The sequence below is a fragment of the Amycolatopsis sp. NBC_01488 genome (genome assembly GCF_036227105.1).
Classification (GTDB): Bacteria; Actinomycetota; Actinomycetes; order Mycobacteriales; family Pseudonocardiaceae; genus Amycolatopsis.
On the sequence record NZ_CP109434.1, the window covers coordinates 1120001 to 1347144 of the forward strand.

A 227144-nucleotide genomic window follows, 5' to 3' on the forward strand; every position below is an offset into this window, starting at 1 on the left:
GCGTAGTCCGTCGGCTGGGACTTCGGGTACTGGGAAGTCGCCGGGTCCGCGGGATCCCTGCCCTGCAGGACCGACAGCGTCAGCGCGACGTCGACGACGGTGCGGGCGATCGGCCCGGCCGTGTCCTGCTCGGCGGAGATCGGCACCACTCCGGTGCGGCTGACCAGGCCGAGGCTGGGCTTGTGGCCGACTGTCGCGGTCATCCCCGCGGGGCACACGATCGAGCCGTCGGTCTCGGACCCGATCGCGACCTGGGCCAGCGACGCGGCGACGCCGGCCGCAGACCCGGCGGACGACCCGCACGGGTTGTGGTCCAGCACGTACGGGTTGTTCGTCTGCCCGCCGACGCCCGACCAGCCGGACGTCGGCTTCGCGGCGCGGAAGTTCGCCCATTCGGAGAGGTTCGCCTTGCCGAGGATGACCGCGCCCGCGTCACGCAGCCGGGTGATCAACGTGGCGTCCTTCGCGGGGTAGCTGTGCAGGGCCCGCGACCCCGCCGTCGTCCACTGGTCGCGGGTGTCGACGTTGTCCTTGACCAGCACCGGGATGCCGTCGAGCGGGCCGCGCAGGTGGTGCGCGCGCCGCCGGGCGTCACTCTCCGAAGCCTGTCCGAGCGCAGCGGGGTTGAGCGCCAGAACGGCGTTGACCTTGCCGTCGATCCGGTGGATCCGGTCGAGGTACGCGCCGGTCAGGCCCACGGCGGTGAGCCGGCCGGACGCCATCCGGGCCTGCAGCGCCGGGATGTCCGCCGAGTCGAGGTCGAACTTCGAAGACGACGCGGAAGCCGCGGGAGCGGCCGGGACGAGCAGGAGTGCGGCGGCCAGGATCGCGAGGAACACCGGCCGCCGCCCCATCAGAGCACCGGGAGCAGCGTTCGGAGTTCGTACGGGGTGACCGCGCTGCGGTAGTTGTCCCACTCGACGCGTTTGTTCCGGAGGAAGAAGTCGTAGACGTGCTCGCCGAGCGCTTCCGGCAGGAGCTCGGACTTCTCCATCTCGGCCAGTGCCTCTCCCAGGTTCTGGGGTAGCTGGGCGTACCCGGCGGCGCGCCGCTCGGAGTCGCTCAGCTGCCAGATGTTGTCCTCGGCGGGTGGCGGCAGCTCGTAGCCCTTTTCGATCCCCTTGAGCCCGGCGGCCAGGATGACCGAGTACGCCAGGTACGGGTTGCACGCCGAGTCCAGGGTACGGATCTCCACCCGACGGGATGACGCCTTTCCGGGTGAATACATCGGGACGCGGACGAGCGCGGAGCGGTTCGCCCGGCCCCACGAGACCGTCGTCGGCGCTTCACTGCCGCTGATCAGGCGTTTGTACGAGTTCACCCACTGGTTCGTGACCGCGGAGATCTCCTTGGCGTGGTGCAGCAGGCCCGCGACGAACGCCTTGCCGGTCTCCGACAGCTCGTGCGGGTCCTCGGCGTCGTAGAAGGCGTTGCGATCGCCTTCGAACAGGCTGATGTGGGTGTGCATGCCCGAGCCGGGCTGGTTCGTGAACGGCTTCGGCATGAACGTCGCGCGCACGCCCTGGGTCAGCGCGACCTCCTTGACGACGTAGCGGAACGTCATCACGTTGTCGGCCATCGTCAGCGCATCGGCGTAGCGGAGGTCGATCTCCTGCTGGCCCGGTGCCCCTTCGTGGTGGCTGAACTCGACCGAGATGCCCATCGCCTCGAGGGTCTCGATGGCGTGCCGGCGGAAGTGCGTCGCCGTGGCGTGGCTGGCCTGGTCGAAGTAGCCGCCGTTGTCGGCGGGCTCCGGCTCGCTGCCGTCGTCCGGCAGAGTCGAGAGCAGGAAGAATTCGATCTCCGGGTGGACGTAGCAGGTGAAGCCCGCTTCGCCCGCCTTCGACAGCTGGCGCCGCAGGACGTGCCGCGGATCGGCCCACGACGGCGAGCCGTCCGGCATCGCGATGTCGCAGAACATCCGGGCCGAATAGGGGCCGCCGTCGGGGGTTTCCCAGGGCAGGACCTGGAACGTCGAGGGGTCCGGCTTGGCGACCATGTCCGATTCGTAGACCCGCGCGAAGCCCTCGATGGCCGAGCCGTCGAAGCCGATCCCCTCGGTGAACGCGCCCTCGAGCTCGGCGGGCGCGACCGCGACCGACTTGAGGAACCCCAGCACATCGGTGAACCAGAGACGGACGAAACGGATGTCGCGCTCCTCGAGCGTGCGGAGCACGAATTCCTGCTGGCGATCCATGGCCGCACCCTAACGACAGCGTGTTAACGGGATGTTTCACGACGCGCCGAGGGTGACCCAGTCAATTCGGGCGAGTCACGTCGCGAGCACCGGAACGGGCTTCTTCGCCCGCGTGATGGCCAGGGACGCGGCCGACGCGAGCACCGCCAGGACCGCGGCCGAGTACCAGGCCAGGTCGTAGTTCCCCAGCTGGTCGCGGACCAGGCCGGCGGCCGACGCGGCGAACGCGGCGCCCAGCTGGTGGCAGGCGAAGACCCAGCCGAACACGATCGGGCCCGCCTCTCCGAACGCGCGGACACACAGCGCGACCGTCGGCGGGACCGTGGCCACCCAGTCGAGGCCGTAGAACAGGATGAACGCCCACATGCTCGGCTGGACCGAGTTCGTGAACAGCTGTGGCAGCAGCGCCAGCGAGAGGCCACGCAGCGCGTAGTACACGCCGAGCAGGATCCGCGGGTCGACGCGGTCGGTGAGCCAGCCGGAGAAGATCGTGCCGACGACGTCGAAGACGCCGACCAGGGCAAGCAGGCCCGCCGCGGTCGTCTGCGGCATGCCGTGGTCGTGCGCGGCCGGGACGAAATGGGTGCCGACCAGGCCGTTCGTCGTCGCGCCGCAGATCGCGAAGCCGACCGCGAGCAGCCAGAACGTCCGGGTCCGGGCCGCCGTCCCCAGTACCGAAAGCGCGCGGCGGGCCGAGCCGGTCCGGGCCGCCGGGCGCGCGACCTCCGTGTCGGCGGGTGCGCCGTAGGCCGTGGCGCCGACGTCGGCGGGGTGGTCGCGGATGACCAGCAGGACGACCGGGACGACAGCCAGCGCCGCGATCGCGATCACCAGCGACGCCGTCCGCCAGCCGGAGGTCACCGCGAGGTTCGCGATGAGCGGCAGGAAGATCAGCTGGCCGGTGGCGCCCGCGGCGGTCAGGACGCCGGTGACGACGCCGCGGCTGCGCACGAACCAGCGGGTCGCGACGGTCGCGGCGAAGCTCATCGCCATCGAGCCGGTGCCCGCGCCGATCAGCACGCCCCAGCACAGGACCAGCTGCCAGCTCGCGCTCATGAAGACCGTGCCGGCCGCGCCGAGGGCGATGACGAACAACGCCGTCGCCGAGACGCGACGGATGCCGAACCGCTCCATCAGCGCGGCGGCGAAGGGCGCGAAGAGGCCGTAGAGCACGAGGTTGACCGACACGGCCGAGCTGATCGTGGCCGTGGACCAGCCGAACTCCTCGTGCAGCGGGTCGATCAGGACGCCGGGGGCGGACCGGAAGCCGGCGGAGGCGAGCAGCGCGACGAACGCGGCACCGGCGATCAGCCAGGCGCGGTGCAGCTTCGGGGCGGGGAGGGTCTCGACAGTCACCCCAGCAGTCTCACCGCGCGCGCGACGCCTCGAAAGTGGCCTGAAGGACATCATCCGCAAGGATCGGGCCACGCCTGGGCGCTCAGTAGGCTCAGGGGATGTCCCGCTTCGCCCTTCTGCTCGTGCTCCTGCTGACGGCCGGCTGCACCGGGTCGCCGGACACGCGCGGGCCGTTCCCGGCGGGTGCCGAGCTGGTCCGCGACGCGGCGACGTCGTTCGCCTCCGTGCGGAGCGTCCACTTCGCGGCCGGCGTCAACGGCGTGCTGCCGGGCTTCCCGCTGCGGCTCATCGAGGGCGACGCGACCCTCGACGACGGCGGGGCCGCGACCGGCACGGCCGACGTCCAGGACGACGGCGCCGACGGCGGGCACACCAAGTTCCGCTTCACCGTCCGGGACGGCGAAATCACCACCGACCCCGACGTCGCGCGCGGCCGGATCCCGTCGATGTACGACGTCGGCACGTTCCTCGGCCCGTCCGCCGGGCTGAAGCGGCTCCTCGACGGCGTCACCGACGCGAAGACCGAGGGCAAGGAGAACGTCGACGGCGCCGCGGCCCTGCGCGTCGGCGGCCAGGTGCCGGAAGCCGTCGCGCACAGCGTGCTGCCGCAGGTCACCGCCGACATCACGGTCAAGGTGTGGGTCTCGGCGGACGGGCCACGGCGGTTCGCCCGGCTCTGGGTGCAGGTCCCGTCGGCGGGCGACCACCTCAGCCCGGTGATGTTCGAGCTGTCGCTGACCAGGCAGAACGAGCCCGTGGACGTCGGCTAGCAGCGGGTGCCGTCGGCGGGCAGCGTCCCGTCGACGAGGTACGCGATCCCGGCGCGGTCGACGCAGGCGTTCCCCTGCAGGAACACCGTGTGCTGCACGCCCTCGTACGTCAGCAGGGCGCCGCCGAGGTCCTTCGCGAGGTCCATGCCCTGCCGGTACGGCGTCGCGGGGTCGTGTGTCGTCGAGACGACCAGCGGTTTCGGCAGTCCTGCGGGGTGCGGCGCGTGCTCGGTGGACGTCGGCGGGACCGGCCAGGTCGAGCAGATGTCCAGCTCGCTCGTGTCGGGCGTGCCGCCGGCCAGGAAGGGCGCGCCCGCCAGCATCCGCTCGTGGGCGCCGTCGATCGTCGCGCGGTCGGTGAGGCGCGTGTGGTCGACGCAGCGGACGGCGAAGTACGCGTCGATCGCGCCGCTGTAGTGGCCGTCGCGGTCGCGCTCGTAGTAGTCGTCGGCGAACGCCAGCAGGGTCCGACCGTTGCCTTCGGCGAGCTGCGCGAGGGCGCCGTTCAGCGCGGTCCAGTCGCCGCGGGAGTACAGGCCGCCGAACGTGCCGGTGACGGCGTCCTCGAACGACAGGTGACGGTTCCCGGCCGGGGCGGGCTTGGTGATCAGCGGACGCGCGAGGCTTTGGAAGGCATCGGTCGTGCGGGCCGGGTCGCGGCCGAGGGCGCAGTCGCGGCGAGCGGTGCACCACCGGCCGAACTCGTTCAGCGCGTCCTGGAAGCCCGCGGCCTGCGTGACCAGCGAGTCCACCAGGCTCTGGGCGGGGTCGATGGCGCCGTCGAGCAGCAGCGCGCGGACCTTGTCCGGGTACGCCTCGGCGTAGGCCGCGCCGATCTGCGTCCCGTACGAGTAGCCGAGGTAGGTCAGCTTCTCGTCGCCGAGCGCGGCGCGAAGGACGTCGAGGTCGCGTACGACCTCTCGGGTGCCGACGTTCGCAAGGAGCGTCTTGCCGTACTTCGTCGCTTCGGCGCACTTCGCGCCGTACGCAGTCGTCTCGGCGAGCTGTTTTTTCACCCCATCAGGCGACATGTCGCTTTCGACGTCGGACGCGCGGTCGGCGTCCTGCTCGGCGTCGGTGCGGCAGGTGATCCGCGGCTCGCTCGTGCCGACGCCGCGTGGGTCGAAGCCCACCAGGTCGAAGCGGTCGAGCAGCGGCGCGGCGGCGGGTGTCTTGGCCAGCGACGCCGCCGCGGCCGTCCCCCAGCCGCCGGGCCCGCCCGGGTCGACGACGAGGGAGCCGATCCGCGACTTCGCAGCCTTGTACCGCAGCAGGCCGACGGTGATCGCCGGTCCGTCCGGAGCGGCGTAGTCCAGCGGCACGCTCAGGTGCGCGCAGTCCAGTGCTTCGCCGCACGGGCTCCACGCGAGCTGCTGGTGGGTGAACTCCCCCAGGTCGGGCGGACGCGCAGGCGGCGGAGCGCTCGTGCACGCCGCCAGCAGCACCGCCAGGGCGACGGCGCCTACTGCCCGGAGCACCGCTTGCCGTCCGGGGGCAGCGTGCCGTCGACGAGGTAGTCCGTCCCCGCTTCGTCCACGCACTTCACGCCCTGCAGGAACACCGTGTGCTGCGTGCCCTCGAAGGTGAGCAGCGCGCCCTTCAGGCCCTTCGCGAGGTTGACGCCCGCCTGGTACGGCGTCGCCGGGTCGTTGGTCGTCGAGATGACCAGCGTCTTCGCCAGGCCCTGGACGTTCGGGACGTGCGGCTCGGAGGTGTTCGGCACCGGCCAGAACGCGCACGCGTCGCGGGCCGCGCTCGCCGGGCGGCCGTCGTCGAGGAACGGCGCCACCTGCACGTACTCCTCCTGCGCCTTGAGGATGACCTGCGGGTCCGTGACGCGCGGGTCGTCGACGCAGCGGATCGCGGTGAAGGCGTCCTGCGTGGTGCCGTACCTGCCGTCGGTGTCGCGCTCGTTGTAGATGTCGGCCAGCTTCTCCAGCGTCGCGCCCCGCTGCTGCCGCAGCTCGTTCAAGCCCGAGTTCAGCGTGTCCCAGAGGCTCTCCTGGTAGAGCGCCTGGATGACGCCGGTGGTGGCGTCCTCGTAGGAGAGCTTGCGGCCGTCGCCGACCGGCACCGGGAAGTCGATCAGCGGGCGGACGAGGTCCTGGAACGCCTTGACCGCGGCGTTCGCGTCCTGCCCGAGCGCGCAGTCCTGCTGGGCGGTGCACCACTTCGCGAACTGCGTGAACGCCGTCCCGAAGCCCTGGCCCTGCGCGACCAGCGACTCGACCGCGTCCTGCTCCGGGTCGACCGCGCCGTCGAGGATCATGGCGCGGACGTTCTTCGGGAACGCCTCGGCGTAGGTGGACCCGATCCGGGTGCCGTAGGAGTAGCCCAGATAGGTGAGCTTTTCGTCGCCGAGGACCGAGCGGAGGACGTCGAGGTCCTTCACGACGTCCCGGGTGCCGACGTTGGCCAGCATCCCGGTGCCGTCCTGGGTGCGCTGGGCGCACTTCGCGGCGAAGTCCTTCTCCTGCGACTCCTGCTTGAGCACGCCCGCCGGCGAGCCGTCGGTCTCGCTGTCGTCGGCGCGGTCGGCGTCGCGCTCGGAGTCGGTCAGGCAGTGGATGGCCGGCTGGCTGGCGCCGATCCCCCGCGGATCGAAGCCGACCAGGTCGAAGCGCTTGCCGAGGTCGGTGCTCGCCGTCGGCTTGATCAGCCCGGCGGCCGCGACCATGCCCGACGCGCCCGGGCCGCCGGGGTTGACCACCAGCGACCCGATCCGGGCACTTTCGTCGGTCGCCTTGTGGCGGAGCAGGCCCAGCGTGATCGTGTCGCCGGCCGGCTTGGCGTAGTCCAGCGGCACGGTCAGCCGGGCGCACTGGACGTCCTTCGCCTGGAACGCCGACCGCGCGTCTTCCGACGTCGCGTAAGGTGCGCAGTCGGCCCAGCTCAGGCTCTGGCCGTAGAACCGCTCCAGCCCGGCGGGCACCGGCCCGGACGGCGGGTGCGACTCGGTCGTCGGCGCGGGCGGCGCGGGCTTGCCGGTGGACGTGCAGGCGGTCAGCGAGGCCGCGAACAGCACGGATGTCGCAATTGCGGTGATCCGGCGACGTCGGGACCTGGCGCTGGGATGAGGGAACACGGTTGGATCGTCCCATCCGGCCGCGGAACTCGAACGCACCACCGCCACGTTGGGTGGGGCAGGCCGGTCGAGCGAGAGAGAACGGGAGACCAGGGGTGGCAGCACTGATCAGCCGGGTGGGCAAGAAGCTCCGCCGGATCATCCAACGGCCGGGCAGCGTCGAGCTGACCCGCTACGAAGCCCTGCTGCCCGCAGTCGAGAAGCTCGAACCCGAGCTCGAGAAGCTCTCCGACGAGGGGCTGACCGAGCGGGCGGGCAAGCTCCGCGAGACGCTGGAGCACACCGCGTTCGGCGACGACCAGCTGGTCGAGGTGTGCGCGCTCGGCCGCGAGGCCGCCCGCCGCGCGCTCGGCGAGCGCGCGTTCGACGTCCAGATCCTCGGCACGATGGGCCTGCTCACCAAGCACGTCGTGCAGATGGAGACCGGTGAGGGCAAGACGCTCGCCGGTGCGCTGGCCGCGGCCGGCTACGCCATCCGCGGGAAGCGCGTGCACGTCGTCACGGTCAACGACTACCTGGCCCGGCGCGACGCGGAGTGGATGGGCCCGGTCTACGCCCTCCTCGGCGTGTCGGTCGGCTGGGTCGAGCCCGCGCACTCCCGCGAAGAGCGTCGCGAGGCTTACGCCAAGGACGTCACGTACGGCGCCGTCGCCGAGATCGGCTTCGACGTGCTGCGCGACCGGCTGGTGACTTCCGTCGACGACCTCGTCCAGCCCGACCCCGAGGTCGCGATCGTCGACGAGGCGGACTCGGTGCTCGTCGACGAGGCCCGCGTCCCGCTGGTGATGGCCGGCTCGATCGACCACACCGACGCCGACGAAGAGGTCGCGAAGGTCGTCCGGCGGCTGCGGCTCAACCTGCACTACGAGACCGACAGCGAAGGCCGCAACGCCTGGCTGACCGACGCCGGCGCGTCCGTCGTCGCCAAATCGCTCGGCCTGGACGTCGACGACCTCTACGGCGAGACGGCGTCCGACCGGCTCCCCGCGGTGAACGTCGCGCTGCACGCGCACGCCCTGCTCACCCGAGACGTCGACTACCTCGTCCGCGACGGCAAGGTCCAGCTCATCAACGCCGCGCGCGGCCGCGTCGCCGAGCTGCAGCGCTGGCCGGACGGCCTCCAGGCGGCCGTCGAGGCGAAGGAGCAGGTCAGCGCGACCGACCGCGGCGAGATCCTGGACTCGATCACCGTCCAGGCGCTGCTCGCGCGCTACCCCGAGGTCGCCGGCATGACCGGCACCGCGGTCGCCGTCGCCGAGCAGCTGCGGGAGTTCTACGAGCTCGAGGTCGCGGTCATCCCGCCGAACACGCCGAACATCCGCGAAGACCTCCCGGACCGGATCTTCGCCTCGCCGTCGCAGAAGCTGCGGGCGATCGAGGAGGAGATCCGCACGGTCCACGAGACCGGGCGGCCGATCCTCGTCGGCACCCAGGACGTCGCCGAGTCCGAGGAGCTGGCCGAAAAGCTGGCGAAGGTCGACCTCGAGTGCGTCGTGCTCAACGCGCGCAACGACGCCGAAGAGGCCGCGATCATCGCCGAGGCCGGCAAGAAGGGCGCGGTCACCGTGTCCACGCAGATGGCCGGCCGCGGCACCGACATCCGGCTGGGCGGCACCGACGGCGCGACCCGCGACGAGGTCGTCGAGCTGGGCGGGCTGCACGTCATCGGCACCGCGCGGTACCCGTCGAGCCGCCTGGACGGCCAGCTGCGCGGCCGCTCCGGCCGGCAGGGCGACCCGGGCAGCGCGATCTTCTTCGCGAGCCTGAACGACGAGCTGGTGCTGTCGAACGCGCCGGACGTGCCCGAGGGCATCACCGACGACGAAGAGACCGGCGAGATCACCGACCCGGCGGCGCTGCGGCAGCTCAACCACGCCCAGCGCGTCGCCGAGGGTGTCGACCTGGAGATCCACCGCAACACCTGGCGCTACACGCGGCTGATCGAGCGGCAGCGGCGTGACCTGCTGGTGCACCGCGACAAGGTGCTTCGCACCGCGTACGCGGCGGAGCAGCTGGAGAAGGCCAACCCGGAGAAGTTCGCCGAGCTGAAGGAGAAGCTCGACGACCAGGACAAGCTGGAGCACATGTGCCGCGAGGTGCTGCTGTTCCACGTCGACCAGCTGTGGTCGGACCACCTGGCGTACCTGACCGACGTCCGCGAGAGCATCCACCTGCGCGCGCTGGCGCGCGAGACGCCGCTGGACGAGTTCCACCGCGCGGCGATCCCGGAGTTCCACAAGATCATCGCCGAGGCGGATTCGCGCGCGGCGAAGACGCTGGAAGAGGCCGAGCTGACGGACGAGGGCATCGACCTCGGCGAGGCGGGCGTCCGGCGGGCGAACACGACGTGGACCTACCTGGTGCACGACAACCCGTTCGACTCGGACTTCGAGCAGACCATCAAGAAGGTCCGGAGCATGATCAAGCGGAAGTAGGCTTTCGCGTTCGGAGGCCCCCGTCCGGTTCGCCGGGCGGGGGCCGTTCGATTTCGCCCACATTCGCTCGGCTGGGCAGGTGGCCGTGGGACAGAATGGCGGTATGCCGCAACTGCGCATCGCGCTCGCCCAGGTCAACCCCACCGTCGGTGATCTCGACGGCAACGCCGACCTGCACGTCGCCTGGACCCGCCGGGCCGCCGAAGCCGGCGCCCACGTCGTGGTCTTCCCCGAGATGTCCCTGACCGGTTATCCCGTCGAGGACCTGGCGCTGCGCAAGACCTTCGCCGCCGCTTCCCGGCAGGGTGCCGAGTCGCTGGCGCGCCGCCTCGACGAGGCCGGCTGCGGCGAAGTGCTGACCTACGTCGGCTACCTCGACCTCGACGACGTCGGCCCGCGCGACGCGGCCGCGGCGCTGTACCGCGGCGAGGTCGTCGCGCGGCAGTTCAAGCACCACCTCCCGAACTACGGCGTCTTCGACGAGCACCGCTGGTTCAAGCCGGGCACCGAGCTCGACGTCGTCCGGTTCCACGGGCTCGACATCGGCATGGTCGTCTGCGAGGACATCTGGCAGGACGGCGGCCCGATCTCGGCGCTGGGCCGCGCCGGCGTCGACCTCGTCGTGGCGCCGAACGCGTCGCCGTACGAACGCTCGAAGGACGAGCAGCGGCTGCCGCTCATCGCGCGCCGCGCCGCCGAAGCCGGCGCGCCGCTGGTCTACACCAACCAGATCGGCGGCCAGGACGACCTCGTGTTCGACGGCGACTCGCTGGTCGTCGGCGCGGACGGCACGCTGCTGGCGCGGGCGCCGCAGTTCGTCGAGCACCTGCTCGTGCTGGACATGGACCTGCCGAAGACCGAGTACGCGGGCGACGGTTCGTACGAAGGCCTGGACGTCCGGCGCCGCGTGCTCAGCGAGGAGCCGGTGCCCGCGTACGAGCCGACCGCCGAGCCGGTGATCAGCGAACCGCTGTCGGACGAGGCCGAGGTGTGGCACGCGCTGGTCGTCGGGCTGCGGGACTACGTGCACAAGAACGGGTTCTCGTCGGTGATCTTCGGGTTCTCCGGCGGCATCGACTCGGCGGTCTGCGCGGCGCTGGCCGCCGACGCGCTGGGCGGCGACAACGTCTACGGCGTCTCGATGCCGTCGAAGTACTCGTCGGGCCACTCGAAGGACGACGCGGCCGACCTCGCGCGGCGGATCGGGGCGCACTACCGCGTCGAGCCGGTCGAGGACATGGTGCGGGTGTACGTCGAGCAGCTTCGGTTGACCGGGCTGGCCGAGGAGAACATCCAGGCGCGGACGCGGGGCATGCTCCTCATGGCACTGTCCAATCTGGACGGTCATCTGGTGCTGGCCACGGGCAACAAGACCGAGCTGGCCGTCGGGTACTCGACGATCTACGGGGACGCGGTCGGCGCGTTCGCCCCGATCAAGGACGTCTTCAAGACGCACGTCTGGCAGCTCGCCCGGTGGCGCAACGCCGAAGCGGCGAAGCGCGGCGAGACCCCGCCGATCCCGGAGAACTCGATCACCAAGCCGCCGTCGGCCGAGCTGCGACCCGGCCAGGTCGACACGGACTCGCTGCCGGACTACGCGCTGCTCGACGACATCCTCGACGACTACGTCGAGGGCGACCGCGGGTACGCGGACCTGGTGTCCGCGGGGTTCGAGCCGGAGACGATCGACCGCGTGGTGCGGATGGTCGACAAGGCCGAGTACAAGCGGCGCCAGTACCCACCGGGCACGAAGATCACGTTCAAGGCGTTCGGCCGTGACCGGCGGCTGCCGATGACGAACCTGTGGCGCGAGGGCAAGGCCTAGCTCAACGCGACCTGACGGCCTTCGGGGGTTTTGAGGACGGCGGACAGGCCGGCTTCGTTCGCTCGGCGGACCAGGAATTCGAGGCCGAGCGCGTCGGTGGCCCTGCGCACCGACTCCGGGTCCGGATGGGTGCCGGTGACCATGAGCAGGGGGATCTGGGGCAGGCCGCGCGTCGTCGGGTGCGGGGTGATGCCCCAGTCGATGAGGAACGGGCGGAGCGTGCCCGGGGCGCTCGGCGGGGTCAGGCGCCAGCGCAGGACGTCACCCTCGTGCGTCTCGCGGGACATTTCGACGGCGTCGCCGGGGTCGAAGCCGTGGGCTCTCGCTCGGGCGATGGTCGCGTCGAGGTCGGTGGTGCGGACGGCCCAGGCGACGAGCGCGGGCTCGGTCAGGTCGTCGATGCTGAAGGGCCGCGGGCTTCCGGGGTCCGGTTGCGCCGGGTCCGGGCCGATGACCTCCAGGTACATGCCGGCGCCGAGGTCGGCGAGGTGGTTGGCGGTGCCGAGGCCGAGGTGGCTCCCGCCGGGCGCGGGCGTGACGCCGGTGAGCGCGGTGACGCGGGCGACGGCCTCGGCGAGGTCCGGGCCGGCGTAGACGAGGTGATCGAGCACGGGCTCATTTTGTCGTACCCCGGCCGTAGGCTCGCAAGATGACGATGGGGTGCACGGTGTTCGACACGGCGATCGGCGCGTGCGGGCTCGCGTGGCGTGACGACGTCGTGGTCGGGGCGTCGCTGCCTTCGGGCGGCGCTGCCGCGATGCGCGCTTACCTGACGCGGCGGTTCCCGGACGCCGTGTTCGGGACGCCTGGGCCGCGGGTGCAGGCCGCGGTGGACGGGATCATGGCGCTGCTGGGTGGCGCGCGGGTGGACTTGGCCGGTGTCGCGCTGGACCTTTCGGGCGTGCCGCCGTTCAACCGGCGCGCGTACGAGATCGCGCGGACGATCCCCCCGGGCAAGACGTTGACCTATGGGGACATCGCGCACCGGCTGGGGCTGCCGGGGTCGGCTCAGGCCGTGGGGCAGGCGATGGGGCAGAACCCGTTTCCGCCGATCGTGCCGTGCCACCGGGTCTTGGCGGCGGGTGGGAAGGACGGCGGGTTTTCGGCTCGGGGCGGGGTCGAGACGAAGCGCCGGATGCTGGTGATCGAAGGCGCGCTGGCGGACGAGCCCACGCTGTTCTGACGCCTGGGGCGGCCCGGGTGCCGGTTCGGTGGTGGGCGAGCAGGCCGCTGGGGCGACACGCGTACCCAGGCGGTCGCTCGCGTACCCAGGCGGTCGCTCGCGTACCCAGGCGGTCGCTCGCGTACCCAGGCGGTCGCTCGCGTACCCAACGGTCGCTCGCGTGCCCAACGGTCGGCTCGCGTGATTGGCGGGTCGACACGGCCCGGCGGGCCTTCAAACCGGGCCGGGACCATGAGTGCGAGTGGGCCGGGGGCGGGTGGCGGGGGTCAGGCGGGTTGGGGTGTCCAGGGCTTGATCCAGCCGTTCTCCGGCCAGCCCTCGGCCGCTGCCATCAGGGGGATCGCCGTGCCGCCGTCGATGTGCTCGCGGATGATGTCCGCGTGGCCCGCGTGGCGGGCCGTCTCCTCGATCAGGTGCAGCAGGACCCAGCGGACCGACCACGCCTCGACGTCCTGCGGGTACCACGGCACGCCCTTCGGCACCGGGACCGGCCGGCCGAGGTCGTCGATGCCCGCGATGACCTCCGCCGTGCGCGCCGCGACCTCGTCGTAGCGCTTCAGCACGCTCTCCAGCGTCTCCTCCGGGCCCAGGCGGTAGCCCGACCGGTAGTCCGCCATCGCCTCGTCGAACGGCTTCTGGGGCCGCTGCAGCAGGATGTCGAGCCAGCCGTCCTCCGTGGACGCCACGTGCTTCACCAGGCCGCCCACCGACAGTGCGCTCTTCGTCGGCGTGAGCCTCGCCTGGTCGTCCGTCAGACCGTGGGCGGCCACCTTCAGCACGTGCCGCTGCTGCTCCAGGAACCGCAGCAGTCCGTCACGCTCGTCGGCCACCGGGGGCACGTTTCCCGCCATTTCGGTCCTCCTCGAAAGTCCGTTGCCGCGATGGTGCCACGCACCACCGACAGTTCAGCCGCGCGGAGCGTGCCGCGGCGCCGGCTTGATGAAGGCGTACGCCCCGCCGGCGGCGAACAGCACCGCGCGCACCACCAGCTGGACGCGCGTGCAGACGCCCTCGAAGGTGCCCAGCTGCCGGGCGAGGACGACGGCCAGCCAGGTCGCCAGCACCAGGACGAGCCCGGCGACGGCGAGCGCGCGCCAGCCCGGCGGCCACCACAGCACGAGGCTGATCACGCCGATCGTCAGTACGACGCTGAGCAGCGACGAGATCCAGCCGCTGCTGGCCGGGTAGGCGGCCTGGGCCAGCACGACGACGCCGAACGCGCTCACCGAGATCGAGCTGAGCCGCGCCGTCCACTGGACCGGGCCGAGCCGGTGCAGCGGCGGCCCGGCGAGCAGGAACGCCACCCCCGAGATCGCGAGCAGGATCCGGAACACCGGCGGGCCGCCGAGCAGCGCCTCGGCCGGGTCGCGGACCGGCGACACGCCCGTGGGCAGGAAGAATTCCAGCAGCCAGCCCGAATACGCCAGCACGGCGACTCCCATGAGGAGGGCCGAGGCGATTCGAGCCGTGCGCACGAGGCACACATTAAGCGACCCCCGGCGCCTCGGCCGCATCACCGTGATCAGGTCGACCGAGTCGTTATGCCTGCGGACGGACGAAGGGGAACAGCACCGTCTGGCGGATCGAGGCTCCGGTGAGCATCATGAGCAGCCGGTCCACGCCGAGGCCGAGCCCGCCGGTCGGCGGCATCCCGTGCTCCAGGGCCAGCAGGAAGTCGTCGTCCAGCTCCATCGCTTCGACGTCGCCGCTGGCCGCCCGCAGCGACTGCGCCTCCAGCCGCCGCCGCTGCTCGATCGGGTCGGTCAGCTCGGTGTAGGCGGTGCCGACCTCGGACCCGAACGCGATCAGGTCCCAGCGCTCGGCCAGCCGGGGGTCCGCGCGGTGCTGGCGGGTGAGCGGCGAGACGTCGGTCGGGTAGTCCGTGTAGAAGGTCGGCAGCACGGTCGCGCCCTCGACGAGGTGCTCGAACGCCTTGAGCACGAGGTCGCCGTGGCTCGGGTCCTCTCCCACCGGCACGCCCGACGCGAGGCACAACCGCCGCAGGTCGGCCACGGACGTCCCCGAGTCGACCTGCTCGCCGAAGGCCGCCGAGACGGCGTCGTGCACCGTGATCACCGGCCAGTCGCCGGAGATGTCGTATTCGACGACCTTGCCGTCCGCGTCGGGCCGGCGCACGACCTGGGCGCCGTACGCCGCTTCGGCCGCGTGCTGAACCAGCTCGCGGGTCAGCGTCCGCATCGTGTCGTAGTCCGCGTACGCCTGGTACGCCTCGAGCATCGTGAATTCGGGGTTGTGCGTCGCGTCGACGCCTTCGTTGCGGAAGTTCCGGTTCAGCTCGAAGACGCGCTCGACGCCGGCCACGCACAGCCGCTTCAGGTACAGCTCGGGCGCGATCCGCAGGTACATCCGCATGTCGTAGGCGTTGATGTGCGTGACGAACGGCCGCGCGTTGGCGCCGCCGTGGACCGTCTGCAGCATCGGCGTCTCGACCTCGAGGTAGTCGGCGTGGTGCAGCCGGTCGCGCACCGCGCGGACCACTGTGGACCGCAGCCGCAGCATGTTCGTCGAGTCCGGGTTGACCGCGAGGTCGAGGTAGCGCTGCCGCACCCGCGTCTCCGGGTCGGTGAGGCCCTTCCGCTTGTCCGGCAACGGGTGCAGGCACTTCGCGGTGACCGTCCACTCGTCGACGAGGACCGAGAGCTCGCCCCGCTTCGACGTCACGACCTGCCCGCTGACGCCGACGTGGTCGCCGAGGTCGACACCGGTCCGCCAGCCCGTGAGGTCGAGCTCGCCGGCTTCGAGCATCAGCTGGATCTCGCCGCTGAAGTCCTTGACGCGCGCGAAGCACAGCCCGCCGAGGTTGCGCATGGCCAGCACGCGCCCGGCGATCCGGACGCGGTGGCCGGTGGTGCTGCCGGGCTGCAGGCCGCCGAACTTCCGGACGACGTCGCCGATGTGGTCGTCGCGGCGAAACCCGACCGGGTACGGGTCGATCCCGGCCTCGCGCAGCTTGGCGAGCTTGGCCATCCGGACGCGGACCTGTTCCGGCCGCCGCGCCGGCTTCGCCGCCGGGACCACCGCGGACTCCTCGATCTCCCGGACGCGCGCGACGAACTCGCCGCCGACCGTCTCCAGCCGCAGCGACCGCGACCGTCCGGTGGGGACGAACCCTTCGAGCGCGCCCGCGACGATGCCGACGCGCGGCAGCCGCCGAGCCGAGGAGTAGCAGAGGAACCTTGGCTCCCACTCCGGCCCGTACTTGGCGTTGGACCGGTACAGCGATTCGAGCTGGAAGAACCGCGACGCGACGCTGAGGATCCCGCGCCAGGCCCGCAGCACCGGGCCGGCGCCGATCCGCTCGCCCTCGGAGAAGACCGCGCGGAACATCGCGAAGTTGAGCGAGATCCGCTGCGCGCCCAGGTGCGGCCCGGCCGCGACGACCTCGGCGATCATGTACTCGTTGAGGCCGTTTTCGGCGTCGCGGTCGCGGCGCATGAGGTCGAGCGAAAGCCCGCGCCTGCCCCACGGCACGAACGACAGCAGGCCGCGCAGGTCGCCGCGGGCGTCGTAGGCCTCGACCATCACGCTGCGGCCGTCGCTCGGGTCGCCGAGCCGGCCCAGCGCCATCGAGAAGCCGCGTTCGGTCTCGGCGCCGCGCCAGGCCTGGGCGCGGGCGAGCAGCTCGGCCATCTCGTCGTCGGGGATCTCGCCGTGGCGGCGGACCCGTGAGGTGTAGCCGGCCCGCTCGATGCGCTTGACGGCCTGGCGCACCGAGCGCCGCTCCGGTCCGGCGAGGCTGAACTCGCGCACGTCGAGCACGGCTTCGTCGCCGATCTCCAGGGCACGCAGCCCGGCGTCGGTATACGTTTTCGCGCCGCGCTCGCTCGCCCCGAGCACGCCCGGCGTCCAGCCGTACGTGCGCGCCTCGTCGAGCCACGCGCGGACGGCGTCCGGCCAGGCTTCCGGGTCGCCGATCGGGTCGGCGCTGGCGACGCTGGTGCCGGCGAGCACGCGGTACGTCACCGCCGCGCGGCCGTTCGGCGAGAAGACGACGCTCTTGTCGCGCCGGGTGGCGAAGTAGCCGAGGGAGTCGTCCTCGCCGTGCTCGGCCAGCAGCCGCCGGACGCGAAGCTCCTCTTCGTCCGTCCGCAGGCGACGGCTGCGTACACCGCGGAAGAGCATGTACAGCGACGCGGTGGCCACCAGGGTCGCGCTGAGGTCGAGGAACACGTCCAGCCAGGCCGGCCCCTCGCCGACGCCGATCCGGCGCAGCTGCAGGTTCTCGCCGGTCGCGTGGTTCACGACCCAGGCGAAGCGCTCCCAGCTGTCGCCGAGGTGCCCGGGGAACGCCTCCGTCAGCGCCCAGCCGACAAGGATGACCGCGGCGAACCCGCCGAAGAGCATGGTCAGGCCGTCGCGCCAGGCGCTCGGCGCGAGCCGGGCGGGAAACGCCCGGCGCAGCGTGAGCAGGAAGACGATCAGCGCGACCGAAAGCACGTCGGCCACGGTGAGGGTCCACAGCTGGACCGGGATGTGCCGGACCTGCTTCGCGCCGAGCGAGAACAGCTCGGGCGACCACAGCAGCGTCGCCTGCAGGGCGAGCGTGTAGATCAGGCCGGCGACCTGGAACAGCACCAGCGTGTACAGCGCCGCCTTCTTGCGGCGGCGCAGCGCGGCGCCCAGCACCACCAACAGGAGCACCATCACCACGCTGGCGCTGGTGGGCACGCTCAGGCTCGAGAACACCATGTCGATGCCGGCGAGCAGGCGCCCGTGCGTGCCGTTGGTGAACAGGAGCAGCACCGAGAACACCGCGGCCAGCTGCACCACGGTCGCGACGATGCCGCCCGCCTTGGCCTTCCAGGCGGGGAGACGCGTACGCGTGCTCGGGAGGTTTCCCATCGTTGCTTTCGTCGCCTTTCGCGGCCGATCGGTCGTCATGCCCTCTTCTTGACGTAAGTGAACCCAGATTGGTTGTCCCCGGACATCAACCTGAAGGCTGACGGCCCCTGGTCCCGCCGCACGACGGTGTGAAGCTGGTCGCACGAGGTTGGGGTGCCACCGGGTGCGTGTCACGCTTTGAGACGCCTCTGCTCCACGACCCGGGGACCTCACCGAGGCCTCGAGGGAAGGACGGTCGACGACGATGTCTGCCAGCGCTGAAGAACCCGCCCCCTACGGCACCGGATCCGCGCCCAAGCCGGCTTCGGGCCGGAAGGTCCGCGTCCACCACCTGCGGGAACTCAAGGAACGCGGCGAGCCGTGGCCCATGCTCACCGCGTACGACATGTACACCGCCGCGCTGTTCGACGAGGCCGGGATCCCCGTGCTGCTCGTCGGCGACTCCGCGGCCAACAACGTCTTCGGCTACGACACGTCGCTGCCGGTGACGGTCGACGAGCTGTTGCCGCTGGTCCGGGCGGTCACCCGGTCGGTCAAGCGGGCCCTCGTGGTCGCCGACCTGCCGTTCGGCTCCTACCAGCTCTCGCCGCAGCAGGCGCTGGAGACGTCGGTGCGGTTCATGAAGGAGGGCCGCGCGCACGCCGTGAAGCTCGAAGGCGGACGGCGGTTCGCCGCGCACGTCGAGGCACTGACGTCGGCAGGCGTGCCGGTGATGGGCCACATCGGGTTCACCCCGCAGAGCGAGCACAACCTCGGCGGCTACCGGGTGCAGGGGCGCGGCGAAGCGGCCGACGTGCTGCTCGCCGACGCGCTGGCGCTGCAGGAGGCCGGGGCGTTCGCGGTGGTGATGGAGATGGTGCCCGCCGAAGCGGCGAAGCGCGTCACGGCGGAGCTGAAGATCCCGACGGTCGGCATCGGCGCCGGCCCGGACTGCGACGCGCAGGTGCTCGTCTGGCAGGACATGGCCGGGCTGCGCCGCGGCAAGGCACCGCGGTTCGTCAAGCGCTACGCCGACGTCGCGACGGTGCTGCAGAACGCGGCGACGGCCTTCGCGGAGGACGTCCGGCGCGGCGAGTTCCCGGCGCCCGAGCACGCGTTCCACGACTGAGCCGGTCACCGGCGCTTGAACCGATCCGCGAGCGCCGGGTCGTTCTCCCACCACAGCCCCGACGTCGATGCGGCGCCCGAAGCGGCTTCTTCGTCCAACTGGACGTCGATCTGCTTCGCGCGCCGCTCGTCGTCGCGGGCCCACCGGACGAACAGCGCGACCACGAACGGCAGGCCGGCGATGTCGCCGCCGATCCACAGCACGCCCGCGCCGATGATCTGGTCGGTGCGGGGATCGGGCCCCCACCCCGGGTGCGCGGCCGCGTAGTGCGCCGGCGCGAGCAGCGGGCCGAGCCAGAGGACGAGGCCGAGCGCGCCGTCGAAGACGACCTCGGTGAAGGCGATCCACACCGACACCAGGTGCGGGTCCGTGCGCGGGGTCGGATCGAGGCCAAGGCGCGTCCAGAAGTACGTGAAGCCGGCCAGCACGAGCGTGAGCCGGACCAGGCCGTCGACGGCCGGCGAGCGCAGCGTGAGGTCGTAGAGCGGGGTCAGGTAGAGCACCAGCACCGGCACGACCAAGGTGAGCGTGACGACCGGCGGGAACGTCAGCGCGCGGGCGAGCGGGCCGCGGCCGTGCTCGCGCAGCCACCGGGCCGGGACGGTGTCGAGCAGGAGGCGGATCGGCGAGCCCAGGGCCAGCAGCAGCGGCGTGACCATCAGCAGCGTGACGGTCTGGACCGCGCGGACCCAGAACAGCGTCGTGTCGTAGACGGCCAGTGCCGAGCAGGTGACGAGCACGATCGTCGCGAGGCCGGCGAGGAACGCCACCGTGCGGCCCGGCGGCCAGTCGCGACGGCGGGCCGCGCGGACGTAGAGCACGCCCAGTACGAGCACGAGCAGGACCGCCGGGACGTCGAACGTCCAGGCGGTCAGGAGGCGGTCCGCCGTCAGCGGCACGTCACACCGCGAAGAAGATCAGGCTGCCGATTCCGGCGACCACGCAGTAAATGGCGAACGGGGTCAGCGTGCGCGTCTCGAAGTAACCCGTGAGGAACCGGACAGAAATGTACGAAGCGACCCCGGCGATGACGCTGCCGACCAGCGCCGGGCCGAGCGAAGCGTGGTTCTCCGGGGCGAACAGCGTCGGCATCTTCAGCACGCCCGCGGCGAGGATGACCGGCGTGGCCAGCAGGAACGCGAAGCGTGCGGCGTCCTCGTGGCCGAGCCCGCGGCGCAGCCCGGCGACCATCGTGATGCCCGAGCGGCTGATGCCCGGCAGCAGCGCGAGGATCTGCGCGGCGCCGATCAGCACCGCCTCGCCGACCCGCAGCTTCGCCAGCCGGACGTCGGTCGCCTCCTCGACGGTGACCGCCCGCATGACCAGGGTCTCCTCGGCGGAGAAGTCCACTGTGTCCTCGTTCGGCCCGGCCGGCTTCCGGGAGAACTTCTCGGCCGCGTAGAGGACGCCGCCGTTGAGCGCGAGGAAGATGGCCGACGGCACCGGCTTGCCGAGGAAGTCGCGCAGCAGTCCTTCGAGGAGCAGCCCGGCCAGCCCGACCGGGATCGTGGCGAGCACGAGCAGCCACGCGAGCCGCTGGTCGGGGGTGCGGACCTCGCGGTACCGGACCGACGTCCACAGGCCGCGGATGATCCGCACCCAGTCCTTCCGGAAGAACAGCACGAGCGCCAGCGCGGTGGCGACGTGCATCGCGACGAGCACCGCCAGGTACGGCGAATCCTTGCCGATGCTCAGGTCCTGCTGCCACTGCCCGCCGAGCCAGGCGGGCAGCAGGATGCTGTGGCCGAGACTGGACACCGGAAACAATTCCGACACCCCTTGCAAGGCGCCGACGACAATCGCCTCGACATAGGTCACCGCGGACATTCCGAGCCTTCCCGTACCACTTTTCGAAACTCCGACACCGGAACGTACCGGCCCATTCGTTAAGCCCGGGCAAGGGGCACCCGCGTGCTCAGCGTCCTCTCAACGTTTGTTCACATACATGAACTTCAGTCATGTCCTTGACTGGCGTTCGGGCCGTGGCTTAGCGTTTAGCCCGTCACCGCCACGACGAAGATTCGAACCTCGACGAGGAGGACCGGGATGCGGACTCGTGAGCGGGTTCCGGCCGGCACGACCGGAACCACCGCACAGGCCATCGCCGTGCGAACCGAAACCACCTTCGCCGGTACCCGTATCTGGGCGGCGTTCACCGCCCACCCCGGGAAATTCGCGGACGCGGCCCACCGCCGCTGACGCGTCACGGACGGGAGCCCGCTCAGCCCGGCGGCGGGGGCGGGCTCCCACCTTTCTTGGTCGTCGCCCCGGCACTGGCTGATCCCAGGGCGTCGGGGCGACGACCAGGACTCTCCGGCAGAGTGTCGGGCATGGACGAGCTGTACCCGCCGATTCCCCCGCGCGCCGAAGGGTTCCTGGACGTCGGCGACGGCCACCGGATCCGGTGGCAGGAGGCGGGCAACCCGGCCGGGAAGCCGGTCGTGGTCCTCCACGGCGGGCCCGGCAGCGGGATCGCGCCGATGGCCCGGCGGCACTTCGACCCCACGGCCTACCGGATCGTCCTGTTCGACCAGCGCGGCTCGGGCCAGTCGACGCCGGGAGCGGACGACCTGGGCGCGAACACCCTGTGGCACCTGGTTTCCGACATGGAGAAGCTGCGCGAACGGCTCGGCATCGAACGCTGGCAGCTCTTCGGCGGTTCCTGGGGCGCGACCCTCGCACTCGCGTACGCGCAGACGCATCCTTCGCGCGTCAGCGAAATCGTCCTGCGCGGCGTCTTCACCGTGCGGCGGAGCGAACTGGACTGGATCTACCGCGGCGGGGCGGCGAACCTGTTCCCGCGCGAGTGGGAAGCCTTCCTCGCTCCCATCCCGGCTTCCTCGCGAGACGACCCGCTCACCGCGTACAGCGATCTTCTGGCCCATCCGGAGAAGGAGGTCCGGTACCGCGCGGCGGTCGCGTGGAGCACCTGGGAGGGGGCGACGGTTTCCGTGCAGCCGCAGGAAGCCTTCCTCCGCCAGTACGCGGAACCGGCGTTCGCGCTGACGTTCGCGCGGCTCGCGGTCCACTACTTCTCGCACGGCGCGTGGCTCGAAGACGGCCAGCTGATCCGCGACGCGGGCAAGCTGGCCGGCATCCCGGGCGTGCTCGTGCAGGGCCGCTACGACACGGTGTGCCCGCCGGTGACGGCTTACGAGTTGCACCGCGCGTGGCCGGGTTCGGAGCTGAAGCTGCTGGAGGGTGCCGGGCACGCGGTGACGGACCCGGGCGTGCTGGCCGCCCTGCGCGCGGCGACGGACTCGTTCCGGCCCTAGAGCCGGCCGCCCGAAGCCGTGTCGCCGGACAGGCGCTGGGCCAGGTACACCGGGACCGTCGAGACGACGATCAAAACCGCCGCGACGACGTTGACGATCGGGGCCTGGTTGGGCCGGAACAGGTTGTCGTAGATCCAGATCGGCAGCGTCTCCATGCCCGTGCCCAGGGTGAACGTCGTCACGATGATCTCGTCGAACGACAGCGCGAACGCCAGCAGGCCGCCGGCCAGCAGCGCCGAGCGCAGCATCGGGAACGTCACCAGCCGGAACGTCGTGAAGCCCGTCGCGCCGAGGTCCATCGACGCCTCCTCCAGGCTGCCGCCCATCCGGCGCAACCGCGCGACCACGTTGTTGAACACCACCACGATGCAGAACGTCGCGTGCGCGATGATCGCCGTCAGCAGGCCGAGGTTGATGCCCAGGATCGTCCGGAACGCGTTGTTCAGCGCGATGCCCGTGACGATCCCCGGCAGCGCGATCGGCAGGATGATCAGCAGCGACACCGGGTTGCGCCCGAAGAACCGGTAGCGCTGCAACGCGAACGCCGCCATCGTGCCGAGCACCAGCGCGATCGCCGTCGCCGCCAGGCCCGCCTGCACGCTCGTCCACAACGCGTGCAACGCGCCTTCGTTCGACCCGGCCCGGCTCCACCATTCGAGCGTGAAGCGGGACGGCGGCCAGCCGAACGTCGTGTCCGCGTTGAACGAGTTGAGCAGCACCACCAGCAGCGGGAAGTAGATCACCGCCAGGCCGAGGCCCAGCGCCGTCCACAACAGCGCCCGAGACGTCCGCACCGAGACTCCTAGAGGTTGTCCAGCGCGCCGGTGCGGCGCACCGCGGCCAGGTAGCCGAGCATGATCACGACCGGCACCGTGGCCACCGTCGCGGCGAACGGGAGGTTGTTGGCCGCGCCGATGTTGTCGTAGACCACGTTGCCGAGCATCTGCGACGTGCCGCCGACGATCTTCACCGCGATGTAGTCGCCCAGGGACAGCGAGAACGTGAAGATCGAGCCCGCCACGATCGCCGGGAACGTCAGCGGCAGGATCACCGAGCGGAACGTCCGGAACGAACGGGCGCCGAGGTCACCGGAAGCGTCCACGAGGGAGTCCGGCAGCCGGTCGAGGCCCGCGTAGATCGGCAGGATCATGTACGGCAGCCACAGGTACGACAGCGTGATGATGGTGGCCGTGACGCCGTAGCCGGGGGAAAGCCAGTTCAGGGCGCCATTGCCCGACAGCATCGAGCGCCACGCGTACGCCTTGACCAGGTAGCTCGCCCACAGCGGCGTCATCACCGCGATCACCAGGATCCGCTGCGCGCGCGGCGACGCGAGCTTGGCCATCGCGAACGCCATCGGGAACGCGATGACGGCGTCGATCACCGTGACCAGTGCCGCGATCCCGACCGTGCGGAAGGTGATCGTGCGGTAGACCGCGTTGCTGAAGAGCGTCTTGAAGTTGTCCAGCGACCAGTCGATGACGACCTGGCCGGTGAACGCGTCGGTGCGCCAGAACGCCGTCACGAACAACGCGGCCAGCGCGCCCAGGTAGGCGAGGCCGAGCCAGAGCAGGGGCGCGGAGAGCAGGAAACCCAGGCGCAGCCGGGGTTTCCGGTAGAAGAAGGCCGATACGGCGGTCATCGCACCTCGCAGGGAAGGTCCGGGAGCGGCGGGCGGAGTGGGGGGACACAGCCCGCCGCTCCCGGAGTTCGGGGGTCAGCCCTTGATCTCGGTCCAGGCCTTCGTCCACTCGCCGTAGTCCTTGCACTTGACGTCCGTGCGGCCGTCGAGGCACTGCGGGATCGGCGTGGTCCAGTAGGCGATCTTCGCCGCGTACGTCGCGTCGCCGGCGTGGTAGGTGTCGCAGAGTGTCTTGTCCGTCATCTCCGCGCACGCCTTCGTGTTCGCCGGCGCCTCGCCGAAGTACTCGGCGACCTGGGCGTTGACCTTCGGGCTGATGATGTAGTCGAGCCACTTGTACGCGCACGTCTTGTGCGCCGACTTCGCCGCGACCATCCAGGTGTCCGACCACCCGGTCGCGCCCTCGCTCGGCACGGCCGACTCCAGCGGCGCGCCCTCGCCCTTGGTCAGGTTGACCGTGACCTGCCAGGCGGTGCCGACAACGGCGTCGGCGTTCTTCAGCGCCTGCGACTCCTTGAGGTAGTCCGACCAGTACTCGGACACGAGCGGCCGCTGCTGCTTGAGCAGGTTGACCGCGGCGGTGAACTGCTTGTCGTCCAGGGCGTACGGGTTCTTGATGCCGAGGTCCGGCTGGTGCGCCATCAGGTACAGCGCGGCGTCGGCGATGTAGATCGGCGAGTCGTAGGCGATCACCTTGCCCTTGTAGGGCGAGTTCGCGTCGAACATCACCGACCACGACGTCGGCGCGGGCGTCACCTTGTCGGTGCGCCAGGTCAGCAGGTTCGCGCCCCAGCCGTGCGGGATGCCGTAGGACACGCCGCCGACGCTGTTCCACGGCTTGTCCTTGAGGAACGGCTGCACGTCGGCGTAGTTCGGCACCAGCGCGGTGTTCACCGGCTCGGCGTCCCCGGAGGCGACCAGCCGCAGCGACGCGTCACCCGAGGCGGAGACGACGTCGTACTGCCCGGTCTTCATCAGCGTCACGGCCTCGTCGGACGTGCCGAACGGCTTGACGTTCACCTTGCAGCCGGTCTGCTGCTCGAACGGCGTGACCCAGTTGACCTTCGGGTCGTTCGAGCCGTTCTCCGCGTACCCCGGCCAGGCCAGCACGTTCAGCTGCCCCTCCGGCTGCCCCAGTGCCTTCAGCGCCTCGAGCTTCGGCGGGGTGAACCCCTGCGCGCCCGGCGGCGCGGCCGAGTTCGAACCGGACGTGCCACATGCAGCCAACAGCAGGCTCGCGCCGAGGATCCCGGCCAGCCGCGTTTTCCTGTTCTTCATGGCAACCCTTTCACTGACCGGGGACCTGAAAGCTGTGCTCATTGCGCCAGCTGAGCCGGACGCGGCCATCCGCGAAGGCGCCCTCGGTGTTCTGCTGGACGACCGAAAGCCGACCCCCGGCGTCGAGCGCGACGGCGTACCGCACGGTCGCACCCGCGTAGACGACGTCGGTGACCGTGCCGGTCGCGCTGGTGTCCCCCGCGGCGGCGGGCTCGGACAGCTCGCCGTCGATGCGGATCTTCTCCGGCCGGATGCTGAACAGCCCCGGCCTGCCGATCACGGACTCGGCACCACGCCCGCCCAGCAGGTTGGACGTGCCGACGAACCCGGCGACGAACGCGCTGGCGGGGCGTTCGTAGACCTCTTCCGGCGGCCCGACCTGCTCGATCTTCCCGTCGTTGAACACCGCGATGCGGTCGCTCATGGTGAGCGCTTCGTCCTGGTCGTGGGTGACGAAGACGAACGTGATGCCGACGTCGCGCTGGATCTGCTTGAGCTCCAGCTGCATCGCCTGCCGCAGCTTGAGGTCCAGCGCGCCGAGCGGCTCGTCGAGCAGCAGCACCTTGGGCCGGTTGACCAGCGCGCGGGCGAGCGCGACGCGCTGGCGCTGGCCGCCGGACAGCTGCGCGGGCCTGCGCGAACCGTAGTCCTCCAGCCGCACGGTCTTCAGCGCCTCGAGGGCCCGCTCCCGGCGCTCGTGCTTCGGGACGCGCTTGACGCGCAGGCCGTACTCGACGTTCTGCTGCACGGACATGTGCGGGAACAGCGCGTAGTCCTGGAACACCGTGTTGACGTCGCGCTCGAACGGCGCGAGCCTGCTGACGTCCCGGCCGTCGAGTTCGATCGTGCCTTCGGTGGGCAGTTCGAAGCCGGCGATCATGCGCAGGACCGTCGTCTTGCCGGAGCCGGACGGCCCGAGCATCGAGAAGAACTCGCCGGGCGGGATGTCGAGGTCGACGCCGTCGACCGCGTGGACGTCCCCGAAGTGCTTGCGCAGCCCGGAAAGCCGGATGGCCGGGCCTGCGGTCTCGCTCGAGCGCCCGGGCTCTTCCCGCGTCTCGGTGGGTGCTTGGTTGGGCATCGCCAGCCTCACAGTGCGCTCATCACGTGCTTGACGCGGGTGTAGTCCTCGAGGCCGTACAGCGAGAGGTCCTTGCCGTAGCCGGACTTCTTGAAGCCGCCGTGCGGCATCTCGGCGACCAGCGGGATGTGGGTGTTGATCCAGACGCAGCCGAAGTCGAGCTTCGCGGCCAGGCGCATCGCGCGCTGGTGGTCGCGGGTCCAGACCGACGACGCGAGGCCGTACTGCACGGCGTTCGCGGCCTTCAGGGCGTCGGCCTCGTCCTCGAAACGCTGGACGGTGATGACCGGGCCGAAGATCTCGTTCTGGCTCAGTTCGTCGTCCTGCCTGAGCCCGGAGACGACGGTGGCCTCGTAGAAGTAGCCCTCGTCACCGACCCGATGCCCTCCACAGTGGACAGTTGCGTGCTCCGGGAGCCGCTCGATGAAGCCGGCCACCTTCGCCAGCTGGGCCGCGTTGTTGAGCGGGCCGTACGCGGCGTCTTCGTCGTCCGGCTTGCCGGTCTTGGTGCCCTCGGCCTGCCGGGCGAGCGCCGCGACGAAGGTGTCGTGCACCTCGTCGGCGACCAGCACGCGGGTGGCGGCCGTGCAGTCCTGGCCCGCGTTGAAGTAGCCCGCGACGGCGATGGCCTCGGCGGCCGCTTCGAGGTCGGCGTCGGCGAAGACGATGACCGGCGCCTTGCCGCCCAGCTCCAGGTGCACGCGCTTGACGTCGTTGGCGGCACTGCGCGCCACTTCGATGCCGGCCCGGACCGAGCCGGTGATCGACACCATGGCCGGGATGTCGTGCTCGACCAGCGCGCGGCCGGTGTCGCGGTCGCCGCACACGACGTTGAACACGCCCGGCGGCAGGAACTCCCCGGCGATCTCGGCGAGCAGCAGCGTCGACGCGGGGGTCGTGTCGGACGGCTTGAGCACGACCGTGTTGCCGGCGGCGAGCGCGGGCGCGATCTTCCAGATGGCCATCAGCAGCGGGTAGTTCCACGGCGTGACCTGCGCGCAGACGCCGACCGGCTCGCGGCGGACGAAGGAGGTGTGGCCCTCCAGGTACTCGCCCGCCGAGCGGCCTTCCAGTACCCGCGCGGCCCCGGCGAAGAAGCGGACTTGGTCCAGGACCATCGGGATCTCTTCGGCCATGGTCAGCGCGATCGGCTTGCCGGTGTTCGCGGACTCGGCGCGCACGACCTCGTCGGCGCGGGCTTCGAGGGCGTCGGCGATCTTCAGCAGCGCGAGCTGGCGCTGAGCCGGCGTCGTCGCGCGCCAGGTTTCGAACGCGGCCGCGGCGACCTGCAGCGCGTTGTCGACGTCCTCGGGCCCGGCGATCGGCGCGGTGCAGTAGGGGCGCCCGGTGACCGGGTCGATGATCTCCGCCGTCCGGCCCGACTTGGACTCGACGTACGCGCCGCCGACGTAGTGCTTCAGCTCCTGCACGGTGACTCCTAGCTCCGGTCGGGAGCTAAAACATATAAGTCCATATGTAATAGGACAAGGGGATCAGGCAAGATTGGTGCGAACGGGGAGCGATGAGGCGAAGGGGCACGATGCGCAAGGGCATGTCGCACAGCGCGCGGTCCGCCATGTTCGCGCCGCTCGGCCAGGTCGGCCGGGCGGAAGCGGTGGCGGCGCGGCTGGTCGACGCCATCACGCTCGGCCTCCTCGCCGACGAGGAGCAGCTGCCCAGCGAAGCCGACTTGGCCGCGCAGTTCGGCGTCTCGACCGTGACGGTCCGGGAAGCGCTCGTGGCGTTGCGCCAGCAGGGGCTGGTCGAGACGCGGCGGGGGCGCAGCGGCGGCAGCTTCGTCCGCGCGCCGGCCAACCCGCCGCCGGACGCGTGGCGCTCGCGACTGCGCGAAGTGTCCTTGTCCGATCTGCGCGACGTCGGCGACCACTACCTGGCGATCGCCGGGGCCGCCGCGAAGCTCGCCGCCGAGCGCAGCTCACCCGAGGACGTCGCCCGGCTGCGGCTGGCCACCGAAGACCTGCGTACCGCACACGGCATCGACTTCACGCGGGCGGAGCGGCAGTTCCACCTGGAGGTCGCGGCGGCCGCGCAGTCCCCGCGGCTGACCCGCGAGGAGCTGCAGTTGCAGAGCGAGCGCGGCGGGCTGCTGTGGCTGCCACTCGGCGCCCACCCGCACGAGGAGCACGCGGCGATCACCGCGGCGATCGCGGCCGCGGACGGTGAGCTGGCCCGCAAGCTCACCGAGGAGCACATCCTGGGCGCGCTCGACCGGCTCGCGGACGTGCACCTCGACCTGCTGGCCCCGTAAACTCCGCACCACTCCGCACACCCGAGGTGAGCACCGTGAACGACACCCGCACGCTGACCGGCGACGAGGTCGTCGAGCAGGTCTCGGCGTTGGTGGAAGGGGTCTTCGAACGGCTGAAGCCCCTGCTGGCGGCGGCCGAGTCGGTGCTGGCGGACGCCCCGTTCGCGGCGGCGCTGCACCGGATCCGGCCGCAGGTCACCGAGGCCCTCGGCGGCCTGGTCGTCGGCGCGGGCTTCGTCAGCGCACCGCACGTGCTGTCCGACTCGGAGTTCGGCTTCGAGTGGTGGACGGCGGGTTCTCCGCCGTCGCAGCTGTTCATCAGCCTGGACCCGGCCGCGGAGAACTTCCTGGACTACACGCGCCAGTCGTGGTTCACCGTCCCCCGCGACACCGGGCGGCGGCACATCAACGGCCCGTACGTGGACTACCTGTGCACCGACGAGTACACGCTGACGTTCACGATCCCGGTGTTCCTTTCCGGTGCCTTCGCGGGAGTCGTGGGCGCGGACGTGTACGTGCGCGAGTTCGAGCGGGCGGTCCGGCCGCGGCTGCGGTCGCTGGGGCGTGGGGCGGCGTTGCTGAACGCGCAGGGGCGGGTGATCGTGTCCAACAGCGTCCGCCAGCCGACCGGGTCTTTGGTGCGGGAGGCCGACGTCCCGGCGTGGTGGTCGGCGGGCGCGGAGCCGGGCCCGATCCTGCGCCGCTGCGGCGACTCGCCGATCGTCCTGGTCACCGGTCGTGAGTGAGAAACAGGGTTAGAACGCTGTTTCTCACTCACGAGCCTGGAGCGCGACCCACAGTTCGGCCCGTACCCCGGGTGAGTCGAGGTCGCGGCCCAGCAGTTCCTCCGCCTTGCGGATCCGGTTCCGCAGCGTGTGCCGGTGGACGCCCAGCCGCGCCGCCGCGACATCCCAGTGGCCGTGGTGCTCCAGCCAGCAGCGCAACGACGTCTCAAGGTCTCCTCGGCCCGTCGAGTCGTGTTCCCGCAGCGGGGTGAGCAAGCCGCGCGCAAACGCTTGCGCCACCGCCGGCTCGATCAACGACAGCAGTCCTCGGCCGGTGTGCTCCGCCGCTGACACCAGGAGCCTGCCCTCGGCCTGCGCGACCCCGGCCGCCAGCTCCGCCTGCTCCAGGCCGGCCGCGAAGTCCGTGGCCGACACCGGGCCCGCCAGGCCGCCGTGCAGGCCGCCGATTCGCAGCGCCGCGTCCGTCACCGCGTCGGCCGCGCCGAACGCCACCACCGACGCGCCCCACCGCGCGGCGAACACCGGCTCGCTTTCCAGCGCGGTGAGCAGCTTGCGCCGCGCCGCGGGCGCGCCCGCGAACACCAGCACCGACCACGGCGCGTCCGGCACCTCGGCCCCGGACGCGGTCAGCACCCGCAACGCCAGCTCGGCCTGCCCGCCCACGAGCAACTCGAGCAGCCCGGTGCGCAACGCCTGCCGCGCCGCCGCCTGCGCGCGATCCTGTTCCAGCGCCAAGGAAAGCACCGAGACCGCGGTGTTGACGACGTGCCGCGCCGCCGCGTCCAGCGGTGCGGTCGTCCCGACCGCGAGCACCCGGCGCGCGCTGGTGTCGAGGGTCTGCACCACGACCTCGTCGCCGTCGAGTGAGAAAGCCCGGGTGCCAGTGCGAAGTCGCTCCAGCTCTTCGCGCAGCGAAGCGCCGTACGCACGCGCGCTCGCCGGAGCGGCTTCGATGACCGTGGTGCGTTCGAAGAGCAGCACCCAGCCGTCGACGAGCTTCGCCAGCTTGCGCAGCACCCCGGCCGGCCCGCCCTTGCCGACCGCTGTGCGGGTCAGTTCCTGCTGAGCGCGGCCGATGCGGACCGTCGTCGCGTACTCGTCGGCCGCCACCGCCCGCGAAACCGCCCGGGTGATCGCGATGAACGGCGTCTCGCGCGGCACCTCCAGCACCGGCAACACCACGGAAACCGCGGTCGACACGAGCGAGCGCGGGACGACGTCGTGGCTCAGCCCGACGCCAAAACCGAGTCCCGCGACCCCAGCGTCGACCAGCCGACGCACATAAGCCGGTGACGTCTCTTCGTCCAAGGCCAGCCCCGTCGTGAGCAGCAGCTCGCCGCCCTCGAGGAACGCCTGCGGGTCGGTCAGCTCCGTCGGGTGGACCCAGCCGATCGGACGATCCAGGAGGTCGGCACCGGTCAGCACCCGCAGCCCGAGCGGGCGGTCGGCGGCCAGCGCGGCCAGCGTGAGTGCCATAACGGCCAATTCTACGCGCTTTCCTGGACGAAAAGGACAGCTGACGGCCGCCGCGCGCGGACTCATCCTGAGGACGTCCACCCACCCGCGTCCGCAGGAGCACGCCGTGACCGCAAGCACCACCGCCGAGCCGCAGGCCCCGGCGCCCCGGCAGCGCAGGCTGCGCACCGAGATCCCCGGCCCCGCCTCGCGCGAGCTGCAGCAGCGCCGCGCGAACGCCGTCGCCGCCGGGGTCAGCTCGGTGCTGCCCGTCTACGTCACCTCGGCCAGCGGCGGGCTGCTCACCGACGCCGACGGCAACGTCCTGATCGACTTCGGCTCCGGCATCGCGGTGACGAACGTCGGGCACTCCGCGCCCGCCGTCGTCGACCGCGTCCGCAAGCAGGCGTGCTGGTTTACCCACACCTGTTTCATGGTCACGCCGTACGAGGGGTACGTCGAGGTCTGCGAGGCGCTGGCCGAGCTGACCCCGGGTGACCACGCGAAGAAGTCGGTGCTGTTCAACTCCGGCGCCGAAGCCGTCGAGAACGCCGTGAAGATCGCGCGCGCGGCGACCGGGCGCCAGGCCGTCGTCGTGTTCGACCACGCCTACCACGGCCGCACCAACCTGACGATGGGCATGACCGCGAAGTCGGTGCCGTACAAGCACGGTTTCGGTCCGTTCGCGCCCGAGGTCTACCGCGTGCCGGGCTCGTACCCGTACCGCGACGGCCTGGCCGGCCCCGAAGCCGCGGCGCTGGCCATCGACCGGATCGAGAAGCAGATCGGCGGCGACCAGGTGGCCGCGGTCGTCTTGGAGCCGATCCAGGGCGAGGGCGGCTTCATCGAGCCCGCGCGCGGCTTCCTGCCCGCGATTTCCGCTTGGTGCAAGGAAAACGGCGTCGTGTTCGTCGCCGACGAGGTCCAGACGGGCTTCTGCCGCACCGGTTCCTGGTTCGCGTCCACCGACGAGGACGTCGTCCCGGACCTGATCGCGACGGCCAAGGGCATCGCGGGCGGCCTGCCGCTCTCCGCGGTCACCGGGCGCGCCGAGCTGCTCGACGCCGTCGGCCCGGGCGGCCTCGGCGGCACGTACGGCGGCAACCCGATCGCCTGCGCGGCCGCGCTCGGCTCGATCGAAACCATGCGCACCGAAGACCTCGCTTCGTCGGCGAAGCGCATCGAAGGCGTTGTCCTGCCGCGGTTGCGTGCGCTGGCCGACGAGACCGGCGTGCTCGGCGACGTCCGCGGGCGCGGCGCGATGCTGGCCGCGGAGTTCGTGAAGCCCGGGACCACCGAGCCCGACGCCGACCTCACCAAGCGCGTCGCCGCGGCCTGCCACCGGGCCGGCGTCGTCGTGCTGACCTGCGGCACCTACGGCAACGTCGTCCGGCTGCTGCCGCCGCTGTCCCTGTCCAACGACCTGCTCGACGAGGGCCTCTCGGTCCTCGAGCACGCTGTCCGCACGGAGGCCCGCGCATGACTCTTCCCTTCTGGGTAGCCGGAAAGCCGGTCACCGGCGGCTCGACGGCCGAAATCCGGCACCCCTTCGACGGTTCCTCCGCAGGCGCCCATTTCGTGCCCTCGGCGGCGGACGTCGAAGCCGCGGTGCAGGCCGCGCACGACGTCGCCGACGAGTTCGCGACGCTGCCCGCGCACGTCCGCGCCGGGGCGTTGGACCACGTGTCCCGGGCGTTGGGTGAGCGGTCCGAAGAGATCGCGCAGCTGATCACGGCCGAATCGGGCAAGCCGCTCAAGTGGGCGCGCGGCGAGGTCGGACGCGCCGTCTCGACGTTCCGCTGGGCCGCCGAGGAGGCCCGCCGCTTCTCGGGCGAGCTGCAACGCCTCGACACCGACCCGGGCGGCACCGGCCGTCTCGCGCTGGTCCGGCGCGTGCCGAAGGGGCCGGTCCTGGGCATCACGCCGTTCAACTTCCCGCTGAACCTCGTGGCGCACAAGGTGGCCCCGGCGATCGCGGTCGGCGCGCCGATCGTGCTCAAGCCCGCGCCGGCGACGCCGCTGACGGCGTTGCTGCTCGGCGAAATCCTGGCTGAGACGGACCTGCCCGCGGGTTCGTGGTCGATCCTGCCGGTCGACAACGAGACGTCGTCTCGCCTCGTCGAGGACCCGCGGCTGCCGGTGGTGTCGTTCACCGGCTCGGTGCCCGTCGGCTGGGCCATCCGCGACCGCGTGCCGCGCAAGCACGTGGCGCTGGAACTGGGCGGCAACGGCGCGGTGCTCGTCTGTCCCGATTGGCCGGACCTGGACTTCGCGGCGCAGCGGATCGCGACGTTCGCGATGTACCAGGCCGGGCAGTCGTGTATTTCGGTACAGCGGGTGTACGTCCACTCCGACGTCTACGACGCTCTGGTCGAGAAGGTTCTTGCGCAGGTTCGTTCCCTGCGCACGGGCGACCCGCGCGCCGAGGGCGTGGACGTCGGTCCGCTGATCAATTCGGACGCGGCTTCCCGAGTCGAGTCGTGGGTGTCCGACGCGGTCTCGGCCGGCGCCACGCTGCTGACCGGCGGTTCGCGGTCGGGCGCGACGGTGGAGCCGACGGTGCTGGCGGACGTCCCGGAGGACGCCGCGGTGATGGCCGAAGAGGTGTTCGGACCGGTGGTTTCGCTGGTCCGGGTGGCCTCGGTGGCCGAGGGCGTGTCGCGGATCAACGCGTCGCGCTTCGGCCTGCAGGCGGGCGTGTTCACGCGCGACCTGCCGATGGCGTTCGAGGTCTCGGCGGCGCTTCGCGTGGGCGGCGTGCTCGTCGGCGACGTCCCGAGCTTCCGCGCGGACCAGATGCCTTACGGCGGCGTGAAGGACTCCGGAGTGGGCCGCGAGGGCCCCGCGTCGGCGATGGCGGACTTCACCGAGGAGCGGGTCACGGTCCTCACCGGATTGACGTTGTAAGGGCCTCCGTCAGCGCGGCGTGCGCCTCGACCAGTGATGGCCCGTACCACGTGAGGTGGCGGCCCGAGACCAGGACGTACCGCGCGTCCGGGAAGTGGTCCGGGCCGTCCTCCTCCGTGAACAGGTACGGCTCGTCCGGCAGCACCAGCAGGTCCGCGTCCGCCTCGAAGCGGGCCCGCAGCTCCTCGACGTCCGGCCGCGGGTAGCGCTCCTGCGACGCCGCGTAGACGTTCGCCACGCCCACCCGGCGCAGGACGTCGCCGCCGAACGTCTCGCGGCCCAGGACGATCCACGGCTTGCGCCACACCGGGACCACCGCGTGGAACCGCGCCGGCCGGGTCTCGCGCCAGACCTCCTCCGCCGTCACCAGCCACGCCGGCTCGTCCAGGTCGAACGCCTGGGTCAGGATTCGCCGGAGCGAGCCGAGCGCCGCCGGGACCGTCGGCGACGCGGCCATCACCCACACCGGGATCCCGTTGGCGCGCAACCGTTCCACGTCCTCCGGGCGGTTCTCCTCGGAGTTGGCCAGCACCAGGTCCGGCGCCAGGTCCAGGACCCGGTCGAGCTTCGGGTACTTCGACCCGCCCACCCGCGGGACGTCCAAAGTGGACGGATGGGTGCAGTAGTCGGTCACCCCGGCGAGCCGTCCCGGCGCGCTGACCTCGACCGCCTCGGTCAACGACGGCACCAGCGAAACGACGCGCGACGCCGGGCCGCTCAACGGCACCGGCTCCCCGAGATCGTCGACCAGGTTCATGCGCGTTCGAACGACACCTTCCGCTTCTCGACGTCCACCGCGGTCAGCCGGACGTCGATCCGCTCCCCCGCGGTCAGCTTCTCCCCCGCGCACTTCGCCATCACCGTCGGGTCCTCGACCAGGATCTCCGCCTTGTTCTCGTCCGCGCGCAGCACCACCGCGCTGAACTCGCCGCCGATGTGCTCGGCCAGCACCCACGCCTCGACCTGGTCGATGCACGCCCGCTCGACCTTCGCGGCCAGCGTGTCCGACGCCGTCATGCGCTCCGGGACGTCCGCGAGCGCCGCCCGCACCCACTCCGGCACCTCGCGCCCGGCCGAGACGGCGAGGCAGATCTCCGTCGCGAACCGGTCGACCAGCCGCCGGATCGGTGCCGTGACGTGCGCGTACGCGCCTCCGATCCCCGCGTGCGTGGTGAGCGACGGCAGCTCGCCGTCGAACGCGGTGTAGCCCGCGCCGCGCAGCAGCCGCGTCGTGTCGGCGTAGAGCGCCATCGACGCCGGCTGCCCCGGGTCCAACCGGGACAGGAACTCCGAAACGGTCGTCTCCGGCGCCCACGCGATGCCCAGCGCTTCGGCCGACCGGCGCAGCCAGTCGACGGCCTCGGGTTCCGGGTCGGGCAGCGTGCGCAGGACGCCGACCCGCGCGTCGATCATGATCCGCGCCGCGGCCATGCCGGTGAGCAGCGAGATCTCGGCGTTCCACGCGTCGACGGCGGTCCGCGGCCGGCGGGCCAGCACCCAGCCGCCGTCCGGGTCGCCGCTGATCTCCTGCTCCGGCAGCTGCAGCTCGACGGCACCGCGCCGGACGGCCAGCTCGCGCCGTCGCCGTCCCAGCTCGGGCAGCGCGGCCACCGAGGGGTGCGGGTGGCCGGCGTCGAGCGCGGCTTGCACCGTTTCGTAGTCGAACTGCTCGGTGGACCGGACCAGTGCGCGACGCACCCGCGTCGCGGTCGGTTCGCCCGCTTCGTCGGTCTCGATGGTCCAGAGCACCGCGGGCCGGACCTCGCCGGGCAGCAGGCTCGCCGCGCCCTCGGACAAGACCGGCGGGTGCAGCGGGACGTTCCCGTCGGGCAGGTAGAGCGTCTGCCCGCGCGAACGCGACTCCCGGTCGAGCGCGCCGCCGGGCGGGACGAACGCGGCCAGGTCGGCGATCGCGTAGTGGACGCGGAAGCCGTGTGCCGTCTTCTCGACGACCATCGCCTGGTCGAGGTCCTTGGAGCCGGGCGGGTCGATGGTGACGAACGGCAGGTCGGTCGCGTCCTCCCGCGGGCCGGCGCTCGCGAGCGGATCGAGGACCGCCGCCTCCGCCTCGGCCAGCACCTCGGGCCCGAACGACTCCGGCAGCAAAAACTCGGCACGCAGGGGGCCGAAGTCCCCGCCCGCCGAGTGTGTCCTGATCACGAGGGGAGGCACCCCTCAACCCTAACCCTCCGAGGGGGTGGTGATCGCCCGATCGGGCATGGGCCGGTCGGGTGTACGTTGACCTTCACCATAATGAAAACCGTCTTCATTGCCAGAAAGGATCCGACCGTGAAGATCGCGTTCGTCGGCAAGGGTGGCAGCGGCAAGACGACGCTGTCGTCGCTGTTCGTCGCGTACCTCGCCGACGCCGGCCGGCCGGTGCTGGCCATCGACGCCGACATCAACCAGCACCTCGCGGTGGCGCTCGGCGCGACCGAGGAGGAAGCGCTCGCCTGGCCGACGCTCGGCGACAACATGGCCCTGATCAAGGACTACCTGCGCGGCGACAACCCGCGGATCCCCGACGCGGCGTCGATGATCAAGACGACGCCACCGGGGCGCGGGTCGCGGCTGGTCCGGCCGTTCGAGGACAACCCGGTGTTCGACGCGTGCTTCCGGCGGCTGGGCGGGGTGCGCCTCGGCGTCACCGGGCAGTTCGACGAGGACGACCTCGGCGTCAAGTGCTACCACTCGAAGGTCGGCGCGGCGGAGCTGCTGCTGAACCACCTGGTCGACGTCGAAGGCGAGTACGTCGTCATGGACATGACCGCGGGCGCGGACGCGTTCGCGTCGGGGCTGTTCACGCGGTTCGACGTGACGTTCCTGGTGTGCGAGCCGACGGTCCGCAGCGTGGGCGTGTACCGGCAGTACGCGGACTACGCGCGCGACTTCGGCGTGCGGCTCGTGGTGGTGGGCAACAAGGTCACCGACGCCGAGGACGTCGAGTTCCTGCAGGATCAGGTCGGCGGAGCGTTGCTGGGGTGGATGTCGGCGTCGCGGCACGTGCGCGCGGCCGAGCGCGGCACGGCCCGCCCGATCGCCGAGCTCGAGCCGCGCAACCTCGCGACGCTGCGTTCGATGCACGCGGCGGTGGACGAGGAGCAGCGCGACTGGGCGCGCTACCAGCGTCAGGCGGTCGAGTTCCACCTGCGCAACGCGGCCGCGTGGGCGGGCGACGGCCTGGCCGCGCAGGTGGACCCGGAGTTCGTGCTGGGCCCGCGGTTGCCGGTCTAGTCGTCGTTCCAGGCGGCGTCCGCGGCGTCGGCCCGCTTGGTGCGTTCCTTGGCGATGTCGAGCGCCCGGCGGGCGGTGGCCTCGTCCGGGTACGGGCCGAGCAGGTCGATCCCGCGGCTGCGTTCGAGGTGCTCGACCTGGTGGGTGCGGGTGTTGTAGTACCACCCCTGGTCCGGGTTCGGGTCGTTGGACATGGTCCTAGGTTCGCACCCTCCGGCCCGGCTGTCAGCGCTTGTACCGATAGGGGATCTCGGTCGGCTGCCCGGTGGGACCGAAGTCCTGGTTTTCGTCGGGTTCGTTCTGTTGCTCGGGGAACTCGTCGAACCAGCCGCGCGGAGTGCCGCGGGGCGGAGTGGGTGGTTCTTGGCGACTGGGTTGTGGGAGGGCGGTCTCGCGACCGGGGAAAACGGGGGTCGCGGTGGGCGGGACCGGTGGCATGGTGCCGGGGCCCGGGAAGACGGGACGTGCCGGAGCCGCGTGGCGGGCGGGGAACGGCTGGGGGGTGGATTCCGGGCCGGGAAAGACCGGCTTGGAGCGGCTGGGCTGGGTGGGGGCCCCGGGCGGATTGCTTGCGGCGGCCGGTTGCTGAGCCTGCGGCTGGGCTGGCTGAGTGCCAGTTGGCGGCTGTGGGGCAGGCTGGGATCCGGCAGACGGTTGGTGGGTTGACTGGGAGCCAACGGGCTGCTGCTGGGATCCGGCAGACGGCTGCTGGCCCGGCGTCTGCGGGCTGGTTTGCGGCGACTGCCGGGCTGGCTGAGACCCGGTTGAGGGCTGGTTGGCTGACTGCGAGCCAACAGGTTGCTGCTGGGCAGGCTGGGATCCGGCAGACGGCTGCTCGCCCGGCATCTGCGGGCCAGCTTGCGGCGGCTGCTGGGCAGGCTGGGAGCCGGCCGGCTGCTGAGCTGCCGCTGGCTGCTGTTGGCCAATGGGCTGCTGTTGCGGCGGTCGCGTAGCGGGCGGTTGCTGCTGGACCGGCGCCTGCGGAGCGACAGGCGGATGTGGCTCAGCAACGACCGGCGCATGCGGCACGCCTGGCGGCTGCTGCGGACCCGGCGCCTGCTGCTGAGCATCCTCCGACGGTTGCGGAGTAACCGCCTGCGAACCAGGAAGTTGCCGCTCGGCACCAGCCGACGACGGCGATTGCGGCACAGCCGCCGACTGCGAATCAGCCGGCTGCTGCGAAGCCGCGACCTGCGACTGCGGCGGAGCCGCCGGTTGCTGCTGCACGGGCGGTTGCGAGTCAGCAGACTGCTGCTGCACAGCAGTCGCCTCAGGTGCGGCAGGGCGTTGCTGCTCGGTAGGTGCCTGCGGCTCGGGCGTTTGCGCCTGCTCCGCGGCAGGCAATTCGGACAGAATCGGCTGTTGTTGCTGAGCAGGCGACACCGGCACCGGAGCGCTGGCAGTCTCTGTGGCACCGGTCTCTTGCCCGGCTGAAGGCTGGTCCCCGGCGAGTGGCGGCGGTACGCGTGCCTCTGCCGGAAGGCCCGACGCATCCGGCTCGTGCTCGACGGACTCCGACACAGCCGTTTCGGGCTGACCAGCATCCCGCGGCTTCGGCTCAACCGACACCTGCCCGTCGACCTCCCCCGACTTCGGCTCAACCGACACCTGCCCGTCGACCTCCCCCGACTTCGGCTCCTCCGGCGCGAGCGCACCAGCCTCATCCGGCAAAGCAGTTTCGGGCTGATCCGCAGCGTGCTCACTAGGCGCAGCCGACTCAGGCTGGATCGCCTCCGCGGGCTGTTGTTCCGACCGCGACTCAACCACCTCCGAGGCCGACGTCGCCTCTTCGGCCGCAGCAGGCTCAAGCCCCTCGGGCGACGGCAGAGTCGCCTCCGGTGGATCGACCTGCGCCGGGCCCGGCCCCAGGCCAGACGCCTCCGGAGCCGCATGGCGGGGTGCCTTCGCCGGCCCCGGTAGGTCCGTCTCCGACGGCTGACGTCCCCAAGCCGGAACCTCCTGGCTCCACGTCGAGGTCGACCCCGAAGCCGACCAACCCGGCGGCACCTGCTGCTCCGGTAGCGACTGCGCCGCCGGCGGGCGCGGCACCGTGCGCCACACCGGGGCCGGGCCGATGTTCATCGGGGCCGGGGCCTGGCCAGGCGGGGCACCGGGCGGTGGCGGTGCCGGACGCGCCGCGGGCCTCGGGATCGGGTCCAGGCACGACACCAGCACCGACGTGTTCTCCGGGTCGTCGACCTTCCGGCCGCTTCGCTCGCGGTAGACCATCTCGCCGTCCGCGTCCATCTCCACCAGGTAGCCCGCCTCCGCGAGCTGCTCCTCGTCGAGGTCCGCCAGCTTCTCGTACCGGGACGGCACCACCCGGTAGATCGGCCAGGCCAGCGACGCGTGCTCGGCGTGGAACTGGGCCAGCAGCGCCGCCATCTGCTGCTGCCACGGCAGCGACATCCCCTCCGCCAGCGACCGGGGCAGCACCACGTACCCCGCGTCCACGCCCGGGTAACCCTGGCTCAGCTGGTCGAACAGCGGCGTGCTGGACGCGGGACGTGCCGACTGCCGGGGCGGCTGGGGCGCGCCGAACAGCGACGCCGGGTCCTGGGGCTCGCCCGCGCCGGGCTTGCCTCGCCTGCCGAATTTCCGTCCCACGTGCTCATCCTCTGCCAGTACGCGGCCACCTGCTCGTGGAAGCGCCGCGACGTCGGGTGAATCGATTCCGCTGTCGGCCGAATCCGCCGGCCTCGGTCGTGCCGAGGCCTTCAGCCCATGCTAAACGCCGGGACGGACGGCCTGCGGCACCACTTCGGCCTCGTCGAACGAGAACGGCCGGGTGTGCACCGGGACGCCGGTCTGCTGCGCCTCGACGACCTTGCCGTCGCCGAGGTACATCATCACGTGGTGGATCGTGTCCGGGTTCGACGGATCCGTGGCGAGGAACAGCAGGTCACCGGGCTGCGCCTCGCGCACCGGCAGCAGCGCGCCCGCGTGGTACTGGTCGCGCGAGACCCGGGGCAGGATGATCCCGGCCGACTCGTACGCCCGCAGCATCAGGCCCGAGCAGTCGTAGGAATCCGGGCCCGTGGCGCCCCACACGTACGGCTTGCCCTGTTCGCCCAGCGCGAAGCTGATCGCCTTCCCGGCGGCCTGGCTGGGCGGCAGCAGCTGCCCCAGTCCGGTGCCGCAGGCGACGACGTCGACGACCTGGCCGACGTTCTCCACCAGCGTCGCCGCCATCGGCTCCCACTTGTGGTAGCGGTCCGGGAACCCCGAGCGCTCGACGGCCTGCGCGGCGTCGCCCGGGCGCTTGTTCTCCCAGTCCGGCACCGCGAGCAGCACGTCGTAGAACTTGTTGACCTCGTACGTCGGGTCGGTGACCTGCGCCACCGAGCCCCAGCCCATCGTCGGGCGCATCTGGAAGATGCCGAGGGAGTCGCGGTCGCCGTAGGTGAGGTTGTGCAGCCCGGACTCGGTCATCCCGGCCTGGATCGCGACCTGCCAGGCGCGCGGCGCCAGCGACCGCTGCTTGCCGATCGTGATGATCAGCGCGACGGTCCCCTTCTGCTCGTCGTCGAGCTTCGACGCGTCGACCGTGCCGCGCTCGCCCTGGCCGGGCTGGGTCGGGCCGACCGAGGCGTCGCAGCTCATCAGCGACACGCCCCGGGCCTGGGCCTGCTGGTTGTCGATGACGACCTTGGCGGCGACGGCGGTGACGACCAGTGCGCCGATCGCGACGAACACGACCAGCCCCAGCCACACCCCCAGCCGCCGCACGGTCAGCTCGCCTGGTCGTAGTCGGCGACGCGCCAGCCGGCGTTGGTGTTGACGACCGTGATGGCGAGCTTCGGCCCGTCGGTGGGGATCGTCAGCTGCACCGAGCTGGTGTAGGACGTCCCGACGACGGGCTCACCGGTGACCTTCGTCGCCGGGATGTTCGCCGGGTCGACCGACGCCATCACCGGCAGGTACTCCTCGGTGGTGTACGGCTTGAGCTTGGCCAGCCACTGCTCGGAAGTGATCCCGGCCGGGTGGTCGACCCAGGCGGCGGCCCACTCCTTGGCGACGCGGAGGGCGTCCCCGTTCGGCTCGGCCGTCGTCGGTGTCGCCAGCGGCGCGGACAGCCGGGTCGGCAGGTTCGACGTCGGCACCGGCGCCGCGACGCCCGGCGGGGTCGCGGTGACGGAGGTGGTCGTCCCGATGGTGGGCGAGGCCTTGGCCTGCGGTTTGCCGACCGCCTTCGGCAGCACGATGCCGAGCGCGGTGACCAGGATCGCCAGGAACACCAGCGTCCCCATCAGGTGCCGGGGCGAACGCAGCGGCCAGCCCCACAGGCGGCGGTAGACCGCGGCGCGGCCGCGGTTGGTGCGGATCGGCATCGGTCACCGCCCCATCACTTGGTCGGTGTCACGCGGTTCTTCGCGGACTTCGATGCCGCGCGACGGCCGGTAGAGCACGAAGACCGGCTTGCCCGCGACGACTTCGGGGTCGACGCGCCGCGGTTGCGCCCGGACACCAGGCGTCCGCGGCACGTCCTGCGGCGCGTAGTCGCTGAAGCCGGACTCGGGCGTGCGCAGGTCGGACGGCACGACGACGGGCTCCGGCTCGTCGCTCCAGCGCCGGTCGGCCACCGGGGAGGTGTCGACGCGGCGGCTTTCCTCGCGCATGGTCGGACGGCCGCCGGCCCCGACGACGACGTACTCGCCGGGGTCGCCGTTGGCGGGGTTGTACTGCCCGAACACCGGCGAGCCGGGGCGGCCGCCCGCGGGCAGCGCGCCCGCCGAACCACCGCCGATGGCGCCCGGCCAGGCACCGGACCAGGCCGCGGCCGGACGAGAGGCATGGGAGCCGTTGTCGAGCCGCTGGGCGTTGGCGAAGATCGTGGCTTCCGGCCGGAACCGGCCCCCACCGGCGGTCGCGCCGAGCGGGCCGCGCTGCTCGCCGTCGACGACGTCGTCGGTGTCGCGCACGTTCTGCCAGAACTCGTCCTGCGGCGTCGGGCCACTCTTGCCGCGCCGGAACCGCGAGAAGATCCCGCCGCCCGGCGACGGTACGGCGGCGCCGACCATGCTGACGGACATCTCGACCATCTGCCACAGTCGCCGCACCGGGCGCCCGACCATGAACAGCAGCACGGTGATGAGCCCGGCGAGGACCATCTGCGTGAGCATGTTCAGCGAGTTCCCGGCGTCGAAGATGGCTTGCAGCAGCAACGCGTGCACCCCGGCGAGCACCGAGAGCACGACGAGGTTGAAGGCCACCCCGCCGGCGACCTTGAGCACGCGGCGCAGGATCTCCGGGTGCAGCAGGGCGATGAGCCCGATCAGCGGCGCGGTGAGCGCGAAGAGGCGGATGAGGACCTGGGCGAGGAGGACGCTTGCCTTGGCCAGGAGCTGGAAGAGTGAGTAGACGAGGGCCTGGCCGAGGGAGAGGAACCCGGCGCCGGTGCGGCCGCCGGCCTCGCCGGTGAAGTAGCCGGTGGCGGGGCCGAGCTTGGTGGAGATGTCCTTGTAGGCGTTCTTCTTGCCGTCGATGACGGACTGGTTGCCGTCGTCGCCGTTGCGCAGCTGCGCCCACGTGAACGCCTGAGCGTCCAGGAGCGGGCGGCCGAACTGGTCGGCCTGCGGCGCCGTCGGCGTGCCGAACTCCCCGCGCAGCCAGTTCTTGTAGACGATTTCGTTGTGCAGGTTCGTCGGCAGGATGTGCCGGATGACGCGGTCGTTCGAGTCGTCGACGAATCCCGCCTGGATGTTCGTCGTGGTCTGGACGATCGCCTTGTCGATCGGGTCGAAGTACCGCAGCATCGCCAGCGACGACGCCGCCAGCCAGACGCCGGCCAGCGCGTACAGCGCCCGTTTGCTGACCGCGGCGAGGTCGCCGCGCCAGATGTTGCGGAACAGCATGATCGACATGACGAGCGCGACCAGCCCGAACAGCTGGGCGTAGATGTTGTTGTAGACCTTCTCGGCACCGGATTTCACCGCGCTGTACAGCGGGTTGAGCAGGCCACCCTCGAGCACGGTGTAGTGCAGGGAGTTCGTCGCGCCGACGATGTTCTTGCCCAGGTTGAACAGCTGGTTGCCACCCCAAGTGTCCAAAGTGGACCCAGCCGGGGTGAGGTTCAGCCCGGAACAGTTCGTCTCGAAGGTGTTCCAGACGAATCCGGCGTAGCTGTAGTCGACGTACGGGCTGCCCGCTTCGCCGTGGCCTTCGGCGGGATCGATCGCGCCGACCATGCCCGCGCCCGGGCGTTCGGGGTTCGGTGCTTCGCCACAGGCCGCCGCGCTCGCCGCCGGAGCGGTCGCGATCGCCTGCAGGCCGAACACGAGCATGACGGCGAACATCGTCGCCTTGCGTCCCGGCGTGCGCCTGGCCGACCGCGGGCCTTCCTTGATCCGCCGCTTGAGCGAGTGCCACCCCGCGGCCAACGTCAGCAGGACCGCCAGCGTCAGCACCGTGTTCATGCGGCGTCCCGGCCGGTGCCGCCCTTTCCGCCCGTGCGGGCGTGCGACTGCCCGCCGTTGCCGTTCGGGGAGACGCTGCCGTTCGGGGAGACGCCGCCCTCGACCTCGCCTGTCTCGGACGCCAGGGGGTCCGGGGCGCCCAGGAGGTTCTCGTCGGCCAGGCCGACCTCCAGTTCCGCCGCCAGCTCGAAGTCCTGCTCCAGCTCGATGTCGTCCTCGGGTGGGACCGCGACGTACGGCTTCTTCTCCTCCGGCGTGCCCGGCAGCGCCAGCTCGTTCCCCGGACGTCGCGAAGGCGCCGCGTCCTTCGAACCCGGTGTCGTGTCCATGACCGCGCGGAGGTGGTCCAGGTGCGGTCCGGAGAAGTCGACGCGGATGCGCTCGACCCCGCCCGCGCCGTCGCCGAAGATGAACTGCCGGGGCTCGACGTCGCGCTCCAGGCCGCTTCGCTGCGCTCCGGGACGACGCCCCAAAGCCGCGACGACTTGCTCGTACCCGACGCCGACCGGCACCTTCAGCAGACGCAGAGCGTCCGCCTGGGCGTCGTCGTCGTCCAAGCGGCCCACGAACACCGAGTCCAGCAGGGCCACGAACCCCTGGATCTTCAGGAAGTCCGCGGGGATCTGGGACGAGAGCAGGACCCGGACGTTCCACTTGCGCGAGTCACGCGCGAAGCGGTTCATCAGGACACGCCCGGTCGGCACCTCGGACAGGAAGAACGCCTCGTCGATCCAGACGCCCTTGCGCATCTCCTTGGGCTTTTCGTACACCGACCGCTGAGTCAGCCACGCCGCCAGGTTCAGCATCTCGACGCCGAGGGACTCCGCGTCCGTCCAGTACTCGCGGGGGACGCCGTCCTTCGGCAGGGTCAGGCCCGCCATCGTCAGGACGGTCAGCCGGTCGTCGCGGGTCTCCGCGTACGGGTCCGCGTCGGTCTCCGGGATGAGCAGCGCCATCCGCTCGCGCATCTCGTCGAGGAAGTCCGCGACGACGCCCGCGTGCTCATGGTGCTCGCTCGAATCCCGCCGCAGCGCATCGATCACCTGCCCGGGATCGGCGTCGAACCGGCCACCGACGGTGCGGACCGCGCGCAGCAGCACGATCCGGGTCTGGGCCATCCGCGAGACCTCGTACGGCAGCACACCGCTCAGGACGTCGAGCACCAGACGCCGTCGCGTCGCGCCGGCAAGGGCTTTCTCGCGGCGCCAGGAGCGCTCGGGGTCGTCCTCGTCCATGAAGTGCTCGATCAGCGGCTCGGCGACCACCCGGTACGGGTTCAGGATCCCCGGCTGGGCGTTGAGCAGGTTGATCGGCCGCGCGTACGGGCGCAGCTCCGGCAGGTCGCACAGCCGCGACAGCGGGCCGGACGGGTCGAGGATCGTCCAGTTCGCCCCCGCGCGCAGCGTCTTGTAGACGATGCCGCCGCCGAGGAACGACTTGCCACCACCCAGGCCGGCGACCATCGCGGTCAGGCCGGATCCGTCGCGGATCTCCTGGGCCATCCACGGGTCCCAGGCCACCGGGCGCCGGGTCGCCGTGCACGTCTCGCCGAGCAGGATGCCGCGGCGGTCGCCGACCTCCGCGGTCGCCGTCGGGACCGCCGAGGACGCCCAGACCACCGAGCCGCGGCGCATGTACGCCGCCGACGCCAGCGGCTCGCCCGGGATGAACTCCCGGGCCAGCGCGTACTGGGCCTCGGGGTGCTCGATGGCGATCTTCGGCTTGTACAGGTCCAGCAGCTGCTGGGCCAGGCGCAGCGCGTCGCGCTCGGTCGGGCCGGACACCGCCAGCCGCCACCAGGAGCGGACGCGGGTGGCGAGCGCGGTGAAGCCCGACGTCATCTCGTCGTCGATCTCCAGCACGCGCCCGGCCTGCCGGTTGAGCGACTGCGGCGGTTCCAGCTCGTGCTCGTCGGTGTAGTGCTTGACCTGGGAACGCACCTTGTTCATCTGGCGCTGCAGCTCGCCGGCGACCTCTTCCGGGCGCCGGACGTAGATGCGCGCGGACACCTCGACCGCGGCCGGCAGCCGGTCGGCGTGCTGGATCCACGGGTCGTCGACCTCGGGGATCTGCAGGCCGTGCATCTGCCCGACGGTCAGGATGGCCAGGTGCCGCGAGACGCCGGCGTTGGAGCCGGTGCGGCCGCGGACGGTCACGGTCGGCGCGTACGGGTCGGCGTAGTAGTCGGCGGCGTCGGTGAAGCTGGCCAGGTCCTCCGGCTCCCAGGCCGCGCCCGGCACGGCGGGCATGTTCCGCGGCGCGGGCAGGCCGAGTGAGCACGAGCGGTGCATCAGCCAGGACATCTCCTCGGCGTGCACCGGACGGCCTTCCAGGCCCGCGCTGCCGATGACCTGGTCGAGGTGCTCGACCTCGGAGTCCAGCGCGGCCAGCTCGGCGTCGACGGCCTCGGGCAGGATCTTGCGCAGCACCGGCGCGGCCCGCTCGACCGCGCGGTCGACCATCCGCCGGGTCTGCACCTGGACGCCCAGGTAGACCTCTTTTTCGGCCATCGAGCGGCCCATCAGCTGCTGCTGCTCGCCGATCAGGTAGTCGTCGAACGACAGCGCACCCGGGACGTCGCCCGGGCGGCCGTGGGCGTTGTAGACGTGCGCCTCGGCCCACATCCGGATCGGGTACGGCCGGTTCGTCACGCGCAGGTGCAGCCAGCGGCCCTGCAGCTCGGCGTACTGGCCGGCGATGGCCGCGACGAGGTCGCGCCGCTGGGAGTCCGAGCGGAACGACCAGCGCTGCGGCGCCAGCCGGTACCAGGCGTAGACCTCGTAGCCCGTGCGCACCAGGTGCCCGTCGATGCTTCGCACCGCGATCGACGGGGTATACGCGGGAATCGCCTGCTCTCCGGTCAGGCGACGGCCGTTGCCGGTCCCCGAACCGGTCTGCGGCGCGCGGACCTGCTCGGGCGGCTGCCATGCGCCCGAGTGTGCGTCCCGACCCCGTTTTCCTCGGCTACCGCCGCGACCGAACAACGACTACCTCCCGGCCCGTGCCGCGGTGCCGCGGCTCCGGCGCGCTCGTGGTGTTCCCTGGACCACAGCACCCGGCGGCTCGCCGTGGTGCTGGTACTGCCGCCTGCGGCGGTGCTTCGGCAGCGGGCGCTCGGCCCGCACGCGGACGCGGCTGGCGCTGACGGCGCCGCCCGTGCCCGTGGTCCGTTCTCTCGGGGTGTTGAGCTCCCGCCCCGCCATCGCGACCACGGCGCCGAGCGGGCGCTCGTGGCTGATCTTGGCCGTGAACAGCCGGGTGATCACGATGGTGGCGATGAACCCCCACGCCGTCGAAAAGAACCCGAAGCTCCACCCCGCCCAGCGTTCGACGCCGAGGACGACGAAGAACGTCGGGATGCCGATGAGCCAGGCGACGTACCGGGCTCTCCAGGGAAAAGTCGCTTTCGGCGGGCCGAGCCACACGGCGTCGACCCGGTAGACCTCGTCGTCGGTTCTGATGCGCACGCCCGCCGCCTCAGCCGGTGAACAGGCCGGCGATCCACTGGCCCACGTTCACGCCCGCGCCGCTGACCGCGAGACCGATGATGGCGAGCGCGATGACCACGCCGGCGAGCCGCCGCATGACACCGGCGTTGTCGCCCTTGCCGCCGCCCAGCCAGAGGAGCAGGAGTGCGACGGCCAGCAGCACCAGGGGGATGACGTTGTCGAGCAACCACTGGCGCACGTTTCCGGTGCCCAGTTGGCCGCCGGCGGCCAGCGTGTCGAGGGTGGTCAAGGTCATCATCGCGATACTCCCGGTGCGCGGTGGGGCCCGCGCGGCTCTGGCTCAGGCGGTGTTTCGAACAACATCATGGGGGCTACGAGGGGTAGTGGTCAAAGCGCTCTGCGTAGATGACGGCTGCGTTGTCAACCGGTGTGGCGCGGACGGCACACGAAAACTCCACGCCCACCATCATCGCGGCAAGGGCCCTCGGGTCAAAGCCCGGGCACCCATCATTCTCAGTGTGCTGACGAACTCACCCCATTGCCCGGGATTTGCTCACTGTGGGTACTGGAACCGCGGCCGTTGTGCGGCCTGGCACAGTGTGACATGACCCGAACGGCCGCGTCCCGCGAGTCCGCTCTGTGACCGTGCTCCCGCCGGTCGGCGGCCATGTCGATCTTGCCGGTCCGCGCTGTCCGTCACACGGCGCTCAAAACCTCACACGGTTTTCACTACATAGCGTGATCTTGCACCTCAGGCGCGGCGCTGGGCGAAAACGCCCTTCGGGAACGCGCCGGCGGCAACCACGCGGCGGGTGAGGTCCCGGCCGAGCTCCTCCAGCCGGGCCAGCTTCTCCGGCCCCAGGTGGTCCCACGGCCCGCGCGCGGCGACTTCGGTGGCCGTCTCGACGCGGTCACGGACAGCGACGCCTTCGTCGGTGAGCGCCCCTTCGCCGTCGAGGAGCCCGCGCTCGCGCAGGCCCTGCTCGGCGGCGGCCCACTGCTCGTCGCTCCAGCCGCGCGTCCGCTTGGCCGCGTCGACGGTGAACCCGACGCCGGTGGCCACGTGGGTGACGAGGGCTTCCACGCCGCTCAGGCGGTTGAGGACGAGGGCGGCGATGTGGCCGTCGCCACGGTGCTCGCGCAGCAGCGTGATGGCGTGCCAGAGCGCGAGGTGCGGCGGCTCGGGCCAGTCCAGCCCGGCGTGCGCGGCGTAGAGGGGACGGCCTTCGGTGGTGCAGCCGGCGGTGGCCTCGCGGGCGAGCTCGGCGACCTCGGCGACCTGGTCGCTCTTGAGCTCGCCTTCGCCGAGGAGGCGGGTCAGGGCCTGGTCGACGCCGTCGAGCCGGGCTTCCAGCACCTGCTCCGGCGTCGCGAGGGTCCAGGCGCGCGGGATCACGCGCGCGACGACCTCGGGGTTGAAGTTGTAGAAGGTGGCGGCGACGACCTCGGGCCCGACCGCGCCCATGGCCGCCGAGCGACCGGCGAAGTACGGCATCCGGCCCGGCCGCAGCCCGATGCCGGTGAGGGCCTGGTCCACCTCCGGCGCGAAGTACGCCAGAGCGTGCAAGGAATCGAAGGCCGACTTGAACCGCTTCTCGTCACCCGCCATAGCGGCACCCTACTACCGAGTAACCGCCAGTGGACGAGCCGAAGGGCACTTTCCTCGCACCGGGCGTGCGGAAGGTGCCCTTCAGCCCGCGCGGAGGCGGACGAGCCGGCATGTAAGCCGGATCCTGTTCCCCGGTCGCCTCACGGCTCGCGGGGCGGCGGCCATCCATCTAGGCCTGCCGTCGCCGGCAGGCTCGAGCGGCCTACCCGCAGGCTCGGACGGGCCGTCCTCGAACGCCTGCGCAGGAGCTCGCGCTCCCTCTTGGCCTTGCTCCGGGTGGGGTTTACCCAGCCGTCCCGGTCACCCGGCACGCTGGTGGTCTCTTACACCACCGTTTCACCCTTACCCCGGCCCTCGCGGGCCGTGGCGGTCTGTTTTCTGTGGCACTTTCCCGCGGGTCACCCCGGGTTGCCGTTAGCAACCACCCTGCCCTGTGGAGTCCGGACTTTCCTCGGACCGGGTCACCCCGGCCCGCGACCGCCCTGCCAGCTCGTCCGCGGACCAGATGGTAGCCCAGCGCCCGATCGCCGCCCGGCTGTGGTGGCGGGGCGGCGGCTCCGGCACCCGAGGGCGGCCGCTCTGCGGTCACGCGGCCGGACGCGGCGACCAAGCGGTCCGCGGCGGCTGGTCGTGAGTGAGAAACAGTGTTCTTACCCGGTTTCCCACTCACGACCGGCAGGAGCGTCAGTACCCGGCTCCCGCGCGGCTGTGGTGGCGGGGGCGCTCGGGTTCCGGCGGCCGCTGGGGCGGGACCACCGACGGCGCCGGGTGCTGGCGGGCCAGCTCGGCCGTCCAGTGCAGGACCGCCGCGGGGCTGTCGAGGCCGATGAGCCCGACCAGCCTGCCGCCCGAGACGAAGCCGGTGATCGGGCGGGTGCCCGCCACCGGCGACTCCAGCAGCACCGTGTCGGTGCCGAGCATGGGGCGGCCCGCGACCTGGATCCGGACGCCGTGCTGTTCGGACCAGTACCTCGGCACCGGTGTGTACGCCGGCGAACCCGAAGGGCCGGCGAGGAGGTTCTCGGCCGCCGCGCGGCTCATCTCCACCGCGTTGAGCCAGTGCTCGTCGCGCCGGGGCGTGCCGTCGTAGCGGAGGTTGGGCCAGCGGGCGACGTCGCCGGCCGCGACGATCGTGTCCGAGCCGAGGACGTGGCACGTCGGCCCGCAGACGACGCCGTCGTCGAGGGGCAGCTTCGCCCCGCGCAGCCAGGACACCGCCGGGACGCTGCCGACGGCGACCACGACGCAGGCGACGTCGATGGCCCGGCCGTCGGCGAACTCCAGGCCGACCGACGTGGTGCCCGGCCGCCACCGGCGGATGGTGGTGCCGAGCTCCAGCCGGACGCCGCGGGCGGTGTGCAGCGCGGTGAGCCAGTCGCCGATGTCGGGGCCGAGAACGTCGGCCAGCAGCGCCCGCGACCGGCCGATGAGGACGACGTCGCGGTCCATCTCGCGCAGGCTCGAAGCGACTTCGCAGCCGATGAAGCCGTCCCCGATGACGGCGACCGGGCCGGCGCTGGTCGCCAGCGCGCGCTGCAGGGCCGTCGTGTCGGACAGGGTCCGGACGACGACGACCCGCGGGTGGCCGTGCGGCGCGCCGGGCATCCGCCGGGGTTCGACGCCGGTGGCGATGATCAGGCCGTCGTAGCGGAGCTCCTCGCCGTCGACGTGGACGACCTGCCGGTGCGGCGACAACGCCGTGACCGGGGTGTCGAAGTACCACTCGGCGTCGACTTCGAGCGGGTCGGCGAGCAGGGTCTGGGCCCGGCTGACCGCGCCGGTCAGCAGGCTCTTGGACAGCGCGGGACGGTGGTAGGCGATGTCGGGCTCGGCGCCGAAGACGACGACTTCGCCGTCGAACCCGAGCTCGCGCAGCCGTTCGGCGGCACGCAGGCCGGCGAGGCCGGCTCCGGCGATGACGATGCGTTCGCTCATCGGGTGGCTCCCAACAGGTGGATGGCTCTCATGGGACAGGCGCGCGCGGCCGCGCGGACGTTCGGCGTTTCCCCGGCCCCCGGCCGTTTCTCGTACTCCAGCTGGCCGTCGTGGCCGAGCTGGAAGACTCCGGGCGCCTCGGACTGGCAGACGCCGTAGGAGTGGCAGCGGTGGCTGTCGACGTCGACGCGCAGCGCGGCGACGTCCGGGTCGGCCGGCTCGGGCTCGATCAGCCCGGCCCGGACGAGCGCCGACGCGGGCAGCACCCGCAGGGCCGACAGCAGCACCGGCGGCACGAGCAGCGTGATCCCGGCCAGCCAGACGACCGCCAGGTGCCCGCTCGAGACGGCGCCGAGCCAGGCGTGCACCGCGAGCAGCCCGATGGCGAGGTAGCCGAGCTGGTGGAAGCGCAGCCACCGGCCTTCGCGCGCGCCGCGGCGCAGGCCGGCCGTGATCGACACGGCGATGACGAGCTCGAGGCCCGCGATGCCCAGCGCGTGCCGCGGGACGCCGTCGTAGAAGGGGAGCAGCAGGTCGGCGACGCCGAACGGGTCGTCCTCGAGGAAGAGGAACGTCAGCCCGTGCAGGGTGCCGGTGGCGAGGGTGAACGCGGCGAGCAGGACGTGGCCGGTCCGCAGCGCGTCCTGGCCGCTGAACCGGCGGACCCAGCCGGTGGCGGCGAGCACGCCCCAGCACAGCGTGAGGCACATGCAGAGGTAGGTGAGGCGGCCGGCGAGCGCGGCGGCCTCGGCGATCCCGGTGTCGTGCGGGGACACCGGGAGCAGCGCGGCGGACGGGGACATGGGCGGGCTTACCTCCGGGTGCGCGGCTGGGGCTGGGTTCCGAGCAGGCGGAGCAGGCCGAACGTGGCGACGGCGGCGAACGCCACGAAGCCGGCTCCGAGCGCGACGTCCCCGCCGCCGAGGGTGTCGTCCTCGGTGGCGGAGACGAGCAGGGACGTGGTCTCGGCGAGCCCGGTGCTCTCGAGGAGCGTCAGGTGCCCGAGCGCGGTGTCGACGGCGGTCTGGGCGAACGCGCGGACGTCGTCGTCGCGGGTGCCGGCGCGGACGTCGGAGGCGAGCGTGAAGAGGGAGCCGTACTCGGCGCGCAGGCGGTTGACGTAGGCGTGGTCGAACGCGTCGCCGGAGTCGGCGGAGATCTCGGCGCCCCACGCGCGTTCCTGCTCGGTGGGCTCGGCGGGGAGGGTGACGGCGAGCCGGTCGGCGACCGCGCGCAGGGCGACGTCGAGGCGGGCCTGGTCGTCGGCGATGCGGACGGCGACCGCGCGGACGCGCTGGTTGGTGGCGCGCTCGGCGGCGAGCCTGCTCGCCGGCGTGGCCCACAGCGCGTGCTGCTTCAGGCTCGTCAGCAAGGTGCGGTCGGTCTGCTGCAGCTCTCCGGCGGACGCGGGGAAAACGCAGCCGAGCACGAGCGCGGTCGTGGCGGCGAGCAAGGCCACGAATCGGAACGGCATCCCCGTTGTCCCTTCGCGAAGTAGTCCTCATCGGGAGTTACGCGGGGAACATGTGATCCGGTTCTCGCCGTCACCTTTTAGTGACTGTGACGTGCATCACAAGACACAATTTGAACGCACCGTGGGCGGTCACCGTAGCGGCGACGGCTAATTGGGCAGGGAAACTAATGCATATGGCCTATTAAGTGTTTTTGCGCTACGCTCCGATGGCCCCACGGTCCGCCAGTCAGGTGAGGTTGCGAGCTTTATGGAAGCACTGGGCAGAGAAAGTCGCGGCCACGTCGGCTACGCCCCGTCCGCGACCGCGGTCGAAGTGCGCCCCGACCCGGGAGACGACCTCGTCCCGTTGCTGTACAAGGACTTCCGCGCCACCCTGTTTTCGCAGGTACTGGCCCTGACCAACCACGACCGGCAGTGGACCGAGGACGTCGTGCAGGAGACCATGATCCGCGCGTGGCAGCACTCCGGCACGCTCGAACGCGAGCCGGGAATGCTGCGCGGCTGGCTGCTCACGGTGGCGCGGAGGATCGTCATCGACGGCTGGCGGAATCGCCGGGTCCGCCCGCAGGAGGTCGCTCTGGAGATCCCGGAAAACGCCGAGTCAGCCGACCGCACGGACAGTTCGTTAGCCGCACTAACGATTAGCCGGGCATTATCGGAACTCGACGAGAAATATCAGTCCGTCATCGCCGAGACATACCTCGCCGGAAACACCGTTCGGCAGGCGGCGACAATTCTGGGAATTCCCGAGGGAACCGTGAAATCGCGGTTGTACACGGCGATGCGGCAATTGCGGAAGGCGCTCGGGGAAGTGGCGGTGCGATGAGGGGCAAGCACCGGGACTCCGCGGCCTACGAACTCGGTGTCCTCGACGACGCGGAGGAGTTCGAAACGCACCTTCGCGACTGCGCCCGCTGCCGGGAGCTGCTTTCCGGCTTCCACCCGGTCTCCGCGGCCCTGGAGGAGGCGGCCCGGCTCGGCTACCTGCCGGGCGGCGGTGGTTCCCCGGACTCCGGCGGTCCCGCCGACGCGGCACCCGACGGCTCCACCCGGCAGCGGCCCGGCGCGGCTGACCCCAGCTACCCGCCGCCGAGCGTCGGCGCGGTCCGGCGGAAGCCGTCCGGGTTCTCCGACCGGCGGGGACCGGCCACCGGCGCGCTGCTGCTCCTCGCGCTGGGCGTGGCCCTGACCGTCGTCTGCGCTGCCCGGCCGGCCACTGCGAGGATCTGGTTCGCATCCGCTGCGTCCATCGTCTCCCCTGCTCAGGTGGTGGCCGGTACCGGCCGTGACCTGCGGGATCTCCCCTGGCGGGCCGGTTTCCAGTAGTCTGCCCGAACCCAACATGAAAGTCCTTACGGTGGATACCGAAGTAAATCCCGAGCATCCCGTCAGCGGGGCTTCGGTACCGAAGCGCCCCGCCCCACGGCTCCCCGGCCGCGAGCCCGAGCTCAGCCGCCTGACCAGCCTGTTCCCCGTCGCGCTGGGCGGCACGGCCGCGAGCGCGGTGCTGGTCGGCGAGTTCGGCATGGGCAAGAGCGCCACGCTGCACGCCACCGCCGCGCTGGCCGCGGACGCCGGCTTCACCGTCGCGATCGCCACCGGGTCGCGGCTGGAGAGCCACCTCTCCGGCGGGGTCGCCCGCCAGCTGGCCGGCGCCCTGGACGAGCCCGGCACGCCGCGGCCGCCCGGCACCGACCTGTGCGGCCCGGCCGGCGAGAGCGAAGCCCTCGACCTCTTCTTCCGCATCGTCCGCGAAGCGACCGAGCGGGGTCCGCTGTTCCTCGGCATCGACAACGTGCACCTCGCCGACGCCTGGTCGATGCGGTGCCTCGCCTACATCCGGCACCGCGTGCTCGACCTGCCGGTGTTGATCATACTCACCTCGCTGATCGGCCACCCGCCGCACCGCGAGGTGGCGCTGCTGGAGATGGCGGGCTGCACGCCGGCGACGATCACCCTCAACGGCCTCGGCGACGCGGGCGCGGCGGAGATCCTCGGTCTCGCCCCGGGCGAGCTCGCCACCGCCTGCCGCGAGGCGACCGGCGGCAACCCGTACCTGCTGCAGGCGCTGCGGCCGCGGCTGCTGCCGGGTGCGGATCCCTACGAGCTGGGCTCGTCGCTGATCGGGCAGGTGCTCCACACGCGGATGCAGGAGTTCCCGGACGCGCCGGCGATCCTGCAGGCGGCCGCGATCCTCGGCGAGGACGCCGGCTTCGACCTGCTGGCCCAGCTGGCCGGCGTCGACGAACTCGACGCGCTGCAGGCGATCGACACGATGGTCCGGCTGCACGTGCTGAACAACAGCAACGCGCCGACGCTGACCTACCCGTTCGTCCGCAACTCCGTGCTGCGGGACATGCCGAAGACGACGCGGGCGGTCAACCACGCGCGGGCGGCGAAGCTGCTGTCGGAGACCGGCGCGCCGGCCGAGCGCGTCGCCGCGCACCTGCTCGAAGCGACGTCGATCCGGATCCCGTGGGGCGTGGACGTGCTGCGGCTGAGCGCGCGCAACGCCGTGTTCTCCGGCCGGCCGGAGCTGGCCGCGCGGCACCTGCGGCGGGCGCTGGAGGAGCGGCTGACGTCGGGGCGCCGGGTGGCCGTGCTGCTGCAGCTGGCGCACGCGGAGTTCCAGGTCGACCCGCCCGCCGCGGCGCAGCGCGTGCGGGAGGCCGTCGACTCGATCGGCAACCGCGACACGGCGGCGTTCATCGCGTCGGCGATGCTGCTGTCGCTCTGCGGCGGCCAGGACGCGCGGCTGGCGATCAGCGCGGCCGGCCAGATCGCCGCACGGCTCGACGCGGGCGGCCCGGACGCCGTGTGGCCGCTGCTCTGCATGACCTACCTCGCCGAGGCCGGCAGCCGGCTCGGCCCGCCGCCGGAGTTCCGCGACTTCGAGGAGCAGCCGGCGCCGCTGACCGACCCGGCGGCGCAGCGCAGCCGCTCGGCGCTGCTGGCGCTCGACGCCGTCCGCAGCGGCGAGTCGGCGAAGGAGGCCGTCGGGCACTTCGCGGACGCGATGACCGGCAACGACGGCGAGCTGTTCGAGCAGCACTACTTCTTCACGCTCGCCACCGCGGTGCTCGCGGACGAGCCGGCGCACGTCGACCGGCTGTGCCGGGTGCTCGACGTCGAACGCGAGCCGTGGGACGTGCACGTGCCGCACGGCGCGCTGCCGACGCTGGCCCGCGGGATCGCGCTGCAGGCCAGCGGCGACCTGCAGCGGGCGAGCGTCCACTTCGAGTCGCTGCTGCGCCGCTTCGACGAGCGCGGCGGGACGACGACCTGCCCGGTCGGCGTGCTGTGCGCGGCCAAGCTCGTCGAATGCTGGGTGGACCTGGGCCGGTTCGAGGCGGCGACGTCGCTGCTGGACCGGATGGACTTCGTCGCGAGCCAGGGCCTGTTCACCCACACCTACCTGCTGTACGCGCGCGGCCGCCTGCGCGTCGCGACCGGATACACGCGCTTCGGGTTCGAAGACCTGCTCAGCTGCGGCCGACGGCTCGCCCACCACGGCATGCGGTTCCCGGGGTTCGTGCCCTGGCGCGCGCACGCGGCGCGGGCGGCGCTGGCGCTGGCCCAGGCCGACGACGCGGCCCGCCTGGCCGAAGAGGACATGACCGCCTCGACGCGCTGGGGTGCGGCACGGCCGCTGGGCACGGCGCTGACGACGATGGGGCTCGTCCGCGAAGACGACGAAGCCGAGCGGGCGCTGAACAAGGCGATCACGACGCTTCGCGCGTCCCCCGCCCGGCTCCAGCTGGCGACGGCGCTGACCGAGCTCGGCACGCTGCAGGCGCGCCACGGACAGTCCGAAAAGGCGATCGAGACGCTGCGGCAGGCGGTGGAGCTGAGCGAACACTGCGGAGCGCGTCCGCTCGCCCGGCGCGCGGCGGAGGAGCTGCGTTCGGCGCGGCGGGCGCTGACGCCGGCCAAGGACAACGAGCACGGCTTGACGCGCCAGGAGAACCGGATCGCCGTCATGGCCGCACAGGGCCTGACCAACCGGGAGATCGCGACCGCGCTGCACCTCACGCGGCGGACGGTCGAGCTGCACCTGTCGGGCGCGTACCGCAAGCTCGGCATCCCGGGGCGCGCGGAACTCGGTGGCGCACTGGCGAAGTCACAACGCGGCGGGTGAGTTCCCCGGCGAGCCCTTCGACGGGTTCAGCGCTGCTTCGAATTCGCGAAGTGTCCTCTTTGGACTCAACGGTTTCGCATCGCGCGGAAGACCGAGAGCGCGCGCCGGGAAGTCCACTTCGGACCCGAACGGCATGTGGGCCGATGATCCGGGCAAAGGAGAAGGAGCCGGCGCGCGGGGCGGCCACCCCGGAGCCCGCTGGGCGTCTGACGCCTGCCCGCGGGGGTGGCCCCCCGTTTTCCACATTACCGGAGACCACCGACAAAATCGGGCCGTCGGCGAGCAGCCGCCGTCGGGTCGCCGAAACTGTGGGTGCCTTGCGGTAGCGTGGAAAACGGGGGCGCCCCCACCGGCGCGGGGTGTGCGTCGATTAGCGTGGGCGCGTGAACTTCTGGGCAGGAGCGGGAAGCCTGGCGCTGTTGGCCGCCGTGCTGGTCTTCGCCATCGTGCGCCCGCGCGGGTGGCCCGAAGCCGTCGCCGCGGTGCCGGCCGCCGGGCTCGCTCTCCTGCTCGGCCTCGTGCGGCCGGCAGCCGCCGGGCACCGGGCCGTCGAGATCCTGCCGACTTTGGGCTTCCTGGCCGCGATCCTCCTGGTGTCCTTTTTGGCCAGTGTGGACGGGGTGTTCACCTGGCTCGGCAACCGCCTCGCGGAGGCGTGCCACGGCAAGCCCCGGCGGCTGCTCGTGCTCACCTTCGCCGCGGCGGCCGGGGTGACCGCGATCCTCAGCCTGGACGCGACGGTCGTGCTGCTCACCCCAGTGGTCCTGGCGACGGCGTCGAGCCTGAAGCTGCCGCCGCGCCCGCACGTCTACGCGTGCGCGCACCTGGCGAACTCGGCGTCGACGCTGCTGCCGGTGTCGAACCTGACGAACCTGCTGGCGTTCGGCGCGTCGGGGCTGACGTTCGCCGGGTTCACCGCGGCGATGGCGTTGCCGTGGCTGGTCACGCTGGCGATCGAGCTGCTGGTGTTCCTGCGGTTCTTCGCCGCGGACCTCCGCCCGCGCGAGACGGCGGCGCCGTCGCAGCACCTGGAGACGCCGACGTTCGCGCTGGTCGTCCTGGGCCTGACGCTGGTCGGCTTCGGGGTCGGGCAGCTGGGCCACGTCGAGCCGGTGTGGATCGCGGCGCTGGCGGCCCTGATCCTCGGCACCCGGGCGCTGGCGCTGGGCAAGATCAAGCCGTGGCAGCTGGTCACCGAGGCGGCGCCGCAGCTCTGCCTGTTCGTGCTGGCCCTGGCGGTGGTGGTCGAGGCGGTCTCGGAACACCTCCTCGGCGGCGTGCTCCGCGAGGTCCTGCCGACGTCCACCGGCCTGGTCGACCTGCTCGTGGCGGCGGGCGTGGCGGCCCTGCTGGCCAACCTGGTGAACAACCTCCCGGCGACGCTGATCCTGCTGTCGGTCCTCGGCTCGCACCCGGTGCCCGGGGTGCTGCTGGCGGTGCTGCTGGGGGTCAACATCGGCCCGAACGCGAGCTACCTGGGGTCGCTGGCCACGCTGTTGTGGCGCCGGACCCTCCCGGCGCACCCGTCGGCGAAGACGTTCCACGCGCTGGGTGCGATCACCACGCCCCTGTGCCTGGTGGCGGCGACAGGGGCGTTGTGGCTCAGCTTGGGCCTGGTGACGTAACCCGCGACTCACGTGATCCAGGTCGGAACTCACGTGATTGAGGCCGTAACTCGCGAGTTCCGGCTCCAATCACGCGAGTTCTGGGTCGAATCACGCGAGGTGCGGACTCAGCCGGGCATCGTGAGCGTCTGGCCCGGCTTCATCGTCGGGCCGCAGTCGTCCAGCGGGCCGCCGAAGCGGTCCGCCGCCACCGCCGGGATCGTCTTCGCCGCGTAGTCCTGGGCCGCCTTGAGCTTCGCCGGGTCGGTGACCGCGTCGCGACGGACCCAGTCGCCGTTGCGGAGGCCTTCGATCGGCGAGCTGTAGATCAGCACGTAGTCGCGGTCCAGGCGCGGGTCCAGCGCGACGCCGTTGCCCGCCGCCCACGGGCCCCACGAGTGGATGAACGTCGGCTTCACCGTGTCGAACACGTAGTTCCGCAGGCCCGCCAGGTCGTTGTCGTGGACCAGGTCCGCGATCGGCTTGTTGACCAGGCCGGCCATGTCGACCAGCTCGAGCCGGCTCGTCATCGACGAACCGCCGAGGTCCGGCAGCAGCAGGGACGCCTTCTGGATGCCCAGGATGTCCGCGTACGTGTTGAACCCGCGGCCGAAGCGGTCGGCCACCAGGCACGCCGTGATGTTCGGGTTCTTCGCGAACTTGTCCGCGGCTTGCGCGAACCCGATCGCCGACGGGACGAACGCCCCCACCAGCACCACGACGATGCCGATCCGCAGCAGCGCCCGGCGGTGCTTGAGCAGCTCGCCGGCCGACAGCGTGCCCGCGATGACGGCCAGCGGCCAGATCGGGCTGGCGAACCGGTGCTGGTACATCCAGTCCGCGACCATCACGCCGTACGCGATGACGCCCAGCGCCAGCGGCACCAGCAGCGCGCTCAGCGACCGCCGCCACGGCGCCTTGACCAGCGCGAACACGATGACCAGCGCCAGCAGGACGACACCCGCCCAGCCCGCGTAGCCCGCCAGCTCGAACGGCCGTCGCACTGCATCAAGGCCGGGCAGGCCCTGCTGCTTGGCCACCGACGGGTTGGCCAGCAGCCGCCCGAACTCCGAGTGCCGCCAGACGACGTACCCGCCGAACGGCACCGCGAACGCCGCCAGCGACAGCAGCGCCAGGCGGAAGCTCTTCCAGAACAGGCCGCCGCGCAGCAGGCACAGCGCGGCCAGCGGGTACGCGCCCGCGTAGATCAGGCCTTCCGGCCGGGTCAGCGCGGCGAACGCGACGAGCACGCCGGACCAGAGCGCGACCTTCGGGGTCAGCAGACGGTCGTTCCGCACCGCCACGAACAGCGTCACGGCCAGCGTGACGACCACGAACGCGAACAGCGAGTTCTCCAGGCCGGACACGACCCAGATGACGAACGACGGGATCGTCGCCAGCGTCAGGCCGACGACCAGCGTGGCCAGCCAGGCGAAGCGCGTGAAGATCTGCTTCGCGGCGATGTAGGACGCCGTGAGGATGCCGCCGGTGAACAGCAGGCCCAGCGCCTTGGGGAACAGCACGTAGTCCGGCAGCCCGAAGAGCAGGCCGTGGTCGAAGAGGCCGACGAGCTTGCCGAGGCCGAGCAGCACCATCCACGTCGGGTCGGAGAAGCCCTCGACCGGCGGGGCGCCCGGCTGCAGCACCGGGCCGAGGCCGTCGGCGAAGCTGCGCGCGTAGGAGAAGGTGATGGCGGCGTCGTCGACGATCCAGTGGCCGTAGCGCGTGGCGTGGGCAGCGACCGCCGCGACGCCGGCGAGCACGGCCAGCACCGGCGCCAGCCGCGCGCCCCAGCCCCGCGTGGTCGTCGCGGGTGCCGGGTCCTCGGGGACGTCGCTCTGGGAGGTCTCGGTGAGTGCGCTAGCCGTCATGTCCTCGTCACTGTTCCGCCCGCAGGCTTCTGCCGGTGGGATACGCGCGAGCTGGCGCCCCCTGAAGTGGATCCACACGCGGATCCGCCACCGCGGCGACGCGGTCGAGACACTGTAGCCAATACCCCATCGGGGGTCCGCCACGCGTCGGCATTGAGCGTGATCCACCCCACATTTCGACCGGTCAGGCCAGGTGCGAGGTGTCGTTGGCCAGGCGCACCGAAGCGTTGCCGTCCGGGTAGAACTCGACGATCGACAGCGACGCCAGATCCAGGTGCAGCCGGAACAGCAGCTGCGGCCCGGCGTCGAGGCCCATCCGGAGCAGCGACTTGATCGGCGTCACGTGGCTGACCAGCACCAACGTCCGCCCGCCGTGCTCGGCGATCAGCTCGTCGCGGGCCTTCCGGACACGCTGGTGGACGACGTCGAAGCTCTCCCCGTTGGGCGGCGGCACGGAGCTGTCGCCCAGCCAGGAGCGGTGCAGCTCGGGATCGCGCTCGGCCGCTTCGGCGAACGTCAGGCCTTCCCAGTCGCCGAAGTCGGTCTCGATGAGGCCGGGGTGGGTCTCGACGCGGCCGCCGAGCGCGTCGGCGACGGCCTGGGCGGTCTGCTTGGTGCGGGTGAGCGGCGACGAGATGATCGGGACGGCCTCGCCGTCGACGACCAGGCCCTCGGTCGCGGCCAGCCGTTTCGCCGCCGCTGCGGCCTGGGCACGGCCCAGCTCGGTCAGCGGGACGTCGCCGCGGCCGGAGTAGCGGCGCAGCGCCGACATCTCCGTCTGGCCGTGGCGCAGCAGGAGCAGCCGGGTCGGGGTGCCGCGGGCGCCGGTCCAGGCCACCGCCGCGCGGTCGGGGCGGCGGGTCGGCAGCTTGGGCGCGGCGACCTCCGGAGCACCCGAGTCCTGGGTGGCCTGCCGGGCGGCTCGACCGGCGACAGCAGCACCCGCGGGCTTGCCGGTGGCCTCGTCCATGGCCTCGTTGGCGAGCCGGTCGGCGTGGGAGTTCTGCGCCCGCGGGATCCACTCGTACCTCACGCGGGAGAAGCCGGCGGCCAGACCCTTGGCCCGCTCGGCGAGCGGCTGCATGTCCGGGTGCTTGATCTTCCAGCGCCCGGACATCTGCTCCACCACGAGCTTCGAGTCCATCCGGACGTCCACAGTGGACGCTCCGAGTTCGGCCGCGGCGGCGAGCCCGGCGATCAGGCCGTTGTACTCGGCGACGTTGTTGGTGACGACGCCGAGGCTTTCCTTGCGCTCGGCGAGGACCTGGCCGTCGCTGTCGCGAACCACCGCGCCGTAGCCGGCCGGGCCCGGATTGCCCCGGGAGCCCCCGTCCGCCTCGACGATCACGTGCGAGGTCACAGACCCGACTCCAGGGTCCGGACCAGGATCGCGCCGCAGTTCTCGCACTGGATGACGTCGTCCTCCGGAGCGCCCTTGATCTCGTTGACGGTGTTGCGGTCCAGCTCCAGCTGGCAGGCGCCGCAGCGGCGGGCCCGCAGCAGCGCGGCGCCGATGCCCTTGTGCTCGCGGACGCGCTCGTACAGCTTGAGCAGCGGCTCCGGGAAGCGCGGCAGCAGCTTCGCGCGGTCTTCGTCGCGGCGCGCGCGGGTGGTGTCGAGGTCCTTGAACGCCTCGTCGCGGCGGGCGATCGCGGCGGCGACCTCGGCCTCGGCCTTGTCGACCTCGGCGCCGGTGCGCTGCGCGTCCATGCCGAGGGCCTCGCGCTGCTCCATCAGCTCCAGCAGGTCGTCCTCGAGCGCGCTCTGCCGGCGCTGGAGCGACTGCAGCTCGTGCTCGATGTCGGCCATCTGCTTGGCGACGACGGTGCCGGACGCCAGGAGCTTGCGGTCGCGGTCCTCGCGGGCGCGCACCGACTCGATCTCCTTCTCCTGCCGGGCGATCTCGCGGTCGAGGTCGGACGCGGCGGTCTCCACGGACACGAGCGCGTCGCGGCGCTCGCGGGCGGTCTTCTCCCCCGCGTCGATCTCGGCCAGCTCGGGCAGGGTGCGGCGGCGGTGCGCGGTGCGCGAGAGCTCGGCGTCCACCTTGGCGAGCTCGAGCAACTGGCGCTGCACGGCGGGTTCGGCCTTCACGGTGCTCCTCTAAATCGATGTGCGCTCGGCGCGGACGTTCCACGGGTCGGTGCACCACGTGGAGACGTGAACGTCGACGTTACCCGCAAAGGCATCGGCCACGACCGCCGAGGCTTGCCCGCACCAGGGCCATTCGCTGGCCCAGTGGGTCAGCCCGACCAGCGCGGGCACCGGGCCGGGGTGCGCGAGGTGCTCACCGGCGGGGTGATGCCGCAGGTCGGCGGTGACGAAGGCGTCGACGCCGGCCGCGGTGGCCTGCTTCAGGTAGGAATCGCCGGCGCCGCCGGACACGGCGACGGTGCGGATCGGCCGGTCGGCGTCGCCCGCGCCGAGCACGCCGGGCACGGTCGCCGGGAGGGCGTCGGCGACGCGCTGGACGAAGCGCGCGAACGGCTCAGCCGCGGGCAGCTCCCCGAGGCGGCCGATGCCGGTGACGCCGTCCGCGTTCGGTTCGAGGGGCCCGGTCACGCGCAGCCCGATCGCCTGCGCGAGCGCGTCCGAGACGCCGGGGTCGGCGGAGTCGGCGTTGGTGTGCGCGCAGTACAGGGCGATGCCCTCGCGGATCATCCGGTGCACCAACGCGCCCTTGGCCGTGTCGGCCGGGACGCCGTGCACGCCGCGCAGCAGCAGCGGGTGGTGCGCGACGATCAGCTGCGCGCCGAGGTCGGCGGCCTCGTCGACGGTCTCGGCGACCGGGTCGACGCAGAAGAGCACGCGCGTGACGGGCTCGGCGGGGTCGCCGCAGACGAGGCCGACGGCGTCCCACGACTCGGCGAGCGCGGGCGGGTAGGCCTGCTCCAGGACGGTGATGATTTCGGAAAGCGCGGGCACCGGGGGATCTTCGCATGTACGGTGCCGGGCCATGCGAGTACTGGCTGTGCTCTTGACGGTGGTTTCCGGTCTCCTGCTCGCCACGGTTTCCGCTTCGGCGGCACCGGCGTCGCTGTGGCACCTGACGGACCTGGCGGCCCAGCGCGTCCGGATCGCCGACCAGGTGGCGGCCGCGAAGTACGGCACGCCGTCCCCGATCGACGACCCGGTGCGCGAGCAGCAGATCTACGACTCGGTGGCGGCGCGGGCCCCGGCGCTGGGCCTGGACCCGGCGGACGCGGTGCGGTTCTTCCACGCCCAGATCGAGGCGAACAAGGTGGTGCAGCGCGGGTTGTATGCGCGCTGGGACGCCCACCCGTCGGAGGTCCCGTCGACCCGGCCCGACCTCGGCGAGATCCGCCCGGTGATCGACCGCCTGAACACGGGGCTGCTGACGGAGCTGGCGGCGACCCAGCCGCTGCGGAAGTCCCGTTCGTGCCCCACCCGCCGGCTGGTGGCGGCGGGTGTCGCGGACGTGGTGCACCGCTTCGACGCCCTGCACGCACGCGCCTTGGGCGAAGCGACGTCGGCGACGTGCACTACCCGTTAGGGGCGCTCCGGCGACGGTGTGCGTGCCGCCGCCGCGAGCGCCGGTGGGGGGTCAGTTGCAGTTGCCGCAGCAGCCGCAGCCCTGACCGGTGCACTTCGAGCAGCACCCGTGCATGATCGCTCTCCTTCCGGTTCGCGTCCTCGCGTGATCGACGCTAAGTGGCGGCGCGGGGCGGCGGGTACCGCCGAGCGAGCGGGTGACCGGGTGAACCGGCCGGTTACGCTCGCGACGTGACGCACCTCGTCTTCGTCTGCTCCGGCAACATCTGCCGCTCGCCGATGGCCGAACTCGTGTTCCGCGCCCACCTCGACGACGCCGGCCTCGGCGACGTCCGGGTGACCAGCGCGGGCACCGGTCCGTGGCACGCCGGCGAGCCGGCCGACAAGCGCGCCCGGGCGACGCTCAAGGCCCACGGCTACCCCACCGCGCACGTCGCCTCCGAGGTGTCAGACGAAGACCTCGCCGCCGATCTGCTCCTGGCGGCCGACGAAGGGCACGCCGAGTTCCTGCGCTCCCGCGTCGGCGATCCCGCCAAGGTGCGGCTGCTGCGGTCCTTCGACCCGTCCGCCCCGGACGGAGCCGAGGTCCCGGACCCGTACTACGGCGGTGACGACGGCTTCGAAGACGTCCTCGGCATGATCGAGCGCTCGGTGCCCGGTTTGCTGGATTGGGTGCGTTCGCGCGGGTAGGAGTCACCGGTGACGGAGGTCGGCGGGCGCTCGCGAGGGGGCACGGCCTACCGTGGTGGGGTGCGGTTGCGGTTCCTGCTCAAGCCCGGGTGGCTGGCTCTGACGGCGGTGGTGTTCACGTTCGCCATCTGCTGCTTCACGCTGCTTTCGCCGTGGCAGTTCAGCCGCAACGCCGAGCGCGAGCAGCAGAACTCGTCGCTCGAGGCGTCGTTCACCGCGCCGCCCGTGCCGCTGGCGCAGCTGCTGCCGCCGGGGACCGCGCCCGGCGGGAAGACCGAGTGGCACCTGGTCTCGATCACCGGCCAGTACCTGGCGGACAAGGAAGTCGTCGCGCGGCTGCGGACGGTCCAGGGCGAGGGCGCCTTCGAGGTGCTGACGCCGCTGCGGACCACCGACGGCACGGTCGTCCTGGTCGACCGCGGGTACGTCCGGCTCGACAGCAAGTCCGGCGTGCTGCCGTACGCGCCGCCGCCGGCCGGGATCGTGCAGGTCACCGCGCGGGCGCGCGCCGACGAGACCGACCCGAAGCACCGGGACGCGTTCGCCGACGCGTCGACCGGCGGGCAGCTGCAGAGCTACGTCGTCGACTCGCGGGTCGTCGCGCGGGCGGCCAAGCTCGACATCCGGCCGGGGTACTTCCAGCTCGACGCCGGCCAGCCCGGCGTGCTGGGCGCGTTGCCGCTGCCGCAGACCGACTCGGGGCCGTTCCTGTCGTATGCGCTGCAGTGGATCGCCTTCGGCGCGATGGCGTTGCTGGGCTGGCTGTACTTCACCGTTCGCGAGCTGAAGCCGGGCGGTGCGCTGACCACGTCGTCGGAAGCGCCGACGCGCCGGAAGTCCGTCGCGGAGATCCTGGCCGAAGACGAGCTGGCCGAAAGTGGCCATCAGAAATAGCGCGATAATGGCCCTTTGGCAGTGCCACTTGGCGCGGTGATACTCGGGTCATGCTGATCCACCCCTGGGACGCGGCCGAGGACACCGAGTGGCGGGAGTGGCTGGCCGGCCACGACTTCGGCCAGCTGATCGCCGGGGGCGCGGGCCGCGACCTCCCGGTGGTGACCCCGGCGCACTTCGTGTTCGACGGCGACCGCACGGTCGTGACGCACCTGGCGCGCCCCAACCCGATCTGGCCGCTGCTGACCGAACACCCGCGAGCGCTGCTGACCGTGGTCGACGACTACGCCTACATCCGGGCGGACTGGAACACGGCCGCCGACCCGGCGTTCGGCGTCCCGACGTCGTACTACGCGACGGTGCAGCTCGAGGGGGACGTCCGGCTCGTCGACGACCCGGCGGAGAAGGCTTCCTTGCTGCAGAAGCAATTGCGGCACTTCGAACCGGACGGCGCACGGACGCCGGTGAGCGCGGCCCAGGAGTCGCCGGACCGGCGGCTGCTGCCGGGGATCCGCGGGATCGAGTTCACGATCACGGGCGTGCGGGCGAAGTTCAAGTTCGGCGGCAACAAGACGGCCGAGGACCGGGCGCGGATCGGCGGGAAGCTGGCCGAACGCGGCGGGCGGTTGGACGCGGAGGCGTTGACGCAGCTGCGCCGTCGCGGCTGAGGGCCCTCAGCCGCGACGAGCGACACCGGGCAGCGTCAGCCGCCGCAGCCCGGGACCGGCAGCACGTCGAGGAAACCGTGGATGGTCTCGCCCGTGGCGTGGTCGAGCGCGTCCGCGGTCATGTGCTCGGTGACGCCCGGCTGGTTGGCGGTCGGGTGCTGCTCCCGGATCCCCATGGTCGTCGACAGGTCGTCGCCGGTGAAGAAGATCTTGCCGTTGTCGGCGAAGGTGATCGTCCAGGTCTGGCCGGCGACGTTGGTGTGGATCTCGAACTCTTCCCCGACGACGAAGGATCCGCCGGGGCCGTCGTCGTCGTGCTTGGACTTCAGCGTGAACGGCGTGCCCAGGCTGCCGGTGGAATCCTGCTCGTAGGTGGGGCCGCAGCGGCGCCCCTTGGCCTCGGCACTGCCGCCGGTGACGACGAGGGTGACCAGGCTCGCGGCGACCACGCCCGCCGCAATGTGCTTGTACCGCACGAAATCCTCCCGTATCTCTGCGAAGCGTTGCCTACGCCTGTCGATACGAGGAGGAGTTACAAGTCAGCGCGAGCGGCGCCGGAGGCCCGCGACCAACGCGAGCACCACCGACGTCAGCCCGGCCAGCCACCCGACCACCCGGGACAGCTCCACCGCCCGCGTCACGTGCCCGGCGTCGGGATTGCGCCCCACCCCGAGCACCGGCAGCTCCGCGACCCCGTGCGGGTACACCGTCCGGCCGCCGACGCGGACCTCCAGCGCGCCCGCGAACGCCGCCTCCACCCGGCCCGCGTTCGGGCTCGGGTGGGCGATCGTGTCGCGGCGCCAAGCCCGCCACGCCCCGCCCGCCGAGCCGCCGACCACCGGGGCCGCGAGCACGGTCAGGCCCGCCGCCACCCGGGTCGGGACCAGGTGGACCAGCTCGTCCAGCCGGTCGATCGCCCAGTGCCCCCGGCGGCCCATGCGCGACCGGCGGAGCAGGCTGACCGCCCGCGCGCCGAGCAGGCCCGGGACGCCGGCCACCGCGCCCCAGACCAGGGGTGCGACCACCGCGTCCGAAGTGTTCTCCGCCAGCGTTTCCACCGAGGCCCGCGAAAGCCCGACCAGGTCCAGGCCGTCGGCCACGCGCGGGTCCAGTTCGGACAGCGTGGACCGCGCCGGGTCGAAGCGGGACTCCTCGAGGTCGCGGGCCAGCTCCGTGCCCTGCAGGGCCAGGCCGGCCGCGCCGAGGACCGCCCACGTCGTCACCGCCGTCGCCGACGCCTGCACCAGCGGACGGCCGCGGCCGGCGCGTTCGAGCAGGAGGCCGCCGGCGACCGCGGCGCCCGTGACCGCGAGGGCCCGGCCCTGCGAGAGGCGGCGGAACGCCGTCACGGGCGGGCGTCGACGGGCGTCGCCGAGGGCGCCGTCGGCCGCCACGCCCAACACCAGTCCGATCGCGCGCGCCGCGCTCACCCGTGCCCCCCGGCGGAAGAAAAGTCCAGTACGCGGCGAGGCTACTCGCCCCGCCGGCCGGACGTGCGGCGCAGGTGGTCGTGAGTGAGAAACAGCGTTAGAACGCTGTTTCCCACTCACGAGCGGCCTACTCGACCAGCGCCGCGATCTCGTCCCGGGCCTGGACGACGATGTCGCGCATCGCCCGCTCCGCCCGGTCCGCGTCTCCGGCCGCCACCGCCGCGGCCACCTCCAGGTGCAGCGCGACGGCCTCGGGCTGCGGCTCCGGCGGCATCAGCCCGTGCCCGGTCCGGCCGGTGAGCACCTCCGCGACGACCTCGGACAGCTGCGCGAACATCGGGTTCCCGGACGCGCCGAGCAGCAGGTCGTGGAACGCGATGTCGAACTCGAGGAACGTCGACAGGTCACGCGCCCGCGCCGTCCGGGCCAGCCGCTCCCCCAGCGCGCCGAGGCGGCCGCGCTCCTCCGGCGTCGCGCGCAGGGCCGCGTACCGCGCCGCGCACGGCTCGATCGCCGACCGCAGCTCGTTCAGCGTCGCGAGTGCCGCCGGCCGCGCCGGGCCGTCGAGCTGCCAGCGGATCAGGCGCGGGTCGTAGTGGTTCCACTCCGCGGGCTCCCGGACGATCACCCCGACCCGGCGCTTGCTGCTGGTCAGCCGCATCGTCTCCAGCACTCGGACGACTTCGCGCGCTACCGTCCGCGAAGCTCCGAAGCGCTCTTGGAGCTCTTCGGAGCGCAAGACGGTGCCCGGTTCCAGGGCGCCGTTCGCGATCGCCGCGCCCAGCGCGTCCAGTACCTGCTCGTGCCTGTCGGTCCCCACCCCGCCAACCTAGCGATCTGATTCGATTAAGTAGTACTTCATCTTGAATAAGTAGTACTTTTGAGTTTCACTCACCTGGGCACAACGAAGTGGGAGGTGCGGATGACCGTCATCGTGGTGATGGGGGTGTCAGGCTCCGGCAAGACGACGATCGGCACGGCGCTCGCGACCGCGCTGGACGTCGAGTACGCCGAAGCCGACAAGTTCCATCCGCAGGCCAACATCGACAAGATGACCGCGGGGCATCCGCTGACCGACGTCGACCGCGCCCCCTGGCTCGAGGCCATCGCCGGCTGGATCCGCGACCACCAGGACTCCGGCGGCGTCGTGACGTCGTCCGCGCTCAAGCGCCGCTACCGCGACGTCCTGCGGACCGGCGGAAACGTCTGGTTCGCCCACCTGCACGGCGACCGCGCGCTGCTGGCCGAGCGCATGAAGACCCGCACGGGTCACTTCATGCCGGTGTCGCTGCTGGATTCGCAGCTCGCCGACCTGGAATCCCTCGGGCCGGGCGAGCCCGGCGCGATCTTCGACATCGGCGGCACTCCCCAGGAGATCACCGAAGCCGCCCTCACCGCCTTCCGGGAGCACGCATGACCACCGTCCTCGCGGCCGCCTGGACCGGCCACGACACCCGCCTGATCACCGCGACCGTCGTCGCGATCGCCGTCATCGTCGTGCTGATCACGAAGGTGAAGCTGCACCCGTTCCTGTCGCTGGTGCTCGGTTCGCTCGTGCTCGGCCTGGCCGCCGGGATGCCGATCACGAACCTGATCAAGTCCTTCTCCGGTGGCGTCGGCAGCACGGTCGCGTCCGTCGGCATCCTGATCGCCCTCGGCGCGATGCTCGGCAAGCTGCTGGCCGACTCCGGCGGCGCCGACCAGATCGTCGACACCGTGCTCGGCAAGGCGCGCGGTGCCGCGCTGCCCTGGGCGATGGCGCTGGTCGCGGCGCTGATCGGGCTGCCGATGTTCTTCGAGATCGGGCTGGTCATGCTCATCCCGGTGGTGCTGCTCGCGGCCAAGCGCACCGGGAAGCCGTTGATGCTGCTGGGGATTCCGGCGGTCGCCGGCCTGTCGGTGCTGCACGGCCTGGTCCCGCCGCACCCGGGTCCGCTCGCCGCGGCGGGCGCGCTGAACGCGAACGTCGGGATCACGCTGGCGTTCGGCCTGCTCGTCGGCATCCCGACGCTGGTCGTCGCGGGCCCGCTGTTCGCGCGCGTCGCGGCCCGGCTGGTGCCGGACGCCGAGCCGCCCGAGCGGCTGATCCCGGAGCGCGCGGACACGGACAAGCCGCGGCCCAGCTTCGCGGCGACGTTGACGACCGTGCTGCTGCCCGTCGTGCTCATGCTCGCGAAAGCGCTCTCGGACATCCTGCTGGCCAAGGACAGCCAGGCGCGCAAGATCCTCGACTTCGTCGGCGACCCGCTGATCGCGCTGCTCGCGGCGGTGCTGGTGGGCATGGTGCTGCTGGGCCGCCCGGCCGGTCTCGACCGGGCACGGCTGTCCACTGTGGTCGGTGAATCGCTGGGCCCGATCGCCGGGATCATGCTGATCGTCGGCGCGGGCGGCGGGTTCAAGCAGACGCTGGTCGACGCCGGGGTCGGCGACGTCATCACGGGCCTGGCCAAGGACGCGCACCTCTCGCCGCTCCTGCTCGGCTGGCTGGTGGCGGTGGCGATCCGGCTGGCGACGGGTTCGGCCACGGTCGCGACGGTCTCGGCGGCGGGCATCGTGGCCCCGCTGGCGGCGGGGATGGATCCGTCGCACAGCGCGCTGCTGGTGCTCGCGATCGGGGCGGGGTCGCTGTTCTTCTCGCACGTGAACGACGCCGGGTTCTGGCTGGTGAAGGAGTACTTCGGGCTGTCGGTCGGGCAGACACTGAAGACGTGGTCGGTGATGGAGACGCTGATTTCGGTGGTGGCGATCGCGCTGATCCTGCCGCTGTCGCTGGTGGTTTAGGCCCCGCACGGCCAAGGGCCGTCACCCCAGCCGGGGTGACGGCCTTTTCGCGCCGTTGACATGTGACCTTTTGGTCACCTATCCTCGCTCACGTGCCCGATGACGACCTGGTGTTCAAGGCGCTGGCGGATCCGACCCGCCGGTTCCTGCTCGACCTGCTCTTCGAGCGCGACGGCCGCACGCTCACCGAGCTGGAGACCCAGGTCGACATGACCCGCTTCGGCGTCATGAAGCACCTCAAGCTCCTCGAGGAGGCCGGGCTCGTCGTCGCGCGGAAGGAAGGCCGGGAAAAGCGGCACTTCCTCAACCCCGTGCCGATCCGGCAGATCCACGACCGGTGGATCGACAAGTACACCGAACGCCACGTCACCGCCCTGCTCGACCTCAAGAACGAACTGGAAGGCGAAGAACCATGACGACCACCGTGCAGGTCCACCGCGTCTACATCAAGGCCACCCCGGAGCGCATCTGGGAGGCCATCACCAAGCCCGAGTGGACCCAGAAGTACGGCTACACCGGCCTCGCCGACTTCGACCTCAAGGTCGGCGGCAAGCACCGCACCCGCCCGACGCAGGAGTTCATCGACGCCGGGTTCACCGGCGACCTCGTCGACGGCGAGGTCCTCGAGCTCGACCCGCCGCGCAAACTCGTCATCACCTGGAAGCTGCTCATGGGTCCCGAGGAGATGTCCGCCGAGCCGTACACGACGCTCACCTACGACATCGAAGCGACGAAGACCGCCGGCACCAGGCTGACCGTCACGCACGACGTCACCGGCGCGCCGCTCACCGGCGAGATGGTCAGCGGCGTCCACGAGGACGTCAACGCGGGCCCCGGCGAGAACGCGGGCGGCGGCTGGGACTGGATCCTGTCGGACCTCAAGTCCCTGCTGGAGACCGGCGAGATCCTCGTCCCCGCGCCGTGAAAAGGTCTGGTGGCCCGCCTCGCGCCGCTTCGAGGCAGGCCACCAGGTCTAGGTGCGCTGGGTCGCCGCCTTCAGCGACGCCTTCGCGGCGTCCGACGCGCCCAGCGTGTCCAGTCCGAACAAAGCCGCGCCCACGACGGGGTTGACGTCCACGACGCGCACCACCGCGCGCGGTGCCACCTTCAGGCAGCGCCGCTCGATCTCCGCGATCACCGGCGCGCCGATCCCGGTCAGCACCCCGCCACCGAGGACGATCTCCGGCGCCTCCTCGGTCAGCTCCAGGTTCCGCAGGATCACCGCCGCGAACACGCTGACCTCCTCGACGAACCGGGTGACGATGTCCGACGCGACCTCGTCGCCCGCTGCCGCGACCTCGAACAGCAGCGGGCACAGCCCGTGAATCGAGGCGGCCGGAATTTCTTCGAAGTGCAGGCCCTGCACGACGTCCAGCAGCGTCGGCTTGCCGAAGAAGGAAGCCACCGCCGCCTGCAACGCGGTCCGCGGGCCGCGGCCGTCCTCGGCGCGCACGGCCCACCACAGGGCCTCCTCGCCGAGGCGGTAGCCGCCGCCCCAGTCGCCGGAGATCTTGCCCAGTGCGGGAAAGCGGTGCACGCGGCCGTCCGGGCCGACGCCGGCGCCGTTGATCCCGGCGCCGCACACGACCGCGACCCCCACCCCCGCGCTGCCCGCCCGGAGCAGCGCGAGGGTGTCGTTGCCGACGGTCAGGGTGTCGCTCCACCCGCGCGCGGACAGCGCCGCGTGCAGCGCCTCTTCCTCGCGCGGGAAATCCAGCCCGGCCAGGTACGCCGAGGTGTGCACCGCGAACGGCTTTTCGCCGAAGTCCGGGTAGGCCGCCAGCACCAGGCCTTCCAACGCCGTGACGCAGGCCGCGACGCCGATGTTCTGCGGTGACGCACCGGGCCCACGCGACTTGCCCAGCACGACGCCGTCTTCCGAGATCACCAGGACCTCGGTCTTGCTGTTGCCGCCGTCGATGGCGATAACCGCAGGCCTCATCCGCGCGCCCACGGCAGGTACTCGCGGTTGATCTGCACCAGGGAGTCGGCGAGCGTGTCGGCCTTCGTGTACTGCCCGACCAGGGGGTGCGCCAGCAGCGCGTCCGCCACCCGATCGCGGCCGCCCTTGATCGCCGCCTCCAGCGCCAGGAACTCGTACGCGGTCGTGGCCGCGATGAGGCCCGAGTACTGAGGCTCCACCGGCGGCTGCGGGATCGCCGTCGCCCCCTTGGAGTCCACAATGGACCGTGACTCGATGACGGCGTCGTCCGGCAGGAACGGGAACGTCCCGTCGTTGCGGACGTTCACCACGTGCTCCTCGGCCGGCCCGCCCGCGGTCAGCGCGTGCACAAGTTGCACCGCGGCTTCCGAGTAGTACGCCCCGCCGCGCTTCTCCAGCGACTCCGGCTTCGTGTTCTGCTCCGGGTCGAGGTAGATCTTCAGCAGCTCTTCCTCGACGTCGGACACGACGTCCGCGCGCGGCCGCTCGGTGCGCTGCTTGGTGACCTGCTCGTCGTGCGCGTAGAAGTACTTCAGGTAGTACGACGGCACGACGTTCATCCGCCGCAGCCACTTCTCCGGCACGCTGACCTCGGTGGACAGGTAGTCCAGGTGCTCCTCGAGCAGCTCGGGGAGCCGGTCGACGCCGTCGACGAGCGCGCCACGCTCCCAGCTCAGGTGGTTGAGTCCGGTGTGGACGAGCTTGACGTCGTCCGCGCCGACCCCCAGGAGCTTCCCGAACTGCCGCTGCAGGTTGATCGCGACGTTGCACAGCCCGACCGCGCGGTGGCCTTCCTGCAGCAGCGCGCGCGTGACGATGCCGACCGGGTTGGTGAAGTTGACGATCCACGTGTCGTCGCCGGCGATCTTGCGGACGCGGTCGGCGATGTCGAGCACCACCGGCACCGTGCGCAGCGCCTTCGCCAGCCCGCCCGCGCCGGTCGTCTCCTGCCCGACGCAGCCGCAGGCGTGCGGGAACGTCTCGTCGGAACGCCGCGCCCGCTGGCCGCCGACACGCAGCTGGATCAGCACCGCCGACGCGCCGTCGACGCCCTCTTCCAGCGACTGCGTGGTCCGCACCTGCGCCGGGTGACCGGCGTGGTCGAGGAGGCGTTGACTGAACCCGCCGACGGCCTCGACGCGGTAGGCGTCCGGGTCGACCAGCACGATCTCGTCGACGTCCAAAGTGGACCGGCGCCCGGCGATCCCGTCGATCAGTTCCGGCGTGTAGGTGGACCCGCCACCGACGACTGCCAGCTTCATCCCTTGACTCCCGTGAATGTGATGCCCTTGACGAACGACTTCTGCGCGAACACGAACAGCACGATCACCGGCGCCATGATCAGCGCGGTCGCCGCCATCGTCATGTTCCACTCGACGTGGTGCATGCCGCGGAAGGACGCGATCGCCAGCGAAAGCGGCCAGTGGTCCTGGTTCTCGCCGGTGTAGAGCAGTGGCCCGAAGTAGTCGTTCCAGGTGAACAGGAAGCAGAACATCGCGGTGGCCGCGATCCCCGGCTTGGCCATCGGGATCAGCACCCGGACCATCGCCTGGAACTCGGTACAGCCGTCGATCTTCGCCGCCTCGATGTAGTCCTTCGGAATCGTCAAGAAGAACTGCCGGAGCAGGAAGATCGAGAACGCGTCGAAGAAGAAGTACGGCACGATCAGCGGAACCAGCGTGCCGGTGAGGCCCATCCGGACCCACAGGTCGTACAGCGGCACGACGGTGACCTGTGGCGGCAGCAGCATCGCGGCCACGGTCAGCATGAAGAACAGGTTCTGCCCGCGCCACCGCAGCTTCGCGAGGCCGTACGCCGCCGGGATCGCCGAGAGCAGCGCGCCCGCCGTCGCGCACGCCGAGTACAGCAGGCTGTTGCCGAAGTACTCCAGCAGCGGGGCCTTCTTGAACACCGTGACGAAGTTCTCGAAGTGCCATTCGGACGGCCACAGGCTCGCCGTCATCGCCTGGTCGCTCTTCATCACCGCGGTGAGGAAGACGAACAGGAGCGGCAGCATGAAGATCACGCCGAGGGCGATCCCGACCGAATGCAGCGCGATGAACGACAGCCGCTTGTCCCAGTTGCGCTTGAACTGCACGCGAGGCGGCACGGAGGCCGGCGGCTTGCGCGCGGTGTCGGACAGCGTGATCATGCCGCCTCCTCCTGGTGCTGGGACTTCCGCAGCTGCCGCACGAGAATCCAGGTGAACGCCGACGACACGATGAACAGCAGCACGGCCATCGCCGCCGCGTAGCCCATGTTGAAGTAGCGGAATCCCTGGACGTACAACCAGATCGGGTACGTCAGCGTCGAGTTCTCCGGTGCGCCGATGAGCTTCGAGTTGCCGGCGACGTCCGCCGTGCCCGCCGAAGCCGACGCCGCGACGATCGCCTGCGTGAAGAACTGCAGGGCGTAGATGATCGAGTTGACCACGCCGAACAGCAGGACCGGCGAGATCGACGGCAGCGTGACGTGCCAGAACCGGCGGACCGGGCCGGCGCCGTCGAGGGCGGCTGCTTCGTACTGCTCGGTCGGGACGTCCAGCAGCGCGGCCAGGATGATGATCATCAGCTCGCCGGAGCCCCACAGCGCGAGCAGCGTCAGCGCGGGCTTCGACATGGCCGGGCTGTTGAACCACAGGCCGCCGTCGATGCCGACGAGCCGCAGGAACCGGTTGACCGGGCCGAACTCCGGGTTGAACACGAAGACGAACGCCAGGGTCGCCGCCGCGGGCGGGGCGAGCGTCGGCAGGTAGCAGAGCGTCCGGACCAGGCCGACGCCCGACTTGAGCCGCGAAATCACCGACGCGATGCCGAGGGAGAACACCACCCGGCAGACCGTCAGGACGACCACCAGCCACAGCGTGTTGTACGCGGCCGTGCCGACCAGCGGCTCGGTGGTGAACATCCGGACGTAGTTGTCGAAGCCGATGAACTGCGGCGGGTTGATCAGGTCGTACCGGGTGAACGAGTAGTAGACCGTGGCGATCAGCGGGTAGCCGAAGAAGATCAGGAACCCGAGGAACGCCGGGGCCATGAAGAAGACGACGGTCCGGCGGCGCTTGGCCCGGCGGGCCCCCGTCCGCACCTTGGCAGGTGCGGACGGGGAAGCCTTTTGCGCGAGCGTGGACGTCATCCGCCCGCGCCCTTCTGCTTGAGTTCGTCGTTGACCTGCGCGTCCACCTTCGCCAGGCCCGCGGTCAGGTCGGGGATCGACCCGGCCTGCCACTTCTCGGCGAAGTCGTTGACCGCCTTGAGGTGCGCGTCGCCGATCGGGGTGGTCTGGTTGGCCACCAGCTTGCCGCTGTCGTAGATGTCGAGGAACGTCTTGAACTGCGGCTGCAGGTCCAGCTTCGGCGAGGTCAGCGACGCCTTGGTGCTGGGCACGTTCTTCAGGCCGTTGGCCATGTCCACCAGCGTGTCGGTGTCCAGGGTGACCTGCTTGATGAGCTCCCACGCGGCGCCGGGGTTCTTGGCGCCCTTGGGGATCGCGATGATCGTGCCGGTGGTGAAGCCGCCGCCGTAGTGGTCGGCCATCGTGTCGAGCACCGGGAACGGCGCGGTCTGGTACTTGACGTCGGGTGCCTGGTCCTTGAGGAACGCGGTGCGGAACTCGCCGTCCATGATCATGGCGAGCTTGCCCTTCTGGAAGCCGTGGTCGGCGGAGTACTCGTCACCGAGGCCGGCCTTGAACTTCTCGACCTTGTCGTGGCCGCCGTAGAAGTCGATGAGCTGCTTCTGGAACTCGAACATCGCCTTCCAGCCGGGATTGCTGGCGAGGTCCGACTTGCCGTCCGGGCCGAGGAAGGGCGCGCCGAAGTACTGCGCCCAGTACTGGGCCTGGTTGGCGTAGAACGGCATCGAAGGCAGGAAGCCCGCGACCTTGATCGAGCCGTCCGGGTTGAACTCGGTCAGCTTCTTGGTGTCCTCGAACAGCTCCGACATCGTCTTCGGCGGCGAAGTGATGCCCTTCGACGCGAACATGTCGGTGTTGTAGTACATCCCGTAGACGTCGGCGAGCATCGGCATCGCGCACCGCTTGCCCTGGTACTCGGTGTAGTTGCGGACCGCGTCCGGGATTTGGTTCAGGTCGATCTTGTCGCGGTCGATGTAGGGCTTGAGGTCCTGGAAACTGCCGGTGGAGCACCAGGCGCCCAGGTTGTCGGTGTAGAAGGAGATCGCGACGTCGGGTGGGTTGCCGCCGCGGATCGACTGCGTCAGCTTGTCGTCGTCCTGGTTGCCCTCGTGCTTGATCTCGATGTTCGGGTACTTCGCCTTGAGCTTGTTCAGGCCCGCGGTGACCACGCCGTACTCGCGGTCGGTGAACTTGGAGTACACGGTGATCGTGAGCTTGTCGTCCTTGCCGGGCGCGGCGGCCGCGTTACCGCCGCCGCTCGGGGCGGCGGCGCCGGAACAGGCGCTGGTCAGCAGGACGGACGCCGCGGCGGCGACCGCTAACAGCGAGCCGCGGCGGATCCGGGTGGTAGGGGGCATGGCCCTCCTCCTCATCGGTTGGGGCTACTCGGTTGGGGACGGGGCGGGACGGGTGTTCGGGAGGGCCTCCGGGGTCTTGCCGAGTGGCTCTCCGACCGCGGGCCTGCGCGACCCGAGGAGCGTGGGGGTGACGACGCCGAAGACGTCCTCACGGGCGGTGGCCAGCGCGGACTGCAGCGCACCGGCGCGGACGGCGTTGCCCTGCACCGAAGCGCAGCCGACGGGCGTGCGCGGCAGGACCAGTTCGTGCAGCTTTTCCTGCACCAGCGCGGCGAAGTTCTCGCCACCGGCGCGGCTGGTGTCGCCGCAGAGGAGCACGAGCTGCGGGTCGGCGACCGCGACGAGGTTGGCCACGCCCCCGGCGACCCGCCTCGCGAGGTCCTCGAGGAAGGGGTGCCGCTGCCCGGCTTGGGTGACGGCGTCCCAGGCGGTCTCGGCCTGGATGCCGTGCGCGGCGGCGAGGCGGCAGATGGCGGGCGAGTCGACCAGGTTGCCGAACCGCGCGCCGGCCTCGGGCCAGACGTCGCCGGTGTCCACGGTGGCCGGGTCGGGCACGCGCATCCAGTCGATCTCGCCGCCCCCGCCGGTGGCGCCGCGCAGCAGCCGGCGTCCGATCACGACCGCGCCGCCGACGCCTTCGGACAGCCACACCATGACGAAGTCGTCGACGTCCTGGGCCTGCCCGACGCTCATCTCCTCGACGGCGACGAGGTTGACGTCGTTCTCGATGAGGACGTCGACGCCGAGGTCGTCGGAGAGCTTCTGCGGGACGTCGAAGCCGAGCCAGCCGGGGATGTGCGGGGCGGAGGAGAGCAGGCCGGTCCGCGGATCGAACGCCCCCTGCGCGCCGATCACGACGTGGGCCAGCTGCTCCCGGGTGATCCCGGCTTCTCCGGCGACTTTCTGGAGGGCCTCCCCGAAGGTTCCGACGACGTCGGCGCCTTCGTGGACGGGCAGCGGCGTCCGGTATTCGGCGAGCACGATCCCGGCGACGTCGGCGACGACGAAGTCCGCGATGTGCGGTGTCAGGTCCACGGCGGCGACGAAGGCGAGGCTGCCGTTGGCGGCCCAGAGCTGGGCGCGCGGCCCCCGTCCGCCTCCTCGGACGCCGGCCTTCATGACGAGGTTGTCCTGCTCGAGGCGGGTGAGGAGCTGCGCGGTGGCGGGCTTGGAGAGCCCGATGGCGAGCTCCAGCTCGGCGCGGGTCAGGGGGCCTTCCCGGAGGAGGACCTCGATGGCGGCGCGATCGTTGATCTCGCGCAGCATCCGCGGGCTACCGGCTCGCACGCATCGCCCCCGACTTAATTAGGATACTTTACAGACGGTTTCGCAGGACTGTAGTGAGCCGGGGCACAGCCGTCAACGGTCTCGCGAAACGGCCAGGTAACGCTTGCCGGCGCGCTGGGCTATGTGGACGAAACACCGGTGAACGAGTTCCGACGGGCTCGCACGAGACGCAACGAGAACGGCCCCGACGCGAGCCGGGGCCGTTGTGTGGTCGCTCTGTCGCGGGCGGTTACTCCTCCGCGTCCGCCCAGGCCTTGAGCATCACGCGGGCGATGGACGAGTTGCCCGGCAGGATGATCTCCGCCGCGCCTCCGGCGATCGGGGTCGGCTTCGACCCCTCGCCCCGGGCCGAACTGTTCGCGAACGCCTCGCGCACCTCCGCGCGTGACACCCACAGCGCCTCTTCGATCTCCCCGTCCGCCGGGACCAGCGGCAACGACCGGTCGGCCCGCGCCGTGAACCCGAGCATGATCGAACGCGGGAACGGCCAAGGCTGACTGCCGAGGTACCGGATGTCCGAGACAGCGGCACCGACCTCCTCGCGGATCTCACGCAGGACGCACGCCTCCAGCGACTCGCCCGCCTCGACGAACCCGGCCAGCACCGAATACCGCCCGGCCGGCCAGATCGGCTGGCGCGCCAAGAGCACGTGGGAGCCGTTGGTCCCCTCGGAAGAGTGGACCAGGCAGATCACCGCCGGGTCCGTGCGGGGGTACTCCTCACGGCCGTCGTTCGTGCACTTGCTGGCCCAGCCGAACTGGATCAGCTCGGTCGGATGACCACAGCGCGTGCAGAACTTGGCTTGACGACGCCAGAAGCGCAACGCCTGCGCCGTCGTGAACAGCCCGGCCGACGTGTCGTCCAGCAGGTCGCCGTAGCCGCGCAGCTCGACCCAGATCTCGCCGTCGACGCGCGGGACCTCCTCGACGAAGCCCCAGCTGCCCGCCATCTTCACCGTGTCCGCGTCACCGGACGGGCCGCCCGGCAGCGACCAGTAGTCCACGTCCTGCCACTCGCCGAGGAACGCCGCGTCGGCGGGCGGCGTGGAGCCGAAGTCGATCGCCTTGCGGAACGCCAGCACGGACGAGCCCTCGACGACCGGGGTGCGCCCGGCGTCGTCCAGCAGGACGACCCGGGCGTCGGGCCAGCGCGACACCAGCCGCGAAGGATTGGTGCGCAAGCCTTCCTGACGGTCCACAGTGGACCGAGACAGCGTCGGCAGGGCACCGAGGGTGAACGGGACGGACATCAGGCCGGCTCGCCCACGACGACGTCGCCGAGGGACAGGAGCTTGCGTTCCAGGACCCCCGCGTCGCCGACCACCACACCCGTGAACCGCTTGGGCGCGAAGTACTTCAGCGCCGCTTCGGCCACCTCGTCGGCGGTCACCGCCGCCACCCGCGCCGGGTGCTCGTTGAGCCACTCGAGGCCCAGCCCCGTCGAGGCCAGCGCCAGCACCTGGCCGGCCAGCCCGGACTGCGACGACGTCGACGTCAGCAGCGAGCCGATCGCGTACTGCCGCACCGACTCCAGTTCGTCGCCCGTCGGCGGGACCTGGCCGAGGCGGCCCAGCTCGTAGCGGGTCTCCAGCAGCGCCGGCGCCGTCGCCTCGGTCGCGGTGTCCGCGTCGACGTTGACCACCGCGGTGCCGTCGGTGAACTCGAACCCGGAGTGCGCGGAGTACGTGTACCCCTTGTTCTCGCGGATGTTCTCCACCAGCCGCGACGAGAAGTACCCGCCGTAGGCCAGGTTCGCCAGCTGCAGTGCCGCGTAGCCGGGGTCGGTGCGCGGCACGGTCTGCGCCGAGAGCCGGATCTGCGACTGCACGGCGCCGGCGCGCGGCACCAGCCGCACGGTCGGCCCGGTCAGGTCGGGCAGCGGCGGCAGCCGGACGGCGGAGCGGTCGGACGCCCAGCCGCCGAGCACTTTCTCCAGGTCGCCGACAACGGCGGCCGGGTCGAGGTCGCCGACCAGCACCAGCACCGAGCCGCGCGGCAGCACGGACGCCTGGTGCAGCGCGCGGACCTGCTCGGGCGTCACGACGGCGACGTCTTCGGCCTTCGGAACCTCGCGCGTGGCCGGGTGGTCGCCGTAGCGGTGCTTCTGCAGCGCCTCCCGCGCGATCGTGCGCGGCTGGGTGCGCGAGACGGCGATCCGCTCGACCAGCCGCTCCTTCTCGCGCGCGATTTCGTCGTCGGCGTACGTCGCCCCAGTGAGGACGTCGCCGAGCACGTCGAGGAACGTCGGGAGCTTGTCGGCGAGCGCGGATCCGGTCAGCACCAGGCGTTCCGGGTCGACGCCGGCGCCGATGTCGCCGCCGATCAGGGCCAGCTCGGCGTCGATCTCGATGCGGTTGCGGCGCGCGGTGCCGGTCAGGATCGTCTCGGCGAGCACCTCGGCGGTCGCCGGGTGCAGCGCGTCGTCACCCGCGAACGGGATCCACAGCCGGGCCTCGACCAGCGGGACGGTCGCCTTGCGCACGGCCAGCACGCGCAGGCCGTTCGCCAGCTCGGTGTCCACATGGGACAGATCGCCGGCGACCCGCTGTTCGCCCAGCGGGGGCAGCGGGCGCGGCCCCCGCGTGGTGCGGCCGATCTCCTCGGCCGTGCGGTGCGTTGCAGAAGTCACTGCTCGTTGTTCCCTTCCGAAGCGGGCTTGACCACCAGCACGGCGCGCGCGTCCGGGCGCAGCGCCTTCGCCGCGGCCGACACGGCTTCCGAGGTGACGGCGGACATCCGGTCCGCGAGCTTGTACACCAGCGACGCGTCGCCGTAGAGCAGTTCGAACGAGCCGAGGGCCAGGGTCCGGGACACCAGCCGGTCGTGCTCGGAGTGCAGGCTCGCCGTCCAGCGGGCGGTGACCTTGCGCAGCTCCTCCTCGCCCGGTGGGCTGTCGGCGAGCTTCTGCAGCTCGTCGTCCAGCGCGGCGAGCACGCGCTCGCGCGGCACCTCGTGCGGGTGGATCAGGGTGATGGTGAACGTGTCGGGGTCGCGGGCCTCGAACGGCCCGAACAGCCCGGCGCCGGCGCCGATGTCGACTACCAGGGGCTCGCGGTGCACCAGCCGCTGCTGCAGGCGGGAGCCGTCGCCGTCGGTGAGGACGCCGGCGAGCACGAGGTAGGCCAGGTAGCCGTCGACGTCGTTGATCGGGTCGGGCATCCGGTAGCCGATGCCGAGCGCGGGCAGCGGGGCGTGCGGGTCCTCGACCTCGCCGTGCAGCTCGGTGGTCGGCAGCGGCTCGGCGAAGGACGGGCGCTGCGGCGCCGGCCGGTGCGGGACGTCGCCGAAGTGCGTCTCGATCAGCTTCTTGGCGTTGTCGACCTCGAAGTCGCCGGCCACCGTGAGCACGGCGTTCGCCGGCGCGTAGTACGTGTCGAAGAACGCCGCGCAGTCTTCGACCGTGGCGCTCTCGAGGTCCTCGAAGCCGCCATAACCGTTGTGCGCGTTGGGGAACGTCGAGTACAGGACCGGCGGCAGGGTGATCCACGGGAACCCGCCGTAGGGCCGGTTCAGCACGTTGAGCCGGATCTCTTCCTTGACGACGTCGATCTGGTTCGCCAGGTTCTCCGCGGTCAGCTTCGGCGCGCGCATCCGATCGGCTTCGAGGAACAGGGCGCGTTCCAGCGCGGCGCTCGGCAGCACCTCGAAGTAGTCGGTGTAGTCCGGGTGCGTGGACCCGTTGAAGGTGCCGCCGCTGGACTGCACGTGCCGGAAGTGGGCGAGCTTCTCGAGGCTCTCCGAGCCCTGGAACATCAGGTGCTCGAAGAGGTGCGCGAACCCGGTGCGCCCCTCCGGCTCGGAGCGGAAGCCCACGTCGTAGTGGACGCTGACGCCGACCACCGGCGCGGTCGCGTCGGGTGCGAGGACCACGCGCAGACCGTTGTCGAGGGTGTATCGGACGAGCTCGGGATCGGCCATGGCCCCACCCTACGACGACCCGCCGGTTCCCCGCGTGCCACCTCGTGAGTGGGAAACAGTGTTCTTACCCTGTTTCTCACTCACGAGGTCCTGGAGGCGGCCGCGGTGGGCGGCGGCGAAGGTGCCCGCCGGCGCCGTCGCGAAGGGTCCGGCCTGGTCAGGGGCGATGACGCCGTCACGTCAGTACACCGGCGGTGGGTGCTCGAGCCCGTCGAAAGCGGCGCCCCGGCGAACACGGTCAGCGGGACGCCCGGGTGGACGCGGTGAGCAGCCCGTCGAGCGCGGTCAGGAACGACGGGAAGTGCGTGCCGAAGCGGCGCAGGTCGTGGTCGGACTCCATGCCGCCGTACCAGTACAGGCCGGCCGAGCCGTCGGACGCCGGGTTGAGCGTGGCGAAGGTGCCGAGCCAGCGTTCGGTGTCGCCCAGCACCACCGCGTACGGCAGCGAGCGCGAGAACACCATTTCCCGGTCGGCCGCCGGGATGTCCTCGGCCCTGGCGGTGTGCAGGTAGTCGAGCAGGCCGCGGACCTGGCCGACGAGCACCCGGCCGCGCGCGGTGCGCGAGGGCAGCAGCGCGGCCGCGGCGGCGACGGCGAGCCCGGCCAGCGCGACCGCGACGCCGAGCAGCGCATCGCCGATCGTGAAGGTGAGGACCGCGGTGGCGACCGCGCCGAGCGCGAAGATCCCGGCGCCGAGCCAGGTCAGCCGGCCACGGGCGGTGTCGGGGCGGCGGGAGAACCAGCGCTTGGTGACGACGTCGGCGTACATCGCGTCACTGATCTTGCGCAGGTCGAGGGCGCCGCGGGCGCGCAGCTGCGAGACGAGCACCGCGTCGGTGCCGGCCGGCAGCAGCGTCTCGTAGACGGCGCGCTCGAAGTCGTGGAGGTGCTCGTCCGGCGGGTTGCGGCGGGCGATCTGCCAGTCCTGCCCGTTCGGCCCCGGTACTTCGGCGAGCCAGAGGTAGTTGCGGACGGCGAGGTCGACGACGGTGGCGCTGATGTCGACGACGTCGACGGTCTCGTCGACGACCGTGCCGACCTGGCCGGGCAGGACGCCGTCCGGGCTCGCGAAGAAGACGCGGTCGCCGTCGCGCAGGAGGACCTCGACCGGGCCGGTGGCGGTGGTGAGCGCGCCCGCGTCCTCCTTGCGGCGGCGCCGGACGAAGAGGCCGCCGCCGATCAGGAAGACGAGCAGGAGCGCGAAGACGACGCCGGTCAGCGGGGTGAAGGCGAAGGCGGTGGCGAAGAGGCCGACGTCGGCGAACTTCGCGTTGGCCGGGACGGTGTTCGCCGGCAGGCCGACGAGCAGGTCGACGCGGTCACCGGGGGCGACGTCGTCCTGTTCGAGCCGGACGACGCCGGTGTGGTCGAGCTCGGCGAGGGTGCAGCGCTGGTTCGAGCCGATGGGGCCGGCGAAGCAGTCCACAGGGGACAGCCGGGGCGACGGCGCGAGGAAGGACGCGGTGAGTTTGGCGAGCGGGGCGTCGAAGCCGCTCGCGACCTGCCAGCGCGCTTGCTGGCGGCCGCTCTGGTCGGCGATGGCGCCGTCGACGGTGAACGTGGCGCTTCCGGTGCCGCCGCTGAAGGTGAGGACGAGCTGGTCGCCGGTGAGCCGGCTGGTGGCGGCGCCCTCGGTCTTGACGTCCCTGACCGCGAAGACGCGGTCCTGGTCGTCACTGGCCGAGACTTTCAGCGGAACGCGCGAGGTGAGCTGCCTGCCGCCGGGGACGGTGACCTGCTCGGTGACTTCGAGGGTGCCGTCACGCAGGACCTTGAGGGCGACGTCGGCGGTGGCACCTTCGGGCGGCTGGACGTCTTGGCCGTTGAGCTGCTGGGGTTTCTTGACCTGTTCGGACGGAGCGTTCGGCAGGACGGGCCCGGCGGACGGCCCCTGCGCGGCGGCGGGCCCGGCCGACAGCACGATCGCCACCGCGGCGACCGCGGCCGCTGTCCCCCATTTGCTCAACACAGCACCACACCCTAGAGCACCCGATCTATGCTGACGCCCGGAACGGCGAGATCGTCGCAGGTACGCCGGTTCCGACGGAGAAATCGCACGGGGGGTTCCACTTTCATGACGCAAGGCCCGCAGGGTCCCGGCTCCGGTCCCGGCCCACAGGACCCGCGGCGGCCGCTGCCGCCACCGGGCGCTCGGCCGCTGCCGCCGCCCGGGATCCGGCCGCTGCCGCCGCCCGGGATCCGGCCGCTGCCGCAGGGGCGGCCGGGGCAGGGTGGAGCGCCGCGGCAAGGCCCGGGGGCCGGCGGTTCGCCGCGCCACGACCCAGGGCCCGGCGCGCAGCCGCAGCACGGCCCGGGCGAGCAAGCGCCACATGGGCCGCCCGGCGGACCGGGGCAAAGCCGCGCACCGCGAACCGGACCGTTCCCCGCGCCCGGCGGTACTCCGCACCAAGGGCCGGCGCCCAGCAGCACGCCTGCCCAGGGTTCGCAGACTCGCGGCGTGCCCGGGCAGCCGTCGCAGGGGCCGGTCGGGCGGCCACAGTTTCCCGGCCAACCGCCCCGAGGTTCGCAGGGCGCCCAAGGCTTCCCCGCCCACGGCCCCTACCGCCCGGCGAACTTCCCCCAGGCCGGCGCACCCCTCCCACCACCGGCCGCGGCGACGCCGCCCGTCTTCACCCCGGCCTACCCCGGCCCGGCGCCCTTCGGGCCGCGGTTCGCGCCCGGCTACCGGCCCTACGTCGCCAAGAAGTCGAACACCGGGGTCATCGTCGCCGTGGCGATCATCGGGATCGTCGCCGTGGTCGGGGGGCTGGTCGCGGGCGTCGCGCTGATCGGGGGCACCACGCGGCACGTCGCCGACGCCGGGTACTCCAGCACCTACCCCTCGGACACCTACGAAACCACCTCCGCCGAGCAGACCACCGAAACCACGTCGTCCACCGAGGAAACGACCACCAGCGAGACGACCGAACGCGAGACCCGGACGTCCGAAACACCGAGCGGCCCCCGCTCGGTCGCCGCGACCGGGAACAACCCGCTGTTCGCCAGCGCCGACTACGGCCTGCAGAACGTCCCGTGCTCGCTGAGCCGCTGGGCGACCGACCAGAGCAGCGTCACGCGCTTCTTCCAGTCCGGGATCGCCTGCCTCGACGCCATGTGGTCACGCATGCTCGGTGTCGTGAACCTGCCGTTCCGGACGCCGAACCTGTCGGTGCCGCGGTCGCTGTCGGAATCGTCGACGCCGTGCGGGGGCGGGGGCACGACGACCGGCGTCACGCCGTTCTACTGCCCGACGAACGACACGATCTACCTGCCGATGGACCGCATCGAGCTCGACGTGTGGGGCAACCACCCCGGCCCGTACCTGTCGATCCTCGCCCACGAATACGGCCACCACGTGCAGAACCTGGCCGGGATCTCCGAGGCGTACGGCAACCAGCGCTACGACGCGGGCGCCGACTCGGCGGTCGGCCTGGAGCTCTCGCGGCGGATGGAGCTCGAGGCGCAGTGCTTCTCGGGCATGTTCCTCGGCTCGGCGTCGGTCTCCGGCGGGTCGGTCGACAGAAACATCTACAACGAGGCCTGGAACGCCCAGGACCGCGGCGACGACTACGCCCGCAACGGCAAGCGCGACCACGGCAGCGCCAAGCACAACATCTCCTGGTGGCAGCACGGCGCGTCCAAGAACCGCAACCAGCAGTGCAACACGTGGCTGGCGGCCTCGGGAGACGTTTCCTAGCTCGGCGGCGTGAACGGGTTTTCGACCGGCGCCACCGGAGTTCCGGACGGCGGAGTCGGCAGATCCTCGGCAGCGCCGGATCCCGGGCCGGCCACGCCGAACCCGGCCCCACCAGACCCAGCCACACCAGGCCCCGGCCCGGCCACGGCCGCCGACCACGGCGCAGGCGCAGGCACGGCCTGCCCAGCCGTCGCCACGAACCCCGGCTGCGCACTCGCCGAGTACCCCGGCTCCGGCCCCGCGGGAAGGTGCCCGCGTGCCGCCTCGACCTGGGCCGCGTACGCGCGGACCGCGCGGGCGTGGTCGCGGTTGCGTCGTTCCGCCAGCACCGCCGCCAGGAACGCCCACGGCGGCACCCCGGGCGGCACCGGCGTCCCCAGCGCGTTGCCGACCTGCTGCGCGAGCTTCCAGCCGAGCGCGTGCGACGCCTCGGGCGCCAGCTGGCCGAACCTCGCCAGGAACTGGCGGCTCGCCAGGGCGAGGTCGTCCGGCAGTCGCGTCAGGTCGAGCTGAGCTGCCCAGCCCTCGAGGCCCGGGGGCATGCCGATCACGGAGTAGGCCGCGCTTTCCGGGGCACGGTCGCGGACCACCAGCGTCCCGGCGAGGAAGTCGCCGACGCGGCGGCCGTCCGACGAGCACAGCGACACGATCACCGCGACCGCCCCGAACACGCCGAGCGCCCAGAAGTCGATGACGAAGCCGGCCAGCCCGCGGGTCAGCGCGTGGCGGAAGCGGATCGGCCCGCCGTCGACGCGCACCACGCGCAGCCCCACCGCCATCTTGCCCAGCGAGCGGCCGCGCGAGAGCGTCTCGAACAGCACCGGGTAGCCGACCAGGATCAGCACCAGGAAGACCAGGATCAGGGTCAGCGCGAGCGACGCGTCGTCGCCGGGCACGGTGAGCGTGAGCACGAAGAACGCGACCAGCAGCAGCGCGAACTGCACGAGGAGGTCCAGCAGCATCGCCAGCGCGCGGCTGGCGAGCTTGGCGACGCGCAGGTCCAGGACGACGGCTTCGCCGGTGACCAGCTCGGATTCCTCGTGCACGCGGCCCAGCGTAGCGACGGATAGGGTGGCGACGTGGATGTGGACGTCTTCGTCGCGACGCACTCGGCGGAGTGGGCCCGCCTCGGCGAGCTGACCCACCGCGGCGGCAAGCTGACCGGGGCGGAGGCCGACGAGTTGGTGACGCTCTACCAGCGGACCGCGACGCACCTGTCGATCGTCCGCTCGGTCGCGCCTGATCCGGCCCTGGTGAGCAGGCTGTCCGGGCTGGTCGCCCGCGGCCGGAGCGCGATCTCGGGGTCGCACAGCCCGGCGTGGCGTGAGGTCGCGTTGTTCTTCACGCGCCGCTTCCCCGCCGCGGTGTACCTCTCGCGGCGCTGGTGGATCCCGGCCGCGCTGGTGTCGATCGCGGTGATGGCGGTGATCGCCGTCTGGGTCGCGGGCGACCCGCACGTCCGCGCGTCGATCGCGTCGCCGGACGAGCTGAACCAGCTGACCAGGCCCGGTGGCGAGGCGGAGAGCTACTACTCGACGGGCCCGGCGACGTCGTTCGCGGCGCGCGTGTGGACGAACAACGCCTGGGTGGCGGCGACGTGCCTGTTCCTCGGTATCGCGCTGGGCCTGCCGGTGATCGGCGCGCTGTGGATGAACTCGCTCAACGCCGGGCTGATCATCGGCGCGATGAGCGCGGCCGGCCGCGGCGACGTGATGATCGGCCTCCTGCTGCCGCACGGCCTCTTGGAATTGACGGCGGTGTTCATCGCCGCGGGCACCGGGCTGAAGCTCGGCTGGACGGTGGTCGATCCGGGCCGCCGGTCCCGCACGAAGGCGCTGGCGGAGCAGGGCCGGTCGGTCGTGGTGCTGGCGCTCGGGCTGGCGTGCGTGCTGTTCGTGTCCGGGATCATCGAGGCATTCGTGACGCCGTCGGGCTGGCCGACGGGGATCCGGGTCGGCATCGGCGTGCTCGTCGAAGTGCTGTTCCTGGTCTACGTCTTCACGCTCGGCCGCCGCGCGGCTCGCGATGGCGAAGTCGGCGACCTCGACGCGCGTGACGCCGGGGACGCCCTGCCCGAATCAGCATAGGCACGAGCCCTCGAAGGCGATCGACGATCCGTCGTCGAGCCCGGCGGTTCCGACGAACCGCGCTTCGAACTCACCCGGCTCGGTCAACGTCAGCTTCGGGCTCGCCGCCGATCCGTCCGCGCCCGTCTTCGCCGTCGCCGTTTCGCTGCCGCCTTCGAAGACCAGGACGTTCTTGGGCCGCGCCGCGCGGACGTAGAAGCTCACCGGGACGTCGGGCGCGGGCTGGCCGTTCTCGCCGATCACCCGGACCACGAACGGCGTGCCCGGGTCCTTCGTCGCCAGGCGCTGGCCGTTGCCCGAGAGGATCGCCAGCGTGCGGCCGCCCGCCGCCCACGTGTTCGCGATGCCCGTCAGGGAACAGACTTCCTGGTACAGCCGGGCTCCCGCGGTGGCGCCCTCGGCGGTCAGGCACCGCGCGGTCGCGACGTTCGCGATCTCCACCAGGCCGGGCAGCCCCGCGACGCGCCGCCACGCCTGGTGGCTGTCCTTGTCGTCGCAGGCCGCGAGCTTCACGGCGACGCCGTCGACCGGGCTGGCCGCGGTGAGGCACTGTCCACTCGGGACACTCGTGAAGTGCTGGGAATTCTTGTCGTAGGTCCATTTCGCGCTCGGATCCGCCGCGTCGGCCAATACGGGCTTCCCGTCGGCGACGGCCAGGGACAGCTTGCCGCCGCCCTCGGCGAGGTACACCGGCGCGCCGTCGTCGGCCGACGCGATGCCCGGCACCGACACCGCGAGCAGGACCAGGCACCCGGCCAGAGACTTCCGCATGCATCGGGCTTAACAGGCCGAACGGACGTTCACCACCGGAGTCACCCGTCAGAGCCGTCCGGCCGCCTTCAGCGCCAGGTAGCGGTCCGCCAGCGCCGGCGGCAGCTCCTCCGGCACCGCGTCCACCACGCTGACGCCGTGCCGGCCCAGGCGTTCGGTCACCCGCTGCCGCTCCGCCGTCGTGCGTGCCGCGGCCGCCGCGTCGTACACGGCCGCCGCGTCGCCCCGGCCGGTCAGCATCTCCGCGACCCGCGGGTCCGCCACCGACGCGACGATCAGCTCGTGCCGTGCGGTCAGCGAACTCAGCACCGGGAACAGTCCCTCCTCCAGCGGCGCCGCGTCCAATCCCGTCAACAGCACCACCAGCGACCGGCGGCGGGTGCGCTGAAGCACCTCCGCGACCATCCCGCGCGCGTCCGTCTCCACGAGCGACGGCTCCAGCGGCGCCATCGCGTTCACCAGCGACGTCAGCAGGGAAGCTCCCGACGAGCCCTGCACCGCCGCGCGCAGACGGCGGTCGTACGCCAGCAGGTCGACGCGGTCCCCCGCCCGGGAAGCCAGTGCTGCCAGCAACAACGCCGCGTCCATCGCCGCGTCGAGCCGCGGGGCGTCGCCGACGCGACCGGCCGAGACGCGGCCCGTGTCCAGCACCAGCACCACGTGCCGGTCGCGTTCCGGGCGCCACGTCCGGACCATCACGTCCGCTGCCCGGGCCGTCGCGCGCCAGTCGATCGAGCGGACGTCGTCGCCGATCACGTACTCGCGCAGCGAGTCGAACTCCGTGCCCTGGCCGCGGATCAGCACCGCGTTGCGGCCGTCGAGCTGCTGCAGCCGCGCCAGCCGCGACGGCAGGTGCTTGCGGCTGTGGAACGGCGGCAGCACGCGGACGGTCCACGGCACCTCGTGCGAACCCTGCCGCGCGGCCAGCCCCAGTGGCCCCACCGACCGGACCGTCACCCGCGCCGCCGTCCGGTCACCGCGGCGCGAAGGACGCAGCGCGGTGACCAACGCCCGGCGCTCCCCCGGCGGAACGCGCAGCGCGTGCCGGTCGGCCGCGCCCGCGCTCGGCGGCCACGCGTCGCGCAGCTGCCCGCGAACCGTGCGCCCGCCGGGGTTCGCGACGACCAGCGTCACCTCGCACGGCTCGCCGAGCCGCACCGACGTGTCGCCCGACCGCAGGAAGGTCAAGGTCCGCACGCTCCCGGCCAGCACGAGGTCGACGGCCACGAGCAGCAGGAGCACCCCGCCGACGGCCAGGATCCCGGTCGCCGACGGCCACACCAGCCCGACCACCAGTGCGCCGAACAGCGCCAGCAGCCCGAGCCTTCCGGTGACGGCCATGTCAGCGCGGCACGGGCACGGACGCGAGCACGCGATCGAGCACGCCGTCCGCGGTGACGCCCTCCAGCTCGGCCTCCGGCCGCACGTCGAGGCGGTGCCGCAACGCGGGCCGCGCCAACGCCTTCACGTCGTCGGGCGTCGCGTAGTCACGCCCGGCGAGCCACGCCCAGGCCCGCGTCACCGCGAGCAGCGCCGTGGCACCACGGGGAGAGACGCCGATCCGCACCGACGGCAGCTGCCGCGTCGCCCGGCACAGGTCGACGACGTACCCGATCACCTCGGGCCCGACCGTCACCCGCGCCACGGCTTCCCGCGCCGCCGCGAGTTCCGTGGCGCCGGCGACCGCCTTGAGGCCCGCCGCGGCGAGGTTGCGCGGGTCGAAGCCCTGGGCGTGCCGCCAGACGATGCCGATCTCGTCCTCGCGCGACGGCGTCGGCATGGTCAGCTTCAGCAGGAACCGGTCCAGCTGCGCTTCCGGCAGCGGGTAGGTGCCCTCGTACTCCACCGGGTTCTGCGTGGCGATCACGATGAACGGGTCGGGCAGCGGCCGCGACTTGCCGTCGAGCGAGACCTGCCGCTCCTCCATCGCCTCCAGCAGCGACGACTGCGTCTTCGGCGGCGTCCGGTTGATCTCGTCGGCGAGCAGCAGGTTCGTGAACACCGGGCCCTCCCGGAAGGAGAACTCGCCGCTGTGCGCGTCGTAGACGATCGAGCCGGTGACGTCGCCGGGCATCAGGTCCGGCGTGAACTGCACGCGCGTCGTCTCCAGGTCCAGTGCCGCCGCCAGCGCCCGCACGAGCAGCGTCTTCGCCACGCCCGGCACGCCTTCGAGCAGCACGTGCCCTCGGCAGAGCAGCGCCAGGATCAGCCCGGTCACCGCGGCGTCGTTGCCGACGACGGCCTTGCCGACCTCGGCGCGCAACGCGATCAGCGCGTCCCGGGCCCCAGTCGCGTTCTCGCTGGTCAACTTCGCCCCACCTCTCGTTCCACCCTGTCCAGTTCGCCGGCCAGCCGGACCAGCGCCGGGTCGTCCGGCACCGGCGGGCCGTAGAGCACCGCGCCGACGTCGTTGGCCGGCCGACCGGTCCGCTCGCTCACCGAGTTCACCAGCGCCGCCGCGTCGGCGTCGCGCGGCAGGCCCAGCGCAGTCCGCAGGCGGGTCCGCACGGCCTCCCTCAGTGTCTCGCCCGCGTGGTCCGCGGCCTTCGCCCGCCGGTACAGCCGGGCGCGGCCCTCGGCGGTCTCGGCCGCGCGGACGACGATCGGCAGCGGCTCGGTGACCACCGGGCCGAGCCGGCGCGCCCGCCACAGCGCCAGCAGCGCCACCGCGATGAACGCCTGCGCGGCACCGTAGTACCAGCCGTCCGGGATCAGCTCGAAGAACGACTTGCGGGTGTCGTCCAGCGCCGGGTCCGTGGTGGACGGCAGGTACCAGACGAGCTTCGGGTGCGCCCCGAGCAGGCGCAGCCCCAGCGCCGCATTGCCCTGGTCGGCGAGCCGCGAGTTGGTCAGCGGCGCCGACGAGCCGAGCAGCGTCGTCGTGCCGCCCGAGTCGGCGAGCTGCAGCAGCGTGCCACCGCCGTCCTCGCCGGGGTAGCACGACCGCGCGCCGGGCGAGGCGTACCCGATGCCGCCGAGCGTGACGTCGCCGGCCGCGACCGCCGCGGCGACCGTGCACTCCGGGTGCAGCGTGCCCACGTCGCTCTGGCCGACCGGCCGCACCAGCGGCAGCGAGTCGCGCAGCGTCGGCGCCCCCGGCGTCACGAGGACGACGTCCGCGGCGCGCTGCCGCAGCGCGTCGAACCGCTTCGCCGGGACGAGGTCCGGTTGCGTGACCAGCAGCGTCGCGTCTTCGCCGACCGCGTCGTCCGCTTCGGCGACGGTGTGCGCGGTCCGGACGTCGACGCCCTGGTCCCGCAGGAGCTGCGCCAGCGCGTGCGCGCCGCCGGGTTCGTACGAGCCGGGTTCGAGCGCGCCGTGCGTCTGCTCGCCGCGGCCGAGCAGGAGCAGGGCCGCGGCGGCGAAGATCAGCACCACCAGGGCCAGGGGAATCCGCACGCCCCGCCAGATCCGGCGCACGTCCGGCGAGACTGTGCTCATGCCGCCTCCGCGGGAAAGAGCACGTCGGCGGTGGTGCTCATGCCGCCACCGCGGGAAAGAGCACGTCGGCGGTGGTGCTCACGGGCCCGCCATGGCGACCGGCCGTTCACGACGGCAGAGTTCGTCCAGCTCGGTCAGCGTGCGGTAGGCCGCTTCGGTGCCTTCGCGGCCGCCGTAGTGGACGTCGTCGAAGAGGCGCGCGCCCTGCCGCAGCTCCGCGGCGACGTTCGGCAGCAGCACCCCGGCCTCGGCGGCGGCCTCGTCCGCGGTCCGGCCGGACCGGACGTCGAGCAGCGCGCGTTCCTCCAGTGCCCGCACGACGGCCCGGAAGCGGTCGCGGACGGCGTCGTCGTACCGCCCGCCCGCGGCGGCTTCGGCGGCCGAGCGGCGGTAGTCGTCGGCGCTCTGCCGCTGCCCGCCGAAGACCGTCCGGTCGGCCCGGGAAGTACGGGCGATCTTGCCGGTCCGCAGCCGGATCACGACGACGAGCACGATCAGCAGCACGAGGACGAGCAGCACCCCGAAGATCCCGCCCGGCACCACCGACGACAGGCCGTTCAGCAGCTTCTCCAGCTGGTCGCCGAGCCACTGCCCGACCTGCTGCAGGATGTTCGGCCGCGCGTCCCGGTACTTCGGGTCGGTCAGCTCCGCCGCCGCCGCGCGCCGCGCACTGTCCCGGTCGATGTCGACCGGGACGTCAGTGAGAACCAGGGTCACCATGCCTGCGGCGGCTGCACCCCGGCCGCGCGGGCCAGCTCGATGTCCATGCCCTCGCGGCGCATCCGCTGGTCGAGGTAGACGATCACGGTGACCAGCGTGACGAACGGGATCGCGATGGTGCCGGAGACGATCTGCCCGGCCGCCTGCAGCAGCAGGTCGCCGGTGTCGGGCACGGACACCTTGCCCGGGTTGAGCACCTGGGTGAAGACGCCGGTGCCGAGGGCGAAGGGCAGCTGGATGATGTTCTCGAAGAGCGACTGGATGATCCGCGCCAGCAGCAGGATGCCGAGCACCCGCCAGAAGGCGCGGCTCACCAGCTTGGCCGACCGGGCGAACGCCGCCCGGAACGTCCCGCGCTCGAGCACGAGCGCCGGCACGGCCAGCGCCCAGAACACCCAGGCCAGCACGCCCGGGATGATGCAGAGCATGATGCCGATCGTCGTGACCAGCGCGTAGACGAACGCGACGCCGACCAAGGGCAGCAGTCGCGGCTGCAGCTCGCGCCACGCGATGCCGAAGGTGACCTCGCGGCCCAGCGCGGCCCGGCCCATCACCGTGGCCATCAGCCCGGTGGTGACCGCCAGCAGCAGGGACGAGACCAGCAGCGTCGGGATCAGCACGAGGAAGGCGTCGCCGAAGGTGCCGAACACGGCGTTGCGCATTTCCTCCTCGGTCGCGCCCGGGCCGAGGGTCGCCGTCGTGGCGAGGTTCTGGAAGTCGGCGAGCACGTACTTCTGCACGAGGAACGTGATCCCGGCCGTCAGCACCGCCATCACGGCGCCGATGCCGAGGACCGTCCGCGGGTGCCGGCGGATCGCGGTGATCGCGCCGTCGAGGATGTCGCCGACGTTGAGCGGCCGCAGCGCGATCACGCCGGGCTTGCCGAGCCCGTGCGGGCTCCAGCCGGGCGGCTGCTGGTACTGCTGCCGGTACTGCTGCTGTCCGGTGTACGGCGGGAGCCCGCCCGGCCGGCCCCCGGGCGCGTGCTGCCAGCCCGGCGGCGGTGCCGGCGGGGCCGGGGTCGCCCCGGCGTCCGGTGGCTGCCAGCCGCGAGGTGGCGTCGCCGGTGACGCGGAGTGGCCTTCCACCGGCTTCGAATCACCCGATCCGGGAGCGGGGACCTGAGGTAGGCCCTGGCTGGGTGTCGGCGTGTCGTCGCCCTCGCCGCCGGGCGCGCCACCGGTGTCTGTCATCGAAGCCCCTCGCCTGCAGTGCCTGCTTGCCGACACTCTTTCAGAGCCGGTCGCACCCGGCCAGACCTGGGGTGACGTCGGTGCGTGGTGACCGCGTGCGCGCGGACGGGTGCGAGAGGCCCCGTTCCCCCGATATGCTGAACGCCGGGATCGGGTACCCCCGGTCCGTACCGAGACCCTTCGGGACTGCCTAGTGACGCAACCGCCCCACGGCCGGGTACCGCCTCGCGGAATCGTCCAGCCGCCGCCGGTGCCGGATGCGCAACCGGATCTTCCCTGGCTGGGCCGCCCCCACACCGTGTCCGCGCCGCGCCGCCGATCCCCGGCGGCGGTGATCGGGGTCTGCCTCGGGGCGGTGGCCGTGCTGGTGCTCGGGCTGGTCGCGATCGTCGTGCTCAACCGCGGCGAGACGCCCCTGGCCACCGCGAACTACCGCGACAACCCGTCGGCCCAGGACCTGTCTTCCCAGCCGCAGCCCGGCGGCGCGGGCGCCCCGGCGTCGGCGTCGAGCCTGCCGTCCGAGACGTCGGCCCCCAGCGCGACCGGCCCGCAGAAGATCCTCAAGCTCGCCGACCACCCGATCCTGCAGGACCCCAACGCGGGCCTGCAGAACCGCGTCTGCACGCTGCCGACCTGGCAGAGCACGCAGGCCGGCGCGGAAGCGTTCTTCACCGCGGCCAGCAAGTGCCTGGACGCGGCGTGGGGCCCGTTCCTCGAGGCCTACCACCTGCCGTTCACGCCGCCGGCGCTGCACTTCCCGACCGGCGCGAGCTTCGAAACCGAGTGCGGCACCATCCAGGTCGGCATCGCGACGGCCGCGTACTACTGCGAAAACAACCTGTACGTCCCGTTCCGCGGGCTGCAGACCGACCAGTACGGCAACAACCCCGGCGTCTACCTGGCCCTGTTCGCCCACGAGTACGGCCACCACGTGCAGGAGGTCGCCGGGCTGATGGACGCGGCCTGGCAGAAGATCTACGAGGCGGGCCAGAACAGCCCGGCCGGGCTGGAAATGTCGCGGCGCAAGGAGCTGCAGGCCCAGTGCTTCTCGGGCATGTTCCTCGGCGCGCACGTCGACCAGGGCGGGTCGGTCAGCCGCGACATGTACAACAAGGCCTGGAACGACCAGGAAACCCGCGGTGACAACACGTCCCGCAGCCACGACCACGGGACGAACGCGCACTACGCGTCGTGGTGGCGGGCGGGCGCGACGAGCAACCGGATCGCCGACTGCAACACCTTCGCGGCGCCGTCGTCCGAGGTCAGCTGACCTTCGCCGGCTTCGGCCGCGCGGGGGTCCGCAGCACCAGGCGGACGTACATCCCGCCGGAGAAGCACGCGAACACGAGCAGCGCCATGCCCAGCGGCCTTCGCGCGTCCGACGCGCCCGCCGAAGTGTCCGCGGCCTGGACGGCGACCGCGCCCTGGCCGGGCAGCTCGGCCGGCACGCTGACGTCGACGCGCTCGCCCTGGCCGTGCCCGCAGCCGTTGAGCGTGCCCTCGTGGGTCTTCCCGGCGACGGTGAACTTCACGGTCTCGACGGCGTCCGGCCGGTCGCACGGCGCGGGCTTGGTGACCTCCGCCGACACCGGGGCGCCGACGTCGCCGGCGGTGATGCCCAGCAGCCCGGGTCCGGCCAGCCAGGCGAGCAGCACGACGAGCACGCCCGCCGCGGCCGGGATCGCCACCGTGGGCCACTTCGGATCGAGGGATCGCGGGGGCACTTCGCCATGGTTCCAGATCCCGCGGGCAAAACCCAGGCGGCCCGGTCAGCGCTCGATCTTCTCCGCCGGCGTCACCTTCCGGACGTAGAGCAGCTTGTCGCCCGGCTCGATGGCGTCGGCCTGCGGAGCGTCCACGCGGTACAGGACGCCGTCGCGGACCAGGCCGAGCACCAGGTCGGACAGGTGCCGCGGCGACCCGCCCTCCTCGGACGGCTCGACCGGCCGCTCGGCGATCGCCAGGCCCGATTCGGGCGTGAGCAGGTCCTCCATGATGTCCACGACCAGCGGCGTCGACGTCGCCATGCCGAGCAGCCGCCCGGCCGTCTCGCTGGACACGACGACCTGGTCGGCGCCCGACTGCTTGAGCAGGTGGACGTTCTCCGCCTCCCGCACCGACGCGACGATGTGCGCCTTGGGCGCCAGCTCGCGGGCGGTGAGCGTGACGAGCACCGCCGTGTCGTCGCGGTTCGGGGCGACCACGACCGCGCGCGCGTGCTGCACCGCCGCGACGCGCAGGACGTCGGAGCGGGTGGCCGAGCCGTGCACGGCGACCAGGCCGAGCGCGCTCGCCGCGTCGAGGGCCTGCTGGTCGGTGTCCACGACGACGATCTGGCCCGGCGCGATGTTCTCGTCGCCGAGCAGCGCGTTGACGGCGGACCGGCCCTTGGTGCCGAACCCGACGACGACCGTGTGGTCGCGCACCTTCGTCCTCCACTTCTGGATCTTGAACGCCTGCCGGGAGCGCTCGGTGAGCACCTCCAGGGTGGTCCCGACCAGGACGATGAGGAAGAGCACCCGCAGCGGGGTGATCACCAGCACGTTCACCAGGCGGGCGGACGAGGTGGCCGGCGCGATGTCGCCGTAGCCGGTCGTCGAGAGCGAGACGGTGGCGTAGTACAGGCTGTCCAGCAGGGACAGGCCGTCGCCGTTGGCGTCGCGGTAGCCGCCGCGGTCGACGTAGACGATGATCACGGTGGCCAGCAGCGCGAGCAGCGCGCCGATGATCCGCTTGACGATCGAGCGGAGCGGGCTGACCGTCAGCTCGGGCATCCGCAGGATGCCGACGAGCTCGTGGTCCGGCCGATCGGTGAGACTGCCCAGCGGCAACCGCCTCAGTGCCTTCATGCACCGGCTCCCAGCGGCAGGTGTCGAGCGTCACTCACGCCCGGAGGATAGCCGAACCGGGTGGCAGGCCGCCGCGTGGAACGATCAGGTCATGGCCACCTCACCACGACCGGCCCACTTCCTCGCCGGCGTACTGGGCACGATGGGCGTGCTGCACTTCGCCGTGCCGAAGCCGTTCGACGGCTTGATCCCGCGTTCGCTGCCGGGTTCCCGGCGCGCGTGGACGTACGGCTCGGGCGCCGCGGAGGTGGCGATCGCGACCGCGGTGGCGGTCCCGCGCACGCGCCGGCTCGGCGGCCTGGCGGCAGCCCTGCTGTTCCTGGGCGTGTTCCCGGGCAACGTGAAGATGCCGCTGGGCGCGTCGTCCGCTCCGCTTCCGCGACGCGCCCTCGCGTGGGCCCGCCTCCCCCTGCAGTGGCCCCTGATCACGTGGGCCCTGAAGGTCCGCGACCAGGCGTAACTCGCGTGATCGAGCCGGAACTCGCGTGATCCAAGCCGTAACTCGCGTGATTGAGGCCGGAACTCGCGAGTTACGTCCTCAATCACGCGAGTTACGGGTCTGATCACGCGGGTTACGTGTCTGATCACGCCTCGGGGATGTCGCGGAGGAGGCGGCGGAGGCCTTCGGGGTCCAGGAGGTCGGCCGGGCGGATCGTGCGGTTCGCTCGGACGTAGTGGAACGCCGCGCGGACCTGCTCCACCGGGACGTTCTTCAGCGCGGCCCAGGCCATCCGGTACGCCGCCAGCTGGACCGCCAGTGCCGGCTGCCGGGACTCGGGCGGGACCGAGCCCGTCTTCCAGTCCACGACTTCCCAATAGCCGTCCGGGTGCCGGAACACCGCGTCCATGCGGCCGCGCAGGGTGATGCCTTCGACGTCGGCGGTGAACGAGACCTCCACCGCGTCCGGCACGCGGGAGGCCCACTCGCTCTTCTCGAACTCGGCCCGCAGCTCTTCGAAGTCCGCGTCGGGCGCTTCGCCGAAGTCGGCCGCGCCCGGGAGGTCGTCGATCTCGATCAGCTGGTCGCCGGAGAACCGGCGCTCCAGCCAGCCGTGGAACTCCGTGCCGCGGCGGGCGAAGCTGTTGGGCTCCATCGGAAGCGGGCGGCTCAGGTCCGCCGCCAGCTTGCCGGCGTCCTCGGCCAGCGCGACCAGCTGGCTCACCGAAAGCCGCGACGGCAGCGGGACCCGCCTGATCCGGTCGTCCTTGCGCGCCCACTCTTCGAGCAGGACGTCGGTGTCGGTCAGCCAGCCGTCCGGATCGTCCTCTTCGGACTCATCTTCGTCCGAAGAGGACAGTGCTTCGGACACCAACTCGACCCCGGTCTGCACGCCGGTGCGGCGATCGGCCAGTGGATCGACCGGCCACCGCGACGTCCGAGAGTCCGACACCAGCGGGTTTTCGTCGTCCGACGACGGCTCCGGCGCCCACTCGGCGAGCTGCCCGACGCCGGTCTCGCGCACGACGTCGCCGATCTCGGTCAGGAATTCCGACGGCCCTTTGAACCGGCTGCTGCTCTCGTTCCACCAGTGCCCGGCCACGATCAGCGCGTGCTCGGACCGCGTCAGCGCGACGTAGCAGAGCCGCCGTTCCTCCGACTGCTCCCGCTCGACGAACCCCGCTTCGTGCAGCTCCAGTCCTTCTTGGACTTCCTTGCGGTCGTAGCCGTCGGCGATCCGCAGCTCCGGCAGGTCCTCCGAGTCACCGCGCAACGCGGCGGGCAGCGACGTCGCCGTCCGCAGCCACGACGACGACCGCCGCCGGCCCGGGAAGACGTCCTGCACCAGGTGCGGCACGGCGACGACCTCCCACTCGAGCCCCTTCGCCGAGTGCACGGTGAGCACCTGCACGCGGTCCGGCACGACCTCGACCTCGCCCGGGGTGAGCCCGTCCTCGGCGTGCGCGGCGGTGTTCAGGTAGTCCACAAAGGACAACAGGGTCGCCGTCGGCGCCGTTTCGGCGTAGTCGGTGACGACTTCGGCGAACGCGTCCAGGTGCGCGCGTCCGGCGGATCCCGGGCGCGCCAGCGATTCGACGTCGAGGAGCATCGTGCGCTCGACGTCGGCGACCAGCTCCGGCAGCGACTGGTCGAGCCGCCGCCGCAACGCGGACAGCTCCCAGCCGATCCGGCGAATGCGCTGGTAACCCTCCTCGGAATACCGCTCCGGCGAACCCGGCTCGTCGATGGCGTCGATCAGCCCGGCCTGCTCGACGCGCTCGACGACCAGCTCCGGCCCGTCCGGCTTCTCCGGGCTGGACAGCTCCCCCGCACGCCGCCACAACGCGGCGACGTCGGCGGCCGCGAGCCGCCAGCGCGCGCCGGTCAGCAGGCGGGCCGCGGCGCTGCCGGACAGCGGATCGGCGAGCACCTTCAGTGTCGAAACGAGGTCCGCGACCTCGGGCTCGTCGAGCAGGCCGCCGAGGCCGACGACCTCGACCGGCAGGCCGCGCGCCCGCAGTTCGGCGGCGATCGGCGCCATGTCGGCGCGGCGCCGCACGAGCACAGCGGCGGTCGGCGGCTTCCCGGTCTGCTCCTGGACGGCGTGCCAGCGCCGGGCGACGGCGTCGGCCACCCAGTCGCGTTCGGCGCGGATGTCCGGCAGCAGCGCGCACGCGATGTCCGCGGGCCCGGCGCCTTCGCGCGCCCGCAGCCGTTCGACGCCGAGGCCGCGCGCTCGCAGCGGTTCGGCGATCGCGTTGGCGAGGTCGAGGATCTCCGGCGGGTTGCGGAAGCTCGTCAGCAGGCCGTATTCGTTGGCGGGGACGAGCTTTCCGCTGTCCTGGCGCGGGAAGTCGGTGGTGAAGCGGGGCAGGTTGGCCGCGCTGGCACCGCGCCAGCCGTAGATGGCCTGGGCCGGGTCGCCGACCGCGGTGACCGGCATCGGCGGGTTCTCGACACCGCCGAACAGCGCCCGCAGCAGGACGCGCTGGGCGTGCCCGGTGTCCTGGTATTCGTCGAGCAGGACGGCGCCGAAGCGCTCGCGCTCACCACGAACGACCGACGGGTACCCGCTCGCGAGCTGGGCGGCCAGCGACATCTGGTCGGCGAAGTCGAGCGCGCCTTCGTTGCGCTTGCGCCGGTGGTACTCCTCGACGAGCGGCAGCAGCGCGAGCCGGAAGTGTTGCGCGGCCATGATTTCCGTGAGCTTCTGCGGGAGCGCGGCCCGCTGGCCCTTGGCGCGAGGCGCGTTCTCGATGACGCGGCACATCCACGTCGTGTACTCGGCGAGCTGCTCGGTGGAGACGAGGTGCTCACCCAGCTCACCGGCCAGCTGCAGGACGTCCGCGGTCACGGTCGGCGGGACGCGGTCGGTATCCAGCTCGTTGTCCCAAGTGGACACGACGCGGTGCGCGATCTGCCACGACGACGTTTCGGACAGCAGCCGGACACCGGGCTGCACCGGGAGCCGGAGTCCGTGTTCGGACAGGAGGCGCCCGGCGTAGGCGTGGTAGGTGAGCACGGTCGGCTCGCCGGCGACCACAGTGGACCGAAGCCCACCGGACGGGTCGAGCCGGTCGAGCAGCCCGGACCCGGCGAGCCGCCGCAGCCGCGCCCGGACGCGTTCGCCGAGCTGCCGCGCGGCCTTGCGGGTGAAGGTGAGGCCGAGGACACGGTCGGGGCTGACGATCCCGTTCGCGACGAGCCAGACCACCCGCGCGGCCATGGTTTCGGTCTTGCCCGCACCGGCGCCGGCGACGACGAGGCTCGGCTCGACCGGCGCGGCGATGACGGTGGCCTGTTCGGGGGTGGGCCGGTGCAGGCCCAGCGCGTCGGCGAGTTCGGCGGGCTCGACGGGGTTGGCGACGACGAGCGGACTCACGCACGCCCCCCGACCGGTCGTGAGTGAGAAACCGGGTTAGTACCCAGTTTCTCACTCACGACGGCTTTTGGCTGGCTCACGGGCCCGGCACCTGCCGACCCTCCGGCCGCAGCGGACAGCACCCGCGCGCGGGGCACCGGTCGCAGTCCGGAGTCTCCTGAGCCTGGTAGTCCGGGCCGGCCGCCGAAGCCGCCGCGTCGCGGACCAGCTCCAGCCACTGCTTCCCGCCGACCTCGTCGAGCGGCGGCTGGGACCGTTCGGTCGCGCCCGTCTTGTTGTTCGCCTTCGCGACATACACCAGCCGAGCGCCACCAGGCTCGTTGCTGCCCTTGATCGCGCCCAGCAACACCGCCAGCTGATAAGCCGCCAGCTGCGGATGCGCCTCGGCATCCGCACCGGACACCGGAACCTTCCCCGTCTTGATGTCGACGATCACCGGCCGCCCCTCGGAGTCCAGCTCCACCCGGTCCACCCGGCCGCGCAACAGCACCCGGACCTCGTCCTCGCCCCCGGCCGGCAGCTCGACCTCGATGTCCTGCTCGACTCCCGCCGCCTTCAGCTCGGCCCGGCTGCGCTCCAGCCACGTCACGAAGTTCTGCAGCATCTGCTCGACCCGCCGCCGCTCACGGCGGGAAAACCAGGGCGCGCCCGCGTCGACGCGCACCCAGGCCTCGTCCAAGGCGGCCTGCAGCTCCGCGTCGGTCTTGCCGGACGCGACGGACTCCGCCAGCCCGTGCACCAGCGTCCCGGTCACCGCGGCGAGCTGCGCCGGGTCGCTGCCGCCGTGGCGCTCGATCATCCAGCGCAGCGGGCACTTAGTCAGGATCTCCACTGTGGACGGGGAGATCCGGACCAGGTCGCCCGGCCGGTGCACCGGCTCGTCGGTGGACGCCGGGAGCAGGCCGTACCAAGTGGACGGGTGCGCGCCCGGCACCTTCGCCTCGGCCAGGCGCGCGAGCTGTTTCGCCGCACGGCGACGGCGTGCCGGATCGGCCTTGTCGTCGCAGACGACCTCGCGCAGCTCCCCCACCAGCTCGGCCAGCACCAGCGACCGGCCGGGCGGCTTCATCCGCGAGTCGAGGCCGCCGTCGTCGGCGCCGTTCTCCTCGAGGTCGTCGAGGAACCGCGACGGCTGTTCGTCCTCTCCGGACACCGCCGTGACCAGCAGCGTCTGCTTCGCCCGGCTCATCGCGAGGTAGAACAGGCGCCGCTCCTCGGCCAGGATCGGCGCGGTCGCGGAGACGGCGTCATCGTCCACACCGGACATCAGGTCCTTCAGCCGTTCCACGCCCAGCACGGATCCGCGCAGCCGCAGGTCCGGCCATGCTCCCTCTTGGACCCCCGCCACGGCGACGACTGTCCACTCGCGACCGGCGGCGGCGTGCGCGGTGAGGAGGGAAACGCCGTCCGCGGGCACCGCCGCCGGAGCCAGCGTGTCACCCGCGATCTGTTGCGCACCGAGATAGTCCGCGAAAGACGCGACGCTCGCGCGCGGCAGCCGGTCGACGTACCGGCCGGCGGCGTCGAACAGCGCGACGATGGCGTCGAGGTCACGATCGGCCTGCGCGCCCAGCGATCCACCGCGTTCGACCTGCTTGAGCAGCTTCTCCTGCAGGCCGCTCTCCTGCCACAGCTGCCACACCACCTGCTCGACGCCGTCCCCGCGCGCGACGGCCTGGTGGGTGACGCGCAGCAGTCCGCCGACGCGCCGCACCGGTTCGGCCTCCGCGTCGGCGAGCCCGGCGAGGATGTCCCCGCCGCGCAACGCTTCCACGAGCAGTTCGTCGCTTGAGCGCTGGCCGCCGCCGGCCAGTTCGAGCCGCCGGAGACCGCGACGCAACCGCCGCAGCGCCAAGGGATCCGCGCCGCCGAGCGACGACGACAGCAGCATCTCGGCGAGGTCGATGTCGAGCAGCTCCGGCGAAGGCGCGAGCTTCAGCACGGCCAGCAGCGGGCGGACCGCGGGCTGGCGGGCCAGCGGCAGCTCCTCGGTCGCCGACCCGATCGGGACGCCGGCCGCGCGCAAAGCCCGTTGCAGCACCAGGAAAGTCCGCGCCGGCGACCGCACGAGCACCGCGATCTCCGACCACGGCACGCCGTCGACGAGGTGCGCGCGGCGGAGCTGGTCGGCGATCCAGCTCGCCTCGGCGGCCGGCGTCGGCATCACGCGGACCCGCACGTTTCCCCCGGAAGCACCCGCGGGCGGCACGATCTTGCGGTGCTGCGACGCGCCCGGCAGCGTCGCGCCGATCTTCGCCACCGCCAGGCGGACGGCCGGGGCCAGCCGGTGCGACGTCGTGAGCGTGACGGTCCGGCTGCCGTCCGGGTCGGCGTCGGCGAACAGGCTCGCGTCGGCGCCACGGAAGGAGAACACGTTCTGGTCGGGGTCGCCGGCGACGACGAACTCGGCCGCGGTGTGCCCGATCACCCGGACCAGGCTGGTCTGCAGCGGGTCGAGGTGGTGGGCGTCGTCGACGAAGAGGTGCCGCACGCGCGTGCGCTCCCGTTCGCGCAGTTCGTCGTCGTCCTCCAGGGCGAGCAGCGCGGACGTGACCAGCTCGGCGGCGTCCAGCGCGGGCGCGCTCGCCACGCCCAGCGCGTTGCCGCCCGCGCCCTGCAGCTGCGTGACTTCTTCGTACTGCGCCCAGAACTGCCCGGCGGCGACCCATTCCTCGCGGCCGCGGCGACGGCCCAGCTCGGCGAGGTCCTCCGGCCCGAGGCCGCGCTCGGCGGCCCGCATCAGCAGGTCGCGCAGCTCTTCGGCGAACCCGGGGACCATCAGCGCCGGCCGCAGCTGCTCGGGCCAGTACCCGGCTTCCTCGTCGAGGTCGCCGGCCAGCAGCTCGCGGACGACGACGTCCTGCTCGGCGCCGGCCAGCAGCCGGGGCGGCGGGAGCTCCTCGGCCATCGCTTCCAGCCGCAGCAGCGAATAGGCGTACGAGTGGACTGTGCGCACCAGCGGTTCGCGGACGGTCCGGGGCAGCGGCCGCGCCTGGTCGGGGTCGGCGGTGAGCCGCCGGGTGATGTCGGCGCGCAGCGCGTCGGCGGCCTTGCGGGACGTCGTGAGCACCAGCACGCTCTCCGGGTCGGCGCCCTCGGCGATGCGGCGGGTCGCGGCCGACGCGAGCAGCGACGTCTTGCCGGTGCCGGGACCGCCGAGCACGCGGCGGAAGCCCCCGGGTGCGGAGAGCAGTCGCCGGGCGCCGTCGTCCCAGGTGAACGTGGGTGCGTCGGCGATCGGCGTGCGCACCAGCCGCGCGTCCGCCTGCGCCGTTCGCCTCGCGTTCACCCAGCGATGGAACCACGCCCGGTCCCCCGGGTGGCGCACCGGCACGGCTTAGCGTGCGTGCGTTCGGTGAAGACGCCCGCTCGTGCGGCGGGCGGCTACCAAAAGTGTCGTACCCATCCGGCAGAGTGTCGGTATGGACGACGTTCTGCACGAGCGCGTGCGGGAGATCATCGAGTCGGTGCCGGCCGGCACGGTCGCGACGTACGGCGACATCGCGGCGCTCGCCGGCGCGCCCTCGCCGCGGATGGTCGGCGCCATCCTGGCCGAGGACGGGCACGACCTGCCGTGGCACCGGATCCTGCGCGCGAACGGGACGCCGGCGCCGCACCTGGTGCACGACCAGCTCGAACGGCTGCGCGCGGAAGGCGTACTGGCCGACGGCCAGCGCGTCGACCTGCGGAAATACCGCTGGAAGCCGGACGGTGACGAAGGTCCGGGCAAGGAGGGACTGTTCTGACCGCTGATTTTGAGGCCAGCGACACAGGTGGAGCGGCCCGCCCTGACGGACGGCCGAACCCGATGTGGACAAACTCGGACCGAACGCCGCCGACTCGCTGGACAGCTACTCACCCAGCGTCGTGACCAGGAGTTTCACCAGGGCGCCGAGGCGCTGCCGCTCCGGCAGCAGCGTTTCGATGCCCGCCTCCTCCAGCGGCGCCGCCGTCACCGGGCCCACGCACGCGACCACCACCGGGCCGCGCAGAGCCGCGAGCAGCGACTCGTACCGGCCGTACTCGCGGGCCAGGGTCAGGAAGTTCGCCGCCGCCGGGGCGCTCGTGAATGCCAGCGCGCCCAGCTCGCCCGCCACGGCCGCGTCGATCAGGGCGTGCACCGGCCGCACGTCCGGCGGGGAAAACCAGCGGTAAGGCTGCAGCTCGACCAGCGAAGCACCGGCCGCGATCAGCTGCGCGGTGTGCTCCGGCAGCGGTGTCCCGTGGAGCTGGACCGCCACCCGGGCGCCGTCGATCGCAGCCTCCGCCAACGCACCGAACAGCTCCGCGTTCGACTCGGAAGCGGCCGAAAAGGACTCGCGCAGCCCGGCGCCGCGCACCGCGCCGACCGCTTTCGGTCCGCGAGCGTAGATGTGGGACGTCCGCAGCCGCTCCAGCAGCGGAGAGCGCAAGCTCCAGCCGTCGGCGGCGTCGAGCCAGCCGCGGAAGCCCGCGCCCGTCGTGACCACGGTGAAGTCGACCGGCGCCGTCGCGAGCTTCAGGGTGGCCGCCTTCAGCTTGAAGTCGCTGTTCAGGGGCACGATCGTGATCGTCGGCGCGTGCCGGACCTCGGCGCCGTGCCGTTCGAGCGCCCCGATGAACTCGTCGGCCCGGCGCTCCGCCGTCACGCCGATGGCGATCCCGCTCAGCTCACCCATAGATCGCACCCATCCGCTCGATCGCTTCGGCCAGCTCCGCCCGCAGGTCCGCCGGTTCGAGGACCTCCAGGTGCGGCCCGAACCGCAGCAGCTCGCCGATGGCCGGTTCGCCCGGTTCCACCGGCAGCTCCACGGTGAGCCAGCCGTCCGCGTCCGGTTCGTTCCGGCAGTCCCGCAGGGCGCGGGCGCCGACCGAACCCGCGTAGAACGGTACGAGAGCCTGCGCCCGGGGCGACAACCGCACCACGGCGACGCGCGGGAACATCCGGCGTTCGAACTGCTCGGACCACTCCTGCCAGTACGCCGCGAGGTCGAACCCCGCGGGCCGCTCGAACTCCTCGCCGAGGTCGGTCAGTTCCAGCACGCGCGAGATCCGGTACGTCCGGTCGGTGCCCTCGCAGCGGCCGGCGAGGTACCAGTTGCCCGCTTTGAGGATCAGCCCCAGCGGCTCGACGTCCCGTTCGACGACCCGCTGCCCCCACCGCTCGTAGCGGATCCGGATCCGGTGCGACGACCACACGGCGTCGGCGATCGCGGACAGCGCCGGCAGGCTTTCGATGCCGCGGTGCCAGCCCGGGACGTCCAGGTAGAACCGCTCGGCGACGCGCCCGGCGCGGTCACGCAGCTCCTGCGGCAACGCGGCGTACAGCTTGAGCTGGGCGGCGGCCAGGACGGTGCCCAGGCCCAGCTCGGCCGCGGCCACCGGCAGCCCGGCCAGCGACAGCGACTGGGCCTCCTCCTCGGTCATCCCGGTGAGCCGGGTGCGGTAGCCGTCGACCAGGCGATACCCGCCGGTCCGGCCGCGGTCGGCGTACACCGGGACGCCGGACGCCGACAGCGCGTCGATGTCCCGGTAGACCGTCCGCACCGAGACCTCGAGCTCCTCGGCCAGCTCGTCGGCCGTCATCCGGCCGCGGTTCTGCAGCAGCAGGAGGACGGACAGGAGCCGGCTGGCGCGCATGACCCGATTCTGGCAGAAATACCTGACACAAGCTGACAGGTAAACCCGGCAGGGTGGTCCCCATGAACGCATTCACCATGAAGAACTGGGAAGAGAACATCGTCAGCGGGACCGAAGGGGGCCCGCGAGTGGCGTACGCGCACGCGTCGATGGCTTACGACGGCGTCATCGAGGGTGAATCGATCTGCGATCTCCTGCTGTACTACGCGGGCGAAGACTACGAAAGCGGCAAGACGACGTCGCCGAGCTTCGAGCGCTTCGCGGGCAAGGTCGACGGTCGTGAAGGGACGTTCATCGTGAAGCACGAGTTCACGTTCGACGCCAAGGGCATCGCCTCGACGTTCAGCGTCGTCCCCGGCTCGGGCACCGGTGAGCTGGCGGCCCTCACCGGCAGCGGCACCGTCGGCGGCGCGATGGGCGAGGAGAAGATGGGGTACACCTTCGAGTACACGCTCTAGGAGTCGCACGTGGACCGTCGTCAGGTACTCGCCTACCGCATCGCCGAGCACGGCCTGCACCGCACCGCGAAGGACGTCACCGAGCTCGCGGTCGTGAAAGCCGGGCTGCAGGACAGCATGCGCGACACGGCGCTGCTCGCTCTCGTGGCCCGGCTCGACGCGCCGGTGTCCCCTGTGGACGATCGGCGGCTCGTGCTCGGGTGGACGTTGCGGGGTGCGCCGCACTACCACCTGGACCTCGCCGAGGTGACGCGCGCGCTGGTGCCCCTGGACGACGCGGACGCGCTGGCCCGGATGCTCTGGCAGCGCAAGGAACTGGCGGCGACCGGGCTCGCGGCGTCCGAGGTGGTCTTCACGGCGGCGAAGGCGATCCGCGAGGTCGTCACGAAGGAGATGACCAAGGGCGCGGTCAGCACGGCGGTGACGAAGAAGCTGCCGCCGGAGTTCTCCCGCTGGTGCCGCGGCTGCAACGCGACGCACATCCAGGAGCAGCTGATGCGCATCGCGACACCGCACGCCGGGGTCCGCCTGGTGGCCGGAGCGTCCCCGGCCACGCTGGCGCCGCTCGAGGGGCGCGGCCGGATGCGCCGCACACCGGACGTCGCCGCGGCGACGTCGGTGGTCGAGTCGTACCTGAGCCTCAACGGCCCGGCCTCGCCGGGCGAAGCGGCGGAGTTCGTGGGCACGGCCCGGGCGGTCGTCGACAAGACGTGGCCGGACGACCTGGTTTCGGTGGACGTCGACGGGAAGACGCGGTACCTGCCGGCGGCCCGGCTGGCCGCACTGGAGAACCCACCGGAGCCGGACATCGTGCGGCTCCTGCCGCCGCTGGACCCGTTCATCCAGGCGCGGGACAAGGCGCTGCTGGTGCCCGATCCGTTGCGGCGCAAGCAGGTCTGGAAGATGCTGGGCAACCCCGGGGTGCTGCTGGCGGACGGCGACATCGCGGGTATTTGGCGGACGAAGAGCAGTGGCACGAAGCTGACGTTCACGCTGACGGCGTTCGACCCGCTGCCCCCGGCGGCCCGGCAGGAGGCCGAATCGGAGGCGGCGCGTGTCGCGGCGGCGAGGGGGTTCGAGAAGCACACGGTCACCTGGGTCGGTTGAGCATCAGAAGACCACGCGCGCGGCTCGAAGAGCGTCCACCGCGGCCGGATCGCCATCGACGTCGAATTCGGGGTTTCCCGGTCGGCCCGACAGGTGCCAGAGGTACTCGAGCACGCTGGCACGCACCCAGGCGATCGGCTCACCCTCGCCGAGCCGCCACTGGCCGGCCCCGTCCAGCTCCAAGACCAGCGGCGGGCTCGCCCACTCCTCGGCGAGGTCACGGACCACCTGCGCGACGACGGACTCCTGGTGGGGATCGGCCGCGAACGGACGGTCCGTCGCACGGGCGATCTCCAGCCGGTGCAACCAGGTGTCGCGAGGGGACAAGACATCCAGCACGTACGCCAGGGTCGGCTCGACCAGCGGCTCACCCGGGAAGTACCGCTCGGTGCCCTGACGCCGGACGAACGCGGGGGTGCGCCGCCGCATGCGGACGGCCCGGGGACCGACCGCGGCGAGCTTCCGGCGAAGCTCCCCATCGGACAGCGGCGCGAACGTCTCGACCTGCAGCGCGTTGTGCGCGTCCAAAGCGGACAACGCGGGAAACCGCTTTCGGGCCGCGCGGACACGGCCGCCGATCGTCCACGGCCGCGCCGTCTCCGCGTGCTGGCCGACGAGGTGCGCGACCAGCTCGTGGACGGTCCAGCCGCTCGCCGTCGGCCGCCGCCGCCAATCAGCCTCCGTGAGGTCCGCGAGCAGCGCGTCGAGGGCGGCCAGCTCGGCGAGGCCGCCCTGGGCGACTTCCTCGCGCCCGGGCCGGGCGATCATCAGGGCGTGGGTGGTCCGGGTCTGTCGCATGGCTGCCCTCCCGGGGCGAAATGCCGGACGAACATGGCGAAAGCGTCGGGCAGCAGCGACGTGAACCGCCCGGCCTCGTAGTCGGCACCGGGCTCGTTCGCGAGCTGCTGCGAAAGCGTGCCGGTGACGACGATGGACAACAGCGCGGCGCCGGCCTCGGTGTCTGCTGCGGGTGCGAGCTCGCCCGCGGCGACGGCGTCACGCAGCGCCCCGCGTAACAGCTCGACCAGCTCGACGCTCGGCTGGAAGGCCGCCGCCGACGGCGTGAACTCGGGAACGGGCCGCCAGGCGATGAGCTGGGCGTGCACGGGATGCGCCATGGCGACCCGGCCGAGCGCCTCGACGGCCTCGGCCAGAGCCGGCAGCCCGGGCACCCTCCCCTTCAGCGCCCGGGCCACCGCCTCCCGCTGCCGCTCCGCCCCCTCCCGGAACAGCTCGTCGTAAACCGCGTGCAGTGAAGCGAAGTGCTTGTAGAGCGAGGGCTGCCGGATGCCGACGCGCCGCGCGACTTCGGACAGGCTCAGCCCGGCGACGCCGCGCTCGGCCATGACTTCGACGGCGGTGTCGAGGATTTCCCGCCGGGTGTCGGCACGCCGTCGGCGTTCCGGCCCTCGCGTCTCGTCCACCGGTTTCACCTCTAGGCTATAGTCTCTAGCTTGGGCTATACGTTATCCCCACGACAGCCTGGGAACAACCACCGGCTGCCAGGATCGCCCGCATGGCGGAGTCGCTCAGGCGTCCACGGCCAGCCGGTACCCCCGCTTCACCACCGTCTGCACGACCTTCCCGCCGCCCAGCGACGTCCTCAGCCGCCCGATCGCCGTCTCCACCGCGTGCTCCTCGCCGCCGCCGGGTAACGCCGAAATCAGCTCGCGGCGCGAGACCACCCGGCCCGGGGACGCTGCCAGCGCCCGCAGCAGCGCCATCGGGGCCGGAGCCACGTCGTGCCACTCGCCGTCCACCACCGCGGCCTGGCCGCGCAGCTCGATCGACAGGCCGCCCGCCGAAAAGCGGGGTGAACGGGCCAGCAGCGTCTCGGACACCGTCCGGGCCAGCGCTCCGAGCCGGGCCCGGTGTGGCTGGACCGTCGGCACGCCCAACGCCGCCAACGGGCCTGCCGTGATCGGGCCGACGCACGCCGCGACGACCGGGCCGGACAACGCCGAGATCAGCCCCGGCAGCCGGCCCGTGCGCCGGGCCAACGCGACCAGCGACGCCACCGCCGGGGCGCTCGTGAACGGCAGCGCGTGGATCGATCCGTCCAGCACGCCGTCGAGGAGCCGGTCCACCGGGCCGGGGTCCACCGGGCCGACCCAGCGGTACACCGAAACCTCGATGACCTCGGCCCCCGCCGCGCGCAGGGCGTCCACGAAGTACGGCAGCGGCTCGCCGTGCAGCTGCACCGCGATCCGCTTGCCCGCGACGCCCGCGGAAAGCAAGTGCTGCAACAACTCCGCGTTGCTCTCCGACGCCGGTGAGTACGCCTCCGACAGCCCCGCCGCGCGCAGGGCGCCCGTCACCTTCGGCCCGCGCGCCAGCAGCGAAGACGACGAAAGCCGCGACAGCAACGCGTCCCCCAGGCCCCAGCCCTCGGCCGCTTCCAGCCAGCCGCGGAAGCCGATGCCCGTCGTCGCCACCACCGCGTCCACATGCGACTCCAGCAGCGTCGACGTCGCGCTGTGCAGCTCCGTGTCGTCGGTCAGCGGGACGATCCGGATCGCCGGGCCGTAGCGGACGCTCGCCCCCTTGCGCACCAGTAGCGCGCCGAGCTCGTCGGCCCGGCGCGCCGCGGTGATGCCGATCACGAACCCGGTCAGCGGCAGGATCACGGGCTCTCCACTTCGACCACGCCCTCTCGCACGCGCACCTCGAACACCGGCACCGAAACACCCTCGGCGTCCAGGCATTGTCCACTGTCGAGCGCGAATCGTTCCTTGTAGACCGGCGACGCGACCACCGGGACACCGCCCGCGTCGCCGACGATGCCGCGCGAGAGCACCGCCGCGCCGCTGCACGGGTCCCAGTTGGACAGTGCGTACCAGCGGTCCCCCGGCAGGTGGAAGATCGCCACCTGCACGCCGCCGTCGAACAGGGCCGCCACCCCGGCGTACTCGGGCACCACGCCGGTGGGGCAGACCGCCGTCCAGGTCCGTTCGATCGACGTCGTCATCGGCGCACCTCCGGAACTCCCAGCATCACGGGCACTTTCTGCTCCCGCTCCGAGCGGAACGAGATCGCCGGGTCGGGCGTGCCCGGCGCGTTGACGAAGGAGGTGAACCGGGCCAGCTTCTCCGGGTCCTCGAGCACGCCCTTCCACTCGTCGGCGTAGTTGTCGACGTGCTTGGCCATCGCCGCGTCGAGGTCCTCGCAGATGCCGAGCGAGTCGTCGACGATCACCGCGCGCAGGTGGTCGAGGCCGCCCTCCAGCTCCTCGATCCACGGCGCGGTCCGCTGCAGCCGGTCGGCGGTGCGCACGTAGAACATCAGGAACCGGTCGATGGTCCGGATCAGCGTCCCGGTGTCCACATCGGACACCAGCAGTTCGGCGTGCCGCGGGGTCGTGCCGCCGTTGCCGCCGACGTAGAGGTTCCAGCCGTTCTCCGTCGCGATGATGCCGAAGTCCTTGCTCCGCGCCTCCGCGCACTCCCGCGCGCAGCCGGAGACCGCGGACTTGAGCTTGTGCGGCGACCGCAGGCCGCGGTAGCGCAGCTCCAGCTCGATCGCCAGCCCGACGCTGTCCTGCACGCCGTAGCGGCACCACGTCGACCCGACACACGACTTGACCGTCCGCAGCGCCTTGCCGTACGCGTGCCCGGACTCGAACCCCGCGTCGACCAGCCGCCGCCAGATCAGCGGCAGCTGGTCCACCGTCGCCCCGAACAGGTCGATCCGCTGGCCGCCGGTGATCTTGGTGTACAGCCCGAAGTCCTGGGCCACCTGGCCGATCACGATCAGCTTCTCCGGCGTGATCTCGCCGCCGGGGATCCGCGGGACGACGGAGTACGTGCCGTTGCGCTGCAGGTTCGCCAGGTAGCGGTCGTTGGTGTCCTGCAACGTCATCTGCTCGCCGCCGAGCACGTGCCCGTTGCCGAGAGTGGCCAGGATCGACGCGACCGCCGGCTTGCAGATCGCGCAGCCGCTGCCCGATCCGTAGCGGCTGATCAGCTCGCTGAACGTGGTGATGCGGGTGGCCTGGACGATCTCGAACAGCTCCGCGCGCGACTGCGGGAAGTGCTCGCAGAGCGCCTTCGACTGCTCGACACCGCCGGCGCTGAGCAGCTTGCCCAGCAGCGGGACGCACGAGCCGCACGCGGTGCCCGCGCGGGTGCACGCCTTGAGCTTGCCGACGGTGTCGCAGCCGTCCTCGTGGATCGCGCGGGTGATCGCGCCCTTGGACACGGCGTTGCACGAGCAGATCTGCGCCGCGTCGGGCAGCGCGTCGACACCGACCGCGGCACCGCCGCCCGCCGGGGCGAGGATCGCGCCCGGCTCGGCCGGCAGCGGGCGGCCGACCAGCGCGCGCAGCGTGTTGTACTCGGTCGCGTCGCCGACGAGCACGCCGCCGAGCAGCGTCTTGCCGTCGTCGGTGACCACGAGCTTCTTGTACGTCCCGGCGACCGCGTCGTTGACGGCGACCTCGAGCGCGCCTTCGGTCCGCGCGTGCGCGTCGCCGAAGGACGCCACGTCGACGCCCATCAGCTTCAGCTTCGTGGACGTGTCCGGCTCCGGGAACTCCCCGGCCCCACCGGTGAGCTGCGCCGCGACGATCTCGGCCATCGCGTACCCGGGTGCCACGATGCCGTAGACACGACCGTCGACCGCGGCGCACTCGCCGATCGCGTACACCGCCGGATCGCTGGTGCGGCAGGACACGTCGGTCAGCACACCGCCACGCGGGCCGACGTCCAAACCGGACTGACGGGCGAGGTCGTCGCGCGGCCGGACACCCGCCGAGAACACGACGAGGTCGACGTCCAGCTCGGTCCCGTTGCCCAGCTTGGCCAGCAGTCGCGAGCCGTCGGCCTCGATGGCGTCGGTCGACGTTCCCGTGTGGACGGTCACGTCGAGGTTCGTGATGAGCCGCCGCAGCAGGGAACCACCACCTTCGTCGACCTGCAGCGGCATCAGCCGCGGCGCCATCTCGACGACGTGCGGGGAGAGTCCCATGTCCCGCAACGCCTTCGCGGCCTCCAGGCCGAGCAGGCCACCGCCGATGACGACGGCCGCGCGCCGCCCGCGTCCCGGCCGCAAAGCCGCTTCGCGGATGGCGTCGAGGTCTTCGATCGTCCGGTAGACGAAGCAGCCGGGCAGGTCGTGGCCGGGCACCGGCGGCACGAACGGCCGCGAGCCGGTGGCCAGCACCAGGGCGTCGTAGGAAACGACGGCGCCGGACGCCGTGGTGACCGTGCGAGCGGCCCGGTCGACCGAAACGGCCAGCTCGCCGAGCCGGAGGTCGACGTGCGGGTCACCGGTGTAGTCCGAACCGGGCAGCGCCAGCGACGCCGGGTCCCAGGTGTCCACATAGGACGTGAGCGCCACCCGGTCGTACGCCGGGCGCGGCTCCTCGGACAGGACGACGATGTGCCAAGTGCCGGAAGGGTCTTCCGCGCGCACCGCCTCCACGAGCCGGTGGGCGACCATGCCGTGTCCGGCGACGACCAGGGTGGGCATCTCAGACCTCCGCTCCCGCGAGCGCCAGACCGCGCTCACTCGTGGGCTGTTCGGCGGGCTTGCGCAGGTAGACCGCCCAGGTGACGGCGAAGCACAGCCCGTAGAAGACCAGGAATCCGATGAAGGCGGGCACTCCGCTCTTGGTGTCGGCGAACGACTGCCGGAACGCCAGGTTGATGAAGAGACCGCCCTCGGCGCCGATCGCGCCGGCCAGGCCGATCAGCGCACCCGACAGCCGTCGTGCCTTGAGCAGCTCGGCCGCTTCTTCGGCGCCGTTCGCGATCGCCGTGCGGGCCTTCGCGCGGAAGATCGCCGGGATCATCTTGTACGTCGAGCCGTTGCCGACGCCGGTGAGCACGAACAGCACGATGAACGCGATCGTGAACAGCGCCAGCGACTTGGACGTCGACGCGAGGATCAGCACGACCGTCGCCAGCGCCATCCCGACGAACGTGAAGAAGGTGATCTTGCCGCCGCCGATCCGGTCGGCCAGCCAGCCGCCCGCCGGCCGCGAGAGCGAGCCGAGCAGCGGGCCGAGGAACGTCACCGCGGCCGCCTGCAGCGGGGTGCGGCCGAACTGGTTCTGCAGCACCAGCCCGAACGCGAAGCTGTAGCCGATGAACGAGCCGAACGTGCCGACGTAGAGGAACGACATCACCCACGTGTGCGGGTCCTTGACGACCTCGCGCATCGCCTTCGTGTCGCCCTTCACCGTGGCGAGGTTGTCCATGTAGAAGTACGCGCACACCGCGGCGACGACGATCAGCGGGATGTAGACGTAGAGCACGATCCGCGGCGCGGTCGCGCCCGCCGTGCCGATCACCAGCAGCCCGACCAGCTGGATCGCGGCGACGCCGAGGTTGCCGCCACCGGCGTTGAGGCCGAGCGCCCAGCCCTTGTGCTTCTCCGGGTAGAACGTGTTGATGTTCGTCATCGACGACGCGAAGTTGCCACCGCCGACCCCGCCGAGCGCCGCGACCAGCAGGAACGTGCCGAGCGACGTCCCCGGGTGCAGCACGACGGCGGCCAGGATCGTCGGGATCAGCAGCAGGGCCGCGCTGACGACCGTCCAGTTGCGACCGCCGAACTTCGCCACGGCGAAGGTGTAGGGCAGCCGCATCAGGCCGCCGATCAGCGTCGGTGTCGAGACGAGCAGGAACTTGTCGGCGGCGGAGAAGCCGTAGTCCTTGCCCATGAACAGGACGATGACCGACCACAGTGTCCAGATGGAGAAGCCGATGTGCTCGGCGAACACAGAGAACCAGAGGTTGCGGCGGGCGACCTTCTTGCCCGTCGACTCCCAGAACTCCTCGTTCTCCGGCTCCCAGTGCTCGATCCAGTGCTTTCCTTGGTGTGCCACGGCGTTCTCCTCAGTACGGGTTCGGATGGTCATTGCGCCGCGAGCCAGCCGGCGATGCCGCCGACGGTGTCGGTGCACCCGCCGCAGCCCGTCGTGGCTCGCGTGGCCCGCGCCAGTGCGGGAGTGTCGGTGGCCCCGGCCTTCCAGGCCTCGATCAGCCGGCCCTTGGTGACGTTGTTGCAGCGGCAGATCACCGCCGCCGCGGGCAGGTCGGCCGGGCTGGCCGCCGGGGCGCTGCCGCTGGGCAGCGCGCGGCCCAGCAGGACCGCCAGGCGGTCGTCGGGCAACGGCGTGCCGCGGTCGTGGAACTGGGTGATCGACGCGGCGGCGTCGGGCAGGCCGAGCAGGATCGCTCCGGTCACGCGGTTTTCGCGGACGACGAGCTTGCCGTAGCGGCCGCCGGTGGGGTCGTTGAAGGTGAGCACCTCGGCGTCCGGGGTACCGGCGTCGAGCTGCGTCTCGCCCAGGGCGGCGAGGTCGATGCCGCGGGCCTTCAGCCGGGTGACGGCTGTCGTGCCGCGGTAGCGGGCGGCGGCGTTGGTGCCGGTCAGGACGTCGGCGAGCACCGACGCCTGCTCCCACGCGGGCTGGATCAGCCCGGCCGGTGCGCCGGGGTGGCGGGCGCAGTCGCCGAGAGCGTGGATCCGGCCGTCACTGGTGCGCAGGACGTCGTCGACGAGGATCCCCCGGTCGACGTCGAGTCCGGCGTCGGCGGCCAGGCTCGTCTCGGCGCGGACGCCCGCGGCGACCACGACCAGGTCGGCGGGGACGAGCGTGCCGTCGTCGAGCTTGAGGCCGTCGCCGGGCAGGTAGCGGGCGGCGGTGGCAAAGAACCTGAACGTGACGCCCATCTCGGTGAGCTGCCGGGCCAGCACGTGCCCGGCGGCCGGGTCGAGCTGGCGTTCCATGACGTGCCCGAGCGGGTGCACGACGGTCACCTGGTTGCCGCGCCCGGCCAGGCCGCGGGCGGCTTCGAGGCCGAGCAGGCCACCGCCGAGCACCGCCACCGGCGCACCGAAGCGGGCGGCGTCGAGGATCTTGGCGCAGTCGTCGAGGCTGCGGAAGGCGACGACGCCGGGCCCGGCTTCGAGGCCTTCGACCGGCGGGATCCACGGGTTGGCGCCGGTCGCGAGCACGAGCGCGTCATAGTCCACTGTGGATCCATCGCCGAGTTCGATGCAGCGCTTCTCGCGGTCGATCCGGGTGACGTCGACCCCGAGCCGCAGGTCGATGTTGTGCCGCGCGGCCCATTCGTCGTCGTGCAGGCGGACGCTCTCGGCGCTCATCCCGCCGGCCACGACGGCCGACAGCAGAACGCGGTTGTAGGCGGCGTGCTTCTCGGCGCCGAGCACGGTCAGCCGGACGCGCTCAGCGATCGGGTCGCGACGGCGGATCTCGTCCGCCAACCGGGCACCGGCCATGCCGTACCCGACGATCACGACTTCACGGGGGGTCATGCGGCACCATCCACAGTAGACAGAGACACGGCACACACCTTGAACTCCGGCATCCGGCTGACCGGGTCGAGCGCCGGATTGGTGAACAGGTTGGCGCGCTGCTCACCGGGAAAGTGGAACGGCACGAAGACCAGATCAGGCCGCAGTGACTGGGCGAACCGCACCTTCGCGACGGTCTCGCCGCGACGTGACTTGACGACCGCCCGGTCGCCTTCTTCGAGACCGGCGCGCTTGGCGGTGTCCGGGTGGACCTCGACGAACACCTCCGGCACGACCTCGTTCAGCTCGTCGATCAGCCGCGTCTGCGCGCCCGACTGGTAGTGCTGCAGCACGCGGCCGGTGGTGGCCTGCAACGGGAACTCGTCGTCCGGCAGCTCGGCCGGGCCGGTGTGCTCGACCGGCACGAACCGCGCGCGGCCGTCCGGGTGGGCGAAGGCGTCGAGAAACATCCGCGGCGTGCCGGGGTGGTCGTCCGCCGGGACCGGCCAGTGCAGGGCCTCACCGGTGCGCAGCCGGTCGTAGCTCACGCCGGAGTAGTCGGCGATGCCGCCTTTGGACGCGACTCGCAGCTCCTCGAACGCCGTCTCGGCATCCGTGGGAAACCGGTCTTCGGGTTGCCCCATCCGTCGCGCGAGCCCGGCCAGGACGTCCAGGTCGGAGCGGACGCCTGGCGGGGGGTCGAGGGCCTTGCGCCGCAGCAGGACCCGGCCTTCGAGATTCGTGAGCGTGCCGTCCTCCTCGGCCCACTGCGTGACCGGCAGGACGACGTCGGCCAGCGCCGCCGTCTCCGACAGCACGAAGTCGGCCACGACCAGCAGGTCCAAGGTGGCCAGCCGGTCCTGGACGCGCTGCGAGCGCGGCGCCGAGACGACCACGTTGCTGCCGAACACCATCAGCGCCTTCGGGCCGTTCTCCTGACCGAGCGCTTCGAGCAGTTCGGTGGCCGAGCGCCCCGGCCCGGGCAGGCTGTCCGGGTCGACGCCCCAGACACCGGCGACGTACTCGCGCGCGGCGGGGTCGTCCAGCTTGCGGTAGCCGGGGAGCTGGTCGGCCTTCTGGCCGTGCTCGCGGCCGCCCTGGCCGTTGCCCTGGCCGGTGAGGCAGCCGTAGCCGGAACCCGCGCGGCCGGGCAGGCCCAGTGAGAGGGCGAGGTTGATCCAGCCGCCGACGGTCGCGGTGCCGGTGGCGTGCTGCTCGGTGCCGCGGGCCGTGAGGATGTAGGCGTTGCGGGCGGTCGCGAGCTTCGCGGCGGCGAGGCGCATGTCGGCGGCCGGGACACCGGTGACGCGCTCGGCGCGTTCCGGCCACCAGCTCGCGGCGATCCGCCAGGCCTCTTCCAAGCCGTTCGTTCGCGCGTCCACATAGGACCGATCGAGGTGGCCGCCCTCGACCACGGCGTGCAGGATGCCCAGCGCCAGCGCGAGGTCGGTGCCCGGCGCGGGCGCGAGGTGGAGGCCCGCCAGCTCGGCGGTCGGGGTGCGCCGCGGGTCGACGACGATCAGGTCGGCGCCGCGCAGGTGCTGGGTGAACGGCGGCATGGTCTCGGCCGGGTTGGCCCCGGCGAGCAGCACGATGTCGGCCTGCTTGAGGTCCGTGACCGGGAACGGCATCCCGCGGTCCGCGCCGAAGGCCTTGATCCCCGCCGCGGCGGCCGAGGACATGCAGAAGCGGCCGTTGTAGTCGATCTGCGAGGTGCCGAGCGCGACCCGGGCGAACTTGCCGAGCAGGTAGGCCTTCTCGTTGGTGAGCCCACCGCCGCCGAAGATCGCGACGGCGTCGGGACCGTGTTCGTCTTTCAGCGCGGTCAGCCTCCGCGCGACGAAGTCGAGGGCGAAGTCCCAGCTGACGGGCTCGAGCGCGCCGTCGACGCGGATCATCGGGGTGGTCAGCCGCCGCGGCGACGTGAGGAGGGAGCCGGAGGTCCAGCCCTTCTGGCACAGGCCGCCGGCGTTCACCGGGAAGTCCCGCGGCGTCACGCGGACGCCGTCGAGACGCATCCCGCACTGCAGCGCGCAGTACGGGCAGTGGGTGTCGACCTGCGGCACGGGCACCTCCTCGGCGTTCGGGGATTGCCCTGACGCTAAGGAGGCCGTGTTACTCGGAATCGACGGAATGTTTCCGGCAGTTGACATTGCGGCGGGAATCCCGCGGCCCCGGCGGTGAGGTGCCGGCCCGGCGGGTGCGACCCCGGTGCGCTGCCCTGATGTTCCCGGTGGCGGACGCGCCGCGTCCCAGCAGGGATTCGGCCGTCGGGAGGTTCCCGTGCCGGCTCGGGTCGGCGCCGTTCACGCCCGCGTAACGCGGAACGGCCCGTGGGACCGGTCACACCGGTTCAGAGCACTCCGCTGACCTCGCGGGCCGCGGCTCGCAGGCCGTCCAGCGATGCCTGCGTCGACCGCGGGTTCAGCGCGTTCGACGCCAGCCGGAACAGGACCGCGCGCAGCAGCAGCTGCGGCCACTCCGGCAGGTGGGCCCACCGCTCGAGCAGCTCCCGCGACGCCCCGCCCCAGGCCAGGGCGTCCACCGCGACGATCGCGGCGCCGTACTCGCCCGGGCGGTAGTAGGGCACGAAGTCGACGACGCCCGGGGCCGCGTCGCCGTCGAACAGCAGCCCGGCCAGCAGCTCGCCGTGGGCCACCTGCAGCGGCAGCTTGATCGGGCGGCGGGCACCGGCGAGGACCTCGAACCAGCGGCCGCCCTTCGTCTCTTCGAGGGGGACTTCCCGTTCTTCCCACGCCACCCGGTCGGCGACGGCGTCGATGTCCTCGCGCCCGGCGATGAAGTCCGGTCGCGGCAGGCCGATGGTCGCGCGGTGCAGCTTCACCGCCGCCAGCACCGACGCGTCACCGCGGTGCTCCGGTGTGCCGGGGACGAACCGGGAGGCGGTCCAGCCGCCGACGATCCAGCGGCCGTCGGTCGACCGGACCGGCTTCGCGACCCGCAGGCCCGGTTCGTCGACGTAGTCGAGAGCGCGGGCCGTCCAGAGCGTCTTCGCCTTGTCCGTGACCGGCTTGAACACGAGGTCGCCGCAGCGCCACGCCGTCGAGTCCGGCAGCGCCTCACTGACGTCGCCCAGGCCGCCGAAGGCCGCGCAGACGTGCGCCGGAGGACGTTCGAGGGTTGTCCGCACAACTGGTGACGGTACCCGGCCGGGTGGTCCACGATCGAGAAGACGCGCTGGTCACGCAGGGTTTTACGAGCTGCCCGGAATGTCGTGAAGGCCGCCTCCGAAGCCGGAGGCGGCCTTCACGGACAACCACTGTCAGTAGGTCGGCAGGCTCGGGTCGATCTGCTTCGCCCACGCCAGGACGCCGCCACCGAGGTGCGTCGCGTCCTTGAAGCCGGCCGCGTGCAGCGCCGCGAGTGCCTCCGCCGAGCGCGCGCCCGACTTGCAGTGCAGGACGATCGGCTTGTCCTGCGGCAGCTCGGCCAGCGCCTCGCCCGACAGGATCCGGTCCTTCGGGATCAGCGTCGCGCCCTTGATGTTGACGATCTCGTACTCGTGCGGCTCGCGGACGTCGATCAGGGCGAAGTTCTCGCCGCGGTCGAACTTGGCCTTGAGCTCGGCGGGCGTGATGGTGCTGCCCGACGCGGCCTGCGCGGCCTCGTCCGAGACCACGCCGCAGAACGCCTCGTAGTCGATCAGCTCGGTGATCTTCGGCGTCTCCGGATCCTTGCGGATCTTGACCTCGCGGTACTTCATCTCCAGCGCGTCGTAGCTGATCAGACGCCCGAGCAGCGGCTCGCCGATGCCGGTGATGAGCTTGATCGCCTCGGTCACCATGATCGAGCCGATGGACGCGCACAGCACGCCCAGCACGCCACCCTCGGCGCAGGAGGGGACCATGCCCGGGGGCGGCGGCTCCGGGTAGAGGTCGCGGTAGTTGAGGCCCTTGCCGTTCGGCGCGTCCTCCCAGAAGACGCTGACCTGGCCTTCGAAGCGGAAGATCGAGCCCCAGACGTACGGCTTGCCCAGCAGCACCGCGGCGTCGTTCACCAGGTAGCGCGTGGCGAAGTTGTCGGTGCCGTCGACGATGAGGTCGTACTGCCCGAAGATCTCCAGCGCGTTCGACGAGTCGAGCCGGTCGGTGTGGAGGTGCACCTTGACCAGCGGGTTGATCTCGGCGATCGACTCCTGCGCGGACGCGGCCTTGAGCTTGCCGACGTCGGACTGGCCGTGGATGACCTGGCGCTGCAGGTTCGACTCGTCGACGACGTCGAAGTCGACGATGCCGAGCGTGCCGACCCCGGCCGCGGCCAGGTACAGCAGCGCGGGGCTGCCGAGGCCGCCGGCCCCGATCACCAGGACCTTGGCGTTCTTCAGCCGCTTCTGCCCGGTCACCCCGACGTCCGGGATGATCAGGTGACGGCTGTACCGGGCCACCTCTTCCTTGGTGAGCTCGGCAGCCGGCTCGACGAGCGGCGGCAGTGCTGACATGAGTCCTCCATCTCGCGCGCGTATCGCGTCCATCCCACTATGCACAACGCGCGCCGGCAAACAGACCTTCCCAGGTCCACATGCTGGGAGTCACTCGCTGCTTTCGGGGGTCCGGGTGGCGGAGCCCCCGGCTCCGGGCGAAGCCCCGGATGTCACGGCGTGGGGTTCGGCCAGGAGTTGGTCTTGCAGATGCGGCCGTCCTTGGCCACCTTGCCCTTGTCGCCGCCGGGGATGTCGTTGAGCATCGAGACGTAGTCGTCGTTGACGCCGAACGACTGCTGCATCATCACCGGCGCGGGCTGGTCGTTGCCGCCGCAGCCGACGTGCTGGTTGCCCAGGGCGTGCCCGACCTCGTGGTTGATGGCGTACTGCCGGTACCCGGTCATGTCGGCGCCGTACGCCTTCGCGCCGCGCACCCAGCGGGCCAGGTTGATCAGCACGCGGCCGAGGCTCTTGCGGTAGCAGGACGCCTCGAACTTGATCTGGAACCCGCAGGCGTCCGGCCGGTGGGTGGTCTCCGGCGTGGTGAGGCTCACCCTGAACGTCGGGTTCGGGAAGGTGGCGTCCACTCGCTGGAACGCGATCTTGCCGTCCCACGTCCAGCCCTTGGCCGGGTCGGACAGCGTGCCCTGGACGGTCGAGGCGAAGGCGTCGTCGCCGGCGTAGCTCGCCGGGTCGATGCCGTCCTCGACCTCGATGGTGTACGTGTACAGCTTTCCGGTGCCGATCTTCGGGCCGGTGCCCGGCACCACGTGCCACTTGCCGGCGCCGGCCTGCGTGAACGGGCCGCCGTCGGGCAGCTCGGCGGTCGGCACCTTGAGGTCGACCGGGGTGGCCGGGTTCTCCGGGATGGCCTGCTCGCCGTTGCCGTCGATCGCGCCGCCGCCGGAGGTGTCGCCGCCCGCGGACTCGACGCCGTTGGCCGCGCCCTGCTCGGCGATCGGCTGGGCCGGGCTGTTGGCCGTGTTGACCACGACGAGCACGGTCAGTACGACCAGGATCGGCAGGGCGTAGACGCGCCAGCCGTAGGTCTTGGTGAACTTCGCGAAGCCGGCCTTCGGCGGCTCCGGCTTTTCGCGCGGGGCCTCGACGTGCGGCTTCCAGGTGGCGCTCAGCGGCTCGGCGCTGGTCCGCCGCCCGCCGGGGCGGTAGCGGTCCTCGCCGACGCGCTGGGCCGGCTGCTTCGCCGGGCGGTACTGCCCGGTGCGCGGGGCGTCTTCGGGCTCCGGGGAGCCGTGCGGCGTGCGACGGGCCGACGCACGGTGCGGCGACCGCCGATCCTCGCCTCGCGCGTCCTGCTTCACCCGATCCACCGCACCAGGGTGCCACAGCGCCACCGAACCGTTATCGGCGACTGGCGGTCCTCCCGGGGATTTGTCGTCACCCGATCGGGCTACCAGGTGCCGGCTTCGACGTGCTCCCACATGCCCAGGACCGCCTTGGCCACGACGATCGGGCGCTCCATCTGGGCCACGTGCCCCGTGCGCGGCAGCACGAGCAGCCGGGCCTTCGGGATCACGCGGGCCGTCCGCAGGGCGCGCCGCACGGAGATGACGCGGTCCTCGCGGCCCCAGACCACCAGCGTCGGCGCCTGGACCCGCGGGGCCGACGACCACAGCGACGCCTTCCCCAGCGTCGACCACGCCCGGAAGATCGCGAACGTGCTGCGCGCCATCGCCGGCGCGGCCCAGGTGAACCCGGCCCGGGCGCCGTGCTCTTCGGCCAGCTCGTCCAGCCGGCTCTCCGGGAACCGCGACGGGTCGGCGAAGCACAGCTTGATCACCTGCGCGGCGCGTTCGCGCGGCCCGAGGGCGGCCAGTTGGGCCCGCACCCGCGCGCCGACCAGCGGCAGGTACGCCAGCGCCATCCGCGGGTCCGACAGTCGCCGCGGGTCGGGGCGGCGGTCCGGCATCGCGGGCGAAATGAGCGTCAGCGTCTTCACCAGCTCCGGACGCCGCTCGGCGATGAGCAGCGCGATGGCGCCGCCCATCGAGTTGCCGAGCAGGTGCACCGGCGCGCCGACGTCCTCGATGTGCCGCGCGACGACCTCGGCGTGCGCCCAGAGCGTGAAGTCGAAGCCCGCTTCGGGCTCGGAGTAGCCGAAGCCGGGCAGGTCGGGCGCGGTGCCGCCGGCGACCGGCGCGAGCAGCGCGGCCAGGTCCGTCCAGTTCGTCGACGAGCCGCCGAGGCCGTGGACGTACACCGCCGGCACGCCGTCGGGGCCCGGCGTGCGGCGGACGTGGAGGCGGGCGGTGCCGACCTCCTCGAACGTCGCCGGCCACGGGGGCAGGATCGGGTCGAGGGAGGGCAGCTCCCTGGTCGAAAGCGGCACGTGCGTCAGCGGCGCCCGCGTGGTCACGGGGGTGTTCACGGATCCAGGATGCCCGACACTTGGCAAGGCATACATACCGGCGAGTAATCTTCAGGGCGACTTCACGCGGTGGCGACCCCGCCCGTCGAAGAGGAGAAGACGGGAGATGGGCATGACGGAGATGACACGGCTGCAGCAACGTGGGGTGCGCCTGCCCCGGACGGAGCGCCGGGCCCAGCTCCTCGCCGCGGCGCAGCGCGTCTTCGCCGAGAACGGCTACCACGCCGCCGCGATGGACGAGATCGCCGAAGTGGCCGGCGTCAGCAAGCCGGTGCTCTACCAGCACTTCCCCGGCAAGCTCGACCTGTACATCGCGCTGCTGGAGAGCCACGTCGACGAGCTGATCAAGCGCGTGCAGACGGCACTGGACTCCACGACGGAGAACCGGCAGCGCGTCCCGGCGACGGTCGGCGCGTTCTTCGACTTCGTCAGCGAGGACGCGGGCGCGTTCCGGATGGTGTTCGAATCCGACCTGCGCGGCGAGCCCGCGGTCCAGGAAGCGGTCGACCGCGCGACGTCGGCGAGCGTGGACGCGATCACCGAGACGATCACGGCGGACGCGGGTCTCGACGAGGACAAGGCGCGGCTGCTGGCCGTCGGGCTGGTCGGGATGAGCCAGGTCAGCGCCCGGTTCTGGCTGCAGCACCACCAGTCGATGAGCCAGGAGGAAGCGGTGGCCCTCACCGCCAACCTCGCCTGGCGCGGCATCGGCGGCGGCTTCCCCCTCAAGGACTCCTGACCAGTCGATCAGCGGCGGGCGGCCACCCGGACCAGGGCCGAGATGCGCCGGGCCACCTCGAACGGGCGTTCCTGCGGCAGCATGTGGCCCGCGCCCGGGAAGCGCACGAACTCCGCGTGCGGCAGCTCGTCCGCGATCACCTTCGCGTGCGCCAGCGGGCAGAGCCGGTCCTTCTCCCCCGCCAGCACCACCGACGGCACGTCGCACAGCGCGCCCAGCCCGCCGACGCCGCGATGGGCCGCGATCGCGTCCAGGAACATCCCCGCGCTCGCCGGGTGCGCGCTCAGCAGCTGCTCGACGACGCTGTCCACCTGCTCGCGCCCCGGGCGAAGCCCGAACACCAGCCGCCGCGCGACCGAGCGGACCAGCCCCGGCCGCAGCCGCAGCGTGTCCGACCGCAGCCGGGCGAGCAGGCGCGCCACCCGCGGCTCGAAGCGCGTCACGCCGCGGCCGACCAGGCCCGGGAACCCGAGCGTCAGCTGGTCCATGTCCCCCGACGACGTCGCGACGAACGCCGCCCCCGCCAGCCGCTCGCGAACGAGAGCGGGGTGCCGTTCGGCGAGCACCATGAGCGTCATGCCGCCCATCGAATGGCCGGCCAGCACCAGCGGCCCTGCGGGGACGCGGTCGGCGATCAGCTCGGCCAGGTCGTCGGCCAGCCGCGAGATCGTCGCCGAGCCGGGGCGCGCGTGTGCCGAGCCGCCGTGACCGCGCAGGTCGTAGCGCAGGACGCGCACGCCGGGATCGAGGTGCGGCAGCACGAAGTCCCAGGTCCGGTGGTCCTGCGTCCAGCCGTGCACGAGCACCAGCGTGACCGCCGAGTCGGCCGGGCCCGATTCCGCGACGTGCAGCGCGGCGCCGTCGCTCGCGACGAACCGGTGCCCGAGCGACGGGTCCCGGAGCCGCGACGCGGTGGTCACCGGCCCGCCGGGAGCAGGAACGACTTGCGCCAGAAGTACTTCCCGGGCAGCCCGACCAGGCCGGACTCCTCGAGGAACGGCATGATCTTCTCCCCCGCCCACGCGATCGTCCCCTGCCAGTGCGGGTTGTTCAGCGCCGCCTCGACGCCGTCGCGCGGCCGGATGCCGACCGCCTTGTAGACGTTCGGGTTGATGAACGCCCGCGTCACGAAGTACGAGATCAGCGCGATGATGAACTGCTGGTAGGCGATCTCGGCCTTCGACAGCTTCGCCATCCCGCGCGTGACTTCTTCGCGGGCGAAGGTGACGTGCCGCGCCTCTTCCAGCACGTGGATCCGGTTGACCATCCGGACCAGCGGCTGGACGCCGTCGTCGTTCATCTGCTCGCGCTGCAGCCGGTCGAGGACCTCCTCGGCGACCAGGATCGCGCCGTAGCGCGCCGGGCCGTAGGAGATCGTCGGCATCAGCTTCGCCAGCTTCCGCAGCCATGGCACCGGGCCATACGCGGGACAGCCGATCCGCGACGCCATCCGCGCGAACATCGTCGAGTGCCGGCACTCGTCGGCGATCTCGGTGAGCGCGAACTGGGCGTGCGCGGACGTCGGGTCCTCTTCGTAGACCTCCTTGAGCAGCATCTGCATCAGGAGGATCTCGAACCACAGCCCGGTCGTCGCGACGCTCGCTACCTCGTGCTTGCCCAGCTCGATGCGCTGCTCGGGGGTCAGCTTCTCCCAGAGTTCGGTGCCGTAGAGCGAGGAGCGTTCGTCCAGGATGAAGCGCTTGCCCTCGACGAGCGGCGCCGTCCAGTCGATGTCGACGTCGGGGTCGTAGAACTTGTTCGCCGACGACTTCAGCAGGCGGTCCGCGGTCTTCTCGCGATCCGGTTCCTTCAGCGTCCGCGTCATTGCCGACACCCCTTCCGCAATGTGTAACTTGAGGTAACAGTTACCTGTGCGTAGCATGAGCCTCGTGATCGAACGTGTCAAGCGCTCCGGCAAGCAGCCCAGGTCCTCGTCGCGCGACGAGGAGGCGACCGGCGACGCCCGCCGCGACCGCTGGCGCAAGCACCGGATCGCGCGGCGCAAGGAGTTCGTCGAGGCCGCGCTGCGGGCCCTCGACACGCACGGCCCCGACCTCGGCATGGAGGACGTCGCCGCGGAGGCCGGCGTCACGAAACCGGTGCTGTACCGGCACTTCGACGACAAGGCCGACCTCTACGTTGCCCTCGGCCAGCGCGGCACGGAGATCCTCTTCGAGCGGCTGATCCCGGCGATCAACGCGGAACTGGCGCCGGTCCCGCGGATCCGGATGGCGCTCGACGCGTTCTTCACGGTGATCGAGGAGCACCCGAACCTGTACCGGCTGCTGGCGCACGGGCGGCCGGAGAAGCCGGTGTCGTCGGACGTCGTGGCCGAGGACAAGGAACTGATCGCGACGGCGCTGACCGCGCTGCTCGGCGACTACATGCGGATGTTCAACATGGACTCCGGCGCGGCCGAGCCGTGGGCGCACGGCATCGTCGGCATGGTCCAGAACACCGGCGAGTGGTGGCTGGACCGCCGCTCGATGGGCCGCGACGCGGTGGTCGAGTACCTGACGCAGATCATCTGGGCGGCGATCGACGGGCTGACCCGCCAGAACGGCGTGGTCATCGACCCCAACCAGCCGCTGGAAGCCAACAAGGTGGTCCAGCTGGGCCGCGCGGAGGGCCTGGAGGAGACGTCATGACCGAACACGACGAAGACGGCTACAGCGGCGAAGCGACCTTGGTCGTCGACGGCGTCTCGCTGACGACGACGGTCGAGCTGCGCGGCTACTTCCAGCCGATCGACGGCTTCTACCGCTGGTACGGGCGGGTCGCGGTGAACGACGAGCTGACGAAGCTCGCCGGCGGCAAGAAGAAGGCCGTCGAGATCCGGGCGGGCTCCCACACGGCGACGGGCGAGCTTTCCGACCCGGACCCGTGGGGCCGCTACCGGATCATGGGAACGAGCACCCCGCCGTTCCCCGTGCCCACGACGCTGGAGGAGCTCAACGCCTGAAACGCCGTGAAGGCCTCCTCGATCGAGGAGGCCTTCACGGACTTCGGAACCGGCCCGGCCACCCCGCGCGGTGGCCGCACCGGCCGGATCAGGGGTGGCGCGGGCCCGGCAGCTCGCGTCCGGGCAGCCAGCCGTTCGGGATGTCCGTCGCCCGCCACCGGCGGACGCTCAGCCGGACCGCCGTGACCGGCGCGTCGAGGAACGGCGCCGCCTCCGGCACCTTGGCCACGAGCACCTCGCGCACCAGCGCGTCGTCTTCGGCCGGTACGACCTCGGCAAGGGCCTGGGCCTGCAGGAACGGCTGCATCGGCGAGCCCGTCGACACCACCACCGACACGACCGGGTTCTCCCGGACCGCGGCCAGCGTGCGGCCCCGGTTTTCGAGCACCAGGTTCAGCGTGAACGGCCCCGACTCGGCGAAGTACACCCCGCCCACCCAGGGGCCGTCGCTGCCGGAAGTCGCGAGGAACATCGACTTGTGCGCGCTGAGGGTGTTCCGCACGAGATCCGCCACATCGCCGGCCAACGGCTCGACAGTGGTCATGATGTTCGCTCCCGGAGTCGTCCGTCCGGGTCCTGTGACACCGGATCGCCAGCCGAAGCTAGGCGGCGGCTCCCCGACACTCCAAGGAACACGCACCGATCCGGTGAAAGTGCCCGCCCACCTGGGCGGCAAAGCACGAAGGCCACCCCGGGGAAGCCCCGGGGTGGCCTTCGCGGGCTACGAGTCAGTCGCCGACGCCGAAGCCGACCTTGCGGACGTCGGACGGGGCGATCTCGACGTACGCGATGCGGTCGGAGGGGACGATGTACTTGCGCCCCTTTTCGTCGTTGATGCGGAAGAGCCCGTCACCGGCCGTCAGGGCCTCGGCGACCAGCTTCTCCACCTCTTCGGGAGACTGGCCACTGGACACCACCAGCTCGCGCGGCGTGTCCTTGATGCCGATCTTGACCTCCACGTGGGACCTCCGCTGGAAATTCGTAAGGGATGTGCCGGCCAAGGCTAACCGAACCGGCTCGTTCCGGTGGCGCATGTCCGCGCCCGACCGCGTCGTCACTTCCGGGTACTCCATCGGGATCAGCCCAGGCCGAGCGCCTGCATGCGCTTCGTGTGCCCCTGTTGCAACCGCCGGAACAGCGCCGCAATTCCGGAGAGGTCGCCCGAGCCACCGATGATGAGCTCGGCCAGCCCGTCGCGCTCGGCGACGACGTACTGCGCCTGGGTGAGCGCCTCGCCGAGGAGGCGGCGCCCCCACAGGGCGAGCTTGTCGCGGGTCTTGGGGTCGGCTTCGATGCCGGCGGCGACTTCGCGTTCGGCGAACGCGGAGTGGCCGGTGTCGGCGAGCACGGTGAGCACGAGGTCCTTGGTCTCCGGGTCGAGCCAGCTGGCGATCTCGCGGTAGAGGTCGGCGGCCAGCCCGTCGCCGACGTAGGCCTTGACCAGCGACTCCAGCCACGACTTCGGCGGCGTCGAGGCGTGCCAGGCGTCCACCTGTGCCACGAACGGCCCCATCGCGTCTTCGATCTTGACGTCGTGGCCGGCCAGGTGCTGGGCGAGCAGGCCGTAGTGACCGATCTCCGCGGCCGCCATCTGCGCCAGCGCGGCCCGCCCGGCCAGGGTCGGGGCACTGCGCGCGTCTTCGGCCATCCGGTCGAACGCGGATAGTTCGAGGTAGGCGATCACACCCAGAAGGTCGACTACGCCTTCTGAGATCTCTTTCGGCTCGGTCACGGGGGCAGGGTATCGCCGAAGCACCCGGGCGTGTCGGGACGAGACCGATCACACTGGTTCCGGCGTGCCGGGTACTGTCGAAAAACTGCTGACCAGGTACACTGCGTTTGATATCGAAGCTTCCGTACGTCATACCGACGTCGGGAAACAGGCAGGTCACGTGGCCTGTCGACGTACTGCAATGTGCGTGCACGCCTCTTCCGGCATTCCCGGGACGGACCGGTTCCGCGCTTCAGATCAGCGCCAGGGACCAGGGTTTACTCCCGGTCGAGTGTCGAGCGGACCCACGGCTGTGCGCGCTGGTCACGAGAGAGGCGATCACCCTGACCGCAGAAATTCCCACAACCGAACAGACCCCCGCCGTCGCGCTGGAACACAGCGAGACCGGCCCGGCCGCGCTCGACACGTCGCACCCGCTGCAGGCGGGCGTCGAGGTCGAGCCCGAAGCCCCGACCTTCGCGTCCTTCGGCGTCAAGCCGGAGATCGTCAAGGCCCTCGGCGAGGCCGGCATCGAGCGGACGTTCGCCATCCAGGAGCTCACGCTGCCCCTGGCCATGGCCGGCGACGACCTCATCGGCCAGGCCCGCACCGGCATGGGCAAGACGCTGGGCTTCGGCGTCCCGCTGCTGCACCGCGTGCAGGTCCCCGGCGACGGCACCCCGCAGGTGCTGGTCGTGGTGCCGACCCGCGAGCTGTGCATCCAGGTCGCGAACGACCTCAAGGGCGCCGGCAAGCACCTCGGCATCCGGACACTGGCCATCTACGGCGGCCGCCCGTACGAGCCGCAGATCGAGGCCCTGCGCAAGGGCATCGACGTCGTGATCGGCACCCCCGGCCGGCTGCTCGACCTGGCCGAGCAGCAGCACCTGGTGCTGGGCAAGGTCCGCGGCCTGGTCCTCGACGAGGCCGACGAGATGCTCGACCTGGGCTTCCTGCCCGACATCGAGCGCATCCTGCGGATGGTGCCGGACGAGCGGCAGACGATGCTGTTCTCGGCCACCATGCCCGGCCCGATCATCACGCTGGCCCGCACGTTCCTGCGGCAGCCGACGCACATCCGCGCCGAAGAGAACGACGCGAGCGCGATCCACGAGCGCACCACGCAGTTCGTCTACCGGGCGCACTCGATGGACAAGCCCGAGGTCGTCGCCCGGATCCTGCAGGCGGCCGACCGCGGGCTCACGATGATCTTCAGCCGCACCAAGCGCACCGCGCAGAAGGTGGCCGACGACCTGGTCGAGCGCGGCTTCGCGGCCGCCGCCGTGCACGGTGACCTGGGCCAGGGCGCCCGCGAACAGGCACTGCGCGCGTTCCGCTCCGGCAAGGTCGACGTGCTGGTCGCGACCGACGTCGCGGCCCGCGGCATCGACATCGACGACGTCACGCACGTCATCAACTACCAGTGCCCGGACGACGAGAAGACCTACGTCCACCGCATCGGCCGTACCGGCCGCGCGGGCCGGACCGGCGTCGCCGTCACCCTCGTCGACTGGGACGAGATGCCGCGCTGGAAGCTGATCTCGGACACCCTCGGCCTCGACAAGCCGGAGCCGGTGGAGACGTACTCGTCGTCGCCGCACCTGTACGCCGACCTGGGCATCCCCGAGGGCACGACGGGCCGGCTGCCGCTGGGCAAGCGCACCCGCGCCGGCCTCGGTGCCGAGGTGGAAGAGGACCTGGGCGGCAAGCGCCGCGGCCCGCGTGGCCGGGGCAAGGCCGACGACACGCCGTCGGAAGACGCGCCGCGCAAGCGCAACCGCAGCCCGCGCAAGCGGACCCGTGGTGGTGCGCGCTCGGCCGAGGCGATCGAGGCCGCGGACAACGCCGCCGCCACGTCTTCTTCGGAGGACGCGCCCGCCTCGGAGGGACGCACCCGGGCGCGTCGCCGCACCCGCGGCACGGCGCCGGAGACGACCGGTCCCGCGGTCGAGAAGGAAGCCGGCGAGAACGCCGAGCGGCCGGCTCGGCGGCGCCGCCGTCGCCGTCCCGCCGCGACGTCTGATACACCTGCGTCGGCAGACTGAACCTGAACGCGGGGGTCCGGGCACGTGAGCGACGTCGAGAAGACGCCTGAAGAGACTCCTGAATACGGTTCCGAGGACGTGCTCGAGGACGCTCCCGAGAGCACTCCGCCCGCCCCGCGGGTCAAGGCGCGCCGGTCGCCTTGGAACCGCGGGCGGGACCGGGTGATCGCCGCGCTGATCGCGGTCGTCGTGGTCGCCGTCGCGCTGGTCATCGGCGTGACGAGCGACAGCGCGGCCACCGACCGGACGGAGGCGGCGGCACCCCCGCCGTTGCCCGCGGCGCCGGACAAGGTGCCGGGTTCGCTGGCCGAGCTGTGGAGCGCCCCCAGCGGCGCGACGCCGGTCCCGGTGGTGGCCGGCGACGAAGTGGCGACGGCGGACGGCGGCGAGGTCGCTTCCCGCGACCCGCTGACCGGGCAGATCCGCTGGCACTACACGCGTGACCTGCCGTTGTGCACGATGAACGAGACGTGGGGGCGGCTGAACGCCGTCTACGCCAAGTCGCTGGGGTGCAGCGAAGTCACGCAGCTCGACCCGGGCACCGGGCGGATCACGGCCCAGCGCAACGGCAACGCGGAGCTGGGCACGCGCCTGGTCAGCGACGGTTCGCACGTGACGACGACGGGCAAGAAGCTCCTGACGACCTGGCGCGACGACCTGGTGCAGAGCGCCGAATACGGCCAGGTCCCGGCGCTGGTCAACGCGGGCAAGCAGCCCCGCACCGGCTGCACGTACGGCACGGTCGCGGCGGCGTCGGGCAAGGTCGGCGTGATCGAGCGCTGCCCGGGCGACCCGGCGGACCGCTTGACGGTGTACAAGGCGGCCCCGGAGAAGGACGACGAGCCGTCGGTGGCGTTCAGCAGCGTGCTGGCGGGCAAGCGGGCGCGCGTGATCGCGATGTCCGGCGACCTGACGGCGGTGGTCCTGCCGGACCGGAAGCTCATGGTGGTCTACAACGGCGACGGTTCCCAGCGCGCGGCGTACCCGTTGGACGTGCCTGCTTCGGACCTGGCGGCGGACCCTGCCGGGGGTACCGAGGCGACGACCCAGACGGCGCAGAACATGTACTGGTTCAGCGGGTCGAAGGTGCTGGCCTTGTCGCGCGACGACCTTTCGCCGCGATGGACGTTGAGCAGCGCGTCCGGGCCGGGGATCTTGTTCGCGCAGCAGCTGGTGGTCCCGATCAAGGGCGGCTTGGCGGTGTTGAACGAGAACGACGGTTCGACGATCCGCACGGTCGGCGTGGATCGGCGCGGGTACGCCGGAGTGGTCCGCCTGGGCGCGGCAGGCCCGGTCCTGCTGGAAGAGCGCGGCACCACGCTGACCGCCCTGAAGTAACGACTTCCGGCTCCGCTCACGCGAGTTCCGGCCCCAATCACGCGAGTTCCGGGCTCAATCACACGAGTTCCGGCTGCAACCACATGAGTTCCGGCTTCGGGCACGCGACCCGTCCGTCCAGGCACGCGTGTCGTCCGTCCAGGCACGCGAGTTCGCCGTTCCGGTACCGCGATCTTGTGGCATCGGTTGCGTTGTTCGCGTGACGGAAGGGGCGTCTCGCGTGTCTGCAGGGGCATCACGCGTGATTGAGGAGGCATCACACGTGATCGGGAGCGGAACTCGCGTGATCGGGAGCGGAACTCGCGGGCGGGGTTACGTGAGCCAGAAGAGGGTCAGGGCGGAGGCCGTGAACAGGACCACCGCGAGGCCAGCACCTGCGGCCGGGACACCGTTGCGGCGGTCCGCGACTCGCTGGGCGAGCAACGCCAGCGCCGCCGCGACCGGGTGGCCGATCAGCAGGACCGGGCCGGGGCCCGGTGCGCCCGTGTAGAGGTCGATTCCCGCGACCACCAGGACTCCGATCGTCAGGACCGTGAGGCCGGCCGCGAGTGAGCCGGTGAATCCACGCCACCAACGGCCGCCGGGCTTCGAGGGCTTGGTGGGCTCTTCCGCGGCAGGTTCCAGCCGCTCAGGTTCGACACGTTCCTGAGGAACCGTCTGCGCCTCGGGCGCGCTCGGCTCGGTGGGCAGCGGCTCCGTCTGTTGCTGCGGAACCACCCCAGCGGCCGGCTCGGCCTCCGGCGACCCTGCGGGCGACGGCACCGTGGCCAGTTCGTCGGTGTCCGGTGAAGCCACTTTTCCTCCCGGTCAGGGCGCGAGCAGGTCCCACGGCTGTGCCTGCGGGGCCGCTTCCTTCCCCACCTCGCAGCTCGGCCTGAAGTCGCACCAGGCGCAACGGCGGTCCGGGCGGGCCGGGAACAGCACGTCCGCGTCGCCGCCCGCGTCCAGGGTATCCGTGGCCAGTCTCAGGTCTCCGGCGGTCTCGTCGGCGCGTTGGAGGTGCCTCCGCAGGCTCTCCGGCGTGTGCTCGGCCGCCGCGATCGTGCCGGTCGGGAGGTGGTGCAGCTCCACCGTCGTGCACGGCATCCGCAGCGTTCGCGCCGCCGCCACCGCGTACAGCGCCAACGCCTGCGAAGCCCGGGCCTCGTACTCGTCCGGCGGCCGCCGGCCCGTCTTGTAGTCCACGATGACGAGTGCGCCGTCACGGGCGTCGATGCGGTCCGCGCGACCCTCGATGATCATCGACGGCCGCTCCCCCGGCGATGGGCTGACCGGCGCCGACACCCAGCGCTCGAGCCCGACCGGGTCGTGCGTGACGTCGTTGTCCTCGACGTACTCCGCCACCCAGCCCTTCGCGCGGGCCCGGTAGCGCGCCGCCTGCTCTTCGCTCTCGAAGCCCGCGTCCTTCCAGTACTCCGCCACCAGCGCCACCGCCCGCTGCGGCACCCGCTTGAGCACCGGCAGGTCGAACAACGCCCGCAACGCGTTGTGCACCACCGCGCCGAGCGTGCTGTGCGCCCACGGCCCCGTGCGCTGCGGGGTCGGCCGTTCGAGGTACGCGAGCCGGTACCGGCGCGGGCAGTCGTCGAAGGTGGCCAGCCGCGCCGGCGACACCTTCGTGAGCCGCACCGGTTGCGCGACGCCGAAGTCGAACCCCATCTGCTCCTTCACGCCGCCCACGCTACGCACCACCACCGACAGTTTTTCCGGGGGTTCGGGTGGCGGAGCCCCCGACCTGGGGCGAAGCCCCAGATGTCACCGACAGTTTTTCCGGGGGTTCGGGTGGCGGAGCCCCCGACCTGGGGCGAAGCCCCAGATGTCACCGACACTTCCGCGCGGGGCGAGCCGCCCCGCGCGGAAAGTGTCGCTACCGCACCACCAGGACCGTGTGCGTGCCGCCGGAGACGGTCAACGGACCCGCCGCGCGGAGCGGGCGCCCGTCCAGCAGGACCAGCCGACCACCGGGAACCACCAGCGAACCGGACGTCCCCCGCGGGGCCGTGACCGTCAGCGAGAACACCGAACCCTGCTGAGACCACGAAGCCGACAACGCACCCTTCGGCGTCGGTACCGCTCCCCGTGCCCAGGCGACAGAACCCGTGTGCGGCGAAACCGTCCACGTCGCGAAGCCCGGCGAAGTCGGCGAGACGCCCAACAACTCGTTCGTCAACGCCGGCACGACGCCGGTCGACCAGCCGTGCGCAGCCGAGGTGTACCCCTGCTCGTACTGCGAACCGCCGTCGCCGATGCCCTCCCACGCCGTGATACCCGGGTCGTGGCTGGTCATCCAGCCGTACATCCGCTTGATCTGGTCGATCGCCGAGTCCGGCTGCCCGCTCCGGAACCGCGCCTGCAGCTCAGGGAACGACGTGAACGCGTACACGCGCTTCGTCCCGTCGGCGACGAGAGTGTCGTTGTCCATGAAGGGATTCCCGTACGGCAACGCCCCGGCGGCGAGCCGCGCCAACGCCGAAGTCGCCTGCGACGGCGAGGCGATCCCCGCCACGATCGCCTGGCTGTTGCCGTCCTGGCCGTGCCGCACCGCGCCCGTCCCCGAGTCGAGGTACGCCCCGGCTGCCGGGTCCCACAGATACTGGTTCACCGCCGCCGCGACGCCGGAAGCCCGCGCGAGCCAGCGATCCGCGTCGGAAGCGTGCCCCGTCGCACGCGCCAGGCCCGCCGCGCCCTGAAGCGCCCGGACGTACAACGCGTTGTAGTACGTCACTTCGCCTGTACGCGGCAGGAACGCGTAGTCGCCGTAGCCGCTGGTGCCGTTGAGGCCCTTCGCGAGCAACCCGCGCGAATCGGTGACCGACGGATACCACGCGTCGAGCGCCTTCACGAGGTTCGAGTAGTACGAAGACACGTACGCGGTGTCGCCCGTGTAGAGCACGTAGTCCCAGCTCGACGTCACCCACCAGAGCGGATAGTCGAACAGCGGCAGCGTGTAGTCGTTGATCGACGCGGGCGGGATCCAGCCGTCCGCGCGCTGGTGGTCGGCCAGGTCGGCGAGCACGTTGCGCGCCGCCGTGCCGTCCTGGTGGGTCAGGTACTCGGTCAGCCCGGACACCGCGACGTCGCCGACGTACGGGTCCCGGTCGCGCTTCGCGCCGTCGTGCAGCACCAGCTTCCCGTCCAGTGACGGCGAAAACGCGCCGCGCGGGTCCACATCGGACTCGCGGAACGTGTCCATGGCCAGCTCGTTGGTGTACGACGCCGCGTACCAGTACTTGTTCAGGTCGGCGTCCGACGACTCGAACCAGCCGCGGTAGCTGTCCGGCGTGCCGAGGAACGGCGTGAAGTCGAGCGAGACGCCGCTGATCCGCACCTCGCCGGACGGCTGTGCGAGCGGCGCGTCCGACGCCAGCGCGTCGAGGCTGATCCGCAGGTAGCGGAAGCCGTGCAGGCCGTCCGCGCACACCTGCGTCCCGGCGGCGCAGCCCTTCGTGTCGCGCCAGACCGTCGGTGTCGCCGGCACGGCGTACTGGTCGCTGCCCGGGCCGCCCGAGAAGTCCGAGCGGGTGAAGTCGGAGCGTTCGCCCAGGTACTGCTGGGTTTCCGAGAACGACAGCCGGACGCCCGGCCGGTTCGCCGACGCGCCCGCGAAGGTGATCTTCGGGTATCCCGCGACGACCTTGGCGAAGTCGACCACCGCGACCGGCACCGGCGGGTCGGCGACCAGGCCCGGCCAGACCTCGTTCACACGGCTGAACTCGCCCGACGGGGTGTTCTGGTCCTTCGTGACGGTGATCCGGACCTGCGCGGTGGTCACCGGCCGGTCGAACGCGACCGCGCGCTGAACCGCGGTGTTGCCGGTGACGGACGCCGCCACCCGCCACGCGCCGCCGTCGAGCACCTCGACCGTGAAGTCCTGTGGCACACCGTCCACACTGGACAGGACGGTGACGCCGGGGAGCGCGACCGGCGCGGCCGAGGTGATCGTCAGGACGTCCGGGTAGGCGCCGATGGTGTCGTCGTTCCAGAACGTGTCCACGTTGCCGTCGACGGCGTTGCCGGGGTCGTACGTCCGCGGCTGGCCGTTCCCGCCGTTGTTGGGCGCGTGGAACGACGACGCGGCCGCCGTCGTCCCGCCCGGCCACGCCGGCTTCGGCGGCGGCGCCTGCCGCTTGAACGTCGTGACGCCCTTCCCGAGCAGGCCGTCCGGGTTCGCGACGTCGCCGGTCGTGGACAGCACCTGCACGGGCCGGACGTCGCGGCTCGACGGCGCCACGACGTACTTCTGCCAGCTCGGCGCGGCGTCCGCGGGCGCGGCCACCACACCGCTCGCCACCAGGACCGTGACCGGCAGGAATGCTCTGAGCCACTTCATCGAGGCCTCCGCAAGGCGTTTGAATCGTTTCAATCGCTGGGTTGGGATTCAGGCTGCGCGAAGCGTGCCAACGATGTCAACGAAGCCGGCGGTTCCTGTCCGGCAGGACAACCCGAAAGGCGGGTCAGTTCCCGCCGGCGATGAAGCCGCGCACGGAGTTCGCGACGAGCTCGACGGCGATGGCCGCGAGCAGCAGGCCGGCCACCTTGGCCAGCAGCGTGATGCCGCTTTCCTTGATCAGCCGGATGACGACGCCGGAGTAGCGCATGCAGATGTAGATCACGAAGTGCGTCGTGACGATCGCCAGCGCCAGGGCGATGTACGCGCCGAGGTGGCCGTCGGCCTGGCGGACGAACACGATGGTCGCGGCGATCGCGCCGGGGCCGGCCAGCAGCGGCGTGCCGAGCGGGACGAGCGCGATGTTGACGTCTTCCGCCGCCGCCTCCGGCTCGTGCCCGTTGCCGGTCAGCAGCTGCAGCGAGATGAGCAGGAGCAACAGCCCGCCCGCGCCCTGCAGCGCGGGGATGCCGATGCCGAGGTAGGCCAGGATCGCCTGGCCGGCGACCGCGAACAGGCTGATGACCAGCAGCGACACCAGGACGGCCTGCCGGGCGGCGCGCGCCCGCGTCGCCACCGGCTTGCGGCCGACGAGGCTGAGGAACACCGGCACCGTGCCGGGCGGATCCATGATGACGACCAGGGTGATCGTCGCGCTCATGAAGAGCCTCGCGTCGAAGAAGTCGGCGATCGCCATGTCAGAAGCTCCCGTCTGTTTCGCAGGCTTCACGGGGCTGGGAAGATGGGGTGGGCCGCTCGGTAAGCCGGTTGGACTGTGATGCGGTGAGAGCTCGAATGTCAGAATGGTGATGGAGGTCCGCTCCGGGACTACGGTTTGTGCCAGACCGGCGGTGCGCCGCCGCACGAGCACGTGTGTCAGTTTCGCTGCTTCCCGGGACCTCTCCGAGCGGCCCACCCAGGACGACAGGACCGATGGGTGGTACATCATGACAAAATCGTCGGCGCGGGACGAGGTGCTGTACCTGCGCGCTGCGGGTGTGGATGTCGGCAAACGGTTCGTGATGGCATGCGTACGCACCCCGGACCCGCGCCGGGCAGGCCGATGGCTGCTGGAGACCGAACGGTTCGACACCACCGCCGGGGCCATCCGGGACCTGCGTGACTGGCTGACCGAACACGCAGTCGAAATCGTTGCCCTGGAAGCCACCTCGGACTACTGGCGTGCGGTGTATTACCCGCTGCAGGACGCCGGGCTGAACCTGATGCTGGTCAACCCCGCCCACCTGCGCGGGATCAAGGGCCGCAAGACCGACCCATCGGATGCGGCGTTCCTGGCCCGCGCCGCCGCCTCGGGAATGGTGCTGGCCTCCTTCGTACCCGACCGCGCGATCCGCGAACTGCGGGAACTGACCCGCCGCCGCACCGAAATCCGCGCCGACCGCGGCCGCGAAATCCAACGACTGGAAAAAGAACTCGAGGACAGCGGCCTCAAACTGACCAGCGTCCTGACCGACGTCACCGGAGTCAGCTCGCGGCGGATCCTGGCCGCATTGATCGACGGCGAACGCGACCCCGCCACACTGGCCGAGCTGGCCCTCAGCCACGCCCGCGCCAAGATCCCCGCCCTCACCGTGGCGCTGGAGGGCACGTTCACCGACCACCACGCTTTCATGTGCCGGCACTTCCTCACCCAGATCGACCACCTCGCCGAACTGGTCACCGAACTGGACATGCGGATCGCCGACCTGATGCGCGACCGCGACCGGGACCTGAACAACCTCGACACCATCCCCGGCATCGGGCGCACCGCCGCCGAGATCATCATCAGCGAGACCGGTGGAGACATGGCCCCGTTCGCCACCGCCGCGCACCTGGCCTCCTGGATCGGCGTCTGCCCCGGCCTCAACGAATCGGCCGGGGTGAACAAATCCGGCCACACCCGCCACGGCAACGCCAACCTCAAACGCATCCTCGGTACCGCCGCCATGGCCGCGATCAAGCAAAAGAACTCCTACTACGCCGTCTACTACCGGCGCCTCGCCGCCCGCCGCGGCCGGCAACGAGCCCTGGTCGCCGTCATGCACAAACTCACCATCGCGATCTGGCACATCCTGACCGACAAGGTCACCCACCACGACCTGGGCGCCGACTACTTCACCCGCCGCGACCCCCAGCGCACCATGCACCAGATCGTCAAGCAGGCCAACGCCCTGGGCATGACCGTCCGCTTCGACCCGATCCCAGCCTGACGCAGGACCCCAACAACCACACACCGACCAGCGAATCGCACTCATCTTCGTGTCAGCCCTTCACGACCTGGAACCCCGTCGCACGCGAAACGAGTTCTTCGAGCTGCCCGGGATCGGTGGTGCACTCGCCGAGCGCGATCGTCTTGTTCGTGCCGTGGTAGTCGCTGGACCCGGTGACGAGCAGGCCCAGCTCACCCGCCAGCGCACGGGTGCGGGCCCGCGTCGGCGCGTCGTGGTTCGGGTGGTCGGCTTCGACGCCGGTGAGCCCGTGCGCGGCCAGCTCGGCGAGGGTGTCCTCGCTGATCGTGGCGCCGCGGCTGAAGGCGAAGGGGTGCGCGATGACCGTGACGCCGCCGGCCGCGCGGATCATGGCGATGGCTTCTTCGACGGGCGTGTCACGGCGGGCGACGTAGTAGCCGCGGCGCGGGCTGAGGTAGTCGGCGAAGGCCTCGTCGACGGACTTGACCAGCCCGGCGCGGACCAGCGCCTGGGCCAGGTGCGGGCGCCCGGGCGGCGAGTCCTCGGGCAGGAGGCCGAAGATCTCGTCGGCGTCGACCGGCAGGCCGTCGGCGGCCATCCGCTCGGCCATCCGGCGCAGCCGCGTGCGGCGCTCGACGCGCAGCCGGGTCTGCTCGGTGACGACGGGCTCGGACGTCGGGTCGAAGAGGTAAGCCAGCAGGTGGACGCTGATCTGGCGGCCGGTTTCGGGGTCGATCGACACCGTGGAGAGCTCGGCGCCGGGGACCAGGGTCAGGCCCGGCGGCACGGCTTCGGTGGCGGGCGCCCAGCCCGCGGTGGTGTCGTGGTCGGTGATCGCGACGACGTCGAGCCCGGCTCTCGCGGCCGCGGCGACGAGCCCGGCCGGCGAGTCGGTGCCGTCGGAAGCGGTGGAATGGGCGTGCAGGTCGATGCGCATCGTGTCCATTGTCGACGATGCGCTACGTCACACCCGCGGCGGTACGCCTCAGCCGACCGGCTTCTTCCCCCGCGCCGCTCGTTGGGCCTTGATCATCGAGAAGCGCTCGGCCTGCTTCTGCTTGTCGCCGAAGACGAGCTCCGAGATCGTGTCGTAGAACTCTTCGGGCCGCGGGAGGTAGTCGATCCGGTTCAGCGCCTGGATCTGACCGGCCGACTCGACGACCATCGTGCCGTAGCCCATCATGCGGCCGGTGGCGGTGCGCACGTAGCTGAGGTCGGTGACCTTGCTGATCGGCATCATCAGCACCTTGGTGGTGAAGACGCCGGTGGTCATCACGAACCGCTTGTCGGTGACCACCAGGCGCTCGACCCACCACTCCATCACCTGGTAGGCGAAGCGCAGCACGACGAGCAGCGCGACGTACCAGAGGATGTTCTGGCCGATGTACAGCGCCGGTGGCAGCAGGTAGGACACCAGGACGCAGACGGCCAGCAGCGCGGCCGCTTCGAAGGTGTCCCACAGCAGCACCGCCCAGTGGCGGCGGATCCGGATGACCCGCCGCTCGGTGTCGAGGAGGTACTCGTCGGGGTCGCGTGGCGCGAACATGGTTCGAGGGTAGCCCCCGATCAGCGCTTGAACACGTTGCTGACGAAGGTGATCACCGATTCGGCCGAGCTGCGCAGGAAGTCGACGATGTTGCCGACCAGGCCCGCGGCCTGACCGGGCTGGGCAATGACGAAGAACAGCACCAACGCGATACCGGCGAGGCCCGCAATCTTCTTCACGTTCACCGCGATCAAATCCCGTCTCTTACGGTGACACCGGACAACAGCACAAATCCTGACTTTTTACGTTGTACCGCACTGAACAGGCGCGCGGGAGGGAAGTCCCGCGCTTGGGTCAGCACGCGGTCCGAAGTGTACCGTACGGCTACTCTCCGTGTACAGGACATCCGTTTTCAGTTCGGTCACGTCTACCCTTCGGGACATGGACGGCCGCACCAGCACCACGATCCGCTGCGTAGGCGGCATCGCGTTCGACTCGTACGGCCGATTGCTGCTGATCCGGCGGGCCAATGATCCCGGTTCGGGGCAATGGTCGCTGCCGGGTGGCCGAGTCGAACCGGGCGAAACGGACAAGGAAGCGGTGATACGGGAGCTGCGAGAGGAAACCGGACTCGACGTGATTCCCGGCACACTGGTGGGGTCGGTGATCAGGGGGCCGTACGCGATCTTCGACTACCGGTGCGAAGTGGCCGGCGGAGTTCTCACGGCGGGTGACGACGCCTCGGACGCTCGTTGGTCCGATGCGGCAGACCTGTCGGCCCTGGAGGCGGCCGGATCGCTGGTGGAGCTCCTCTACGTGACGCTGCGTGACTGGAAGGCGTTGCCGAAGGCTTGAAACTGGCCGGAGAGCAGCCCCCGCCCTCCCTGGGGGCCGGCCCCGCCTCCAGCGTATCGGGCCGCTCCGACGAACAGGCGGGAAAGCGCCGCCGCGAGCCGAGCTGTCCACAACACCGCGAGGCTGTGGGCAACCCCCGTCGCCTACAGCGCCAGCCAGGTCATCCGCTGCCCGTGCGGGGCCGTCCGGGCCAGCGCGTGCGCCTCCGGCTTGCCGTCCTCCCAGCGCACCACGCCCAGTGTCGCCAGGCCGTTTCCGACCAGATCCGAGCGGCCCGGCAGCACCAGGTCGAGCCCGGCGCCGTAGAACTCCTCCGAAACCCACCACAGCGGCCGCGAAGCCGCCAGCGAAGCCAGCGCGGAGACGAACGCCGCACGCCGGTCGGCCGGGAAGTACGCCAGCGCGTGGCTCGTCACCACGACCAGGGGCCCCTCCAGCGACGCAGCCGCCGAAGCGAGGTCGTCGACGCCGTCGCCGGCGATCAACCGTGGCCGGTGCTTCGCCTGCTCGGCCGCCGCCGTCCTCAGCAACCGGATGCGGTCCGGCTGGTCGGCCCAGACGCACGCCTCCAGCCACGCCAGCTCGTCCTCGTCCGAGAGGTCCACCGGCGCCCGGTCCAGCCCGGCCCGGTCGAGCAGCGCGAGCTTCTTCGGCAGCTTCGGCGCCACCGCTCCCGGGGCGAGGTCCAGTGCGCAGTGCAGCCCGACCGCGGCCTTCGCCGGGCCCGCCGTCAGCTGCTCGCCGCCGTCGCACTGGTAGCGGTAGCCGAAGCGGTCCAGGCCCAGCAGGAGTCCCGCGCTGCAGCCGACTTCCAGCAGGGAAACCTTGCCGCCCGCTTCCTTCGCCGCCCGCGCCACGCCCGGGTACAGCAGAGCCGCCCGCCGGACCTCGTTGGTCTGCGTGTAGCGCGACGCAATCAGCGCACGGGCCTTGTCCGCCCGCTCCAGCAGGAACGACCGGAACAGCGGCCAGGTCTCCGAGTCGACGCCGTCGAAGCCGCCCAGCGACGGGTAGTAGCGCGAGAGCGGGTGGATCGGGTCGGCCTGCACCAGCCGGTGGGCCGTCGCCATCAGCAGGGTCGCGCGCACCTCGCCGTCGCGAGCGGCCGACAGCAGGCCCGCGACGTCGTCGTCGGCGGCCGCCTGCAGCGCGAGGTGCTCGTACAGCGGCGAGACCCCGCGGGCTTCGACTTCCGCGAACGTGCGCAGTACGTCCTTGATGCGGTCCAGGTCCATCAGAGCCTCATTCGTGCGGCACCGGCCGGCCCGGCTGCTCCCCGCCCCGAGTCTCCCCGTAGGAGCGCTTCGGCACCATCACCTTCCGCCGGAAGGTGCACACGATCAGGCCGTCCTGCTTGTAGCCGCGGGTCTCGACGTACACGACGCCGCGGTCGTCCTTGGACTTCGACGGCGTCTTGTCCAGCACCTCGGTCTCGCCGTAGATGGTGTCGCCGTGGAAGGTCGGCTTGACGTGCTTGAGGGACTCGACCTCGAGGTTCGCGATGGCCTTGCCGGAAACGTCGGGCACCGACATGCCCAGCAGCAGCGAATAGACGTAGTTGCCGACCACGACGTTCTTGCCGAAGTCGGTCGTCTCCCCGGCGTAGTGCGCGTCCAGGTGCAGCGGGTGGTGGTTCATGGTGATCAGGCAGAAGAGGTGGTCGTCGTACTCGGTGACCGTTTTGCCCGGCCAGTGCTTGTAGACCGCACCGACCTCGAACTCCTCGTAGTACCGACCGAACTGCACTCGTCTTCTCCTGTTCAGGTAACGCGGCGTGAGGCTGGTACGACACGCATCCGTAGTGAGGAGTACCCTCAACCATTGGTTCTCGCGCGTCAACGCGAGCCCCACCACTCTGCACCCGGCCCGAAGGAGGTGAGGAACCCCGATGAGTAGTGGCGATAGTCCGCTCCCTAGTACTCCCAGCGTTCCCACCTCACGGGTCGTCTCCAGGTAGGCCTTTCTCTTCCCGGGAACGCTGGTGTCGCCGGGCGGACGCGTTCCGCCCTGGTCAGTCGTCTCGCACGACCAACGCACGACGCCCAGGAGATCCCATGCCTGCCATTCCCTCGCTCGGCGGCCTTCGCGGCCGCGGCAACAAGGGCGCCGTCCCCGTCCGCCCGGTCCCGGTGCCGCTGTCCGCGTACGTCGTGGACTGCGCGGTGTACGTCGCGGGCGAGCGCCTGCCCGGCCGCTGGACGCACGTCGAAGCGATCAAAGAGGTCCGGAAGCGCCACGAGGGCTTCGTCTGGATCGGCCTGCACGAGCCGGACTCCCAGCAGATCCAGGGCATCGCGGAGACGTTCGGGCTGCACGAGCTGGCCGTCGAAGACGCGCTCGAAGCGCACCAGCGGCCGAAGTTGGAGCGCTACGACGACACGCTCTTCCTCGTGGTCAAGACCGTCCGGTACGTCGAACACGAGTCACCCACCACGGCGAACGAGATCGTCGAGACCGGCGAGCTGATGGTGTTCCTCGGCCGGGACTTCGTGATCACCGTCCGCCACGGGAACCACTCGGGCCTGGCACGCCTGCGCCGCGAGCTCGACGAGGATCCGGAGCGGCTGAAGCTCGGCCCGTCCGCGGTCGTGCACGCGATCGCCGACCACGTCGTCGACCACTACCTCGACGTCACGGGCCGCATCGAGAACGACATCGACGTCATGGAGGCGCAGGTCTTCGCGCCCCGCTCGCAGATCAGCGCCGAGCAGATCTACCTGATGAAGCGGGAGGTCCTCGAGCTGCGCCGGGCGGTGATGCCGCTCGCCACGCCGGTCCAGCGCCTGGCCGAGGGCTACACGCGGCTGGTGCCCGACGAGGTCCGCTCCTACTTCCGCGACGTCGCCGACCACCTCACGACCGTGTCCGAGCGGGTCGCGGCGTTCGACGAACTGCTGTCCACCCTGGTCGACGCGACCGTCGCGAAGATCTCCCTGCAGCAGAACACCGACATGCGCAAGATCACGTCGTGGGCGGCGATCATCACCATTCCGACGATGATCGCGGGCATCTACGGGATGAACTTCGACTACATGCCCGAGCTGCACTGGAAGTTCGGGTACCCGCTGGTGATCACCGTGATCCTGGCGATCTGCCTGTTGCTGTACCGAATATTCCGGAAGAACGGCTGGCTCTAGTCCCCTCTTCCCCATCGGAGTGTTCGCCATGTCCCGCATGCTGTCCAACCTCAAGTTCTGGGCGCTCGCGCTCAGCCTCGTCTGGATCTTCGTCATCACTTTCGTCATCGTCGCCGACCCCGGGTTCGCGCACGGCATGAAGTAGGACCGAGGCGTCGTACCCTGGGTGCGTGCCGAAAGCGCTGGTGGTCTCCGACGAGGTCGACGAGCGGCTGTGGACCGACGCGGTCCGCGCCGTCTCCGTCGACCTCGTCATCGGCGCCGGCGACCTCCCCTACGACTACCTCGCGTTCCTGGCCAGCGCGCTCGACGCGCCGTGCGTGTTCGTGCCCGGCAACCACGACCCGGACCTGAGCGGCTACACGCGCTACGGCGGGCTGTCCATGAAGGACGGTTTCCCCACGGTCTGGCCGGGCCCGGCGGGCGGCATCAACGCCGACGGCCGGGTCGTCGACGTCGCCGGGTTCCGGTTCGCCGGGCTCGGCGGCTCGATCCGCTACAACGACGGCCCGAACCAGTGGACGCAGCGCCAGCAGGCGCGCCGGGCCCGCCGCCTGGTGCGGCGCGCGCGGTGGCGGCGGCGGCGCGACGGCCGTGACGTCGACGTCCTGCTGACGCACTCGCCGCCGCTGGACCTCGGCGACCGGGCGGACCCGCCGCACCGCGGGTTCGCGTGCCTGCACCGGACGATCGAGGTGCTGCGCCCGAAGTGGTTGCTGCACGGGCACATCCACCCCCACGGCGAGCCGGTGCCGGACCGGGTCGTCGGCGAAACCCGGATCCGCAACGTGGTGGGTCACCGGATCATGGAGTTCTCATGAAAGAGACGGGGTTCCCCCGCGCCGACGCGGAGAACGACTTCCTCCGCGCGCGCCGGGGCCAGGTGCTCTCGCGGCTTTCGACGTGGCTGCGCCGCGAGCCCGACGACGTCAACATCATGCTGCCGTTCCACGAGGTGGTGGAGGCGCTCGGCTACCTCGGCGAGCACCGGATCGGGCTGCGGGTGATCAAGCTGGACTCGATCGCCGGCACGGTCGACCGCAGCCGCGACTTCGACCGCCGCTTCCGCCCGACGTCGGCCCGGGTCCGCGAACGCTGGGAGCGCCTGGCGCTGGCCGCGCGCCGGGGCGAGGAGATCCCGCCGATCGAGGTGTACCGCGTCGGCGAACTGCACTTCATCATCGACGGCCACCACCGCGTGTCGGTCGCGCTCGCGCAGGGACTGTCCACAATAGAGGCGTTCGTGACGGTCGTGCGGACCAAGCTGGACCCGAGCGGCATCCGCCACCGCGGCGACCTGATCGTCAAGGACTACCGGCGGCTGTTCCTGGAGCGAGTGCCGCTGACGGGCCACGCGCGGGCGTCGGTGATCGTGTCGGACCCGTGGGACTACGCGAGGCTGGGCGAGCACGTGGAGGCGTGGGGTTTCCGGCTGATGCAGGACGAGGGCAAGTTCTGCGACCGGGCGAGCGTGGCGCAGCGGTGGTTCGACGAGGAGTTCGTGCCGGTGGTGGGCATGCTGCGGCAGGCGGGGATGGTGGGCGACCGGACGGACGCCGAGGCGTACATGTGGGTGGCGGCGGAGCGGTACCGGCTGATCCGGACCCACCGGTGGGACGACGAGGTCATCGAAACGCTCCGCTCCCGCCGGCACTGAAACGCTAGAAGCCCAGCCCCGGCGTCAACGCCAAGTCCCGCACCTGGGCCAGCGTCAACGTCGGCTCCGGACGCTGCGCCGGCAGCCGAACGTCCTTCTGCGCCAGTACCCCGCTGTTGTTCGCCGAGAACTGCACGAACACGTCCGGGGCCGCCAGCGCCACGCGGTGGGTCACGACCTCGCCCGAGCGCAACGTCGACAGCCACAGCTGCCCTTGGGGCGTCGGCTCCGAGCGGCACACGACCTCTTCCGGTGTGCCGCCGCACGGCGGGCCGCCCGCGTTGCCGGTCGGCAGGACCAGGACGTACACCGAGCCCGATCCCCGCGCGTCGGTCACCCGGACCCCCAGGTGGAACAACGCTTCCCGGGGCGCGGCCCCGGCCGGGTCGGCGATCAGGTGGAACGGGTCCGCCGGCGGGGTCTCCCCCGGGCTGGTCAACCGCGAGATCCGCGCCCGCGGGTCGAGCATCGACCGGACGGCGTTGCCGATGAGGCAGCTCAGCCGGTCGGTGATCTGCGCGCGAGTGCCGGAAGCCGAGGGGCACGGCGCGCTCGCGACCTCGCCGCGGTGCGGCAGCACCACCACCGCCAGCCCCAGCGCGAGCACGACCACGAACAGCGCCACCGCCCCGGTGAGCAGGTACCGGCGGCGGGAAAGGCGGGCCGCCGAAAGGACCTCTTCACCGGTCAGCCCCAGCGGGGGCTCGCCCTCGGTCACGTAGGCCGTCAAGGCGGCTCGGACGTCCTCCATCACCACTCCTCCGTCGTCGGCGCGGGCAGGGCCGCGCGCAGGGCTTCGACCCCGCGAGCCGTCTGGGACTTGACCGTGCCTTCGGCGATGCCGAGCAGCGACGCGACCTCCGTCACCGGGAGGTCTTCGAGGAACCGGAGCACGACCATCGCGCGCTGCCGGGGGGTCAACCCGGAAAGAGCGCGCTCGACGTCGAGGCGCAGGGGCGTGTCCCGGCCGGGTGGTGACTCCCCCTCCGGCAGGACAGCCGTCACGTATTCGTGCCCGGACTTCCGGCGCCCGGTGAGGAAGAGGTTCAGCAGGATGCGGCGCGCGTAGGCGTCGACGGTGTCGGGGCGGACGCGCCGCCAGCGCCGGTACAGCTGCACGAACATGGCCTGGACCAGGTCCTCGGCCGCGTACCAGTCACCGCAGAGTGCGAACGCGACGCGCCGGAAGCGCTGCACGCGCGCCGCGAAGTACTCGCTGAAATCGAGGTCTCTGGACACCCCACCCGGCCCTCCTTCGCACGTTCTCAGTCTTACTAGTGCGCGGAGGGCCGGGAAGGTTCAAGCGGACGTCACATGTGCACGGCGCCGGGAGCGGCTTCGCCCTTCGGGACGCCCGGGCGCAGCAGCAGGCCGCTGAGCACCGCGCCGACCGCGAAGATCACCGCGGCCCAGGTGAACGCCGTCGTGTAGCTCTCGATCGCCGCTTCGGCCGCCAGTTGCGGGGTGGGGACCTTGCCCGCCAGGTAGGACGTCGCCGCGTTGCCGGCCAGCGTCGACAGCAGCGCCGTGCCGATCGAGCCGCCGACCTGCTGCATCGTGTTGACCGCGGCCGACGCGACCCCCGCGTCGTGCGCCTCGACGCCGAACGTCGCGACGCTCATCGCCGGCGCCATCGCCAGGCCGATGCCGAAGCCCATCACCAGCAGCGGGCCGAGCACGCCGGACGCGTACGTGCTGTCGAGGCCGATGCCGCTCAGCCAGAACAGGCCGACCGCCGCGATCGCCATGCCGGTCGGGACCAGCGGACGCGGGCCGAAGCGGGGCAGCAACACGGCCGTCGCCGTCGTCGCGGACAGCATCAGCGTCGCGACCATCGGGAGGAAGCCGACGCCGCTCTCGATCGGGGTGAAGCGAAGGTTCTGCTGCACGTAGAACGTCAGGAACAGGAAGATCGCGAACATGCCGATGGCCAGCAGGAACATCGCCAGGTACGAGCCGCCGCGGTTGCGGTCCAGCAGCACGCGCAGCGGGAGCAGCGGGTGCGAGACGCGCTGTTGCAGCCACACGAACACGCCCAGCAGCACGACGCCGGCCGTGAGGAAGCCCCACACCGACACCGACGACCACGAGTCCGACTCGGCGTTCGCGAAGCCGTAGACCAGCGCGAACAGACCGGCCGACGCGGCGACCGTGCCCGGCAGGTCGAGCTTCGGCCGCGGGCCGGCGTCACGCTGGTTGCGCAGCAGGACCGAGCTGCCGACGAACGCGGCGACGGCGAAGATGATGTTCACGAACATGCACCAGCGCCAGTCGAGGTACTCGGTGAGCACCCCGCCGAGCAGCAGCCCGACCGCCGCGCCGCCACCGCCGATGGCGCCGAACACGCCGAACGCGCGGGCGCGTTCCTTCGGGTCGGTGAAGGTCGTGGTGAGCAGCGAAAGTGCGGCCGGCGCGAGCAGCGCGCCGAACACCCCCTGGGCCGCACGGGCGATCAGCAGCATTTCGATGTTGCTCGCCGCGCCGCCGAGAGCGGAGACGGCGGCGAAGCCGGCCAGGCCGACGAGCAGCGTGTTCTTGCGGCCGAAGAGGTCGGCGAGGCGGCCGCCGAGCAGCAGCAGGCTGCCGAACGCGAGCGCGTACGCCGTGACGACCCACTGGCGGGCGTCGTTGGAAAAGCCCAGGTCGACCTGGGCGGACGGCAGCGCGATGTTCACGACGGTCGCGTCCAGCACCACCATCAGCTGCGCCAGGCCGATCATCACCAGGATCAGCCACCGTCTGGCGTGGTTCGGGTTGTCGTCGGCGCGCGCGTCCCCCGGCGGCGCGACGGCGAGCGTGGATTCGGACATGGGTGTCCCCTCACTGCGAGTGATCAAGACAGTATGTGGAGTAGGTATCTCCCCTTACGCGACCCAAGGTACACAAGAACCGGAGAAGGTGCCTCTACTTGATTGGTAGACTGGGACGCATGACACGGGACGCAGGTCCCGCCGCACCGGCGCGGCCGCTGCGGCGCGACGCCGAACTCAACCGCCGCCGCATCCTCGCGTCGGCCCGGGAAGTGTTCGGCCGGCGAGGGCTCGAAGCCACGCTGGACGACATCGCCCACCACGCCGGCCTGGGTGTCGGCACGGTCTACCGCCGGTTTCCCAGCAAGGAACACCTGGTCGAGGCCATGTTCGCCGAACGGATGGAAGAGATCGGCGACCTCGCCGAGAAGGCGTTGAAGGCCGAGGACGCGTGGCAGGCGTTCGTCGACTTCACCTGGAAGTCGATCGAGCTCCACTCGGGCGACCGCGGGCTGCGCGAGATCATGCTGTCCAACAAGTTCGGCCACGAGCACGTCGCGGAAGAGAAAGCCCGCATGGTGCCGTTGATCACACAGCTCGTCGAGCGGGCCAAGGCGGCGGGCGGCCTGCGCGCCGACTTCTCCCCGACGGACATCCCCCTGCTGCACATGATGATCGGCTCGGCGATCGAGTTCACGTCCGCGGTGGAGCCGGACCTGTGGCGCCGCTGCCTGGGGATGCTCCTGGACGGGCTGCGCGCGCAGCCGGGCAAGCCCTCCGAGCTGCCGCACCCGCCGCTCGACGTGGACGAAGTCGACGAAGCGATGTCCTGCTGGCGCCCCTGATGGGGTGATCGGCGCGGGATCCCGGCGCCGCCCTCCCGCCCGGACACTGCACCCCGCGCGATCATGGCGACGGGGGGGTGCGCGGGTTGGCGTATTACAGCGTTCCGGCGATTCGGCGGCTGCAGCTCGGACGGGAGCTGAAGTCCTGGCGCGAGAAAGCCGGGCTGACGCTGGAACAGGCGGGCGGCGACCTCGACATTTCGAAGAGCACGCTGTCGCGGCTGGAGAAGGGGCAGGGGGCGATCCACCCGCTGCACGCGCGGGCGATGGCCGAGTTGTACCGGGTGCCCGAGGACGACCTCGTGGAGCTGGTCGAGATCGCGCGGGAGGCGAGGCGGCCGAGCGAGAACCGCATCGAAGGGGTATCGGCCAACAGCTATCCGGCGCTCGAGACGGAGGCGGTTTCGGTCCGCAACTTCGAGCTGGCGTACGTGCCGGGGCTCCTCCAGACCGAGAGCTTCGCGCGCGCCTTGTATGCGCACCACGGCACCCGCGAACGCAACCACAAGCTTCACGTGCGGATGCGCCGCTGCGAGCGGCTGAAGGGCGAGGACCCGCTGCGGCTGCACGCCATCGTGGACGAGACCGCGCTGGTCCGGCCCATCGCGGAGGCGCACGTGCTGGTCGCACAATTGCTGCACATGATCGAGATGGCCGAGCTGCCCAACGTGAAGATGCAGGTCGTCGCCGCTGAGACCGGAATCTACCGCGGCTTGCGGGGCGCCTTTTCGCTGCTCAGCTTCCCGCCGGACACGATCGGCGATCTCGGGTACGTGGACCACGCGGCAGGAAGCCTGCAGTTGGTCAAGCCGAGCCAGGTCGCCGAACTTTCCCGGCGGTTCAAGGACATTGGTAAGCTCGCGCTGAGTGAGGCGGAGTCCTGCGATCTCCTGCTCCGGCTCGCGGACCGGCTGAGTGAGTAGGAGCGAGCGTGGACCGGATGGTGTGGCGCAAGAGCAGCTATAGCGGTGACGAGAACCAGGCTTGTGTCGAAGTAGCGTTCGCTTGGCGGAAGAGCAGCTACAGCGGCAACGAAAACACCGCCTGCGTCGAGGTTGCCTTTACTCCGCACACCCCCATCCCGGCCGTCGCCGTACGGGACTCGAAAGACCCGCACGGCCCGCACCTCGCCGTCGACCCCACCTCCTGGCGGGGCTTCCTCACCTCCGTCACTCGGACGGGATGATCGCCCACAGGATCAGGTAGGCCACGAACTGCGGCCCGGGCAGCAGGCAGGACAGCACGGCCAGCAGCCGCACGGTGCCGGTCCTCATGCCCCATCGCCGGGCCAGGCCGGCGCACACGCCGCCGATCATGCGGCCGTGGCGGGGGCGGGACAGCCGGGTGGTGGCCGGTGCGCTCATCGTCTTTTCCCTTTCCTCGAAGTTCCGATATCTCCACTTCACCACCGGAGTACCCACTTCCGCATCGCTCGCGGGAAGGATCGCTCCCTTAGGGGACGGTAAAAACGAAAACCGCTCAGAAGCCGTCGCGAAACCCGGGAAACCGGCGTGTAATCCGATGACCTGCGCGTTCTCCGGACAGGCCACGAAAAATCTTGGGAGATGTCCCCGTCAGGGCTGGTTTTTCGCCTCGATGCGGTGATACTTGCTCACCGTGTACCCGCGTCTGAATTCCTTGGTCGTCGCGATGGCCTGTGCGCTCCTCGCCGCCGGGTGCGCGAAGGCCCAGACCGCTCCCGAGACGTCGTCGGGGCCCACGCCGCTGACGGCGGCCGCCGCGCTCGGGGACTTCTCGACCGTCGACTACTGCAGCCTGCTCGACGTGCCGTCCGTCGCGCCCGGCGCGGTCGCCACCCCGACGTTCGAGAACTGCCGGGCCGACATCGGCCCGCGCACGATCCTCGTCGGGCCGCTGGCCTTCGACTCCGACCCGAACATCAAGCCCTACGCCTACCTCGGACCGGTGCCCGACGGCGTCGCGATCCAGCAGTCGATGTTCAACGACCGCAGCGCGTGCACCCGCGCGATCACCTTCGCCGACGGCAACCGGCTCGACCTGTCGGTCACCGACACCGGCAACGACCAGGCCGCGCGCTGCGGCGTCGCGGACGCGGCCGTCGGCTCGGTACTGACCGCGGTCACGGCGAACAAGGTGGGCAGGCTGATCTTCCCGGACCGCTCGTGGGGCCTGGTGGCGCCGTGCGCGCTGCTGGACGACCACGCCCTGGACGACGTCGCGGGCGCCGGTGCCCGGCCGGCGACGGGACTGTCCGGGCACAGCTGCATCCGCGGCAAGGTGAGCCTCAAGCTGACGGTGGAGACGGACGCCCCGTCCGGCACGCCCGAGACGCTCGGCGGGCGCGCGGCCCGGATCCGCGTCGCGGGCGCGTTCTGCCTGGTGGACACGACCCAGCCGGCGGCGGGCCTGCCGGGCCACCGCGAGCTGGCGGAGCTGAGCGTCGTGGAGACGGCGGGCACCGCGGGCGACGGCACGTGCGCACTGGCCCGCACCGCGGCGAACGTCATCCTGGCCCGGCTCCCGAAGGCGTAGCCCGGCTCGGCACGTCCTCGGAAATTCTTCTCCGGGGTGATGTCGAATGACGGCCGTCCGGTTCGTAGCCAGGATGAGAGACCGGTACCTGACCGGTCGCCGTCGAAGGAGCCCCAGATGAAGCAGTACCTGCTCGCCGTCCAGTTCGACGAAAGCGCGCCGCCGGAGCCCGAGGACGCCGTGCGGGCCATGATGGCCCGGACCGGCAAGGTCACCGACGAGATGAAGAGCGCCGGCGCCTGGGTGTTCGTCGGCGGCCTGCAGCACTCGGACGCCTCGACGGTCGTCCGCACCGCCGGTGGCAAGACCGCCTTCACCGACGGCCCGTTCGCCGAGACCAAGGAACAGCTCGGCGGCTTCTGGGTCATCCAGGTCGAGGACCTCGACAAGGCGCTGGCCTGGGCCGAGAAGTGCTCGATCGCCTGCGGGCAGCCGATCGAGGTGCGCCCGTTCGACGACGGCTCGCGTCGGCGCTGATGGACCTCGACGACGTCTACCGGGCGGAGTACGGCCGGTGCGTGGCCACCCTGACGCGTCTCCTGGGAGACATCGGGCTCGCCGAGGAGGCCGTGCAGGACGCGTTCGCAGTGGCCGTCACGAAGTGGGCCGGCGCGCTGCCGCCCAACCCCGGCGCGTGGATCGTCACCACGGCCCGCCACCGGGCGATCGACCGCCTGCGCCGGGAGTCCACCCGCGAAGCCCGGCACGCGCAGGCACTCCTGCTGCACGAACCCGGCGAACCCGAGGAGGTGGGACCCGTGCGCGACGACCAGCTCCGCCTGATCTTCACCTGCTGCCACCCGGCGCTCTCGCCGCTCGCGCAGACGGCACTCACCCTGCGGCTGCTCGGCGGCCTCGAGGTGCCGGAGATCGCCCGCGCGTACCTCGTGCCGGAAGCGACCATCTCACAGCGGATCGTCCGCGCGAAGAAGAAGATCCGCGACGCCGGCATCCCCTACCGGGTACCGGACGCCGCCGAGCTGCCCGACCGGCTGGCGCCGGTGCTCACGGTGCTTTACCTGGTCTTCAACGAGGGATACGCGTCGACGTCCGGGGAGCTGCTGCGGACGGACCTGTGCGCCGACGCCGTCCGCCTGGCGCGGGCGCTCGCCGAGCTGATGCCGGACGAGCCGGAGGTGCTCGGCCTGCTGGCGCTGCTCCTGCTCACCGAAGCCCGGCGGCCGGCGCGCGTGGGCCCGTCGGGTGAGCTGGTGGTGCTCGCGGAGCAGGACCGGTCGCGGTGGAACCACGAGCTGATCGCCGAAGGGCACGACCTGGTCCGGCGGTGCCTGCGCCGCAACCAGCCGGGGCCGTACCAGCTGCAGGCGGCGATCAACGCCGTGCACACCGATGGGCCGTCGACGGACTGGACGCAGGTGCTGGCGCTGTACGACCAGCTGCTGGCCCAGACCCCGACGCCGATCGTCGCGCTCAACCGCGCGGTCGCCGTCGCCGAGGTGCACGGGCCGGCCCTGGCGCTGGCGAGCATCGAGGACGTGGACCTGCCGGGCTACCACCTGCTGCCCGCCACCCGCGCGGACCTGCTCGCCCGCCTGGGCCGGACCGCCGAGGCCGTCGCGGCCTACGACGAGGCGATCGCCTTGGCCGGCAACGAAACCGAACGCACCTTCCTGCGGACGCGGCGAGCGCGCCTGGCACCTGGGGAAAGGAAGCAGCCATGACCACGCAGTCCACTGTGGACGGAGAGCGGGTGAGCGCCACGCTGGTGTTCGCCGCGCCCGCCGCGACGGTGTTCGCGGTGCTGGCGGACCCGGCGACGCACGCCTCGATCGACGGCACCGGCTGGGTCGAGCAGCCGCTCGACCCAGCGCCGCTGACCGAGGTGGGGCAGCTCTTCCGGATGGGCATGTACCACGCCGATCACCCCGACGGGCATTACCGAGTCGTCAACAAGGTCGAGCTCTTCGACGCGCCGCGCACCATCGGCTGGCTGACCGGCTCCGAGAAGGACGACGGCGAGCCGGAGTTCGGCGGCTGGCTCTGGCGCTACGACCTGACGCCGCTGAGCCCGGCCGAAGCCGAGGTCACGCTCACCTACGACTGGTCGGGCGTGCCCCGGTTCGTCCGTGACCGCGGCATCCGGTTCCCGCCCTTCGGGCCCGACCACCTCGCGAACTCACTCCACCACCTGGCCGAACTCACCTCTTCGAGGAGCGCATCATGACCACCACCTACACCTTCGACGTCTTCTCCAGCCTCGACGGCTTCGGCAGCCACCACGGCGACTGGGGCGGCTACTGGGGCAAACAGGGCCCGGAGCTGCTCGCGCACCGCCTCGCCCAGTACGACGTGGACCAGCGGATGGTCTTCGGCGCCCACACCTTCCGGCTCAACGCGAAGATGCTGAGCGGGAGACCCGAAACGCTCGACCCGTGGGTGGCCCGGCTGCGGACCCTGCCGGCCACCGTCGTGTCGAACACCCTGGCAGGGCCGTTCGACTGGCCGGACGCGACGGTCGAGAGCGGGGACGCCGTCGACGTCGTCGCGCGGCTCAAGGAGGAGTCCGATGTGCCGCTGCGGTCGCACGGCAGCCTGTCGCTGAACCGGGCGCTGCTGGCGGCCGGGCTCGTCGACCGCGTCCAGGTGACGCTCTACCCCGTCATCACCGGCAAGACCGGCGAACGCCCGATCTTCGCCGGGGTGGCGGACTTCGACCTCGAGCTGCTCGAGAGCCGCACGCTCGACGGCCACATCCAGGAGCTGATCTACCGCCCCACGCTGCACTCCTGAAACGCCGTGAAGGCCACCTCGGCGAGCGAGGCGGCCTTCACGGGATCGGGACTAGTCCTCGTAGGTGAGGTTCTTGCCGTTCGACGGGTCGAACAGTTTGATCTTGTCCGCGTCGTACCAGATTTCGAGGTCCGCGTTCTCCGCCGCGGACGACTCCGCCGACAGCCGGGCCACGATCTGGGACTCCGCGCCCGGGACGTCGGACGAGCCGCTGTCCGCGGCCAGCTCCGCCAGCTCCTCGGACGTCGCGACGTCACCCTCCAGCGTGAAGTGGGCGAACTTCTCCGAACCCATCGACTCCAGCACGTCGATGTGCGCGGTGAACGTGCCGCCGCCGGTCTTCTGGCCGGCCTCGACCAGCGCCGCGTCCTCGAAGTGCTCCGGCCGGATGCCGACGATCAGCTCGCGCGGCGCGTTCGCCTTCTCCACCAGCTGGCGGACGCGGTCCGTCAGCGGCGTCGTGCCCAACGCACTCCGCAGTTCGTTGTTCTCCAGCGTCGCCGGGACGAAGTTCATCGACGGCGAGCCGATGAACCCGGCGACGAACAGGTTCGCCGGGTTGTCGTAGAGGAACTGCGGCGCACCGATCTGCTGCACGTACCCGCCGCGCAGCACCACGACCCGGTCGCCCAGGGTCATGGCCTCGGTCTGGTCGTGCGTGACGTACAGCGTCGTCGTGCCGAGCTGCTTCTGGATCTTCGACACCGACGTCCGCATCTGGCCGCGCAGCTTGGCGTCCAGGTTGGACAGTGGCTCGTCCATCAGGAACGCCTTGGGGCTGCGGACGATCGCCCGGCCCATCGCGACGCGCTGCCGCTGGCCACCGGAGAGGTTGGCCGGCTTGCGGTCCAGGTGCTGGGTCAGGTCGAGGATCGTCGCCGCTTCCTCCACCTTCGCCCGGACCGTCTTGTCGTCCACTTTGGCCAGCCGCAGCGGGAACGCCATGTTCTCCCGGACGCTCATGTGCGGGTAGAGCGCGTAGGACTGGAACACCATCGCGATGTCCCGGTCCTTCGGGGCCTTCTCGTTGACGCGCTTGCCGTCGATGCGCAGCTCGCCGGAGGAGATGTCCTCCAGGCCGGCCACCATGTTCAGCGTCGTCGACTTCCCGCAGCCGGACGGGCCGACCAGGATGATGAACTCGCCGTCGGCGACGGTGATGTCCACTTCGGACACCGCGAGCGCGCCGTCGGGGTACTTCTTCGACACCTTGTCGAGGACGATTTCAGCCATAGCGCTACCCCTTCACCGCACCGGAGGTCAGCCCCGCCACGATGCGACGCTGGAAGAACAACACGAACACAATGATCGGGATGGTGATCACGACCGCGGCCGCGCTCACCTGCCCGGTCGGGTCTTCGAACTGCGACGACCCGGTGAAGAACGACAGCGCCGCCGGCACCGTGCGCGACGCCGTGGTCGACGTCAGCGAGATGGCGAACAGGAAGTCGTTCCAGCAGAAGATGAACACCAGGATCGCGGTGGTGAACACGCCCGGCGCGGCCAGCGGCGCGATCACCCGCCGGAACGCCTGGGCCGGCGTGGCGCCGTCCATCTTCGCCGCCTTTTCCAGCTCCCACGGGATCTCCCGGAAGAACGCCGAGAGCGTGTAGATCGACAGCGGCAGGGCGAACGTGATGTACGGCAGGATCAGGCCCGGCCAGGTGTCGAACAGGTGCAGGTTCCGCTCGATGTTGAACAGCGGCGTCACCAGCGACACCTGCGGGAACATCGCGATCAGCAGCGAAAGCCCGACCAGCAGCTGCTTGCCGGGGAACTCGAGCCGCGCGATCGCGTACGCGGCCATCGTGCCGAGCACCACCGCGATCAGCGTCGAGATGATCGCGATGCCGATCGAGTTGACCAGCGCCCGCAGGAACTCCGAGGTCTGGAAGATGTCCGCGTAGTTCTGCCAGGTCCACGACTGCGGGATGAAGCTCCCGTCGGTCAGCGTGTCCTTGGTCTTGAACGACAGCGAAAGCACCCACAGCACCGGTACCAGCGCGAACACCAGCACGAGGATGTCGACCAGGCCCCACCTGAGCTTGCGGCCCGTCGTGACGGTTCCCATCACCATCAGCGCTTACCCCCGTCGTCCGAACCCGGTGCGGCCGTGCCGAACACCTTGATGAAGATGAAGGCGATGATCGCCACGGTGATGAAGATCAGCACCGCCATCGTCGACCCGATCCCGAGGTTGAGGCCCTTGACCAGGTTGTCGTAGGTCTGCATGGACACCGAGCCGGTGTCCTGCGCGCCGCCGGTGAGCACGTAGATGTTGTCGAAGATCCGGAACGCGTCGAGCGTGCGGAACAGCAGCGCCACCAGGATCGCCGGCTTCATCACCGGCAGCATCACCTTCGTGAACCGCTGCCACGCGCTCGCGCCGTCCATCGCCGCGGCCTTGAGCAGGTCGTCCGGCACCAGCGCGAGGCCGGCCATCAGCAGCAGCGCCATGAACGGCGTGGTCTTCCACACCTCGGCGCCGATGATGATGAACAGCGACGGCCACTGCTCGGTGAGCGGGGCCGCGTCCGAGGCCAGCCAGTTCGCCAGGTAGCCGGTCTTCGGCGTCCACGCGTAGTACCACGAGAACGCCGCGACGACCGTGACGATGCCGTACGGGATCAGGGCGACCGTGCGGACCAGGCCGCGTCCGACGAGCGTCCGGTGCATGATCAGCGCCAGCGCCATGCCGAGCACGAACTCGATCGCCACCGACACCACGGTCAGGAACATCGTGGTGCCGAACGCCGTCCACCAGTAGGAGTTGGACAGCACGGCCCCGTAGTTGTCGAAGCCGACGAACTGCTGCTGCGCGGGGAACCGCAGGTCGTAGCGCTGCAGCGACAGCCAGATCGAATAGACGATCGGGTAGCCGGTGACCGCGATCATCACGACGAACGCGGGCGCGCACAGCCAGAGCCCGAGCCGCCGTTCGGCCTTCTTGCCTTCGGAGAGGGCGGGTTTGCCCTTCTTGTGGGACGTCGCCTCCTTGGCGACCGTGGCCCCGGCGGTGCCGGCCGGGGTCGAGTCCTGAACGGTCACGGGATCACTCCCTTCGACTGGAGCGCGTCGTTCAGCTGCTCGCGCAGCTTGTTCGCGGTCGCCTGCGGATCGATGTCGGCCGGCGGCGAAAGGACCTTGGACATCACCGTCGACATGTTCTGGTACGCCGGGGTCAGCGGCCGCACCGCGGCGTCCTTGATGGCGTCGATGATCGCGTCGCGCATCGGGTACTTGAGCGCCATGTTCGGGTTGTCGGCGCTCGCCGGCTTCGACGGGTCGAGCGGCGTGTCGTTGTGGTACACCGATTCGATGGTCGGCGGCACGCCGTCGTTGATCGCCGAGAACTTCTGGTTGTCGGCGTTCCGCAGGCACAGCGCCGCTTCGAACGCCTCGGGCTTGTGCTGCGACAGCGAGCTGACGCCGAGGTCGTACCCACCGATCGTGGTCTTGGCCGGCGTGCCCGGCAGGGCCTCGGGGTAGACGGCCCACTTGAAGTGCGAGACGTCCTGCGCCTTGTCCTTGGCGTAGGAGGCGTAGACGAACGGCCAGTTCAGCTCGAACGCGGCGTCACCGCGCTGGAACGTCTGCCGGACGTCGTCCTCCTTCGAGTTGGTCAGCGACGGGTCGGTGATCCCCGACGACGCGATGGTCTTCAGCAGGGCCAGCGCCTTCACGGCGCCGTCGTCCAGGACCACGGACTTGCCGTCTTCGGACAGGATGTGCCCGCCCATCGAGTTGACCAGCGTGTTGTAGAAGACGACGAGGCCTTCGTACTGGGCGCCGGTGAACACGATGCTGTACGGCTTGCCCTGCGCCTTCAGCTCCTTCGACTTGGCGATCATCTCGTCCCACGTCTTCGGGGGCGTCGGCGTGATCCGGTCGTCGTACCAGAGCAGCTGGACGTTGGTGTTCTTCGTGGCCGCGTAGAGCTTCCCGTTGTAGGTCGCCGTTTCCAGCGGCCCCTGCAGGACGCCCTCGGTCGCCGCGGCCTTGTTCTGGTCCGTCCACTCCTCGACCCAGCCGGCTTCGGCGAACTCCGAAACCCAAGTCACGTCGAGGCCGAGGACGTCCATCGCGGTGTCGCCCGCGGCGAGCCGCCGGGCCATCTGCAGGCGCTGGTCGTCCGCGCCGCGCTGCAGCTTGTTGTAGACGATTTCGTACTTCCCGTTCGCCGCCTTGTTGCAGTTGTCGACGACTTTCTGGAAGCTGTCTTCCGGCGCGTAGTAGACGTTGATCTTCAGTCCGCCGCTCGAACCGCAACCGGCGAGCATGCCGGTCACCAGAGCCCCTGCCCCCAGCAGGACCGCGGTACGGCCGGGCGAGCGCCCCCGTTTGCCCGCGCCGATCCTCTTCCCCATAAGGCCTCCTCACCCGCGTGCACGCCGGATACCGTGGTGCCCGGTGGGGGCACCACGACGCGATGAGGCGAAACCGCGCCAGCACCCCGACGTGCTAGTGCTCGGGCCGCCGCGCTGGTAGGGCGAGGCCGCCCGACTGGTGTCGGACAACTTATGCCGGGCGATCACACCCCGCAAGCAGTATCGGTAACGATTCAGCCCACTGCAGACTGAACTGTGATTTTTCCCTGGTATTGGCCGCGTTTTCCAGGGGTTCTTTCAGATGTTCGCGGGTGGCGGCTTGAGCGCGAGCTTGGCGAGCAACTCCCGGGCCCGCTCGGCCGTTCGCGGCTGGCACAGGACGTCGTAGCGGCCGGCGACGAGCTGACTCGCCGAGGAGAAGTCCCGCCGCCCGCGCGACATGCTGTACCCGATGGCGGCGAACATCAGCCCGGAGAGGACGCCGAGCACGAGCCCGGTCAGCACCTGCAGCGCGAAGCCCTGGTTGACGAACAGCCCGAGCAGCAGCCCCGCGAACAGGCCGAACCAGGCCCCGGAGACGGCGCCGGTGGCGAGCACCCGGCCCCAGCTGAGCTTCCCGATGACCCGCTCGACGAGCATCAGGTCCACCCCGACGATCGTGACGTCGCCGACGGAGAACTCGCTGTCCGCGAGGAAGTCGACGGCCTGCTGCGCCTCGCCGTAGGTCGCGTACGACCCGATCGGCCAGCCGGTCGGCGGGGTCGGCAGCCGCGGCAGGCCGCCGGGCGCCGGGCGCCCGCCAAAGGGACTACTCACCATCATCACCTGCGCACTCGTGGGTCCGGACGTCCATCTTGTCAAGAACGCCCGGACCTTGCGAGCCGCTTACCCCGAAAGGCCGGGCGCCGATTGTCGCCGTATCGACAATCGGCGCCGGTCCGTCAGGAGCGGGACTTGTACTCCCGCAGCAGGCCGCGGCTGATGATGGTCTTCTGGATCTCGCTCGTGCCCTCGCCGATCAGCAGGAACGGCGCCTCGCGCATCAGGCGTTCGATCTCGTACTCCTTCGAGTACCCGTAGCCGCCGTGGATGCGGAACGAGTCCTGGGTGACCTCCGCGCAGTACTCCGACGCGATCAGCTTCGCCATCCCCGCTTCGACGTCGTTGCGCTCGCCCGAGTCCTTGAGCCGGGCCGCGTTCACCATCATCAGGTGGGCCGCCTCGACCTTCGTCGCCATCTCCGCCAGCTTGAACGCCACCGCCTGGTGCTCGGCGATCGCCTTGCCGAACGTCTTGCGCTGCTGGGCGTACTCGACCGCTAGCTCGAACGCGCGGATCGCGATGCCGCACGCCCGCGCCGCGACGTTGACGCGGCCGACCTCGACACCGTCCATCATGTACGCGAAGCCCTTGCCCGGCGCCTCGCCCAGCACCATGTCCGCGCCGATCCGGTAGCCGTCGAAGACCGCTTCCGTGGTGTCGACGCCCTTGTAGCCCATCTTGTCGATCTTGCCGGGGATGGTCAGCCCCGGCGCGACCTCGCCGAAGCCCTCCGGCTTCTCGACGAGGAACGTCGTCAGGTTCTGGTGCGCCTTCTCGGCACCCTCGTCCGTCTTGACCAGCAGCGCGATCAGGTTCGACGAGCCGCCGTTGGTCAGCCACATCTTCGAGCCGTCGATGACGTAGCCGTCGTCGGTCCTCTTGGCCTTCGTCTTGATCGCGGCGACGTCCGACCCGAGGTCCGGCTCCGACATCGAGAACGAGCCGCGCACCTCGCCGGTGGCCATCCGCGGCAGGAAGTGCCGCTTCTGGGCTTCGGTGCCGTGGCGGGAGATCATGTGCGCCACGATGAAGTGGGTGTTGATCACGCCGGACACGCTCATCCAACCCCGCGCGATCTCCTCGACGACCAGCGCGTAGGTCAGCAGCGACTCGCCGAGCCCGCCGTACTCCTCCGGGATGGTGATCCCGAACAGGCCCATCTCCTTCATGCCCTCGACGATGTCCGCCGGGTAGGTGTCGGAGTGCTCGAGCTCCTGCGCGTGCGGGATGACCTCCTTGTCCACGAACGAGCGGACGGTCGCGAGGATCTCCGACTGCACGTCGGTGAGGCCGGCAGTCTGGGCGAGACGGGCCATCACGGCTCCCTTTCCATTTGCGACGCCGGCTCCCGGCGCTGGGGTTACCGGTGAGTATGACCCGAATCCCCCGACCCTGCTATGAGGGCGCTCACGATCCGCACCGTAGAGTCCCCCGCGGAGGGGAACGATCATGAGCCAGCCGTACGACCCGAACAATCCTTACGGTCAGCAGTACCCGACCGGCGGTTACCAGCAGCCCGGGTACCCGCAGTACCCCGGCTACCCGGGCGGGATGCAACGTCCGCCGGACGGGCCCGGGCTCGCGATCGGCGCGCTGATCTGCTCGATCCTCGGGATCTTCGTGTGCCTGCTGATCGGCATCGCGGGCATCGTGATGGGCCACATCGCCTACGGCAAGGCCAAGCGCGGCGAAGCGGAGGGCCAGGGCGTCGCGATGGCCGCGTTCATCGTGGGTTACGTCGGGATCGGGCTCAACGTCCTGCTGCTGATCTTCCTCTTCGGGATCGGCTTCACCGGTGGCTTCCTCCACTCGATCAACGGCTAAGTTGAGGTCCTGCACGCACCGAGGGGACCCGCCATGACCGACCCGTCCGGGGACAAGGACCGTCCGGCCGCCGACCCGGCCGCGTCGTACGACCCGCCGCCGACCGCGGAACCCGCGCCGTACGCGCCGGAGAACTACGACCCGCCCGCGGACCACAGCACGGCCGCGGACACGACGGCTTCCGGCCCGGCCGTCTCGGACACCGCGGCCGCCCCGCAGCAGCCCGGCGAGTTGCCGCCCGGTGCGTTCCAGACCCCGGCCGCGCACATCCCCGGCACGCCGTACACCGCGCCGGGCCAGCCACAGCCCACCTACCAGTACCAGCACCCCTACTCACCGCCGCCGCCCTACGGTCAGCCGTACGGCGGCCCGGCGCCCTACGGCCAGGCGCCGTACGCCCCCGGCCCGCCGCACCGGCAGGACAACGCGCTGGCGATCGGCGCGCTGGTCTGCTCGATCCTCGGCTTCTGCTCCGGCGTCACCGCGATCGCGGGGCTGGTCATGGGCCACATCGCGCTGAGCAGGACCAACCGCGGCGAAAGCGGCGGCCGCGGGATGGCCACGGCCGCCGTGATCGTCGGCTACGTCGTGATCGCGCTCTGGGTCGGCTTCTTCACCACCCTGATCGTCCTCGGCGCGAACGGCCAGCTGAACTAGTCCGCGGGCAGCACCGCGTCACCGGGGCTGCGCGGCGACGGCGTCGCGTGGCCGTTCGCCTCCGGCTTGGCCTCCCCGGCTTCGGGTTCCCCGAGTTCGAGCTCCGGCTGGGGTTCGGGCGCCTCGGCCGCCGGTGTCGCAGGCTCCGCTGTCGCGGGCTTCGGCGTCTGCGCGTCGAGGAACCGCAGCAGCTCCACCGGGAAGGGCAGCACCAGCGTCGAATTCTTCTCCGACGACACCTGCACGACCGTCTCCAGCAGCCGCAGCTGCAACGCCGCCGGGGTGTCGGCCATCTGCGCGGCGGCCTGGGAAAGCTTGTACGACGCCTGCAGCTCACCGTCGGCGGAGATGACGCGCGCGCGCCGTTCCCGCTCCGCCTCGGCCTGCCGCGACATCGAGCGCTTCATCGCCTCCGGCAGCGCGACGTCCTTGATCTCGACGCGGTCGATGTGGATGCCCCAGTCCAGCGCCGGGCTGTCGATCATCAGCTCCAGGCCCTCGTTGAGGCGTTCACGGTTGGAAAGCAGGTCGTCGAGGTCGCTCTTGCCGATGATCGAGCGCAGCGACGTCTGCGCGACCTGGCCGACCGCCGACCGGTAGTCCTGGACGTTGACCGCCGCGACGACCGGGTCGATGACCTTGAAGTAGACGACCGCGTCGACCCGGACGGTGACGTTGTCCCGGGTGATGCCGTCCTGGGCGGGCACCGGCATGGTCACGATCTGCATGTTGACCTTCTGCATCCGGTCCACGAACGGCACGAGCAGGTTCAGGCCCGGGTCCGCGACCCGCGGCCGCACCCGCCCGAACCGGAAGACCAGCCCGCGTTCGTACTGCTTCACGACGCGCACGCCGGCCGCGAGCCAGGCTCCGCCCGCGATGACGACGACGCTGAGGATCTCCACGACCATGGCTGCTCCCCGGGGTTGCGTTGTTCCCCTGAAAACTCAGCGTACGCCCGTCCCGACCAGGGCGAAACGCGCTGGACGCCCTGCCGGACCTCGCCGCCGGGTACGCCCGGAAGTGGGGCCTGACGTTCGAGGGCGAGGCGATGCACGGTTGCGTCGGCGTGGCGCAGCCCGCGCGGCTCGCCGACGGCACGCCGGTGGTGCTGAAACTCGGCCGGCGCGACGAAGAGTCCACCGACGAGCCGCTCGCACTGTCCACATGGGCCGGTCGAGGTGCGGTGCTGCTGCTGGAGTCTGCCCCGGACGACGGCGTCCCGCCGGTGGCCTCGAGTGGGGCGTGATCCCCGTTGTTCTGGAACCGCTTCACCGAGTCCACACTGGACGAACGGTTCGCGCTGATCGTCGCTTCGCAGGAGCTGGACGCCGCGAAGGCGCACGCCTGGACGCTCGTACGCGCCGTGCAGAACTTGGATGTGGTCGCTCGAGGAATCCGCCGAGAGCGACGACCCGGCGTTTCTCGCTGTGACATGCGGGGCTCCGCCCCGGGCCGGGGGCTCCGCCACGCGGGCCCCCGAAAGATGTCCGGTGGCGGAAATCGCCCCCTGGGCAGCCAGCAGATAGTGTCAGCGCCATGGCCGCGGTCAACAGGGTTTTCGCTGCTCAGCTGTCCGGGTTGCCGGTTTTCGGGCCGGACGGCGAATCCATCGGCCGGGTCCGCGACCTGGTCGCCGGCTTGCGCCTGGACGCCCAGCCGCCGCGGATCCTCGGGCTGGTCGTCGAGCTGACCACGCGCCGGCGCGTCTTCGTGCCGATGCTGCGGGTCACCTCGATCGAGCCGAGCGCCGTGACGCTCGCCACCGGCTCGGTCAACATGCGCCAGTTCAACCAGCGTCCCAACGAGGTCCTGGTGCTCGGCCAGCTGCTCGACGCGCACGCGACGCTGGCCGGGTCGGAGACGCGGATCACCGTCGTCGACGCCGGGATGGAGCCGACCCGCACCCGCGACTGGGTGCTGGCCAAGCTCGCCATCCGCGAGCGGCGGGTCGGGCTGGGCCGCCGTCGCGCCGCGATGCAGGTGCTGCCCTGGTCGGAGGTCGCCGGGCTGGGGCTGGCCGACCTCGGGGCCCAGCCCCAGGGCGCCGGCCAGCTGCTCATGCTCTTCGACACGATGCGCCCGGCCGACATCGCCGCGACCGTCCGCGACCTGCCGCTGAAACGCCGGCACGAGGTCGCCGACGCGATGGACGACGAGCGCCTCGCCGACGTCATCGAAGAGCTGCCGGACGACGACCAGAAGGAGCTGCTGGCCTACCTGGCCGAGGAGCGCGCCGCCGACGTCCTCGAGGCGATGAACCCCGACGACGCCGCCGACCTGCTGGCCGAGCTGGCCCCGGCCGAGCAGCGCCGGCTGCTGGAGCTGATGGAGCCGGAGGAGTCCGCGCCGGTCAGGCGGCTGCTGGAGTACTCGTCCGACACCGCGGGCGGCCTGATGACCCCGGAGCCGGTGGTGCTGACGCCGGACACGACGATCGCCGAGGCGCTGGCCCACATCCGCAACGCCGAGCTGCCGCCCGCGCTGGCGAGCATGGTGTTCGTCTGCCGGCCGCCGACCGCGACGCCGACCGGGCGCTACGTCGGCGTCGTCCACTTCCAGCGGCTCCTGCGCGAGCCGCCCGCCGAGCTCGTGGCCAGCGCCGTGGACACCGGGCTGCCGCCGCTGCAGCCGCGCGCGTCGCTGGCCGAGGTCACGAGGTACTTCGCGGCCTACAACCTGACCTGCGGACCGGTCGTCGACACCGAGGACCACCTGATCGGCGCGGTGACCGTCGACGACGTCCTCGACCACCTGCTGCCGGAGGACTGGCGCGAGACCGGGCTGCACGACACCTTGGAGGAAGACCGTGCCTGAGCCGACTTCGGGACGGCGGCTCGACCAGCCCCGCAGCCAGGCCCGGTTCAAGCTGAACATCGACCCGGACACCTTCGGGCGGTTCACCGAGCGGATCGCGCGGTTCCTCGGCACCGGCAAGTACCTGTTCTGGCAGACGCTGCTCGTGATCGTCTGGATCGTGCTGAACCTCGCCGCGGTGTCGCTGCGCTGGGACCCGTACCCGTTCATCCTGCTCAACCTGGCCTTTTCGACGCAGGCGGCGTACGCGGCGCCGCTGATCCTGCTCGCGCAGAACCGGCAGGACGACCGCGACCGCGTCTCGCTGGAAGAGGACCGGAACCGGGCCCTGCAGACGAAGGCGGACACGGAATACCTGGCCAGAGAGCTGGCGGCGCTGCGGCTGGCGGTCGGCGAGGTGGCAACGCGGGACTACCTGCGCAGCGAGCTGGACCGGCTGCGGGAGGACCTGGACGTCAAGCCCAGGAAGCCGCGCACTCCTACCGGTACGTAACATGGACTGGTGACCAGTACGCAGCAGCTCCCCAGCGTCGACGACGTCCGCAGCGCGCTGAAGAGCGTGCAAGACCCGGAGATCCGGAAACCCATCACGGACCTGGGGATGGTCAAGGACGTGGTCGTCGGCGACGACGGCGTCGTCACCGTCGGGATCTACCTGACGGTGGCCGGCTGCCCGCTGAAGGCGACGTTGACGAACGACACCAAGGAAGCCGTCTCGAAGCTCCCGGGCGTCGCCGACGTGCGGGTCGAGCTGGACGTCATGAGTGACGAGCAGCGCACCGAGCTGCGGAAGTCGCTGCGCGGGGACGCGGCCGAGCCGGTCATCCCGTTCGCGCAGCCGGGCTCGATGACGCGGGTGTACTGCGTGGCGTCGGGCAAGGGCGGCGTCGGCAAGTCGTCGGTGACGGTGAACCTGGCCGCGGCGATGGCCGCCCGCGGGCTGTCGGTGGGCGTCGTGGACGCGGACATCTACGGCCACTCGATCCCCCGCATGCTGGGCGCGCGCGAGAAGCCGACCAAGGTCGAGACGATGATCATGCCGCCGCAGGCCCACGGCGTGAAGGTGATCTCGATCGGCATGTTCACCCCGGGCAACACCCCGGTGGTGTGGCGCGGCCCGATGCTGCACCGCGCACTGCAGCAGTTCCTCGCGGACGTGTTCTGGGGCGACCTGGACATCCTGCTGCTGGACCTCCCGCCGGGCACCGGCGACATCGCGATCTCGGTGGCCCAGCTGATCCCGAACGCGGAGATCCTGGTGGTCACGACCCCCCAGCAGGCCGCGGCGGAGGTGGCCGAGCGGGCGGGTGCGATCGCGCTGCAGACGCGTCAGCGCGTCGCGGGCGTCATCGAGAACATGTCGTGGCTGGAGACGCCTTCCGGCGAGCGCCTGGAGATCTTCGGCTCGGGCGGCGGGCAGGCGGTGGCCGACTCGCTGACCAAGTCGATCGGATCCGCGGTCCCGCTGCTGGGCCAGATCCCGATGGACCCGCGCATGGTTTCCCAGGGCGACGCGGGCGAGCCGCTGGTGCTGGTCGAGCCGGACGCGCCGGCGTCGGTGGTGCTGAAGGAAGCCGCGAAGAAGCTGACGGTCAAGGCCCGCGGCCTGGCCGGGATGATGCTGAACGTGACCCCCGCGGGCCGCTGACCGTCGAAGGCCACCTCCGCGCGGAGGTGGCCTTCGGTGTCCTAAGTCGCGTCCGGGTCGATCGGCGGGCGCTCCCCCGGCTTCAGCGGCTCGGGCTGCTTGGCCTGGCCGGCCGCGTAGCCGTTCGAGCCGTTCGTCGCGTTGGAACCGTTGCCACCACCCAGGTTCGGGCTGCCGTTCGTGATGCCCTTCAGGCCGAGCGGGTCGGCGTCGCCGTCGAACAGGTGCTGCGTCACGACCCGCTTGGGGTCGAAGTTGCGCAGCCCGCGCAGGTCTTCGAGGGGCTTGCGGAGCTGGTCGAACTCCGGGCCCATCTCCTCGCGGAGCTGTTCCCGCGCACCGTTCGCGAAGTCGCGGACCTTCTTCACGCTCTTCGCGAGCCAGGCCGCCGCTTCGGGAAGCCGTTCCGGGCCGAGGATGAAGAGACCGGCGATGATGAGGACGAGGATTTCCCCCCATCCGACACTGTCGAACACCGTCTACCTCCGCTCGGAACCTACCCGCCCAGGGTACCCGCCCCGGCCCGCGCTCCGGCAGGCCGAACGCGGGAACTCAGTCGGAAGCCAGGGTTACGTCGACGACGAAGCTCGCGCCGTCCCGGACCAGCTGCACCGGCACCACCTCGCCGACGTCGTGGGCGCGCACCGCCACCGTCATCTCGGCGGAGTCGCGCACCAGGCGGCCGCCGATCTTCGTGATGACGTCGCCCTCCTTGATGCCGGCGTTCGCGGCCGGCCCGCCGGGCGCGACGTTCTTCACCTGGGCGCCCATGGTGGACGAGCCGGCGACCGTCGAGGAGGCGTTGATGCCGATGTCGGCGTGCTGGACCTTGCCGTCCTTGATCAGCGCCTTCGCGATCTTGATCGCGTAGTCGCTGGGGATGGCGAAGCCGATGCCGATGCTGCCGCCGTCCGCGCCCGAAGAGCGGATCGACGAGTTGATCCCGACGAGCGCGCCGGTCGAGTCGACGAGCGCGCCACCCGAGTTGCCGTGGTTGATGGCGGCGTCGGTCTGGATGGCTTCGTAGGTGACCGGCGGGGCGCCGTTGTCGCCGCCCGCGGTGATCGGGCGGTCGAGGGCGCTGACGATGCCGGCGGTCACGGAGTTCTGCAGCGCGAGCGGCGACCCGATGGCCATCACGGTGTCGCCGACCTGCAGGTCCGAGGATTTGCCGATCTGCAGCACGGTCGGGTTGGTGACGTTCACCTTGACGACGGCGAGGTCGGTCTTCTGGTCGGAGCCGACGAGCTTGGCCTCGGTGCGGGTGCCGTCGATGAAGATGGCGGTGACCTTGACGCCCGGGTCGGCGCTCGCGGAGGAGATGACGTGCTCGTTGGTGAGGATGTAGCCCTGCGGGTCGATCATGACGCCGGAGCCCTGCTCACCGGAGTCGGCACCGGGCTTGAAGACCTCGAGCGAGACGACGGCGGGCGAGACGCGCTTGGCGATCTCGGCGACCGACCCGGCCGGACGTTCCTTGGCGGCCTCAGCTTCGGAGATGGTGGCGGACCCGGTGAGCTCGTTCCCGGTGTCGGCGACCCACCACCCGACGAGCCCTCCGACGGCTCCCACGAGCAGCGCGACGACCCCGAGCAGCGCGAGCGCCTTGGGCTTGACGCGACGGCCGAAGAGCACCTCGGGCAGGCTGAGCAGCGCGCCGGGCGGCCGTTGGGCGGGCTTTTCGTCCTCGTCGGCGGGCATCGCGGGGCTCGCGAGGACAGCACCGGCGCCCGGGTCACGCCAGGGATCGCTGGTGCTGTTCCACAGGGGCGGCTCGGCTTCCTTCGGGTCCCCGGCGGCCTCACGCGGCCGCTCGAGCAGCACCCCTTCGGCCCCAGGCGGCCGCCGGAAGGCTTCGGCGAGCGACTCCGGAGCGGGCGGCGCGAGACTGACGCCGTTGGCCTTCTGAGGGGAGTAGAGCTGGTCGAACGCCCCATCGACCCCGCTCGGCCGGCCGAAAACGGCGGCCTGCGCCGGATCGACGGCCGGCCGCGCGAGAGGCCGCGGCCCCAGCCGCTCGCCATCGCGCGCGCCGGGCTGCTCGGGATTCACGTTCGGCTCGGTCATCATTCCCCGGTACAGAAGATCAGGTGGCTGGGCGTGACGATACCCAAGCCCAGTGCTCCGAGTCTGCCGGTCCACGGGTGAAGTGGCTGTTGCTTGGGCGGGTTGTCCCCAGGGGGCGGGCAATGTGGACAAACCGGCGCCTCAGGCGCTGATCAGCGAGTTTCGTCGGGGGGCGGCGATAGACTGGACTCGGGGTCGCCCCCCAGGGACGGGCGGGGGCTGCTTTCCGGGGCTAGCGGCTGGTTTCGCAGTCTGCGGTTGGCTCGCTCTGCGGAGTTGTGTCGGAGCCGTTTGGGGTCTGCCCCCCTTCTGAGCGCCGAGGCCGGTTCAGGCTCCGAGCCTGCCTGGCAGAACAGCCTTCTGACCCGAGCCGCCGGGGCGCGTTTCAGGCTGCGGCGGGAGCCATCGCTCGAGGCTGCTTGTCAGCCGGCGCGCTCCCCGAGCCTGCGGGTCGAAGCCCAGGGCAACCTTCAGACCCGACGAGCCGGAGTCGCCGTCCGGGTCTGCAGTCGTCCGCGATCCGCATGAGCCCCGCGATCCGGCTCCGGACATGGTGAAGGCCGCCTCGAGGAATCCCTCATGGCGGCCTTCGCGGGATGCAAGTCTCAGCGGATACCGGCCGGCACCGCGACCGGGGAGCTCACCGGAGTCGACGTCGGGACCATCGGCTGCGGCACCGCCATCTGGGCCGGCAGCAGGTTCGCCTGCTGCGGCGCCCCTCCCCCGGTCTCCGGGGTGCCGTCACCGCTGTCCGCGGACGTCCCGACCAGCGCCAAAGCGCTCAGCACCAGGCCCGACACCACCACTCCGGCCCCCTGCGCGGCGCGGCGCTTGAACCGGCCGCCGCCGAGGACGTTCGCGGACTGGCCCAGCGGCGCCGATGATCCCAACGGCGCGACACCGCCCAGCATGCCCGCGTCACGCAGCCCCGCGACCCGGTCCGGGCGCTGCACCGCGACCAGCTGGCCGTCGGCCGTGATGGCCAGGTTGTCCGGGGTGCTCGGCAGCTCCGTGTGCTGCGGGATCGACTGCAGGCTCGCCAGGAATCCCGCCGACATCGACGGCGCGCCCGCGCGGCGGATCGCCTCCACCGCCTGCCGCTGCGCGCGCACTTCGGCGGCGCACGCCGCGCAGCGCGTGATGTGCGACGCCGCGCGGTCGCGGGCGCCGTGCGAAAGCTCTCCGTCGACGAACGCGACCACGGCGTCCGGCAGCAGGTGCGACTCGGGAAGTGCCCAGCCTCGCGGTGCGGTCATACCGACACCTTCGCAGACTCAGGAACGTAAGCGCGCCGACGCTCCAGCGACGCGCGCAGCGCCTGGCGCCCACGGTGGATCCGACTGCGGACAGTGCCCAACTTGACACCCAGCGTGGCGCCGATCTCCTCGTACGACAGCCCTTCGACGTCACACAACACCACAGCGGCGCGGAACTCCGGGGGCAGCTCGTCGAGCGCCGCCTGCAGGTCCGGGTCCAGGTGGGTGTCGGAGAAGACCTGCTCGGGGCTCGGGTCGTCGCCCACGATGCGGTCGGTGTCCTCGGGCAGGCCTTCCATCCGCACGCGCGAGCGGCGGCGGGCCATGTCGAGGAACAGGTTGGTGGTGATCCGGTGCAGCCAGCCCTCGAACGTGCCCGGTTTGTACGACGCCAGCGAGCGGAAGACCCGGATGAAGGTCTCCTGCGTCAGGTCTTCGGCGTCGTGGGTGTTGCCGGTCAGGCGGTAGGCGAGCCGGTAGACGCGGTCGCTGTGTTCGCGCACGACCTCGTCCCAGGACGGCGGCGTCCAGACCGCTTCGTCCAGGGACACGGGCTGTGCCGCGTCGGCGTCGTTATCGGCAACGGCGTTCTGCATCGCGGGAGCAGGCACCTCCATCTGCGTTTCTCCTGTCTGCTCCACCCAACGCGGGTCGTCGGCACGGTGTTCCCGTGGTCGAGATCGAGTCTGTCGGGACTCCTTATGGTTCTAGTGAGACTGGACTGAGAGCAGGCTGAGAACTTCTTCCCGGGTGCTTACCAGGGAGCCTGCGCGGATTTATCGACAACCAACGCTAACCTCCGTGCGTGAACACGCCCACCCCTGCGGCCGCACCGGTCGATACCGGGTTCGTCGACGGGTACCTGCCCGACGACGAGGTGCTGTCTTCGGCGCGCGCGCGAGCCGAAGACCTGGGCTGCAGCTCGCTGAGCGCGGGGGCGGGCGCGACCCTGCGGTTCCTGGCCGCGACGCTGTGCGCGAAGGCCGTGGTCGAGGTCGGCACGGGTGCCGGGGTGAGCGGCCTGAGCCTGCTGCGCGGCATGGCCCCCGACGGCATCCTGACCTCGATCGACGTCGAGCCGGAGTACCAGCGGGCCGCGCGCGTGACGTTCCGTGAGGCCGGCTACGCGCCGGGCCGCACGCGGCTGATCGTCGGCCGGGCCCTGGACGTGCTGCAGCGGCTGACGCCGGGCGGCTACGACCTGGTGTTCGTCGACGCAGCACACATCGAGTACCCGGGGTGTTACGAGCTGGGCGTGTCGCTGCTGCGCCGCGGCGGGATCATCGCGTTCCACAACGTACTGGCCGGCGGCCGGGTGATCGACCCGTCCCGCCGCGACCCGGAGACACTGGCGCTGCGCGAGGTGGCACGGGCGTTCCGCGAGGACGAGCGCCTGGTCCCGGCCCTCCTGCCGGTGGGCGGCGGCCTGCTGGTCGCGGCGGCGATCTGACCGTTGTCCACAGGTTCGCTCGGCTGTGGACAACTCGCCCTTCTCGGCGGTTCGTGTCAGGGGGGACCGATAGACTGGACTCGGGGACGCCCCCCGGGGACGGGTGGGGGCTGTCTGGTGTCGGGCGAGGGCCTCTGCGCCTGGGCTCAGCCCGCGTTGACCAGCTCGCGCCGCTCCGCCGGGGCGCGCGTCCCGGCGCCGACCGCGGCCGCCGCGAGCAGGAGCCATACCGCCACCAGCGCGATCAGACACGGCCAGCCCGCGTGCCCGTACACCCATGCTCCCGCCGCGCCGCCGACGCTGCTGCCCAGGTAGTACGTCGCCGTGTACATGCCGCCTACCTGGCCGCGGGCGTTCTCGGGGGCGTCGGCCGCCGCCCAGCCGTTCGCGACCGCGTGCGCCGCGAAGAACGCGCAGGTCAGCACCAGGAAGCCGGCGATCACCAGCGGCAATGAGTCCGGCAACGTCAGCGTGGCGCCGACGGCCGTCAGCAGCAGCGCGCCGACCAGCGCGCGACGGCGGCCGACGCGCGCCACCAGCCGTCCGGCTGCCGCCGAGGACACCGAGCCGGTCGCGTACGCGAGGAACACCAGCGACGCGATCGCCGGCGACAGGTCCAGTGGGTGGCCGGTCAGCCGGAACCCGGCCGCGTTGTAGAGCGCGACGAACGAGCCCATCGCGAGCAGCGCGACGGCGTACTGCGCCAGCAGCACCGGCTTGCTCAACGCCGTGACCAGTCCCCGGGCGACCGCACGCAACTGGGCGTCGCCGCGTGGACGCGCGCCCGGCGGCAACGTCACGACGGTGATCGCCGAGCAGATCGCGCCCACGCCCGCGACGACGAACAGCGCGCCGCGCCAGCCGAGCGGTCCGGCGGTGAACCCGCTGGCCAGCCGGCCGAGCATGCCGCCGATCGTGTTGCCCGCGATCATCGCGCCGACGGCCGCCGCGACACCCGCACGTCCCAGGCGTTCCGCCAGGTAGGCGGCCGCGACGCCCGGGAAGCCGGCGATGGCGACGCCCTGGAGCGCGCGCAGGACGAGCAGCGCCGGATACGTCGGCATCAGCGGCAGCAGCAGCCCGAACACGACGGACGCGAGCACCGACGTCAGGATCACCGGGCGCCGGCCGACGATCTCGGACAGCGCGGCGATCGGCAGGACGGCGATGGCGAGCGCGCCGGTCGCGACGCTGACCGCGAGCGCCGCGCCGCCCGGGTCGAGGTGGTACTGCGCGGCGAGCTGGGGCAGCACCGGCTGCGGCGCGTAGAGCAGGGCGAAGGAGGAGATCCCGGCCGCGGCGACGGCGGTCTTGACTCGGCGCGTGGAAGTCACGACCTGAAAGTAAGCAGAGCTAATCAATACGTCCAATGCACTTCTCTGCCATGATTGATGCGATGACGTATGACTCGCTGTCGGCGCAGGTGGCGCCGCACCTGCCGTTGCTCGCCGCCCTCCGCGAGACGAGGAACGTCACACGCGCGGCCGAGCTGCTGGGCGTTCCGCAGCCGACGGTCAGCCGCCGTCTCGCGGCGCTGGCCGACGCGCTGGGGGCGCCCCTGACGGTGCCGGACGGCCGCGGCATCCGCCTCACGCGCGCGGCCGAACTGCTGGCCGAAGCGGCCGAGCGCGGCTTGGCAGCGGTCGAGACCGGCGTCCGGCTGGCACGCGAAGAGGTGGCGCCGGAGTCGGGGCACGTCATGCTGGGGTTTCTGCACCTGCTCGGGCGGTCGCTGGTGCCTTCGCTGCTGCGCGGCCACCGGGCGCGGTACCCGGGCGTGCGGTTCACGCTGGTCCAGGGTTCGCGGCAGGAGATGCTCGACCGGCTGGCGGACGGCGAGCTGGACCTGGCGCTGCTGGCACCGCTGCCGTCGGTTCCGTCGCTGGTGTCGGCGGGGCTGGTGGACGAGGAGATCCTGCTGTCGGTACCGGCGGCCCACCGCCTCGCGGGCCGACGGTCGGTCCGGGTGGCCGAGCTGGCGGACGAAGAGTTCGTGCTGCTGGAGCAGGGTTACGGAGTCCGGACGCTGACGGACGAGCTGTGCGCGGCGGCGGGTTTCACGCCGCGGATCGCGTTCGAGGGGCAGGAATCGGACACGGTGCGCGGCTTGGTGGCGGCCGGGCTCGGGGTGGCTCTGCTGCCCCGGTTCGGACCGGGAACGCCGGCGGGCGTGGCGGAAGTGCCGCTGGAGCCGCGGCCGTATCGGACGATCGGGCTGGTGTGGCGGGCGGACGAGCCGATGACCCCGGCGGTGGCGGGCTTCCGCGACCACGTGCTGGCCACCAAGGCCGCCGACTGAGCCCGGCAGCTGCCGCGGATCGCGTTCAGGCACACGGCAATGGTGAGCGGCATGTTCCGCTACCGCAGGCCTGGGAACTCCGGCAGGCGTGGCAGCGACACCGGGACATGGCGTTGCTAGCACCAAAGCCGAAAACCGACTCCGGAGACACCAGACATCCCCCACCCGTCCCTGGGGGGCGGCCCCGCTCCAGTCTACCGGCGGGCACCGACACAAACCGCCGAGAAGGGCGAGTTGTCCACAACCCAGCCGGGCTGTGGAAACGTCAGAGGGAAGCCGCCAGCTCGACCAGCGTTCGTGCCGCGAAGCCCGTTGCTCCCGGGACCACGTCGTCGTAGTTCTTCTCGGACCTCGCCGGGCCCGCGATGTCCAAGTGGGCCCACGGCAGGCCCTCCGTGAACTCGCGCAGGAACAGCGCCGCCGTGATGCCGCCCGGACCCGCTGGGGTCTGGCGGACGTCGCCGAATTCTCCTCGGACGTTGTCCGCGTAGTCCTCCACCAGGGGCATGCGCCACCACGCCTCGCCGACCCGCGATCCCGCCGCGACGACCGACGCCGCCAGGGTGTCGTCCGAGGCGAACAGGCCGCCCGTGCGCAGCCCCAGCGAGACCTTCATCGCGCCGGTCAGCGTCGCCGCGTCCACGACCAGGTCCGGGTGGTAACGGCGGATCCCGTAGGCCAGCGCGTCGGCGAGGACCATGCGGCCCTCCGCGTCCGTGTTGCCGACCTCGGTCGTCTTGCCGCCGTAGTGCCGGACGATGTCGCCCGGGCGGTACGACGATCCCGACACGTGGTTTTCCGCCGCCGGAACCAACGCCGTGACGCGCACCGGGAGGCTCAGCGCCGCGATGGCGCGGATCGCCGCGATCACCGCCGCGCCGCCCGCCATGTCCGTGCGCATCAGGTGCATTCCGTCGGCAGGCTTGATCGACAGGCCGCCCGTGTCGAACGTGATGCCCTTGCCGACCAGGAGCAGATGCCGGGAAGCCTCCGCCGGCCGGTACGCCAGCTCGATCAGCCGCGGCGGGCGCGCCGAACCGCCGCCGACCGCCAGGACGCCGCCGAAGCCCTGCGTCGTCAGCCACTTCTCGTCCCGGACCGACACCTCGACGCGCGGGCCTGCCACGCGGGCCGCGGTGTCCGCCAGCCACGCCGGTGTCTTCACATTGGACGGTGTGTTCGCCAGGTCCCGGGTCAGCGCCGTCGCGGCAGCCAGCACCGAGGCCCGGGCGACCGAGTCTGCGGCCGACGGGTTTTCGGTCACCAGCCGCACGGTTCGCACGGACGGCGAAGGGTCTTCGCCGGTCACCTTGAACCGGTAGCCGCCGAGCAGCAGCCCCAGCGCCAGCTCCGTCACGTGCTCGCCCGCAGCTTCCTCCGGCAGCACCAGCTGCACCGCGCGGAACGCCTTACCGCCGTTGCTGACGTCGTCGGCCAGGCCCGCGTTCACCGCGCGGACCAGCGCCGCGCCCGCCTTCCGGTACTGCTTCGGCTCGCCGTCGCCCAGGCCCGCGACCCAGCGGGCTTCGTCGGCGGGAACCGTCTGCACGTCGCCCGCCTTGCCGGTGATCCGGACGCCGCCGATCTCCAGCGGTTCGGACTCGACGTCGGTGGCGGGCGCGGTCACCAGCCGGGCCGTCGGGGCGCCGCGGCGGAGGTCACGCGCTACCTCGATGTCGAGCAGACTGGTCGGAACGGGGGGTAGCGGATTACGCACAGTGAGCAACCTTCGGGCGCAGAGGAACCGCGACCCCGGCCTCCGAAGGGAGACCGGGGTGCGACGGAAGGACGGATCGAGGGGGTCGGCTCAGCCGGTGACCTCCGCCAAAGCGGCGCCGAGGTCCTTCGCTTCTTCCGCGGAAAGTTCGACGACGAGTCGCCCACCACCCTCGAGCGGTACGCGCATCACGAGGCCCCGCCCCTCCTTAGTCACTTCGAGGGGACCATCTCCGGTCCGGGGCTTCATGGCCGCCATAGCGTGCTCCCTCCGTCTCAACCGGCGCGCCCGGGTCGCGCTCGCGTGAAAGCCAGCCGGGTCTGGTGTCCATTGTCCCTCATCAGCGGCCGGGCGCATCAGCGGACCGATCTTTTGCCGCCGTATCGGTGCTGGTATGCGGCTCGCGCGAGGTGGAAGACTGTCGGACGACCGATGTTTCCGCGCAAGGAGAAGACGTGACCACATCCGACGTCCTGTCGACCGCCGACGCCGACGGGGTGCGCACCCTCACGCTCACCCGGCCGCAGGCGTACAACTCGCTGACCGTCGAGCTGAAGGAAGCACTGCTCGCGGCGCTGCGCGAGGCGGCGGACGACGAAGCCGTCTGCGCGGTCGTGCTGACCGGTTCGGGCAAGGCGTTCTGCGCCGGCCAGGATCTGAAGGAGCACGTGGGACTGCTCCAGGCGGGTGACCCCGCCCCGCTACACACCGTGAAGGAGCACTACAACCCGATCGTCAAGGCGATCGTGGACATGCCGAAGCCGGTGATCGCCGCGATCAACGGCACCGCAGCCGGGGCCGGGGCCGCCTTCGCCTACGCCAGCGACCTGCGGATCGCCGCCGAGTCGTCGTCGTTCCTGATGGCCTTCGCCAACGTCGGGCTGGGCCCGGACTCGGGCGCGTCGTGGACGCTGCAGCGGCTGGTCGGCTACGGCCGCGCCGCCGAGCTGATGCTGTTGGCCCGGACCGTCGACGCCGCGGAGGCGCTGCGGCTCGGCCTGGTCGGCGAGGTCGTGCCGGACGAGGAGCTGCCGGCGCGCGCCCAGAAGGTCGCGGCGAAGCTGGCGAACGGGCCGACGGTCGCGTACGCGAAGATCAAGAGCGTGCTCAACCTGGCCGCGCAGTCGACGTTCGACGAGGCACTCGCCGCCGAGGACGCCGCGCAGACCGCGCTCGGCGCGACCGCCGACCACAGCGAGGCCGTCGAGGCCTTCGTCGGCAAGCGCAAGCCGAACTTCCAGGGCAAGTAGTAAAGCCGGTCGTGAGTGAGAAACAGGGTGCTAACCCTGTTTCTCACTCACGACGCGCGGAAGCAGCCCTTGACGTGGTCGTCGACCATGCCGGTGGCCTGCATCAGCGCGTAGCACGTCGTCGGGCCGAGGAAGACGAAGCCGCGCTTCTTCAGCTCCTTGGCCATCGCCTTCGACTCGTCCGTGATCGCCGGGACGTCGGCCATCGTCTTGGGGCGGACGTGCACAGCGGGCGCGAACGACCACAGCAGGTCGTCCAGCGAAGTGTCCAAAGTGGCGATGGCCTGCGCGTTCTTGATCGCGGCGAGGATCTTCGCCCGGTTCCGGACGATCGACGCGTCCTGCATCAGCCGCTCGACGTCGGCGTCGCCGAACTTCGCCACCTTCGCCGGCTTGAACTGCTTGAACGCCTTCCGAAAGCCCTCCCGCTTGCGCAGGATCGTGATCCACGAGAGCCCCGACTGGAACGACTCGAGGCACAGCCGCTCGTACAGCTCGTCCTGCCCGTGGAGCGGCGTGCCCCACTCCTCGTCGTGGTACGAAACGTAGTCCGGGGTCGAATTGCCCCAGCTGCACCGCGCGACGCCGTCGGCGCCGAGAAGCTCACTCATCCCCACCCACCGAATAGTTCTCCGCGAACTTCGCGAACCGCCGCAGCGACTGGCGCACCCCCAGCGCGAACGCCGGCCGCACCACCGGCCAGCCGAGCCGGCCCAGCGGCCCGAACGGCAGCCGCAGGTGCTCGGCCCAGACGAACGTCGAGCGCTGCGCGCCCTTCGGCACCACCTGGAACGTGGCCGTGCCCTGGACGACGCGGCCGAGGTGGCGGACCGCGCACCGGACCGGCGGCTCCCAGCTGGTGATCTCCATCTTGTCCGTGAAGCCGATGCCCGCGATCCCGGTGAACGCCGCCAGCCGCGACCCGACGCTGCGGCCGTTGCCCTCGACGACCTGGACGTCGGTGCCGAGCATCCACTCGCCCTGGCGTGTCCAGTCCGTCAGCGCGAGCCAGGTGGTCCCGGCCGGTGCGCGGACGTCGACCGACAGGATCAGATCGGTCACTGGGCGCCTTCTGGCGAGCTTTCCCGCTCGCGTTCGCGCTGCTCCAGCTCGGCGACCCGGGCGCGCAGCTCGTCGAGCTCGACGCCGAGGCGCCGCATCACCCAGTCCACTTCGGACATCTTGTAGCCGCGCAGCACCAGCTGGAACCGGACCTCGCCGAGGTCCTCGCCGGTGATGTCCTCGGCGGGCAGCCGCGTCGGCGAGCTGCCCGGCGGCAGCGGGGCCAGCTCCTCACCCCGGCCGAAGACCACCGCGGCGAGCAGGAACACCACGGCGGCCACCAGCAGCATGACTACGAGGTAGATCAGCGCGGTCGTCACGCGACGATCGTGGCATACCCGCCCCAGGATCGTCTCGCGAGCACGACCAGCCGCAGCGAAAGCAGCACCCAGGCGACCATCAACACGGCACACGGGACGCTGAGGAACAACCTCGACACGTCGACGATGCCGGTCGAGCCGATCAGCAGGCCGACCGACGCGAGGTTGATGCCGACGGCCAGCGCGATCAGGACGCCGCAGAACCGGGCCAGCCGGACAGCGTCGAGCCGGCGGCTGAGCCAGCGGGTGCCCAGCAGGGCGAGCACCCCGATGACCGGCACGACGAACACCGCGCCGTGGGTGGTGTGCGCGACGACGCGGTACCACTCCGGGGTCGACGACGGCAGGTTAGTCCAGGCGCCGTAGGTCAGGATCCGGGCGTAGTCCCACGAGATCTGCATCGCCGGGACGCCGATGACGAGCTTCCACAGCGTCCGGACGCCGCTGAGCATGCCGAGCTCGGCCTGGTAGTCGCGGGCGACGACGGCCGCCGGTCCGAAGTCGGCGACGGCGCGGTGCTCGGCGTCTTCGTCGCTCCAGCCGCCCGCGCGGTAGGCGTCGGCGGCGTCGTGCAGCCCGTCACGGGCCTCGTCGAGGAGGTCGGCCTTGAACTTGCCGCAGCCGTGCAACCGCCGGTCGAGGTCCCCCAGGTACTCGTCGATCATGCGCCCAGTACTCCCCCGATGACCGTGGTGAACTCGCGCCACTCGGTGCGTTCGGCGGCCAGGGCCTGCTCGCCGGAGCGGGTGAGCCGGTAGGTGCGGCGCTTGCGGCCGGACACGACGTCCCATTCGCTGGCCAGCCAGCCGGCCCGCTCGAGCCGGCGCAGCGCCGGGTAGACGGTGCCGGTGGGCAGGTCGAGCGCGCCGTCGCTGCGCAGCTGGAGCGCCTCGATGATCGCGTAGCCGTGCAGCTTGCGGCCGTCGAGCACGGCCAGCAGCAGCGCGTCGAGGTGCCCGCGCAAGACGTCCGCCTTCATGAGTACGCAGTCTACACGTCGGCTTGCTACATGTAGCCAGGCTATGTGTAGCCTGTCTACATGAACGCTCTCCCGGTCGCGAGACTCCAGTTCGCGACGACGACTTCGTTCCACTTCCTGTTCGTGCTGCTCACGCTGGGGTTGGTCACGCTGGTGGCCGTGATGCAGACGCGCTGGACGCTCGGCGGCAAGCCCGAACTGCTGCGGATGACGCGCTTCTGGGGCCGCCTGTACGTCATCAACTACGCGCTGGGGATCGTCACCGGCATCGTGATGGAGTTCCAGTTCGGGCTCACCTGGACCGGTCTGTCCGCCTTCGCCGGCGACGTCTTCGGCGCGCCGCTCGCCATCGAGACGCTCGTCGCGTTCTTCCTCGAGTCGACGTTCCTCGGCCTGTGGATCTTCGGCTTCGGGCGGCTGAACAAGTGGCTGCACCTGGCGCTGCTCTGGCTGGTCACGTTGACCGCCTACGCGTCGGCGCTGTTCGTCATGGTGGCCAACTCGTTCCTGCAGAACCCGGTCGGCAGTCACGTCGAGAGCGGCACGCTGCGGCTCGACGACTTCGGTGCGCTGTTCTCGAACCCGGCACTGGTCGCGTCGCTGCCGCACGTGCTCGGCGCCGCACTGGTGACCGGCGGGTTCTTCGTGGTCGGCGTCAGCGCGTACCACTTCCTCAAGCGCACGGCCGAGGTCGAGTTCTTCCGCCGGTCGATGCGGATCGGCGTGGTGACCGCGCTCGTCGGCTCCGTCTTCGTGATCAACCAGGGCTTCGCGCAGTTCGGCGAACTGAAGATGTACCAGCCGGACAAGCTCGACGAGAGCGTGGTCGGCATGCCGCTGGGCGCCATGATCGGGCTCGGGTTCCTCATGTTCACCTGCGCGATCCTCGGCGCGTTGCTGCTGGTCCGCGACTGGATCACGAAGGCGCGGTTCCTGCACTACCTGATGGTCGCGGCGATCCCGCTGCCGTTCGTCGCGGCGATCATGGGCTGGCTGGTGCGCGAGCTCGGCCGCCAGCCGTGGCTGGTCTGGGGGAAGCTGCGCACCGCCGACGCGATCGCGGACGTCCCCGGCGGCCAGATCCTGTTCTCCTTCATCGCTTTTTCGCTGCTGTTCGCCGCGCTCGCGGCCGCCGACTGGGTGCTGATGGCGCGCGTCGCCAAGCGCGGCCCGGAGCCGGTCGGCGACCCCGAAGAGCCCGCCGAGCTGCCCGTCCTGAGCGGAGTCTGACCGATGGTGACCTTCTTCTGGTGCCTGCTGGGCCTGCTGACCTGCGGGTACTTCGCGCTGGCCGGGTACGACTACGGCGTCGGCATGCTGCTGCCCGCGTTCGAGGCCGACGAGCGGCGGCGACGGCAGACCCTCGGTGCGCTCGGGCCGTTCTTCCTGGCCAACGAGGTGTGGCTGGTGGCCGCGGTCGGCCTGCTGTTCGGCGCGTTCCCGCACCTGGAGGGCAGGGTGTTCGCCGGGGCGTACGTCCTGGTCGTGACGCTGCTCCTCGGGCTGGTGACGTTCACGGCGTCGATGCAGCTGCGCAGCCGCCGCCCGGACGCGCGGCGCGGCGGCTGGACGGCCGGCATCGTCGGCGGTGCGCTGGTGACAGCGCTGTCGTGGGGCCTGTTCCTGGGAAATCTGGTGCTCGGCCTACCGCCGGCCGGTGACGTTCTCGCGTTCTTCAACCCCTACGCGGCGCTGTGGGCGCTCGGGTTCGTCGCGCTGTTCTGCCTGCAGGGCGCGGTGTTCCTCGCCGTGCGGGCGCCTGCGGAGCTGTCCGGCCGCGCGGTGCGGCTGGCGCGTGCCTTCTCGGCGCCGGTGTTCGCTTTCCTCGTGATCGCCACGGCGTGGGGGTTCTTCGCCCTTTCCGGCGTCACCGCGCTCGGCGTGGGTGTGGTCGTGCTGGCTTTCGCGGCTTGGGCCGTTGCGCGGCTCGGTCTTTCATTCCGGCGCCATCGCGTGGCGCTCCTTGCGGCGATGGTGCTCGCGGCGTGCCCGGCGCTGCTCGTGGGCACGCTGCGGTTCCCGACAGTGCTGGTTTCTTCGGCGTACACGCTGAGCGTGGACGAGGCGGCGACGGCGTCCGAGACCTTCGCCGTGCTGGCCTGGTTCGCGGTGCCGGCGGTGCTCGTGCTCCTGGTGGTGCAGTGGCTGACGTGGCGCGCGCACCGGCATCCGGTCGACCAGCGTTCGCTGCTGCACTTCTAGGAGTCGTCGTGCCCGCTCTTCCCGGACTCCGGCGGTACCTGGTCGTGCTGACCGCGCTCGGAGTGCTCTCCGCGGTCTTGGTGCTGCTCCAAGCCGAAGGACTGGCCACGCTGCTCACCGGCGGCGGGGTGTCGGTCTTCCTGGTGGTGGCCGTCGCTTCGCGGGCTCTGTTGGCCTGGGGCCACGGCGTCCTCAGTGGACGGTTCGCGGCGACGGTCCGCGGCGGCCTGCGACGGCGGCTGCTCGACTCGTCGTCCGATCGCGCCGGGGTGGTCGCCACGCAGATCACGCGGGGGGTCGACGCGACGGACAGCTACCTGAGCGGGTACCTGCCGTCGCTGGTGGTGTCGGTGGTGGTGCCGATCGCGGTGGTCGTGCGGCTGTTCACGACGGATCTGGTGTCGGCGCTGGTGGTGACGGCGACGCTGCCGCTGATCCCGGTGTTCGCGATCCTCGTCGGGAAGCACACGGCGGCGCGGACGTCACGGCAGTGGTCGTTGCTCGTGAAGCTGGGCGGGCACTTTCTCGACGTCGTCCGCGGCCTCGAGACGCTTCGGGTGTTCGGCCGCGCGTCGGCGCAGGCCGCGACGGTCCGTTCGATGGCTGCCGCCCATGCCGACGCGACGTTGAAGACGTTGCGGGTGGCGTTCTTGTCTTCTCTCGTGTTGGAGCTGGTCGCGACCCTTTCGGTGGCGTTGGTCGCGGTGCCGATCGGGTTCCGGCTGCTCGCCGGCGGTCTCGACGCTCGGACGGCGTTGCTGATCCTGGTGCTGGCTCCGGAGGCGTACCTGCCCTTGCGGGCCGCCGGGGCGAAGTTCCACGCTGCCGCGGAGGGGCTGACGGCGTTGCGGGAGGCTCTTCTCGTGCCGGTCGTACCGGCCTTGGCGGGGGCTCGTTGTCGTCGGCGGGGTGCGCCTTCTCTGGTCTTCGAGCGGGTTTCGGTTTCCTACGCCGGTGTGCCGGCTCTGTCCGATGTGGACTTGACGGTGCCCGCCGGTTCTCATCTGGCGCTGGTCGGGCCGAGCGGGTCGGGGAAGAGCACCTTGCTCGCGGTGCTGCTCGGGTTCGTCGCGCCTTCTGCGGGGCGGGTCCTGGTCGATGGCGTGGACCTGCGATCACTGTCCTCTTCGGACTGGCTGGCCGACGTGGCGTGGGTCCCGCAGCGGCCGACGCTGTTCCGGGGGTCGTTGGCCTCGAACATCGCGCTGGGTGCCCCTTCCGCCGACGTTGCTTCGGCAGCCCGGGCAGCGGCGCTGGATTCGGTGGCGGCGGGGTTGCCGGGCGGGTTCTCCGCGCCGGTGGGCGAGTTGGGCGAGGTGTTGTCGGCGGGTCAACGGCAGCGGGTGGGGCTGGCCCGGGCGCTGGCTAGGACTTCGTCGGGGCTGGTTTTGCTGGACGAACCCACGGCCCGGTTGGATTCCCGGACGGAGGCGGCGGTGCTGTCGGCAACACGTCAGTTGCTCCCGGGGCGGACGGCGGTGCTCGTCGCCCACCGCCCGGCGATGGTTTCCCTGGCCGACCGGGTGGTCGAGCTACGCGACGGCCGGGTGTGCACGGAGGTGGCGGCTTGAGGTCCTTGTCAAGTTTTCTGTCCACAGGAGAGCAGTTGTCCACAGATCGCCGAACGGCCCCTTTTTGCACCCCGGCGCCGGTAGACTGGGATCGGGGACGCCCCCCGGGACGGGTGGGGGCTGCTCTGGGGGCGTGGGGTGTGTCCACAAAAGACTTTCTCCGGCTCCTGCGCGCCGCCCTTCTCGGGGCCGGGGCCGAGCTTGCCGCTCTTGCGCTCATGGCCACCGCCGCCTGGCTGCTTCTCCGCGCCGCCGAACGGCCTCCGCTCGGGGCGCTCACCGTCGCCATCGTGGCCGTCCGGACTCTTGCCCTGCTGCGGGGTGGTCTCCGGTATGCCGAACGTCTCGCCGGGCACGAAGTCGTCCTTCGGTGGCTCGGCTCTCTTCGCGGCCGTGTCTACCAGGCCCTCGTGCCCGGCTCGCGGTACTCCGGCGGGGATCTCGTCACGCGGCTCGTGTCCGATGTGGACGCTCTGCAGGACGCCGTCCTGCGGTGGCTGCTGCCCGCCGGGGTCGCCTCGCTCGTCGGGGGTGCCGCCGTGGCCGTCACCGCCGCCGCGTCCGCGAAAACCGCCCTCGCGCTCGCCGGTGGACTGCTCGTCGCCGGGGTTCTGCTGCCGTGGCTGGTCATCCGGCTCACTCGGCGAGCGGCGCAAGAAGACGCGCCGAAGCGGGCCGAACTCGCCGAGCGCGCTGTCGAACTCGTCACCGGGCGACGGGAGCTCGTCGCCGCCGGGGCACTGAAGCAGACCCGCGCGCGAGCCACGCACGTCGTCGACCGTCTGGCCGCCGGTGAGCGGAAGACGTCGGGCAAGACCGCCCTGCTCACCGGCGCCGGGACGCTCGTCCAGCTGCTCACCACCGCCGCCGTCGCGCTGCTCTGTCACGCCTCCGTTCCGTGGACCGCCGCGCTCACCCTTGCCGCCATGACCTCCTTCGAGGTCGTTCTCCCGCTCATCGGCGCCGCCCGGCGCGTCCCCGAAATCCGCGCCTCCGCCGCACGCGTGAAAGCCGTGCTCACCGAACCCGCTGTCGCGCAAGGCACTCGAAAGGTCCACAAAGGACATCTCACGTTCCGGAACGCCGGCGTGCGCTACGCCGGCCGGGCTCCGGCCCTGAAGGACCTCGACCTCGACCTCCCGCCCGGCAAGCGCGTCGGGATCCTCGGCCCCAGCGGCGCCGGCAAGACGACCCTGCTCCGGCTCCTCCTCGGCCTCGAAACCCCCACCGACGGCCAGGTGCTCCTCGACGGCCACCCGCTCACCGAGTACGCCGACCTGCCCAACCTCGTCTCGGGCGCCCTGGCCGACGCGCACGTCTTCCACGCGACCGTCCGCGAGAACCTCCTGCTCGCGAAGCCGCAGGCGACCGACGAAGAGCTGCGAGAAGCCTGCGCGACCGCCGATTTCGACCTCGACCTGGACCGCGACACCGGCCCGGACGGCGACGCGCTCTCCGGCGGCCAACGTCAGCGGCTGATCCTCGCCCGCGCCGTCCTGGCGGCGCCGCGCGTCCTGGTGCTCGACGAGCCGGTCGAAGGCCTCGACCCCGCCCACGGCGACGCCGTCCTGGCGAAGGTCCTCGCGAAGGCCGCGGGCACCGTCGTGCTCGTCACGCACCGCCCGGACCATCTTGAGAACTTCGACGAAGTCATCACCCTCGAGGACGGGCGAGCACTTCCCGCATCGGCGGGCGGTCCGCGACCCGGACGTCGGTGACATCCGGCAGCCACTCCTCGTCGACCTGGACGAACTGCGTGAACGGCGCGTCCGCGGCCGGGACGCCGCAGCGGGCCAGCGCCGTGCCCAGGATCTGGCGGGACATCGCGCCCAGCTGCAGCAGCGACCGGTTCCGGTGCTTGCGGACACCCAGGTTGACCTGCGCGAGCCCGTCGAGGCCGTAGCGCGATTCGGCGTCGAGCAGCAGCCCGATTTCGACGCCGTACCCGGCGGCGAACGGCACCGATTCCAGGAACTCGCGGGTGCCCGCGTACTCGCCGCCGAGGGGCTGGACCAGCCCGCCGAGCGACGGGCGCAGCGCCGAGAGCACCGGTCGCGCCAGCAGTTCGGTGACGCGGCCGCCGCCGGAACTCTCCAGCCGCAGCGGTCGGCGGTAGAAGCCTTTCACCAGGTGGACGCCGCTTTCGGTGACCAGCGGCCCGAGCAGCGACGGCACGAACGCCGGGTCCGGGTCGACGAGGTCGGAGTCCAGGAACACGACGAAGTCGCCGCTGGTCGCGGCCAGCGAGCGCCACAGCACCTCGCCCTTGCCGGGCATCGGCGGCAGGTGCGGCAGGACGTCCTCACGGCGGACCACGCGCGCGCCGGCGGCCTCGGCGACCCGCACGGTGGCGTCCGTCGACCCCGAGTCCACCACGACCAGCTCGTCGACGACACTGCCGACCAGCGGCCGCACCGACGCGACGACGTCACCCACGGTCCGCTCTTCGTCCAGTGCCGGTAGCACCACCGAAACCGTGCGGTCACCCTTCGCGGTCACGATGTCCTCGGGCGTCCACCCGGGCTCCTGCCACGTACGCCGCTCGAACCAACTCACGAGTAGCGATCGTGCCATGCTGGGGGCACCGCACCCGAGGAGGAGGACCACTTGATCGCGCTGCTTGTCCGGTTCGTGCTGGGACCGCTGGCCAGGGCGGTGTACCGGCCCGAGGTGCACGGCGTGGAGAACGTGCCCGCGACGGGCGCGGTGATCCTGGCGGCCAACCACCGCGCCGCGCTCGACACCGGCGTGATCACGTTCGCGACGCCGCGGCAGGTCAAGTTCCTCGGCAAGGCGGAGTACTTCACCGGCAAGGGCCTCAAGGGCAAGCTGATGGCCGGGTTCGTCGGCGGGCTCGGCTACATCCCGGTCGAGCGCGGCAACGCCCAGGCCGGACTCGCGGCGTTGGAGGCGGCGCGCAAGGTGCTCGACGCCGGCGGCGTCTTCGCGATCTACCCGGAGGGCACCCGCTCGCTGGACGGCCGGCTGCACCGCGGCCACACGGGCGTCGCGGCGCTAGCCCTGGCGACCGGCGCGAAGGTGGTGCCGGTCGCGCTGATCGGCACCGAGGGCCTCCAACCCGGCGGGGCGCGGATCCCCCGCCTGGCGAAGATCTCCCTCACCTTCGGCAAGCCGCTCGACTTTTCGCGGTACGAGGGCCAGGACTACTCGCCGGCCATCCGCCGGTCGGTCACCGACGAGGTGATGTACCAGATCCTGGAGATCTCGGGGCAGGAATACGTGGACACCTACCACAAGCGGCCCAGCGAAGGCGTCGCCTGAGGCGTCACCAGGGCACCGGACCCTCGTCGTCGACGAAGGTGCCGGTCGGGCCGTCCGCGGGGACCGTCGCCATCCGGACCGCCGACACCGCTCCCTGGGCCGGCGTTCGGTACCCGGAGTGGCCGTTCAGGTCGGTCGCGCAGTAGCCCGGGCAGACCGCGTTGACCAGGATCCCGTCGGGACGCAGCTCCCTCGCGTACTGCAGGGTCAAGGCGGTCAGCGCGGTCTTCGACGGGGTATAGCCCGCCGAAACCGGCAGCTCGGTGGCCGGGTCGGCGTTGCGCGCCAGGGACGCGGCGCTGCTGGAGACGTTGACGATGCGCGGCGCGGCCGAGCGGCGCAGCAGCGGGAGCAGCGTGTTCGTGACCGTGACGACGCCGAAGAAGTTCGTCTCGAAGATCGCGCGGAGCGTGCCGAGGTCGGCCGAGCTGGGGCTCTGGTGTGACAGGTCCGTGCCCGGCGGGCGGCTGATGGCCGCGTTGTTGACCAGGACGTCGAGCCGGCCGTAGCGCTCTTCGAGGTGGGAAGCGGCCGCGGCGACCGACGCGGGGTCGGTCACGTCGAGGACCACCGAATCGGTGCCCAGCTCCGCAGCGGCCTTCTCGCCCAGCTCGGCGCTGCGCGCGCCGATGACGACGGTGTGCCCGAGGGCGGCGAGCCGGCCGGCGATTTCGCGGCCGATGCCCTTGTTCGCGCCGGTGACCAAAGTGATTTCGTCCATGACTCCAGGACACCAGCAGGACGCTCGTGCGAGCCAACACCGATGCCGCATCGGCCGATACTCTGGTGGTATGGAGACGCGGGAACTCGCGTATTTCGTCGCGGTCGCCGAGGAGCTGAACTTCGGGCGCGCGGCGCGGCGGCTCGGCATGGCGCAGCCGCCGCTGTCCCGCGCCATCCAGCAGGTCGAACGACGCATGGGCGTGCAGCTGCTGGAACGCACCAGTCGCGGTGTCACGCTGACCGCCGCGGGCGAGGTTTTCCTTGTGGAGAGCCGCAAAGCGCTCGACGCGGTCGAGGCGGCGGTCCGCCGGGCGCAGCGCGCCGGGCAGGCGGAGCCACGGCTGCTGGTGGCCATGAAGCCGGACGGCGACGCGGGCCTGCTGGAGCGGATCCTGCCCCGGTACCGGCAGGACCCGGACGCCGTCGAGATCGAGGTCGTCGTGTGCGGGATCGGCGAGCAGGCCCCGATGCTGCGTGACGGCCGCGTCGACTTGGCCTTCCTGCACGCCCGGCACGACGACCTCTCGGGGTTCGACACGGAGCTGCTGCTGGAGCAGGACCAGGTCGCGATGCTCCCCCGCGGCCACCGGCTGGCCGGCCGCGCGGCGCTCGTCCTCGCCGACCTGGACGGCGAGCCGTTCCCGCGCTGGCCGGGCAGCGACGGCAGCGGTCCCGAGGTGCGCGACGCGGGTCAGCTGCTGCAGCTGGTCGCGCTGGGCCAGGTCGTCGCCGTGGTCCCCGAGTCGGCCCGCCGCCACGCGCGGCCGGACACCGTGTGCGTGCCGGTGCTCGACGCGCCACAGACGTCGGTGCTGCTGGCCTGGCCCGACCGGACGCGGTCGCGAGCTGTCGCCGCGTTCGTCCGGGCCTGCACCGACGTCAGATCCCCGGTGGCTCCGTCGCCCACTTAGGCGGGGCCGGTGGCTCGTACGTCTCGAACCGGTCCAGCAGCGCCGCCGGGTCCGCGTCGACCATCAGCAGCTCGCGGTAGTCCGGCTTGACGAACCCCTCGGTCACCATGTGGTCGGCGAACGTCATCAGCGGTGCGTAGTAGCCGTCGACGTCGACCAGGCCGATCGGCTTGCCGTGCAGGCCGAGCTGGGCCCACGTCCAGACCTCGAACAGCTCCTCCAGCGTGCCCGCGCCGCCCGGGAGCGCCAGGAAGCCGTCGGACAGCGCCGCCATCTTCGCCTTGCGCTCGTGCATGTCGGCCACGACGTGCAGCTCCGACAGGCCCGCGTGCGAGATCTCCACCGACGACAGCGCCTCGGGGATCACGCCGATCACCTCGCCGCCCGCCGCGAGGGCCGCGTCGGCGACCACGCCCATCGTGCCGACGCTCGCGCCGCCGTAGACCAGGCCGATGCCGCGCTGGGCCAGCAGCTTGCCGAGCGCCGCCGCCTGCTCGGCGTAGCGGGGCGAGAACCCCATCGACGAGCCGCAGAACACGCAGATCCGGCTCATCAGTGGGTGTCCTCCCAGGCCTGGTAGGACTCCTGGACCACGCGGACGGCGTCGTCGATGTCGTCGGTGACGTGCAGCAGGTCCAGGTCGTGCGGGCTCACCTTGCCCTGGGCCTGCACGGTCTTGGCGATCCAGTCGTAGAGCCCGCCCCAGTACTCGCTGCCGAACAGCACGACCGGGAATTTCGTGACCTTTTTCGTCTGCACCAGCGTCAGCGCTTCGAACAGCTCGTCGAGCGTGCCGAAGCCGCCCGGCAGGCAGATGAAGGCCTGCGAATACTTGATGAACATCGTCTTCCGGGCGAAGAAGTACCGGAAGTTGACGCCCAGGTCGACCCACGGGTTCAGGCCCTGCTCGAACGGCAGCTCGATGCCCAGCCCGACGGAGAAGCCGCCGGCCTCGGCCGCGCCGCGGTTGACCGCCTCCATCGCACCCGGGCCGCCGCCGGTCATCACGGCGAACCCGGCGTTGGCCAGCGCGCCGCCGATCTTCCGGCCGAGTTCGTACTCGGGGTCGTCGCGTTTGGTGCGCGCCGAGCCGAACACCGTGACCGCGCGCGGGACCTCGGCGAGCGCGCCGAAGCCCTCGACGAACTCGGCCTGGATCCGCAGGACGCGCCACGGGTCGGTGTGCACCCAGTCGCTCGGGCCGCGCGAGTCCAGCAGCCGCTGGTCGGTGGTGCTGCCCTGGTCGCGGCGGTCGCGACGCAGCACGACCGGGCCCTTGTGGCGCTCGACCGGGCGTTCGGGGTACTGGCCGTCCGGCCATTCAGACTGTTCGCTCACTACGCCATGCTACGGCCTGGCCGCCGGCGAGAAGGTCAGGAGCGCGATGGCGGGCTCCTTACCGGGCCATGAACCGAAGTCATCCGCGTAGCAACTTCCCTGGCCGTCGAAGGATTCATCCGACCGGGTGCATTCCTTGGCGCCGTTGACGACCGTGCCGTACAGCACTTTCGAAGGTGCAGCCAGCGGTCGCGCGCGCACCCTCGGCGCGGCAGGTCCACAGTGGACCAGTCGAGGCCGGGCGGCCGCCGCTTTCCGCGACGGCGGCGCCGATGACCTACCGTGGGGAGATGACCGAACCGCTCGGCGCGCGGATCCGGCGGCTGCGCACCGGCCGGGGCTGGACCCAGCGCGAGCTGGCCGAGCCGGGGTACGACCGCGGGTTCCTGGCGAAGGTCGAGACCGGCAGCCGGGTGCCGTCGGAGGAGATGCTGGCCTATCTGGCGCGACGGCTCGGCCTGACCGTCGACGAGCTGCGGTTCGGCCGCCCTCGGGGCATCGCCGACGAGCTGCGCGCGTCCCTCGACGAGGGTTACCGCGACCTCGAACAGGGCCGGGTCGCCCTCGCCGAAGAACGGTTCGCGGCCGTCGGGAAGCAGGCCGCGGGCTACCACCTCGACGACGTCGAGTGCTACGCGCGGTTCTGCATCGCCGAGGTGCGGTGGCAGCTTTTCGACGTCGAAGGCGCGCAGAAGCAGCTGGAGCACGCCGAGGAGCTGGCCGGGACCGCGCCGCCGTGGCTGCGGGCGATGATCGTGCACCGCTGGTCGGGCTGCCGGTACCTGAGCGGCGACGCCGGTGCGGCGATCGCCCGCGTCGACGAAGAGCTGGCGTCCGCACAGGATGATCCCGACGCCGAGTTGTGCCTGCTCAGCGCGTTGATCCACCCGCTGATGGAGATGGGCGGCCTGCACCGGGCGCAGCGCGCGGCCGTCGCCGGACGGCGGCTCGCGAAGGCGGCGACGCGGCCGGACTTCGTCGCGCGGTTCCACCGGCAGGCGTCGCAGGTGTGGCAGGCGACGGGACAGTCCGGCCGCGCGGAGCAGGACCTCATCGAGGCGTGCCGCCTGTTCGCGTCGGTGGGCTTCGACCGCGACGCGGCGCGGTGCCGGTGGGCCCGCGGGTATCTGCTGCGACGGCGGGGCCGCTTGGGCGAGGCACGCTCGGAGTTGACGTCGGCGCGTGACCAGTTGGCGGCGATCGGCGCGGAAGAGGGTTTCGCGGGGGCGACACTCGAGCTGGCCGAGGTCCGGCTGCGGCAGGGTGCGCCCGCCGAGGCGGCGGCGCTGGTCTCGGAAGTCTGGCCGCTGCTGGCCCAGGACGTCGAATCCCTGGGCGAGGCGACGGGCCTGCGGGGGCAGATCGCGCAGGCCGAAGGCGACCTTCCCACCGCGACCAGGCTCCTGCGCGAGGCGGCCGGGATCCAGACCCGGGCGGCACTGCACGGCGCGGCGGTTTCGACGGCGCTGAGGCTCGGTGACGTGCTCCGGCAACGTGGTCAGCTGGACGAAGCCGTCGAGGCGTATCGACGCGGACTCGACTCGGCGGCCGGTACCGAAGGCTGATTTTCGCCGGACCGCGGGGCTCGCTAGCCGAACTTCCTACCAAAGTTGGTGAATTGGTTCAGACCAGTCGTCAACCCAGCCATTTCCTGCGGTTTCGCGAATCGCCGTGATCTTCGGTGCGCGGCGCTACGCCGTTCGGCTCATTGACCGGCTGACGAGCGGAACCTTTACTCGGACGCGTCCGGAGCAATAACAGCAGTTATCACACCGGACACACTCCTGGACGTCCGGCGGAAAGGCACCTGAGTGAGCGAGAGCGTCGGTGAACGCCTGCGTGAGCTGCGCACCGAGCGCGGGCTCACGCAGCGCGAACTGGCCGGCCCGCAGTACTCCGCGGCGTACGTGTCGTCGGTCGAGACCGGCGCGCGGACGCCGTCGGGCGACGCGCTGCGGTTCTTCGCCCAGCAGCTGGGCATCGACCCCGACGAGCTGCTCGGCGGCAGCTCCCCGCGGGAGCTGCTCGAGCTGGACCTCGAGCTGATCGAGACGGCGGAGAAGTTCCTGGCCGGCGACGCGCGCCGCGCGACGCCGCGGATGCAGCGGATCCGGCGCCAGGCCGAGCGCCTGGAACGGCCGCGGCAGTTGGGGATCGCGTTGCTGTGGCTGGCCGGGTACTCGACCGGCGACGCCCGCACGAAGTACGTCGCGGAAGCCGAAACGGCGTTGGCGGACGAGCCGCCGCCGGTGCGGGCGATGGTCGTGCCGCTGCGCGCGGCGGTGCTGTCCGGCTGGGGCGAGGCACAGTATTCCTTGCACCTGCTGGAAACCTGCCACGCGGAGCTGGTGCGCGACGGGTACCCGCAGCCGTCGATGCTGCTGACGCTGCGGGCGTGCCTGGCCGAGCGGCACCTGCGGCAAGGCGACCTGGAGCGGGCCGTGGAGTACGCCGAGTCGGCGCTGCGGCTCATGCGGGGCGGCCCGGCGGTGCTGGCCGAGCTGACCCGCAGCCACGTCGAGGTGTGCCGCAGCCACCTGGCGGCGGACCGGTTCGCCGACGCGGCCGCGTCCGTCGCCGCGGCGTACGAGCTCATGCAGGAACGGGCCCTGCACCCGGCGATGGCGCACTGCCTGCTGGCCAGGGCCCGGGTCCGCGGCCGCGCGGGTGACGTCGAGGGCGCGCTCGCCGACCTCGGCGCGGCGCGGGAAACGGCGTGGCCCGGCGACGTCCCGGCGATCACCGTCGAGCTGGCGGCGGAGTACCTGGCGGCAGGCCGGCTGGAGACCGCGGGCGCGCTGCTCGACCAGGTGCGTCCGGCCGTCGTGGCGGGCACGGCGCTGGCGGCGGAGCTGCGGCTGCAGCTGGGGTCGCTGGCCCGGGCACGCGGTGACGCCCGGGGTGCGGCGGAGTTCCTTCGGGCGGCCGTCGAGCTGGCGACCGGGCTCGGGGCACGCGGGGTGCTGGTGCGGGCGCTGCGGCCGTTGAGCGAGCTGCTGGGCGAGACCGGGCGGCAGGAAGAAGCCGCGAACGTGCTGCGGAACGGGCTGATCGCGTTGGGCGCCGAAGCCGACTGACATCGTAAACGCGCGGAGAATCCAGGGCACCGCCGGTTGTCTAGACCACCCGTTCGTAGGTAGTCAGCGCTTTCCCCCGGTCCCTATCGTGGACGGACACGCCGCGTACGCCCCTCGACGACGATGGGAGCCGGTATGTCCGGTCGCAGAACCCGCTTGGTCGGAACCCTGCTGGCGGCGGTGCTAGCCGTCCCGCTGCTCGTGTCGGCCCCCGCGCAGGGGGCGGTGCAGGCCGACACGTGCGCGGTGAAGTCGCGGCCCGCGGGCAAGGTCCTGCAGGGGTACTGGGAGAACTGGGACGGCGCCGCGAACGGCGTCCACCCCGGTCTCGGCTGGATCCCGATCACCGACAGCCGCATGGCGCAGCACGGCTACAACGTCATCAACGCCGCCTTCCCGGTGATCCGGTCCGACGGGACCGTGCTGTGGGAGAACGGGATGGACGCCGGCGTCCGGGTGTCGACGCCCGCCGAGATGTGCGCGGCGAAGGCCGCGGGCGCGACGATCCTGATGTCGATCGGCGGCGCGGCCGCCGGGATCGACCTGTCTTCGCCGGCGGTGGCCGACAAGTTCGTCGCGACGATCGTGCCTCTGTTGAAGCAGTACAACTTCGACGGGATCGACATCGACATCGAGACCGGGCTGATCGGCAGCGGGAACATCAAGACGCTCTCGGCGTCGCAGGCCAACCTGGTCCGGATCATCGACGGCGTGCTCGCGCAGATGCCGTCGAACTTCGGGCTGACGATGGCGCCGGAGACCGCGTACGTGACCGGCGGCAGCATCACCTACGGCTCGATCTGGGGCGCGTACCTGCCGATCGTCAAGAAGTACGCGGACAACGGCCGCCTGTGGTGGCTGAACATGCAGTACTACAACGGGTCCATGTACGGCTGTTCCGGCGACTCGTACCAGGCCGGGACCGTGCAGGGCTTCACCGTGCAGACCCAGTGCCTGAACCAGGGCCTGGTCGTGCAGGGCACGACGATCCGGGTGCCGTACGACAAGCAGGTCCCGGGTCTGCCGGCGCAGCCGGGAGCGGGCGGCGGGTACCTGTCGACGAGCCTGGTTTCCCAGGCGTGGCGGTCGGTTCCGGGGCTGAAGGGCCTGATGGACTGGTCGATCAACTGGGACGGCTCGAAGGGCTGGACGTTCGGCACCAACGTCAAGGCGCTGCAGGGCCGCTAGGAGTCGCCGGCCGGGATCGGGTCGTCGTATTCGCCCGACTGGCCCGCGTAGGACCGGCCGTCCGGGAACGGCCACGGGTTCGGGACGCAGCCGTGCAGCCCGAGCGTCTGCTGCTCCATCACCGGCGCCGGCCGGCCGGGGCCCGGGCACAGCTCGTGGCCGTGGCCGAGCCGGTGCCCGGTCTCGTGGGTGACCATGTACTGGCGGTACTGCGCGAGCGGGGCACCGTAGTTCGGCACGGCGTTGGCCCAGCGGGCGACGTCGAGCACGACGTTGCTGCCGTTGCGGCAGGAGGTGTAGCCGTCCGGGGAGCCGCCGCACAGCTTGTCGCGGCTGGCGGGCGTGGCCAGGTAGATGGTGAAGTCGGCGTCGTCGTCCGGGCCGACCTGCTGCAGCCGCCACTCGCCGCCGCCGGTCCAGCCCCGCGGGTCGCCGAGGATGCCGCGGATGTCCTTGGCGAACGCCACCGGCCCGACGCCGTCGATGTCGGTCTCGAGCGCGATCCGGTAGCGCATGAGCTTGCCCTGGGTGCCGGCCACCTCGTCGCTGCCGGCGGTGAACATCCACTGGCCGGAGCCGGTCCGCGGGAAGGTGATCTGCTGCGCGGCCTGGGTCACCGGCGGCTTCTCGCCCGGCGGCGGCGGGAGGGCGGTGGCGGCCCCGATGTCGGTGCGGACCGGCCCGGCCGCCGGCGCGGCGACGGGCTGCTGTTCACAGGCGGTCAACCCGCCGACGACCGCCAGCGCGAGCACGGCAACGGCAACGGCCCGTCTCGCGGATTTCGCCATGGTTCCTCCCGGAGCACCCTCAGCAGGAGATACGGCCGGTGGCGCGGAAAAGTTGCGGTGACGTCCGACGCCGGAGCGTCACCGCAGCTCAACGCCCACGGGTGTGACGACGGCCACTCAGGACAGGAACTTGCGCAGCACCTCGGTCACCTGGCGGATCTCCGCCGTGTGGACGTTCTCCTGCTTCGTGTGCGCCAGCGTGGGGTTGCCCGGCCCGAAGTTCACCGCCGGCATTCCCAGCGCCGCGAAGCGCGCTACGTCCGTCCAGCCCAGCTTCGCCGCCGCGCGGCCGCCTGCCGCCGTCACCAGCTCGGCCGCCGCCGGGGCCGACAGGCCCGGCAACGCTCCCGGTGAAAGGTCCACAACGGACAGTTCGTAACCGTGGAACACCTCGCGCAGGTGGCGCTCGGCCGCCACCGGGTCGCGGTCCGGGGCGAAGCGGTGGTTCACCGTGAGGACCGCCGAATCCGGGACGACGTTCCCGGCCACGCCGCCACCGACCGACGTCGCCTGCAGGCCCTCGCGGTAGGTGAGCCCGTCGATGTCCACGACGCGCGGCGAGTACTCCGCCAGCCGCCGCAGGGGCTCGGCCAGCGCGTGGATCGCGTTCTCCCCCATCCACGCCCGCGCGGTGTGCGCGCGCTTGCCGGACAGGCGCAGCTCGACGCGCATCGTGCCCTGGCAGCCCGCCTCGATCACGCCGTTCGACGGCTCGCCGACGATCGCCAGGTCCCCCGCGAGCCACTCCGGCAGCTCGCGCTCGATCCGGCCGAGGCCGTTCTTGACCGCTTCGACCTCTTCGTTGTCGTAGAAGACGAACGTGACGTCGTGCTTCGGCGAGGGCAGCGTCGCGGCGAGGTGCAGGAACACCGCGTCGCCGCTCTTCATGTCGACCGTGCCGAGGCCGTGCAGGATCTCGTCGTCTCCGGTGCCTTCGCGCCGAGAAGGCAGGTTGCCGTTTTCCGGCACGGTGTCCAGGTGCCCGGCGAGCACGACCCGCGACGCGCGGCCGAGGTTCGTGCGCGCGAGGACGGCGTCGCCGTTGCGGATCACCTCGAGGTGCGGAGCCTGCTTCCGAAGCGCTTCCTGCACCGCCGTCGCCAGCTCGGCCTCCGCCCCGGACACGCTGAAGACGTCCACGAGCGCGGCGGTCAGGTCCACGGGGTCGGCGTGCAGGTCGAGGCTCATGCCCGGCACGCTACCGTGAGGGTGTGCGTAGGTTCCCGGTCGCCGTGGGCGGCGCGTTGCTGGTACTGGTCCTGTCCGGCTGCGGCAACGAAGCCGGCCCGACCCCCAAGCAGGGTGGCGAGCCCGGGCCGGACGCGCTCCCGGTGAAGCTGGACGCGCTGACCGCCGACCAGTGCTACGCGAGCCCGCGGACCCAGCTGCCGAAGGGCTGCGAGAAGTACGTCACCGAGGTCGCCAACGTCCCGGGCACGGCCCGCAAGCGCGCGAACGACCGCGACCCGCAGCTGGTCGCCGAGGCCGACAAGCTCGAGCAGGCGGTCGGCGAGTTCCGCGGCGCCGGCTGCACGACCGTGCCCGACCCCGGTGGTCCCTGCACGCAGGCGCTGGTCGACGTCGCCGGTGCTCTCGGCAGCCTGAAGAAGCAGGTAGCCGCCGAGCCCACGACCAGTTGACCCAGCTCACTCGGCTACGGTGAAGGCCGTGAGCGAGCAGAGCCCGAACCCCGAAACGACCGGCGCCAGCGGCGTCGGGCTGGCCACCGTCGCGACCGACGGGACGGTCCTCGACACCTGGTACCCGCACCCGAAGCTGACCGAAGCCGGCACGTCCGGGACCGAGCGCCTGAGCGCGGAAGAGGCCACCGCGCTGCTCGGCGAGGCCGCCGCGGCGCTGCTCGGCCCGGACACCGACCGCGGGGTCGAGGTCGTCGCCGTCCGCACCACGATCGGCAAGCTGGCCGACGCGCCCGCGGACCCGCACGACATGTACCTGCGGCTGCACCTGCTCTCACACCGGCTGGTCCGCCCGCACGGCCAGAACCTCGACGGCATGTTCGGCCTGCTGGCCAACGTCGTGTGGACCAACCACGGCCCGTGCCCGGTCGAGGGCTTCGAGACGACGCGGCTGCGGCTGCGCTCGCGCGGCGCGGTGACCGTCTACAGCGTCGACAAGTTCCCGCGGATGGTCGACTACGTCCTGCCGGCCGGTGTCCGGATCGGCGACGCCGACCGTGTCCGGCTCGGCGCGCACCTGGCGACCGGCACGACCGTGATGCACGAGGGCTTCGTGAACTTCAACGCCGGCACGCTCGGCGCGTCGATGGTCGAGGGCCGGATCTCGGCCGGCGTCGTGGTCGGCGACGGCTCGGACGTCGGCGGCGGCGCGTCGATCATGGGCATGCTTTCGGGCGGTGGCAAGGAGACGATCTCGCTGGGCGAGCGCTGCCTGATCGGCGCGAACGGTGGCGTCGGGATCTCGCTGGGCGACGACACGGTCGTCGAGGCGGGGCTGTACGTCACGGCGGGGACGAAGGTCGTCGTCGAGGGCAAGGTCGTCAAGGCCCGCGAGCTCAACGGCATCTCGGGTGCGGTCTTCCGCCGCAACTCCGCGACCGGCGCGGTCGAGGTCGTGGCGCGGACCGGCTCCGGCGTCGAGCTGAATTCGATCCTGCACGCCAACTGAGGCCTTCGACGATCCCGGTTGTTCACCTACCATTCATGTGGTGACCACCGAATCGTTGCCTCGCACCCCGGCCGAGCTGGGCCTGCCCGAGCTTCCGGTCGAGGTGGGCCCGGCGGATCCGGCCGGCCACCACGTCCGGGCCAAGCTCGATCGGGAGATCCGCGCCCTCCTCGCGCACGAAGCCGGCACGCGCTCCGGCGCCGACCCCGAGGACCTGCACCAGATGCGCGTCGCCCTGCGGCGGATGCGCAGCGTGCTGAAGCTGTCCGGCCCGCTGGTCGGCGACGGCGCCGAGCCGGTGCGCGCCGAGCTGGGCTGGCTCGGCCAGTCGCTCGGCGAGGTGCGCGACTACGACGTCCTCATCGGGCACCTGCGCGAGGTCATCGCCGACTTCGAGGTCCGCGACCAGGCCGCCGGGCGACGGCTGGTGTCCCGGTTCGTCACCGAGCGCGCCGCGGCGAAGCGCCGGCTGACCCGGGCGCTGTCCAGCGCGCGCTACTCGACGCTGCTGCGCGAGGTCAGCTTGCTGACGACCGACCGTGACGCCGCCGCCGAGGCGGCCGAGCACCAGCACGACCTGGTCGCCGGGCTGGCGAAGCCGCACCGCAAGCTCGCCAAGGCCGTCCGCGCGCTGCCCGCCGACCCGCCCGACGACGACCTGCACGCCCTGCGCATCCACGGCAAGAAGCTGCGGTACGCCGCCGAGCTGGCCCAGACGTCGGCGAAGAAGAAGCGGGCCAAGCGGATCACGAAGCTGATCAAGGCGACGAAGGACTTCCAGACCGTGCTGGGCGATCACCAGGACGCGGTGATCGCGGCCGAGCGGATGCGCACGGTGCTGGCGACAGCGGACGGCGAGGTCGGCTTCGTCGCCGGCCGGATCGCCGAGCGCGAGCTGGCCAGGCGGGCCGAGGCCCGCGCGGCCTGGCACGACTCCTGGACCGTGGTCGACGACGCGGCCCGGGCCCTGCACACCTGACGCACAGCGGGATGTCGTGACGTCCGGTCAGGCCACCGACCAGACGTACCCGTCCGGCCGGATGAGCACCCGCCGGCCATCCTCGGCCTCGTAAGCCGCGTACGCGTAGCCGCCGTCGTCGACCAGGTCCGCTCCCGTCGCGACGCTGCCGGCGGGCAGGATCCGGTACCCCGTCGTCGGCCCGTCGCCGAAGACCAGCTCCGTCGCGTGCGGGCCGGCGAACAGCTCGAACAGCCGGACGCGCTTGCCGTTCGCGTCGGCCAGCGGTGCGTCCGGGGCGCGGTCGCCGGGGCGCAGCGCGCCGGTGCCGGCCGGGGACAGCGGGCCGCCGCGGTAGCTGATGTCCAGCTGCTGGAAGTCCTCGCCGCGCTGGTGCGCGTCCTCGTCGCCGTCGACGTACTTCTGCATCAGCTCCGTCGAGATCCCGAGCACGCGCGCCGCGTTCGTCCGGCGCTCGGCCTCGTAGCTGTCGAGCAGCTCGGGTGAGCCGTCCGCGAGCTTCCAGCCCAGGTTGTAGCCGTCCTGGACGCCGGTGTTCAGGCCCTGGCCGCCGGTCGGCGGGTGGACGTGCGCCGCGTCGCCGGCCAGGAAGACCCGCCCGTCGCGGAACCGCGCCGCCAGCCGGACGTTCGGCCGCCACACCGTCGACCAGGCCAGGTCGGACAGCTCGACGGTGCCGCCGCCGAGGGCGTCCAGCCGGGCCTGGACCGCGGGCAGGGCGGTCTCGGCGTCCAGCTCGCCCTCGCCGAGCGGCGCGCCGAACTGGAACCACGGGGTGCCCGGCAGCGGGCTGAACATCATGCCGCTCATCGGGTCCTCCGGCGTCGCGAACCAGTGGCCGTACGCGCGGTCCAGGCCCTCGGCGTGGACGTCGCCGAGCAGCATCCGGATCGACTCGTCGGTGCTGCCCTCGAACGCGATCCCCAGCGCCTTGCGGACGAAGCTCTTGCCGCCGTCGGCGCCGACCAGGTACTCGGCGCGGACGGTCTCGCCCGTGCTCAGCCTGGCCGTGACGCCGTCGGCGTCCTGCTCGAAGCCGGTCAGCGCGGTGTCGAGCTCGACGTGGACGGCGAACTCGGCGAGCCGGTCGCGCAGGATGCCCTCGGTCTGCGACTGGCCGAGGAACCAGCCGGTCGGGTACGGCTTGTCCGGGGTCGGCTCGACCAGGTCGAACATCATCCGCTCGCCGACGACCTCGCCGCCGAGGTGGATCTGCATCGGCACCGGCGCGGCGCCCGCGGCCAGCACCGCGTCGAGGACGCCGAGGTCCTCGAAGACTTCCAGCGTGCGCGGCTGCAGGCCGTCGCCGCGCGAACCGGCGAAGAACGTCTCCGCCTTGTCGATGATCCGCACCGCGACGTCGCGCCGCGCCAGCTCGATGGCCAGCGTCAGCCCGGTCGGTCCCGCCCCCGCGATCAGCACTCGGGTGTCCATGTCGTCCTCCCAGTGAATTGAAATTCAGTGAATCTCGATTCAGAATGGCACTGCTAGCGTCCCGCGTCAAGGAGGTGGCGGTGAACCGCAAGGAGAAGGCCGCGGAGACCGAGACCGCGCTGAAGGCGGCGGCCCGGCGCGTGTTCGCGCGGAAGGGCTACCTGAACACGAAGATCACCGACATCACCGCCGAGGCGGGCCGGGCCGCGGGGTCGTTCTACAACCACTTCGCGAGCAAGGAAGAGCTGCTCGAAGCGCTCCTGGCCGACCTGGCGGCGGCCAACGACGAGAGCGCGCTGTCCGAGGGGCACCTGTCGGACTTCAGCCACCCGGCGGCCGTGCGCTGGCACGTGGCCCAGTACTGGGACTTCTACAAGGAGCACGCGGCGACGATGCAGGCGCTGCGCCAGGCGGCGATGGTCAACGACGCGTTCGCCCGGACGATGGCGAGCTTCGGCGCGACGCAGGCGGCGGACCTCCACGGCCACCTGGCGCACGTCACGGCGGCGGGCATGCGGCTGCCGGCGCGCACGGAGCTGTCGATCGCGATGATGTACCAGCTGGTGGACAGCTTCGCGCAGACGTGGCTGCTCGACCCGGCCCCGGCCGGGTGGACCCCGCCGACCGACGAAGAGGCGGTCGAGGCGCTCACCCGGTTCGTCTACCGGGGCTTCACGGGCCGGGACTACTAGGGAGCGTCGGTGGCGCGCTCATCGCCGCCGCCAGGAACGTGATCGCCCAGCGCCGGGCCGGTTCGCCCGCCGCCGGGGACACGGGCTGCCCGTTGTAGACCTCGACGCGGTCCACGGCCGCCACGGCGAGGATGCCCCGGATCCGGAACCACAGCTCCGCCGCGGAAAGGCCGGGCAACGCGCGCCCGAAGGCCGCCAGGTAGCGATCGCGGACCGCGGCATCGGCCGACCCGGTCCAGGCGCGCATCTCCTCGGCCGGGTCGCCGATGATCCGCATGATCAGCCGGGACGTCCGGGCGCCGCCCTCGTCGCCGGCCAGCATCGCGTCGAACAACGGTCCCGCGAAGGCCTCGACCAGTTCGGCGACCGGCGGGTCCGGAGTCCGGGCGAGCAGCCGGTCGAGCCCGGCGGCCTGGGCGGCGATGATGGGCTCGACCACGCGGCGGACGACCGCGGCCAAGAGCTCCGCCTTCGACCCGAAGTGGTATCCGATCGCGGCCAGGTTCGCGCCGGCGAGCTCGGTGATCGCGCGGACCGAGGCGCCACGGAAACCGTGCTCGGCGAAAAGCTGTTCGGCCGCGTCGAGGAGCTGCGAGCGGGTGTCGGGTGGTGCCACGTGTGCCACTATACGGGTGACTCAAACGAACGTATGAATGAACGGGGTTGCCATGAAGCTGCTCGTGTACGGCGCCGGGGTCACCGGCAGCCTGTTCGCCGCCCGCATGCACGAGGCCGGGCACGACGTCTCGCTCCTCGCCCGGGGCGAGCGCCTGGCCGCCCTGCGCCGGCACGACGTGCGGCTCGCCGAGGAGGACAGCCCGGACATCAAGCGGGTAGGGGTGCCGGTGGTCGAGCACCCGGCCGGCGGGTACGACCTGATCGCCGTCTTCGTCCGCGCCCAGCAGATCGACGCCGTGCTGAAGTCACTCGCCGACGTCGAAGGCGACGTGCTGTTCCTGTTCAACTGGGCGGCCGGTGCGGAGCCGCTGGGCGCGGTGATCGGCCACGAGCGCGTGCTGCTCGGCTTTCCCACGGACGGCGGCACGATGGACGGCGACGTGGTCCGCTACCGCGCGACCAGCCACCTGACCCGCCTGGTCGCGATGCCGATCGGCGAACCCGACGGCGGGATCACCCCGCGCCTGGACCGGATCGTGCGGGCGTTGCGGAGCGCCGGGATCAACGCCAAGGCCAAGCCGCGGATGGACGCCTGGCTCAAGACGCACGCCGCGTTCGAGGTGCCGCTCGGGCAGGCGGTGGCGGCGGCCGGCGGTCCGGTGGCGCTGGCCGGCGATCCGGACGCGGTCCGCGGCATGCTCCGCCTCATGCGGCGGAACCTGGGCGCCCTGTCGACGCCGCCGGTCCCGCGCGGGTTCGCCGCGTTGCGGACGCTGCCGGAAGGACTGCTCGTGGCCGTGTTGCGCCGCTTCTTGCGGGGCCCGACGGCCGTGCACAGCGGGCTCAGCGACACTTCGCCCGCGGCGGCGGCCGAACTGGCGCGGCTGGCCGAGCAGATCCGTGCCTAGCCGCGCACCCGCGGCGGACTACTCGCTCAGGCGCTCCACGGCGGCGTCGACGCGCTCGTCGGTCGCGGTCAGCGCGACGCGGACGTGGTTGGCGCCCTTCGGCCCGTAGAACGTCCCCGGCGCCACCAAGATCCCGCGGTCGGCGAGCCAGGCGACCGTCGCGCGGGCGTCCTCGTCGCGAGTCGCCCACAGGTACAGGCCGGCCTCGGAGTGGTCGATGCGGAACCCGTTGTCCTGCAACGCCTTCCGCAGTGACAGCCGACGCCGCGCATAGCGCTCGCGCTGGGCGGAAAGGGCCTCGTCATCGGTCAGGGCGGCGACCATCGCCTCCTGGACCGGGCGCGGCACGATCATGCCCGCGTGCTTGCGGACGTCGAGCAGCTGCTTGATCAGCCGCGGGTCACCGGTCAGGAAGCCGGCGCGGTAGCTGGCCAGGTTCGCCGACTTGGACAGCGAGTGCACGGCGATCAGGCCGTCCGTGCGGCCGTCGCAGACGTCCGGGTGCAGGATCGACAGCGGTTCGGTGTCCCAGCCGAGCGCCAGGTAGCACTCGTCCGACACCACCACGACGTCGCGCTCGCGGGCCCACTCGACGACCTTGCGCAGATGCTCGACCGGCAGCACCTTGCCGGTCGGGTTGGACGGCGAGTTCAGCCAGATCATCGCCGGCTTCTGCGGGCCCAGCGCGACCGTGCTGTCGGCACGCAGGATCGACGCGCCCGCCAGCAGCGCTCCGACCTCGTAGGTCGGGTAGGCCAGCTCCGGGATGACCACGACGTCGCCGGGACCGAAGCCGAGCAGCCGCGGCAGCCAGGCGACGGCCTCCTTCGACCCGATCGTCGGCAGCACGGCGTCCGGCTCGATGCCGGTGACGCCGTGCCGGCGGCCGAGGGCGGCGATGGCCGCCGCGCGCAGGGCCGGGATGCCGTGCGTGGTCGGGTAGCCCGGGATCTCCGACACCGACGCGAGCGCGTCGCGGATGCCGGCCGGGACCGGGTCGACCGGCGTGCCGATGGAGAGGTCGACCACCCCGCCGGGGTGCGCGCTCGCCGTGGCCTTGACCTCGGCGAGCGAATCCCAGGGGAAGTCGGGCAGCGCGACGCGGCTCATTCGCCCTGCGGCGGCAGCGCCTTGATGAACGCCGGGTCGTGCGCGGTCTTGCCCACCTTGGAGGCGCCGCCGGGCGAGCCCAGCTCGTCGAAGAAGTCGACGTTGGCCTTGGTGTAGTCCGACCAGTTGTCCGGGACGTCGTCCTCGTAGTAGATCGCCTCGACCGGGCAGACCGGCTCGCAGGCGCCGCAGTCGACGCACTCGTCCGGGTGGATGTACAGCATCCGCTCGCCCTCGTAGATGCAGTCCACGGGGCACTCGTCGATACACGCCTTGTCGAGCACGTCGACGCAGGGCTCGGCGATCACGTAGGTCACTGCGCACTCCTGCTTTTCTCTGCAAACAGCCAGTCGTGGCCGACACTACGCGGTTCGGCCACCCGATCGGTTGGTGAGGCAAGCCTTAGCCATACCCGGGGTATGGCGCGTGCTCACCGCTCCCGGCGGCGCGGGGGCGGGGTGGCCCGGGCGTCGCCGGTGATGACGAACCGCGGCTTGGGCGCCTCGTCTGCGTCGCTTTCGGGCTTCTTCTCCCCCACGGCGCGGTTGAACCCCTCGGAGATCTCGTCGACGAGCTTCTCGCTGTGCCGCTCGTCCTTGCGCTGGATGCCCACGGCCACCTCCTCGGGAAATCCGCTCCGCGACTTTCACGGCCTTGGGGACAATCTAGCGGTGAACACCCCCGAAACGCTCGAAATCGCCTGCAGCAGAGCATGGCCGCCGCTGGTCGAGGAACCCTTGGGAAACTGGCGGCTGCGCTGGGCCGGCGGCTTCACCGGACGCGCGAACAGCGTGCTCGCGGTGGGCGACGCCGGTCGCCCGGTGGCCGAGGCGCTGCGCGCGGTGTGTGACTTCGCCCACGATCGGGGGATCGCGCCGATGGCGCAGGTGGTCCGGGACAGCCCGAACGAGCGCGCGATCGCCGCCGCGGGCTGGGTCGAGGCGAAGGGCCACCGCCGCGGCCACGAGGTCGTCGTGCTCACTGCCCCGCTCGTCACCGCGCCGCCGGTCCCGGGTGTCGTCGTGCACGACCGGCCGACGCCCGGCTGGTGGGAGCTGACGCTCGCCGCCGGGGAGGACACCCCGGCCGCGCGGCGGGTGCTGACCGGCGGGACGGTCGGCTACGGTGTCGCGACGCTCGACGGCGGCACCGCCGGCGTCGTCCGCGGCGCCCTGGTCGACGGCTGGCTGCACGTCGGCCGCCTGGAGGTCGACCCGGCGTTCCGGCGCCGCGGGCTCGCGTCGGCGCTGATGAACACCCTGCACACGTGGGGTGCGGAACAGGGAGCCCGCCGCGCGGTGTTGGAGGTCGCGGAGGCCAATTCGGGCGCGCTCGCGCTCTACGCGGGGCTCGGCTACGCCCCGCACCACAGATACCGGTACTGGGTGCCCGCACCCGGCTCGTGCGAGGATTCGACGTCGTGAAGATCGTGGTAGTGGTCGGCGGAGTGGGCGGGGCCCGCTTCCTGCTGGGTGTCAAGGCGGCCTTGGGCATGGCCGCCGAAGGGAGTTCCGACTCGCCGCATGAGGTGACGGCGCTGGTCAACACCGGCGACGACGTCTGGATGCACGGGCTGCGGATCTGCCCGGACCTGGACACCTGCATGTACACCCTCGGCGGCGGGATCGACAAGGATCGCGGCTGGGGGCACTCGGGCGAGACCTGGGTCGTCAAGGAGGAGCTGGCGGCCTACGGCGCCGAGCCGAGCTGGTTCGGCCTCGGCGACAAGGACATCGCCACCCACCTGATCCGGTCGCGGATGCTGCGCGCGGGCTACCCGCTCTCGGCCGTGACCGAAGCCCTGTGCGACCGCTGGCAGCCCGGCGTCCGGCTGCTGCCGATGTCGGACGACCGCGTCGAGACCCACGTCGTCATCGACGACCCGGAGGAGGACGGCCAGCAGAAGGCCGTGCACTTCCAGGAGTGGTGGGTGCGCTACCGCGCCGAGCCGAAGGCGCACTCGATCGTCGCGGTCGGCGCCGACGAGGCCAAGCCCGCGCCGGGCGTGCTCGACGCCATCTCCGGGGCCGACGCCGTGCTGTTCGCGCCGTCGAACCCGGTGGTTTCGGTGGGCACGGTGCTGGGCGTGCCGGGGGTCCGGGACGCGCTGCGCAGCGGCAAATCCCACGTCGTGGGGGTGTCGCCGATCATCGGTGGCAAGGCGCTGCGCGGGATGGCCGACGCGTGCCTGACCGCGATCGGCGTCGAGACGTCGGCCGAGGCGGTGGGCCGGCACTATGGCTCGCGCAAGGACGGCGGCGTGCTCGACGGCTGGCTGATCGCCGAAGGCGAGACGGCGGACGTGCCGGGCGTGACCGTCCGCGACGTCCCGCTGCTGATGTCCGATGTGGACGCGACCGCGGCGATGGCCCGCGCGGCGCTCGACCTGGCGGGAGCCCCTGTTGACTGACCACGCTTCGCCGAAGCTGGAGATCCTGCCCGTCCCCGGGCTGCCGGAGTTCCGCCCCGGCGACGACCTGACCGGCGCGATCGTCAAGGCCGCGCCCTGGCTGCGGTCCGGTGACGTCCTCGTCGTGACCAGCAAGATCGTCTCGAAGGTCGAGGGCAGGCTCGTCAAGGTGCCCGCCGACCCCGAGGTCCGCGACGCCGAGCGCCGGAAGCTCATCGAGCAGGAGGGCATCCGGGTGGTCGCGCGGATCGCGCGCACGGTGATCACGCAGAACCACCTGGGGATCGTGCAGGCGGCGTCGGGCATCGACGCGTCGAACGTCCGGGGCGACGAGGTCGCGCTGCTGCCTGCGGACCCGGACGCGTCGGCACTGGCCCTGCGCAACGGGCTGCGCGAACGGCTCGGCGTCGAAGTCGCGGTGGTCGTCACGGACACGATGGGCCGCGCGTGGCGGGTCGGGCAGACCGACGCCGCGATCGGGTCGTCCGGGCTACGCGTGCTGCACGCCTACCGCGGCGAGGTGGACGGGCAGGGCAACGAGCTGGCCGTCACCGAGGTCGCGATCGCCGACGAGCTGGCCGCGGCCGCCGACCTGGTCAAGGGCAAGCTCGGCGGGACGCCGGTCGCCGTCGTCCGCGGGCTCTTCCTGGAGGACGACGGTTCGACCGCCCGGGACCTCGTCCGCCCGCTCGACGAAGACCTCTTCCGGCTGGGCACCAAGGAGGCCATCGAACAGGGGCGGCGCGCGGCCGTGCCGTCCCGGCGCTCGGTGCGGCAGTTCTCGGACGAGCCGGTGGACCCGGCCGCGATGCGCCGGGCCGTGGCGTCCGCGCTGACCGCGCCCGCGCCGCACCACACGCACCCGGTGCGGTTCGTCTGGCTGCGCGACAGCGGCCTGCGGCACAAGCTGCTCGACGCGATGCGCGAGTCGTGGCGGGCCGACCTGTCGGGGGACGAGTTCACCCCGGAGCAGATCGCGAAGCGGCTCAGCCGCGGCGACATCCTTTACCGCGCCCCGGAAGTCGTCATCCCGTTCCTGGTCCCCGACGGCGCGCACACCTACCGCGACGAGCGCCGCAACGACTGCGAGAAGACGATGTTCACCGTCGCCGGCGGCGCCGCGGTGCAGGGCCTGCTGGTCTCGCTGGCCGCCGAAGGGCTCGGTTCGTGCTGGATCGGGTCGACGATCTTCGCCGCGGACGTCGTCCGGGACGTCCTGGGCCTCGGCGAGCGCTGGCAGCCGCTCGGCTCGGTCGCGATCGGCGTCCCGCTCGACGATCCCGGCCCACGCGGGCCGATCACCCCCGGAGAAGGGCTGCTGGAGCTGTGAACCTGCACGCGGACGCCGTCACGACGCTGGGTTCGTGGCGGCCTGCGCTCGCTTCCCAGGAGTCGTTGCGGCAGGCGTTCCTCGGGTTCCTCGCCGCGCGAGAGGACTCGTGTCAGCGTTCGTGCGCCGCCGGGCACCTCACGGCGTCGGCGGTGCTCCTCGACCACACCGGGACGCGGGTCCTGCTGACGCTGCACCCGCGCGTCGACCGGTGGCTGCAGCTGGGCGGGCACTGCGAGCCCTCCGACGGCACGCTGGCCGGGGCCGCGCTGCGGGAGGCCACCGAGGAGTCCGGCATCTCCGGGCTGCGGATCGGCGACGCGCCGGTGCACCTGGACGTCCACCCGATCACGTGCTCCCTCGGCGTGCCGACGCGGCACTTCGACGTCCGGTACGCGGTGCACGCGCCGCCGGGTGCGGAACCGGTGCGCAGCGACGAGTCCGACGACCTGCGCTGGTGGCCGGCGAACGCGCTCCCGGCGGGGTCCGAAGATCTCGCCGATCTGGTGAAAGCGGCCGTTCCGGCCGGTGCCGGGCACTAGCCTGGGGTGTGGACAGGGAGGGACCACATGGCTACGCAGTTTTCCCAGCGCTTGCACATCCACACCGGCGGCAGCGGCGGCAGCGGGGCGTTCGGCTTCATCGTCGTCGGGTTGCTGATCCTGGCCATCATCGTGGTGGCGGTGCGGGTGTCGAAGGTGCGCCGCGAAGAGGCGATGAAGAACGGCGGCCCGTTCCCGCCCACCGCGAACTTCCCGCCGCAGCAAGGGTTTGCCGGGCCGCCGGGTGCGTTCCCCGCACCGCAGCAGGGGACCGCCGGGTTCCCGCCGCAACCGGGGTCGGGTGGGTTCCCCGCGCCGCAGCCCGGGTTCGCGCCGCCGCAGCCCGGGTTCCCGCCGTCCCAGCCGGGATTCCCGCCGCACCAACAGCAGTACGCGCCGCAGGGGCCGTACGGGCAGCGGCCGCCGGGGCCGGGAGCGGGTCCGCAGAGCTGGTGATCATCCCCTTCGACAGCAGTTCGCCGGTCCCGCCGTTCGAGCAGATCCGGTCCGGGCTCGCGACGCGGATCAACGACCGGAGCCTGCCGGTCGGCACGAAGCTGCCCACGGTCCGGCAGTTCGCCGCCGACCTGGGCATCGCCCCCAACACGGTGGCCCGCGCGTACCGCGAGCTGGAAGAGGCGGGGCTGATCGAGACACGCGGCCGCGCGGGCAGCTTCGTCGCGGCCGCGGGCGACCAGAGCCGCCGCCGGGCCCAGCAGGCCGCGGCGGCGTACGCGGACCTGACCCGTAAGCTCGGCCTGGACGACGCCGAGGCGCTGGCGATCATCCGCGCCGCGCTCGACGAAGGAAGGGGCTGATCATGGGCTTGAGCGTGCTGACGCTGCTGATCATCCTGGTGCCCGTCGCGCTGATCGCGACGCTGGTGATCGTGGTGATCAAGGTGAACAAGCCGAAGCAGCCGCCGTACCCGCCGCTGCAGTACCCGGGTTACCCGCCGCAGCAGGGGTATCCGGGCCAGCAGCCGCCGGGTTACCCGCCGCAGCAGGGATATCCGGGCCAGCAGCCGGGGTATCCGCCGCCGCAGCAGGGGTACCCGGGCCAGCAGCCGGGTTACCCGCCGCAGCAAGGCTTCCCGCCCCAGCAGGGCGGCTATCCCCCGCAGCAGTAGCCGAAGTCCATGAAGGGCACTCTCATGGTCATGAAAGCCATGAAGGTGCCCTTCATGGCTTTCACATCGCGCGGTAGTCGCGCAGCTCGATCCGCGGCCCGAACCGCGGCCGCCGGTGGCCGGCGGCCTCCAGGTACCGCACCGCCCGCTGCCGCTGCGGCGCGTACGGTGCCAGCACCTCCGCCATCCCCGCGTCGTCGAGCTTCAGGCCCAGCACGGCGTTCCCGACCATCGACGGGATGTTGTAGTCGCCGAAGCTGACCGCGTCCGGGTCGCCCCACGCGCGCTGCGCGACCTCCGCCGCCGTCCACACCCCGATGCCCGGCACGTGCCGCAGCAGGTGACGACCCTCGAGACCGCGCAGCTCCACCGCGCGCTCCAGGTGGTGCGCGACGCGGGCCGCGTTGAGCAGGGCCGTGCGGCGCTTGATGTCGACGCCCGCGCGGTGCCAGTGCCAGTCCGGCAGCGACCGCAGCGCCACCGGCGTCGGCGGCACGCGCAGGCGCTCCGGCCCCGGTCCGGGTGCCGGCTCGCCGAAGCGGCGGCACAGCTCGGCCCACGACCGGATCGCCTCCTTGCCGGTCACCTTCTGCTCCAGCACCGCGAGCACCAGCCAGTCCCACACGACACCCGTGGCGCCCAGCCGCAGCCCGGGGTTCTCCCGCCGGGCCCGCGCGACGACGTCGTGGTGCGCGACGAACTCCGAGTCGTCGTCGTGCGCGCCGAGCAGCGCCGGGACGCCGGCGAGCAGGCGATCCGCGCCGTCACCCCAGGCCGCGGCCTCGATGCGGCCGTCCGTCAGCTTGCGCAGCGCGAGCGTGCCCGGGCCGTCCGGCGTGTTCGACGCGAGCCACGTGATGCCGCGCTCGTCGGTGAGGATGTTGAGCGACCCGCGCCCGCGCTTCAGCGGACCCAGGACCGCACCCAGGTCGACCTCGAACGCGGGACGCCAGAACATCGCTACGCGTCGCTCGAGAAGCGGACGGAACCGTCGGGGAGCACGACGTCCGGCCAGATCCGGGCGCCGTCGAGCAGTTCGCAGCCGGCGCCGACGGACACGCCGTCCCCCAGCACGACCCCGCGCAGCACCGCGCCCGCGCCGACGCGCGCGCCGTGCCCGAGCACCGAGCGTTCGACGATCGCGCCCTCGGAGACGGCGGCGCCGTCGAACAGCACCGAGCCGTCGATCTTCGCGCCCGAGCCGACCACCGCCGCGACGCCGATGGTCGAACCGCCGGACAGCTGGGCGTCTTCGGCGACGGAAGCGCCGTCGAGCACGAGGAAATCGCCGGGGCGGCCGGGCAGCGCGGACGTCGGCGCGACGCCCCGCACCAGGTCGGCCGACCCGCGTACGAACGCTTCCGGCGTGCCGACGTCCAGCCAGTAGGACTCGTCGACGAAGCCCTGGATGTGCGCGCCCTGCTCCAGCAGCTGCGGGAACGTCTCACGCTCGACCGAAACCCGGCGCCCGGCCGGGATCGACTCGATCACCGGGCGGCGGAAGACGTAGCAGCCGGCGTTGATCTGGTCGGTCGGCGGGTTCGGCGTCTTCTCGAGGAACGCCTGGACGCGACCGGTTTCGTCGGTCGGCACCGAGCCGAACCGGCTCGGGTCGGGCACGCGCTGCAGGTGCAGCGTGACGTCGGCCTCGGACTCGCGGTGCACGCGCAGCTGCGCGCCGAGGTCCGAGCCGGAGATGATGTCGCCGTTGAAGACGATCACGTGGTCGGCGCGCAGCTTGTCGTAGACGTTGCGGATCGCGCCCGCCGTGTCGAGCGGCTCGTCCTCGACGACGTACTCGAGGTCCAGGCCGATCGACTTGCCGTCGCCGAAGTACTCCTCGAACACCTCGGCACGGTAGCTCGTACCCAGCACGACGTGCCGGATCCCGGCCTCGCGGATGCGCGAGAACAGGTGGCTCAGGTACGGCGTCCCGGCTGTCGGGAGCATCGGCTTCGGCGCCGAAAGGGTCAGTGGCCGCAGTCGCGTGCCCTTGCCCCCGACCAGCACGACGGCGTCGATCTCGACCTCGGACGTCACGGAAATCTCCTCTTGTATCACGCACCGCTGAGCGACAAGCCGCGGGAAACCCTGACGGAGGTCGCCCGGAGGGCCTACCCTAGACAGGAAACAGGCGGGCCTTTCCCCAGAGGGCCCCGGGTCAGTCGGGAGGCCGAGGGGATGGACCCCCGCGATCGGGCGGACGCCCTGCTCGCACGAGCCCAGGCGCGCGGTGTGTTCGTAGTGACACCCGACAGCGCGACGTCACCGATGGACTCGTCGAACACCCAGCAGATACCCCGGGCGCAGATCGACAGCCTCGACCCCGACACGACCACGCAGCTGCCGGCGTCGCTGATCGAGGAGAACGACCACCCGCTGGCCGGCGCGGCGCCGACCCGGCGCCTGGAGGCTCGCAACGGCCGCCGTCCGCAGGCGACGACTCCGCTGAGCACGCCGTCGCCGACCACCCCGATGCACACGCCGCTGGCGCGCCGGCCCCAGGCCGAGCCGATCACGAGCCCGCTGAAGGAGCCGGACCCGGAGGACACCGGCCTGGTGCCGACGGTGACGCAGAACAACGGCAAGTCCGACCTTTCGCGCCGGCTCGACGGGATCTAGCGGGTTTCGAGCTTCAGCCGGAGCGCCAGCCCGAGCTTCGCGGCGGCCAGCACCGGCTTCCAGGCGAGGCCCGGGTGGCGGTCGGCGAGGTACCGGTAGGCGCTGTCGTGGTGCGCCTTGAGCATCTTCTTCGACGCCTGTGACGTCGAGTGCCCGCCGACGTGCATGACGCTCGACGACGGCGCGTAGACGTTCAGCCAGCCCGCCTTCGCCAGCCGGTCGCCGAGGTCGACGTCCTCGAAGTACATGAAGTAGCGCGTGTCGAAGCCGCCGACGGAGTCGAACGCCTCCCGCCGGATCAGCTGGCAGGAACCGGACAGCCAGCCCGACGTGCGCTCGACCGGCGTCCCGGTCTCCTGGCGGTACTGCTTCGTCCAGGGGTTGCCCGGCCAGACCTTCGCGAAGAGCGCGTGCCCGATCCCGCGCCCGAAGGACGGCAGCAGCCGCGCCGAGGGGTAGACGGTGCCGTCGAGGTCGTGGATCAGCGGCCCGAAGGCACCCCCGCGCGGCCAGCGCCGGGCAACGTCGAGCAGGGCGTCGAGTGACCCGGGCTCCCATTCGAGGTCCGGGTTGACGACGACGACCCAGCCGAAGCGGTCGTCCAGCTCGGCGACCCCGCGGTTGGCGGCGGCCCCGTAGCCGACGTTCTCCCCGATGCTGAGCAGCTGCACGTTCTGCCGGTTGGCGGTGGCCTTCTCGAGGGCACCCGCCACGGACGCGTTGTCCGCGACGACCACCTTGACCTCGCGCTCGGTGGCCTTCTCGAGGGTGTCGAGGAAACGCTCGATGGTGTCCTCGGAGAAGTAGGTCACGGTCACGACGCCGACATCGTCGCCATAGCGGGAGTCCTCAGTCACCCGGCCATTGTCCACTCATCACCCAGCGCAACCCCGCCACCCCGCGCCGGGTGACCAAAAGGCGAGCTGTCACCAAAAGTAGTCACCCGAACGCGGCTCGTAAGATCGTCGCGCCATGATGACTCCATGACGGTGCACGCCTTCGTCGACGAGTCAGCACGTGCTGGCAGCTACCTGCTGTGCGCGACGATCGTGGAACCCGCGCAGCTGACCCCCACCCGGCGGGCGTTGATGTCACTCCTGCTCCGCGGTGGCCGCGAACTGCATTTCAAGGAGAAGGAACCTCGCCGCAGGATGCTCATTGATCGAATGGCCGGACTGCCGGTCACTTCGCGGCTCTACGTCGGCACATGCGCGCCCAAGACGGAAGAGGCCGCCCGGCAGCGTTGCCTCGCCCTGCTCGCCCAGGATCTGCTCGCGCTCCAGGCCCATCGGCTGGTTCTCGACACACGCGACCACCGCGACAGCAAGGATCGCCAGACGCTGCAGCATGCGCTGGGCGCTCGCCCGTCGAAGACCGAACTCATCTACGAACACGTCGATTCGACAGCGGAACCGCTTCTGTGAATATCCGACGCGGTCGCGTGGTGCTTCGGAGCGGGCGGCGATTGGCGACGCCGCGCCAGCCCCCTGGTCGTAGACCGGATCGAAGCCTAGGACAGCGAAAAGCCCGCGAGACGACCGTCCGGACGCGTCACGGGCCTTCATACTCGGCCCCACCGGGACCTCGCACAGAAATCATACCATTCTTACCACTGCTGTTTCCTGGCCAGCTGCGCTCAGCGGGTGCGGAGGTGGCGCGACCAGGCCCGCGCGTACGCCTCTCGGTGCCGCTCCGCGGTCGTGGCCCACGAGAACTCCTTCGCGCGCTGCTGAGCCGCCGTCGCCAGCTCGGCCCGGCGGCCCGGGTCCGCCAGCAGCTCCGACAGTCCCGCCGCGACATCACCCGCGCCGACGCCGCAGTACGCCACCGCGTCGCCGCCCACCTCGGGCAGTGACAGGCGGCGGGTGGTCAACACGCACGCGCCGCACGCCATGGCCTCCAGCACCGGGAGCCCGAAACCCTCGCCCAGCGACGGGTAAGCCACCAGGGAAGCGCCGCCGAGGAACCCGGCCAGTGTCCCGAAAGGCAGATATCCGGCCCGGATCACGCGGAGCCGGTGCGGGACGGCGTCCAGTGCCCGCTCCACCTGCGTGTCCCAGCCCGGCTGCCCGGCCAGCACCAACGCCGGTGCGTCGCGCTGCCCGGCCACCGCCCTGGCGAACCCGCGGATCAGCGCCGGCACGTTCTTGCGCGGCTCCAGCGCCCCCAGGAACGCCACGTACGGCGTCCGCCCGAGGCCGACCGCCGAACGGGCAGCCGCCACTTCCGACGGTGACGGTGGGTGAAACCGCTCGGTGTCGACGCCGTGGTGAATGACTTCCAGCAAAGCGTGCCGCACCGGGCCGACGCGGGCCAGTTCCGTCGCCGTCGCCGCCGACGGGACCACGCACAGCGTCGCGCGGCGCAACGCCGTCGCGGTCCACGCGCGGAAGAAGCGCGCCTTCACCGACGAGTGCAGCACGGCGTCGGTGAAGAACGTCGCGTCGTGCAGCGTGACGACCGATGCCGCCGACGTGGCCAGCGGCATCGTGTAGTGCGGCGAGTGGACGACGTCCGCGCCGAGGCGGCGCACCAGCCGGGGCAACGTCGCCTGTTCCCAGGTCAGCCGCGCGGTGCGGGTGGTCGTCGTCGGCGACGCGGGCACGACGCGCGAGCGCGGCGCCAGCCGATCGTAAAGCTGCAGGTCCCGGGGCTGGCAGACGACGGTGATGCGCGCCCCGTCCGCTTCGAGGGCGGCGACGAGCGAATCCACGTACCGGCCGACCCCGCCGCGGTCCGCGGGAACCGCGGTCGCGTCGATCAGGACCCGGGGATCATCGCTCACCCCTGCAGGGTACGGCGGCGACCCTGCGTCATGGTGGGGAACTGGCAAACCGGTCAGGCGTTGGCCCGGACATGGATGGCCCAGACGGCTTCCGCCGCGCGACGCCAGGTGAACGCGCGCGCCCGCTCCCTCCCTGATCGGGTGAGGCCGGCCGCCACGGAGGGTGCACCGAGCACCTTGCGCAACGCCGCGGCCAGCGCCGTCGCGTCGCCGCGCGGCACCATGATCCCCGCGCCGCCCGCCACCTCGGCCAGCGCCGGGACGTCGGTGTGCACCACCGGGACCCCCGCCGCCATCGCCTCCAGCAACCCCAGGCCGAACCCCTCGGCGAGGCTCGGCACGGCCAGCACGTTCGCCTGCCGCAGCACCGTCGCCAGCTCGGCGTCCGACACCTTCCCCAGCATCCGCAGCCGGTCCGCGGGCAGACCGCGCTCCGCCGCCAGCGCGGCCGGGTCGACGTCGCCCCAGCCCGGCTGCCCGGCGAGCACCAGCACCACGTCCTCGAGCGTCGCGACCGCGTCGATCAGCACGTCGATGCCCTTGCGCGGCTCGATCGTCCCGACGGCCAGCACGTACCGCGCGGGCAGGTCCACCGGCGCCGACCCCGGCGGCACCCGCACGCCGTGCGGCACCACGCGCACCGGAACGTCGACGTCGATCAGCACCGCCAGCTCGTCGGCGACCGCCCGCGTCGGCACCACCAGCCCGGACGCGCGCCGCGCCGCCCGCGCGATCATCGACCGGTGCCAGCTGACCCCGCGCGCGGTGAGCGTCTCGGGGTGGGTCCAGGGCACGGTGTCGTGCACGGTCACGCTCAACGTCCGCCCGGCCGGCGCGCGCGGCGGCGCGAACGGCGTCGGCGCGTGCACCGCGTCGCCACCCGGCCACCAGGGGAGCCCCAGCTGCCAGACGCCGATCAGCGCCCGCGGCGGGATCCGCAGCACCCGGGGGCCTTCGACGCCCTCCAGCCGGGCCGCGGCCACGTCGGCGTGCCGCGCGACGACGCTGGACACCGTCCAGCCCGGCGGCGCGGTCTTCGCGAGCGCGGGAATCAGCTCGGCCGTGTACCGCCCGGTGCCACCGGGCACCGGCGCGAGGAGCTGCTCGGCGAGCACGACCAGTTCGGGCACGCGGCTATTGTGCGGGACGTGACCGCGAATCCCCCCACCACGGTGGTCGTCGTGACCTGGCGGGGTGCCAGGCACGTCACCGCCTGCCTCGACGCGCTCGCCGCGCAGACGCGTCCACATCGGACGCTCGTGGTGGACAACGCCTCCGACGACGGCACCGCCGCCCTGCTCGCGGCCCATCCTTCGCGTCCGCAAGTAATTCGCCTCGCCCGCAACACCGGCTACGCGGGCGCGCTCGCCGTCGCGGCGAAGCGCGTCGACACTCCACTGATGGCGTGGCTGAACGACGACGCCGAACCCGAGCCGGACTGGCTCGCGACGCTCGAGGACACCCTGGACAAAGCGCCCTTGGCCGCGGCGGCGACGTCGCGGCTCGTGCGGCCCGACGGCACCACGCAGTCGGCCGGGGTGCGGCTGACGGCCGACGGCCACGGCGCCGACCTCACCGAGCCCACCGGCGAGGTGTTCGCCTTCTGCGGCGGCGCGGCCCTGCTCCGCACGGACGCGCTGAGCAGCGTGCACGGCGTCCCGGCCGGGTTCTTCTGCTACTACGAGGACACCGACACGGCGTGGCGACTGCGGCTGGCCGGCTGGGACGTCGTCGCGGCACCCGACGCCCGCGTCCGGCACGCCCACGGCGTCAGCACCGAGCTGGGCTCGCCGCTGTTCCACCGCTGGAACGAGCGCAACCGGCTGCTCATGCTGCTGCGCTGCGCGCCCCGCGACGTCGCGGTGAAGCAGCTGGTCAAGTTCGCGGTGCTGACCGCCGTCCTGCCGCTGCGTCCCGGACGGCCCGAGGCGCCGAACTTCCGGTTCGGCCTGCGCTGCCGCGTCCTGGCCGAGGTGGCCGCGCGGCTACCAGCGACGTTGCGCGCGCGTCGCGAGATCGGCCGGCACACGGCCCTCGGCCGAGGCGCGGTCTGGGAGGCTTGGGCGGGCCTTTAAGCTGGCGCCCACCGACGAAGGAGCTGGCTTTGGCGCAGGGGGAACCGCAACCGCTCGTCTCGGTGATCGTGGTCAACTACCACGGCGCCGACGACACGATCACCTGCCTGCGCGCGCTGGCCGAGCACGACTACCGCGAGCTCGAGCTGATCTGCGTCGACAACTCGGACGAAGCCGCGCGCATCCGCGAGGCCGTCCCCCAGGCCCGCGTCATCGAGGCCGGCCGCAACACCGGGTTCGCCGGGGGCTGCAACCTGGGTGCGAAGCACGCGAAGGGCACTGTCCTCGGCTTCCTCAACAACGACGCCCGCCCGGCGCCCGGCTGGGTCTCCGCCGCGGTCGCCGAGCTGCGCGCGCAACCCCGCGTCGCCGCCGTGGCCAGCAAGGTCCTCGACTGGGACGGCACCGGCACCGACTTCGTCGACGGCGGCCTGACCTGGTTCGGCATGGGCTACAAGCGCCACGCGGGCTCGCCCCTGGAAGACGTCCCGGCCGCCGAGCACGAGGTCGCGAAGGACGTCCTGTTCGGCACCGGCTCCGCGATGTTCGTCCGCACGGCCGTGTTCGCCGAGCTGGACGGCTTCGACGAGCGGTTCTTCATGTTCTACGAGGACGTCGACCTCGGCTGGCGGCTCAACCTGCGCGGCTGGCGCGTCCGGTACGTCCCGGAATCGCTCACCCATCACCGCCACCACGGCACGATGGCCGCGGTCGACGCGCCGGAAACCGGCCGCGAGACCTTCCTGCTGGAGCGCAACGCCCTGGCCGCGCTCTACAAGAACCTCTCCGACGAGACGCTCGCCCGCGCGCTGCCCGCGGCGCTCGCCCTGGCCGTGCGCCGGGCCACCGCCCGCGGTGAGCTGGACGCCACCCAGCTGGACCTCGAGCAGGGCGTCGGCCCGATCGAGTCCGGCGACGTCGCGATCCCGCGCACCACGCTCGCCGGGATCCTCGCGATCGACCAGTTCGTCGAGCAGCTGCCGTCGCTGGCGGAGTCCCGCGCGGTCGAGCAGGCCGCCCGCGTCCGCACCGACGCCGACCTGCTTCCCTTGCTGCGCAAGGCTTTGGAGCCCGCCTACCCGCTGCCGCGCTACCTCGCCGCGCACGACATCCTCGTCGAGGCGTTCGGCATCGAGAAGGCGTTCGGCCAGCGCCGCAAGATCCTCGTGATCACCGGCGACGCGCTCACCGAGCGGATGGCGGGCCCGGCGATCCGCGCCTGGAACATCGCGCTGGCCCTCGCGGCCGAGCACGACGTCCACCTCGTCACCACCAACCCCCTCGCGACGCCGCCGCCCGCGCCGTTCCGCGTCAGCGCCGGCAAGCACCGCGAGCTGGAGGCGCCGATCGTCTGGGCCGACGTCGTCGTCCTGCAGGGTCACGTGCTCGAACTCGCGCCGTCGCTGAAGAAGGAGCACCGCGGCAAGATCGTCGTCGCCGACCTCTACGACCCGATGCACCTGGAGCTGCTGGAGCAGGGCAAGGGCGTCGCCGACGACCAGCGCGCGGCCGACCTCGCCGGCGTCACCCGGGTGCTCGACGCCCAGATCGAGCGCGGCGACTTCTTCCTCTGCGCGTCCGAGCGGCAGCGCCACCTCTGGCTCGGCCACCTGGCCGCGCTGGGCCGGCTTTCGCCGCGGCTCTACGACGCCGACCCGACGACGCAGTCGCTGCTCGCGGTCGTCCCCTTCGGACTGTCGACGGAGGCGCCCACGCGGACCGGCCCCGGGCTGCGCTCGACGCTCGGCCTCGGCGGCACCGACCACGTCGTGCTCTGGGCGGGCGGGGTCTACAGCTGGTTCGACCCGCTGACGCTCGTCCGCGCGATCGACACGCTCCGGCGTCGCCGCGGCGACGTCCGGCTGGTGTTCCTCGGCATGAAGCACCCGAACCCCGAGGTCGCCGAGATGGACATCGGCACGCGGACGATCCGGCTGGCGGATTCGCTGGGGCTGACGGGCAAGCACGTCTACTTCAACGAGCAGTGGGTGCCCTACCACGAGCGCCAGAACTGGCTGCTCGACGCGAACTGCGGCGTCACGACGCACTACGAGCACGTCGAGACGACGTTCGCGTTCCGCACCCGGGTCCTCGACTACCTGTGGGCCGGCCTGCCGATCGTGACGACCGACGGCGACTCGTTCGCCGACCTCGTGCGGGCGGAGCGGCTGGGCGTCGTCGTCCCGGCCGAGGACGCCGACGCGCTGGCCGAAGCCCTGGAAAAGTGCTTGTACGACGAGGAGTTCGCCGCGGGCTGCGTCGAGCGGATCGCCGTCGTCGCACAGCGCTACACCTGGCCCGAAGCGCTGAAGCCGCTGGTGGAGTTCTGCCGCGACCCGCGTCCGGCGGCCGACCGGCTGCCCGGCTCCGCGGACCTGGTGACGACGCCGGCGGTGCGCGGCCGCGCGATGCTGCGCCGCGACGCCGACCTGGTCCGGGAATACCTCGCGGCCGGCGGAGCGGGCGAGCTGGCGCGGCGCGTCGGCGGTCGCGTCTTCAAGGTCGCGAAGCAACGGCTCCGTCGTGGCTAGATCCCTCAGCGTCCTCCTCGACGGCACCCCACTGCTCGGCGCGCGCACCGGCATCGGCCGGTACACGTCCGCGCTGATCGAAGAGCTGGTGTCGATCCCCGAGGTCGACACGCGCGCGGTGGCGTTCACGCTGCGGGGCTGGCGACGGCTGCGGCACGTCCTCCCGTACGGCGCGCGGGCGCGCGGCATGCCGGTGGCGGCGCGGCTGCTGCGGATGGCGTGGATGCGGTCGGACTTCCCGCCGGTGGAGCTGTTCGCCGGGCCGACCGACGTCGTGCACGGCACGAACTTCGTGCTGCCGGGCCGGGTCCGCGCCGCGGGCGTGGTGACGATCCACGACCTGGCCTTCTTCGACAACCCCGCGGAGCTGGCTCCGAGCGATCACGGGCTGCCGGAGCTGGTCCGCCGCGGTGCCCGCCGCGCGAACGTGATCTGCACCCCGACGGCGGCGGTGGCCGACTCGGTGGCGGAGCGCCTCGACGTCGACCGCGACAAGATCGTGGTGACGCCGCTGGGCGTCAACCCGGCGTGGTTCACCGCGCGCCCGCCGGACGACGAGCGCCGCGCGCGGCTCGGACTGCCCGCGCGGTACCTGCTGTTCGCCGGAGCGGCGGGCCCGCGCAAGGGCCTCGACTGGCTGACCCGCGCCCACGAAGCGGCGCCGGACCTGCCGGACCTGGTGTTCGCGGGTCCCGGCCCGTTCCCGCGTGGCGCCCGGACCTTCCAGACCGGCTATCTGTCCGATGTGGACCTCCGGACGGTGGTCGCCGGGGCATCGGCGCTGGTACTGCCGTCGCGCGACGAGGGGTTCGGGCTGCCGGTGCTGGAGGCGATGGCCTCGGACGTCCCGGTGGTGTGCACGGACATCCCGGCGTTGCGCGAAGTGGCGGGCGACTGCGCGAGCCTGGTCCCGTACGGCGACGTCGACGGGCTGGCGGAGGCCCTGCGCACGGCGGTGACGGACCCGCACGCGGCGGCGACGTCGGCTTCCCGGCGCGCGCACGCGGCCAACTTCACGTGGCGGACGTGCGCCGAGCTGACGGTCGGCGCGTACCGGCTGGCCTCAGGCCGTCACTGAGCTCGGAAGTAGGCCGCCAGGGCTTCTTCCCAGGGCCGCATCGGGGTCAGCCACGCTTCTTTCCACGAAGCCGGGGACAGCACCGAGTACGCCGGCCGCGTCGCTGCCTGGGGGTACTCCGCCGACGTGCACGGCCGCACCCGCGCGGGGTCCGCGCCCAGGTGCGTGAAGATCGCCTGGGCGAAGCCGCACCAGCTCACCGAGCCCGCGTTGGTGCAGTGCAGGATCCGGCGTTCCGGCCCGTCACCGGCCGCCACCCGGGCAGCCAGCTCCATGAGCCCCGCGGCCAGGTCGGCGGTCCACGTGGGACCGCCGATCTGATCGTCCACAACGGACAGTTCGGGTCGCGAAGACTCCAGGCGTGCCATGGTCTTCACGAAGTTCGAACCCGAACGCCCGTACAGCCACCCCGTCCGCACCACCCAGGACGACGCACCCGAGCCGAGCACGGCGTCTTCACCCGCCGCTTTGGTGCGGCCGTACGCCGAACGCGGACCCAGCTCGTCCGAAGGCTCGTACGGCGTGGTGGCATCGCCGGAAAAGACGTAGTCCGTCGACACGTGGATCAGCGGTACCCGCCGGGACGCGCACGCCGCGGCCAGGACCCGGGGGCCGTCGGCGTTCACCGCGAACGCGCGGTCCTCGTCCGTCTCCGCTCGGTCGACCGCCGTGTACGCCGCCGCGTTGACCACCACCGGGGCCGAGCCGTTCTCGCGGGCGCGGTCGGCCAGCGCGCCGACCGCCGCCAGGACCTGACCGGTCTGCGTCAGGTCCAGTTCGGCCGAGCCGGGGGCGATGACGTCGACGTCCGGGGACGCCGGCGCGGCCAGGTCGCGGCCGAGCTGTCCGGAACCGCCGGGCACGAGCACCGTCAGCCGCACGAGCACATCCTCACTTGTTGAGCGCGGCCCGCTCCGCCAGGGGCTCCCACCACGCGCGATTGTCCGTGTACCAGGCCACTGTCGCGGCCAGACCGTCCTCGAAGGACACGCGCGGAGCGTACCCCAGCTCTGACGCGATCTTCGTGATGTCCACCGAGTACCGGCGGTCGTGGCCCTTGCGGTCTTCGACCGGCTCGACGCTGTCCCAGCCCGCTCCGACGGCCGCGAGCAGCTGCTCCGTCAGCTCGCGGTTCGTCAGCTCGGTGCCGCCGCCGATGTTGTAGATCTCGCCGGGGCGGCCGCCGTCGGCGACCAGCTGGATGCCGTGGCAGTGATCGTCCACGTGCAGCCAGTCACGGACGTTGAGGCCGTCGCCGTAGAGCGGCACCTTCCGCCCGTCGAGGAGGTTCGTGACGAACAGCGGGATGACCTTCTCGGGGAACTGGTACGGACCGTAGTTGTTGGAGCACCGCGTGATGCACACCGGCAGCCCGTGCGTCCGGAAGAAGGAGCGCGCCACCAGATCGGAGGACGCCTTCGACGCCGAATAGGGCGAGTTCGGCTCCAGCACGTGATCTTCGGTCCAGGAGCCGGTCTCGATCGAGCCGTACACCTCGTCCGTGGAGACGTGGACGAACTTCGAGACGCCCGCTTCCAGCGCCGTCTGCAGCAGGTTCTGCGTGCCGAGCACGTTGGTCAGCACGAAGTCGGCCGCGCCGAGGATCGAGCGGTCCACATGCGACTCGGCGGCGAAGTGCACGACCAGGTCCACGCCGCGCATGACCTCGGCGACCCGCGCGGTGTCACAGATGTCGCCGCGGACGAACCGCAGCCGCGGGTCGGCGGCGACCGGGGCCAGGTTGGCCTCGTTGCCGGCGTAGGTGAGTTTGTCCAGCACCACCACCTCGGCGTCGCGCAGCGCCGGGTAGGCGCCGGTGAGCACCTGCCGGACGTAGTGCGACCCGATGAAGCCGGCACCCCCGGTGACCAGGACCCGCATCTTCCCGCCTTTCCCTCGGCCCCGACCGGGGCAATCGGCCCCCAGCCTACGGAGGCCTGACAACACCCTCAGTAGAGTCATGGTGGAGGCACATCGGTGCCCTGGGGGAAGCACGGGGTTTCACAGGGGAGGAAGCGCGTGACCGATTGGCCTGCGCCGACCGTCCCGGCGGGCCGCAACCACGGCGTCGCGGTGTTCGCACGCCGCGGCGGCAAGGTCGTCGTGTCGTTGCTGTCCGTCGCGATCCTGGCCCTGACCTGGTACGGCTGGCAGTTCATCGGTGACCCGAACACCGGCCTGACCACCACGAACGTCTTCGCCGACACCGAGGCGCACGCGAAGCCGCTCGACGGCGCCATCGACATCCTCCTGGTCGGCCAGGACAGCCGCACCGACGCGCAGGGCAACCCGCTGTCGCGCGAGGTGCTGGACATGCTGCACGCCGGCGTTTCGGACGGCGAGCTGAACACCGACACGATGATCCTGGTGCACATCCCCCAGAACGGGAAACAGGCGGTCGCGATCTCGTTCCCCCGCGACTCCTGGGTGGAGCTGGCCGGCGGCTACGGCAAGCACAAGCTCAACAGCGCGTTCGTCTACGCGTACACGGACACTTACAAGACGTTGCAGCGCCAGGGAATGACCGACCTGAAGCAGGCCGACGCGCAGGCGAAGGTCGCCGGGCGGAAGAACCTGATCGCCACGATCGAGAAGTTCATCGGCAAGCCCGGGATGATCGACCGCTACGCCGAGGTCAACCTGGCGAGCTTCTACGAGATCACCAAGTCGATCGGCGGCGTCGAGGTCTGTCTCAACGGACCGGTCAAGGAGGCGAAGTCCGGCGTGGACCTGCCGGGCGGCCGCCAGACGATCGAGGGCGTGCAGGCGCTCGCGTTCGTCCGCCAGCGCTACGGCCTGCCCAACTACGACCTCGACCGGATCGCGCGGCAGCAGGCGTTCCTCTCCGGGCTGGCCCGCAAGGTCATCTCGAGCGACGTGCTGACCAGCCCGGGCAAGATCGCCGACCTCGTGTCGGCGGTGAAGAAGTCCGTCGTGGTCTCGCAGGGCTGGGACCTGACCGAGTTCGCCGAGCAGATGCGCGGCCTGACCGGCGGCAACATCGAGTTCCACACCATCCCGACGCTGGGCAACGCGGTGATCGGCGGCGCCGACGTGCTGCGCGTCGACCAGGCGGCCGTCCAGGCCGAGGTGACGCGGCTGACGTCGGACGGCGACACCCCGTCGACGCCGACGGCCACGCAGCTGCCCGGCGCGAAGGCCGTCACGGTCGAGCTGTTCGACGGCTCGGGCTCGCCGACGCTGGCCGGCCAGACGCACACCATGCTCCAGGGCAAGGGCTTCACCGTCGCCGCCGACCAGAAGCTGAGCACCCGCACCACCACCGTCGTCCGGTACAACCCGGCCGACACCGCCGCGCTGGACCTGGTCAAGCAGGCGCTGGGCGCCGGCGTCCAGGCCGAGCCGGACCGCGACGTCACCGCCGGGCACGTGCGCGTGCTGCTGGGCAAGGACTTCCGCAGCTCGGCCGCGGGCTCGGGCGGCGCGCCGACGTCGTCGGCCCCGCCCTCGGCCCCGGTGTCCACCACCCCCGCCGCGCCGCCGATCACCGCGGGCGACGTTCCCTGCGTCAACTAGACTGAGCACGCAGGGTGGTCGGGGGAGGTAAGCCAGGGTGGAAGACGAGCAGGAAAAGCCGGATCCGGTCGCGGAGCCGGTGACGGAGCGCGACGATCCCGAGTGGAAGCCGTCGCCGTTCCCGCGTGCGGTGGCCCCCGCTCCGGTGGCGCCTTCGCGAGTGCGCCGGGCCGGGCGGGTCACCCGCCGGATCGCGGTCGGGCTCGTCTCGGTGCTCGCGCTCGGCGCCAGCGGCTACGCCTACGTCACCAAGGACCAGCTGCAGAGCACGGTCCCGACGACCGACGCGCTCACCCCGCGCGCCGGCGAGCCCGCGCCGCCGCCCGCGGACGACGGCGCCGACGACATCCTGCTCGTCGGCAGCGACGCGCGGACGGACGCACAGGGCAACCAGCTCCCGCCGCGGGTGCTGAAGGAGCTGCGGACCGAAGCCAACGGCGGCGCGGTGAACACCGACACGGTGATCGTGCTGCGGGTGCCGAAGAACGGCTCGAAGCCGTCCGCGGTCTCGGTGCCGCGCGACACGTGGACGGACATCCCGGGCCGCGGCAAGGCGAAGATCAACTCCGCCTACGGCATCGCGAAGGCGCACTTCGCGCAGCAACTGCGCGAGCAGGGCGAGCGCGACCAGGCGAAGATCGAGCGCGACTCCGACACCGAGGGCCGCCGGGTGCTGGTGCAGGCGGTGCAGGACCTCACGCAGGTGCGGATCGACCACTACGCCGAGATCAACCTGCTGGGCTTCTACCTGCTCACCGAGGCGCTCGGCGGCGTCAAGGTGTGCCTGAACCACGCGACCGAGGACAAGGATTCGGGCGCGAACTTCCGCCGCGGCGAGCAGACGGTGTCCGGCGGCGAAGCGCTCTCGTTCGTCCGCCAGCGCAAGAACCTGCCGCGCGGCGACCTCGACCGGATCGTGCGCCAGCAGGCGTTCCTGTCCTCGGCGCTGCACCAGGTGCTCTCGGCGGGCACGCTGACCAGCCCCGGCACGCTGGCCGGCCTGATGGACGCGGTGCACCGGTCGCTGACCCTGGACCCGGGGCTCGACCTGCTGCAGTTCGCGCAGCAGGCGAAAGGCATCGCGTCGGGCGACCTGACGTTCGCAACGATCCCGGTGATCACGGCGAACGGCCGCAGCGAGGACGGCCAGAGCATCGTGGAGGTCGATCCCGCGGCGGTCCGCGAGTTCGTGGCGGGCCTGGCGGGCCGCTCGGCACCGGCAGCGGCGAAGGCCCCGGGCGGAGCCCCGGCGGGCGGCGGATCGGGCAGCGGCGCCGCCCCCGCCGCGGCGCCGCTGCTCCAGGCCTCCGACGGAGTCCCCTGCGTCAACTAGCGTCGCCTTCCTGGGAAAGCGCGTCCTGGTCAGGCGAAGTCGGCGCGGTGGTCCTCCGCCCACTGCCGGAAGGTCCGCGGCGCGTTCCCGGTCACCTCACGCACCACCTCTGTCACCGCCGACGGCTCCCGCGTCGTCCGCTCCCACGCGCGCAGGACCTCCGGCGGCACCTCCGGCGGCCACCCCAGCGCCGTCATGCGGGCCGTCGTCTGCTCCGGCGTCTCCTCCTCGACCCGCAGCGGCCGGCCGAGGACGTCCGCGAGCACTTCCGCCTGCTCCCGGAACGTGATCGGCGCCGGCCCGCTCAGCGGCAGCGCTTCGCCCCCGTGGGAGCCGTCGACCAGGATCCGCGCCGCGACGTCGGCGATGTCGCGCTCGTGGATGGCGCCGATCCGCGCGTCCGGGTACGGGGTGCGGACGACGCCCTCGGCGATGTCCGCGCGCCAGCCCAGGACGTTGGTGGCGAACGCGCCCGGGTTCAGCAGCGTCTCCGCGAACGGCGCCGCGATCAGCGCCTGCTCCACCGCGCGGTGGAGCGCCGCGATCCGGCTCTGCGAGGACCGCGGCTCGAGCGTCGCCCCCGACGACAGCAGCACCACGTGCCGCACGCCGGCCGCTTCGGCCGCCTTCACGAAGCCCTCGACCCCCGAGGGCCGCGCGTACAGGAACACCCCCGAGACGCCGTCGAGCGCGACGTCCAGTGTGGACGGATCTTCGAGGTCGGCGCTCACCGCGTCGACGCCGTCCGGGACGTCGAGCGTGGTGGCGTCGCGGCTCGCCGCGCGGACGTCCTGGCCTGCGGTGACGAGCGCGTCGAGCACCGCGCGCCCGACGTGTCCGCGCGCGCCCGTGACGAGAATGGACATGGCTGTCCCCCAGCTTCCGAGATACCTTTGCTTGCAAAATAAAGGTACTCAGCTTCGAGAAGCCGTGTCAACCGGCGAGGCACCTGGTCCGCGCTTTAGCCTTGTCCGCATGAGCCTGACCGACGAGCTGCTGCGCCCGCTGCTGGCCTCGCCCGCGAAACCGTTGATCACCCACTACGACGACCAGCTGGGCAGCCGCGTCGAGCTGTCGGTGGCGACGACCGCCAACTGGGCGGCCAAGACGGCCAACTGGCTGACCGAGGAGTTCGACGTCGAGCCGGGCGACGCGGTGGCCGTGCAGCTCCCGGCGCACTGGCAGACCGTCGGCGTGCTGCTCGGGGCGTGGTGGTGCGGGGCGCGCGTCGTGGCCGAAGGGGCCGGCGCGCGGGTGGCGTTCGTCGGCCCGGACGACCCGGAGCCGACCGGCGCGGCGGCGACCGCCGTCGTCACGCTCGACCCGATGGGCCGCGGGCTGGCCGAGGCGCCGGGCGGCGGCGCGTTCGACTACCTGACGGAGGCCCGCGCGGCGGGCGACCAGTACACCCCGCTCTTCCCGATCCCCGGCGACACGGCCGCGCTGTTCGAGTCCACTGTGGACGAGGTGCTGGCCGAGGCCCGCGCCCGCGCGGCGAAACTCGGCCTGAGCGCGGACGACCGCGTGCTGTCCACAAGGGACTGGGACGGGCCGGAGGACATCCTCGACGGCCTGCTCGTCCCCCTCGCCGCCGGCGTCCACCTGGTGCACGTGAGCAACGCGGACGAGGCGAAGCTGGGCGCCCGCCGTGACGCGGAGCGCACCACGGCGGACCTCCCGACCTAGGCGTTCGCCAGCTCACCGGCTTCGACTTCGCGGCGGGCGCGCCTGCGGCCCCACAGCAGGTGGTCGAGTGAAAGCCGCCCGCCGTTGAAGCCCAGCGCCAGCCCGGCGAGCGCGAGCACCAGGACCAGCTCGTAGCCGCCCTGGCCGGTCAGGCCGTTGTCGATGTGCCCCGAAAGCAGCGCGCCGACGGAGATCACGACGTACCCGATGCCGACCAGCGGCAGCAGGAACCCGGCGATGAACGCGACGGAGCCGAGGATCTCGACGGTCATCGCGAACACCGCGGCAGCCGTGGGCAGCGGGATGCCCGACATCTCGAAGAACTTCGCCGTGCCGGCGATGCCGTTGTTCCACTTCTGGAGCCCGTGCGCGAGGAAGACAACCGCGACGCCGATCCTCCCCAGCAGCAGGGCCACGTCCTTGACTCGTCCGAACATCCGGTTTCAGCTCCCCGGTGGGTGAATTTTCAACTGACCTGGCCCAAGTTAGGGCCCCGGAACGCCCGATCGCAGCATCGGAGGGTGATCGACAGGGAACCGACAGGGACCGGCAGCGACACGAAAACCCGGTTGGCGACCACCGCAACGACCGCTATCTTCCCCCTGACCTGCGTCGACGACCGTGAGGAGACCCCGATGCGCCGACAGTCCGTCCTGCCCGGCCTGTCACTCGCATCACGAAGGACCTCCCACGACCGTGAAAACCCTGAACATCGGCATCCTCGCGCACGTCGACGCCGGTAAGACCAGCCTGACCGAGCGCCTGCTCTTCGAAGCGGGCGCCATCGACCACCTCGGCAGCGTCGACGGCGGCGACACCCAGACCGACTCCCTGGAGCTGGAACGCCGTCGCGGCATCACCATCCGCTCCGCGGTGGTGTCGTTCGTGACCGGCGACACCCGGATCACGCTGATCGACACCCCGGGTCATTCGGACTTCATCGCCGAGGTCGAACGCGCCCTGCGCGTGCTCGACGGCGCCGTCCTCGTGGTGTCCGCCGTCGAAGGCGTCCAGGCGCAGACCCGCGTGCTGATGCGCACGCTGCGCCGCCTCGGCATCCCGGCGCTGATCTTCGTCAACAAGATCGACCGGCCGGGCGCGCGTGACCTCCTCGGCGAGATCCGCGCAAAGCTGGCGCCGCGGGCGATCGCGCTGACCGCCCCCACGGCACCCGACGAGCTGGCCGAATTCCTGGCCGACGGTGACGACACCTTCCTTGCGTCCTATGTGGACGGTCCGGTCGACGCCGCGGCCTGCCGCGCCGAGCTGGTCCGCCAGGTCGCACGCGGCGCGGCGCACCCGGTCCTGGCCGGCTCGGCGATCATCGGCACCGGCGTCCCGGACCTGATCACGGCGATGGCCGAGCTGCTCCCGGCGACCGAACGCACCGGCGACGGACCGCTGCACGCGACGGTGTTCAAGATCGACCGCGGCCGCGCCGGGGAGAAGATCGCCTACGCGCGCCTGCACTCCGGCTCACTGGCGGTGCGACAGCGGATTTCCTTCTACCGCGGCGAAACCGAGCTGACCGGCCGCATCTCGGCGATCGACGTCGCCGGAGACGACGTGGCGCTCGCGGGCGACGTCGCCCGCGTGCGCGGGCTGCGGGACGTCCGGATCGGCGACCGGCTCGGCTCCCCCGGAGCCGCCCGCGACGGCGTCTTCGCGCCGCCGAGCCTGGAGACCGTCGTGCGGCCGGTCCGGCCCGACCAGGCGTCAGCACTGTTCACGGCGTTGACCCGGCTGTCCGAAGAGGACCCGCTGATCGACGTCCGCCGCCACGACCACGACGTTTCGGTGCGGCTCTACGGCGAGGTGCAGAAGGAAGTCCTGCGCTCGATGCTCGCCGACGGCGCCGGCATCGACGTCACCTTCGAGCGGACGCGCACGCTGTACGTCGAGAAGCCGGTCGGCCGCGGCGAGGCTCTCGAGGAGCTGGATCCGGCACAGCGGCTGTACTTCTTCGCGACGGTCGGGCTGCGGGTGGAACCGGGGCGCGGAGTCGGGTTCGGGCTGTCGGTCGAGCTGGGGTCGCTGCCGCCGGCGTTCCACAAGGCCATCGAAGAGACCGTGTACACCACTCTCGAGCAGGGGCTGTACGGCTGGGAGGTGCTGGACATCGCCGTCACGTTGACGCACACGGCGTACTTCAGCCCGATCAGCGCCGCCGGCGACTTCCGGAAGATGACGCCGTTGGTCCTGATGGCGGCGCTGAAGCAGGCCGACACGCGCGTGCACGAGCCGGTGCACCGCTTCGAGCTGGAGGTGCCGGCCAAGGCCGTCAGCGCGGTGCTGCTCAAGCTCGCCGACCTGCGCGGAGTGCCCGGCGAACCGGTCGCCGGGCCGTCGTCGTGCACGCTGCACGGCACGATCCCGGCGGAGCACGTCCACGCGTTCGAGCAGGCGCTGCCCGCACTCAGCCAAGGCGAAGGCGTGTTCCTCAGCGAGTTCGCGGCCTACCGGCCCTGCCCCGGTCCGCCGCCGACCCGGCCGCGGACCGGCGAAAACCCGTTGGACCGCGACGAATACCTCGCGCAGGTGTCCCGGCGTTAGCGCTTGTGCGCCCAGCCGGCGCCGAAGCAGTACGCGCCGAACGCGGCCAGGCCGAGCGCCACGACGGTCAGCAGCACGGTGCCGAAGGGCTGGGCGGCGAGCGTCTTGAGCGCGGCGTCCAGCCCGCCGGCCTTGTTCGGGTCGGCGGTGAACCCGGCGATGGCGAGGAGGATCGCGACCACGGTCAGCACGACGCCCTTGGCGAGGTAGCCCGTGGTGCCGAGCCAACTGATCCAGCGCTTGGACTTCCCCGGCAGCTCGGTCGTGTCCAGGTCTTCGAGGAATGTCTTCTTCACGCCCTTCACCCCGGCGGCGATCGCGACCCCGAGGACGCCCGCCGCGGCGATGACCACCAGCGCCGGCCCGGCCGGCAGCTGGAGCAGCTTGGCGGTGAACTCCTGCTGCTTCTGGTTGCTCGACCCGCCACCACCGCTGCCGGTGGCGATCCGGAACGCGGTGAAGCCCAGCACGATCACGACGACGCCGCGTGCGGCCGCGCCGATCCGCTTGCGCGTCCGCTTGC

At 71.6% G+C, this 227144-nt stretch carries 218 protein-coding genes and 1 other RNA gene (2 of these 219 running past the window's edge); 87 read left to right on the top strand and 132 right to left on the bottom strand.

From position 1 onward, the window contains the following. The 3 genes from OG738_RS05175 to OG738_RS05185 all read right to left on the bottom strand — a co-directional run. On the bottom strand, positions 1-854 hold the 5' portion of the coding sequence (locus OG738_RS05175; protein ID WP_329051646.1) for an amidase. Its footprint begins 706 nt before the window's first position; the window shows 854 of its 1560 coding nt (coding positions 1-854); its start codon is at positions 852-854; its stop codon lies off the left edge, out of view. After that, on the bottom strand, positions 854-2197 hold the full coding sequence (gene glnA / locus OG738_RS05180; protein WP_329051650.1) for a type I glutamate--ammonia ligase: 1344 nt from the start codon (positions 2195-2197) through the stop codon (positions 854-856). The genes OG738_RS05175 and glnA overlap by 1 nt, the downstream gene beginning before the upstream one ends. Positions 2198-2272: 75 nt before the next feature. Next, positions 2273-3553: an MFS transporter gene (locus OG738_RS05185; protein ID WP_329051652.1), complete on the bottom strand. Its 1281-nt coding sequence runs from the start codon at positions 3551-3553 to the stop codon at positions 2273-2275. A 98-nt stretch (positions 3554-3651) separates the two neighbouring features. On the opposite strand from OG738_RS05185, the gene OG738_RS05190 reads away from it, so the two are divergent. After that, on the top strand, positions 3652-4323 hold the full coding sequence (locus tag OG738_RS05190; protein WP_329051653.1) for an LppX_LprAFG lipoprotein: 672 nt from the start codon (positions 3652-3654) through the stop codon (positions 4321-4323). Here OG738_RS05190 and OG738_RS05195 read toward each other — a convergent pair. Beyond that, positions 4320-5801, bottom strand: coding sequence for an alpha/beta hydrolase (locus OG738_RS05195; protein ID WP_329051655.1), 1482 nt, complete (start codon positions 5799-5801; stop codon positions 4320-4322). The two genes, OG738_RS05190 and OG738_RS05195, sit on opposite strands and share 4 nt — an antisense overlap. Beyond that, a complete protein-coding gene (locus OG738_RS05200; RefSeq protein WP_329051657.1) occupies positions 5786-7348 on the bottom strand; it encodes an alpha/beta hydrolase in 1563 nt (520 codons plus the stop codon). The genes OG738_RS05195 and OG738_RS05200 overlap by 16 nt, the downstream gene beginning before the upstream one ends. 155 nt (positions 7349-7503) lie before the next feature. On the opposite strand from OG738_RS05200, the gene secA2 reads away from it, so the two are divergent. Continuing rightward, the gene (gene secA2 / locus OG738_RS05205; RefSeq protein ID WP_329051659.1) at positions 7504-9843 is read left to right on the top strand and encodes an accessory Sec system translocase SecA2; all 2340 of its coding nucleotides are present in this window, start codon (positions 7504-7506) and stop codon (positions 9841-9843) included. A gap of 103 nt (positions 9844-9946) precedes the next feature. Next, positions 9947-11668, top strand: a complete 1722-nt coding sequence (locus tag OG738_RS05210; RefSeq protein WP_329051660.1) for an NAD+ synthase — start codon at positions 9947-9949, stop codon at positions 11666-11668. Here the strand turns inward: OG738_RS05210 and OG738_RS05215 are convergent. After that, positions 11665-12279 carry a VOC family protein gene (locus tag OG738_RS05215; protein ID WP_329051662.1) on the bottom strand — a complete coding sequence of 205 codons (615 nt, stop codon included), beginning with the start codon at positions 12277-12279 and terminating at the stop codon, positions 11665-11667. The genes OG738_RS05210 and OG738_RS05215 overlap by 4 nt on opposite strands. Before the next feature lie 44 nt (positions 12280-12323). On the opposite strand from OG738_RS05215, the gene OG738_RS05220 reads away from it, so the two are divergent. Further along, positions 12324-12851, top strand: coding sequence for a methylated-DNA--[protein]-cysteine S-methyltransferase (locus OG738_RS05220; RefSeq protein ID WP_442875929.1), 528 nt, complete (start codon positions 12324-12326; stop codon positions 12849-12851). 266 nt (positions 12852-13117) lie between these two features. On the opposite strand, the gene OG738_RS05225 is transcribed toward OG738_RS05220, so the two are convergent. The 3 genes from OG738_RS05225 to lysX form a co-directional block, all read right to left on the bottom strand. After that, on the bottom strand, positions 13118-13702 hold the full coding sequence (locus tag OG738_RS05225; RefSeq protein ID WP_329051665.1) for a DinB family protein: 585 nt from the start codon (positions 13700-13702) through the stop codon (positions 13118-13120). Positions 13703-13756: 54 nt separating this feature from the next. After that, positions 13757-14326 (bottom strand): hypothetical protein, encoded by a 570-nt coding sequence (locus OG738_RS05230; RefSeq protein ID WP_329051667.1) that lies wholly within the window; start codon positions 14324-14326, stop codon positions 13757-13759. A gap of 64 nt (positions 14327-14390) precedes the next feature. Continuing rightward, entirely contained in the window at positions 14391-17714 is a 3324-nt protein-coding gene (lysX, locus tag OG738_RS05235; protein WP_329056563.1) for a bifunctional lysylphosphatidylglycerol synthetase/lysine--tRNA ligase LysX, read from the bottom strand. A 244-nt stretch (positions 17715-17958) separates the two neighbouring features. On the opposite strand from lysX, the gene panB reads away from it, so the two are divergent. Then, positions 17959-18822 (top strand): 3-methyl-2-oxobutanoate hydroxymethyltransferase, encoded by an 864-nt coding sequence (gene panB / locus OG738_RS05240; protein WP_329051669.1) that lies wholly within the window; start codon positions 17959-17961, stop codon positions 18820-18822. 5 nt (positions 18823-18827) lie between these two features. Here panB and OG738_RS05245 read toward each other — a convergent pair whose 3' ends face one another. Continuing rightward, positions 18828-19721: a cytochrome c oxidase assembly protein gene (locus tag OG738_RS05245; RefSeq protein WP_329051671.1), complete on the bottom strand. Its 894-nt coding sequence runs from the start codon at positions 19719-19721 to the stop codon at positions 18828-18830. A gap of 1 nt (position 19722) precedes the next feature. Beyond that, the gene (locus OG738_RS05250) at positions 19723-20649 is read right to left on the bottom strand and encodes an undecaprenyl-diphosphate phosphatase (RefSeq protein ID WP_329051672.1); all 927 of its coding nucleotides are present in this window, start codon (positions 20647-20649) and stop codon (positions 19723-19725) included. A 503-nt stretch (positions 20650-21152) separates the two neighbouring features. Here OG738_RS05250 and pip point away from each other — a divergent pair. Continuing rightward, positions 21153-22097: a prolyl aminopeptidase gene (gene pip / locus OG738_RS05255; protein WP_329051673.1), complete on the top strand. Its 945-nt coding sequence runs from the start codon at positions 21153-21155 to the stop codon at positions 22095-22097. On the opposite strand, the gene OG738_RS05260 is transcribed toward pip, so the two are convergent. The 5 genes from OG738_RS05260 to OG738_RS05280 form a co-directional block, all read right to left on the bottom strand. Further along, positions 22094-22891 (bottom strand): ABC transporter permease, encoded by a 798-nt coding sequence (locus OG738_RS05260; protein WP_329051674.1) that lies wholly within the window; start codon positions 22889-22891, stop codon positions 22094-22096. The two genes, pip and OG738_RS05260, sit on opposite strands and share 4 nt — an antisense overlap. A gap of 8 nt (positions 22892-22899) precedes the next feature. Continuing rightward, entirely contained in the window at positions 22900-23739 is an 840-nt protein-coding gene (locus OG738_RS05265) for an ABC transporter permease (protein WP_329051675.1), read from the bottom strand. A gap of 75 nt (positions 23740-23814) precedes the next feature. Then, a complete protein-coding gene (locus OG738_RS05270; protein ID WP_329051677.1) occupies positions 23815-25017 on the bottom strand; it encodes an ABC transporter substrate-binding protein in 1203 nt (400 codons plus the stop codon). 10 nt (positions 25018-25027) lie between these two features. Continuing rightward, entirely contained in the window at positions 25028-26098 is a 1071-nt protein-coding gene (locus OG738_RS05275; protein ID WP_329051678.1) for an ABC transporter ATP-binding protein, read from the bottom strand. Positions 26099-26106: 8 nt separating this feature from the next. Next, positions 26107-27528, bottom strand: coding sequence for a gamma-aminobutyraldehyde dehydrogenase (locus OG738_RS05280; protein ID WP_329051679.1), 1422 nt, complete (start codon positions 27526-27528; stop codon positions 26107-26109). Between the two features lie 110 nt (positions 27529-27638). On the opposite strand from OG738_RS05280, the gene OG738_RS05285 reads away from it, so the two are divergent. Then, positions 27639-28367, top strand: a complete 729-nt coding sequence (locus tag OG738_RS05285) for a FadR/GntR family transcriptional regulator (protein ID WP_329056565.1) — start codon at positions 27639-27641, stop codon at positions 28365-28367. A 35-nt stretch (positions 28368-28402) separates the two neighbouring features. Next, entirely contained in the window at positions 28403-29113 is a 711-nt protein-coding gene (locus tag OG738_RS05290; protein ID WP_329051681.1) for a cache domain-containing protein, read from the top strand. 24 nt (positions 29114-29137) lie between these two features. Here OG738_RS05290 and OG738_RS05295 read toward each other — a convergent pair whose 3' ends face one another. Then, complete coding sequence (locus OG738_RS05295; protein ID WP_329051683.1) at positions 29138-30589, bottom strand: PucR family transcriptional regulator; 1452 nt, start codon at positions 30587-30589, stop codon at positions 29138-29140. Between the two features lie 106 nt (positions 30590-30695). On the opposite strand from OG738_RS05295, the gene gabT reads away from it, so the two are divergent. Then, entirely contained in the window at positions 30696-32051 is a 1356-nt protein-coding gene (gabT, locus tag OG738_RS05300; protein WP_329051686.1) for a 4-aminobutyrate--2-oxoglutarate transaminase, read from the top strand. Beyond that, the gene (locus OG738_RS05305; protein ID WP_329051687.1) at positions 32048-33475 is read left to right on the top strand and encodes an aldehyde dehydrogenase family protein; all 1428 of its coding nucleotides are present in this window, start codon (positions 32048-32050) and stop codon (positions 33473-33475) included. The genes gabT and OG738_RS05305 overlap by 4 nt, the downstream gene beginning before the upstream one ends. On the opposite strand, the gene OG738_RS05310 is transcribed toward OG738_RS05305, so the two are convergent. Both OG738_RS05310 and OG738_RS05315 read right to left on the bottom strand, forming a co-directional pair. Continuing rightward, positions 33456-34232 (bottom strand): helical backbone metal receptor, encoded by a 777-nt coding sequence (locus OG738_RS05310; RefSeq protein WP_329051689.1) that lies wholly within the window; start codon positions 34230-34232, stop codon positions 33456-33458. The two genes, OG738_RS05305 and OG738_RS05310, sit on opposite strands and share 20 nt — an antisense overlap. Further along, on the bottom strand, positions 34229-35635 hold the full coding sequence (locus OG738_RS05315) for an RNB domain-containing ribonuclease (protein WP_329051691.1): 1407 nt from the start codon (positions 35633-35635) through the stop codon (positions 34229-34231). The genes OG738_RS05310 and OG738_RS05315 overlap by 4 nt, the downstream gene beginning before the upstream one ends. Before the next feature lie 129 nt (positions 35636-35764). On the opposite strand from OG738_RS05315, the gene OG738_RS05320 reads away from it, so the two are divergent. After that, positions 35765-36709, top strand: a complete 945-nt coding sequence (locus tag OG738_RS05320) for an ATP-binding protein (RefSeq protein WP_329051693.1) — start codon at positions 35765-35767, stop codon at positions 36707-36709. On the opposite strand, the gene OG738_RS05325 is transcribed toward OG738_RS05320, so the two are convergent. The 13 genes from OG738_RS05325 to OG738_RS05385 all read right to left on the bottom strand — a co-directional run bounded on the left by OG738_RS05325 (position 36706) and on the right by OG738_RS05385 (position 51592). Further along, a complete protein-coding gene (locus OG738_RS05325; RefSeq protein WP_329051695.1) occupies positions 36706-36903 on the bottom strand; it encodes a hypothetical protein in 198 nt (65 codons plus the stop codon). The two genes, OG738_RS05320 and OG738_RS05325, sit on opposite strands and share 4 nt — an antisense overlap. A 31-nt stretch (positions 36904-36934) precedes the next feature. Further along, positions 36935-39316 (bottom strand): hypothetical protein, encoded by a 2382-nt coding sequence (locus OG738_RS05330; RefSeq protein WP_329051697.1) that lies wholly within the window; start codon positions 39314-39316, stop codon positions 36935-36937. Positions 39317-39436: 120 nt separating this feature from the next. Continuing rightward, positions 39437-40423, bottom strand: coding sequence for a C40 family peptidase (locus OG738_RS05335; RefSeq protein WP_442875930.1), 987 nt, complete (start codon positions 40421-40423; stop codon positions 39437-39439). Positions 40424-40440: 17 nt separating this feature from the next. Further along, positions 40441-41040, bottom strand: a complete 600-nt coding sequence (locus tag OG738_RS05340) for a hypothetical protein (RefSeq protein WP_329051700.1) — start codon at positions 41038-41040, stop codon at positions 40441-40443. Positions 41041-41043: 3 nt separating this feature from the next. Beyond that, a complete protein-coding gene (locus tag OG738_RS05345) occupies positions 41044-43125 on the bottom strand; it encodes a magnesium transporter (protein WP_329051702.1) in 2082 nt (693 codons plus the stop codon). Continuing rightward, entirely contained in the window at positions 43122-46109 is a 2988-nt protein-coding gene (locus OG738_RS05350) for an ATP-binding protein (RefSeq protein WP_329051704.1), read from the bottom strand. Before OG738_RS05350 ends, OG738_RS05345 begins: the two co-directional genes overlap by 4 nt. 3 nt (positions 46110-46112) lie before the next feature. Further along, a complete protein-coding gene (locus OG738_RS05355; protein WP_329051706.1) occupies positions 46113-46592 on the bottom strand; it encodes a hypothetical protein in 480 nt (159 codons plus the stop codon). Positions 46593-46602: 10 nt separating this feature from the next. Beyond that, positions 46603-46872, bottom strand: a complete 270-nt coding sequence (locus OG738_RS05360) for a hypothetical protein (RefSeq protein WP_285999691.1) — start codon at positions 46870-46872, stop codon at positions 46603-46605. A gap of 453 nt (positions 46873-47325) precedes the next feature. Then, complete coding sequence (locus OG738_RS05365; protein WP_329051713.1) at positions 47326-48183, bottom strand: SCO6745 family protein; 858 nt, start codon at positions 48181-48183, stop codon at positions 47326-47328. Positions 48184-48280: 97 nt separating this feature from the next. Continuing rightward, positions 48281-48676: RNase P RNA component class A (gene rnpB, locus OG738_RS05370), an RNA gene on the bottom strand. 191 nt (positions 48677-48867) lie between these two features. Continuing rightward, positions 48868-50118, bottom strand: a complete 1251-nt coding sequence (locus OG738_RS05375; protein ID WP_329051715.1) for an NAD(P)/FAD-dependent oxidoreductase — start codon at positions 50116-50118, stop codon at positions 48868-48870. Further along, positions 50115-50921 carry a 4Fe-4S domain-containing protein gene (locus OG738_RS05380; RefSeq protein WP_329051717.1) on the bottom strand — a complete coding sequence of 269 codons (807 nt, stop codon included), beginning with the start codon at positions 50919-50921 and terminating at the stop codon, positions 50115-50117. The genes OG738_RS05375 and OG738_RS05380 overlap by 4 nt, the downstream gene beginning before the upstream one ends. Before the next feature lie 8 nt (positions 50922-50929). Beyond that, positions 50930-51592 (bottom strand): DUF4142 domain-containing protein, encoded by a 663-nt coding sequence (locus OG738_RS05385; protein ID WP_329051719.1) that lies wholly within the window; start codon positions 51590-51592, stop codon positions 50930-50932. Between the two features lie 247 nt (positions 51593-51839). Between OG738_RS05385 and OG738_RS05390 the strand changes: the two genes are divergently transcribed. The 4 genes from OG738_RS05390 (at position 51840) to OG738_RS05405 (ending at position 57355) form a co-directional block, all read left to right on the top strand. Then, entirely contained in the window at positions 51840-52418 is a 579-nt protein-coding gene (locus OG738_RS05390) for a sigma-70 family RNA polymerase sigma factor (RefSeq protein WP_329051721.1), read from the top strand. After that, positions 52415-52918 (top strand): hypothetical protein, encoded by a 504-nt coding sequence (locus tag OG738_RS05395; RefSeq protein WP_329051723.1) that lies wholly within the window; start codon positions 52415-52417, stop codon positions 52916-52918. Before OG738_RS05390 ends, OG738_RS05395 begins: the two co-directional genes overlap by 4 nt. 31 nt (positions 52919-52949) lie before the next feature. Next, the gene (locus OG738_RS05400; RefSeq protein WP_329051725.1) at positions 52950-55730 is read left to right on the top strand and encodes an AAA family ATPase; all 2781 of its coding nucleotides are present in this window, start codon (positions 52950-52952) and stop codon (positions 55728-55730) included. A gap of 383 nt (positions 55731-56113) precedes the next feature. After that, entirely contained in the window at positions 56114-57355 is a 1242-nt protein-coding gene (locus tag OG738_RS05405; RefSeq protein ID WP_329051728.1) for an SLC13 family permease, read from the top strand. A gap of 107 nt (positions 57356-57462) precedes the next feature. Here OG738_RS05405 and OG738_RS05410 read toward each other — a convergent pair whose 3' ends face one another. The 4 genes from OG738_RS05410 to OG738_RS05425 form a co-directional block, all read right to left on the bottom strand. After that, positions 57463-59205 (bottom strand): hypothetical protein, encoded by a 1743-nt coding sequence (locus OG738_RS05410; protein ID WP_329051730.1) that lies wholly within the window; start codon positions 59203-59205, stop codon positions 57463-57465. 184 nt (positions 59206-59389) lie between these two features. Continuing rightward, complete coding sequence (locus tag OG738_RS05415) at positions 59390-60565, bottom strand: bifunctional RNase H/acid phosphatase (protein WP_329051731.1); 1176 nt, start codon at positions 60563-60565, stop codon at positions 59390-59392. Continuing rightward, a complete protein-coding gene (locus OG738_RS05420; RefSeq protein WP_329051733.1) occupies positions 60562-61299 on the bottom strand; it encodes a zinc ribbon domain-containing protein in 738 nt (245 codons plus the stop codon). Before OG738_RS05420 ends, OG738_RS05415 begins: the two co-directional genes overlap by 4 nt. Before the next feature lie 9 nt (positions 61300-61308). Continuing rightward, positions 61309-62130: a Nif3-like dinuclear metal center hexameric protein gene (locus OG738_RS05425; RefSeq protein WP_329051735.1), complete on the bottom strand. Its 822-nt coding sequence runs from the start codon at positions 62128-62130 to the stop codon at positions 61309-61311. 31 nt (positions 62131-62161) lie between these two features. On the opposite strand from OG738_RS05425, the gene OG738_RS05430 reads away from it, so the two are divergent. The 4 genes from OG738_RS05430 to OG738_RS05445 all read left to right on the top strand — a co-directional run bounded on the left by OG738_RS05430 (position 62162) and on the right by OG738_RS05445 (position 64970). Next, a complete protein-coding gene (locus OG738_RS05430; protein WP_329051737.1) occupies positions 62162-62719 on the top strand; it encodes a chorismate mutase in 558 nt (185 codons plus the stop codon). Between the two features lie 230 nt (positions 62720-62949). Continuing rightward, on the top strand, positions 62950-63408 hold the full coding sequence (locus tag OG738_RS05435) for a low molecular weight protein-tyrosine-phosphatase (RefSeq protein WP_329051739.1): 459 nt from the start codon (positions 62950-62952) through the stop codon (positions 63406-63408). A 60-nt stretch (positions 63409-63468) separates the two neighbouring features. After that, positions 63469-64302 (top strand): SURF1 family cytochrome oxidase biogenesis protein, encoded by an 834-nt coding sequence (locus OG738_RS05440; RefSeq protein ID WP_329051741.1) that lies wholly within the window; start codon positions 63469-63471, stop codon positions 64300-64302. A 50-nt stretch (positions 64303-64352) separates the two neighbouring features. After that, positions 64353-64970: an FMN-binding negative transcriptional regulator gene (locus OG738_RS05445; protein ID WP_329051742.1), complete on the top strand. Its 618-nt coding sequence runs from the start codon at positions 64353-64355 to the stop codon at positions 64968-64970. A 35-nt stretch (positions 64971-65005) separates the two neighbouring features. Here OG738_RS05445 and OG738_RS05450 read toward each other — a convergent pair whose 3' ends face one another. From OG738_RS05450 to OG738_RS05460, 3 genes are all read right to left on the bottom strand, one after another. Further along, positions 65006-65446 carry a hypothetical protein gene (locus tag OG738_RS05450; RefSeq protein ID WP_329051744.1) on the bottom strand — a complete coding sequence of 147 codons (441 nt, stop codon included), beginning with the start codon at positions 65444-65446 and terminating at the stop codon, positions 65006-65008. A 63-nt stretch (positions 65447-65509) separates the two neighbouring features. Further along, positions 65510-66400 (bottom strand): cobalamin biosynthesis protein CobD/CbiB, encoded by an 891-nt coding sequence (locus OG738_RS05455; RefSeq protein ID WP_329051745.1) that lies wholly within the window; start codon positions 66398-66400, stop codon positions 65510-65512. Between the two features lie 127 nt (positions 66401-66527). Further along, on the bottom strand, positions 66528-67220 hold the full coding sequence (locus tag OG738_RS05460) for a FadR/GntR family transcriptional regulator (protein ID WP_329051747.1): 693 nt from the start codon (positions 67218-67220) through the stop codon (positions 66528-66530). Positions 67221-67322: 102 nt separating this feature from the next. Here OG738_RS05460 and OG738_RS05465 point away from each other — a divergent pair, with 102 nt between their 5' ends. The 4 genes from OG738_RS05465 to OG738_RS05480 all read left to right on the top strand — a co-directional run bounded on the left by OG738_RS05465 (position 67323) and on the right by OG738_RS05480 (position 70106). Beyond that, a complete protein-coding gene (locus OG738_RS05465; protein ID WP_329051748.1) occupies positions 67323-67817 on the top strand; it encodes a gluconokinase in 495 nt (164 codons plus the stop codon). Beyond that, on the top strand, positions 67814-69181 hold the full coding sequence (locus OG738_RS05470; RefSeq protein WP_329051749.1) for a GntT/GntP/DsdX family permease: 1368 nt from the start codon (positions 67814-67816) through the stop codon (positions 69179-69181). The genes OG738_RS05465 and OG738_RS05470 overlap by 4 nt, the downstream gene beginning before the upstream one ends. A gap of 92 nt (positions 69182-69273) precedes the next feature. After that, on the top strand, positions 69274-69597 hold the full coding sequence (locus OG738_RS05475; protein ID WP_285482766.1) for an ArsR/SmtB family transcription factor: 324 nt from the start codon (positions 69274-69276) through the stop codon (positions 69595-69597). After that, positions 69594-70106 (top strand): SRPBCC domain-containing protein, encoded by a 513-nt coding sequence (locus OG738_RS05480; RefSeq protein WP_329051752.1) that lies wholly within the window; start codon positions 69594-69596, stop codon positions 70104-70106. Before OG738_RS05475 ends, OG738_RS05480 begins: the two co-directional genes overlap by 4 nt. A gap of 48 nt (positions 70107-70154) precedes the next feature. Here the strand turns inward: OG738_RS05480 and OG738_RS05485 are convergent, their stop codons facing one another. The 10 genes from OG738_RS05485 to OG738_RS05530 all read right to left on the bottom strand — a co-directional run bounded on the left by OG738_RS05485 (position 70155) and on the right by OG738_RS05530 (position 82789). Further along, positions 70155-71123: an N-acetylglucosamine kinase gene (locus OG738_RS05485; RefSeq protein WP_329051753.1), complete on the bottom strand. Its 969-nt coding sequence runs from the start codon at positions 71121-71123 to the stop codon at positions 70155-70157. After that, positions 71120-72385, bottom strand: coding sequence for a 6-phospho-beta-glucosidase (locus tag OG738_RS05490; protein WP_329051754.1), 1266 nt, complete (start codon positions 72383-72385; stop codon positions 71120-71122). The genes OG738_RS05485 and OG738_RS05490 overlap by 4 nt, the downstream gene beginning before the upstream one ends. Further along, positions 72382-73275 carry a carbohydrate ABC transporter permease gene (locus OG738_RS05495; RefSeq protein ID WP_329051756.1) on the bottom strand — a complete coding sequence of 298 codons (894 nt, stop codon included), beginning with the start codon at positions 73273-73275 and terminating at the stop codon, positions 72382-72384. The genes OG738_RS05490 and OG738_RS05495 overlap by 4 nt, the downstream gene beginning before the upstream one ends. Then, positions 73272-74258, bottom strand: coding sequence for a carbohydrate ABC transporter permease (locus tag OG738_RS05500; protein WP_329051757.1), 987 nt, complete (start codon positions 74256-74258; stop codon positions 73272-73274). Before OG738_RS05500 ends, OG738_RS05495 begins: the two co-directional genes overlap by 4 nt. Continuing rightward, on the bottom strand, positions 74255-75616 hold the full coding sequence (locus OG738_RS05505) for an extracellular solute-binding protein (RefSeq protein WP_329051759.1): 1362 nt from the start codon (positions 75614-75616) through the stop codon (positions 74255-74257). Before OG738_RS05505 ends, OG738_RS05500 begins: the two co-directional genes overlap by 4 nt. Positions 75617-75640: 24 nt before the next feature. Next, positions 75641-76882, bottom strand: a complete 1242-nt coding sequence (locus OG738_RS05510) for an ROK family transcriptional regulator (RefSeq protein ID WP_329056567.1) — start codon at positions 76880-76882, stop codon at positions 75641-75643. A 250-nt stretch (positions 76883-77132) separates the two neighbouring features. After that, positions 77133-78152 carry an NAD(+) diphosphatase gene (nudC, locus tag OG738_RS05515; protein WP_329051760.1) on the bottom strand — a complete coding sequence of 340 codons (1020 nt, stop codon included), beginning with the start codon at positions 78150-78152 and terminating at the stop codon, positions 77133-77135. Beyond that, complete coding sequence (locus tag OG738_RS05520; protein WP_329051761.1) at positions 78152-79531, bottom strand: M16 family metallopeptidase; 1380 nt, start codon at positions 79529-79531, stop codon at positions 78152-78154. The genes nudC and OG738_RS05520 overlap by 1 nt, the downstream gene beginning before the upstream one ends. Further along, a complete protein-coding gene (locus OG738_RS05525; protein ID WP_329051762.1) occupies positions 79528-80820 on the bottom strand; it encodes a M16 family metallopeptidase in 1293 nt (430 codons plus the stop codon). Before OG738_RS05525 ends, OG738_RS05520 begins: the two co-directional genes overlap by 4 nt. 238 nt (positions 80821-81058) lie before the next feature. Beyond that, on the bottom strand, positions 81059-82789 hold the full coding sequence (locus OG738_RS05530) for a DUF2207 domain-containing protein (protein WP_329051764.1): 1731 nt from the start codon (positions 82787-82789) through the stop codon (positions 81059-81061). 489 nt (positions 82790-83278) lie between these two features. Here OG738_RS05530 and OG738_RS05535 point away from each other — a divergent pair, with 489 nt between their 5' ends. After that, complete coding sequence (locus tag OG738_RS05535) at positions 83279-84517, top strand: neutral zinc metallopeptidase (RefSeq protein ID WP_329051766.1); 1239 nt, start codon at positions 83279-83281, stop codon at positions 84515-84517. Here the strand turns inward: OG738_RS05535 and OG738_RS05540 are convergent. Next, a complete protein-coding gene (locus OG738_RS05540) occupies positions 84514-85563 on the bottom strand; it encodes an RDD family protein (protein ID WP_329051768.1) in 1050 nt (349 codons plus the stop codon). The genes OG738_RS05535 and OG738_RS05540 overlap by 4 nt on opposite strands. Positions 85564-85596: 33 nt before the next feature. On the opposite strand from OG738_RS05540, the gene OG738_RS05545 reads away from it, so the two are divergent. Beyond that, complete coding sequence (locus OG738_RS05545) at positions 85597-86604, top strand: stage II sporulation protein M (protein ID WP_329051769.1); 1008 nt, start codon at positions 85597-85599, stop codon at positions 86602-86604. Here the strand turns inward: OG738_RS05545 and OG738_RS05550 are convergent. The 6 genes from OG738_RS05550 to OG738_RS05575 form a co-directional block, all read right to left on the bottom strand. Beyond that, positions 86596-87375 carry an RICIN domain-containing protein gene (locus OG738_RS05550; protein WP_329051771.1) on the bottom strand — a complete coding sequence of 260 codons (780 nt, stop codon included), beginning with the start codon at positions 87373-87375 and terminating at the stop codon, positions 86596-86598. The two genes, OG738_RS05545 and OG738_RS05550, sit on opposite strands and share 9 nt — an antisense overlap. A gap of 48 nt (positions 87376-87423) precedes the next feature. Next, positions 87424-88716: a DUF58 domain-containing protein gene (locus tag OG738_RS05555; protein WP_329051772.1), complete on the bottom strand. Its 1293-nt coding sequence runs from the start codon at positions 88714-88716 to the stop codon at positions 87424-87426. A 1-nt stretch (position 88717) separates the two neighbouring features. Beyond that, positions 88718-89683 carry an AAA family ATPase gene (locus OG738_RS05560; protein ID WP_329051774.1) on the bottom strand — a complete coding sequence of 322 codons (966 nt, stop codon included), beginning with the start codon at positions 89681-89683 and terminating at the stop codon, positions 88718-88720. Beyond that, entirely contained in the window at positions 89680-90816 is a 1137-nt protein-coding gene (locus OG738_RS05565) for a DUF4350 domain-containing protein (protein WP_329051776.1), read from the bottom strand. Before OG738_RS05565 ends, OG738_RS05560 begins: the two co-directional genes overlap by 4 nt. A gap of 78 nt (positions 90817-90894) precedes the next feature. After that, a complete protein-coding gene (locus OG738_RS05570; RefSeq protein ID WP_329051778.1) occupies positions 90895-91536 on the bottom strand; it encodes a DUF4129 domain-containing protein in 642 nt (213 codons plus the stop codon). Continuing rightward, positions 91530-92729, bottom strand: coding sequence for a hypothetical protein (locus OG738_RS05575; RefSeq protein ID WP_329051780.1), 1200 nt, complete (start codon positions 92727-92729; stop codon positions 91530-91532). The genes OG738_RS05570 and OG738_RS05575 overlap by 7 nt, the downstream gene beginning before the upstream one ends. A 250-nt stretch (positions 92730-92979) precedes the next feature. On the opposite strand from OG738_RS05575, the gene OG738_RS05580 reads away from it, so the two are divergent. Further along, positions 92980-93999 (top strand): neutral zinc metallopeptidase, encoded by a 1020-nt coding sequence (locus tag OG738_RS05580; RefSeq protein ID WP_329051782.1) that lies wholly within the window; start codon positions 92980-92982, stop codon positions 93997-93999. Here the strand turns inward: OG738_RS05580 and OG738_RS05585 are convergent. Together OG738_RS05585 and OG738_RS05590 are read right to left on the bottom strand one after the other, a co-directional pair. Then, on the bottom strand, positions 93992-94417 hold the full coding sequence (locus OG738_RS05585; protein ID WP_329056569.1) for a hypothetical protein: 426 nt from the start codon (positions 94415-94417) through the stop codon (positions 93992-93994). The two genes, OG738_RS05580 and OG738_RS05585, sit on opposite strands and share 8 nt — an antisense overlap. Before the next feature lie 81 nt (positions 94418-94498). Continuing rightward, positions 94499-95578, bottom strand: a complete 1080-nt coding sequence (locus tag OG738_RS05590) for a potassium channel family protein (protein ID WP_329051784.1) — start codon at positions 95576-95578, stop codon at positions 94499-94501. Between the two features lie 91 nt (positions 95579-95669). Between OG738_RS05590 and OG738_RS05595 the strand changes: the two genes are divergently transcribed. Beyond that, entirely contained in the window at positions 95670-96038 is a 369-nt protein-coding gene (locus OG738_RS05595) for a DoxX family protein (protein ID WP_329051786.1), read from the top strand. A gap of 124 nt (positions 96039-96162) precedes the next feature. Here the strand turns inward: OG738_RS05595 and OG738_RS05600 are convergent, their stop codons facing one another. Next, the gene (locus OG738_RS05600; RefSeq protein WP_329051788.1) at positions 96163-99399 is read right to left on the bottom strand and encodes an ATP-dependent helicase; all 3237 of its coding nucleotides are present in this window, start codon (positions 99397-99399) and stop codon (positions 96163-96165) included. A 76-nt stretch (positions 99400-99475) separates the two neighbouring features. Then, positions 99476-102688, bottom strand: a complete 3213-nt coding sequence (locus tag OG738_RS05605; protein ID WP_442875864.1) for an ATP-dependent helicase — start codon at positions 102686-102688, stop codon at positions 99476-99478. A 133-nt stretch (positions 102689-102821) separates the two neighbouring features. Here OG738_RS05605 and OG738_RS05610 point away from each other — a divergent pair, with 133 nt between their 5' ends. Then, a complete protein-coding gene (locus tag OG738_RS05610) occupies positions 102822-103145 on the top strand; it encodes an MGMT family protein (protein WP_329051790.1) in 324 nt (107 codons plus the stop codon). 105 nt (positions 103146-103250) lie between these two features. On the opposite strand, the gene OG738_RS05615 is transcribed toward OG738_RS05610, so the two are convergent. Then, complete coding sequence (locus tag OG738_RS05615; RefSeq protein WP_329051792.1) at positions 103251-104057, bottom strand: uroporphyrinogen-III synthase; 807 nt, start codon at positions 104055-104057, stop codon at positions 103251-103253. Further along, on the bottom strand, positions 104050-105018 hold the full coding sequence (locus OG738_RS05620; RefSeq protein WP_329051794.1) for a helix-turn-helix transcriptional regulator: 969 nt from the start codon (positions 105016-105018) through the stop codon (positions 104050-104052). The genes OG738_RS05615 and OG738_RS05620 overlap by 8 nt, the downstream gene beginning before the upstream one ends. 62 nt (positions 105019-105080) lie before the next feature. On the opposite strand from OG738_RS05620, the gene OG738_RS05625 reads away from it, so the two are divergent. Then, a complete protein-coding gene (locus tag OG738_RS05625; protein ID WP_329051796.1) occupies positions 105081-105476 on the top strand; it encodes a DUF3224 domain-containing protein in 396 nt (131 codons plus the stop codon). A 9-nt stretch (positions 105477-105485) separates the two neighbouring features. Further along, positions 105486-106583, top strand: coding sequence for a DNA glycosylase AlkZ-like family protein (locus OG738_RS05630; protein ID WP_329051798.1), 1098 nt, complete (start codon positions 105486-105488; stop codon positions 106581-106583). 3 nt (positions 106584-106586) lie between these two features. On the opposite strand, the gene OG738_RS05635 is transcribed toward OG738_RS05630, so the two are convergent. The 12 genes from OG738_RS05635 to OG738_RS05690 form a co-directional block, all read right to left on the bottom strand. Beyond that, positions 106587-107381, bottom strand: a complete 795-nt coding sequence (locus OG738_RS05635; protein WP_329051799.1) for a maleylpyruvate isomerase family mycothiol-dependent enzyme — start codon at positions 107379-107381, stop codon at positions 106587-106589. Continuing rightward, the gene (locus tag OG738_RS05640) at positions 107351-108007 is read right to left on the bottom strand and encodes a TetR/AcrR family transcriptional regulator (protein WP_329051801.1); all 657 of its coding nucleotides are present in this window, start codon (positions 108005-108007) and stop codon (positions 107351-107353) included. The genes OG738_RS05635 and OG738_RS05640 overlap by 31 nt, the downstream gene beginning before the upstream one ends. Before the next feature lie 105 nt (positions 108008-108112). Further along, a complete protein-coding gene (locus OG738_RS05645; protein WP_329051802.1) occupies positions 108113-109210 on the bottom strand; it encodes a uroporphyrinogen-III synthase in 1098 nt (365 codons plus the stop codon). After that, positions 109207-109551: a nitrite reductase small subunit NirD gene (gene nirD / locus OG738_RS05650; protein WP_329051804.1), complete on the bottom strand. Its 345-nt coding sequence runs from the start codon at positions 109549-109551 to the stop codon at positions 109207-109209. The genes OG738_RS05645 and nirD overlap by 4 nt, the downstream gene beginning before the upstream one ends. Then, positions 109548-112052: a nitrite reductase large subunit NirB gene (nirB, locus tag OG738_RS05655; RefSeq protein WP_329051805.1), complete on the bottom strand. Its 2505-nt coding sequence runs from the start codon at positions 112050-112052 to the stop codon at positions 109548-109550. The genes nirD and nirB overlap by 4 nt, the downstream gene beginning before the upstream one ends. A 1-nt stretch (position 112053) precedes the next feature. Further along, positions 112054-113445 carry a nitrate/nitrite transporter gene (locus tag OG738_RS05660; protein WP_329051806.1) on the bottom strand — a complete coding sequence of 464 codons (1392 nt, stop codon included), beginning with the start codon at positions 113443-113445 and terminating at the stop codon, positions 112054-112056. Continuing rightward, positions 113442-114869, bottom strand: coding sequence for an FAD-dependent oxidoreductase (locus OG738_RS05665; protein ID WP_329051807.1), 1428 nt, complete (start codon positions 114867-114869; stop codon positions 113442-113444). Before OG738_RS05665 ends, OG738_RS05660 begins: the two co-directional genes overlap by 4 nt. Continuing rightward, positions 114866-116914, bottom strand: coding sequence for a molybdopterin oxidoreductase family protein (locus OG738_RS05670; RefSeq protein WP_329051808.1), 2049 nt, complete (start codon positions 116912-116914; stop codon positions 114866-114868). The genes OG738_RS05665 and OG738_RS05670 overlap by 4 nt, the downstream gene beginning before the upstream one ends. Before the next feature lie 287 nt (positions 116915-117201). Further along, positions 117202-117999 (bottom strand): TIGR02569 family protein, encoded by a 798-nt coding sequence (locus tag OG738_RS05675; protein ID WP_329051809.1) that lies wholly within the window; start codon positions 117997-117999, stop codon positions 117202-117204. 132 nt (positions 118000-118131) lie between these two features. Further along, the gene (moeZ, locus tag OG738_RS05680) at positions 118132-119307 is read right to left on the bottom strand and encodes an adenylyltransferase/sulfurtransferase MoeZ (protein ID WP_329051811.1); all 1176 of its coding nucleotides are present in this window, start codon (positions 119305-119307) and stop codon (positions 118132-118134) included. A 152-nt stretch (positions 119308-119459) separates the two neighbouring features. After that, positions 119460-120620: a DUF3152 domain-containing protein gene (locus tag OG738_RS05685; RefSeq protein ID WP_329051812.1), complete on the bottom strand. Its 1161-nt coding sequence runs from the start codon at positions 120618-120620 to the stop codon at positions 119460-119462. A gap of 80 nt (positions 120621-120700) precedes the next feature. Further along, positions 120701-121714, bottom strand: coding sequence for an alpha/beta fold hydrolase (locus OG738_RS05690; protein WP_329051814.1), 1014 nt, complete (start codon positions 121712-121714; stop codon positions 120701-120703). A gap of 76 nt (positions 121715-121790) precedes the next feature. On the opposite strand from OG738_RS05690, the gene OG738_RS05695 reads away from it, so the two are divergent. Beyond that, the gene (locus OG738_RS05695; RefSeq protein ID WP_329051816.1) at positions 121791-122417 is read left to right on the top strand and encodes a TetR/AcrR family transcriptional regulator; all 627 of its coding nucleotides are present in this window, start codon (positions 121791-121793) and stop codon (positions 122415-122417) included. 8 nt (positions 122418-122425) lie between these two features. On the opposite strand, the gene OG738_RS05700 is transcribed toward OG738_RS05695, so the two are convergent. Both OG738_RS05700 and OG738_RS05705 read right to left on the bottom strand, forming a co-directional pair. Beyond that, complete coding sequence (locus OG738_RS05700) at positions 122426-123337, bottom strand: alpha/beta fold hydrolase (protein ID WP_329051818.1); 912 nt, start codon at positions 123335-123337, stop codon at positions 122426-122428. Then, the gene (locus tag OG738_RS05705; RefSeq protein WP_329051819.1) at positions 123334-124242 is read right to left on the bottom strand and encodes an AurF N-oxygenase family protein; all 909 of its coding nucleotides are present in this window, start codon (positions 124240-124242) and stop codon (positions 123334-123336) included. Before OG738_RS05705 ends, OG738_RS05700 begins: the two co-directional genes overlap by 4 nt. A gap of 55 nt (positions 124243-124297) precedes the next feature. Between OG738_RS05705 and OG738_RS05710 the strand changes: the two genes are divergently transcribed. Together OG738_RS05710 and OG738_RS05715 are read left to right on the top strand one after the other, a co-directional pair. Continuing rightward, positions 124298-125065: a TetR/AcrR family transcriptional regulator gene (locus OG738_RS05710; RefSeq protein WP_329051821.1), complete on the top strand. Its 768-nt coding sequence runs from the start codon at positions 124298-124300 to the stop codon at positions 125063-125065. Then, positions 125062-125379, top strand: a complete 318-nt coding sequence (locus tag OG738_RS05715; protein ID WP_329051822.1) for a DUF4873 domain-containing protein — start codon at positions 125062-125064, stop codon at positions 125377-125379. The genes OG738_RS05710 and OG738_RS05715 overlap by 4 nt, the downstream gene beginning before the upstream one ends. An 88-nt stretch (positions 125380-125467) precedes the next feature. On the opposite strand, the gene OG738_RS05720 is transcribed toward OG738_RS05715, so the two are convergent. The 3 genes from OG738_RS05720 to OG738_RS05730 form a co-directional block, all read right to left on the bottom strand. Then, on the bottom strand, positions 125468-125923 hold the full coding sequence (locus tag OG738_RS05720) for a pyridoxamine 5'-phosphate oxidase family protein (protein ID WP_329051824.1): 456 nt from the start codon (positions 125921-125923) through the stop codon (positions 125468-125470). 184 nt (positions 125924-126107) lie between these two features. Then, on the bottom strand, positions 126108-126338 hold the full coding sequence (locus tag OG738_RS05725) for a DUF3107 domain-containing protein (protein ID WP_013223016.1): 231 nt from the start codon (positions 126336-126338) through the stop codon (positions 126108-126110). A gap of 119 nt (positions 126339-126457) precedes the next feature. Next, the gene (locus OG738_RS05730; RefSeq protein WP_329051830.1) at positions 126458-127111 is read right to left on the bottom strand and encodes a ferritin-like fold-containing protein; all 654 of its coding nucleotides are present in this window, start codon (positions 127109-127111) and stop codon (positions 126458-126460) included. 416 nt (positions 127112-127527) lie between these two features. Between OG738_RS05730 and OG738_RS05735 the strand changes: the two genes are divergently transcribed. Both OG738_RS05735 and OG738_RS05740 read left to right on the top strand, forming a co-directional pair. Beyond that, positions 127528-129135 carry a DEAD/DEAH box helicase gene (locus OG738_RS05735; protein ID WP_329056573.1) on the top strand — a complete coding sequence of 536 codons (1608 nt, stop codon included), beginning with the start codon at positions 127528-127530 and terminating at the stop codon, positions 129133-129135. 24 nt (positions 129136-129159) lie between these two features. Beyond that, positions 129160-130473: an Rv3212 family protein gene (locus OG738_RS05740; RefSeq protein WP_329051832.1), complete on the top strand. Its 1314-nt coding sequence runs from the start codon at positions 129160-129162 to the stop codon at positions 130471-130473. A gap of 312 nt (positions 130474-130785) precedes the next feature. Here OG738_RS05740 and OG738_RS05745 read toward each other — a convergent pair whose 3' ends face one another. From OG738_RS05745 to OG738_RS05760, 4 genes are all read right to left on the bottom strand, one after another. Then, a complete protein-coding gene (locus OG738_RS05745; protein ID WP_329051833.1) occupies positions 130786-131268 on the bottom strand; it encodes a hypothetical protein in 483 nt (160 codons plus the stop codon). Positions 131269-131280: 12 nt separating this feature from the next. Then, on the bottom strand, positions 131281-132132 hold the full coding sequence (locus tag OG738_RS05750; protein ID WP_329056575.1) for a RecB family exonuclease: 852 nt from the start codon (positions 132130-132132) through the stop codon (positions 131281-131283). 208 nt (positions 132133-132340) lie between these two features. Beyond that, entirely contained in the window at positions 132341-134803 is a 2463-nt protein-coding gene (locus OG738_RS05755) for an alpha-L-rhamnosidase-related protein (protein WP_329051834.1), read from the bottom strand. A gap of 124 nt (positions 134804-134927) precedes the next feature. Then, positions 134928-135557, bottom strand: a complete 630-nt coding sequence (locus OG738_RS05760) for a MarC family protein (protein WP_329051836.1) — start codon at positions 135555-135557, stop codon at positions 134928-134930. 250 nt (positions 135558-135807) lie between these two features. Between OG738_RS05760 and OG738_RS05765 the strand changes: the two genes are divergently transcribed. Further along, positions 135808-137070, top strand: a complete 1263-nt coding sequence (locus OG738_RS05765; protein WP_329056577.1) for an IS110 family transposase — start codon at positions 135808-135810, stop codon at positions 137068-137070. Positions 137071-137122: 52 nt separating this feature from the next. On the opposite strand, the gene OG738_RS05770 is transcribed toward OG738_RS05765, so the two are convergent. Genes OG738_RS05770 through OG738_RS05780 form a run of 3 tightly spaced genes read right to left on the bottom strand, consistent with a single transcriptional unit; the run spans position 137123 to position 138780 of the window. Then, positions 137123-137986, bottom strand: coding sequence for a PHP domain-containing protein (locus OG738_RS05770; protein WP_442875865.1), 864 nt, complete (start codon positions 137984-137986; stop codon positions 137123-137125). A 48-nt stretch (positions 137987-138034) separates the two neighbouring features. Next, the gene (locus OG738_RS05775; RefSeq protein ID WP_072481681.1) at positions 138035-138595 is read right to left on the bottom strand and encodes a PH domain-containing protein; all 561 of its coding nucleotides are present in this window, start codon (positions 138593-138595) and stop codon (positions 138035-138037) included. A 20-nt stretch (positions 138596-138615) separates the two neighbouring features. Beyond that, on the bottom strand, positions 138616-138780 hold the full coding sequence (locus tag OG738_RS05780) for a hypothetical protein (RefSeq protein WP_329051841.1): 165 nt from the start codon (positions 138778-138780) through the stop codon (positions 138616-138618). 196 nt (positions 138781-138976) lie between these two features. On the opposite strand from OG738_RS05780, the gene OG738_RS05785 reads away from it, so the two are divergent. Beyond that, a complete protein-coding gene (locus tag OG738_RS05785; protein ID WP_329051842.1) occupies positions 138977-139390 on the top strand; it encodes an NUDIX hydrolase in 414 nt (137 codons plus the stop codon). Positions 139391-139533: 143 nt separating this feature from the next. Here the strand turns inward: OG738_RS05785 and OG738_RS05790 are convergent, their stop codons facing one another. Beyond that, entirely contained in the window at positions 139534-140625 is a 1092-nt protein-coding gene (locus OG738_RS05790) for a DUF2332 domain-containing protein (protein WP_329051844.1), read from the bottom strand. Positions 140626-140632: 7 nt separating this feature from the next. Then, positions 140633-141136, bottom strand: a complete 504-nt coding sequence (locus tag OG738_RS05795; RefSeq protein ID WP_247014510.1) for a MaoC family dehydratase — start codon at positions 141134-141136, stop codon at positions 140633-140635. 308 nt (positions 141137-141444) lie between these two features. Between OG738_RS05795 and corA the strand changes: the two genes are divergently transcribed. The 3 genes from corA (at position 141445) to OG738_RS05810 (ending at position 144184) form a co-directional block, all read left to right on the top strand. Beyond that, positions 141445-142527: a magnesium/cobalt transporter CorA gene (gene corA / locus OG738_RS05800; RefSeq protein WP_329051847.1), complete on the top strand. Its 1083-nt coding sequence runs from the start codon at positions 141445-141447 to the stop codon at positions 142525-142527. Positions 142528-142697: 170 nt separating this feature from the next. After that, positions 142698-143348: a metallophosphoesterase family protein gene (locus OG738_RS05805; protein ID WP_329051848.1), complete on the top strand. Its 651-nt coding sequence runs from the start codon at positions 142698-142700 to the stop codon at positions 143346-143348. Then, complete coding sequence (locus OG738_RS05810) at positions 143345-144184, top strand: chromosome partitioning protein ParB (RefSeq protein ID WP_329051849.1); 840 nt, start codon at positions 143345-143347, stop codon at positions 144182-144184. The genes OG738_RS05805 and OG738_RS05810 overlap by 4 nt, the downstream gene beginning before the upstream one ends. A 4-nt stretch (positions 144185-144188) precedes the next feature. On the opposite strand, the gene OG738_RS05815 is transcribed toward OG738_RS05810, so the two are convergent. From OG738_RS05815 to OG738_RS05825, 3 genes are all read right to left on the bottom strand, one after another. Then, the gene (locus tag OG738_RS05815; protein WP_329051850.1) at positions 144189-144935 is read right to left on the bottom strand and encodes a hypothetical protein; all 747 of its coding nucleotides are present in this window, start codon (positions 144933-144935) and stop codon (positions 144189-144191) included. Then, complete coding sequence (locus tag OG738_RS05820; protein ID WP_329051852.1) at positions 144935-145423, bottom strand: SigE family RNA polymerase sigma factor; 489 nt, start codon at positions 145421-145423, stop codon at positions 144935-144937. The genes OG738_RS05815 and OG738_RS05820 overlap by 1 nt, the downstream gene beginning before the upstream one ends. A gap of 71 nt (positions 145424-145494) precedes the next feature. After that, positions 145495-146994, bottom strand: coding sequence for an MFS transporter (locus OG738_RS05825; protein ID WP_329051854.1), 1500 nt, complete (start codon positions 146992-146994; stop codon positions 145495-145497). Positions 146995-147113: 119 nt separating this feature from the next. On the opposite strand from OG738_RS05825, the gene OG738_RS05830 reads away from it, so the two are divergent. The 3 genes from OG738_RS05830 (at position 147114) to OG738_RS05840 (ending at position 148965) form a co-directional block, all read left to right on the top strand. Then, complete coding sequence (locus OG738_RS05830; protein ID WP_329051855.1) at positions 147114-147779, top strand: TetR/AcrR family transcriptional regulator; 666 nt, start codon at positions 147114-147116, stop codon at positions 147777-147779. An 86-nt stretch (positions 147780-147865) separates the two neighbouring features. Beyond that, a complete protein-coding gene (locus tag OG738_RS05835) occupies positions 147866-148702 on the top strand; it encodes a helix-turn-helix domain-containing protein (RefSeq protein ID WP_329051856.1) in 837 nt (278 codons plus the stop codon). Positions 148703-148719: 17 nt separating this feature from the next. Continuing rightward, positions 148720-148965: a DUF397 domain-containing protein gene (locus OG738_RS05840; RefSeq protein ID WP_442875931.1), complete on the top strand. Its 246-nt coding sequence runs from the start codon at positions 148720-148722 to the stop codon at positions 148963-148965. On the opposite strand, the gene OG738_RS05845 is transcribed toward OG738_RS05840, so the two are convergent. Next, positions 148949-149143, bottom strand: a complete 195-nt coding sequence (locus OG738_RS05845) for a PspC domain-containing protein (RefSeq protein WP_329051859.1) — start codon at positions 149141-149143, stop codon at positions 148949-148951. The two genes, OG738_RS05840 and OG738_RS05845, sit on opposite strands and share 17 nt — an antisense overlap. Positions 149144-149396: 253 nt before the next feature. Between OG738_RS05845 and OG738_RS05850 the strand changes: the two genes are divergently transcribed. From OG738_RS05850 to OG738_RS05870, 5 genes are all read left to right on the top strand, one after another. Beyond that, complete coding sequence (locus OG738_RS05850) at positions 149397-150293, top strand: hypothetical protein (protein ID WP_329051861.1); 897 nt, start codon at positions 149397-149399, stop codon at positions 150291-150293. A gap of 117 nt (positions 150294-150410) precedes the next feature. Continuing rightward, entirely contained in the window at positions 150411-150770 is a 360-nt protein-coding gene (locus OG738_RS05855) for a YciI family protein (protein WP_329051863.1), read from the top strand. Then, positions 150770-151975 carry an RNA polymerase sigma factor gene (locus OG738_RS05860; protein ID WP_329051864.1) on the top strand — a complete coding sequence of 402 codons (1206 nt, stop codon included), beginning with the start codon at positions 150770-150772 and terminating at the stop codon, positions 151973-151975. The genes OG738_RS05855 and OG738_RS05860 overlap by 1 nt, the downstream gene beginning before the upstream one ends. Beyond that, a complete protein-coding gene (locus OG738_RS05865) occupies positions 151972-152478 on the top strand; it encodes a polyketide cyclase (RefSeq protein ID WP_329051865.1) in 507 nt (168 codons plus the stop codon). The genes OG738_RS05860 and OG738_RS05865 overlap by 4 nt, the downstream gene beginning before the upstream one ends. Next, positions 152475-153044: a dihydrofolate reductase family protein gene (locus OG738_RS05870; protein WP_329051866.1), complete on the top strand. Its 570-nt coding sequence runs from the start codon at positions 152475-152477 to the stop codon at positions 153042-153044. The genes OG738_RS05865 and OG738_RS05870 overlap by 4 nt, the downstream gene beginning before the upstream one ends. 51 nt (positions 153045-153095) lie before the next feature. On the opposite strand, the gene OG738_RS05875 is transcribed toward OG738_RS05870, so the two are convergent. The 6 genes from OG738_RS05875 to OG738_RS05900 all read right to left on the bottom strand — a co-directional run bounded on the left by OG738_RS05875 (position 153096) and on the right by OG738_RS05900 (position 159510). Next, positions 153096-154277: an ABC transporter ATP-binding protein gene (locus tag OG738_RS05875; protein WP_329051868.1), complete on the bottom strand. Its 1182-nt coding sequence runs from the start codon at positions 154275-154277 to the stop codon at positions 153096-153098. 4 nt (positions 154278-154281) lie between these two features. Beyond that, positions 154282-155121 (bottom strand): carbohydrate ABC transporter permease, encoded by an 840-nt coding sequence (locus OG738_RS05880; RefSeq protein ID WP_329051870.1) that lies wholly within the window; start codon positions 155119-155121, stop codon positions 154282-154284. Further along, complete coding sequence (locus tag OG738_RS05885; protein WP_329051871.1) at positions 155121-156092, bottom strand: carbohydrate ABC transporter permease; 972 nt, start codon at positions 156090-156092, stop codon at positions 155121-155123. The genes OG738_RS05880 and OG738_RS05885 overlap by 1 nt, the downstream gene beginning before the upstream one ends. Further along, positions 156089-157411 carry an ABC transporter substrate-binding protein gene (locus OG738_RS05890; RefSeq protein ID WP_329051873.1) on the bottom strand — a complete coding sequence of 441 codons (1323 nt, stop codon included), beginning with the start codon at positions 157409-157411 and terminating at the stop codon, positions 156089-156091. The genes OG738_RS05885 and OG738_RS05890 overlap by 4 nt, the downstream gene beginning before the upstream one ends. A 258-nt stretch (positions 157412-157669) precedes the next feature. Continuing rightward, positions 157670-158194 (bottom strand): general stress protein, encoded by a 525-nt coding sequence (locus tag OG738_RS05895; RefSeq protein ID WP_329051876.1) that lies wholly within the window; start codon positions 158192-158194, stop codon positions 157670-157672. A gap of 119 nt (positions 158195-158313) precedes the next feature. Continuing rightward, the gene (locus OG738_RS05900; RefSeq protein WP_329051877.1) at positions 158314-159510 is read right to left on the bottom strand and encodes an acyl-CoA dehydrogenase family protein; all 1197 of its coding nucleotides are present in this window, start codon (positions 159508-159510) and stop codon (positions 158314-158316) included. Positions 159511-159643: 133 nt separating this feature from the next. Between OG738_RS05900 and OG738_RS05905 the strand changes: the two genes are divergently transcribed. Both OG738_RS05905 and OG738_RS05910 read left to right on the top strand, forming a co-directional pair. Next, entirely contained in the window at positions 159644-160018 is a 375-nt protein-coding gene (locus OG738_RS05905; protein WP_329051879.1) for a DUF4190 domain-containing protein, read from the top strand. Between the two features lie 33 nt (positions 160019-160051). Continuing rightward, positions 160052-160675 carry a DUF4190 domain-containing protein gene (locus OG738_RS05910; RefSeq protein ID WP_329051880.1) on the top strand — a complete coding sequence of 208 codons (624 nt, stop codon included), beginning with the start codon at positions 160052-160054 and terminating at the stop codon, positions 160673-160675. On the opposite strand, the gene OG738_RS05915 is transcribed toward OG738_RS05910, so the two are convergent. Then, entirely contained in the window at positions 160672-161586 is a 915-nt protein-coding gene (locus OG738_RS05915) for a slipin family protein (RefSeq protein ID WP_329051881.1), read from the bottom strand. The two genes, OG738_RS05910 and OG738_RS05915, sit on opposite strands and share 4 nt — an antisense overlap. 140 nt (positions 161587-161726) lie before the next feature. Here OG738_RS05915 and OG738_RS05920 point away from each other — a divergent pair, with 140 nt between their 5' ends. The 4 genes from OG738_RS05920 to OG738_RS05935 all read left to right on the top strand — a co-directional run bounded on the left by OG738_RS05920 (position 161727) and on the right by OG738_RS05935 (position 165140). Next, positions 161727-161924 carry a hypothetical protein gene (locus OG738_RS05920; RefSeq protein ID WP_329051882.1) on the top strand — a complete coding sequence of 66 codons (198 nt, stop codon included), beginning with the start codon at positions 161727-161729 and terminating at the stop codon, positions 161922-161924. Positions 161925-162214: 290 nt separating this feature from the next. Continuing rightward, a complete protein-coding gene (locus OG738_RS05925) occupies positions 162215-163492 on the top strand; it encodes a magnesium transporter MgtE N-terminal domain-containing protein (RefSeq protein WP_329051883.1) in 1278 nt (425 codons plus the stop codon). Further along, a complete protein-coding gene (locus tag OG738_RS05930) occupies positions 163485-163985 on the top strand; it encodes a DUF1003 domain-containing protein (protein WP_329051884.1) in 501 nt (166 codons plus the stop codon). Before OG738_RS05925 ends, OG738_RS05930 begins: the two co-directional genes overlap by 8 nt. 9 nt (positions 163986-163994) lie before the next feature. Continuing rightward, positions 163995-165140 (top strand): Mrp/NBP35 family ATP-binding protein, encoded by a 1146-nt coding sequence (locus OG738_RS05935; RefSeq protein ID WP_329051886.1) that lies wholly within the window; start codon positions 163995-163997, stop codon positions 165138-165140. Positions 165141-165181: 41 nt separating this feature from the next. Here OG738_RS05935 and tatB read toward each other — a convergent pair whose 3' ends face one another. The 4 genes from tatB to sigE all read right to left on the bottom strand — a co-directional run bounded on the left by tatB (position 165182) and on the right by sigE (position 169059). Continuing rightward, positions 165182-165616: a Sec-independent protein translocase protein TatB gene (tatB, locus tag OG738_RS05940; protein WP_329051887.1), complete on the bottom strand. Its 435-nt coding sequence runs from the start codon at positions 165614-165616 to the stop codon at positions 165182-165184. 76 nt (positions 165617-165692) lie between these two features. Beyond that, positions 165693-167210 carry a trypsin-like peptidase domain-containing protein gene (locus tag OG738_RS05945; RefSeq protein WP_329051888.1) on the bottom strand — a complete coding sequence of 506 codons (1518 nt, stop codon included), beginning with the start codon at positions 167208-167210 and terminating at the stop codon, positions 165693-165695. A 602-nt stretch (positions 167211-167812) separates the two neighbouring features. Further along, positions 167813-168463 carry an anti-sigma factor family protein gene (locus tag OG738_RS05950; RefSeq protein ID WP_329051889.1) on the bottom strand — a complete coding sequence of 217 codons (651 nt, stop codon included), beginning with the start codon at positions 168461-168463 and terminating at the stop codon, positions 167813-167815. Next, a complete protein-coding gene (gene sigE, locus OG738_RS05955; protein WP_329056579.1) occupies positions 168460-169059 on the bottom strand; it encodes an RNA polymerase sigma factor SigE in 600 nt (199 codons plus the stop codon). The genes OG738_RS05950 and sigE overlap by 4 nt, the downstream gene beginning before the upstream one ends. A gap of 209 nt (positions 169060-169268) precedes the next feature. Here sigE and OG738_RS05960 point away from each other — a divergent pair, with 209 nt between their 5' ends. Further along, a complete protein-coding gene (locus OG738_RS05960; RefSeq protein ID WP_329051890.1) occupies positions 169269-169913 on the top strand; it encodes an O-methyltransferase in 645 nt (214 codons plus the stop codon). Between the two features lie 146 nt (positions 169914-170059). Here the strand turns inward: OG738_RS05960 and OG738_RS05965 are convergent, their stop codons facing one another. Beyond that, entirely contained in the window at positions 170060-171247 is a 1188-nt protein-coding gene (locus OG738_RS05965) for an MFS transporter (RefSeq protein WP_329051891.1), read from the bottom strand. 62 nt (positions 171248-171309) lie between these two features. On the opposite strand from OG738_RS05965, the gene OG738_RS05970 reads away from it, so the two are divergent. Next, positions 171310-172212: a LysR family transcriptional regulator gene (locus tag OG738_RS05970; protein WP_329051892.1), complete on the top strand. Its 903-nt coding sequence runs from the start codon at positions 171310-171312 to the stop codon at positions 172210-172212. A gap of 265 nt (positions 172213-172477) precedes the next feature. Here OG738_RS05970 and OG738_RS05975 read toward each other — a convergent pair whose 3' ends face one another. Continuing rightward, a complete protein-coding gene (locus OG738_RS05975; RefSeq protein ID WP_329051893.1) occupies positions 172478-173929 on the bottom strand; it encodes a leucyl aminopeptidase family protein in 1452 nt (483 codons plus the stop codon). A 90-nt stretch (positions 173930-174019) separates the two neighbouring features. Beyond that, entirely contained in the window at positions 174020-174187 is a 168-nt protein-coding gene (locus OG738_RS05980; RefSeq protein ID WP_013222969.1) for a DUF3117 domain-containing protein, read from the bottom strand. 197 nt (positions 174188-174384) lie between these two features. Here OG738_RS05980 and OG738_RS05985 point away from each other — a divergent pair, with 197 nt between their 5' ends. Continuing rightward, positions 174385-175179 (top strand): enoyl-CoA hydratase-related protein, encoded by a 795-nt coding sequence (locus tag OG738_RS05985; RefSeq protein ID WP_329051897.1) that lies wholly within the window; start codon positions 174385-174387, stop codon positions 175177-175179. A gap of 47 nt (positions 175180-175226) precedes the next feature. On the opposite strand, the gene OG738_RS05990 is transcribed toward OG738_RS05985, so the two are convergent. From OG738_RS05990 to OG738_RS06010, 5 genes are read right to left on the bottom strand one after another with little or no spacing between them, the layout of a single operon-like run. After that, entirely contained in the window at positions 175227-175790 is a 564-nt protein-coding gene (locus OG738_RS05990; RefSeq protein WP_329051899.1) for a DNA-3-methyladenine glycosylase I, read from the bottom strand. Beyond that, positions 175783-176241 (bottom strand): SRPBCC family protein, encoded by a 459-nt coding sequence (locus OG738_RS05995; protein WP_329051900.1) that lies wholly within the window; start codon positions 176239-176241, stop codon positions 175783-175785. Before OG738_RS05995 ends, OG738_RS05990 begins: the two co-directional genes overlap by 8 nt. Continuing rightward, positions 176238-176561, bottom strand: a complete 324-nt coding sequence (locus tag OG738_RS06000) for a DivIVA domain-containing protein (protein ID WP_329051901.1) — start codon at positions 176559-176561, stop codon at positions 176238-176240. Before OG738_RS06000 ends, OG738_RS05995 begins: the two co-directional genes overlap by 4 nt. Then, the gene (locus OG738_RS06005) at positions 176558-177226 is read right to left on the bottom strand and encodes a permease prefix domain 1-containing protein (protein WP_329051903.1); all 669 of its coding nucleotides are present in this window, start codon (positions 177224-177226) and stop codon (positions 176558-176560) included. Before OG738_RS06005 ends, OG738_RS06000 begins: the two co-directional genes overlap by 4 nt. After that, positions 177223-177540: a helix-turn-helix transcriptional regulator gene (locus OG738_RS06010; protein WP_329051904.1), complete on the bottom strand. Its 318-nt coding sequence runs from the start codon at positions 177538-177540 to the stop codon at positions 177223-177225. The genes OG738_RS06005 and OG738_RS06010 overlap by 4 nt, the downstream gene beginning before the upstream one ends. A gap of 60 nt (positions 177541-177600) precedes the next feature. Here OG738_RS06010 and OG738_RS06015 point away from each other — a divergent pair, with 60 nt between their 5' ends. The 4 genes from OG738_RS06015 to cydC all read left to right on the top strand — a co-directional run bounded on the left by OG738_RS06015 (position 177601) and on the right by cydC (position 183031). Continuing rightward, positions 177601-178770 (top strand): cytochrome ubiquinol oxidase subunit I, encoded by a 1170-nt coding sequence (locus tag OG738_RS06015; RefSeq protein ID WP_329051905.1) that lies wholly within the window; start codon positions 177601-177603, stop codon positions 178768-178770. Between the two features lie 3 nt (positions 178771-178773). Then, entirely contained in the window at positions 178774-179742 is a 969-nt protein-coding gene (locus OG738_RS06020; RefSeq protein WP_329051907.1) for a cytochrome d ubiquinol oxidase subunit II, read from the top strand. Positions 179743-179750: 8 nt separating this feature from the next. Then, positions 179751-181313: a thiol reductant ABC exporter subunit CydD gene (gene cydD, locus OG738_RS06025; protein ID WP_329051909.1), complete on the top strand. Its 1563-nt coding sequence runs from the start codon at positions 179751-179753 to the stop codon at positions 181311-181313. A gap of 125 nt (positions 181314-181438) precedes the next feature. Beyond that, positions 181439-183031, top strand: coding sequence for a thiol reductant ABC exporter subunit CydC (gene cydC, locus OG738_RS06030; protein ID WP_329056581.1), 1593 nt, complete (start codon positions 181439-181441; stop codon positions 183029-183031). Here cydC and OG738_RS06035 read toward each other — a convergent pair. After that, complete coding sequence (locus tag OG738_RS06035; protein ID WP_329051910.1) at positions 182967-183869, bottom strand: glucosyl-3-phosphoglycerate synthase; 903 nt, start codon at positions 183867-183869, stop codon at positions 182967-182969. The genes cydC and OG738_RS06035 overlap by 65 nt on opposite strands. Positions 183870-183920: 51 nt before the next feature. Between OG738_RS06035 and OG738_RS06040 the strand changes: the two genes are divergently transcribed. Beyond that, the gene (locus OG738_RS06040) at positions 183921-184595 is read left to right on the top strand and encodes a lysophospholipid acyltransferase family protein (protein ID WP_329051911.1); all 675 of its coding nucleotides are present in this window, start codon (positions 183921-183923) and stop codon (positions 184593-184595) included. A gap of 4 nt (positions 184596-184599) precedes the next feature. Here OG738_RS06040 and OG738_RS06045 read toward each other — a convergent pair whose 3' ends face one another. Further along, positions 184600-185316: an SDR family oxidoreductase gene (locus tag OG738_RS06045; protein ID WP_329051913.1), complete on the bottom strand. Its 717-nt coding sequence runs from the start codon at positions 185314-185316 to the stop codon at positions 184600-184602. Between the two features lie 70 nt (positions 185317-185386). On the opposite strand from OG738_RS06045, the gene OG738_RS06050 reads away from it, so the two are divergent. Then, positions 185387-186229: a LysR family transcriptional regulator gene (locus OG738_RS06050; protein ID WP_329051914.1), complete on the top strand. Its 843-nt coding sequence runs from the start codon at positions 185387-185389 to the stop codon at positions 186227-186229. Here the strand turns inward: OG738_RS06050 and OG738_RS06055 are convergent. After that, positions 186198-186782, bottom strand: coding sequence for a TIGR00730 family Rossman fold protein (locus OG738_RS06055; RefSeq protein ID WP_329051916.1), 585 nt, complete (start codon positions 186780-186782; stop codon positions 186198-186200). The genes OG738_RS06050 and OG738_RS06055 overlap by 32 nt on opposite strands. Beyond that, positions 186782-187567, bottom strand: a complete 786-nt coding sequence (locus OG738_RS06060; RefSeq protein ID WP_329051917.1) for a TIGR00730 family Rossman fold protein — start codon at positions 187565-187567, stop codon at positions 186782-186784. The genes OG738_RS06055 and OG738_RS06060 overlap by 1 nt, the downstream gene beginning before the upstream one ends. A 272-nt stretch (positions 187568-187839) precedes the next feature. Between OG738_RS06060 and OG738_RS06065 the strand changes: the two genes are divergently transcribed. The 3 genes from OG738_RS06065 (at position 187840) to OG738_RS06075 (ending at position 191832) form a co-directional block, all read left to right on the top strand. Further along, complete coding sequence (locus OG738_RS06065; protein ID WP_442875866.1) at positions 187840-189132, top strand: helix-turn-helix domain-containing protein; 1293 nt, start codon at positions 187840-187842, stop codon at positions 189130-189132. Between the two features lie 246 nt (positions 189133-189378). Then, positions 189379-190644, top strand: a complete 1266-nt coding sequence (locus OG738_RS06070; protein ID WP_329051921.1) for a helix-turn-helix domain-containing protein — start codon at positions 189379-189381, stop codon at positions 190642-190644. 135 nt (positions 190645-190779) lie between these two features. After that, positions 190780-191832, top strand: coding sequence for a chitinase (locus OG738_RS06075; RefSeq protein ID WP_329051923.1), 1053 nt, complete (start codon positions 190780-190782; stop codon positions 191830-191832). On the opposite strand, the gene OG738_RS06080 is transcribed toward OG738_RS06075, so the two are convergent. Together OG738_RS06080 and dapE are read right to left on the bottom strand one after the other, a co-directional pair. Continuing rightward, positions 191829-192620, bottom strand: a complete 792-nt coding sequence (locus OG738_RS06080) for a DUF3152 domain-containing protein (RefSeq protein ID WP_329051925.1) — start codon at positions 192618-192620, stop codon at positions 191829-191831. The two genes, OG738_RS06075 and OG738_RS06080, sit on opposite strands and share 4 nt — an antisense overlap. 117 nt (positions 192621-192737) lie before the next feature. Next, the gene (dapE, locus tag OG738_RS06085) at positions 192738-193808 is read right to left on the bottom strand and encodes a succinyl-diaminopimelate desuccinylase (RefSeq protein WP_329051926.1); all 1071 of its coding nucleotides are present in this window, start codon (positions 193806-193808) and stop codon (positions 192738-192740) included. 44 nt (positions 193809-193852) lie between these two features. On the opposite strand from dapE, the gene OG738_RS06090 reads away from it, so the two are divergent. The 3 genes from OG738_RS06090 to OG738_RS06100 are packed head-to-tail and all read left to right on the top strand — an operon-like array spanning position 193853 to position 196248. Beyond that, a complete protein-coding gene (locus OG738_RS06090; protein WP_329056583.1) occupies positions 193853-194260 on the top strand; it encodes a hypothetical protein in 408 nt (135 codons plus the stop codon). Between the two features lie 28 nt (positions 194261-194288). Further along, the gene (gene dapD, locus OG738_RS06095) at positions 194289-195269 is read left to right on the top strand and encodes a 2,3,4,5-tetrahydropyridine-2,6-dicarboxylate N-succinyltransferase (RefSeq protein WP_329051928.1); all 981 of its coding nucleotides are present in this window, start codon (positions 194289-194291) and stop codon (positions 195267-195269) included. A 40-nt stretch (positions 195270-195309) separates the two neighbouring features. Beyond that, positions 195310-196248: a CHAD domain-containing protein gene (locus OG738_RS06100; protein WP_329051930.1), complete on the top strand. Its 939-nt coding sequence runs from the start codon at positions 195310-195312 to the stop codon at positions 196246-196248. Between the two features lie 27 nt (positions 196249-196275). Here the strand turns inward: OG738_RS06100 and OG738_RS06105 are convergent, their stop codons facing one another. Continuing rightward, positions 196276-197682 carry an FAD-dependent monooxygenase gene (locus tag OG738_RS06105; RefSeq protein WP_329051932.1) on the bottom strand — a complete coding sequence of 469 codons (1407 nt, stop codon included), beginning with the start codon at positions 197680-197682 and terminating at the stop codon, positions 196276-196278. A 44-nt stretch (positions 197683-197726) separates the two neighbouring features. Between OG738_RS06105 and OG738_RS06110 the strand changes: the two genes are divergently transcribed. Continuing rightward, on the top strand, positions 197727-198374 hold the full coding sequence (locus tag OG738_RS06110; protein ID WP_329051934.1) for a TetR/AcrR family transcriptional regulator: 648 nt from the start codon (positions 197727-197729) through the stop codon (positions 198372-198374). Here the strand turns inward: OG738_RS06110 and OG738_RS06115 are convergent. Further along, positions 198355-198990: a TetR/AcrR family transcriptional regulator gene (locus OG738_RS06115; protein WP_329051936.1), complete on the bottom strand. Its 636-nt coding sequence runs from the start codon at positions 198988-198990 to the stop codon at positions 198355-198357. The genes OG738_RS06110 and OG738_RS06115 overlap by 20 nt on opposite strands. Positions 198991-199042: 52 nt before the next feature. Between OG738_RS06115 and OG738_RS06120 the strand changes: the two genes are divergently transcribed. Further along, on the top strand, positions 199043-199900 hold the full coding sequence (locus tag OG738_RS06120; RefSeq protein WP_329051938.1) for a ketopantoate reductase family protein: 858 nt from the start codon (positions 199043-199045) through the stop codon (positions 199898-199900). An 18-nt stretch (positions 199901-199918) separates the two neighbouring features. Here the strand turns inward: OG738_RS06120 and dapC are convergent, their stop codons facing one another. The 3 genes from dapC to OG738_RS06135 all read right to left on the bottom strand — a co-directional run bounded on the left by dapC (position 199919) and on the right by OG738_RS06135 (position 201623). Then, positions 199919-201010: a succinyldiaminopimelate transaminase gene (gene dapC, locus OG738_RS06125; protein ID WP_329051939.1), complete on the bottom strand. Its 1092-nt coding sequence runs from the start codon at positions 201008-201010 to the stop codon at positions 199919-199921. Continuing rightward, entirely contained in the window at positions 201007-201327 is a 321-nt protein-coding gene (gene fdxA / locus OG738_RS06130) for a ferredoxin (RefSeq protein WP_003083029.1), read from the bottom strand. The genes dapC and fdxA overlap by 4 nt, the downstream gene beginning before the upstream one ends. Before the next feature lie 113 nt (positions 201328-201440). Next, on the bottom strand, positions 201441-201623 hold the full coding sequence (locus tag OG738_RS06135; protein WP_329051942.1) for a hypothetical protein: 183 nt from the start codon (positions 201621-201623) through the stop codon (positions 201441-201443). Between the two features lie 58 nt (positions 201624-201681). Between OG738_RS06135 and OG738_RS06140 the strand changes: the two genes are divergently transcribed. From OG738_RS06140 to OG738_RS06170, 7 genes are read left to right on the top strand one after another with little or no spacing between them, the layout of a single operon-like run. Continuing rightward, positions 201682-202434, top strand: a complete 753-nt coding sequence (locus OG738_RS06140) for a GNAT family N-acetyltransferase (RefSeq protein WP_329051944.1) — start codon at positions 201682-201684, stop codon at positions 202432-202434. After that, positions 202431-203420, top strand: a complete 990-nt coding sequence (cofD, locus tag OG738_RS06145) for a 2-phospho-L-lactate transferase (RefSeq protein ID WP_329051945.1) — start codon at positions 202431-202433, stop codon at positions 203418-203420. Before OG738_RS06140 ends, cofD begins: the two co-directional genes overlap by 4 nt. After that, positions 203356-204750 carry a coenzyme F420-0:L-glutamate ligase gene (locus OG738_RS06150; protein ID WP_329051947.1) on the top strand — a complete coding sequence of 465 codons (1395 nt, stop codon included), beginning with the start codon at positions 203356-203358 and terminating at the stop codon, positions 204748-204750. The genes cofD and OG738_RS06150 overlap by 65 nt, the downstream gene beginning before the upstream one ends. Beyond that, positions 204747-205292, top strand: coding sequence for an NUDIX hydrolase (locus tag OG738_RS06155; protein WP_329051948.1), 546 nt, complete (start codon positions 204747-204749; stop codon positions 205290-205292). The genes OG738_RS06150 and OG738_RS06155 overlap by 4 nt, the downstream gene beginning before the upstream one ends. Positions 205293-205319: 27 nt before the next feature. Next, positions 205320-205748, top strand: a complete 429-nt coding sequence (locus OG738_RS06160) for a hypothetical protein (protein WP_329051949.1) — start codon at positions 205320-205322, stop codon at positions 205746-205748. After that, positions 205745-206110, top strand: coding sequence for a GntR family transcriptional regulator (locus OG738_RS06165; protein WP_329051950.1), 366 nt, complete (start codon positions 205745-205747; stop codon positions 206108-206110). Before OG738_RS06160 ends, OG738_RS06165 begins: the two co-directional genes overlap by 4 nt. A gap of 2 nt (positions 206111-206112) precedes the next feature. Further along, entirely contained in the window at positions 206113-206421 is a 309-nt protein-coding gene (locus OG738_RS06170; RefSeq protein WP_329051952.1) for a hypothetical protein, read from the top strand. A 61-nt stretch (positions 206422-206482) separates the two neighbouring features. Here the strand turns inward: OG738_RS06170 and OG738_RS06175 are convergent, their stop codons facing one another. Together OG738_RS06175 and OG738_RS06180 are read right to left on the bottom strand one after the other, a co-directional pair. Next, positions 206483-207379 carry a DNA-3-methyladenine glycosylase family protein gene (locus tag OG738_RS06175; RefSeq protein ID WP_329051953.1) on the bottom strand — a complete coding sequence of 299 codons (897 nt, stop codon included), beginning with the start codon at positions 207377-207379 and terminating at the stop codon, positions 206483-206485. A gap of 2 nt (positions 207380-207381) precedes the next feature. Continuing rightward, on the bottom strand, positions 207382-208461 hold the full coding sequence (locus tag OG738_RS06180) for an NDP-sugar synthase (RefSeq protein WP_329051954.1): 1080 nt from the start codon (positions 208459-208461) through the stop codon (positions 207382-207384). 141 nt (positions 208462-208602) lie between these two features. Between OG738_RS06180 and OG738_RS06185 the strand changes: the two genes are divergently transcribed. Beyond that, a complete protein-coding gene (locus OG738_RS06185; protein WP_329051956.1) occupies positions 208603-209043 on the top strand; it encodes a hypothetical protein in 441 nt (146 codons plus the stop codon). On the opposite strand, the gene OG738_RS06190 is transcribed toward OG738_RS06185, so the two are convergent. Further along, positions 209040-209900: a glycosyltransferase family 2 protein gene (locus OG738_RS06190; protein WP_329051958.1), complete on the bottom strand. Its 861-nt coding sequence runs from the start codon at positions 209898-209900 to the stop codon at positions 209040-209042. The two genes, OG738_RS06185 and OG738_RS06190, sit on opposite strands and share 4 nt — an antisense overlap. Before the next feature lie 126 nt (positions 209901-210026). Here OG738_RS06190 and OG738_RS06195 point away from each other — a divergent pair, with 126 nt between their 5' ends. Continuing rightward, entirely contained in the window at positions 210027-210467 is a 441-nt protein-coding gene (locus tag OG738_RS06195) for a hypothetical protein (protein ID WP_329051960.1), read from the top strand. A 212-nt stretch (positions 210468-210679) separates the two neighbouring features. Here OG738_RS06195 and OG738_RS06200 read toward each other — a convergent pair whose 3' ends face one another. Together OG738_RS06200 and OG738_RS06205 are read right to left on the bottom strand one after the other, a co-directional pair. Continuing rightward, positions 210680-211828, bottom strand: coding sequence for a glycosyltransferase family 4 protein (locus OG738_RS06200; RefSeq protein ID WP_329051961.1), 1149 nt, complete (start codon positions 211826-211828; stop codon positions 210680-210682). 53 nt (positions 211829-211881) lie between these two features. After that, a complete protein-coding gene (locus OG738_RS06205; protein WP_329051962.1) occupies positions 211882-212958 on the bottom strand; it encodes a glycosyltransferase family 4 protein in 1077 nt (358 codons plus the stop codon). A gap of 9 nt (positions 212959-212967) precedes the next feature. Here OG738_RS06205 and OG738_RS06210 point away from each other — a divergent pair, with 9 nt between their 5' ends. The 3 genes from OG738_RS06210 to OG738_RS06220 are packed head-to-tail and all read left to right on the top strand — an operon-like array spanning position 212968 to position 217512. Beyond that, positions 212968-213903, top strand: coding sequence for a glycosyltransferase family 2 protein (locus OG738_RS06210; protein WP_329051964.1), 936 nt, complete (start codon positions 212968-212970; stop codon positions 213901-213903). Between the two features lie 29 nt (positions 213904-213932). After that, positions 213933-216434 carry a glycosyltransferase gene (locus tag OG738_RS06215; protein ID WP_329051966.1) on the top strand — a complete coding sequence of 834 codons (2502 nt, stop codon included), beginning with the start codon at positions 213933-213935 and terminating at the stop codon, positions 216432-216434. Beyond that, entirely contained in the window at positions 216427-217512 is a 1086-nt protein-coding gene (locus OG738_RS06220) for a glycosyltransferase family 4 protein (RefSeq protein ID WP_329051968.1), read from the top strand. Before OG738_RS06215 ends, OG738_RS06220 begins: the two co-directional genes overlap by 8 nt. On the opposite strand, the gene rfbD is transcribed toward OG738_RS06220, so the two are convergent. Then, a complete protein-coding gene (gene rfbD / locus OG738_RS06225; protein ID WP_329051970.1) occupies positions 217506-218399 on the bottom strand; it encodes a dTDP-4-dehydrorhamnose reductase in 894 nt (297 codons plus the stop codon). The two genes, OG738_RS06220 and rfbD, sit on opposite strands and share 7 nt — an antisense overlap. A gap of 4 nt (positions 218400-218403) precedes the next feature. Continuing rightward, a complete protein-coding gene (gene rfbB / locus OG738_RS06230; protein ID WP_329051972.1) occupies positions 218404-219393 on the bottom strand; it encodes a dTDP-glucose 4,6-dehydratase in 990 nt (329 codons plus the stop codon). A 138-nt stretch (positions 219394-219531) separates the two neighbouring features. On the opposite strand from rfbB, the gene OG738_RS06235 reads away from it, so the two are divergent. Beyond that, positions 219532-221049 (top strand): LCP family protein, encoded by a 1518-nt coding sequence (locus OG738_RS06235; RefSeq protein ID WP_329051974.1) that lies wholly within the window; start codon positions 219532-219534, stop codon positions 221047-221049. A gap of 37 nt (positions 221050-221086) precedes the next feature. Continuing rightward, positions 221087-222382: an LCP family protein gene (locus OG738_RS06240; protein ID WP_329051975.1), complete on the top strand. Its 1296-nt coding sequence runs from the start codon at positions 221087-221089 to the stop codon at positions 222380-222382. Positions 222383-222411: 29 nt separating this feature from the next. On the opposite strand, the gene OG738_RS06245 is transcribed toward OG738_RS06240, so the two are convergent. Continuing rightward, positions 222412-223248: an NAD(P)H-binding protein gene (locus OG738_RS06245; RefSeq protein ID WP_329051977.1), complete on the bottom strand. Its 837-nt coding sequence runs from the start codon at positions 223246-223248 to the stop codon at positions 222412-222414. 109 nt (positions 223249-223357) lie between these two features. Between OG738_RS06245 and OG738_RS06250 the strand changes: the two genes are divergently transcribed. Next, positions 223358-224068, top strand: coding sequence for a TIGR03089 family protein (locus OG738_RS06250; RefSeq protein WP_329051978.1), 711 nt, complete (start codon positions 223358-223360; stop codon positions 224066-224068). On the opposite strand, the gene OG738_RS06255 is transcribed toward OG738_RS06250, so the two are convergent. Then, complete coding sequence (locus OG738_RS06255; RefSeq protein ID WP_329051980.1) at positions 224065-224505, bottom strand: DoxX family protein; 441 nt, start codon at positions 224503-224505, stop codon at positions 224065-224067. The genes OG738_RS06250 and OG738_RS06255 overlap by 4 nt on opposite strands. Before the next feature lie 259 nt (positions 224506-224764). Here OG738_RS06255 and OG738_RS06260 point away from each other — a divergent pair, with 259 nt between their 5' ends. After that, positions 224765-226621 carry a translation factor GTPase family protein gene (locus OG738_RS06260; protein ID WP_329051981.1) on the top strand — a complete coding sequence of 619 codons (1857 nt, stop codon included), beginning with the start codon at positions 224765-224767 and terminating at the stop codon, positions 226619-226621. Here the strand turns inward: OG738_RS06260 and OG738_RS06265 are convergent. Next, on the bottom strand, positions 226618-227144 hold the 3' portion of the coding sequence (locus OG738_RS06265; protein ID WP_329056585.1) for a DUF1206 domain-containing protein. 289 nt of this gene lie beyond the right edge of the window; the window shows 527 of its 816 coding nt (coding positions 290-816); its start codon lies beyond the right edge, outside the window — the gene reads right to left on this strand; it ends in the stop codon at positions 226618-226620. The two genes, OG738_RS06260 and OG738_RS06265, sit on opposite strands and share 4 nt — an antisense overlap.

Excerpts from the sequence above, each read along its gene's own strand:
- glnA (WP_329051650.1), bottom strand. The coding sequence starts at position 2,197 with ATGGATCGCCAGCAGGAATTCGTGCTCCGCACGCTCGAGGAGCGCGAC.
- OG738_RS05190 (WP_329051653.1), top strand. The coding sequence starts at position 3,652 with ATGTCCCGCTTCGCCCTTCTGCTCGTGCTCCTGCTGACGGCCGGCTGC.
- OG738_RS05210 (WP_329051660.1), top strand. The coding sequence starts at position 9,947 with ATGCCGCAACTGCGCATCGCGCTCGCCCAGGTCAACCCCACCGTCGGT.
- OG738_RS05220 (WP_442875929.1), top strand. The coding sequence starts at position 12,324 with ATGGGGTGCACGGTGTTCGACACGGCGATCGGCGCGTGCGGGCTCGCG.
- OG738_RS05225 (WP_329051665.1), bottom strand. The coding sequence starts at position 13,702 with ATGGCGGGAAACGTGCCCCCGGTGGCCGACGAGCGTGACGGACTGCTG.
- lysX (WP_329056563.1), bottom strand. The coding sequence starts at position 17,714 with ATGGGAAACCTCCCGAGCACGCGTACGCGTCTCCCCGCCTGGAAGGCC.
- panB (WP_329051669.1), top strand. The coding sequence starts at position 17,959 with ATGTCTGCCAGCGCTGAAGAACCCGCCCCCTACGGCACCGGATCCGCG.
- OG738_RS05250 (WP_329051672.1), bottom strand. The coding sequence starts at position 20,649 with ATGTCCGCGGTGACCTATGTCGAGGCGATTGTCGTCGGCGCCTTGCAA.
- pip (WP_329051673.1), top strand. The coding sequence starts at position 21,153 with ATGGACGAGCTGTACCCGCCGATTCCCCCGCGCGCCGAAGGGTTCCTG.
- OG738_RS05265 (WP_329051675.1), bottom strand. The coding sequence starts at position 23,739 with ATGACCGCCGTATCGGCCTTCTTCTACCGGAAACCCCGGCTGCGCCTG.
- OG738_RS05270 (WP_329051677.1), bottom strand. The coding sequence starts at position 25,017 with ATGAAGAACAGGAAAACGCGGCTGGCCGGGATCCTCGGCGCGAGCCTG.
- OG738_RS05275 (WP_329051678.1), bottom strand. The coding sequence starts at position 26,098 with ATGCCCAACCAAGCACCCACCGAGACGCGGGAAGAGCCCGGGCGCTCG.
- OG738_RS05285 (WP_329056565.1), top strand. The coding sequence starts at position 27,639 with ATGCGCAAGGGCATGTCGCACAGCGCGCGGTCCGCCATGTTCGCGCCG.
- OG738_RS05295 (WP_329051683.1), bottom strand. The coding sequence starts at position 30,589 with ATGGCACTCACGCTGGCCGCGCTGGCCGCCGACCGCCCGCTCGGGCTG.
- OG738_RS05305 (WP_329051687.1), top strand. The coding sequence starts at position 32,048 with ATGACTCTTCCCTTCTGGGTAGCCGGAAAGCCGGTCACCGGCGGCTCG.
- OG738_RS05310 (WP_329051689.1), bottom strand. The coding sequence starts at position 34,232 with ATGAACCTGGTCGACGATCTCGGGGAGCCGGTGCCGTTGAGCGGCCCG.
- OG738_RS05325 (WP_329051695.1), bottom strand. The coding sequence starts at position 36,903 with ATGTCCAACGACCCGAACCCGGACCAGGGGTGGTACTACAACACCCGC.
- OG738_RS05340 (WP_329051700.1), bottom strand. The coding sequence starts at position 41,040 with ATGCCGATCCGCACCAACCGCGGCCGCGCCGCGGTCTACCGCCGCCTG.
- OG738_RS05345 (WP_329051702.1), bottom strand. The coding sequence starts at position 43,125 with ATGAACACGGTGCTGACGCTGGCGGTCCTGCTGACGTTGGCCGCGGGG.
- OG738_RS05360 (WP_285999691.1), bottom strand. The coding sequence starts at position 46,872 with ATGATGACCTTGACCACCCTCGACACGCTGGCCGCCGGCGGCCAACTG.
- OG738_RS05365 (WP_329051713.1), bottom strand. The coding sequence starts at position 48,183 with ATGGCGGGTGACGAGAAGCGGTTCAAGTCGGCCTTCGATTCCTTGCAC.
- OG738_RS05375 (WP_329051715.1), bottom strand. The coding sequence starts at position 50,118 with ATGAGCGAACGCATCGTCATCGCCGGAGCCGGCCTCGCCGGCCTGCGT.
- OG738_RS05380 (WP_329051717.1), bottom strand. The coding sequence starts at position 50,921 with ATGTCCCCGTCCGCCGCGCTGCTCCCGGTGTCCCCGCACGACACCGGG.
- OG738_RS05385 (WP_329051719.1), bottom strand. The coding sequence starts at position 51,592 with ATGCCGTTCCGATTCGTGGCCTTGCTCGCCGCCACGACCGCGCTCGTG.
- OG738_RS05390 (WP_329051721.1), top strand. The coding sequence starts at position 51,840 with ATGGAAGCACTGGGCAGAGAAAGTCGCGGCCACGTCGGCTACGCCCCG.
- OG738_RS05395 (WP_329051723.1), top strand. The coding sequence starts at position 52,415 with ATGAGGGGCAAGCACCGGGACTCCGCGGCCTACGAACTCGGTGTCCTC.
- OG738_RS05410 (WP_329051730.1), bottom strand. The coding sequence starts at position 59,205 with ATGACGGCTAGCGCACTCACCGAGACCTCCCAGAGCGACGTCCCCGAG.
- OG738_RS05430 (WP_329051737.1), top strand. The coding sequence starts at position 62,162 with ATGCGAGTACTGGCTGTGCTCTTGACGGTGGTTTCCGGTCTCCTGCTC.
- OG738_RS05445 (WP_329051742.1), top strand. The coding sequence starts at position 64,353 with ATGCTGATCCACCCCTGGGACGCGGCCGAGGACACCGAGTGGCGGGAG.
- OG738_RS05465 (WP_329051748.1), top strand. The coding sequence starts at position 67,323 with ATGACCGTCATCGTGGTGATGGGGGTGTCAGGCTCCGGCAAGACGACG.
- OG738_RS05470 (WP_329051749.1), top strand. The coding sequence starts at position 67,814 with ATGACCACCGTCCTCGCGGCCGCCTGGACCGGCCACGACACCCGCCTG.
- OG738_RS05480 (WP_329051752.1), top strand. The coding sequence starts at position 69,594 with ATGACGACCACCGTGCAGGTCCACCGCGTCTACATCAAGGCCACCCCG.
- OG738_RS05485 (WP_329051753.1), bottom strand. The coding sequence starts at position 71,123 with ATGAGGCCTGCGGTTATCGCCATCGACGGCGGCAACAGCAAGACCGAG.
- OG738_RS05490 (WP_329051754.1), bottom strand. The coding sequence starts at position 72,385 with ATGAAGCTGGCAGTCGTCGGTGGCGGGTCCACCTACACGCCGGAACTG.
- OG738_RS05495 (WP_329051756.1), bottom strand. The coding sequence starts at position 73,275 with ATGATCACGCTGTCCGACACCGCGCGCAAGCCGCCGGCCTCCGTGCCG.
- OG738_RS05500 (WP_329051757.1), bottom strand. The coding sequence starts at position 74,258 with ATGACGTCCACGCTCGCGCAAAAGGCTTCCCCGTCCGCACCTGCCAAG.
- OG738_RS05505 (WP_329051759.1), bottom strand. The coding sequence starts at position 75,616 with ATGCCCCCTACCACCCGGATCCGCCGCGGCTCGCTGTTAGCGGTCGCC.
- OG738_RS05510 (WP_329056567.1), bottom strand. The coding sequence starts at position 76,882 with ATGCTGCGCGAGATCAACGATCGCGCCGCCATCGAGGTCCTCCTCCGG.
- nudC (WP_329051760.1), bottom strand. The coding sequence starts at position 78,152 with ATGTCCGTCCCGTTCACCCTCGGTGCCCTGCCGACGCTGTCTCGGTCC.
- OG738_RS05525 (WP_329051762.1), bottom strand. The coding sequence starts at position 80,820 with ATGGCCGATCCCGAGCTCGTCCGATACACCCTCGACAACGGTCTGCGC.
- OG738_RS05550 (WP_329051771.1), bottom strand. The coding sequence starts at position 87,375 with ATGCGGAAGTCTCTGGCCGGGTGCCTGGTCCTGCTCGCGGTGTCGGTG.
- OG738_RS05555 (WP_329051772.1), bottom strand. The coding sequence starts at position 88,716 with ATGGCCGTCACCGGAAGGCTCGGGCTGCTGGCGCTGTTCGGCGCACTG.
- OG738_RS05565 (WP_329051776.1), bottom strand. The coding sequence starts at position 90,816 with ATGAGCACAGTCTCGCCGGACGTGCGCCGGATCTGGCGGGGCGTGCGG.
- OG738_RS05570 (WP_329051778.1), bottom strand. The coding sequence starts at position 91,536 with ATGGTGACCCTGGTTCTCACTGACGTCCCGGTCGACATCGACCGGGAC.
- OG738_RS05575 (WP_329051780.1), bottom strand. The coding sequence starts at position 92,729 with ATGACAGACACCGGTGGCGCGCCCGGCGGCGAGGGCGACGACACGCCG.
- OG738_RS05590 (WP_329051784.1), bottom strand. The coding sequence starts at position 95,578 with ATGAAGGCACTGAGGCGGTTGCCGCTGGGCAGTCTCACCGATCGGCCG.
- OG738_RS05595 (WP_329051786.1), top strand. The coding sequence starts at position 95,670 with ATGGCCACCTCACCACGACCGGCCCACTTCCTCGCCGGCGTACTGGGC.
- OG738_RS05610 (WP_329051790.1), top strand. The coding sequence starts at position 102,822 with ATGGACGACGTTCTGCACGAGCGCGTGCGGGAGATCATCGAGTCGGTG.
- OG738_RS05615 (WP_329051792.1), bottom strand. The coding sequence starts at position 104,057 with ATGGGTGAGCTGAGCGGGATCGCCATCGGCGTGACGGCGGAGCGCCGG.
- OG738_RS05620 (WP_329051794.1), bottom strand. The coding sequence starts at position 105,018 with ATGCGCGCCAGCCGGCTCCTGTCCGTCCTCCTGCTGCTGCAGAACCGC.
- OG738_RS05625 (WP_329051796.1), top strand. The coding sequence starts at position 105,081 with ATGAACGCATTCACCATGAAGAACTGGGAAGAGAACATCGTCAGCGGG.
- OG738_RS05635 (WP_329051799.1), bottom strand. The coding sequence starts at position 107,381 with ATGCGACAGACCCGGACCACCCACGCCCTGATGATCGCCCGGCCCGGG.
- nirD (WP_329051804.1), bottom strand. The coding sequence starts at position 109,551 with ATGACGACGTCGATCGAACGGACCTGGACGGCGGTCTGCCCCACCGGC.
- nirB (WP_329051805.1), bottom strand. The coding sequence starts at position 112,052 with ATGCCCACCCTGGTCGTCGCCGGACACGGCATGGTCGCCCACCGGCTC.
- OG738_RS05660 (WP_329051806.1), bottom strand. The coding sequence starts at position 113,445 with ATGACCATCCGAACCCGTACTGAGGAGAACGCCGTGGCACACCAAGGA.
- OG738_RS05665 (WP_329051807.1), bottom strand. The coding sequence starts at position 114,869 with ATGACCCCCCGTGAAGTCGTGATCGTCGGGTACGGCATGGCCGGTGCC.
- moeZ (WP_329051811.1), bottom strand. The coding sequence starts at position 119,307 with ATGTCAGCACTGCCGCCGCTCGTCGAGCCGGCTGCCGAGCTCACCAAG.
- OG738_RS05690 (WP_329051814.1), bottom strand. The coding sequence starts at position 121,714 with ATGTATGCCTTGCCAAGTGTCGGGCATCCTGGATCCGTGAACACCCCC.
- OG738_RS05695 (WP_329051816.1), top strand. The coding sequence starts at position 121,791 with ATGACGGAGATGACACGGCTGCAGCAACGTGGGGTGCGCCTGCCCCGG.
- OG738_RS05705 (WP_329051819.1), bottom strand. The coding sequence starts at position 124,242 with ATGACGCGGACGCTGAAGGAACCGGATCGCGAGAAGACCGCGGACCGC.
- OG738_RS05710 (WP_329051821.1), top strand. The coding sequence starts at position 124,298 with ATGAGCCTCGTGATCGAACGTGTCAAGCGCTCCGGCAAGCAGCCCAGG.
- OG738_RS05715 (WP_329051822.1), top strand. The coding sequence starts at position 125,062 with ATGACCGAACACGACGAAGACGGCTACAGCGGCGAAGCGACCTTGGTC.
- OG738_RS05720 (WP_329051824.1), bottom strand. The coding sequence starts at position 125,923 with ATGACCACTGTCGAGCCGTTGGCCGGCGATGTGGCGGATCTCGTGCGG.
- OG738_RS05750 (WP_329056575.1), bottom strand. The coding sequence starts at position 132,132 with ATGGGGTTCGACTTCGGCGTCGCGCAACCGGTGCGGCTCACGAAGGTG.
- OG738_RS05755 (WP_329051834.1), bottom strand. The coding sequence starts at position 134,803 with ATGAAGTGGCTCAGAGCATTCCTGCCGGTCACGGTCCTGGTGGCGAGC.
- OG738_RS05760 (WP_329051836.1), bottom strand. The coding sequence starts at position 135,557 with ATGGCGATCGCCGACTTCTTCGACGCGAGGCTCTTCATGAGCGCGACG.
- OG738_RS05765 (WP_329056577.1), top strand. The coding sequence starts at position 135,808 with ATGACAAAATCGTCGGCGCGGGACGAGGTGCTGTACCTGCGCGCTGCG.
- OG738_RS05770 (WP_442875865.1), bottom strand. The coding sequence starts at position 137,986 with ATGCGCATCGACCTGCACGCCCATTCCACCGCTTCCGACGGCACCGAC.
- OG738_RS05775 (WP_072481681.1), bottom strand. The coding sequence starts at position 138,595 with ATGTTCGCGCCACGCGACCCCGACGAGTACCTCCTCGACACCGAGCGG.
- OG738_RS05785 (WP_329051842.1), top strand. The coding sequence starts at position 138,977 with ATGGACGGCCGCACCAGCACCACGATCCGCTGCGTAGGCGGCATCGCG.
- OG738_RS05790 (WP_329051844.1), bottom strand. The coding sequence starts at position 140,625 with ATGGACCTGGACCGCATCAAGGACGTACTGCGCACGTTCGCGGAAGTC.
- corA (WP_329051847.1), top strand. The coding sequence starts at position 141,445 with ATGCCTGCCATTCCCTCGCTCGGCGGCCTTCGCGGCCGCGGCAACAAG.
- OG738_RS05810 (WP_329051849.1), top strand. The coding sequence starts at position 143,345 with ATGAAAGAGACGGGGTTCCCCCGCGCCGACGCGGAGAACGACTTCCTC.
- OG738_RS05815 (WP_329051850.1), bottom strand. The coding sequence starts at position 144,935 with ATGGAGGACGTCCGAGCCGCCTTGACGGCCTACGTGACCGAGGGCGAG.
- OG738_RS05825 (WP_329051854.1), bottom strand. The coding sequence starts at position 146,994 with ATGTCCGAATCCACGCTCGCCGTCGCGCCGCCGGGGGACGCGCGCGCC.
- OG738_RS05830 (WP_329051855.1), top strand. The coding sequence starts at position 147,114 with ATGACACGGGACGCAGGTCCCGCCGCACCGGCGCGGCCGCTGCGGCGC.
- OG738_RS05840 (WP_442875931.1), top strand. The coding sequence starts at position 148,720 with ATGGTGTGGCGCAAGAGCAGCTATAGCGGTGACGAGAACCAGGCTTGT.
- OG738_RS05845 (WP_329051859.1), bottom strand. The coding sequence starts at position 149,143 with ATGAGCGCACCGGCCACCACCCGGCTGTCCCGCCCCCGCCACGGCCGC.
- OG738_RS05855 (WP_329051863.1), top strand. The coding sequence starts at position 150,411 with ATGAAGCAGTACCTGCTCGCCGTCCAGTTCGACGAAAGCGCGCCGCCG.
- OG738_RS05860 (WP_329051864.1), top strand. The coding sequence starts at position 150,770 with ATGGACCTCGACGACGTCTACCGGGCGGAGTACGGCCGGTGCGTGGCC.
- OG738_RS05865 (WP_329051865.1), top strand. The coding sequence starts at position 151,972 with ATGACCACGCAGTCCACTGTGGACGGAGAGCGGGTGAGCGCCACGCTG.
- OG738_RS05870 (WP_329051866.1), top strand. The coding sequence starts at position 152,475 with ATGACCACCACCTACACCTTCGACGTCTTCTCCAGCCTCGACGGCTTC.
- OG738_RS05875 (WP_329051868.1), bottom strand. The coding sequence starts at position 154,277 with ATGGCTGAAATCGTCCTCGACAAGGTGTCGAAGAAGTACCCCGACGGC.
- OG738_RS05880 (WP_329051870.1), bottom strand. The coding sequence starts at position 155,121 with ATGGTGATGGGAACCGTCACGACGGGCCGCAAGCTCAGGTGGGGCCTG.
- OG738_RS05890 (WP_329051873.1), bottom strand. The coding sequence starts at position 157,411 with ATGGGGAAGAGGATCGGCGCGGGCAAACGGGGGCGCTCGCCCGGCCGT.
- OG738_RS05895 (WP_329051876.1), bottom strand. The coding sequence starts at position 158,194 with ATGATGGTGAGTAGTCCCTTTGGCGGGCGCCCGGCGCCCGGCGGCCTG.
- OG738_RS05900 (WP_329051877.1), bottom strand. The coding sequence starts at position 159,510 with ATGGCCCGTCTCGCCCAGACTGCCGGCCTCACCGACGTGCAGTCGGAG.
- OG738_RS05905 (WP_329051879.1), top strand. The coding sequence starts at position 159,644 with ATGAGCCAGCCGTACGACCCGAACAATCCTTACGGTCAGCAGTACCCG.
- OG738_RS05910 (WP_329051880.1), top strand. The coding sequence starts at position 160,052 with ATGACCGACCCGTCCGGGGACAAGGACCGTCCGGCCGCCGACCCGGCC.
- OG738_RS05915 (WP_329051881.1), bottom strand. The coding sequence starts at position 161,586 with ATGGTCGTGGAGATCCTCAGCGTCGTCGTCATCGCGGGCGGAGCCTGG.
- OG738_RS05920 (WP_329051882.1), top strand. The coding sequence starts at position 161,727 with ATGCACGGTTGCGTCGGCGTGGCGCAGCCCGCGCGGCTCGCCGACGGC.
- OG738_RS05925 (WP_329051883.1), top strand. The coding sequence starts at position 162,215 with ATGGCCGCGGTCAACAGGGTTTTCGCTGCTCAGCTGTCCGGGTTGCCG.
- OG738_RS05945 (WP_329051888.1), bottom strand. The coding sequence starts at position 167,210 with ATGATGACCGAGCCGAACGTGAATCCCGAGCAGCCCGGCGCGCGCGAT.
- OG738_RS05950 (WP_329051889.1), bottom strand. The coding sequence starts at position 168,463 with ATGACCGCACCGCGAGGCTGGGCACTTCCCGAGTCGCACCTGCTGCCG.
- sigE (WP_329056579.1), bottom strand. The coding sequence starts at position 169,059 with ATGCAGAACGCCGTTGCCGATAACGACGCCGACGCGGCACAGCCCGTG.
- OG738_RS05970 (WP_329051892.1), top strand. The coding sequence starts at position 171,310 with ATGACGTATGACTCGCTGTCGGCGCAGGTGGCGCCGCACCTGCCGTTG.
- OG738_RS05980 (WP_013222969.1), bottom strand. The coding sequence starts at position 174,187 with ATGGCGGCCATGAAGCCCCGGACCGGAGATGGTCCCCTCGAAGTGACT.
- OG738_RS05990 (WP_329051899.1), bottom strand. The coding sequence starts at position 175,790 with ATGAGTGAGCTTCTCGGCGCCGACGGCGTCGCGCGGTGCAGCTGGGGC.
- OG738_RS06005 (WP_329051903.1), bottom strand. The coding sequence starts at position 177,226 with ATGATCGACGAGTACCTGGGGGACCTCGACCGGCGGTTGCACGGCTGC.
- OG738_RS06010 (WP_329051904.1), bottom strand. The coding sequence starts at position 177,540 with ATGAAGGCGGACGTCTTGCGCGGGCACCTCGACGCGCTGCTGCTGGCC.
- OG738_RS06015 (WP_329051905.1), top strand. The coding sequence starts at position 177,601 with ATGAACGCTCTCCCGGTCGCGAGACTCCAGTTCGCGACGACGACTTCG.
- OG738_RS06020 (WP_329051907.1), top strand. The coding sequence starts at position 178,774 with ATGGTGACCTTCTTCTGGTGCCTGCTGGGCCTGCTGACCTGCGGGTAC.
- OG738_RS06045 (WP_329051913.1), bottom strand. The coding sequence starts at position 185,316 with ATGGACGAAATCACTTTGGTCACCGGCGCGAACAAGGGCATCGGCCGC.
- OG738_RS06050 (WP_329051914.1), top strand. The coding sequence starts at position 185,387 with ATGGAGACGCGGGAACTCGCGTATTTCGTCGCGGTCGCCGAGGAGCTG.
- OG738_RS06055 (WP_329051916.1), bottom strand. The coding sequence starts at position 186,782 with ATGAGCCGGATCTGCGTGTTCTGCGGCTCGTCGATGGGGTTCTCGCCC.
- OG738_RS06065 (WP_442875866.1), top strand. The coding sequence starts at position 187,840 with ATGACCTACCGTGGGGAGATGACCGAACCGCTCGGCGCGCGGATCCGG.
- OG738_RS06075 (WP_329051923.1), top strand. The coding sequence starts at position 190,780 with ATGTCCGGTCGCAGAACCCGCTTGGTCGGAACCCTGCTGGCGGCGGTG.
- OG738_RS06080 (WP_329051925.1), bottom strand. The coding sequence starts at position 192,620 with ATGGCGAAATCCGCGAGACGGGCCGTTGCCGTTGCCGTGCTCGCGCTG.
- dapE (WP_329051926.1), bottom strand. The coding sequence starts at position 193,808 with ATGAGCCTCGACCTGCACGCCGACCCCGTGGACCTGACCGCCGCGCTC.
- OG738_RS06105 (WP_329051932.1), bottom strand. The coding sequence starts at position 197,682 with ATGGACACCCGAGTGCTGATCGCGGGGGCGGGACCGACCGGGCTGACG.
- OG738_RS06110 (WP_329051934.1), top strand. The coding sequence starts at position 197,727 with ATGGCACTGCTAGCGTCCCGCGTCAAGGAGGTGGCGGTGAACCGCAAG.
- OG738_RS06120 (WP_329051938.1), top strand. The coding sequence starts at position 199,043 with ATGAAGCTGCTCGTGTACGGCGCCGGGGTCACCGGCAGCCTGTTCGCC.
- dapC (WP_329051939.1), bottom strand. The coding sequence starts at position 201,010 with ATGAGCCGCGTCGCGCTGCCCGACTTCCCCTGGGATTCGCTCGCCGAG.
- OG738_RS06150 (WP_329051947.1), top strand. The coding sequence starts at position 203,356 with ATGTGGACGCGACCGCGGCGATGGCCCGCGCGGCGCTCGACCTGGCGG.
- OG738_RS06160 (WP_329051949.1), top strand. The coding sequence starts at position 205,320 with ATGGCTACGCAGTTTTCCCAGCGCTTGCACATCCACACCGGCGGCAGC.
- OG738_RS06170 (WP_329051952.1), top strand. The coding sequence starts at position 206,113 with ATGGGCTTGAGCGTGCTGACGCTGCTGATCATCCTGGTGCCCGTCGCG.
- OG738_RS06175 (WP_329051953.1), bottom strand. The coding sequence starts at position 207,379 with ATGTTCTGGCGTCCCGCGTTCGAGGTCGACCTGGGTGCGGTCCTGGGT.
- OG738_RS06185 (WP_329051956.1), top strand. The coding sequence starts at position 208,603 with ATGGACCCCCGCGATCGGGCGGACGCCCTGCTCGCACGAGCCCAGGCG.
- OG738_RS06195 (WP_329051960.1), top strand. The coding sequence starts at position 210,027 with ATGACGGTGCACGCCTTCGTCGACGAGTCAGCACGTGCTGGCAGCTAC.
- rfbB (WP_329051972.1), bottom strand. The coding sequence starts at position 219,393 with ATGCGGGTCCTGGTCACCGGGGGTGCCGGCTTCATCGGGTCGCACTAC.
- OG738_RS06245 (WP_329051977.1), bottom strand. The coding sequence starts at position 223,248 with ATGTCCATTCTCGTCACGGGCGCGCGCGGACACGTCGGGCGCGCGGTG.
- OG738_RS06250 (WP_329051978.1), top strand. The coding sequence starts at position 223,358 with ATGAGCCTGACCGACGAGCTGCTGCGCCCGCTGCTGGCCTCGCCCGCG.
- OG738_RS06255 (WP_329051980.1), bottom strand. The coding sequence starts at position 224,505 with ATGTTCGGACGAGTCAAGGACGTGGCCCTGCTGCTGGGGAGGATCGGC.